This window comes from Streptomyces sp. NPDC020884, from assembly GCF_044333935.1.
In the GTDB taxonomy this organism is placed as follows: domain Bacteria; phylum Actinomycetota; class Actinomycetes; order Streptomycetales; family Streptomycetaceae; genus Streptomyces.
Map to the genome: position 1 here is coordinate 451,194 of NZ_JBIRRY010000001.1, position 223,948 is coordinate 675,141.

Below are 223,948 nucleotides of genomic sequence, written 5' to 3' on the forward strand. Positions count from 1 at the left end.
AGTGAGGAACGTAACGCAAAGGGTCCGTATCGACGGGTGAGAGGAGTCTGATGCACCGCCGCAATGTCTGCTTCAATGGGCGCATGGCCAGCTTCCAGTACATCGCGTCGGGTCGCAGCGACCTCGAGCCGTTCTGGCCTTCCCGTCAGCACCATGATTTCGACCGGGTGTGTTGCCGCGCGTGGAACGCGCAGGCCCACTAAAGCCGCTCACCCCGGCCTTCGGTCCGCGCGCACGACGCAAGTCCGTCCCTGACGACTCCTCGCGCGAAAGAGCTGACCCCTCATGGCGAACACCCGTACTTTCTCCGCCGCGTCCGCCGCCACCGCGGCGTCCCCGGCGCCCGCTGCGGCCCACCCCACCGCCCGCTCCCTTCCCGCCCATCCGAACCGGCACCGGCTGCGCGCGGTCGACCGTGACGAGGTGGCCGGCCCGCCCGACGTGGCCGGCTTCCTCCCGCCCGGGGCCACCTGGCTGCCCGCCCCGCCGCACACCTTGCCCGCCCTGCCCGGCCAGCCGCCGATGATCGGTTACCTGGTGCTGGTCCCGGCCGACCAGCAGCCGGCGCTCGCGGGGGCCGTGGCCGCCTCCCAGCACCGGCCGGGCGGCGCGCTGTTCCCCCAGCAGCCGGCGGCCGAGGCTGCCGCCTCCGAGGGGGCGTCCGCCGGTCCGGTCCGGATCGACGCCACCCGGCGTACGGCGGCGGTCGACGGCGTGGCCCTCGACCTCACGTATCTGGAGTTCGAGCTGCTGGCCCATCTGGTGGCGCACCCGCACCGGGTGCACACCCGCGACCAGTTGGTGACGACGGTGTGGGGCTACGGGCACGTGGGCGACGGGCGCACCGTCGACGTCCATGTCGCCCGGCTGCGCCGCAAGCTCGGTGCGGAGTACCGCCGTTCGATCCAGACGGTCCGCCGCGTCGGGTACAAGTACACGCCCTGACGGGCCGGTTCCGCCACGGAACGGCGGGGGCCCCGGACCACGGTTCCTCCTCACCGTGGTCCGGGGCCGTCCGGGTTTCTCAGACCTGCTGTGCCGCGGCGGCCGGGGCTGGCGTCCTCACCGGCCCGGCCGGCTCGCCGTACCCGTCGTGGCTCTCGTCCTCCAGGCTCGGCAGCCTCGAGAGTCCGCGCGGGGTACGCCAGTTGCGCTCGCCGAGCAGCAGCATCACCGAGGGCAGCAGCACCATCCGTACGACGGTGGCGTCCAGCAGCACCGCGACGGCGAGGCCGACGCCCATCTGCTGCATGTCCTGCATGGACAGCGTCCCGAACACGGCGAACACCGCGACCATGATGGCCGCCGCTCCGGTGACCGCTCCGGCCGTGCGGCGGATGCCGGTCTCGATCGCGGCCCGGTTGTCGAGTCCGCCGCCGCGGGCCTCGCGGATCCGGGAGACGACGAAGACGTGGTAGTCCATGGACAGGCCGAACAGGACGACGAGGACGAACAGCGGCATCCACGCCTCGATCGCGCCGACCCCCTCCGAGCCGATGAGCGAGGCGCCCCAGCCGTGCTGGAAGACGGCGGTCATCACGCCGTAGGCGGCGGCCACCGAGAACAGGTTGAGGACGATGGACGTCACGGCGATGACGTAGCTGCGGAAGCAGAAGAGCATCAGCAGGAAGGTGACCGCGGTGATGAAGGCGAAGACCGGGAGGATGCCGCGCCGGAGCTGATCGTTGAAGTCGACGGAGCCCGCGGTCTCGCCGGTGACGTGGGTGTCGGCCCCGGTGCCGTCGAACGCGGCGGGCAGCTTCTTCTCGCGCAGTTCGGTGAGGTCGGCGGTGCCCCCCGGGAGGGGGATCTCGATCTCGGCGACGTTCTCGGCCCGGTGGACGGTGACACCCTCGAAGCCGTCGAGGGCCTTGGCGACCTCCGGGGCGGTGATGTCCGGCGCGGTCACCACGACGAGAGCCGGGGCGGGGCCGCCGGGGAAGCGGTCGGTGATCCGGGTGTGGGCGATGGAGAGCTGCGAGTCGGAGCCGAACTGCTTCTCCAGGCCGAGGGATTCGGTCTTCATGCCGAGGGCGGGTGCGGCGAGGGCGAGCAGCAGGACGACGGCGGCGACGGCGAAGGTGCGGGGCCGGGCGAGGACGGGGCCCAGTACCCGGCCGACAATGCGGCCGCTGCCGGAGTGGCCGTGCTTGGCGCGGCGGTTCAGCAGCGGGATGCGGCCCGCGTCGATCCGGTCGCCCAGCCAGGAGAGCAGGGCGGGCAGGACGGTGACCGAGCCGAGCATGGCGATGAACACGACGATGATCGTGGCCAGGGCGAAGCCCTTGAACAGCAGGAGCCCGGAGAGGAACATGCCGCCCATCGCGACCATCACGGTGAGGCCGGAGACGAGGACGGCCCGGCCGCTGGTGGCCGCCGCGATGCGCAAAGCGGTCTCGGCGTCGCGTCCGGCAGCGCGTTCGTCGCGTTCGCGGCGCAGGTAGAAGAGGCAGTAGTCGACGCCGACGGCGAAGCCCATCAGGAACATCACCGAGTACGTGGTCTGGAACAGGTGCAGCTGGTGGCTGGCGATCGAGAGGAGACCGAAGGCGGCCATGCACGCGGTGAGGGCGAGCCCGACCGGGAGCAGGGCGGCGACCACCGCGCCGAAGGCGACGAGGAGGATGCCGAGGGCCAGCGGTACGGCGGTGAACTCGGCCTTCTTGAAGTCCTCGGCCAGCAGGTCGCCGAGCCACTTGCCCGCGCTGGCCTCGCCGAACTGGTGGATCTCGGTGTCCGGGTGGTCCGCTCCCACGGCGGCGACCGCGTCCAGGACGGGCTGGATCCGGTCGGAGGAGGTGGCGGCCTCGCCCTTCATGTCAAAGGTGATCAGGGCGTCCTTGCCGTCCTGGGAGGCGACGGGCGGGGCGATGTTCCGGGTCTCGCCGGTCTTCTCCACGGCGTCGGCGAGGGCGTCGGCGGCCGGCTTCCAGTCGCCCGCGGTGGGGGCGGAGACCATGACCAGTTCGCCGGCGGGCTTGTCGAGACCGGCGTCGAGGAGGATCTGCTCGGCGCGGGCGGACTCGCCGGCGCCGTTCTCCGCGTTGGTCATCTCCACCATGCCGGTGGCCCCGCCGATGCCCGCGGCGAGCACGACGAAGAGCAGCCAGCCGAATACGGCTGTCTTGCGGTGGTGTGTGCTCCACACGCCGATGCGTGCGGCGAGGTTGCGCCTCATACGGTTTCTCCCCCAGAGGTAAACGTCGGGTAAGTGCTTCGGGACGCTTCGAATCTAGGAACGGGACGTGTTGCGCCCCAGCCGTCGAAGCCCCCGGTCGCGGAGGGGTAGGGGGAGGGCGCGAGGGTGGTGCCAGGTACACCCCCTCCGGGTGGCGGACCGGCTGACCCGGCAGGGCCGTCCCGGGCGAGACTGGTCCCCGGACCGGGAACCAGCCCGGCTCCTGAGGGGAGAGGGACCACGATGAAGGTGTTCTCGGAACGGCTACGGCCATCGGCGCTGGCGGCTGGGCGCGGCCTGTTCCTGTCGGTGGCCGGCCTGGCGGGGTCCATCACCCTGTTCGTCCTCGCGGTGGTCTCGATCGCCTTCATCCTGCTGGGCATCGGCGTGTTCACCACCCCGGTGGTGCTGGAGGCGGTGCGCAAGCACGCCAACCAGCGCCGGCTGTGGGCGGTGACCTGGTCGGACGTGCGGATTCCGGTCCCGTACCGGCCGTTCCCCAAGGATCTGCGGCCGGGCGTCATCGGTCAGGTGGAGCGCACCACGCTGATGCTGAAGGACCCGGCGACCTGGCGGGATCTGCAGTGGCTGCTGGTCGACATGACGGCCGGCACGGTGGTGGCGTTCCTGGCGGCGGGGCTGATGATCTATCCGGTCGAGGGGCTCGTCCTGGCGGCGGGCCTGTGGCGCGTGTTCCGCGACGACGCGTACTGGTACGGGTTCGTGCCGGTGGACAGCCAGCTGACCGGGCTCGCCGCGCTGGCGCTGGGGATCACGCTCTTCCATGTCGGACTGTGGGCGAGCAGGCCGCTGCTGCGGCTGCACTTCGTGCTCGCCCGTACGCTGCTGGCTCCCACCCAGGACCAGGAGCTGGCGCGGCGCGTCGAGCGGCTGACCGAGACCCGGCACGAGGCGGTGGACACCGCCGCCTCCGAGCTGCGCCGCATCGAGCGGGACCTGCACGACGGGGCGCAGGCCCGGCTGGTCGCGATGGGGATGAACCTGGGCACGATCGAGGCGCTCATCGAGAAGGACCCGGCACAGGCGAGGAAGATGCTGGCGATGGCCCGGGAGTCCTCGGCGGAGGCCCTCACCGAACTGCGCGACCTGGTCCGGGGGATCCACCCGCCGGTCCTCGCGGAGCGGGGCCTGGGCGACGCGGTCAAGGCGCTGGTCCTGCGGCTGCCGGTCGCCTCCGAGGTGACGGTGGAGCTGCCGGGGCGGGCGGACGCGCCGGTGGAGTCGGCGGCGTACTTCGCGGTCAGCGAGGCCCTGACGAACGCGGTGAAGCACGCGCAGGCCGAGCGGATCTATGTGGACATGCACCATGCGGAGGGGATGCTCCGGGTCTCCGTGACGGACGACGGCAAGGGCGGTGCGGCGGTCGGTTCGGGCTCGGGGCTGAGCGGAATCGAACGGCGACTGGGTACATTCGACGGCGTACTGGCCGTCAGCAGTCCCGCAGGCGGTCCCACCATGGTGACCATGGAGATTCCTTGCGAGTTGTCCTAGCCGAAGATCTCTTTCTGTTGCGCGACGGCCTGGTGCGCATGCTGGAGGCGTACGACTTCGAGATCGCCGCGGCCGTGGAGACCGGGCCCGAGCTGACCCGGGCACTGGCCGAGCTGAAGCCGGACATCGCCGTCGTCGACGTCCGGCTCCCGCCGTCCCAGACGGACGAGGGCCTGCAGTGCGCCCTGGCCGCCCGGCGGGACCGGCCGGGGCTTCCGGTGCTGGTGCTCTCGCAGCACGTGGAGCAGCTGTACGCACGGGAGTTGCTGGCGGACGGCAACGGCGGCATCGGCTACCTGCTGAAGGACCGGGTCTTCGACGCGGACCAGTTCATCGACGCGGTACGGCGGGTGGCGGCGGGCGGCACGGCGATGGACCCGCAGGTCATCTCCCAGCTCCTGTCGCGCCGTTCGCAGGACAAGCCGATGGGCGGTCTCACCCCGCGCGAGCGGGAGGTGATGGAGCTGGTGGCCCAGGGCCGCTCGAACGCCGCCATCGCCTCGCAGATGGTGATCACGGAGCGGGCGGTGGCCAAGCACACGTCGAACATCTTCGGAAAGCTCGATCTGCCCCCGTCCGACGACGACAACCGCCGGGTGCTGGCGGTACTGGCATATCTGGACCACGGCTGATCCCGGCCGCCGCCGGCCGGCCCGCGCCGAGCGTGCGGGCCGGGGCTCCGCTCAGCCGGTGAACCAGCCCGCCGCGTCCAGCCGGAACGCGCCGTGGGGGGCCATCGTGCGCAGGTCCCTCTCCAGGGCGGCCAGCCGCTCCTCGCCGAGCGTCCGGGCCCATTCCGCCCGCAGCCGGTCGAAGCCCCCGGCGGACCGGGCCAGCAGGTCGACGCCGTGCGGGGCGAGGTGGATCAGGGTGCGCCGGCCGTCGGCGGGGTCCGGGGCGCGCTCCACGTAACCGAGCGCCTCCAGCTTCTCGACGGTCTTCCCCGCGGCCTGCTTGGAGACCCCGAGCCGCCGCCCGATCTCGCTGATGGCCGCGCCGTCGCGCCCCACCGCCTGGAGGGCGAAGCCGTACGCGGGCCGGGTCTCGGGGTGCCCGTGCTCGGCCAGGTCCCGGTGCAGGGCGTCGATGATCGAGCGGAAGCCCGCGAAGAGGAGCAGGGGCAGCTCGAAGCCCTTGCCAGAATCGACAACCTGATTTACCTTTTTTTCGTCAACCATGTTGTCGATCCTATCGGCTTCCTCCTCCTGCCAGCCCCTGCCCCTGTTCCTGCCCCTGTCACGAGAGGTCCGTCATGCCCTTCCCCGATCTCACCCCCGAGTCCGCCCCGCCCGGTTCACGGCGCGCCATGGAGGCGGTGACGGAGCGGCTGGGATACCGGCCGGTCGCCATCGCCCGACTGGCCGCCTCGCCGCACGCCCTGGACGGCTTCCTGAAGATCAGCGCGATCTTCGAGGCCTGCACCCTGGACCCGCTCTCCCGCGAGGTCCTGATCATGACGACGGCCACCCGCAACGAGTGTCACCTCTGCGTCGCGATGCACACCGCGAAGCTCACCGCCCTGGACGCCGACCCGGCGCTCATCGCGGCCCTGCGCGACCGCACAGGGCCCCCGCTGCCGGACGAACGCCTGGAAGCCGTAAGGCGGTTCACACTGGCGGTGCTCGCCTCGGCGGGCGCGGTGGACGATGCGGTCCTGGCGGACTTCCTGGCGTACGGCTACACCGAACAGAACGCCCTCGAAGTGGTCCTGGGCATCGGCGCGTACACCCTGTCGACCCTGGCCAACCGGCTCACCGGAGCGCCGGTGGACGCCCCATTGGCCGCCTTCGCCTGAGAGTTGGGGGTTCGGGCCGCTTTCCGGCTGGAGCTTCCCACGAATCGGCCGGAGGGCTGAACGGGTCGCCGGGCCCGCGCGTATGGGACGTCACGCTTCTCCCTCGAAGCAGAGGAGTCCCATGCGACGCACATCGCGCAAGAAACGTTCCACCCTGGCGAACCGGGCCATCGCCGCCTCCGCGGCCCTCATCCTGGGGGGAGGTGGGCTGGTCGCGGTCAATGTCTACGCCTCCGCGGGAGAAGGACCGTCCGGTTCTCCGCCCACCCGGACGCAGAACGCCGGCCGTCAGATGTCCACCATCGACTGTCCCGAAGCCGTGAACGGGCTGCCCGAGGTGCCGGACGAGGCACGCGGGGAGGTCGACCGCGAACTCGCGGCGATGGATACCCAGATCACCGACGCCTACCGGCAGTTCGCGGACCGGAAGGAAGAGATCGCCCAGGATCCGGGGCTGGCGGAGAACGCCGTCCTCGGCCCGTTGCGCAGCAGGCGGACGGCGAGCCTCGACCGGATCGGCATCGCGATCGGACGCGTGGGTGAGCGGCCGACGGGGCTGGAGAGCCTCGCCGGGTGCAGCCTGCGCGCCGACGGCAACCGCCCCGGAAACGGTGACGGCAATGACGGTGACGGCGGCAGCGGCGACGGCGGTCAGGACGACGGCCAAGGCCAGGACCAGGGCCGGAACCAGGGCCAGAACGAAGGCCAGGGCGAGGGTCCCGGGCAGGACCCGGGGCAGGGCGAGGATCCCGGGCAGGGCCAGGGCGGCAACGGGCCCGAGGCCGCCGACTTCGTCGATATCCAGTCCGTCCAGCCCAACGCCGACCGCCCCCGTCAGCGCCGCGGCGCGTCCCGGGGCACCTTCACCACCGACTGCGGCCGTAATGAGAACGGGAAGTTCAACCCGGACAACGTCATCGCCGCACCCGGCGTGAGCAACGGCGCGCACCATATGCACGATTACATCGGCAATCAGGCCAACGACGCCTTCGCGAGCGACGACGATCTGGCGGACGGCGCGACCACCTGCCGCAACCAGGGCGACCGGTCGACCTACTACTGGCCCGTCCTGCGCCTGCAGAACGGGCAGGACGAGAACGACGTGGACGCCGACGGCGGCGGCCGGGACCAGAACATCGGGGAGATCCAGACCCCGTCCCAGGTGACGCTGAAGTTCGTCGGCTCGCCCGTCGGCCGGGTCACCGCGATGCCGCGCTTCCTGCGGATCATCACCGGGGACGCGAAGGCGTTCACCAACGGCGACGCCAACGCCAACGCCTCGTGGAGCTGCACCGGATTCGAGGACCGCCAGTTGGCGGACAAGTACCCGATCTGCCCCGAGGGCAGCCAGGTGGTGCGTACGTTCGCCTTCCAGAACTGCTGGGACGGGCAGAACACCGACAGCGCCAACCACCGCACCCATGTGGCCTTCGCCCAGGACGACGGGCGGTGCCCGAACGGGTTCCGGGCGGTGCCGCAGCTGGTGCAGCGCATCGTCTACGACGTACCGCCGGGGCCCGGCTTCGCCGTCGACTCCTTCCCCGAGCAGCTGCACAAGCCGATCACCGATCACGGGGACTTCATCAACGTCTTCGACGACCGGCTGATGAACAAGCTGGTGCGGTGCATCAACGACGGCCGCCGCTGCCGCTGACGCGGCGCGCGCGGCCCCCGTGTACCTGCGCGGTCAGCTCCCGTGGTGACCGGAGTGCCCGTCCTCGCTCCCCCCTCCGCCACTTTCCCCCGAGTGGTGAGGCGAGGCGGTCTCCACCGTCCCCCCGAGCCGGCCGCGCAGCGCCGCGACCACGTCCGGATCGCCGGAGGCCACCCACTGCCGTCCGACGAGGTACGAGCCGCCGTAGTCCTTGGCCTCGTTGATCCACTCCCGCTGCCCGCGGTCGGTGGCGAAGGTGGTCAGCACGTAACGGCCCTCGTCCGTCTTGCAGTTGGCCTGTCGGAGCTCGGCCGCCTCGGTCCCCACGTTCGGGTCGCAGCCGGCCTTCTTCGCCAGCTGTTCCAGCGTGCCCGTCGCGGCCGGCGGCGGTGTGGGCCGCTTCCGGCCGCCGTCGGCGGTCGGTTCCGTGCTGCACCCGGCCAGGAGCAGAAGCCCCGCCAGGACGACCGCGACGGCCCCGCCGCGGGGTGCGCCTCGCCATTCCGGTTGTGTCGCCATCGGCCCATCCTGCACCCGGATCCGGGCTCAGGGGTGGGCTACGGCAAGACTCACGAGATAGGCCTCCTCGACCTCGCCGTCCGGGAACAGGGCGGTCAGCAGGGCCCGTTCGCGGTCGAAGTAGTCGCGCACCTCCGCCGGATCGCCGATCAGGAAGTCGGAGTGGGTGGCCATGTTGGCGAGATGGACGTCCAGGGGCACACGGCGGCTCCACGCCACCTGCCGGGTGCGGAAGTCGAGCCCGTCGGGCAGCTCGGCCCGGAAGCGGGCCCGGTGGGACGGGACGGCGGGGATCTCCGCCCCGAAGAAGGCCCGCAGCCGCCGCTCCTGGTCCAGGAGCCACTCCACGGACGGATCGCCGTCGTTCCACCACAGGGCGAGCGCCCCGCCCGGCCGCAGCACCCGGCGGGCCTCGGGGATCGAGCGGGCGGGGTCGGTCCAGTGCCAGGCCTGGGCGTAGGTGATCAGGTCCATGGAGCCGGTCCGCAGCGGCAGGGCGTTCCCGTCGCCCCGGACCAGGGGGACGTCCGGCAGGCTCCGGCGGAACTGCTCGGCCATCCCGTCGCCCGGCTCCACCGCGATGATCCGGGCCCCGCGTTCGTACAGCCGTGCCGTACCGAGGCCGGTGCCCGCCCCGACGTCCGCGACCCGGGCTCCGGCGAGCGGCAGTCCGGCCAGGTCCTCGACGGCGTCGAACAGGGCGGGCGGGTAGCTGGGGCGGTGCGCGTCGTACGCGGCGGCGATCGCGTCGAAGGACCGGCCCTGCACAGGTTTCGTCATACCGGCCATCATCGCGCGGGCCTCACGGAACGGCGCGGAAATCTCTGCACGCCTCTGGTCCCCCCGCATACCCGTCAGTACATTGACACCATGTCTAACACGCAGCCAGCGGCGGTCGCGTCGGAGCGGACGCCCCTCAAGGCCCGCAAGGTGTCCTTCGCCTGGGAGAAGACCCCTCTGCACTGGGTGCCGGGCGACCCGTTCACCACCCACACGATCAATGTGCTCCACCTGCTGCTCCCGGCCGGGGAACGCTGGTTCATCCATGTGTACCGGCAGATCCTCCCGTACATCCACGACGACCGGCTCCGCGAGGACGTGATCGGGTTCATCGGGCAGGAGGCCGTGCACTCGCAGGCCCATGACGATGTGCTGCCGCATCTGCGGGAGTTGGGCCTCGACCCGACCCCGTACACCGCGCAGGTCGACTGGCTCTTCGAGAAGCTGCTCGGGGACCGGACCCTGCCGCCGGGGCGGGCGTCGAAGTGGTGGCTGATGGAGCGCGTGGCGACGATCGCGGCGATCGAGCACTACACCGCGTTCCTCGGCGACTGGATCCTCAACGCCGAGGCGCTGGACCGGCGGGGCGCGGACCCCACCATGCTCGACCTGCTGCGCTGGCACGGGGCGGAGGAGGTGGAGCACCGGTCGGTGGCCTTCGACGTCTTCCTGCACGTGGACGGCGGCTACCGGCGGCGGGTGCGCACCTGGGCGGTGGCGTTCTCCGCGCTGGTGTTCCTGTGGCAGCGCGGCACCCGCTTCTTCATGGAGAACGACCCCACGCTGCTGGACGGCAAGGCGTCGTTCAAGGCGTTCCACACGAGCGGCAGGCAGGGCACGCTGCCCAGCACGGGCGCGATCCTGCGGTCCGTCCCCAGCTATCTCAGCCGGTCGTACCACCCCTCGCAGGAGGGCAGTACGGCCCAGGCCGTCGACTACCTCACCCGCTCCCCCGCCGCGCTCGCCGCCGAGACCGCCACGACCGCCACGACCGCCACGACCGCCACGACCGCCACGACGGGAGGGTCCTGACCCATGGCCCTGCCCCGTCTGCGTACCGTCGTGCTCGTCTCCGGCGCCGCCCTGCTCACCCGGCGGGCCCTGAAACGCCGGATCGCCCGGTCACCGCTGTGGCCGCTGCCCGCCCTTCCCGAGCCGATATCGGGCCACTCCCGGCGACGGGCGACGGCGGTCCGCCGGCTGCTGATCACCGGGCGGACCGTGGTCGCCGACGGCGTCGTGCAGCTCCGGCTGGAGGGCGCCGGGCTGCCGCGCTGGACACCGGGCGCCCATCTGGATCTGGTGCTGCCGTCCGGTCTGGTGCGGCAGTACTCGCTGTGCGGCGACCCGCAGGACACCGGTGCGTACACGGTGGCGACCCGGCTGGTGGAGGACGGCCGGGGCGGTTCGCGCGAGGTGCACGAACAGCTCCGGGAGGGGCTGGAGATCGAGGTGCGCGGGCCGCGCAACCGGTTCCCGCTGGCCGACGCCCCGGCCTATGTCTTCGTCGTCGGCGGCATCGGGATCACCCCAGTCCTGCCGATGCTGCGGTCGCTGGCCGCGTCGGGGGCCGAGTGGCGCCTGCTGTACGGGGGCCGGTCGCGGGCCTCCATGCCGTTCCTGGAGGAGATCGAACAGCTCGGCGCGGACGGGGACCGGGTCACGGTCGTCGCCCAGGACGAGGCGGGGCACCCGGACGTCGCGGCGGCGCTGGCCGGCCTCGCCCCCGGAACCGCGGTCCTGTGCTGCGGCCCCGAGCCGCTGATGGACGCCGTCGGGGCCGCGCTCCCCGAGGGATGCACCCTGCACCTGGAGCGGTTCTCGGCCGCGACGGGGGACGCGGCGGGCCCCGGCGCCGGGGCGTTCGAGGTGGAACTGCGGCGCAGCGGGCGCACGGTGCCGGTCGCCGCCGGGCAGTCGGTGCTCGCCGCCGTCCGCGCGGAGCTGCCCCATATCGCGTACTCCTGCGAGCAGGGCTTCTGCGGGACCTGCCAACAGCGGGTCCTGGAGGGCGAGATCGACCACCGGGACGAGCTGCTGACCGACGACGAGCGGGGCGACTCGATGCTGATCTGCGTCTCGCGGTGCCGGGGCGGGCGTCTCGTCCTGGATCTGTAGACCGCCATGGTGCGCGCCCCGGATAGGCTGTTCGCATGACAACCGGGGTGCGGCGCAGGATGGGCGTCGACGAGCGCAGGCAGCAACTGATCGGCGTCGCGCTGGACTTGTTCAGCCGCCGCTCGCCCGAGGATGTGTCGATCGACGAGATCGCCGCGGCCGCGGGGATCTCCCGTCCGCTGGTCTACCACTACTTCCCCGGAAAGCAGAGCCTGTACGAGGCGGCGCTGCGGCGGGCCGCGGACGAGCTGGCGGCCCGCTTCCTGGAGCCGCTGGAAGGGCCTCTGGGGACGCGGCTGCTGCGGGTGATGGGGCGGTTCTTCGACTTCGTCGACGAGCACGGCCCCGGCTTCTCGGCGCTGATGCGCGGCGGGCCGGCGGTCGGCTCGTCGAAGGCGAACGCCATGATCGACGGGGTCCGGCAGGCCGCGTACGAGCAGATCATCACGCACCTGGGGGTGAGTGAACCGCCCGCCCGGCTGGAGCTGGTGGTCCGCTCCTGGGTCTCGCTCGCCGAGTCGACGGCGCTGATCTGGCTGGACGGGCGGCGCATCCCGCGCGCCGAGCTGGAGATGCAGCTGGTGCACGACTTCGCGGCGCTCGCCGCGGTCAGCGCCGCCTACGACCAGGAGATGGCGGGCATCGTGCTGCGGGTGCTGTCCCAGGAACCGGCGGACGGCCCGTTCGGGGAGCTGCTGGCGCGGCTCGCCGCGTTCGCCCCGGACGTGCCCGCCGTGCCCGCGCAGCGCCGGCCGCTCTGAGGGCGGCCGGGCGCCGGGCCGGGTCAGGCCGGCAGGCCGTTGCGGTGGGAGACCCGGCGGGCTGCGGCCAGCAGGGCGTGGATCTGCGGGCCCGCCTGGTCGATCTCGGTGACCGGGCGGGGGAACGGCAGCCGGACGTCCTCGTGGCTGCTGGGGTACTCGAGCCGCAGGGTCACACCGAAGCGGTCCAGGGCCAGCGGCACGGCCCGGGTCATGCCGCGCTCCGGGCGGGGGTGGACGAGGCGCAGGAGCAGCGGGACGAGCTCGGCGTGGTCGTCCACGAGGTGGGTGAGCATGCCCGCCTCGCACGCGGCGATCGGGTCGATCTCCGCCTCCTCCAGCTCCTCCAGGGTGACGAACGTGCGCCCCTCGGCGTCCTCCAGGACGGCCTGCCCGAACTCCATGCAGGTGCTCTGCCCGGTGTCGGTGCTGTACGGGGCGGCCAGCAGCCCGGTGACCGTGACGCGGGCGCGCAGCCGGTCGCGTACGGGGGTGGGAGCGACGTCCGTGAACTCGAGCCGGGCCGGAACGCGTTCGGCGCTCGGGGCGTGGCTGCCGTTGTCGGGGGCGTGCAGGTGGATGTGGCCCATCGCGCCCGTGCCGTCGAGGCGGCGGACTTCGGTGTGCAGTCCGTCGCTGACCACGGTCATGGAGTGGGCGACGGTCAGGATCGACCGGACGCGCTCGGCGCGGGTCGGCTGCGTGGCGCGGGGGCGGGAGAGACGCATCCGAGTTCTCCAGGAGGGGTCGACGGAACCCAAGCAGCTACTTAGGTATGCCTAACCTTACCCACATGACCCGTGCGCGGATAGTGCGGGGCTGGAGGGCGGTGATCTGACGGGCCCCGGCCGGCCCTCCGGGGCGTGCACCGGGGCCGTGGGTCCGGGGACGGGACGGACGGCTCAGAGCTGGAGTTCGGTGCGCAGCGCGGCGGCGAGGCCGACCTCCGCGTTGTCCGACTGGCCGCGCTCGAAGGCGCGCTGGTACGCCTCGTCGCCGACGGCCGCCCGCGCCTGGAGCTCGCAGGTCTCGCGGACCGGACCCAGCTCGGGCGTGCCGCGCTGGGGGTGGCCGACCATGCGCCAGTACGCGTGTCCGGTGCCGTAGACCCGGGCGGCCTGCGCGCCCGCGCCCTGGGCGGCGATGGCGGCGGCCAGGATGTCCAGGCCCAGCGCGATGCCGAAGCTGTCGCGCAGCCGGTGCTTGCCCGCGAGCATGGAGCGGGCGTGCGCGGCGGAGGCCGCCGGGCGGCCCTGGAACAGGGCGATCAGGGCGAGTTGGTAGTCCGCGTAGGAGCGGGTCCAGAATTCGCCGCCGCGCTCGCAGGCCCGGCGCAGCGCGGTGGCCGCCGCCTCGGACTCGGTGAGCCGGCCGAGCGCGGTGAGCGCGAAGACGGTGATGAGGTGGCAGCGCAGCCGGTGGGCCGAGCCCGCCGGGACGCTCTCGGTCATCCGCAGGACCCGGTCGGCCGCCTCCAGGGCCGCCGCCGGCTCCCCGGTCATCAGCTGGGTGAGGCCCGAGAGGTAGGCCGCGCCGAGCATGCCCTCGTCGTCCCGCTCGTACAGGGCGGTGGCCGTACAGAGCGCACCGTACTTCTCGGCGGTCGCGAAGTCGCCCTGGAGCAGCGCCGCGACGCCGAAGACCCAGTGCAGCCCGGTCCGGTGGGGGCCGTCGACCGGGCCCGCGTCCAGGGCGCGCTGCGCGTAGCTCCGGGCCTCGGAGAGGTGGCCGCAGCAGGCCCAGAAGAAGCCGACGCGGCCCGCCATCTCCTGTGCCCCGACGACGTCGTGGACGAGCAGGTGCTCCAGTGCGGCGCACAGGTCCAGATGGGTGTCGGACACCTTGTGGTACCAGGACACCTGGTCGGGTCCCGTCCAGCCGTCGTGGGCGCGGCGGGCGAGGCCGAGGAAGCTTCTCGCGTGCCGGTCGGCGGCGGCGCGGGTCTCGCCCAGCTCGGTGAGCCACATCCGGCCGTACTCCCGCAGGGTGTCGAGCATGCGGTAGCGGTCGCCGTCGCGCTGGACGACGGACTGGGCGACGAGGCCCTGGAGCGCCCGGTCCACCTCGTCCGCGGTGAGCGGGCCGCCGGCGCAGACCTCGCGGGCGACCTCCTCGTCGAAGTCGGCCCGCAGCGGGGTGAGGCGGGCCCACAGGAGGCGCTCCAGCGGGGTGCACAGCTCGTGGGACCAGCCGATGGCGGTGCGCAGGGTGCGGTGGCGGCGGGGCCACACCCTCTCGTCGGCGAGGAGGTCGAGGCGGGCCGTGTCCGACGCCCGGAAGCCCACGCCCGGACCGCCCGCGCCGATGCCGCCCACGCCGAGGCCGGCGCCCTGCGCGTCGAAGCGGGTGCCGATCCGGGTGGCGAGCTGGGCCACGCTGTGCCGGCCGATGCCCGCGGCGGCCAGTTCGATGGCGAGCGGGATGCCTTCGAGGCGGCGGCAGATCTCGGTGGCGGCGGCCTCGTCCCCGGGCGCGTCGAGGCCGGCCCGCGGGTCGGCCGCGCGCAGCCGGTCGGCGAAGAGCTGGAGGGCGTCGGGCGCGCCGTCGACCGGGAGCGGCGGCACCTCGACGACGTACTCGCCGCGGGTGCCGAGCGGCTGCCTGCTGGTGACCAGGACGGTCAGGCCGCTCGAGGTGGTGAGGATCTCGGCCAGCAGGTGGGAGCAGGGGCCCCGGAGGTGTTCGGCCGAGTCGAGGACCAGCAGGAGGTGTTTGTCGCCGAGCCATTCGCAGAGCGCCTCGACGGGCATCCGCAGGGTGTGGTCGGCGAGTCCGACCGCGTCGGAGACCGTGGGGAGCAGCAGCCCGTCGTCGTAGAGCGGGGAGAGGTCGGCCCACCAGGCGCCGTCCGGGTAGCGGTCGGCGGCGGCGCGGGCGGCCCGGACGGCCAGCCGGGTCTTGCCGACGCCGCCGGGGCCGATCAGGGTGGTCATCCGCCGGGTGGCCAACGCGGTGTGCAGCCGGGCCAGTTCGGCCCGCCTCCCGACGAAGCTGCTCGTCTCGTCGGGAAGGTATCCCACCTTGGTCATCATCACCGTCCGCACGCTGGGGCAGGGGGCGCCGGCGAGCCGACCGCCCCGGGTGGGGCTCCTGCCGCGCGCACCGGGCCGGCCGGGCCTCCCCCGACGGGGAGAACGCGGCCGGCCCGGTGGACCAGGACGGCTGTCGCGGCTTCGTCGCCGACGTCTGCCGTCACCGTAGTGCCGTGGGAGGTCAGCGCAGAGTGAAGACGGCCACCGTGCGTCCCGGGACGGTGAAAGTGGCCGATTTCCCGTCGTACCTGGCTCGTTTGACCGTAGAGTCCGCCCCCTTGGTCTGGATCGGGTGCAGGGCGTACGTCCTCCCGGCCGGTGCGGCGAGCCGCTGGGTCGCGGTCTGCGGCGCGGCGTTGAGGACGACGACGAGCTTGCCCAGGCGCATGGTGATCACGCCGGGGGTCTCGTCCGTTCCCGAGAGCGGGAAGGACAGGGCGGACTGCACCTGACCGGCGGTGCGCAGGGAGAACTCCTTCTCGGTGGTCCGGATGGTGAGCAGGTCGCGGTAGGCGGCCGACGCCCCCTCGATCCGGGCGCAGCCGGGCGCGATCGTCCCGGCGGCGGCCAGGAGCGGTTTCGCGTACGGCCACTTGTCCTGGTTGTCGGCTGCGGGCGGCAGGCCCCGGCCGAAGCCGTTGCCGTCGCGGCAGTCCCAGTGCAGGGCGTTGAACCAGTCGCCGCTGTCGTAGGAGTTGCGGTCCAGGGACTTGGAGCGCAGCAGGTCGGTGCCCGCCTGGGAGAGCGAGGGCCCCTGGGAGAGGACGGCGGCGGCCATGGCCACCACCTGGGCCCTGGCCCGTTCGGCGGCCGTGGTGGAGGCCGGGAGCTTGAAGGCGAGGGCGTCGAAGAGCGTCTCGTTGTCGTGGGCGTCGGAGTAGGCCAGCGCGTCGCCGGGTGCGGCCGCGTATCCGGCGGGCGCCCCGTTGTAGTCGACGTCGGAGCCCTTGACGCTGCGGCCGGAGGTGTCGGTGAAGGTGTAGTCGGCGAGGTTGCCGGTGAGGCCGACCTTGATCAGGTCCTGGTAGTGCAGCAGCCGGGCCTTCTGTTCGGCGCGGGTGCCGTTGGCCGGGGAGGCGTTGGGGTCGGTGTAGAGGCCGGTGGCGAAGCCCTGGACGCCGGGGTCCTCGTCGAAGGGGCCGCCGCCGCGCACGGCGTCGCGGGCCCGGTCGGAGAAGGTGGCGATGCCGGTGCCGGCCATGTTCTTCTGGGTGGCCTGGACGAAGCGGGCGTCGTCCGCGATCTCGCCGAAGTTCCAGCCCTCCCCGTACAGGACGATCTTCTTCCCGTCGACGCCGTCCTCGGCGAGCGTGAGAGCGTCGAGCGCGGTGCGGACCGCGAGGATGTTGTCCTTGGGGTGGTGGCCCATCAGGTCGAAGCGGAAGCCGTCGACCTTGTACTCCTTCGCCCAGGTGACGATCGAGTCGACGACGAGCTTGCCCATCATGGTGTTCTCGGGCGCGGTGTTGGCGCAGCAGGTGGAGGTGGCGACGGTGCCGTCCTCCAGGAGCCGCTGGTAGTAGCCAGGCACGATCCTGTCGAGGACCGACTTGTCGTCCTGCCCGGAGGCGACGGTGTGGTTGTAGACGACGTCCATGACGGTCCGCAGACCGGCCCGGTTGAGGCCCTGGACCATCTGCCGGAACTCGACCGTGCGCCGCGTGCCGTCCGGGTCGGAGGCGTAGGAGCCCTCGGGGACGGTGTAGTGGAGGGGGTCGTACCCCCAGTTGAAGGCGTCCTTCGCGGCGGCCTTGCTCACACAGGCCTGCTGCTCCGGGGAGTCGGGGGCGTGGACGGAGAGGTCGCAGGCGGGCTTCGCCTGGTCCTTCTTCTTCTCCGGGACGGTCCCGATGTCGAAGACGGGCAGCAGGTGGACGTAGCTCGTGCCGGAGTCGGCGAGTTTCTCGAGGTGCTTCATGCCCCTGGAGCGGGTGTCGGTGAAGGCGAGGTATTCCCCCGGGTGCTTCGCCGTGCGGTCCGTGACGGAGAAGTCGCGGACGTGCAGCTCCTGGATCTGGGCGTCCCGCAGCGGGGTGGCGGCGGGCTTCTTCAGGCCGGACCAGCCGCGCGGCGCGAGCTTCGGGTCGGCGAGGTCGACGACGAGGCTGCGGGCGGAGTCGGCGGTCAGAGCGGTGGAGTAGGGGTCGGTGACCTTGTTGGTGACCAGCTTCTGGACGGTGGGCGCCCAGACGGTGACGGCGTACCGGTAGGGCTTGCCCTGCCAGCTCTTCCTGCCGGTGACCGACCAGACGCCGGTGCGGTCGTCGCGCTTCATCGGGTGGGTGCGGCCGTCGAGTTCGAGGGCGACGGTCGCGGCGGTGGGGGCCCACACGGAGAGCGTGGGCGTACCGCCACGGAACACCGGACCGAGCGACGCGGAGGCCGCCTTCTTCCCGTACAGGTCGTCCAGGATGCCCGCCGTCTGTACGCCGGTGGCGGCGAGCAGGGCCCCGTTCGCGGCGCGCTGGGTGGCGACGAGCTGGCCGCGCAGGGACTCACGGACGCGGTCGCGGTCGCGGGCGTCGACGGTGAAGGCCGGATAGTCCTTGAGGTGCGGGTACTTCGCCTTCTGCGCGTCGCTGAGCGCAGCCGAGGTGAGCCGCAGCCACCGGCCCTCGTCGGAGAGCGCCCCGTCGACGACGGAGATGCCGCCCTTCTTGGCGTACACGAGCTGCTGGCTGGTGGCGTCGGTGGTCTTCACCTTCCAGACGACGGTGTTCGCGTCGATCCACTGCGCCTCGGCCTTGGTGAGGTCGGGGGCAGCCCCGCCGCCGGTCTGCGGGAGCAGATAGCCGGGCTTGCCGCCGAGCATCCAGACCTCGTGGCCGTACGTGGCGATGTCGAGGGACTGGTCGCTGGGGAGGTCCTTCTCGTCGCCCTTGTGCAGGATGTAGCCGAGCGAGGTGGCCCCGTCGACGAGCGGGACCTCGAAGGTGACCCCGTAGGCGTCCTCCTTCACGGGCATCAGCGGCTTCGACCAGTCGGTGGGGTCCTTGGCCCCGCCCCAGGTGTGCAGGCCCCAGCCCTCGTAGTCGCCGTCCGCGCGGTGGTAGTTGAGGACGGCCTTCGTGGTGTCCTGCGGCGGGGCCTCGGGGGCTTCGGCCGTCTGCTCGTCCTTGCCCTGCTCGATCCAGACCTGACCGGTCGCGCCGAGGTCGATGGTCCGCTCCGGTCCGTCGGCCGTGCCGTTCTTCTCGACGGTGTACGGGACCGAGGTCGCGCCCTTCTCCAGGTCGATCCAGGCGAACGCGCCGTAGGCGTCCCGGCCGATGAACTCGGCGGTCTTCTCACCGGACTTCAGCTGCCAGCCGGCGTAGTCGCCGTCGGCTCGCCGGTAGTGGACGACGGCCCGGTCGCGCTCGACGGCGACGGGCTTGCCGGGCGGCGGGGCCTGACCTGCGGTGGTCGAGGCGAGCGCGCTGGAGGTGCGGCCGGTGCGGTCGACGACGACGGCCTTGTAGCGCAGCGGGGTGCCCGCCGGCACCGTCGCGTCGAGGTACTGGGTGACCTTGTACGGGGCGCGGTCGGCCGAACCGAGCGTCTGCCACTTCCCGTTGCCCACCTGGGCGGCGATGACGACCCGGTTGAGCTGACCGCCGTCCACGTCGGCGGCGATCTCGACGGTGCCGGTCGCGCCGGCGGCCGGGGCCTCGAGCGCGATCGTGGGCCTGGCGGCGGGAGCGCCGACGGTCCGGTCCGCCTTCAGCACGATGCTGGAGAGGGCGGGCACGGTGACGGTGACCCGCCGGTCCTCGCCGCTGCGGACCTGGGCGGAACCGCCGTACAGCGTACGGAAGTTCATTCCGGCCGACTCGGTGGTCAGCTGGACCTTCCGCGGGCTCGTGCCGTTGTTGGAGGCGACGAGGTATTCGTACGGCCGCCGGGTGTCGATGCGGGAGGTGGCGTAGACGGAGCCCTGCGCGGCCCGCTCGATCTGGGTGCCGTCCCGCAGCGCCGGATGGCTCTTGGTGAGCTTCGAGAGCGCGGCGATGGAGCGGTAGACCGGGTGCCGCGTGTCGTACGCGTCCGAGGCGTGGGTCCGGTCGGTGCCGAGCTGGTCGTCGTCGAGGTAGTCGGCGGTCTTCGAGGCGAAGAGGGTCTGGCGGGAGTCCTTGTCGCCGCCCGCGCCGGTGAAGCCCTGTTCGTCGCCGTAGTAGATCACCGGGTTGCCCCGGCCGAGGAACATCAGCTCGTTGGCGAGCCGGGCCCGCTTCAGCAGCTCCGCGTCATCGGCCTTGGGGTTGTCCTGCCGGAGGAAGGTCCCGATGCGGCCCATGTCGTGGTTGCCGAGGAAGGTGACCTGTTCATAGGCGTTGGCCTTGTCGGTGGTGTAGCGGTAGTCGTTCGCGTACACCGAGGAGAGCCGGTCGGCGGGCGCGCCCTGGGAGGCGAACTGCCGGGCGGCGTCCTGGAACGGGAAGTCCAGCGTGGAGTCCAGGCGGCCCCGGGTCACGTACGGCGAGGTGATCTCGGTGTCGGCGGAGTAGACCTCGCCGAACATGAAGAAGTCGTCCCGGCCGCGCTTCGCCGCGTAGGCGTCGAGCGCGGTGGCCCACTGGGTCCAGAAGTCCAGGTCGACGTGTTTGACCGTGTCGATCCGGAAGCCGTCGATGTCGAAGTCGCGGACCCACTTCTGGTAGATCTTCTCCATGCCCTTCACGACCTCGGGACGCTCGGTCCACAGGTCGTCGAGCCCGGAGAAGTCGCCGTACTCGTTGGACTCGCCCGCCCAGGTCGAATCGCCCCGGTTGTGGTACATGGTGGGGTCGTTGAGCCAGGACGGGACCTTCTTCCCGGCGTCCGGGGCCGTCACCGGGGTGTACGGGAAGGAGTCCTCGTCGACCTTCTCGACGCCTTCGCGGTCGTCGAAGGGGCGGCCGTTCACGTCGAGGTAGGGGAAGGCGCCCTTGGGCTTGTAGCCGTAGGCCTTCTCCGCGTGGTCGACGGTGTCGGCGGTGTGGTTGGTGATGACGTCGAAGAAGACCTTCATGCCCTTGGCATGGGCCTTGTCGATCAGCCGCTCGAGGTCGGCGTTGGTGCCGAAGTGCGGGTCGACCTGGGTGAAGTCGGTGATCCAGTAGCCGTGGTAGCCCGCCGAGGCGTCCTTGCCGGTGCCCTGGACGGGCCGGTTCTTGAAGATCGGCGCCAGCCAGATGGCGGTGGTGCCGAGGTCCTTGATGTAGTCGAGCCTGCCGGTCAGGCCCTTGAGGTCGCCGCCCTGGTAGAACCCCTTGTCGGTGGGGTCGTAGCCGGTCTCCAGCCGTGAACCGGTCAGCCCGCCCCGGTCGTTGGAGCGGTCGCCGTTGGCGAACCGGTCGGGCAGCACGAAGTAGAACTGCTCCCGTGTGAGGTCGTGCCGGGCCGCCTCGCGGGCGAGCCCGGCGTCCGAGGGCGGGGCGGGCGGCCGGGGCGAGGCGGCGGCGGTGGTGGCCGCCGGGACGACGGGCAGCAGCGCCACGCACAGGGCGGCCACCGCCCCTCGTCTCAGGGTGGTTCGGGACACGGAGGGTGCTCCTCGGCTTGATCGGTCGGGGTCGATCGGTGGGGAAGCGGGCCGGTGACGCACGCCACCGGCCCGCCGAGGGAGGTACGGGGAGGGTCAGCCGCGCCAGACGTCGGCGGTCAGGGTGACCTTCCCGGAGGACGGGACGGTGGCGGTGCGGTTGGCGCCGCTCTCCCAGGTGACGTTGCCGCTGCCGTCCCTGCGGACGTACTTGTACGCGAACGTGGTCCCGGCGGGCAGGTTCACGTCCAGCTTCCAGAGGGGGTACGCGGCCGGGTCGAGCTTCGGCGCGCTCGCCGGGTTCCAGTTGCCGAGGGCAGCCTGGTCGCCGGTGACGTGGATGTTCTGGCCGGGCTGGGTGGTGGCGCTGACGCCGAAGGAGGCGCCGGAGGGGCCGTCACCGGGTCCCGGGTCGGGGTTCGTGCCGCCGGAGCAGGTGCGGGCGCCCGCGTGCAGGGCGACGGCGGTGCCCGCGCCGAGGGTGGCGGTGAACTGACCGGACCCGTTGACGCTCACGCCGTTGCCCGACTGCACGTCGCAGTAGTCGCCGGCGGGCAGCGAGGTCTGGAAGGTCCGGGTGAGCGGGGAGCCCTCGTGGTTGATGGCCACATAGGCCTTGTCGCCCCGGCCGAAGGCGATCTGGTCGCCGCCGTTGTCCCACCAGTTCGTGACGGCCTGACCGCGTGCGGTGTTGCGCAGGCCCACCATGGAGGAGATCTCGCGCCAGGCGTGCTGGCACTTCCAGCCGTCGCTGTAGCAGGCGTTCACCTGGCCGCCGTTGGGCGGTCCGGCGTCGTGGTCGCTGAACTCGTAGCCGGAGTGGACGTCCGGGGAGCCGTAGGGCCAGGCCAGCATGAAGACGCCGGCCAGGGTGTAGGCGGAGCCGTTCTTGTAGCTGAGGGTGTCGCCGCCGCGCTCGGTGTCGTGGTTGTCGACGAAGACGGCCGATTTGCCGGACTCCATGAAGCCCCAGCCCTCGCCGAAGTTCTTCAGGTTGGCGAGGTTCTCGTTGAGGAAGACCTGCTTGAGGCTCCGCCCGTACCGGAACTCCTGGACGTCTCCTGAGCCGAGGTACTCCGAGGGCGAGACGGCCTCGCCCGCCCCGTGGATCGCCTCGTGCTTCCAGTAGACGTTCGGTTTGCTCAGCCGGGACTTGATGTCGGCGAGGTCGCCGGCCGGCATGTGCTTGGCGGCGTCGATCCGGAAGCCGTCGACGCCGAGCGAGAGCAGGTCGTCCAGATAGCCGGCGATCCTGCCGCGTACGTAGTCCTCGCCGGTGTCCAGGTCGGCGAGGCCGACCAGTTCGCAGTTCTGGACGTTGGCCCGGTCCTGGTAGTTGTTGATCTGCGAGGTGCAGTCGTCGAGGTCCGGCGCCGAGTAGACGCCCGGATAGTTGTACTTGGTGTACGAGGAGCCGCCGGTGCCGGTGCCGTTGCCCGCCGCCATGTGGTTGATGACGGCGTCGGCGATGACCTTCACCCCGGCCGAGTGACACGTGTTCACCATGGCGCCGAAGGCGGCGCGGTCGCCGAGGCGGCCGGCGATCCGGTAGCTGACGGGCTGGTAGGACGTCCACCACTGGCCGCCCTGGATGTGCTCCTGGGGCGGCGAGACCTGGACGTGGCCGTAGCCCGCCGGACCGAGCGTGTCCGTGCAGGCCTTGGCTACGGAGTCGAACTTCCACTCGAACATCACGGCGGTGACGTCCTTGTCGCCCGGAGCGGCGGCCTGTGCGGTGCCTGCGGCGCCGAATCCGGTGGGGATGACGAGGGCGGCGGCGCCGGCCACCAGGGCGAGCGCGGCAGACAGGGGTCTGCGTGCCATGTCTTTCCTCCTGCGGGTGGGGGAAACGCGGGTGACGGTGCAGCCTCAGCCGGCAACGCGCCATGCCCTCAAGGCTCCTGAAGGTTCTTGCTGCAAGAATGCAAACCTTGCCGCGGAGCAGACCGTACGAGCCCGCCCATCGCCGGTCAACCCTTTGGACACACACCGCTCATATCCGCGAAACGAAGCAGATTTCTTGCTGCAAGACCTTCCGCAAGATATTGCGGGCCTGTTACGTTTCATCCCGACTCCGGTCCGGTCGGCCGAGGGTTCCGGTGCCGGTTCACGTCATCGGACCCCACGCGCCCGGCCGGCCGGGCCGGTCACGACAAGAGAGGCGCCCGGAGTCGCTACAACTCCCCGCCGGCCCTTCCTGGGCCGACTCCTGGCGCCTCTCCTGTACGTGCCCCCGAACCTGCCTCAGTCCCCCGCGCGCACCGCCGCCGTCGAGCCCCGGACCACCAGCTCCGGCTGGAAGACGTACTCGGTGCGCTGCACCGGGCTGCCGCCGATCTCCTCCAGCAGCGCGCCCACCGCGGCCGCCGCCATCGCCTGCACGGGCTGGCGCACGGTCGTCAGCGGCGGGTCGGTGAAGGCGATGAGCTGCGAGTCGTCGAAGCCGACGACCGAGACGTCACGGGGCACATGAAGGCCTCTCCCCCGGGCGGCGCGGACCACGCCGAGGGCCATCAGGTCGCTGCCGCAGACGATGCCGGTGCAGCCCGCGTCCAGCAGGGCGCCCGCCGCCACCTGGCCGCCCTCCACGCTGAACAGGGTCGAGCAGACCAGCAGTTCGGCCTCCGCGCGGTCCAAGCCGAGCATCGAGACGGCCGCCTCCACGAATCCGTCGCGCTTGCGGCGGGAGGGGACGTAGCGCTGCGGGCCGATGGCCAGGCCGATCCGGCGGTGGCCGAGTTCGGCGAGGTGCCCCAGTGCCATCCGTACGGCAGCGTTGTCATCGGGCGAGACGAACGGGGCGCTGATGCGCTCGTTGTAGCCGTTGATGAGGACGAACGGCACGCCGCGCTCGGTGAGCGCGGCGTAGCGCCCCGGGTCGGCGGAGGTGTCCGCGTGCAGCCCGGACAGGAAGACGATGCCGCCGACGCCCCGCTCCACGAGCTGCTCGACGAGCTCGTCCTCGGTGGCCCCGCCCGGCAGCTGGGTGCAGAGCACGGGGGTGTAGCCGTGCCCGGCCAGCACCTGTTCGACGGACTGCGCGAACGCCGGGAAGATCGGGTTGGTGAGTTCGGGCGTCACCAGGCCGATCAGTCCGGCGCTGCGCTGCCGCAGCCGTACGGGCCGCTCGTAGCCCAGGATGTCGAGCGCCGCGAGCACCCGCTGACGGGTGGAGTCCGCGACGCCCTGCTTCCCGTTCAGGACCCGGCTGACCGTCGCCTCGCTGACCGCCGCCTGTCCGGCGATGTCGGAGAGCCGGGGCGCCGCCGTGGTCCTGGGCGCGGGCAGGGTCACACCGTCCACCAGACCGTGGTGTCGGCGGGCAGCTCGGCCTCGGCGCCGTCCACGGCGACCGGGGAGCTGGCGAGCAGGACCCGGCCGCGGGCGGCGATCCGGACCGGGGCGCCGGTGGTGTTGACGGTGCAGACGAAGCCGGGGCGGGAGAAGACGAGGACGCCCTCGGGGCCGTCCAGCCACTCGACGCCGGAGCCCGCGCCGAGGCCCGGGTGGTCCCGGCGGGCGGCGATGGCGGCCCGGTAGAGCTCCAGGGTGGAGCCCTCCACGCCGGTCTGCGCCTCGACGGACAGCTCGCCCCAGCCGGCGGGCTGCGGGAGCCAGCTGCCGCCGTCGCCGAAGCCGTACGAACTGCCCTCGCGGGTCCACGGGATCGGGACGCGGCAGCCGTCGCGGAAGCCGTCCTGGCCCTCGGCGCGGAAGAACGAGGGGTCCTGGCGGGCCTCGTCGGGCAGGTCGGTGACGTCGGGCAGGCCGAGCTCCTCGCCCTGGTAGACGTAGGCGGAGCCGGGCAGCGCGAGCATGAGCAGGGAGGCCGCGCGGGCCCGGCGCAGGCCCAGCTCGCGGTCGCCGGGGGTACGGATCTGGGTGCCCAGGCCCGCCGGGTTGGCGAACCGGGTGGCGTGCCGGGTGACGTCGTGGTTGGAGAGCACCCAGGTGGCGGGCGCGCCGACCGGGCGCATGGCGTCGAGCGAGGTGTCGATGACCTCACGGAGCTCGGCGGCGTCCCAGGCGGTGGCCAGGTACTGGAAGTTGAACGCCTGGTGCATCTCGTCGGGGCGCACATAGTTGGCGGTGCGCTCGACGGTGGGGGTCCAGGCCTCGGCGACGGCGATCCTCTCGCCCGGGTACTCGTCGAGGATGGTGCGCCAGCTGCGGTAGATCGCGTGCACGCCGTCCTGGTCGAAGAAGGGCATGACGTCGTTGCCGAGCAGCTTGAGCTGGTCGTGGGCGCCGAGGTCGGGCAGGCCCTCGGCCTTGACGAGGCCGTGGGCGACGTCGACCCGGAAGCCGTCGACGCCCATGTCGAGCCAGAAGCGCAGGATCGAGCGGAACTCGTCGGCGACGGCCGGGTGCTCCCAGTTGAAGTCGGGCTGCTCGGGGGCGAAGAGGTGGAGGTACCAGTCGCCGGGGGTGCCGTCCGGGTTCGCCGTACGGGTCCAGGCGGGGCCGCCGAAGATGGACTCCCAGTCGTTGGGCGGGAGTTCGCCGTCGGCGCCCTTTCCGGGGCGGAAGTGGTAGCGCTCGCGCAGGGCGGAGCCGGGGCCCTCGGCCAAGGCGCGCTTGAACCACTCGTGCTGGTCGGAGGAGTGGTTGGGGACCAGGTCGACGATGATGCGCAGCCCCAGTCCGTGGGCCTCACGGATCAGCGCGTCGGCGTCCAGCAGATTGCCGAACATCGGGTCGATGGCCCGGTAGTCGGAGACGTCGTAGCCCGCGTCCGCCTGCGGGGAGGCGTAGAAGGGGCTGAGCCAGACCGCGTCGACGCCCAGGTCCTTCAGGTGGGGCAGGCGGGCGGTGACGCCGGCGAGGTCGCCCATGCCGTCGCCGTTGCCGTCGGCGAAGCTCCGCGGATAGACCTGGTAGATCACCGCGTCCTGCCACCAGCCGGTGCGGTGGCCCGGGGCGTCGTCGGACGTGCCGGTGGAGGGGGCAGCGAGATGCTGGGTCATGTCGTCCCTGGGGTGTCTGGGTGGGGAGCGGCGCCGGGACCGGGTCGGGGTTTCCGGCGCCGCCGTGACGGGTGCGGTGGTGCGTGCGGGTGCCGGGGGCTCAGCCCTTGACGGCTCCGGCGGACATGCCGGTGACGAGGTGCTTCTGCGCGAAGAGGAACACCAGGGCGGCCGGGATGGCGATGAGGACGGAGGCGGCGGTCATCGGGCCCCACTGGGCTCCGTACTGGTTGACGAACTTCTGGAGTCCGCCGGCCAGCGTGAGGTTCTCGTCGCCGACCAGGAAGGCGGAGGCGTACGCCACTTCGCCCCAGGCGGTGATGAAGGAGTAGAACGCGGTCACCGCGAGGCCCGGCTTGGCCAGCGGCAGGATGAGCCGCCAGAAGGTGCCGAACGGGGTGAGGCCGTCGACCTCGCCGGACTCGTCGATCTCGCGCGGGATGGTGTCGAAGAAGCCCTTCATCATCCAGGCGCAGAACGGCACCGAGATGGTGAGGTAGGTGATGACGAGCCCGGCGGGCTGATTGAGCAGCCCGAGGTTCGACATGATGTTGTAGATCGGCACGATGAGGACGGCGACCGGGAACATCTGGGTGATCAGCAGCGTCCACATCAGCCCGCGCTTGCCGGGGAAGCGGAAGCGGCTGACGGCGTAGCCGGTGGTGGCGGCGACGAAGACGCCGACCACGGTGGAGAGTCCGGCGATGATCGCGGAGTTGGCGAACCAGTTGAGGAACTCGGTGTCGCGGATCAGGTTCGTGTAGTTGACGAACGTGGTCTCGCGGAAGAAGTCCGTGGTGGTCGCGAACTTGGCGGGCTTGAGCGAGGTCAGCAGGACCCACAGCACCGGGAAGACCGCGATCACCGAGGCGATGATCAGGGTGAGGTGCAGGCCGACGGAGGCGAGCGGGGAGCGCTCGCCGCGCGGCCGGACCCGGGGCACGGCGTGCCGGGCGGAGGTGTCGGTCGCGGTGGTCACCAGTTGTCTCCCTGGGAGCGCAGGACTCGCCGGTAGACCACGGCGAAGAGCATCAGGAGTACGAGGATCAGCACGCCCCAGGTGGAGGACTGCGCGTAGTCGCGCGGGCTGATCTCGAAGGAGAACTTGTACGCCTGGGTCACCAGGATCTGGGTCGCCTCGCCGGGTCCGCCGCGGGTCAGCAGGAAGATCACCGGGAACATGTTGAAGGTCCAGATGGTGGAGAGCAGGATCACCGTGGTGGAGACCGGGCGCAGTCCGGGCAGCGTGATGTGGCGGAAGCGCTGCCAGGGGGTCGCGCCGTCCATCTCGGCCGCCTCGTACTGCTCGGAGGGGATGGACTGGAGTCCGCCGAGGAGGGCGACCATCATGAACGGGATGCCGAGCCAGACGTTGACGGCGATCACGGAGAACTTCGCCCAGGTGGGGTCGTTCAGCCACGGGATGCCGTCGATGCCCGACCCGGTCAGCACCTTGTTGAGCAGCCCGCGGTCCTCGTTGTAGAGGAACCGCCAGGCGAAGACGGAGACGAAGCCGGGGATGGCCCAGGGCAGGATGAGGGCCATGCGGTAGGCGGAGCGCCCGGCGATGCGGCGGTTGAGGATGTTCGCCAGGCTCATGCCGAGGACGAACGTGACGCTCACACAGGAGACGGTCCACACCAGCGTCCAGCCGAGCGTGCCGAGGAACTGCGAGCCGGTCAGTGCGTCGATGTAGTTGTCCGCGCCGACGAACTCGTAGGTCGCGGGGATCTCGTTGACGCCGATGGAGCGGGCGACGTTGCGCTCGTCGGCGTCGGTCATCGACAGGTAGACGCCGCGGACCAGCGGGTAGCCGATGATCACGCCGATCACGAGCACGACCGGGGCGACCATGGCCCAGGCGTACCAGTGGACCGACAGGGCCCGCCGCAGACGGCCGGGGGGCGGTGGTGGGGTACCAGTACCGCGGCTCCGGCCGCGGGCGACGTTTCCGCCCGCGGCCTTCACCACCGACTGGCTGGTGTGGACAGCCATCAGTCGGCCAACCTTCCTGTTACTTCCAGTCCTTCAGGAGCTTGCGGTACTCGTCGCCGGTGGCCTTGGCGGCCTTCTCCGGCGTGGTCTGGCCGGTGAGGACCTTGGTGTACTCGATGCCGAGCGGGGCGAAGAGGCTGCCGCCCTCGGGGATCCAGGGGCGCTCGACGGCGGTCTCGACGACCGGCTTGAAGAAGCCGACGATCTCGCTGTTCACGGCCTCCTTCTTGGCGTACGCGGAGGTGCGGGTCGGCAGCAGGTTCAGCTCGCCGGCGGCGGTGGCCTGGGACTCCACGGAGGTCATGTACTCGACGAAGGCGTAGGAGGCGTCGAGGTTCTTCGAGCCCGCGTACACGGCGAGGTTGTGGCCGCCCTGCGGGGCGCCCTGGGCGGCGGAGCCGGCCGGGACCGGGGCGATGCCCAGGTTGTCCTTGTCCGTGAACTCCTTGCCGGTCAGGGTGTCGGAGACGGCCCAGGGGCCGTTGATCATCATGGCGACGTCGCCGTTCTTGAACGACTGCATCATGTTCTCCCAGCCGTCCGAGGCATCCGTCTTCGCGGTGCCGTCGTCGACCAGGGCCTTGACCGCCTTGAACGCCTTGACGCCCTCGGGCTTGTCGACGGTGACGGTCTTGGAGCCGGCGTCGACCAGGTCGCCGCCCTCGCCGTACAGGAAGGAGAGGAAGTAGTACGGGTCGTCGCCGCGCAGGTAGAGGCCGGTCTTGCCGGTCTTGTCCTTGATCTTCGCAGCGGCGGTCTTGAGGTCGCCGAGGTCGGCGGGGGCCTCGACGCCGGCTTCCTTGAGCAGCTTCTTGTTGTAGAAGATGCCCATGGAGTCGATGACCTGCGGGACGGCGTAGGTCTTTCCGTCGTACTTCGTGGACGCGACGGCCTGCTTGAGGAAGTCGTCCTGGTCCTTGAGGGCGGCGGTGCCGTCCAGGGGGGCCAGGTAGCCGAGGTTGGCGAAGTCCGGCGTCCAGGCGACCTCGGAGCGGATGACGTCGGGCGCGCCGTCGCCGGCCTGGGCGGCGTTCTTGAACTTGTTCTGCGCGTCGCCGAAGGGCACGTTGACGTACTTGACGTCGACCTTCGGGTGCTTCTTCTCGAAGCCTTCGGCCAGCTTCTTGAAGACCTTGTCCTCGCTGCCGACGCTGGAGGTGTCCCACCAGGTCACCGTGCCGGAGAGCTCGCCCGAGCTCTTGCCGCCGCCGGACTCGTCGTCGCTGCCGCAGGCGGTCGCCGCGAGCGCCAGGGCCGCGACCAGGGCGGTGGCCGTTATGCCACGTCGCATCTGAACTCCTTCAACTGCCGTACCGCTCCGTCGCGGCGCCGGGTCGACGTGAACGTAACAAGGATGAAAGACGACCGAAAGACCTTGCGGAAGATTTCTGCAAGCCCTGGTGATCGTTACATTCGCGTGTCCTCAAGGTTGCCGTCAAGCCCCTTGACGGCGGTCGTCCATCCCTGGCAGGGGCAGGCGGGGCACGGCATATCCGCAGTGCGACGATCCGACCGCAGCCCGCAGTCCGGGGCCGCAAGCCTTTGCAAGATGTTGCCGGAAAGCCCGCCGACGATCTCCCCCACGCCACCCCACGCACGGTGGGCAATCCGACACGGGCCCGGTACAGTCCCATCCCATGACCGCACGGCTTGCCGATATCGCAACTCAGGCGGGGGTCAGCGAAGCGACGGTCAGCCGAGTCCTGAACGGCAAGCCCGGTGTTGCGGCGACCACCCGCGAATCCGTCCTCGCGGCGCTCGACGTCCTCGGCTACGAACGCCCCGTACGACTGCGCAGGCGCAGCGCGGGACTGGTCGGCCTGATCACCCCGGAGCTGGAGAACCCGATCTTCCCGGCGCTGGCGCAGGTCATCGGCCAGGCGCTGACCCGGCAGGGATACACCCCGGTGCTGGCGACCCAGACCCCCGGCGGTTCCACCGAGGACGAACTCACCGAAATGCTGGTGGACCGGGGTGTCTCCGGCATCATCTTCGTGTCCGGGCTGCACGCCGACACCTCGGCCGACATGCAGCGCTACGAGCAACTGCGCGGCCAGGGCGTGCCCTTCGTCCTGGTGAACGGCTTCTCCGCCAAGGTGCAGGCGCCGTTCATCTCGCCGGACGACCGGGCGGCGATGCGGCTCGCGGTGACGCACCTGGTGGCGCTCGGCCACACGCGCATCGGCCTCGCGGTCGGTCCGAAGCGCTTCGTGCCGGTGCTCCGCAAGATCGAGGGCTTCCACGCGACGATGCGGGAGCAGCTGGGCCTCACCCCGGACGAGGTGGAGGAGTTGATCCAGCACTCTCTGTACACCTTGGAGGGCGGCCAGGCCGCCACCTCCGCCCTGATGGAGCGCGGCTGCACGGCGGTCGTGTGCGCGAGCGACATGATGGCGCTCGGCGCGATCCGGGCGGCCCGCCGGCTCTCCAGGGAGGTGCCGCGCGATCTGTCGGTCGTGGGCTACGACGACTCTCCCCTCATAGCGTTCACGGATCCGCCGCTGACCACGATCCGGCAGCCGGTGACGGCGATGGGCCAGGCCGCCGTCCGCACCCTGCTGGAGGAGATCGGCGGGACCCCGGCCCCGCACAGCGAGTTCGTCTTCATGCCTGAGCTGGTGGTTCGCGGCTCGACGGCCGCCGGCCCCGTAGGCGGCTCAGGGTCGCTCCCTCGTCCTTGAGATGCAGGACGTGCGACCAGGACCCGACCGGAGGATGATCGGGGGCAGGGGAATCTCTATGGAAGACTCTCTGCCTATGGGTGAAACGCATGTGACAGCACAGGAAGGCCGGTCCCCGGCCGGTCCTTCACCCATCGCGGCCGAGGCGGCCCCCGAGGCCGCCACCGCGTCCACCACGACCACCGCTCCCCCGGCTTCCGGGAGGACCGGAAGGACCGGCTGGCCGGCCCGGTTCCGCTCGCTGCGGACGCCGCGCCGCCCCCGGCTCTGGTTCGAGATCCTGCTCATCGCGGTCAGTTACTGGCTGTACTCGCTCGTGCGCAATGCCGTCCCGGAGCAGAAGGCGGCGGCCCTGCGCAACGCGGACTGGATCTGGTCGGCGGAGAGGTCCGTGGGCCTCGCCTTCGAGGAAACGGTCAATCACGCGGTCAATTCCGTGACCTGGCTGATCGTGTCGATGAACTACTACTACGCGACGCTGCACTTCGTCGTGACCATCGGCGTCCTCGTCTGGCTGTTCCGCCGCCACCCTGGCCGTTACGCGGCGACCCGGCTGGTCCTGTTCGCGACGACGGCCGTGGCCCTGCTCGGCTACTACCTCTACCCACTGGCGCCACCCCGTCTGATGAACGGCGCGAACTTCATCGACACCGTGCTCCTGCACGAGACGTGGGGCTCGATGGCCTCGGGCAACTTCAAGAACATGTCGAACCAGTACGCGGCGATGCCGTCGATGCACATCGGCTGGTCGCTCTGGTGCGGCCTGACGATCTTCGCCCTGGCCTCGGCGCCCTGGGCCCGCATCCTGGGCCTGCTCTATCCGACGCTCACCCTGGTCGTCATCGTGGCCACCGCCAACCACTTCTGGCTGGACGCGGTGGGCGGCATGGTCTGCCTGGCGTTCGGCTACACGGTCTCGCGCCTCTGGTACGGCTCGCTGCCGCACCGGCTGCCGAAGCGGGTGCCCGCCGGGTCCGGACGGGCGCGGCTGACCGGGCTGCGCGCCGCCCGGCTGCCCCGCCCGGCTTCGGAACGGGAGCCGGAGCCGGAGACGGCCGGGGCGCGCAGGCCGTAGGGCTCGACGACGACACGGGTGCGGGGCGGACAGGGTGTCCGCCCCGCACCCGTTTCCGCGGCGGGAAGCCCTCAGCCGGTCTCCCGCGGCAGCGCACGGGCCACCTGCGGGGCGGCGAGGTAGTTCCGGACGGTGTGGAAGTCGAAGGCGTCGATCACCGTGTGCCCGTCCACGTCGACCCGGTCGAAGCAGCGGCCCACCCCGCGCGGCGGAATGGCCACGATGTCCCCGGGGTCGGCGAGGTTGGTCCAGTGCCGCACTCCGGGCGGGCGGGCGCCGGAAGGCGCGGGAGCCGGGTCAAGCCGGGGGAAGATCGCGTGCGGGAGGGCCAGCGGCGATCCCAGGGTGATCAGCGAGGGGACCGTGAGGTGCGGGTGCTTCCAGAGCGCCTCGTAGGCGACGACCGAGCCCAGCGAGTGTGCGATGACCACCTCCGCCCGGTGTTCCTCGATGACCCGGGCCACCCGCTCGCGCACCGCGTCGCGTACGCCGGTGTCGGCCCGCAGGTACGTGGCGACCTCGCGCACGAAGGTGGCCACGAACCACTCGGTGACCGTTCTGCCGGGGAAGCGGGTGCGGGCCAGCCAGGAGACGGCCTGCCGGGGAGCCCAGGTGGCCCGCCCGGCAGCGGCGTTGTCGGGCAGCGGGAGCTCCGACAGCCAGGCGTCCAGGATCTCCCGCTCGAACCCGTCCAGGCTCTCCAGGTCCGCCGGGCCGCTCTGCCGCCCGGAGGCGTGCAGCAGGTCCGCGTAGTACGCCACCCGCACGTCACGGGCCGGGCCGGGACCGGGACCGGCGCGGCCCGCGGCCGTCCGTCCCCGGTCGAGCGCCGTGTCCCAGATCTCGGCCAGGTGCGCGGCCGCCTCCGGAGCGGACTCGCCCGGCCGGTAGTTCCCGATCCCGTGTACGCCGACGACACGCATCACAGCTTCTCCCAGGCGGGTTCCATGACGATCAGGTCTCCGGAGCGGACCACCACGGCCAGTGCGCCGGACTCGGCCACCGCGACGCGCGACACCGGCGCGGGCATCTCCAGCGTGGCGAGACAGGTGCCGTCGACGTCCCACAGCTTCACCCGTGCGTCCTGGCCGCCCGTCACGGCCACCGGACGCCCGCCGCGCACCGTGAACGCCGTGGCCGTCACCCATCCGGTGTGCCCGAGGAGCGGCACCGGTTCCGGGCGCCGCCGGGTCAGGTCCCAGACCCGCGGCACGGGCTCGACCCGCTCGCGCCCGCTGACGGCCCCGCCGAAGTAGCCGGTGACCGCGAACGACCGGCCGCCGGCCGTGGCGCACGCGATCGCGTTCAACTCCCCTTTGTGCGCCTGGATCTGGTCGGTGACCGGCTTCCCGGACTCCAGGTCCCAGACGCGCAGGACCCCGTTTCCGGCGCCGGTGAGCGCGACGGGCCGGCCGTGCACCGTGGTGCAGGCAAGGGTGTACAGACCGGCCGGGTCGGGGCCCGACGCCAGGGTGTGCGTCTCCCCGGTGAGCACGTCCCGCAGTTCGAACCGCTTCCGCTCCCCCACCCGGACCGCCACCGGACGCCCCCGCACCGTGGTGCACGCCAGCGGCGAGTACCGGCCGGCCCACGGGTCCAGGATCTCCTTCCGCGCCGCCAGGTCCCAGACCCGTACGGCGGGGTCCGCGAAACCGCCCGTCGTGACGGCCAGCGCACGGCCGCGCACGGTCGTCGTCAGCAGCGTCCCGGTCCCCTCGCCCATCGGGTCGCCCACCTCGCCGCCCGTGCCGAGGTCCCACATCCGCATCCCCGACTCGCCGAGGGCGACGGCGACTTCACGCCCGTCGACCGTCGTGCAGGCCACCTGGTGCAGCGAGTCGGACGCGGCGTTCCCGGAGCGGCCGGACTTCTGTGATCTGCGCGAGGGGATGCCCGTGGGCAGGTCCCAGACCCGTGCCGTGCCGTCGCGGCTCCCGGTGACCGCCTTCACCTCTCCGTCGACGACCGTCGAGGCGATCAGGTGAGGGCTGTCGCTGTGCCCGGTCAGCGGCGGATGGGCCCGCCGGGGCAGGACGTTCCACACCCGGACCAGAGCCGGGTACTCGCTCGCCAGGATTGTGGGCAGCCCGTCGAGCAGGACGCACGCGAGGCCGCCGTCGTTGCGGACGCTGCCCTGGCGCAGCGGTGTGAAGGACTTCCGGCGGCGGGCCAGGTCCCACATGTCGATCTTCCCGCCCTCGTGGCCGGTGAAGGCGAGGGACCGTCTGCCCAGGGTCACGCAGGCCAGTCCCCGCACGGCGGCTCCGGTGGACCACCCCTGCACGAAGGCGCCGGTCCCGATGTCCCACAGCCGCAGGTTCGTGTCCGAGCCGCCGGTGACGACGACGGACCGGCCCCGCACGACCGCGGTCGCGGAGACGGACAGCCCCCAGCCGACCCCGGTCTCGGTCTCGTACAGCACCTCCCGGCTCTCGAGGTCCACAGCGGTGAGCAGGGGGCCGACGACCACGAACGCGGGGCGACCGCGGACCGTGGCCGCGTAGACCTCGGTGTGGTAACCGCTGATGGGCGCCTCGTGATAGAGGGCTCCGGTGTCCAGGAAGCTGATCCGCAGCGTCCCGTCCTGGCTGGTGCTCGCGACGACCGGCCGGCCCGCCACGACGGAGCAGGCGAGACCGTGGACGGCCCCGGTGTGTCCGGTGAGCGGCTCACGGTGGAGCCGGCCGGTCCGGAGGTTCCAGACCCGCACCACGCCCTCGTAACCACCGGTGATCGCGACCGGGATCCCGTCCAGCTCGGTGCAGGTCAGGCCCTCCACACCCTGCGGGTGCAGCAGCGTCCGGCGCAGCGCCCCGGTGGTCCCGAACCCGGTGGCCCAGCGGGGCAGCCAGCCGCCCGCAGGGGCCCCGCCGCGCAGCGCGTCCAGCAGCGGCTCGTCCCGGTAGCGCGCCGCGTCGATCGCGAGGAGTCCGCGGCGCGACTCCGGCGGCAGCGGACCGTGCAGGTCGATGGAGCTCCGGTAGACGCCGGCCGCCGAACGGGCCGCCTCCTCGCGCGCTCGGTCCAGGACGGGAACGAGCGTGTCCGGGTCGGCGTGCACCAGGAATTCGGCGTCCGTGATCAGTTCCTCCTCGCGCCCCGCCTCGACCGCGTGGTCGATGGTGTGCCGCAGCAGGTACCGGGGCGCGGTCCCCCAGCCGGATCCGGTGGCATCCGGCTGGGCGCCGATGCCGAGGAGCAGCCGGTCCAGGACCTCGCCGGGCTCGTGGAAGGAGCCCGGGTTCTCGCCCGCCGACGGCCTGCGCAGATGGTCGGTGAGCCCCTGGTGGAAAAGGCGGTAGAGCGTGGTGCCGTCGCGTTCCAGTCCCGTACGCAGATAGAAGCGCGCCTCGTCGAGCAGCCGTTGCACGGCGGCGGGGTCCGGATCGCCGTCCGTCCGGGGGTCGGTGACGATCCGGGCGACGACCTCGGCGGGCATCCCGTCCCCCTTGGCCAGGGCGACCGCGCCGAGCACCCTGCGCAGCGCCGCCGGATCGGTGCGCAGCGCCAGGTCCAGGTCGAGCACCCCGGGGAGGGTGGCCGGGACGGTGGCCGCGATGTCGTCCGCCTCCGCGAGCGTCCGGGCGGGCGCACGGTTGTGCAGATACCCGGTGAGGAGGCTGCCGACGAGGAACGCGCCCCACTCGTCGGTCCCGCCGCGGGACGGGACCAGGGCGTCGGCCGTCGCTGCCGCGAGCCGCTCGCGGACCGGGCGCTGCTCCCGCGAGGCGTACGCGGGAGCATCGCCCAGGGCGCCGGCCAGATACGCGGCGAGGTCCGCCCGGAGCTCCGGGCGTTCCACGGTGTCCAGATCGACCAGGCCGTCCTGCACCCGCGCGGCGTCCCGGAGCCGGGCGAACTGCTCCCACGGCCGCATCCCCACCAGGAGCCGGCAGACGGGCTTCCCGTCGGGCCGGGCGGCCCGAGCGAGGGGCAGCAGGAGTTCGGCGCACAGGGTGTCGGGCTCGACGGCCTCGTCGAGCGCGTCGATCACGACGGGCGGCGGTTCCTCCAGCCCGCCCAGGGCCTGGATCAGCGTCGTGGCCTGCCACCCGTCCGCCGGCTCGGGCAGCCCCAACTGACCGACCACGGAGGCGATGACGTCGTCCACGGTGCGCTGCCTGGCGTGTACGGCGGCGAGGCGGGTGTGCTGGGAGGGGCATCCGAGGGGGTCCTGGGCCTGGAGCCGGGCCCGGATGTGCGGGACGACGGCGGCCAGTTCGGTGTGCGCCGCGCAGACCAGCGCCCCCAGCAGCGCGGATTTCCCCGAGCCCGGGGCCCCCGTGACGACGCGCAGCCCGCCGACCGCGTCGTCGTCCAGCCACGGTGCGAGCAGGCGCAGTTGGGCCCGCCGTCCCGCGAAGTGCGCCCCGGCGCGATCGGTGAAGTGCCCGGCGTCCCGGCTGTCGATATCGGTCAGGTCGTCCAGGAAGGCGCGGAGGGGGGCCGGGACCCGGAGCGCGTTGCGGCGGGCCGGGTCCTCCCGGAAGCGAGGGTTGGGGAAGAAGGGGAGGTCGGGTTCGTCCATCCCCAGGTCGACCGCCGTGGCCAGCACGGTCTGCGGCACCCCCGCCGCGGCCTCGACCCGCCGCCGCACGTGCCGGGCCACCGTCGAGAAGGCCACATGCTCCCGCGTCGGGTCGGTGCCGAGACCGGTGCGCGAGAGCTCCCGCAGCACGTCCGCGACGGCCCGGCTGAAGCGCCCGTCGTAGGCGTCCTCGTCCGTACCCGACGCGGCGAGCACCCACGCGTGGGTGTTGCGCCCCGCGTGCCGCAGCAGGAACGGGAGCCTGGCCGCCCGCCCCGAACGGCACAGGTCCAGCAGGAAGAGGGTGGGGCGGCGCAGGGTCTGGGCCGAGGAGATCCACTCGCTGACGTTCGTCCCGACGCCGACCCGCCCGGACGCCGGGACGACGTCGATTCGCGTGGGATCGCCGTACGGATCGGTCGCGCCGTGCGAGAGGAGGTGCAGGACCCGGCAGTGCGGGCCGTCGGAGTCCACGGCCTGCTCGATGGCCCTGCGTAACCCGCTCTCGTCCGGATCGACGACCTGGACGGTGCGGTAGCCGAGTTCCTCCAGGGAGCCGGCGAGCTCCGGCAGCAGCCCGTAGACGAATGGCAGCGGCGGCCAGGCCGTCGCCCCGGCGGGGGGCTCCTCACCGGCGCCGACCGCCCCGCCGAAGCGCCCCACTCCGAGGACCAGTGCCGTGTTCCCCATCCGCCGCCCCCGTCGTCCGAGCCCACGGCCCACGGGCAGGACGCCTCGCCGACCGGCTTCCGATGATGTCAGCCGGGCCGGGGGCGGGTCAGCGGGATCACCGGATCGGCAGCGGGGCACCCCGGTTCCCTCACCGGGCGGCGGCCTCGCCGTCGTGCTCCCGCAAAGGGTCGGAGGGGCCCTAGGACGCCGCCCCGTAGAACCGCTCCTCCACCACCGCCCGAGCCCGCCGGGTGATCCGCCGGTAGTCGTCCAACATGTCCCCGACATGCCCCGGCTCGTACCCCAGGTACCGCCCCACCGCCGTCATCTCCCGCGGGTCGGACGGGAACGTGTCGCCCGGCCGCCCCCGCACCAGCATCACCGCGTTGCGCACCCGCGTCGCCAGCACCCACGCCTCGTCCAGCGTCTGCGCGTCCTCCGCCGGAATCAGCCCCGCCGCACACGCGGCGGCCAGCGCCTCGCGCGTCCGCGTCGTGCGCAGTCCGGGCTCCGCCCACCCGTGCTGCATCTGCATCAGCTGCACGGTCCACTCGACGTCGCTCAACCCGCCCCGCCCCAGCTTCGCGTGGAGCGTGGGGTCCGCGCCGCGCGGCATCCGCTCGGACTCCATCCGCGCCTTGAGCCGGCGGATCTCCCGTACGGCGTCCTCGCCGAGCCCTTCCGCCGGATACCGCAGCGGATCGATGAGCTCGATGAAATCGCGCCCCAACTCCTCGTCGCCCGCCACCGGTTCGGCCCGCAACAGCGCCTGGCTCTCCCACACCAGCGACCAGCGCCGGTAGTAGGCCTCGTACGACTTCAGCGTGCGCACCAGCGGTCCGGTCTTGCCCTCCGGGCGCAGGTCCGCGTCGATCAGCAGCGGCGGGTCGGCCGTCGGCAGCTGGAGGAGCCTTCGCACCTCGGAGACGACGGCGTTGGCGGCCCGCGCCGCCTCCTCGTCGCTCACGCCCTCGCGCGGCCGGTGGGCGAAGAGGACGTCGGCGTCGGAGCCGTAACTCAGCTCGTGCCCGCCGAAGCGGCCCATGCCGATGACGGCGAACCGGGTCGGCAGGGTGTCGCCCCACTGCTCGCGGACGGCGGCCCGCAGCGCGCCCGCGATGGTGGCGGCGTTGAGGTCGGTGACGGCCGCGCCGACGCGGTCGACGAGCGTCCCGTGATCCTGCTCGGCGGGGTTGTCCTCGGTGCCGTACGAGCCGATGAGGTCGGCGGCCGTCGTACGGAACAGCTCGCGGCGGCGGACCCCGCGCACCACCGCGACGGCCGACTCCGCGTCCCCGGCACGCCCCACCGCGGCCAGCACCTCCTGCTCCAGGTGCGCCCGGGTGCGCGGCACGAGCCCCTCCGGATCGCCGAGGATCGCCACCGCCTCCGGGGCCCGCATAAGCAGGTCCGGGGCGAGGCGGCCCGCGGAGAGGACCCGGGCGAGGTTCTCCGCGGCCGCGCCCTCGTCGCGCAGGAGCCGCAGGTACCACGGGGTCTTGCCGAGCGCGTCGGACACCTTGCGGAAGCCGAGGAGCCCGGCGTCCGGGTCGGCGGAGTCCGCGAACCAGCCGAGCAGCACCGGCAGCAGGGTGCGCTGGATGGCGGCCTTGCGGGAGACCCCGGAGGAGAGGGCCTCCAGGTGCCGTAGGGCGGCCGTCGGGTCGGCGTACCCGAGGGCCTCCAGTCGGTGGGCGGCGGCCTTCGCGCTGAGCCGGGACTCGGCGGGGGCCAGCTGGGCGACGGCGTCCAGCAGCGGCCGGTAGAAGATCTTCTCGTGCAGCCGCCGTACGACGGAGGCGTGCCGCTTCCAGGCCTTGTTGAGCTCGGCGACCGGGTCGGTGCGCATCCCGAGCGACCGGCCGAGCCGCCGCAGGTCGGCCTCGTCGTCGGGGACCAGATGGGTGCGGCGCAGCCGGTAGAGCTGGATGCGGTGCTCCATGGAGCGCAGAAAGCGGTACGCCTCGTCGAGTTGGGCGGCGTCCGCGCGCCCCACGTACCCGCCTTCGGCGAGCGCCCGCAGGGCCTCCAGGGTGGAACCGCTGTGCAGGGAGGCGTCGCTGCGTCCGTGCACCAACTGGAGGAGCTGGACGGCGAATTCGACGTCCCGCAGTCCGCCGGGGCCGAGCTTCAGCTCCCGCTCGATCCGGTCGGCGGGGATGTTGTCGACGACACGGCGGCGCATCTTCTGCACGTCCGGGACGAAGTTCTCCCGGTCGGCGGCCTGCCAGACCAGCGGTGACACCGCCTGGACGTACTCCGCGCCCAACTCGGGGTCGCCGGCCACCGCACGGGCCTTCAACAGGGCCTGGAACTCCCAGGTCTTGGCCCAGCGCTGGTAGTAGGCGAGGTGCGAGGTGAGCGTCCGCACCAGCGGCCCGTTGCGGCCCTCGGGGCGGAGGTTGGCGTCGACCTCCCAGATGGCGCCCTCGACGGTGGTCTCGGAGCAGAGCCTCATCATGTGGGCGGCCAGCCGGGTGGCGGCCTGCATGGCCTTGGTCTCGTCGACCCCCTCGCGCGCCTCCCCGACGAAGATCACGTCGACGTCGGAGACGTAGTTCAGCTCCCGCCCGCCGCACTTGCCCATCGCGATGACCGCGAGCCGGCACTGAGCCGCGTCCTCGGGCGCGGCCGTCCGGGCGATGGCGAGCGCGGCGCGCAGGGTGGCGGTGGCGAGGTCGGCCAGTTCGGCGGCGGCCTGGGCGAGGTCGGTCGTGCCGCACACGTCCCGGGCCGCGAGGGTGAGCAGACACCGGCGGTAGGCGACCCGCAGCGAGTCCGGGTCGACGGCGTCGGCGAGCCCCTGCTCGAACTCGGCGACGCCGGGGTGCAGGTCGACCGCCTCGTAGGTGACGAGCGCCTGCCAGTCGCGCGGGCGCCGGGCCAGGTGGTCGCCGAGCGCCTCGGACGCCCCGAGGACCCCGAGGAGCCGGTCGCGCAGGGGCTTGGCGGTGACGAGCGTGTCGAGCAGCACCTGCCGCTCCTCCGGCGCCTCGGCCTCCACGACCCGGACCAGACCGCGCAGGGCCAGATCCGGATCGGCGGTGGCCCCGAGGGCCTCCAGGAGCACCGGATCCGCCCGTACGGAGGCGAGCTCGTCCAGGTCCAGGAGTCGCTGGGCGGCGGACGGGTCGGTGAATCCGTGCCGCAGCAGCCTGGTGAACGTACTGCTTCTGCGCCCCGGCGCCGTCGTCATCCCGTGCTCTCCTGCCAGCCGAACCGAACTGCGTAGCCGTACGTCGCCGCGTCACGGCCACGTCGCCGCGCCACAGCTCTTCGAGCCTAGTCCTGTGCCGGTGGATTCGGGACGGGAGCGGAGTCCGCCGAGGGAGTCTCCCGGCAGTCCCCGGGGAGTCCGCCGAGGGAAGAGGCCTCGACAGCGCCCGGAGGAACAAGGGCCCGCGGCCCGCACCCGTACGACGTACGACGCGTACGGGGGCGGGCTCCCGGCCGCGCCGGGGGTGACCCGTTCAGCCGGACGCGGTACCGGTTCGCACGGCCTGTTCCGCGCGGTCGGCGAGGACGGTCTCGGCCGCCCCGACGGCGGCGGCCTCCCCGGTCCCGACGACGACGGTGGCGTACAGCTCCTCGGAGACCAGGACCCGGGGAATCAGCCCGGCGGCGCGCAGCACCTCGACCGCCGTGTCCCGCTGCCGCTCGCTCGCCTCCACGAGCAGGCTGCCGCCGGGGGCGAGCCACCCGGGTGCTTCGGCGGCGACCCGGCGCATGACGTCGAGCCCGTCGCCGCCCCCGTCCAGGGCGACGCGGGGTTCATGGATGCGGGCCTCGGCGGGCAGCAGCTCGACGTCGTCGGTGGGGACGTAGGGGACGTTGGCCAGCAGCACGTCGACCCGGCCGCGCAGGGCGGCGGGGAGCGGGGCGAACAGATCGCCCTCGTGGACCTGCCCCAGGTCGCCGATATTGCGCCGGGCGCAGCGCACGGCGGCGGGTTCGACGTCGCAGGCGTGCAGTTCGGCCGCGTCCGACGCGGTGGCGAGGGCGACGCCGAGCGCACCGGAACCGCAGCAGAGGTCGACGACGACGGCCCGGTGGGGCGCGAGGGCGGCGGCCTGCGCCACCAGGAACTCCGTACGGCGGCGGGGCACGAAGACACCGGTGTCCACGGCGAACCGGCGACCGCAGAACTCCGCCCAGCCCAGGACGTGTTCGAGCGGCAGCCCGGCGGCGCGGCGCTCGACGAGGGAGGACAGCTCGTCCGGGGAAGCGGCGGCCTCGTGGAGGAGGCGGGCCTCGTCCTCGGCGAAGACGCAGCCGGCGCGGCGGAGCGCGCCGACGGTGGAGGAGAAGGAAGAGAAGAGGGGAACCGGCATACGAGAAGAGCCTTTCGGGAAAACCGATGGGCGCTCCGCGATCGGCCTATGCCGTCCGGTCGGCTGCTGCCGGTCGTACGACGCGATCGTGTGGGGTGAGCACCCAGCCTGATCCAGCGGTAATGGGTCTCACCTCCTCGGTCGATCCGGTCGATCCCCGTGGCGTACGGGGTTGTCACCCTACAACAGCCCGCTTCCGCGCCCGGGAGAAGCGCGGAAGCGGGCCGGTTCGCCCTCGGGTCCGCTCGCCCTACAGGTCGACGCTGTCCCGCAGCTTGGTGGGCGTCAGGAACAGGGAGGCGATCACACCGATCACGGCGATCCCGGCCGAGATGAGGAAGATGTGACCGGTGGCGTCCCCGTACGCGGCCCGGACGACGTCCTGGACCTGGGGCGGCATGGCGGCGACGTTGAGGGTGGAGCCGCCGGAGCCGGACGCGGCCGGGTCGATGCCGAGCTTCGTCAGCCCGTCGGTGATCCTGGTGGCGACCTGGTGGGCGAGGACCGCGCCGAGCACCGAGACGCCCATGGTGCCGCCGAGCGAGCGGAAGAAGGTGATGGCGCCGCTGGCCGCGCCGATCTCGCTGAGCGGGACGGTGTTCTGGAGCACCAGAACGAGGTTCTGCATCGACATGCCGACACCGGCTCCCACGCCGAGCATCCCCAACGACACCAGGACGAGCGAGGTCCGGTGGTCGATGAAGGACAACCCGAGGAAGCCGAGGGCGAGAACGACCACGCCGGCGACGATGAACGGCTTGACCTTGCCGGTCCTGGACACGAGGCGTCCGGCGACGGTGGAGGAGACGAGCACCCCCGCCATCAGCGGGATGGTGAGGAGCCCGGCCTCGGTCGGCGAGTAGCCGCGTCCGATCTGGAAGTACTGCCCGAGGAAGACCGCGCCGCCGAACATGGCCATGCCGACCGCGAGGCTGGCGACGATGGCGAGGGCGGGGTCCCGGCGGCGGACGACGTGCAGGGGGACGACGGGCTCCTTGACCCGGGCCTCGACGAGAACGGCCGCCCCCAGGATGAGCACACTCCCGCCGACCATCAGGGCGGACTGCCAGGAGACCCAGTCGAAGTCGTCGCCGACGAAGGTGACCCAGAGAAGCAGGAGGCTGACGCCGGCCGCGATGAGCGAGGCCCCGAGGTAGTCGACCTTGGTCTCGGGCCGGCGGACCTCGACGAGGTGCAGGGTGCGGGCGAGCATCACGGAGGCGAGGAGCGTGAAGGGCACGGCGATGAAGAAGCACCAGCGCCAGCCGAGCCAGGAGGCGTCGGTGATGAACCCGCCGAGCAGCGGCCCGCCGACGGTGGCGACGGCCATGACCCCGCCGAGGTAGCCGTTGTAGCGACCGCGCTCCTTGGGGCTGATCATCGCGGCGATGATCACCTGGACGAGCACCTGGAGCGCCCCCATGCCGAGCCCCTGGAAGGCGCGGAAGGCGATCAACTGCTCGGTGGACTGGGCGAATCCGCAGGCGACCGACGAGACGACGAAGATCCCGATGGCTATCTGGAGCAGCAGCTTCTTGCTGAACAGGTCGGCGAGCTTGCCCCAGATCGGGGTGGACGCCGTGGAGGCGAGCAGGGTCGCGGTGACGACCCAGGTGTACTGCGACTGCGTGCCGTCGAGGGACCCGATGATCTGCGGGAGGGCGACCGAGACCACGGTGCTGCTGATCATCGCCACGAACAGCACGATGAGCAGCCCGCTGAGGGCCCGCAGAACGTGCCGGTGGTCCATGGGTGCGGCGGCGGGTGCCCCGGCCGGCGCGGCGGTGGTGTCTGCTGCGCTCACGCGCAACCTCCGGAAGGTTCGTACGGGAGGGAGAAGACTTCACCATACATGCACACTGGGCAATTTTGCTCACTGCGCAATAATTTTGGGACCGGGGGATAATGCCCCCATGGACAGCAGCACCACGGGACCGGGACTCCGGGAACGCAAGAAGGAAGCCACCCGGCAGGCCGTGCACGAGGCGACCCTGCGCCTGACGGTGGAGCACGGCTTCGACCAGGTGACGGTCGAGGCGGTGGCGGACGCGGCCGGGATCTCCCGCAGGACGTTCTCCAACTACTTCACCAACAAGGAGGACGCCCTCCTCTACGGCGAGGAGCAGCTGATCCGGGCCCTGGTCCGCACGGTGAGAGACCGCCCCGCCGACGAACCCGCCTGGCCGGCCCTGCGCTCGGCGGTGGCCCAGTTCGCGGACCGGGTGTCGCCCCCGGAGCGCGAGTGGGCGGTCCGCACCCGCCTGGCGATGCGTCACCCTTCCTTGCTGGCCCGCCAGTTGGCCAACCACGCAGCCCTGGAACGGGACCTGGCCGAAGCGGTCGCCGCCCGCCCCGGCCCGGCCTCGTCCCCGGTCCGCCCGATCGTCCTGGCGGCGGGCTTCCTCTCCTCGCTCCGGATCGCGATGCGCATGTGGATCGAGGAGGACCTGGCCCGCGAGCCGGCGGCGGTGATCGACGAGATTCTGGACGAGATGGGGCGGGGGTTCGCGTGAGGGGCGCGACCCTCGTCGCCGCCGGCGGATCCCGGCGTTCCCGCCGCCGGAATCAGCGGGAGCGCACTCAGGAATCCGGCTGGTCGACGCGGATCTCGTAGGCGATCTCCCAGCGGATGTCCGGCACGACGATGTTGGCCGTCTCCACGGGCCGCCCCTCGCGGTCGAAGTAGGTGCGTTCCACCTCGATGACCAGGTCACCGATGGAGATCCCGAGCAGATTCGCCTGCTCCCGCGTCGCACGGGCCGGGCGCGGCAGCTCGAGGCCGGTGGTGATGTTCACGCCGATGGAGCGCATGCGCTCCACGACGCCGATCCTGCCGTGCGGGCCCATCTCCGGAAGGAGGACGGGCGTCCCGTCCGTGATGGCCATCGGCTCCCAGCTCCTGGCGAGTTGTACGGGCAGGCCGTCGGCGAGGAACTCGTAGTCGGTGACGACACAGAGGTCGCCGGGCTCGATCGCCAGCCGTTCGGCGATGCCCTGCGGCGCGGGGACCCGTGCCGTACTGGTGCACTCCCAGTCGGCCTCGTGGTCGAGCTCGCCCATGTCCGAGGCGAAGGGACTGCCGTCGCGCTGCTCGCGGTGGCGCGAGCGGACCATGCGCCGGCGCTCGCGGGCCCGGCGGACGTATGTGCCGGAGCCGGCGCGGCCTTCGAGGATGCCCTCGATGATCAGGCGCTCCATGGCCCGCTGCGCCACGGACTGACCGACGCCGTACTCCTCGGCGAACCGGGCCCGGGACGGCAGCTTGTCCCCCACGGCCCATTCCCCGGCCCGCACGCGAGCCCGCAGAGCGTCCGCCACCTGCAAGTACGGCGTATCACGTGGCATTTGAGCAGCTCCGTGGGTCGGGCGTCGACGTAGGCGTCGCTGTTGACAAAGCTAACCCATCAGGTTGAAGCTGAATACTCAGCATTACATGGAGTGACATTCGGTTCACCAGGGGAGAAGTGTGCGCTCTGCACAAGCGCGGGTCGCGGCGCTGACCGGCATGCTCGCCGCCGCCACCGGCACCGAACCGCGCACCACCGCAGCCCCGGACACCTTCCGCGTCGAGGCCGATCTCCCCTCCGGGTTGAGCACGACCGCGCACTCGGCCGTCCTGGCCGCCCTGGCCACGGCGGACCGCTACGGCCACACGCTCACCCGCACCGCCGAATACGTGTGGGCCGAGATCAGCAGAGAGGCGAACGTGACCACGACCGACTCCCCGGACACGGCGTACCGCGCCCTGCTCGGCCACACGATGACCTGCACCGCCTGCCGGACCGGCACGATCTGCCCCGCCGCGACGAAGCTCGTCCGCGTCTGGCGGGAGACCCGCCGATGAGACGCGGCACGCCGTCGGACCCGGCCCCGGAGGCCCGCAGTACGCGCCCCGAGCCGGGCCCGGCGATCGAGGGCGGGCCGGACGCGCACGGCCCCGCGTTCCGAGGGGCCGGGGCGGCGGCGTACGGCGGGGCCGAGGCGGCGGCGTATGGCGGGGCTGGGGCGGCGACGTATGGCGGGGCCGAGGCGGTGAGGTATCGCGGGCCCGAGACGGCGAGGTACGGCGGGGCCGAGGCCGTTGCGTACGGGCCCGCAGAGGGCCCGGTCCTCCTCTGGCACGGCCCGCCGATCACCTGGGCCGACCGCGCCCACGGCTTCTTGCTTCCGCTCCCCCAGCCCCGCCAGCGAGGAGGCACCTGATGCGCAGCACCTACCGAGCCTTACCCGCACCCCCCGGCAGGAGGCCCGGATGATCACCCTCTCCGCGACGGACGTCCGCGTCTGCGAGGCATGCTGGAACGCCCCGGTCACCGCCGCCCGGCACACCCCCGCCGGCCGCGACCTGCTCTGCGAGGAGTGCACGGAGGGCGACTACCCGCGCCGCGTCGACCTCTTCCCGCCGTTCGGCGTCTACGGCCTGACGACCCGCAAGGTCCTGAACGACGGCAGACACGGCAGCGGCCCCCCGAAGACCCCGCCCAACCCGGGCCCTCCCCTGCCCAACCCGCCCCCCGCGCCGTCACCGCGGGGGACACCGCCGGTGTAGCGCCCCGGTCGCTCGTTGGCCCGGAAAGTCGAGAGCCGGCGGGGCCGCTACGCGTTGAGCGGCCCGGAGGGGCTCATGACTGCGGGCGGGTCGCTTCGGTCGAACCGGGCGACCCGCCCGCAGTGCGTTTCCTGAACCGCTGGCCTGCGGCTACAGCACCGGCAGCAGGTTCTTCAGCTCGAAGGCCGTGACCTCGCTGCGGTACTCCTCCCATTCCTGCTTCTTGTTGCGCAGGAAGAAGTCGAAGACGTGCTCGCCCAGCGTCTCGGCGACCAACTCGCTCTTCTCCATCAGCGAGATGGCCTCGCCCAGGTTCTGCGGGAGCGGCTCGATGCCCATCGCGCGGCGTTCGGCGTCCGAGAGGGCCCAGACGTCGTCATCGGCGCCGGCCGGGAGTTCGTAGCCCTCCTCGATGCCCTTGAGGCCCGCGGCGAGCAGGACCGCGTAGGTGAGGTACGGGTTGGCGCCGGAGTCGATGGAGCGGACCTCGACGCGGGCCGAGCCGGTCTTGCCGGGCTTGTACATCGGGACGCGGATGAGGGCGGAGCGGTTGTTGTGGCCCCAGCAGATGTACGAGGGGGCCTCGCCGCCCGCGCCGGCCGCTCGGGACGAGCCGCCCCAGATGCGCTTGTAGGAGTTGACCCACTGGTTGGTGACGGCCGAGATCTCGGCGGCGTGCTTCAGCAGGCCCGCGATGAAGGAGCGGCCGACCTTGGACAGTTGGTACTCCGCGCCCGACTCGTAGAACGCGTTGCGGTCGCCCTCGAAGAGGGAGAGGTGGGTGTGCATGCCCGAACCCGGGTACTCCGAGAAGGGCTTCGGCATGAACGTGGCCTGCACGCCCTGCTCCAGCGCCACCTGCTTCATCACCAGACGGAACGTCATGATGTTGTCCGCCGTGGAGAGCGCGTCCGCGTACCGCAGGTCGATCTCCTGCTGGCCGGGGGCGCCCTCGTGGTGGCTGAACTCGACCGAGATGCCCATCGATTCGAGCATCGTGATCGCCTGGCGGCGGAAGTCCATGCCGACGTTCTGCGGTGTGTGGTCGAAGTAGCCGGAGCTGTCCGCCGGGGTCGGGCGGGTGCCGTCGACCGGCTTGTTCTTCAGCAGGAAGAACTCGATCTCCGGGTGCGTGTAGAACGTGAAGCCGAGGTCGGACGTCTTCGCCAGGATCCGCTTCAGCACGTAGCGCGGGTCGGCGAAGGAGGGTGAGCCGTCCGGCATCAGGATGTCGCAGAACATACGCGCGGTGCCCGGGGCCTCCGCGCGCCAGGGCAGGATCTGGAAGGTGCCCGGGTCAGGCTTGGCGATCATGTCCGACTCGTAGACCCGCGCGAAGCCCTCGATCGCCGAGCCGTCGAACCCGATGCCTTCGTCGAAGGCCTGCTCCAGTTCGGCCGGAGCGACGGCGACGGACTTGAGGAACCCGAGGACGTCGGTGAACCACAGCCGCACGAAGCGGATGTCGCGCTCCTCAAGGGTCCTGAGGACGAATTCCTGCTGCTTGTCCATTGCCACATCCTTGCAGTTCAGACGGTCCGTGCACCACCGCCCGGGGTAGGGGAGACACTGCCAGTATCACGACCCGGGATTTCACCCACATTACGCACTCGGTGTGAGAGGGAGCACTCGGCCACCCACTACGATCGGCGACCGTGGCGCACCGGGGCGGCGGCCGACTTCCCGCCCGTCCGCGCGCAGCGGTCCACGCACCGTTGTCCCACCCTCCCGGCCCCTTCGCAGAAGGACTCGACGACATGAGTTTCGACCCCCGGCACCCCCAGCACCAGGCCCCCGACGCCCGCGCTCGCGGCACCCGCAACCGGGCCATCGCCATAGGGCTGAGCGCCGCTGTCGTGGCCGGTCTCGTCACCTTCGGCTCGTACCTGCTGCTGGAGAACTCCGAGGCGAACGAGAAGCCCGAGGACACCTCGGCGGCCCAGGACGGCAAGCATCCGGACGGACACGGCGGCGACCACGGAGACGCCCACGGCGACGCCAAGGGCGGAGCCATCGACGGGTTGAAGTCCTGGGACGCCGCGAAGCTCGGTCGCCAGCACGTGGCGGGCTCGGTGGACTACCCGATGAAGCCGCCGGTCGGCGGCGACCACAACCAGTCCTGGATGAACTGCGACGGCGACGTATACGAAAAGCCGCTCCCGGACGTCAACGCCGTCCACTCCCTGGAGCACGGCGCGGTCTGGATCACGTACAACGGCTCGGCCGCCGACGCGGATGTCGCCAAGCTCGCCGAGCGGGTCAAGGCCACTCCGTTCACGCTGATGAGCCCGTACGCCGATCAGGAAGGCGCGATCATGCTCAGCGCCTGGGGCAAGCAGGTCGCCGTGGACTCCGCCGGCGACAAGCGGGTCGACCAGTTCCTCGCCCAGTACGTCCAGGGCAAGCAGACCCCCGAGCCCGGCGCGCCCTGCACCGGCGGGTTGGCGACGGTGCCGCAGTGACGCCGGAACAGCGGACGTCGGAGCAGCGAACGGCGGAGCCGCGTACGGCGCAGGACGAGGACGCTCAGGTGCTCGTGGAGCGGCGGAAGACCCGGCGCATCCGGTGGGCGGCCGGTTCCGCCGTGGCCCTCGCCCTGCTCTTCGCGGGGGTGGCCACCGTGGCCTCCGCGCGCGGCGACGGGGGCGAGCGGGGTGCCTCCGGGGCCCTTCCACCGGCGGCCGATTCCGCCGACGCCGGGTTCGCCCGGGACATGGCCGTCCACCATCAGCAGGCCGTCGAGATGTCCTTCATCGTCCGCGACCGTACGGACGACGAGGACGTACGGCGTCTCGCCTACGACATCGCCAACACCCAGGCCAACCAGCGCGGCATGCTGCTCGGCTGGCTCGACCTGTGGGAGCTGCCCAAGGTCGCCCCGGGCGGGGAGCCGCCCATGGCGTGGATGGCCGACGAGGACGGGCAGGGACAGGGGCACGGCCACGGGCACGGGCACGGGCACGGTGGGCATGATGCGCGGGGCGCCGAGGCGGGTTCCGGTGCGGATGGGGTGCTCATGGCGGGCATGGCGAGCCGTTCCGAGCTGGAGCGGCTCGGGCGGCTCGACGGCCGGCCGGCCGAGGTGTTCTTCCTCCAGTTGATGACGGACCACCACAAGGGCGGCGTCGCCATGGCCGACGCCTGCGCCTCCCTGTGCGCGGTACCGGCCGAGCAGCGGCTCGCCCGGGGCATGGTCGAGGGGCAGCGGTCCGAGCTGGGGCTGATGCGGGACATGCTGGCCGAGCGGGGAGCCAAGCCCCGGTCCTGAGCCGGCCCCGGGACTGAGTCACGTCCGGTCCTGGGCCAAGCCCCGGTCCTGACCAAAGCCCCGGTCCTGTGCCTATGTCGCTGCTCCCGCGTCGCTTCCTGAGCCGGGGGCCACGGCGGCCCGGACCACCGGGTGCGTCAGCTTTCGTCCTCCCGTCGGCGCACCCGAACGGGTGATTGCGGTCGCGCCGCCCCGGCGGGCCGATGACGATGGGTTGCGCTCGGGGCCGTACGGCAGTGCCATCGGCACGCAGGAGGAAATCCCCCATGACGACCGCCAAAGACATCATGCACAGCGGGGCCCGCTGGATCCCGGCCCACGAGACGCTCGACCGCGCCGCGCAGGTGATGCGCGAGCACAACGTGGGCGCGCTGCCCGTCTCCGCCGACGGTGACTCGGACCGGATGGTCGGCATCATCACCGACCGCGACATCGTCGTCGGCTGTGTGGCCAAGGGACACGACCCGTCGAAGATCACCGCGGGCGATCTCGCGCAGGGCACGCCCCGCTGGATCGAGGCGGGGGCCGATGTGAACGCGGTCCTGGAGGAGATGCAGACCCACCGCATCCGCCGGCTGCCCGTCGTCGAGAACAAGAAGCTGGTCGGCATGATCAGCGAGGCCGACCTCGCGCAGCACCTGACCGAGGAGCAGATCGCGGGCTGGGCGGAGAAGGTCTACTCCCGCAGCTGAGGCCGATGGCACGTGCGACGGCGACCCGGCGCCCCCGGTCCGCTCCGGCGAAGGGGTGCCGGGCCGCCATCCGCCCCTCCGGCATCGTCACCCCGCACACGGCCGGGCCTCCGGCGGAGCGCTTCGGTGCGTCGTCCTCGGGGTACCGGCCCCGGATTCCCACCTCGGACACCGGCCCCGGACACCCGCCTCCGATATCGGCCTCGGACACCGGAGCCGGCCCGCGCTCCGTCCTCGGCAGGTCGGGCCGATAGCTGCTCCGAGCTGCGGTTTCGGTGGGGTCGCGCAGATTTTGCCCGGCCCGCCGGGACATCGCGTCAGAAAGACGATTACACTGGGCCTCGTGCCTCAACTACGCCTCGCACTGAATCAGATCGACTCGACCGTCGGCGACCTCGCCGGCAACTCCGAGGCGATCGTCCACTGGACCCGGCACGCCGCCGAGCAGGGCGCCCACCTCGTGGCGTTCCCCGAGATGGTGTTGACCGGATACCCCGTCGAGGACCTGGCCCTGCGGTCGTCCTTCGTCGAGGCCTCGCGGCAGGCGCTGCGCGCGCTGGCCGTCCGGCTCGACGCGGAGGGCTTCGGCGAACTGCCGGTCGTCGTCGGCTACCTGGACCGCTCCGAGCACGCCGCGGCGCGCTACGGACAGCCGGCCGGTTCCCCGCGCAACGCCGCCGCCGTGCTGCACCGCGGCGGGATCGCGCTCAACTTCGCCAAGCACCACCTGCCGAACTACGGGGTGTTCGACGAGTTCCGGTACTTCGTACCGGGCGACTCGATGCCCGTCGTCCGGGTCCACGGCATCGACGTGGCCCTCGCGATCTGCGAGGACCTGTGGCAGGACGGCGGGCGCGTCCCGGCCGCCCGGTCCGCCGGGGCCGGGCTGCTGCTGTCGATCAACGCCTCGCCGTACGAGCGGGACAAGGACGACACCCGGCTCGACCTGGTCCGCAAGCGGGCCCAGGAGGCCGGCTGCACCACGGCGTACCTGGCGATGATCGGCGGACAGGACGAGCTGGTCTTCGACGGCGACTCGATCGTCGTCGACAAGGAGGGCGAGGTCATCGCCCGCGCCCCGCAGTTCTCCGAGGGCAGCGTGATCCTGGATCTGGAGCTGCCCGCCGCCGAAGCCGTGGCGCCCTCGGGTGTGGTGGACGACGGGCTGCGCATCGACCATGTCGTGCTCTCCGACCGGCCCGTGGCCGCGTACGAACCCGAACTCGCCGGCGGGTACGCGGAGCGGCTGGAGGACGACGAGGAGATCTACTCGGCGCTGGTCGTCGGGCTCCGCGCGTACGCCGCGAAGAACGGTTTCAGCAGTGTGCTGATCGGGCTCTCCGGCGGGATCGACTCGGCGATCTGCGCGGCCATCGCCTGCGACGCGCTCGGCGCGGAGAACGTGTACGGCGTCTCGATGCCGTCGAAGTACTCCTCGGACCACTCCAAGGGCGACGCGGCCGACCTGGCGCAGCGCACCGGGCTGAACTTCCGCACCGTACCGATCGAGCCGATGTTCGACGCGTACATGGGGTCGCTCCAGCTCACCGGTCTCGCCGAGGAGAACCTCCAGGCGCGGCTGCGCGGCACGACGCTGATGGCCATCTCCAACCAGGAGGGGCAGATCGTGCTGGCCCCGGGCAACAAGTCCGAGCTGGCGGTCGGCTACTCCACGCTGTACGGGGACGCGGTCGGCGCGTACGGGCCGATCAAGGACGTCTACAAGTCGTCGGTCTTCCGGCTGGCGAAGTGGCGCAACCGGGCCGCCGAGGAGCGGGGGCAGACCCCGCCGATCCCGGAGGCCTCGATCACCAAGCCGCCGAGCGCGGAGCTGCGGCCGGGGCAGGTCGACACGGATTCGCTGCCGGACTACGAGGTCCTGGACGCGATCCTGGAGATGTACGTGGACCGGGACCAGGGGCTGGATGCCATTGTGGCGGCCGGGTTCGACGCGGAGCTGGTGGCGAAGACGCTGCGGATGGTGGATACGGCCGAGTACAAGCGGCGGCAGTATCCGCCGGGGACGAAGATCTCGCCGAAGGGGTTCGGGAAGGACCGGCGGTTGCCGATCACGAATCGCTGGCGCGAGTCGTTCTAGCGGGCGGGGGTACCGGGGGCGTCCGGTGGCCGCCTTTGTCCTTCGCCGGACGGGCGGTTGGGGCGGCGGGCCGTGGCCCATTGTGGCTGCGGGCCCGCCCGGCTGAGCGGTTCCGTCCTCAAACGCCGGACGGGCTGGAGTGGGTGCGGCCCACCGTGGCTGCCGGCCCGCCCCGCTCAGCGGTTCCGTCCTCAAACGCCGGACGGGCTGGTGGGGGTGCCGGACGGGCTGGAGTGGGTGCGGCCCACCGTGGCTGCCGGCCCGCCCGGCTGAGCGGTTCCGTCCTCAAACGCCGGACGGGCTGGAATGGGTGCCGGACGGGCTGGAGTGAGGGCCGGACCGGGCCGGGAGGTCTGCGGGGGCTGGTTCTCGGGGGGTGGGGTGGGGGCCTTCTGCCACTACGCGGGATTTCGGGGACGGGTCCCGGTCCAGGTAGCCCGCCGTCGCCGCCACCGCCAGGCCGATCACCGCGAGGACCGCGCCGACCAGCGCCGGGGAGGTCCAGCCCCAGCCCGCCGAGATGGCCACGCCGCCCACCCATGCGCCGCCCGCGTTGGCCAGGTTGAAGGCGGAGTGGTTGGAGGCCGAGGCCAGGGTCGGGGCGTCCTTCGCCTTGTTCATGACCAGCATCTGGAGCGGGGTCGTCGTCATGAACCCGACGCCGCCCAGCAGGACCACCATCACCAGCGCCGCCCACTGGACGTGCACGGTGAACGGGAAGGCCACCAGGACCACCGCGAGCGCGCCGAGCGACCCGTACAGCGTCGGGCGCAGTGCCCGGTCCGTGAGGGGGCCCGCGGCGAGGGCGCCCAGGGTCATCCCGATGCCGAAGAGGGCCAGGACCAGGGTGACCGACGATTCGCCGAAGCCCATCGCCTTCGTCGTCATGGCCGAGAGGTACGAGTACACCGCGAAGACCCCGGCGAAGCCGAAGACGGCGGTGAGCAGGCCGAGGAGCACCTGGCGGTTGCCGAGCGCGCGGAGTTCCCGGCGTACGTCCTGGTGGGCCTCGACCGGGATGCGGGGAACCAGGCGGGCCAGGGCGGCCATCGCGGCGAGGCCGATCGCCGCGACGACCAGGAAGGTCGCCCGCCAGCCGAGGTGCTGGCCGAGCAGGGTCGCCGCGGGGACGCCGACGATGTTGGCGACGGTCAGGCCGAGGAACATCGTCGCGACGGCCCGCGCCTGGCGGCCCTCGGAGACCAGCCGGGCGGCGACGACCGCTCCGACGCCGAAGAACGCGCCGTGCGGGAGGCCCGCGAGGAAGCGGCCCGCGATCAGCCAGCCGAAGTCCGGGGCGAGCGCGGAGGCCAGGTTGCCGACGGTGAACAGCGCCATCAGGAGCAGGAGCATCCGCTTGCGCGGGATCCGCGAGCCGAGACCGGTGAGCAGGGGGGCGCCCAGGACGACGCCGATCGCGTACGCCGAGACGAGGTATCCGGCGGTGGGCACGGACGTACCGAGGTCGTCCGCCACGTTGGGCAGCAGCCCCATCATGACGAACTCCGTCGTGCCTATGCCGAAGGCGCTCACGGCCAGGGCGAGGAGGGCCAGGGGCATGGGGAGGGGACCTTTCACAACGCGGGGACGGCGGGGGCGCACAGCCGGGAGCCGTCACCCGGCACGCGAGGGTGCTGGGCGACGGCTCACGCCACCTATATGTAAGTTACCGGAACAAATTCTCGCAGATGTTTGTGCCGGGATGTCTACCGGCAGGTGAACGGCCCGTTGCGGCCGTCCCGCCAGGCGCCCTCACAGCTCGACGCGGGCCGCGATCGGGAGGTGGTCGCTGTCGGTCGCCGCGAGGGTCCAGGAGGCCAACGGCTCGACGCCCTTGACCATGATCTGGTCGATCCGGGCCATCGGGAACGAGGCGGGCCAGCTGAATCCGAAGCCGTCGCCCGCCGCGCCCTGGGTGGAGCGCATCTGCGCGGTGACCGCGTTCAGCGAGCGGTCGTTCATCGTGCCGTTCAGGTCGCCGAGCAGGACGACGCGCTTCACCGGTTCGTCGGCGATGGCCTCGCCGAGCGCGTCGGCGCTGTTGTCGCGCTGGTTGGCGGTGAATCCGGCGTGCAGCTTCACCCGGACGGACGGCAGGTGGGCCACGTACACCGCGACCTCGCCCTGCGGGGTCCTGACCGTGGAGCGCATCGCCCGGGTCCAGCCCATCTTGATGTCGACGGGCTCGGTGTCGGCCAGCGGGTACTTGCTCCACAGGCCCACCGTGCCCTGGACCGAGTGGTACGGGTAGCGGTCGGCCAGCGACTTCTCGTACGTGGAGACCTGCCGGCCCGGGAGTTCCTGAAGGGCCACGATGTCCGCCCCGGAACCGGCGACCTGCTGGGCGGTGCCGTCGGGGTCGGGGTTGCCGGCGTTGACGTTGTGGGTGGCCACGGTGAGGTCGCCGCCGGCGCCGGACTTGTCGGTGAGCAGGCCGCCGAACACGTTGAGCCAGACCACGGCGGGCAGCAGCAGGGCGATCAGCGCGGTCGCGGAGCGCCGCAGCAGGGCCAGGACCAGCAGCACCGGGATGAAGAGCGCGACCCACGGCAGAAACGTCTCGATGAGGCTGCCGAGGTTGCCGAGCCGGTTCGGGATCTGCGCGTGGACGACCATCAGCAGGGTCAGCAGCACCGAGCAGAGGGCCAGTACGGCCCCGCGCCGCCAGATGCCCCGGTCGGACTTCAGCCGGTCCCACAGACCCCGGAAGCGGGATCCGCCGGCCCCCGGCTGCTCGGCGCTGCCGTTGTCCGTGTCCGCTCCGTACGCCTGCACCATCGCGCTGTCCTCACTGCCTTGCCCTGCACATCGCCGCGCCCTCGACCCTAGGCGATGAGCGGCGTCTTTCCCGCCGTCGGCCGCCGTGACGCCGACGACCGTACGGAGAGCCCGTACGGAATGCAGGACGACGGAGTCGGGACGTCGGGTTCCGGGGCGGGGCCGCCCCGAAGGCCTTGTGACAGAACGATCACACACGTGCCGCGGGGGCGAGGCCCTGCAGCAGAGCGGTGATGATGCGGTCCGTGAGGTCGTCGGGCAGCGGCGCGTCCGGCCGGTGCACCGTGCGGATGAGCATGGGGCCGACGAAGAGGTCGTCGATCAGCTCCACGTCGAGGTCCTCGCGCAATTCCCCCGCGGCCACGGCGCGCCGCACCGCCTCCAGCATCGCGAGGCGGCGGGGGGCGATCACCGTGCCGAAGTACTCGTTCCACAGCTTCGGATGGCTCTTCATCTGCGCGAAGATGTTGATCAGGAGCACCGAGGAGCGCTGCGCGAGACCCCGGGTGCGCATCGATTCCAGCATCAGGCGCAGATCGGCGAGGCCCGCGGTGCCGGAGACCGGCGGGTCGGTGGGCTCCATGTCGCGCACGACGTCGACGAAGAGCTCCTCCTTCCCGCTCCAGCGCCGGTAGATGGTGGCCTTGCCGACGCCCGCCGTGCGCGCGATCCGCTCGATGGAGAGGGCTGCCAGCGGCTCGCCCGCTTCCAGGAGGGCGATGACGGCGTCCAGGATGGCCCGTTCCGCCGCGGCGGAACGGGGCCGGCCGCGGCGGGGCTCCGGATCCGCCGCCCCGGTCGGCGGCTCGCCCCCGTCCCGTGCCCCGCACCGGTCCCGCTCGCCGTCCTGGTCCTGCACCTGGAGCCACCTCTCGCCGCGCCGTCGCCTCGTCCGTCCGTCGCACGTCTTCTGTCGCACGTCGTCGGTCCGGGACACGTCGTACGTCCGTCGCGCGTCGTTCGTCCGTCCGTCGCACGTCGTTCCTCGTACGTCCGTCGTCCGATTCTCGCCGACCCGGGACGCCCGGGGCGACGGGCTCACCGGGTCGGCGGCGGCGCAGTGGCTGATCCGTCCGTCAGCGGCTCAGCTGTTCCGCCGCGGGCCGGGCGTCCGCGGGGGGCTCGGTCGTCGGGCGGGTCCGGCCCGGCAGGAACAGGCCGACGACGACGGCGCCGATCAGGGCGACGGCCGCCGAGCCGAGCGCGGTCACGTGCATGGCGCTGATGAACGCGTCGTTGGCGGCTGCCGCCAGTGGCTTTCCGGCCACCGGGCCGAGCTTCTCGGCGACGCCGAGCGTGGCCTCGATGGACTCGCCCGCCACCTCCCTGACCCCGGCGGGGACGGCACCGAGGTGACCCTCGATCTCACCCCGGTAGGCGGTGGAGAGCACCGAGCCGAGGACCGCGATCCCGAGGGCTCCGCCGACCTGGCGGAAGGTGTTGTTGACGGCGGATCCGGAACCGGCCTTCTCGCGGGGCAGCGCCTGCATCACGGCGACGGTGACGGGCGTCATCACATGCGCCATACCCGTGCCCTGGACGAAGAAGACGACACACATCACCCACACCGGCGTACCGGCGTCGAACAGGGCGAACCACGCGAGCCCGGCGGCGACGAGCAGCATGCCCACCGTGCAGACCGCGCGGGCCCCGAAGCGGTCGACGACCAGCCGGGCCCGGGGCGCGAAGATCATCTGGGCGGCGGCGAGCGGAACGATCAGCAGGCCCGACTCCAGGGCGGTGTAGCCGCGCACGCTCTGGAGGTAGAAGGCGGAGAAGAAGGTCACGCCCATGAGCGCGAAGAAGACCAGCGCGATGGCGGCGACGGCGGCGGAGAACGCGGGCTCGCGGAAGTACGTGATGTCGACGGCCGGGTGGCTGCTGCGCTTCTCGTGCCAGACGAATCCGGCCAGCACCAGCAGCCCGCCGGCGATGGCGAGGAGGACGGTGGTGTCGGTGAAGTCGGCCAGCTCGCCGCCCCGGATGATCCCGTACACCAGCAGGACCAGGCCCACGATGGACAGGGCGACGCCCAGCGGGTCGACCTTGCCGGGCTTCGGGTCGCGGGAGTCGGGGATCAGGAGCGCCATGGCTATGACGGCGATCACGACCACGGGGACGTTCACCAGGAAGATCGAGCCCCACCAGAAGTGCTCCAGGAGCAAGCCGCCGGTGATCGGGCCGATGGCGATGCCGAGGCCGACGCTGCCCGCCCAGATGCCGATGGCCTTGGGCTGCTCGTCGCGCTCGAAGACGTTCATCAGGACGGCGAGGGTGGCGGGCATCACGAAGGCCGCACCGAAGCCCATCAGCGCCCGCCAGGTGATGAGCTCGCCGGGCGTGGCGGAGAAGGCGGCCAGCGCGGAGCCGGCGCCGAAGACCAGGATGCCGGCCAGCAGGACCTTCTTGCGGCCGATGCGGTCGCCCAGCAGGCCCGCGGTGAACAGGAGCCCGGCGAAGACGAGCGTGTAGGAGTTGATCGCCCACTCCAGCTCGCTCTGGGTGGCGCCGATGCCCGTGGGGGCGGGGTCGGCGATCGTCTTGACCGCGACGTTCAGGATCGAGTTGTCCAGCACCACGATGAGCAGGCTGAACATGAGGACGGCGAGGATCCACCAGCGGCGGCGGTGGATCGCCTCGGGAACACGGGGCACGGCGGCGGGAGCGCCGGACGGTAGGGACATGCGGACGACCCTAGTCCCATTTCGATACGAGACCGTCTCGTATTGTTAAAGCTTTCCCCAACGGCCTCCCAGGGGCCGGGGCGCAGGCCCACTTCCCCCGTGGCGGGGCGGGATGCCACCATGGAAGGGATCCGGGGACGCCGTCAGGGCGCCTCGAGATGACGAAGGAGCCGTTCGCCATGTCGCTTCAGGCTGCGCAGAATCAGTCCTCCCCCGCAGGTGGCACCGCTTCCCCCGCCGACAGCAGCAAAGCGCTGTACGGGGGGAAGTCCACCCGCCGCATCACCGTCCACGACATCGCCGCCGCCACGGAGCGCGGCGAGAAGTGGCCGATGCTCACCGCCTACGACGCGATGACCGCGTCGGTCTTCGACGAGGCCGGGATCCCGGTCATGCTCGTCGGGGACTCGATGGGCAATGTCCACCTCGGCTACGAGACCACCGTGCCCGTCACGATGGACGAGATCGCCATGCTGTCCGCCGCCGTCGTACGGGGCACCAAGCGCGCCCTCGTCGTCGCCGACCTGCCCTTCGGCTCGTACCAGGAAGGTCCCGTCCAGGCGCTGCGCAACGCCACCGGGCTGGTCAAGGAGTCGGGCGTCGGCGCGGTCAAGCTGGAGGGCGGCGAGCGGTCCCACGAGCAGATCCGGCTGCTGGTCGAGGCCGGCATCCCGGTCATGGGCCACATCGGCCTGACCCCCCAGTCCGTCAACGCGATGGGCTACCGGGTCCAGGGGCGCGGCGAGGAGGCCGCCCAGCAGATGCTGCGCGACGCCAAGGCCGTCCAGGACGCGGGCGCGTTCGCCGTCGTGCTGGAGCTGGTGCCCGCCGAGCTGGCCGCCGAGGTCACCCGTACGCTGCACATCCCGACCGTCGGCATCGGCGCCGGTCCCGCGACCGACGCACAGGTGCTGGTCTACACGGACATGGTCGGGCTGACCGGCGGCAAGGTGCCGCGCTTCACCAAGCAGTACGCGAATCTCCGCCAGGTCCTCGGCGACGCGGCGAAGGAGTTCGCGGACGAGGTCGTCGGCGGCACGTTCCCGGCGCCGGAGCACACCTTCCACTGATCCGCCGGGTCCCGGCCCCGGCAGGGCGCCCACCAGCCATTTCCCGCACCACCGACAGCCCGCCGACATCCCCCATCGGCGGGCTGTCGCCCGTCTGCCGCGCTGCGCCGGTCCGTGTCGGCGGGCTGTCGGTGAGCTGTCGGTGGGCCTTGGTCCCATGGTGGACATGGAACGAATCGACAAGAACCCCAGCAACGGCCGCAACGCCGTCGAGGTGCGGGGGCTGGTCAAGCACTACGGCGAGACCAAGGCACTGGACGGCGTGGACCTCGATGTCCGCCAGGGCACCGTCCTCGGTGTGCTCGGACCCAACGGCGCGGGCAAGACCACGCTCGTACGCTGCCTGTCCACCCTGATCACCCCCGACGCCGGGCACGCCGTGGTCGCGGGCTACGACGTGGTGAAGCAGCCCCGGCAGCTCCGCCGCACCATCGGCCTGACCGGCCAGTACGCCTCGGTCGACGAGAAGCTGTCCGGCTGGGAGAACCTCTACATGATCGGGCGGCTGCTCGATCTGCCCCGCAAGCGGGCGCGGGCCCGCGCCGACGAGCTGCTGGAGCGGTTCTCGCTCACCGAGGCCGGCAAGCGGGCCTGCATGGAGTACTCCGGCGGAATGCGCCGCCGGCTCGACCTGGCCGCCTCGATGATCGGCAGCCCCTCCGTGCTCTACCTGGACGAGCCGACGACCGGGCTCGACCCCCGGACCCGTAACGAGGTCTGGGACGAGGTCCAGCGGATGGTCGCCGAGGGCGCGACCGTACTGCTGACCACCCAGTACATGGAGGAGGCCGAGCAGCTCGCCAAGGAGCTGACGGTGATCGACCGGGGGAAGATCATCGCCCGGGGCGGGGTCGACGAGCTGAAGGCGAAGGTCGGCGGCCGCACGCTGCAGATCCGGCCCTCCGATCCGGCGGAGCTGGCCGCGATGGCGCAGGCGATCCGGGAGGCCGGACTCGACGGTGTCGCCGGCGCGCAGGCCGTGCCGGACGAGGGACTGCTCTCCGTGCCGATCCTCAGCGACGAGCAGCTGACCGCCGTGATCGGGCTGCTGGGCGTCCGGGGATTCTCCCTCGCCCATGTCTCCACCGCTCTGCCCAGCCTCGACGAGGTGTTCCTCGCGATCACCGGCGACAAGGCCGCTCCCCTCTCCGACCAGGCTCCCCAGGAGGTCGCCGCATGAGCACCACGACACTGACCCCGGCCCCCGCCGGATCCGCAGGGACCGCGCCCGTCAAGGCGCGGGACGAGGAAGGGCGGATCGGGCTGCGGGCCAATCTGCGGCACATCGGGGCCCTGGCGCGGCGCAATCTGCTCCAGATCAAGAAGGACCCGGAGTCGATGTTCGACGTCCTTCTGATGCCGATCATCTTCACGCTGCTGTTCGTGTACGTCTTCGGCGGCTCGGTCGGCGGCAGCCTCGGCGGGGACCGGCAGGACTATCTGAACTACCTGATACCCGGGCTGATGGCGATGATGGGCATGAACATCGCCATGGCCGTCGGCACCGGGGTCAACGACGACTTCCGCAAGGGCGTCATGGACCGGTTCCGGACCATGCCGATCGCCCGCTCCTCGGTGCTCATCGCCAAGATCGTGGTCGAGCTGGGCCGGATGATGGTCGCCATCACCATCCTGCTCGCGATGGGCTTCGCCCTCGGCATGTCCCTGGGCACGTCCGTGTTCGGACTCCTGGCGGCCGTCGCGCTGTCGGCGGTCTTCGGCGCCGCCATCATGTGGATCTTCATCGTGCTCGGGCTGAGCATGAAGACGGCCCAGTCGGTCCAGGGGATGGGCATGCTCGTGCTGATGCCGCTGCAGTTCGGATCCTCCATCTTCGCCCCGCCCACGACCATGCCGGGCTGGCTCCAGGCCTTCACCGACTACAACCCGCTGTCCAATCTGGCGGACTCGGCGCGCGGCCTGATGATGGGCGGCCCGGTCGCCGACTCGGTCTGGGTGACGCTCGCCTGGGCCACCGGCATCACGCTGGTGATGGCGCCGCTCGCGGTGTCCAAGTTCCGCAAGAAGGCCTGAGCCGTCGGGGCCCGAGCAGGGAGGACCGGCGGAGAAGGACCGGGCGCAGGACCGTCAGGCCGGCGGTCGCGGCCGGTACGTCTCCGCCAGGGCGGTGGCCTCGTCGAGCGTGAGGCCACCGCCCTCCTCGTACGCCGCCGTGTACGCCGCGTCGTCGAGCCGGGCGCGGACGGCCTTCTCGGCGAGCGCCAGATTGCGGGCCTCCATCACGCTCGGCACATGCCCCTTCGGCAGGAGAGCCGCCTGGAGCGCCAGCAGCCGGGCGGCGTCCCTCGCCGCCCCTGCGCCACCGCGTCCGGCGAGCGCGTGGGCGATGGCCGTCAGATGGGCCGCGGGCATCTGCGGGGCCACCATCATCGACAGCTTCTCCCGCGAACTGGCCAGCGCGGTCAGCCCGTTGTCCAGGGCGGAGGCGTGCGCGCCGTCGAGGTTGTCCAGCCAGGCCAGCACGCCGTAGACGAAGCCGCCGAAGATGGCGACATCCCGCGACCGGAAATCCTCCCGGACCAGCTCCGCCTGCCGGCGGGCCTCGTCCACCCGTCCCTCGAGCCCGAGGACGAAGACCAGGTGCAGTCGGGCCATCGGCGTCGCGTCATGGCCCGACTGCCGGCTGTTCTCGGTGACGTCGCACAGTATGGCCTCGGCCTCCGGGAGGCGGTCGAGTTCGATGAGGACCCCGGCGTACCGGGCGCGCAGCAGCCCCACCTGGCTCTGGGCGCCGATCTTCTGCGCGTACTCCACGGCGGACCCGTAGTCCCTGAGGGCCGCGGTGAACTCGCCGGCCCGCTCGTTGGCCTCGCCCCGGGAGGAGAGCGCTTCGGCCGCGCCCCAGTCGTCGCCCAGCCGGGTGTAGATCTCCAGGCTCTCGTCGGCGTCGGCGCGCGCCGCGGCCACCCGCTCGGGGTCGTTGGCCAGGAAGTTGGCACGGGTGTGGAGCGCCGAGCCGAGCTCCCACTCGTACCCGAACGTCCGGGAGGCCCGGACCGTCTCGTCCAGCAGCCCGTACACGCGGTCCATGTCACCGCTGAGCAGGATCCCGAACATCCACAGCGTTCCGGGCATGCGGCAGGTCTGCGGCTGCCCGGGAAGGTAGGTGTCGGCGATGATCCTCAGCCGCTCCTTGCCCTCCGGCGTCGACCATGCGCTGATCGCGTGGTCCACGCCGGACAACTGCATCAGCGCCACTCCGCGCCGCGCCTCCGCGAGCTGTTCGTCGTCCATCGGCGGCGGCCGGTCGGTGGCCCGCTCCAGGAGCGAGGGGGCCCGGACGCCGGGCGGGGCGAAGGGGTCGGGGCCGAGCGAGGAGGCGGCCTCGCCCCACTGGCGGGCGTCCGAGCGCAGGTCGCGCAGCATCCAGTACCAGGACATCGACAGCACCATGCACAGCGCCTCGTGCTCGTCCCGGACGGCGACGGCATGGCGGAGCGCGGTGCGCAGGTTCTCGTACTCGCGCTGGAAGACCGCGATGGCCTCCCGCTGGCCGGCGCCGCGCACCTTCGGTCCGGTGATCCGGGCCAGCTCCCGGTAGTGGGTCAGATGGCGGCGCTCGACCGCGTCCCGTTCGGCGGCCTCGCCGAGGCGCTCGGCGGCGTATTCGCCGACCGTCTCCAGCAGCCGGTAGCGCATCTCCCCGTCGTCGCCGGGCGCGGCGACCACGAGGGACTTGTCGACGAGGGAGCCGAGCAGCGCGGCGACGTCGAGGGAGTCGACGGCGACGCCGTCGGCCGGGGCGGGCAGGGCGCAGACCTCCTCGGCGGCGGCGAGCGAGCAGCCTCCGGCGAAGACGGAGAGGCGGCGCAGTACGGCGCGTTCGGCGGCGTCGAGCAGGTCCCAGGACCAGTCGACGACGGCGCGCAGGGTCTGCTGGCGGGGCAGCACGGTGCGGCTGCCGTTGGTGAGGAGACGGAAGCGGTCGTCGAGCCGGTCGGCGATCTGGCGCGGGGTGAGCATCCGGAGCCGGGCGGCGGCCAGTTCGATGGCGAGCGGCAGCCCGTCCAGGCGGCGGCAGATCTCGGCGCAGGCGGCCGCGGTCGCCTCGTCCGCGTCGGTGCGGAAACCGGACCGGGCCGCCGCCCCGCGCTCGGCGAGCAGGCGCAGCGCCATCGGATCGGGCAGCGGGTCGACGGGACGGACGAACTCGCCCGGGACGCCGAGGGGTTCGCGGCTGGTCGCGAGGATCGTGAGCTGCGGGCAGTGGGTCAGCAGATGGTCGGCGAGAGCGGCAGCCGCTCCGACGACGTGCTCGCAGTTGTCCAGGAGGAGCAGCATCCGGCGCGGGGCGCAGTAGTCGGTGAGGCGTACGAGAGGGTCGGCGCCGGTGCGGTCGGTGGCGCGCAGCTCCTCGGCCCCGGCCCCGCGCAGCACGGTCTCGCGGGCGCCGAGCGCGGTCAGGACGGCTTCGGGCACGGTGCCGGGGTCGTCGACGGGGGCCAGTTCGGCCAGCCAGACGCCGTCGGGCCAGGCCTCGGGGGCGGCCTCCGCGGTCTCCTGGGACAGCCGGGTCTTGCCCGCGCCGCCGGGGCCTAGCAGGGTGACGAGCCGGGCGCGGCCGAGGTCCTCGCGCAGGGCGGCGATATCGGTGTCGCGGCCGACGAAGCTGGTGAGCCGGGCCCGGAGGTTCCCCTGGGCGGGCGGGGCCGGAGCCGGGGTCGCCGGGGCGGGATCCGCGCCGGTGGCGGACGGCTGCCCGGTGGCGGACGGCTGCCCGGCGGTGGTCCGGGGCGCGGGCTCCGGGGCGGGCGGGGCCACGGGCTTCGGTCCGGCCGGTTCCTGGTGGAGCAGGTCGGTGTGCAGGGCGCGCAGAGCCGGGCCGGGGGCGGTGCCGAGGCGGTCGTCGAGGAGGGTGCGGACCTCCTCGTAGGCGGCCAGCGCCTCGGCGGGGCGTCCGGCGTCCCGCAGGGCCCTGATGCGCAGGGCCTGGAGCGGTTCGTCGAGCGGGTGGGCGTCGCAGAGCACGGCCAGTTCGGGCAGCGCGGCCCCGGCCCTGCCGAGGGCGAGGAGGGCCCCGAGCGCGGCGCGGCGCGCGTCGAGTCTGCGGGCCTCCCAGCGGGACGCGGTCGCCGTACGGTCGGGCAGATCGGCGAGGGCGGGCCCGTTCCACAGGGCGAGGGCCTCCCCCAGGACGGCGAGGGCGCCCGAGGCGTCGCCGTCCTCCAGGGCGCGGCTCCCCTCCCCCGCCAGGCGCTCGAAACGGTGCAGGTCCACGGCGTCCGGCGGGGCGGCGAGCCGGTAGCCGCCCTCCACGGACTCGACGGCGCTGCGGCCCAGGGCCCGCCGCAACCGGCCGACGAGGGCCTGGAGGGCGCCGACCGCGTCGGCGGGCGGGTCGCCGTCCCACACCTCGTCGACGAGGACCCCGGCCGGAACGGTCCGTCCGGGGCGCAGCGCGAGAACGGTGAGCAGGGCGCGCAGCCGCGCCCCGCCGAGGGCGACGGCCGTACCGTCGTCGCGGAGTGCCCGGGTGGTGCCGAGGATGCAGTAGTGCACGGGCCCATTGTCCGTGACGGAGCGGGGCGCGGCGTTGACAGGGTGGAACTCCGTCGCCGGTCCCCGACGTTCCCGTCCTGTCGGAACCGCCGGAACCGGTGGAACCGGTGGAACCGCCGGAACCGGTGGAACCGCCGGAACCGGTGGAACCGCCGGAACCGGTGGAACCGCCGGAACCGGTGGAACCGCCCGAACCCGCGCACCGCCGGAACCCGTGCACCGCCGGAACCGGTGGCCGCCGGACCGCCGGAACCGGCGTGACCGTACGATCGCCCTTTCCGGCCCCGTGCCTTCGTGTCACCCACCCCAGGAGTCGAGTGCCGATGACCACCGCAGCCAAACGCGGCGACCGGAGGATCAGCCCGGTCTTCCTCGGCATCGCCGCCGTCACCGCGGTCGCGGGCTGGGCGGTGTGGACGGGTTTCGCGGACGCCACCGGCTTCGCGGTCTTCCTGTTCGTCACCGGGGCCTGGATCGTCTCTCTCTGTCTGCACGAGTACGCACACGCCCGCACCGCGCTGCACAGCGGGGACCTCTCGGTCGGGTCGAAGGGCTATCTGACGCTCAACCCGCTGAAGTACACGCACGCGCTGCTCAGCATCGTGCTGCCGGTGCTCTTCGTGATCATGGGCGGGATCGGGCTGCCCGGTGGCGCGGTCTACATCGAGCGCGGCCGGATCCACGGCCGGTGGAAGCACAGCCTGATCTCGGCGGCGGGCCCGCTGACGAACGTGGCGTTCGCGATCGTGTGCACGGCCCCGTTCTGGCTGGACGCGCTCGACGGGGTGCCGCGCGCCTTCCAGTACGCGCTGGCGTTCCTGGCGATGCTCCAGGTGACGGCGGCGATCCTGAACTCCCTGCCGATCCCGGGGCTGGACGGCTACGGGGTGATCGAGCCCTGGCTCTCGTACCGGATCAGGCGTCAGGTGGAGCCGATCGCGCCGTTCGGGCTGATCGCGGTGTTCGCGATCCTGTGGATCCCCGAGGTCAACATCGTGTTCTTCGACGCGATCCACGCCCTGCTGCGCGGGCTCGGCGTCGAGGAGTACCAGCGGTACTGCGGCTATGACCTCTACCGCTTCTGGCAGGGCCTCTTCGACGAGCAGGACCCCGGCTGCGCGGTCACGTGACGGAGCGGCGGGCCGGGTCAGCCCGCTTCGGCGGCGACGGCCAGCCGGTGCCTGCGCACGTAGAACCAGGTCATGTTCGACGAGAGCCCCGCGACGGCCACCCAGACGATCCCGAGCAGGCTGCCCTGGGCGAAGGAGACCACGGCCGCCACGACGGCGAGGACGCAGACGACGAGGGCGTAGAGAGCGATGCGGGGCATGGGGTCGACTCCTGTCGGGAACGGGTCGCGGTCCCGTCCAGTGTCCCCCATGCCCCGATGTGGTCCGGTCAGACGTCGGTGGCGCGCAGTCCGGCGTGGGCCTTGTAGCGGCGGTTGACCGAGATCAGGTTGGCGACCAGCGACTCGACCTGGTGGGCGTTGCGCAGCCGGCCCGCGAAGATGCCCCGCATCCCGGGAATCCGGCCGGCCAGCGCCTGCACGAGATCCGTGTCGGCCCGCGACTCGCCCAGGACCAGCACGTCGGTGTCGATCTCCTCGATCGACTCGTCCTGGAGCAGCACGGCCGAGAGGTGGTGGAAGGCGGCGGTGACGCGGGAGTCCGGCAGCAGGGCGGCGGCCTGTTCGGCGGCGCTGCCCTCCTCCGGCTTGAGGGCGTAGGCGCCCTTCTTGTCGAAGCCGAGCGGATTGACGCAGTCGATCACGAGCTTGCCCGCGAGCTCCTCGCGCAGGGACTGGAGCGTCTTGGCGTGGCCGTCCCACGGCACGGCGACGATCACGATGTCGCTGCGCCGGGCGCACTCCGCGTTGTCCGCGCCCTCGACGCCGAAGCCCAGCTCGGCCGCCGCCTGCTCGGCACGGGCCGCGTCCCGGGAGCCGAGGGTGACCCGCTGTCCGGCGCGGGCGAGCCGGTAGGCGAGGCCGCGCCCCTGCGGGCCGGTCCCGCCGAGCACGCCGACGCTCAGGGCGGAGACGTCGGGGAGGTCCCAGGGGTCCTTGGCGGGGGGCTTGGGCGCGCTGCCGCTGTCCTGTGTAGTCATGGGCCGACCCTACTGCCAGGTAGCCCCCGGGAAGCCGCCCCGTGGGCCCTCGGTCCCGCTCACCGCCCGGTCCTCCGTTCGGGTGAGGAAGCGGCCGACGGGCCCGGCCGGGGCGGGGCCCGGGGCAGGATGCCGGGCCATGGATGCCGTACGTGTCGCCCTCCTCCGCGATGTGCTCGCCGGGACCCGGTGGCCGGAGAACGCCCGCCGGTTCGCGCTGGTCCTGCGCGGCTCCGTCGTCCCTCGGGGCGGCGGCCTGCTGCTGGCGGGGACCGAGGCGTACGAGCCGTGGCATCTGGCGGCCCATCTGTCCGACGAGTCCGCCTGGTCGGGGCTGCCGGAGCTGGCACCCACCCTCGTACGGCACCGGGTGGCGGCGGGCGATCCGGCGCACCTGGCCGTCGGGCTCGGCCGGATCGCGGCGGCCGGGCGGGGCGAGACGCTGCTGCTGGTCGCGCCGGAGCGGCCGGGCGAGGACCTGCTGGAGCGGGTGCAGGACGCGCGGCGGGCCGGGGCGCGGGTGCTCACCCTGGACGGCGGAGACCCGGAGGTCGGCGGCCTGGCGCACGAGTCGCTCGTGGTCGACGGGGACGACGAGGTGGACCTGGACATCGTGCAGCACCTGGTGAGCGCGGCCGCCGGGGAGAACGGGAGGCCGCCGGCGCGCGGCCGGCGGACCTTCCGGGACCGGCTGGCCCGGCTCGCCGACCAGCTGACCCAGCCGCCCCCGGCCCGCTGGTAGCGCGGCCGGAGCGGGCGTATCCGAATATCGGCTTGCCCGGAACGCCCGGTGGTCCGGATCATGGCCCCTCGTGACCTCAGCACCTCCCTCGACGCCCTCCTCGCCGCTGCCCGCCCGGCTCCGCGCCCTGCTGCCGGACCTCTCGCCGTGGCGTTCCTCGGCGGACTTCCGGCTGCTGTGGGTCCAGGGCCTGATCACGTACTTCGGCAGCTTCATGGCGCTCATCGCGCTGCCGCTCCAGATCAAGGACCTCACGGGCTCCCCGCTCGCGGTCGGGGCGATGGGCGCGGTCGAGCTGGTGCCGCTGGTGGTCTTCGGGCTGTACGGCGGGGCGCTCGCGGACTCCGTGGACCGCCGCCGGGTCATCCTGCTGACCGAGGCGGGGCTCGGTGTGCTCGCCGCGGTCCTGCTGGTGAACGCGCTGCTTCCGGAGCCGCTGCTGTGGCCGCTGTACGTGGTGGCGGGCGGGGTGTCCGCGCTAGCCGGGCTCCAACGGCCCGCGCTGGACTCCCTGATGGCCCGGATCGTGCCGCACGCCCAGCAGACGGCGGCGGCGGCGCTGAACTCGCTGCGCTGGCAGATCGGGGCCATCGCGGGCCCGGCGCTGGCCGGTCTGGTGGTGGCGTACGCCGGTCACGGCACGGCGTACGGGGTGACGGTGTGCACGTTCGCCGTCTCGGTCGTGCTCTGTCTGCGCCTCTCCCCCGCCCCGCCGGCCCGTGACGCGCAGAAGCCGTCGCTGCGCGGGATCGTCGAGGGGGCGCGGTACGCCTGGAGCCGGCCGGTGCTGCTGGGGACGTACGCGATCGACCTGGCGGCGATGTTCTTCGCCTTCCCGAACACGATCTTCCCGTTCCTGGCGGACGAGCTGGACGCGGAGTGGTCGCTGGGCCTGATGTACGCGGCGGGCTCGGTCGGCTCGCTGGCGCTGGGGCTGACCAGCGGCTGGACGAGCCGGGTGCGCAGGCACGGGCTGTTCGTGGTGTTCGGCGCGACGGCCTGGGGGCTGGCCATCGCCGCGGCGGGCTGGTTCTCCAGCGTGTGGGTGGTGCTGGTCTGCCTGGCCGTGGCGGGGGCGGGCGACATGCTGAGCGGGCTGGGGCGCGCGACGATCTGGAACCAGACCATCCCGGAGGAGCTGCGGGGCCGGCTCGCGGGCATCGAGGTGCTCTCGTACAGCGTCGGCCCGCAGCTGGGCCAGGTGCGGGCCGGGGCGATGGCCGGCTGGACGGGGACCCGGTCGGCGATCTGGACGGGCGGGGTGGCGTGCGTGGCGTCGGTGGCGCTGCTGACGGCGGCGTTGCCGAAGCTGGTGCGGTACGACTCGGAGACGGATGAGGATGCGGTGCGGAGGCGGGGGGCGCGGGGGGAGGGGGCGTGAGCGGTCCCGCTGCTCACCGGGCTCCGCCCCGCCCCGCTCCTCAAGCGCCGGAGGGCTGAAAAGATGTCCTCAATCGCCGGACGGGCTTGAAAGTCCCCCGGGGCGGGCTTAGGACTCGTCGGGTGGGCCGGGGGTGTTCTTGGTTTCGTCGTGCCACTTGGGGTCGGTGTCCCACTCCAGGTTGCGGTCGCGCGCCGTGTCCAGCGCGTGCTGCGCCGCCTCACGGGAGGTGTAGGGGCCGAATCGGTTCTGTGCCGGGCATTCCGGGCCTTCCTCGACCTTCTTGTGCTCCAGGCAGTAGTACCATTCGCCCGGTTTGCCGACCGTGCGCTTCTTGAACAGGGCCATCGACGGCTCCTTTCCTCCCTGCCATGGTGCCCCGGGGCCGCTGGTTAGACTCGCTGGCATGTCTGGCCAGTCGCTTCTCGTACCAGGGGAGATCACTCCCGTCCGTTCCGTACCCGGAAACATCCGGCGTCCCGAGTACGTGGGGAAGCCGGCTCCGACGCCGTACACCGGCCCGGAGATCCAGGACGCCGATACCGTGGAGCGGATGCGCATCGCGGGCCGCATCGCCGCGCAGGCGATGGAGGAGGCCGCCAAGCACATCGCCCCGGGGGTCACCACGGACGAGCTCGACCGGGTCGCGCACGACTTCATGGTCGACCACGGCGCGTACCCCTCGACGCTCGGCTACCGGGGCTTCCCGAAGTCGCTGTGCACCTCGCTCAACGAGGTCATCTGCCACGGCATCCCCGACTCCACCGTGCTGCGCGACGGCGACATCGTGAACCTGGACGTCACCGCGTACATCAACGGGGTGCACGGCGACAACAACGCCACCTACCTCTGCGGAGACGTGGACGAGGAGTCCCGGCTGCTGGTCGAGCGCACCCGCGAGTCGCTGAACCGCGCCATCAAGGCGGTCAGGCCCGGACGCCAGATCAATGTGATCGGCCGGGTCATCGAGTCGTACGCGAAGCGGTTCGGCTACGGGGTCGTCCGCGACTTCACCGGGCACGGGATCAACTCCTCGTTCCACTCCGGCCTGATCATTCCGCACTACGACAGTCCGCACGCCACCACGGTGATGCAGCCGGGCATGACGTTCACCATCGAGCCGATGCTGACGCTGGGCACCCATGAGTACGACCTGTGGGAGGACAACTGGACCGTGGTGACGAAGGACCGGAAGCGGACGGCCCAGTTCGAGGAGACGCTGGTGGTCACGGAGACCGGGGCGGAGATCCTCACCCTCCCGTGATCGCCCACCCGTCACCCGTAAACGGCCATAACCACCCCCTCCGGTCGCCCGGGGCGTAGTTTTTTACCGACAGGCAGTCGGGAACCAGTTGACTTAGGTAAGCCTAAGTAGGAGGATCGGGCGTACCGGCACGCGCCGACGCGTCACCGCGGCGGTCGCCTGCCGATATTTCCGTCTCTTTCTGGACTTCCCGTCCCCCTCGGTCCCCGGAGGCCCGCCTTGGACGCAACCGCCACCGTCACTCCCTTCTCGACGCTCATCCGCACCGCGTCGCACGAGCAGCACACCGAGGCCGAGACCTCGACCTTCATGAGTGACCTGCTCGGCGGGCGACTGGGCGTGGACGCGTACACGCGCTACACCGAGCAGCTGTGGTTCGTGTACCGGGCGCTGGAGGAAGGTGCGGAGGCCCTGCGCGAGAACCCGGTCGCGGGCCCGTTCATACAGGCCGAGCTGATGCGCTCCACCGAGCTGGAGCGCGATCTGGCGCACCTGCGCGGGGCCGGCTGGCGCGAGGGACTGGAGCCGCTGCCGGCCACCGCCGCCTATGCGGACCGGGTCGCCGAGTGCGCCCGCACCTGGCCCGCCGGCTACATCGCCCACCACTACACGCGCTACCTCGGCGACCTCTCGGGCGGCCAGATCATCCGCGACAAGGCGGAGAAGACCTGGGGCTTCGAGCGCAAGGGCGACGGCGTGCGGTTCTACGTCTTCGAGGAGATCACCAACCCGGCCGCCTTCAAGCGGGGTTACCGCGAGCTGCTGGACGCGGTGAACGCGGACGACCTGGAGAAGCAGCGCATCATCGAGGAGTGCAAGCGCGCCTTCGCGCTGAACACCGCCGTCTTCCGCGAGCTGGGCGAGGTCTTCCCGCTCAGCGCCTGAGCGAGCGTGTCACAGCGAGCGGCGCGGCCGTCCGGGGTTCAGCCCCGGACGGCCATCAGGACGCGGCCCCCGACCTCCACCGTGCCGTCCGGCGCGGGTGCGGTGAGGATCTGGGAGCCGCGTCCTTGTCTGATGTTCAGGGCCCTGCCGAGCCGTGCGCTGAGCAGCAGGGCCGCCGCGCCCGTCGCCTCGTCCTCGACGATCGCGTCCCCGCGCCGCGGGAAGGCCCGCGCGCGCACCCGCCCGGCCGCCTCGTCCTCCCAGGCCCAGGCGTAGAGCCACCCCTCGCCGGGCGGCGGTCCCGGCAGCGCCTCGACCTCGGCGGCGCTCGCGTACTGCTGGAGCGTGCGCGGCGGGACCCACTCGGGGCGGGCGCTGATCCAGGTGAACTCCCCGTCCTGGCGCGCGAACACCTCCCCGACGGCCAGTTCCAGGACCTCCAGGTCCAGCAGCCAGGCGGTGCCCACCAGCGGGTGCCCGGCGAACGGCAGCCGCAGCCCCGGGGTGTGGATGTCCACCCGCCCGCGCTCCGGGTCGTCGACGAACACGGTCTCGCTGAAGCCGAGTTGCCGGGCGAGCCGCTGCCGGGACGCCTCGTCGGGGTGATCGCTCCCGTCGCGTACGACGCCGAGGGCGTTGCCGTGCCGGCCGTCGGGTCCGCAGAACACCCGCAGGACGTCGATGCCTCGGGGTACGTCGTAGTCGCTCACGGGGGCATTCAAGCACTGCCCTGCGCCGGGGCGGGAAACCGGGCGGACGGCGGCGGGGCCGTACCGGCGGGCGACTGCCGTCGCCGGTACGGCCCCGAGGGACCTGCGGGTGGTGCGGGCGGGTCAGGCGGTGACGTTACGGCGACGGCGCGCCGCGATCACGACACCGGCACCGGCCGCCACGACGACGCCGGAGGCGGCGATCAGGGCGCCGGTCGGGACGTCGGAGCCGGTCGAGGCCAGGGCGCCGGAGCCGCCGACCGAACCGCCGGTCGAGCCGCCGACGGTGCCGCCGCCGGTGGTCGAACCGCCGGACGTGGAGCCGCCGGTGGAGCCGCCGGTCGAGCCGGAGCCGCCGGTCGAGCCGCCCGGAAGCTGGGCGTCCTTGTCGAGGGAGACCGCGACGTTCAGGGCGTCGAGCTGCTCGCCCTTCGGGTACATGCCGCTGAACGCCTTGGAGCCGCCCTCGGTGAGGGTCGCCGGGACGCCCTTGAGGTTCACGATGCCGCCCTTGGCGGCGAGCGCGCCCGCGGGCACCTTCAGGTCGGCGAAGGCCACCCCGGTCAGCTCCTGGGCCTGGGGGTGCGGGTTCTCCTTGGTCGCGCGCTCCTTGGTGGAGACGTCGGCGACGAGCGTGCCGGAGGCGCCCTTGATGTCGACCTTCAGGTTGCTGAGCGCCAGGTCGAGCTCGTACGCGCCGTTCGTCTCGTGACCGAGGAAGCGCACCTTGCCCTGGAACGCGGCGTTGAGGGTGTTCTTGTCGGCGTCGAGCCGGCCGGTGGCCTTCGTGAAGCGGTAGCCGTCGGCGTCGGCGGAGGCGCCGCCGCTCGTCTCGACCTTGCCGCGCGCGATCGGGCCGACGACGTAGGAGCGGAACTTCTCCTTGACGCCCCAGTTCAGGGTGCCGTCGACGACCGGGCCGCTGACCGGCGCGGCGGTCTCGGAGGCGGTCGGGGTCGGGTCGGCCGACGGGTCCTTCGTGGGATCGGTCGTCGGGTCGGTCGACGGGTCCTTCGTCGGGTCCTCGGTCGGGTCGGTCGACGGGTCCTTCGTCGGGTCCTTGGTCGGGTCCGTCGTCGGGTCCGGGCTCGGCGCCGCGGTCTTGACGGACAGCGTCGCCGGGTCGAGCTCGGCGCCCTCCTCGTAGAAGCCGGCGAAGGCTTCCGAGCCGTCGGCGGTCAGCGTGGCCGGAATGTCGGCGAAGACCATCGCGCCGCCCGCGCCGCCGCCCGGCCTGACGCCGGTCATGTCGAGCTCGGCGATCGGCGCGTCGTCCTTGGAGACGACGGTGCCGTCCATCTTCTTGCTGGTGAAGTCGGCGGTGATGGTGCCGCTCTCGCGGCCCGTGCCGATCTTGACGTCGCTCAGCCGGACGTCGAGGACACCGTGGTGGCCCTGGAACCGGACGCTGCCCCGGAACGCGGTGTCGGAGGCGTGCGTCGCGGTGTCGTACGTGCCCTTGCCGTCGGTGAAGGTGAACACCCCGTTGCCGTCGGCCTGCTGCGCGCCGTCCGCGAGGGTGATCTCGCCCTGGGCGATGGGACCGGCGATGTACTTGCGGAAGGACTCCTTGATGCCCCACTCCAGCTTGCCGTCCACGAGCTCCAGCTTCGGAGCGGCGGTGGGCGCCGCCGCCGGGGAGCCGGCGGCGATCGCCGGGAGGGCGAAGGCGGTGGCGCCGAGGGCGGCCGCGGTCGCGACGGCTGCGGCGAGGGCTATGGGGCGGCGGGTTGCTGCCATGTCGGTGGGTCTCCTTGGAGGACAGGTGGTGGAAGCGAGGCGTGGGGGGAGGGGGTGACGATCCATAAGGCGCGCATGGGGGAGGTCAGGAAGTCGAGGGGGTGTCGGAGGCTTCGGCGGCCGGCCGCGCGCCACGGCGGCGCAGGGCGAAGAACGCCGCTCCGGCCGCGGCGAGCAGCAGTACGCCGCCGCCGACGGCGAGGTAGACGCCGGTGCCAGGACCGGAGTCGGACGAGGCGGCCGCCGGTGCGGCGGAGGGCTCGTCGGCGGCCTTCTTCGTGGGCTCGGCGGCCGCCGTCGGCTCGCTGCCGAGGTCCGGCAGCGCGGGCAGCTGCGCCTTCTCGTCGACGGCCACGGCGAGCGAGACCGGGTCCATCGCGGTGCCCGCCTTGTACATCGAGCCGAACGCCTTGGCGCCGTCGGCGGTGAGGGTGGCGGGCACCTCGGTGAGGACGGCGAGCCCCTCCTTCGGCGCGAGGTCCTTCGCGGGGAAGGTGATGACGGGCACGCCCTCGCGGGTGGCGCCCTCGCTGGTGACGTCCGCCGACAGGGTGCCCTCGCCCTGGGCGACGGCGACGGTGACGCCGGCGAACTTCAGGTCGAGGCCGTGGGCGCCGGTGAAGCGGATGCTGCCGCCGAAGTCGGCGTCCAGGGTCTGCTTCTTCGCGTCGTACGTCCCCTTGCCCTGGGGGAAGCGGAACAGGGCCCCGCCGTCCTGGGCGCCGTCGGCGAGCGTCCACTTGCCCTGGCCGATGGAGCCGGTGACGTACTCGCGGAAGGTGCGGCGCACGCCCCAGTCGACGGCGGCGTCCTCGAAGCGTCCTGCCGTTTCCTTCTTCTTCGCCTTGTCCTTGTCGTCGCCCTCGTCCTTCTTCTCGTCCGGGGCGGACGGCTTCGGCTCGGCGGCGGCGCCCTTGGTGTCGACGGAGAGGCTGATCGGGTCGAGGGGGGTGCCCGCCGTGTAGTAGCCGGCGAAGGCGGAGGCGCCCTGGGAGGTCAGCGTCGCGGGGACGTTGGTGAGGGCGATGGGGGTGGAACCGCCCTTCATGTCGATCCCGCCGAGACCGAGCGAGGCCAGCGGCACCTGGGAGCGGTTGGAGACCTTGCCGGTCCCCCGCTCCTTGCTGACCATGTCCGCGTAGAGCGTGCCGCTGCCGCCGCTGATCCGGACGGTGGGACGGCTGATCGTGAGGTCCAGCTCGTTGCTGCCGTCGGCCTTCTGGTGGCCGGTGAAGTGCACGCCGCCGGAGAAGCCGGAGTTGAACGCGCCGGAGTCCGGGTTGTAGGAGCCGGTCGCCGAGTGGAAGCGGAACTGGCTGCCGCCGACCGTGGCCGCGCCTCCGGTCAGGCTCCAACTGCCGTTCGCGATGGGCCCGGTGACGTAGCTCTGGAAGGAGGATTTGATGCCCCAGTCCAGTCGTCCGCCCTGCACCGTGCGGTCTGCCGCTTGCGCGGTGGCGGCGGGGAGCAGGGCTCCCAGCAGTACCGCGAGAAGCGCGACGGCGAGCGCGCGGGCCGATCTGGACGACAGCATGAGAGACCCCTCCGAGGGCTGGATACACAGGTAAGGCTAACCTAAGGTATTCCCAGCCTGTGCCGGAACCCCTCCGGCACCTCCACCATCCCGACACATCCGAACCACCCCCCGAACGCCCCAGATCGACAGGACGGTGCCCAGTGCGCATCTCGCAGGACTTCGCCCCCGGGGCTCTCGAGGGCGTGGACGCCGGACGGCCGGCCCGCCGTCGCCGGGCCCGCAGCAGGACGGCCGCCGCCCTCACCGCCGCCGTGGCCTTCGCCCTGGTCCTGACCGGCTGCGGCGCGGGCGACGACGCCGCGCCGAAGTCCGCCGAGAGCGCCGCCGAGGCCGACCGCGTCGAGCCGCTGGCCGACCCGCCCGCACCGGAGTTGCCGGTGACGGTGGACTCGGCGGACGGTACGGAGGTCACGATCGGCTCCACCGACCGGATCGTGCCGCTGACCGGATCCCTCAGCGAGATCGTCTTCACGCTCGGCTTCGGCAAGCAGGTCGTCGCCCGCGACATCACCGCCACCTTCGAACAGGCGGAGAAGCTCCCGGTGGTGACCCGAGCCCACGACGTCTCGGCGGAGAGCGTGCTCTCGCTGAAGCCGACGATCGTCCTCGCCGACACCACCACCGGACCGAGCGAGGCGATCGACCAGATCCGCGACGCGGGCATCCCGCTGCTCGTCGTCGAACCCGCCAAGGGACTCGACGATGTCGGCCGCCGTATCGACACCGTCGCCGAGGCCCTCGGCGTACCGTCCGCCGGCACGGAGCTCAAGGAGCGCACCGAGACCCGGATCGCCGCCGTCCAGAAGTCCATCCCGGGCCACGCGGACGGCGGGAAGCCCCGGGTCGCCTTCCTCTACCTGCGCGGTTCGGCCTCGGTCTATCTGCTGGGCGGCGCGGATTCCGGGGCCAGTTCGCTGCTGGAGGCGGCGGGCGCGGTCGACGCCGGAAAGGAGTCGGGCCTGGACAAGGACTTCACCGCCATCACCAGTGAGGCGCTCGCCAAGGCCGCGCCGGACGCGATCCTCCTGATGACCAAGGGGTTCGAGTCGGTCGGCGGCATGGACGGCCTGGTGAAGATCCCCGGCATCGCGGAGACCCCGGCCGGGATGGACCGCCGGATCGTCACGGTCGACGACGGGGTGCTGCTCAACTACGGGCCGCGCACCGACCGGGTGCTCGCCGAGATCGTCGAGCAGCTGTACGCGAAGGGCGGCACGGGCCAGTGACCACCTCCTACGAGGAACGCACCGAGCCCGTCGACGCGTCCACGGGCAAGGAAGCGGAGGCGGCGCCCACCTCCCCCCGGAGCAGGGCGTTCGTGCTCACCGTCGTGCTCTCCCTCGCCCTGCTCGCCGGCTGTCTGCTGTCCGCCGCGATCGGCGCGTATGCCATCCCGCTCGGCGACGTCCTGTCCTCCGTGCAGCACCGGATCGGGCTCGGCGGCCAGGAGCTGGACCGGGTCGGCGAGAGCGTCCTGTGGAACGTGCGGTTCCCCCGGGTCGTCCTCGCGCTGCTCGTCGGCGCGTCGCTGGGCTGTGCGGGCGCCCTGATGCAGGGCGTGTTCGGCAATCCGCTCGCCGAGCCCGGCGTGATCGGCATCTCGGCGGGCGCGGCGGTGGGAGCGGTCGCCTCGATCGCGCTCGGCCTGACCTTCCTCGGCAACTGGACCATCACCGTCTTCGCGTTCATCGCGGGTCTCATCACCGTGCTGCTCGTCTATACGCTCTCGCGGTCCGGCGGCCGGACCGAAGTGGTGACGCTGATCCTCACCGGTATCGCCGTCAACGCGTTCGCGGGTGCGCTGATCGGCCTGTTCATCTTCTTCGCGGACAACGCGCAGATCACCCAGATCACCTTCTGGCAGCTCGGTTCGCTCTCCCAGGCCACCTGGCCCAAGGTGCTCGCGGTGCTGCCGTGCGCGCTGGCCGGGCTCCTCATCGCCCCGTTCTACGCCCGCAAGCTGGACCTGCTGGCCCTCGGCGAACGGCCCGCCCGGCACCTGGGCGTGGACGTGGAGCGGCTGCGGATCATCCTGGTCCTGGTGGTCGCGCTGCTGACGGCCGCCGCGGTCGCCGTCGCCGGGATCATCTCCTTCGTCGGGCTGCTCGTCCCCCATCTGCTGCGGATGGCGAACGGCCCCGGCCACCGCTTCCTGGTCCCGGGCAGCGCCCTCGGCGGCGCCCTGGTCCTGGTAGCGGGCGATCTCGCGGCCCGGACCGTGGCGGCCCCCGCCGAACTGCCGCTGGGGGTGCTGACCGCGCTCTTCGGCAGCCCGTTCTTCTTCTGGCTGCTGCGCAGGACCCGTCGTAAGCAAGGTGGTTGGGCATGAGGACGCTGAGAGATCTGTTCGCGGTACGCACCCGGGAGCTGCCCTCGCCCCCGCCGCCCGGCTCCCCCGCCGTCGAGGCCCGCGCGCTGTCGGTCCGGCTGGGGCAGCGGCAGGTGCTGGACTCCGTCGACCTGACCGCGCACGCGGGTGAGGTGGTCGCCCTGGTCGGGCCGAACGGCGCGGGCAAGTCGACCCTGCTGGCGGCGCTGGCCGCCGATCTGCCCGCCGGGAGCGGCGAGGTGCGGATCGACGGCCGCCCGGCCCCCGCGTGGTCCGCGCCCGATCTGGCGCTGCGCCGCTCGGTGCTGCCGCAGTCCGCCGCGCTGTCCTTCCCGTTCCCGGTGGAGGACGTCGTCCGGATGGGGCGGGCGCCCTGGGCCGGTACGGAGCGGGAGGACGAGGACGACGCGGCGGTGGCGGCGGCGATGGCGGCCACCGAGGTGACGCGGTTCGCGGGCCGGCCGTTCTCCGCGCTGTCGGGCGGCGAGAAGGCCCGGGTGGCGCTGGCCCGGGTGCTGGCGCAGCGGGCCTCGCTGATGCTGCTCGACGAGCCGACCGCCGCCCTGGACCTGCGCCACCAGGAACTGGTGCTGCGGATCTGCCGGGAGCGGGCCGCCGCCGGGGACGCGGTGGTGGTCGTGCTGCACGACCTCGGCCTCGCCGCGGCGTACGCGGACCGGGCCGCCGTCCTGCACGAGGGGCGGATCGCCGAACTGGGCCCGCCGGACGAGGTGTTCAGCGGTGAGCTGCTCGGCGAGGTCTACCGGCAGCCGGTGGAGGTCTTCCCCCATCCGCGGACGGGCAGGCCGCTGATCGTGCCGGTGCGCCGGAGCTGAGGCGGACCGGCCGCCAGGTCACGGTGTGGATGCTCTATCCGGTCCCCGCCCGCACGCCGTTCGCCGCCCCGGTAGGGTTTCGACGGTCAGTGCGGGCGACGGATCAGAAGGCGCAGAAGCAACGGATGACGAGACACCCTGGGCTGGGCCGGCTGACGGCGGGGCTCGCGACGGCGACCGTGCTGTGCGTGACGGCGAGCGGCTGTGTGACGGTGCACGGGGAGCTGGAAGTGCTGCCCGGGGCGAAGAAGGCCGAGGCCGCCCAGGCGCTCAAGGACTTCACCGACGCCTACAACGCGGCGGACAAGGCGTTCGATCCGGCGCTGGACGCGGACCGGGTGACGGGTTCGCTCGGTGCGATCAACCAGGCCGGGCTGAAGGCGCGGCGGACGTACAGTCCCGACGGCAACAAGGCGCACAAGCCGCTGGTGCTGGACGACGCGACGTACGTCGTTCCCAAGAAGGCGGGCTGGCCGCGGTGGTTCCTCGCGAACACCGACTCCAACCGGGACCAGGACGGCGGGCGGCTGGACACCCGCTGGCTGGTGGTGTTCGTACGGTCGGGGCCCGACGCGCTGTGGAAGGCGTCCTATCTCGCGGTCGTCCCGCCGTCCCAGGTACCGGAGTTCGACCTGGACGAGGACGGGCTCGCCACACCGGTCGAGCCGCAGGACAAGGGGCTGGCCCTGCCGCCCGCGGATCTGAGCGCCTCGTACACCGGCTATCTGCAGAGCGGCACACCGGATGTGTTCACGCCCTCGACGGCGACCTCGGGGTGGCGCGAGACGCGCCGCACCACGCGGCGAGCGGGGTTCTCCTACCAGTACGCCGACCAGCCGCTGACGGGCACGACGTTCGCACCGCTCGGGCTGCGCACCGAGGACGGCGGGGCGCTGGTCTTCTTCAGCAGCAAGCACTTCGAGCGGCAGACCGCGGCGAAGGGGCTCAAGCCGGAGGTCAACGCGGATGTGAAGGCGCTGCTCACCGGCGAGGTGAACAGCAGTCTCACCAAGGAGCGGATCTCCAGCCAGCTGGTGCACGTTCCGCCGCGCGACGCGGCGGCCGGCTCCGAGTCCGGCTCCGGCGGCAGGGTGCGGATGCTGAACCGGCTGCCGGGCCTGGTCGCGGCGAAGGGCGAGTAGCGGCACGGGCCGCCGAACCGTCGGCGGCCCGGCGACGAGGTCGCCGGGCGCGGCGGCTCAGCGGCTCAGCGGCCAGGCGATCGAGTCGTGGTCCAGCTCGCTCTGCTCGGCACTGCCCGCGTACCGCGCACAGGCGTCGGTGAGCGTCTCCAGCAGGGTCAGCGGGTCGGGCAGCTCGTGCTCGGGACCGCGCACCCAGTGGATGTCGAGCTCACCGGGGAGCCGGGCGGGCGGCAGGAGCACATAGCTGCCCCGGCAGTGCCAGCGCAGGCCCGGGTGGGCGTCCATGGTCTCGGGGTGGCAGTCCAGCTCGCAGGGCCACCACTCGTCCTCGTCCTCCGGGGTGCCGCGGGTGGCGGTGAAGAAGAGCATCCGGTCCTCGCCGGACTGGGCGACCGGACCGACGTCGATGCCCGCGTCGAGAAGGCGCTCCAAGGCCTGGCGGCCGGCGGTGAGCGGGACGTCCAGCACATCGTGGATCATGCCGGTCGCGGTGATGAAGTTGGCCAGCGGCTGGCTGTCGGCCCAGCGCTCGATCTGGGCGCGGTCGGTGGTCGACTGCGTCTGCCAGGCGAAGGAGATGGGGTGCCGGGCGGGGGTGGGACAGCCGATGCGTTCGCACGAACATCGGTATCCCAGGGGGTGGGCGGCGGGGGCGATGGGCATGCCCGCGTCGGCGACCGCCAGGAGCAGCGCGACTCTGGCCGTCTCCTCCGCCTCGGCCCCCGGAGATTTGGGACGTCGCCGCAGCCACTGGGAGATCCTGCTCTCTGTGCCGCGGAAACGGCCGGACTCGGCGCCCATCTATCCCCTCACCTCAGCAGTTCACCTCAGTGTTGCCTGTCCATCGTCGCACCATCCTGCGGTTCGGGTGGCCAGAGTTCGCCGGCGGGGCCGTGTACCACCGCACCGAGTGAGCACCATCACGCCCGATGTCACCACATACCGGATAGACCGCACGCCGCTGAGCCCTTGAGGATCAAGGCCGGGGGGCGAGCCCGCCGACGGTGTAGTCGACGATCGCGTCGGCGTACGCGTGGGTCAGCGGCAGGGTCCGGAGCAGCCAGCGGTGGGCCAGCGGGCCGATGAGCAGTTCCAGGGCGATCCGGGGATCGGCGTCGGCGCGCATGTGCCCGGCCTCCTGGGCGGACCGCAGGCGCTCGACGTACAGCGCGAGCTGCGGAACGAGCAGCTTTTCGACGAACTCGGCGCCGAGCTTCGCGTCGACGATGCCCTCGGCGGTCAGGGCCCGGGTGGGGACCTCCAGCGCCGGGTCGTTCAGTTCGTCGACGGTGGCCCGCAGGACCTGCTTGAGGTCGGCGACCAGGTCACCGGTGTCGGGGATGCCCTGTGCGGCGTCGCCGGACTGCGGACCGGCCTCCTCGGCGGCCCGGCCCGCCAGGTCCAGGAAGGCCTCCATCAGCACGGCGGCCTTGGAGGGCCACCAGCGGTAGATGGTCTGCTTGCCGACCCCGGCGCGGGCGGCGATACCCTCGATCGTCGTGCGCCGGTAGCCCACCTCTCCGACGAGGGCGAGGGCGGCATCGTGGATCGCGCGGCGGGAGCGGTCGCTGCGGCGGCTGGAGTCGGGTGCCTTGGTGGGTGCCATACGGCCAATGTAGCGCCGGACGAGCCGATACGTTTCGTCTTGCAGTGGCGGTCCCGGTCGACGGGGTGTCCGGGCCGTGGCCGTGATCGGGCGGTCCGGTGAACCACCCGATCGGATCACTGCGGATCCGGCGCGCACAGCGCACCATGGGCTCACGCACAGACCGTGCGCATCCCACCGTTCCGCGGCCACCGCCGCCGTTCGCGAGGAGCCAGATGTGAACCGTGACGCCACCCCTCGTCGCTACCTGATGTGCGCCCCGGCGCACTTCCGGGTCACCTATTCCATCAACCCGTGGATGGACCCGTCCAAACCCGTCGACCTGCCACTGGCCCAGACCCAGTGGGAGGACCTGCGCGACCGCTATCTCGGCCTCGGCCACACCGTCGAGCTGCTCACCCCCCGTCCGGACCTGCCGGACATGGTCTTCGCCGCCAACGGCGCCACGGTGATCGGCGGCCGGGTACTCGGCGCGCTGTTCGCCTACCGGGAGCGGTTCGAGGAGGCGCGCGCCCACCGGGACTGGTTCCGGGAGAACGGGTTCACCGACGTCCACGAGCCGGAGCACGTCAACGAGGGCGAGGGGGACTTCGCCGTCACCGCCTCGTACCTGCTGGCCGGGCGCGGCTTCCGCTCCAGCCCGCTCTCGCACGCGGAGGCCCAGGAGTTCTTCGGGCTGCCGGTCATCGGGCTCGATCTGGTGGATCCGCGCTACTACCACCTGGACACCGCGCTGTGCGTGCTGGACGCGGCGGCCGACGAGATCATGTACTACCCGGACGCCTTCTCCCCCGGCAGCCGGGCCGTGCTGCGCCGGCTGTTCCCGGACGCGTTGCTCGCCCGGGAGGCGGACGCGGCGGCCTTCGGGCTGAACGCGGTCGGCGACGGGCGCCATGTGCTGCTGCCGCAGGGGGCGACGGGGCTCCTGGACCCGCTGCGGGACCGGGGCTTCGAGCCGATCCCGATGGACGTGGGCGAGCTGCTCAAGGGCGGCGGCAGCGTGAAGTGCTGCACCCAGGAGCTGCGGGCCTAGGGCCCGCTCTCCGGCGGCCAGGGATCGCCCCAGGCGACATCCCTGGCCGCCCGGTACAGATCGCCGTGGCGCTTGGTCACCGTGGAGCGGGCCAGGCCCTCGTCGCGGGTGCAGAGCTCCAGCAGCACCTGGCCCTTCCTGATCTGCGGCCTGCGGGTGACCCGGGCGGGCGCCGGGGCGGCAGGGAAGCGGGTGGCGACGACGTAACTGAACTTCTCGTCCTCGTGGCTGAGCGTGCCGCCCTTGACCTGCCGGTGCAGCGAGGAGCGGCTGACCCGGGCCGAGAAGTGGCACCAGTCGGTCCCGGGGGCGATCGGGCAGGCGTCGCTGTGCGGGCAGGGGGCCGCGATGCTCAGTCCGGCGGCGATGAGCCGGTCGCGGGCCTCGATGATCCGGGCGTATCCGTCCGGGGTGCCGGGCTCCACGATCACCACGGCCTGCCCGGCCGCCGCGGCGGCGTCGACCAGCTCGGTCCTGGCCCCGGCGGTCAGCTCCTTGAGCACATAGCTGACCGTGACCAGGTCCACCGGGGCCAGCTCCAGCGCCGCACCGATCCGGGCCCGCTCCCAGCGGGCGCCGCGCAGGGACGGCACCCCGGACGCCTCGGCCAGTTCACGGCCGAGCGCGAGGGCCGGCTCGGCCCAGTCCAGGACGGTCGTCTCGGGGCCCTCCCAGGCCCCGGCCACCGCCCAGCTCGCCGCTCCCGTGCCGCCGCCGACGTCGGTGTGGGTGGCCGGCGCCCAGTCGGGCGCGGCCTCGGCCAGGGCGTCGAGGGCGGACCGTACGGCTTCGAAGGTGGCGGGCATCCGGTAGGCGGCGTACGCGACGACGTCGGAGCGGTCCCGCAGGATCGGGGCGTTCGTCGGGGTCTCCCCCCGGTAGCTGGCGATCAGCCGGTCGACGGCCTGCGTGGCCTGTCGGGGCGGCAGTCCGTCGAGGAGTCCGGCCAGCGCAGCGCGCAGGGACTGTGCGGTGGGGAGGGTGACGTTCACCGCCGAATTGTAGGCGGAGGCGGCCCGGGGCCCGGCGTCCTCCCCGGCCCCAGGTCACGGTAGGCAACAGGAATCCCGCGAACTCCACGCCGCCGGAGCCCTGTTGCTACGCTGACCCGCGCGTGGACGGCACGAGATCACGAGGGGTCCGGCGAGGGAGCCATGAGGCAGAAGATCGTGCGGCTGACTCTGGTCGGCGGGGTGGTTTTTCTCGCCCTGCTCCTGCTGCTGGCCACCTGCGGCGGCAGTCCCGGCGAGGACGGCGCGAAGGACGGCGCCGACACCGGCCGGACGGCGAAACCGGTGCTGCCGAGCGCCGGGCCGGTGACCCGGCTGACCGTGCCCTCGCAGTACACGACGGACCGGGGCTGGGAGATCATCGGCTCCTCCCCCGACGTCGCCGTCTCCCACGCCACCGGGCTGCTGGCCTATCTGGAGCGGTCCGACGGAAACCGCTACCGGCTGCGCACCGTCGACACCGCGACCGGCAGGCTGGGCTGGCGGGGTCCGGCCTGGCGGCCGCCGGACCCGCTGCACTACCCCAAGCTGGCCACGCTGGCCAAGGGCGACCGGCAGTTCTTCGTGACCTGGTCCTACGGGAAGGTCGGCGACGGGCTGTCGCCGTCGAGCACCTTCCTCGCGCTCGATCTGTACGACGTGACCAACGGGAAGCGGCAGCGCGTCGAGGTGCCGTGGTCCGGGGCCCCGGACGTCCATACGACCGGGCCGGACATCGTGATCAGCGACGGGAAGGCGAACAGCACCCTGGTCGACCCGTTGACCGGTGAGGTCTCCGAGCTGAGCGTGGACGAGCTGAAGCACCCCAAGGGCTGCACGTCCTGCAAGCAGCTCACCGAGGTGCACGGTCAGACCGCCAAGGGCCTGCTGCTGGGCGGGGCACGGGAGTTCTGGGTGCGCGGCGGCTGGTTCAGCCGGAACGTCGCGCCCAAGGGCACCGACCGGACCAGCGGTGTGGTGACCTCGACGACCCCGGACCAGGTGCTGGCGAAGTGGGCGCCCGCGAAGAAGACCAAGCGGGCGGCGACCCACGAGCTGTGGGCGGTGCACGACGCGGCGACCGGCGAGGTGCTCGCCTCGGTGGAGTGCCACCGGCCCGCCATAAAGCCGGGGCGCTATCCGCAGGCGGTCCTCTCCCCCTCGGGCGACTACCTGATCGCCGGGAACCTGGCCTTCGACCTGGAGGCGAAGCAGGGCCGCTGCTTCGAGGACGAGGGCGGCGCCGCTCATCTGACGCTGGCCACGGTGACGGACGACGGCATCGCGTACGGGGCCGAGAACGCGCGCGACGCCTCGGAGGCGCTGTCCGGCGGCGGACTCCCGGTCTCGATGGACTTCGCCACCTGGAGCACGGAGCGGCTGTCGCGGAACGCCCGGCTGCCGGGGACGGAGACGACCGGGGTCGGGGTGTTCCAGTGGACCGACCGGAAGGACCGCACGCATCTGATCGGCTACCCGCGCACGGGCTGAATCCCCGGCGGGACGCGGGGCCGGCTCAGAGGCCGCCGGACTCGCGTCCCGCGCGCTGCCAGGGGCGGCACAGGAGCAGGAAGCAGACCATCGCCGCCACCGCGCAGACCACCTGCACGAGGGCCATCGGGACGGCCGTGTTCTCCCCCGCGATGCCGACCAGCGGCGAGGCGACGGCCCCGATGAGGAACGAGGACGTGCCGAGCAGCGCGGAAGCGGAGCCGGCCGCGTGCTTGGTCCGCATCAGGGCCTGGGCGTTGGTGTTCGGCATCGCGAGCCCCATCGCCGACATCAGCACGAACAGCCCGGCCGCGACCGGTACGAGCCCGACCTCGCCGAAGACGCCGGTCGTCATGAGCAGCAGCGCGACGGCGGCCAGCACGATCACCGCGAGGCCGAAGGCGAGCACCTTGTCGAGGCTGATCCGGCCCACGAGGAGTCGGCCGTTGATCTGCCCGACGGTGATCAGGCCGATCGAGTTGAGGCCGAAGAGCAGGCTGAAGGTCTGCGGCGAGGCCCCGTAGATCTCCTGCACGACGAACGGGGATGCGGCGATGTACGCGAACAGCACGGCGAAGGCGAGTCCGCCCGCGACCATGTAGCCGCTGAAGACCCGGTCGGCGAGCAGCCCGCGCATGGTGCGCAGGGCGTCGGTGACCCCGCCGGTGTGGCGGTCGGCGGGCGGCAGCGTCTCGTGCAGCCACTTGGCCACGACGAGGGTGAGCGCGATGCCGACGGCGGTCAGCACGACGAAGATGCCGCGCCAGTCGGTGATCCGCAGGACCTGGCCGCCGATCAGCGGCGCGATGATCGGGGCGACGCCGGAGATCAGCATCAGGGTGGAGAAGAACCGGGCCATCTCCACGCCGTCGTAGAGGTCGCGCACCACGGCCCGCGCGATGACGATGCCGGCCGCGCCGGCGAGCCCCTGGAGGAGGCGGAAGCCGATGAGGAACTCGGCGGTGGGGGCCAGAGCGCAGATCGCGGTGGCGAGGACGTAGACGATCATGCCGAGGAGCAGCGGCCTGCGGCGGCCCCAGCGGTCGCTCATGGGTCCGACGACGAGCTGGCCGAGCGCCATTCCGGCCAGGCACGCGGTCAGGGTGAGCTGGACGGTGGCGGCGGGCGCGCTCAGGGAGTCGGTGACCGCGGGGAGCGCCGGGAGGTACATGTCCATGGACAGCGGCGGCAGTGCGGTGAGTCCGCCGAGGACCATGGTGGCCAGCAGTCCGGTGCGCCGGGTCGCCTTCGCCGCCCGGCCGGGGAGCCCGGCGGGGGCGGTGACCTGCGGAGCGGCCGGGTCGACGGAGAGGGCGCCCGCGTCCCCGTGCGGGACGGTCGGGTCGGCATCGGCTCCGGGACCGGTCCCGGAGGTGGGTATGTGTGCTCGCTGGGCCCGGCTGCCGCCGCTGTCCGGCATTCTCGTCTCCACATCGTTGAATCCGCATCTATGCTCTCAGCTCGGCCGGAGTGGTCGATACCTTTTTCGGGCGGACTGGGGTGGCGGGCATGGGCGGGACGGTGCGCTGGGGTGTGCTGGCGACGGGCGGCATAGCCGCGACCTTCACGGCGGACGTGCAGCGGCTCCCCGACGCCGAGGTGGTGGCGGTCGCCTCGCGCACGAAGGCCTCGGCGCAGGACTTCGCCGAGCGGCACGGGATCGGGCGGGCCTACGGCAGCTGGGCGGAGCTGGTCGCCGACGACGAGGTGGACGTGGTGTACGTGGCCACGCCGCACTCGGCGCACCGGGCGGCGGCCGGGCTCGCGCTGGAGGCCGGAAAGCACGTGCTGTGCGAGAAGGCGTTCACGCTCAACAGCCGGGAGGCGCAGGAGCTGGTGGCGCTGGCCCGGGAGCGCGGTCTCTTCCTGATGGAGGCGATGTGGACCTACCTCAACCCGGTGGTCCGGCGGCTGATCGAGCTGGTCCGGGACGGGGCGATCGGCGAGATCCGCACCGTACAGGCGGACTTCGGCTTCGCGGGCGACTTCGCTCCCGGGCACCGGCTGCGCGATCCGGAGCTGGGCGGCGGGGCGCTGCTGGACCTCGGGGTCTACCCGGTGTCGTTCGCGCACCTGCTGCTGGGCGAGCCGGACCGGGTGCGGGCCGACGCGCTGCTGTCGCCCGAGGGGGTCGACCTGAACACCGGGATGCTGCTCGGCTGGGACTCCGGCGCGAACGCGCTGCTCTCCTGCTCGATCGTCGGCCACCACCCGACGGCGGCCACCGTGATCGGCACGGCCGGGCGGATCGACATCCCGCGCGACTTCTTCCACCCCTCCGGCTTCGTCCTGCGGCGGGCGGGCGAGGAGCCGGAGACGATCACCGAGGGACCGGGACCGCGAGGGCTCTCGGGCATGCAGTACGAGGCTGCCGAGGTGATGCGCGCGGTGCGGGCGGGCGAGACCGAGTCCCCGCTCGTACCGCTGGAGGGTTCGCTCGCGGTGATGCGGACGCTCGACGCGGTGCGGGACCGCGTCGGCGTCCGCTACCCGGCGGACCGCTGAACCGGGGTCATGCCGGCGTGAGCCCCGGGTTCCCCGCCTCGGTGACGAAGGAGGCGGCCGTGGTGAGCGCCGCGCCGGGGGTCGTGACGGCCGCCACCGTACGGAAGTCGGCGCGGGCCTCCCCCGTGCCGAGGGTGACGAGCGTGTAGCCGCGCCGCCCGTTGTAGTGCTTCAGGTGCGGGTTGGCGCGGGTCTGGTTGTCCCAGTTGGCGGGGCGGTCCGCGCCGTTCTTGCCGCTGGAGACGGAGGTGGTGACGATCTCCGTGCCGACGGTGCGCGAGGCGGGGTCGTCGAAGTCCTGCTTGAGGTCGAAGGCGTAGGAGACGTGGACGTCGCCGGTGAGGACCATCAGGTTGTCCACCCCGGCGGCCTCCGCTCCGGCCAGGACCCGCTGTCGGGAGGCCGGGTAGCCGTCCCAGGAGTCCATCGACAGCTTGTAGGCGTCGGTGGGCACATCGCGCCGCCGGGCGAAGGTCACCTGCTGCGGGACGACGTTCCAGGTGGCGTCCGACGCGCGCCAGCCGTCGATCAGCCAGCGTTCCTGGGCGGCCCCGGTCATGGTGCGCGCCGGGTCCTGCGACGCGGGTCCCGGGGTGCGCCAGCCGTCGCCGTACGCCTGGTCGCTGCGGTACTGGCGGGTGTCGAGGATGTCGAACTGGGCGAGCCGTCCGAAGCGGAGGCGGCGGTAGAGCGTCATGTCGGGGCCGGTGGGGCGCTGCGGGGTGCGCAGCGGCTGGTTCTCCCAGTACGCGCGGTACGCGGCGGCCCGGCGCAGCAGGAACTCCTCGGGCGGCAGGTCGTTCTCCGGGGTCCCGCCGGCGTAGTTGTTCTCGGTCTCGTGGTCGTCCCAGGTGACGACGAAGGGGTGGGCGGCATGGGCGGCGCGCAGGTCCGGGTCGGACTTGTAGAGGGCGTAGCGCAGCCGGTAGTCCTCCAGGTTCGCCGTCTCGCGGTTGTAGTGCGCCGGGAGCGTCCGGTCGGTGTAGCCGCGCGCGCCGCCGGTGGCGGTGACGGCGTACTCGTAGAGGTAGTCGCCGAGGTGGAAGACCACGTCGACGTCCTCGGCTGCGAGGTGGCGGAGGGCGGTGAAGTACCCGTCGTGGTACGCCTGGCAGGAGACGGCGGCCAGGGTGAGGGAGCTGTTGCGGGCTCCGGGGGCGGGGGCGGTGCGGGTACGGCCGACCGGGCTGGTCCAGTTGCCGGTGCGGAAGCGGTAGTAGTAGAGGCGGCCGGAGCCGAGGCCCTGGACCTCGGCGCGGACGCTGTGGGCGAACTCGGGGTGGGCGGTGACCGATCCGCGCCGCTCGACGCGCCGGAAGCGCTCGTCGCGGGCCACCTCCCAGCGCACCTCGACCCGGCCGCGCGGCAGGCCGCCGCCCGGCTCGTAGGGGCGGGGGGCCAGCCGGGTCCAGATCAGGACGGACGTGGGGTGCGGGTCTCCGGAGGCGACGCCGAGGGTGAAGGGGTCCTCGGCGATCCGGCGGGCGTCGAGTTCGGCGGCGCTCGCCGTGCCGGCGGCGGGCAGGTTCACCGCGAAGGCGAGCGCGGCGGCGGCTCCGGTGACGGTGAGGAAGCGGCGGCGGCCCACACCGCGCTCCAGTAGCCGGGCCGCGGTGCGGAGTTCGGTTGCTCGGGTGCCCTGATCGGGCGTCATGATGGTCTGTGCGGCTGTCATATGCCCCTCCTCTGCCCGGATGCTTTCGGCCTCATGGCAGCCGCCCGCGACGACGCACCGTTGTCGCGTGCACAACATCCGCATGGCGGGTCGATGAGCACCGCGTGCCCGGTGCACCGACCTCTCCCGTACGCTGCCGGGCCATGAACACAGAGCAGACCGGTCAGAAAATCGCCGTCGTCACCGGTGCGGGATCAGGAATCGGGCGGGCCGTCGCACTCGCCCTGGCGCATGCGGGGTGGTCGCTCGCGCTGGCGGGCCGGCGGGCCGAGCCGCTGGCGGAGACGGCCGCCGCCGCCGGGGACACCGAGGCACTCTGCGTCACCACGGACGTCACCGACGCCGACGAGGTCGGCGCGCTGTTCTCGGCGGTACGGGAGCGGTTCGGGCGGCTGGACCTGCTGTTCAACAACGCGGGCACCTTCGGTCCCGGCGGGGTGCCGGTCGAGGACCTCGCCGCCGAGGACTGGCGGGCGGTGGTGGACGTGAACCTGACGGGCGCGTTCCTGTGCGCGCAGGCGGCGTACCGGCTGATGAAGGAGCAGGACCCGCAGGGCGGCCGGATCATCAACAACGGCTCGATCTCCGCCCACGCGCCGCGCCCGCACTCGATCGCGTACACCGCGACGAAGCACGCCATCACCGGGCTGACGAAGTCGCTGTCGCTGGACGGGCGGCCGTACCGGATCGCCTGCGGTCAGATCGACATCGGCAACGCGGCGACCGAGATGACCGAGCGGATGCAGACCGGGATCCTCCAGGCCAACGGCGAACTGGCGGTGGAGCCGGTGATGGCGGCGGCCGACGTGGCACGGACGGTGCTGCACATGGCGGAACTGCCGCTGGAGGCGAACATCCAGTTCGCGACGGTCATGGCGACGAACATGCCGTACGTGGGGCGAGGCTGAGCCCGCATGTGATCACATTCGCTCGAACTAGTCGCTGAATGACCGAGTTTGCTGGATTTCCCCACCGGCGGTCGGGCAAGCGCGTGCTGTCCGTATGATCACATCTCGTTACGCCTTCACCAGAACGACACAGAAGGAACACCGCATGCGCATACGCACCGCTGCGCCGGTCGCCCTGGCCGCCGCCACCGCACTGGCCGCCTCGCTCCTCGCCACGGCGGCACCGGCCTCGGCGGCCGCCCACCAGGGCGGGCTGCACTTCGGGACCGTCCAGTACGACGGACCCGGCAAGGACGACCGGTCGAAGAAGTCGCTGAACGCCGAGTGGGTGAACATCCACAACAACGGCAAGAAGAAGGTCCAGCTCAAGGGCTTCAAGGTGAAGGACAACACCGGCTACACCTACACCTTCGGCAGCTACACCATCGGCGCGGGCAAGACGGTCAAGCTCCGGACCGGCAAGGGCAAGAACGTCTCGGGCACCGTGCACTGGAACCGGGGCTCGTACGTCTGGAACAACACCGGCGACAAGGCCCGGCTGATCAAGCCGAACGGGAAGCTCCAGGACTCCTGCTCCTGGAAGAAGTCGACCAAGGCGAACAAGGGCGTCAAGAACTGCCACTGACCGGTCGCGCGTGAGGGGCCGGTCGCGGTACGGGGGGCCGCGACCGGCCCGCTCGCGCGTCGCACGTGCGGGTGCCGGGTGCTGCGTGCCGCGTGCCGCGTGCCGCGTGCCGCGTGCCGCGTGCCGCGTGCCGCGTGCTGGGAATGGTGCGGGCGGCGGCACGGTTGGACTGCTGCATGACACCTGATCACCGGCCCGAGGTCCTGCGCTACACCGCCTTCTCCGCCGACCCCGCGGGAGGGAACCTCGCGGGCGTCGTCCTGGACGCCGCCGGGCTGGACGCGCAGGAGATGCTCGCCGTCGCCGCGGAGCTGGGCTACAGCGAGTCGGCGTTCCTGACGGAGCGGACCGGCGAAGGCGCGTACACGATCCGCTACTTCAGCCCGAAGGCCGAGGTGCCCTTCTGCGGCCACGCCACGGTCGCCACCGCGCTCGCCCTGGCCGAACGGGACGGACCGGGCGAGCTGGAGTTCGCCACGGCCGCGGGGCAGGTGCCGGTCACCGTCGTCCGGGAGGACGGCGAGCTCCGCGCCACCCTGACCAGTGTGGCCCCGCACATCGAGGAGATCGGCGCGGCGGACCTGACGGAGGCGCTGGCGGCACTGGACTGGGCGGCGGCCGATCTCGACCCCGCCCTGCCGCCCCGGATCGCCTACGCGGGGGCCCGGCACCTGGTGCTGGCCGCCGGAACACGTGAGCGGCTCGCGGACCTCGCCTACGACTTCGCGCGCCTCGAAGTGCTGATGCACCGGCTCGACCTCACCACCCTGCAACTGGTGTGGCGCGAGGGGCCGGAGCTCTTCCACGTCCGCGACCCGTTCCCGGTGGGCGGGGTCGTCGAGGACCCGGCGACGGGCGCGGCCGCAGCGGCCTTCGGCGCGTACGCACGGGAGCTGGGGCTCGTACCGGAGGCTGCCGTGCTGACGCTGCACCAGGGGGCGGACATGGGCCGCCCCGGCACACTCACCGTCGAACTGCGCGCGGGCGACGCCCGGATCCGGGTCAGCGGAACGGGCGCCCGGATCCGCTGAGCATCGCCGGGGGGGCGCCGGGGATCGCCCGGATCCGCTGAGCAGCGCCCGGTTCAGCCGGTGGCGTCCTTGGCCGGGGAGATGTGGGCGTACCAGCGCTCCGTCTCCTCCGGGTCGAGGGTGCGCTCCAGCAGGACGTCACCGCGCATACCGGGGAGGAAACGGCCCGCGGGCCAGGACCGCCGGTAGGACGGCTCGTCCAGGACCAGCAGCCGGACGCCGTCGACGACGGGGATGTCGGCGGGGGATCCCTCGTTCCAGATCGGTCCGCCGTCCGGGGCCACCAGGTCGAAGGAGCCCACGGTGTCCACCTGCCCGGGGGTCTCGCGGCAGACGGCCGCCTCCTGCGACGACGGCGCACGGCCCGCCACATGACCGCCGCCTATGAGCGCGTCGGCGAGCAGGGTGTGCAGCTGGAAGTTGTCCCCGATGCCGAAGAGCCGCAGGAAGTAGCCGGTCCCGCTCGTCCGGTGGAGGGCGACGAGCGGTTCGTCGTCCAGCACGAGAAGGGCGTGGGCGAGGGACTTCAGCTCCAGGCCGGAGGCCCGTTCCACCGCGCCGAGCAGGCGCAGCGCGTCGCCCCGGGAGCCGGCCGCCCGCCGTACCCCGGGGTGGTTCAGCATCGCCACGGCGGCCATCTCCCACTGGGGCAGCGTCCACCAGCCGACCGCCGCGTCGAAGCCGGCCCGCTCCACGAGCTCCGGGCCCGGCTCGCCGCCGTCCGGGACGGGATACGCCCCACCGCCGGTCGCGGCCCACGCGTCGCAGAACACCACGGCCTGCTCCAGGGCCCGGCGCAGCCCGGCCAGCACGCCCGGTGCGCAGCGCTCGGCGTCCGCGCCGCGCTCGACACAGGCCCCGACGAGGACGGCGACGACGGCGCGGGGACCGGGCGGAACCTGCTCCAGCACGGCGGCGAGCCGCGGCCCGCCGTCCAGCAGGTCCGGCTCCCCGGCCTGCCCGAAGGCCTCCTGCAACCGGACGAACGCCTTGCCGGACCGCTTGGCGTCCTGTGCCACCACCGCGGTCTCGAAGTCGGCGACGGCCCCCCCGAACCCGGATTTACCGAATATCATTCCGACATTTTATCGACGCGCGTTCGAGGGCCGTGAAGCCGGTCCGCCTCTCCGGATTCCGACGCCCTCACCGGACGAACACACCCGCCCGCGCGGCGGCGACCGCCGCGGCGGCGGCCCGGTCGGCCGCCTCCTCGTCGAGCGGGGCGCCGCTGGCCAGCAGCCGGTAGTACAGGGGCGCCGACACCGCCGCGATCACCTCGGCCGGGTCCGTGCCTTCGGGCAGTTCGCCGCGGCCGACCGCCTCTTCGACGCAGCCGGACCACTCCCCGATCCGCACCGCGTAGAAGCGGTGCAGGGCCTCGGCGGTCCGCGGGTCGCAGGTGGCGGCGGCGATGACGGCCGCGAAGAGCGCGCCCTGCCGGGGATCGGTCAGCGTACGGACCACGAGGCGGGCGTTGGCTTCGAGGTCCCCGGCCAGCGATCCGGTGTCCGCGCGCGGGAGCGACTGCTCCGCCATGTCCGCGAGCAGGTCGGCCACCAGGCCGGCGGGGGCGGACCAGCGCCGGTAGACGGTCGTCTTGCCGACCTCGGCCCGCCGGGCGACGTCGGCCAGGTCGAGGCCGTCGAAGCCGTGCTCGGCCAGCGCGTCGCCGGCCGCGCGCAGCACGGCCTCCCGCACCCGGGCGGTGCGGCCACCGGGACGCACGGTGCCCGGCTCCACTCCCTCGGCGTCGGCGATGGCGTCGCCGTGGATGTCGCCGTCGATGTCGGCACCCTCAGACGTCATAACGGGTCTCCAGTTCCATTAACAACCTCTCCCCTGCTACGGTGACGCTCACCTTAACGGAACCACGGACCCATTAACGTATCCGTGCTCAGAAAGGCGTCCCTGCCATGCCCACACCCCGCACCGCGGCCGCCCCCGCCCCTTCCGGCCCGCCGGCCGCCGGGCCTCGTATGACGAGCCGCCAGAAGCTCGTGCTGGCCCTGCTGCTCGGCTCCCAGTTCATGATCGCGGTGGACTTCTCGATCCTGAACGTGGCCCTCCCCGTCGTCGGACAGGGGCTCGGCTTCTCGCTCTCCCACCTCCAGTGGATCGCCACCTCCTTCGCACTCGCCGCCGCCGGATTCACGCTGCTCTTCGGACGCGTCGCCGACCTCCTCGGCCGCAAGAACCTGTTCATCGGCGGCATGGTCGCCCTCGGCCTCTCCTCCGCGCTCGGCGGCCTCGCCACCTCGCCCGAGGTCCTCCTCACCGCGAGGGTGCTCCAGGGCCTGGCCACCGCGGCCGTGACCCCCGCCGGACTCGCTCTGCTGACCACCGCGTTCAAGGAAGGGCCGTTGCGCGATCGGGCGCTGGGCCTCAACGGGGCCCTGATGTCGGCCGGCTTCACCGCCGGAGCGATCCTCGGGGGCCTTCTGACGGACCTGCTCTCCTGGCGCTGGGCGTTCTTCGTCAACGTACCGGTGGCGGCCCTGGTCGTGGCCCTGGCCCCGTCCGTGATCACCGACTCCCGGCCGGAGCGGCGCCCCGCGCTGGACGTGCCCGGCGCGGTCACCGTCACCGGCGGGCTGCTTCTGCTCGTCCTGGGGCTCACCCGGGCCGGCGAGACCGGCTGGACCGAGCCCACCACGCTGGCCGTCCTGTTCGCCGGGGCCGTACTCCTCGCCGCCTTCGTCCGCGTCGAGCAGCGGGCCGCCGCACCGCTCGTCCCGATACACATCCTGAAGCGGCGCAGCGTCGTCTGGGGCAATGCCGCGGGGCTGATCGCCTTCGTCACCGAGACCTCGCTGGTCTTCCTGCTCACCCTGTACCTCCAGGAGGTCCTCGGCCACTCCGCGCTGGCCACCGGCCTCGCGTTCGGTGTGCTGGGCATCGGCACGGTCGTCGGCGGTGTGCTCGGCGGACGGGCGGTGAGCCGGTTCGGCAGCCGGCGCGCCATCGTGCTGGGCGGGACCGTCCAGGCCGCCGCCACCCTCTCCCTCGTGGCGCTGGGCACGTCCGGGGACTGGATCTGGCTGCTGCTGGCGGCCACCTTCGTCGGCGGCGTGGGCAACATGCTGATGATCGTCGGCTTCATGGTCACGGCCACCTCGGGGCTGCCGGACGAGGAGCAGGGGCGGGCCACCGGCCTGGCGACGATGACCCAGCAGGTCGGCATCGCCCTCGGCATCCCGGTGATGAGCGCGGTCGTCACCGCCCGGACGGGAGCCGCGACGGGGCCGGAAGCGGTCCTGTCCGGCGTCTCCACCGCCATCCTCGTCAACTCCGCCCTGGTCCTGGCCGGGGCCCTGCTCGCCGGGTACTTCCTGGCAGGGCGGGAGGGGCCGGCAGCGGAGGAGTGAGCCGGGCGGGACCGTCCCGGGGGGCGGAAGAGGATCGACGGCGGGAGGATTACGGACATGGCTGCCCCCCAGCCCGAGTCCGGGCCCGGCCCTGAACCGCTGACCGTTCCGAGCATGACCGCGGGACCCGACTTCGTGCTGCGCCCCTGGGAGATGAGCGACCTCTCGCTGGTCCGCGAGGCCTCGCTCGACCCGTACATCCCGCTCATCACCACGATCCCGTCCCGCTACTCGGACACGGCGGCCGAGGCGTTCGTCCGCAGGCAGTGGGAGCGTGCGGCCTCCGGCGCGGGCTACCCGTTCGCCATCGTCCGCTCCCGGGACCGGCGGCCGGTCGGCGCGATCGGGCTCTGGCTGCGCGACCTGCCCGAGGGCCGCGCCTCGCTCGGCTACTGGCTGACCGCCTCCGCCCGGGGCCAGGGCGTCGCCCGCGCCGCGCTGCGCACGGTGACGGGCTGGGCCCTGCGGGACCTCGGCGTCCACCGCCTCCAGCTCTTCGTCGAGCCGTGGAACACCGCGTCGGCCCGGATCGCGGAGGATGTCGGCTTCCGGCGGGAGGGGCTGCTGCGCGGCTGGCAGCTGGTGGGCGACCGGCGGCGGGACATGGCCGTGTACGCGCTGCTGAACACCGACGGGCCCGCAGATGACCGGGCGGCGACCGCGACCTGAACAGCGAGGCGTTACGATCGCGGGCACCGCGGCCGACCGGCGGCCGTCCGGCAGCCGAGCCCCAGGAGTACCGATCTTGTCCGCACCACGCATCGGCGTATCCATCGTGACCATGGGGGACCGCCCGCAGGCGGTCGAGGCGCTGCTGGCGTCGGTCGCCATGCAGGACGTCCGGCCCACCCGGCTCGTGATCATCGGCAACGGCACCGAGCTCCCGGACTTCACCGCGTTCCCCGGCCTGGCGGACCTCGACGGCGGGGTCACCGCCATCGAGCTGCCGGAGAACCTCGGCTGCCCGGGTGGCCGGAACGCCGGCCTGCGCAGGCTCGCCGAGATCGGCGACGTGGACGTGGTCATCGAGCTGGACGACGACGGACTGCTGGTCGACAAGGACGTCTTCCGCCGGGTGAGGGACCACTTCGCGGCCGACGACCGGCTCGGCATCGTCGGCTTCCGGATCGCCGACGAGCACGGCGAGACGCAGCGGCGGCACGTGCCCCGGCTGCGGGCGGGTGACCCGATGCGCGGCGGCGAGGTCACCGCCTTCCTCGGCGGCGGCCACGCGTTCTCCATGAAGATGCTGGAGCAGACCGGTCTGTGGCCCGCGGAGTTCTTCTTCACCCACGAGGAGACCGACCTCGCCTGGCGGGCGCTCGACGCGGGCTGGAAGGTGCTGTACGAGCCCGAGCTGCTGCTCCAGCACCCGAAGACGTCGCCGGCCCGGCACGCGGTCTACTACCGGATGACGGCCCGCAACCGCGTCTGGCTGGCCCGCCGCAATCTGCCCCTCCCGCTGGTCCCGGCCTACCTCGGCACCTGGACCCTGCTGACCCTGGCCCGCACGCGCGACGCGAAGGGCCTGCGCGCCTGGGCGGGCGGCTTCGCGGAGGGCGTCCGCACCCCGTGCGGTGAGCGGCGCCCGATGCGCTGGTCCACGGTGTGGCAGATGACGCGGCTGGGCCGGCCGCCGGTCATCTGACCTGCCGCTCGACCCTGCCGCTCGGCGGGCTCACGGCTTCCAGCGGTAGCGGACGTCCGGCTCATTCTCCTCGTTGCGGGTGCCGTCGTCGAACGCGACGGCCGTGAACCCGTGCCGCTCGTAGAAGGCGCGGGCGGCGGCGTTGCGCTGGAACACGTACAGGTCCAGGCCCTCCTCCGCCGCGCCGCGCACCTCCGCCAGCAGCCGGCTCCCGATCCCGCGCCGCAGCGCGTCGGGCCGCAGATAGAGGTGATCGAGCTCGTCGCCCCCGGCGAGCGCGGCGAACCCGAGCAGTCCCCCGCCCTCCTCCGTCTCCTCGGCCACCCACACCGCGGTGCTGGTGGGCAGCACGACATGGGTGATCCACGCGAGGGTGTCCTCGTCGCTGTGGACCCGGGGCAGATACGGCATGGCGGCGGCGCGGGAGTCCAGGAACACCCGCGTCACGGCTGCCGCGTCCCCGGCCGTGGCCGGGCGTATCCGTACCGCGTCCGGCGCTCCACGTCCGCCGGCGCCCACGTTCTCCACCACGCGCATCACTCCCCGTCTCAGGGCCGGTACGTCCCCGCCCGTGCCGGGCGGGGAACCAGGGCCGCGGGCAGCAGACCACGCGAAGGGCTCGGCGCGCAGGTGGAATACCGGTGGGAGGGCCGCGAACAGGCCGCCGGAGCCGGGGTGCGGCCGCACCCACCAACGGGCAAGGGCCTCCGGCCAGGTGAGACACCTGGCCGAAGGCCCTGACGGCGCACCGGCAGACGAGTCGTGCTGTACGCCGGGTTCTGTCTCCCGGTCGCCTCGCGGCGGCCGGGGAGACGGCCATCCATCTAGGGCCGGCATTGCTGCCGGCCTCGTGCGGTCTACCCGTGAACTCGGGCGAGCAGCCCTCGGACGTTCACGCAGGGCCGTCCCGTTTCCGGGACGCCCCCTCTTGACCTTGCTCCGGGTGGGGTTTACCTAGCCGCCTGAGTCACCTCAGGCGCTGGTGGTCTCTTACACCACCGTTTCACCCTTACCCGCGACCGAAGTCCCGGGCGGTCTGTTTTCTGTGGCACTGTCCCGCGGGTCACCCCGGGTGGCCGTTAGCCACCACCCTGCCCTGTGGAGCCCGGACGTTCCTCGGGAGGATCCGAGGATCCTCACGCGGCCGTCCGCACGGCTCGTCTGCCGTGATCGTCATCCTACCGGGCCGCACGGGCTGCCCCGCCGGCGTCCCTCAGCCGAAGTCCGACGTCTCCAGGTCGAAGGCGAAGGGCTCGGGGAGCGGGAGCGGTTTCCCGTACGGGATCGTGAGGAGCTGACGGTAGTCGTCGTTCTCCGGGTCGCTGAACAGCGTCACCGAGCTCTCGTCCCGGTCGATGAGCAGGTAGAGCGGGATGCCGCCACGGGCATAGCAGCGGCGCTTGGCCTCCCGGTCGGCCTGCGGCTTGGAGGAGGTCACCTCCACCACCAGGGCGACGCCTTCGGGGGCCATCCAGGAGTCGGCGCCGCGGAAGAGGCGGAGTCCCGCCGGGGCGAACGTGCCGTCGGGAACAGCGTGGTTCTTCGGGCAGGCACCCCCGCTTCTCAGCTTCAGGCCCTTGTTCCCGGAGTAGTCCATATCGGTGCGGGACTTCCTCAGCACCTGCTTCAGAACCACGTTGATGTAGTCCTCGTGGTCCCCGTCCGGCGGCGGCGTCACGACGATCTCCCCCTCGATCAGTTCCGCCCGGAAGCCTTCCGGCGTGTCCAGAGCCAGGAAGCCCTCCAGAAGGACTTCTGCCTGCGTGAGCGGCTCGTGCGCCATGGCAGTCATGTCACGCTCCTTCCTCGGTCGCTCGCCAGACTCGGGCATCGGGGGGACCAGCCGTCCATGAGATCGGAGTTCTTCCCCCGATCGTGGCACAGGCCCGCCCGGCGTGGACGGAAGCGGGAGAAGGAATACGGTGCTTGACCTTGCCGCAGCGTCAGGGTTTCTACTGGCCGCATGCGTATCGGAGAGATCGCCGCGCTCGTGGGAGTCACCTCCCGGGCCGTCCGGCACTACCACCACATCGGCCTCCTGCCCGAGCCCGCCCGGCAGGCCAACGGCTACCGGGCCTACACCGTCCGCGACGCCGTGCTGCTGGCCCGCATCCGGCGGCTGACGGAGCTCGGGCTCTCCCTGGACGAGGTGCGGGACGTGCTCGCCGACGACGCGGGGCGGGAGCTGGCCGAGGTGCTCGGCGAGCTGGACGCCGACCTGGCGCGGCAGGAGCGGGAGATCCACGAGCGGCGGCAGGTCCTGGCCGCGCTCCTGGAAGCGCCGCTCACCCCGGACGGGCCGCTCTCGCCCGCCCTCGCCGCGCTCCTGGAGCAGGCGCCCGCCACCACCTCCCCGGCCGCGGCGAAGGACCGCGAGCATCTGGCGTTGCTGGACGCGGCGGGCGACGGGGTCGGGGCCGAGATGTTCGCGGCACTGCGGCCGCTGGCCGAGGACCCGGGCGTAGTCGCCCTGTACGAGCGGCTCGACGAGCTGGCCGGGGCGGGGGTGGACGACCCGCGCATCGCGCCGCTGGCGGCCGAGTTGGCCGCCGCCGTACCGGACGAGGTCCTTGAGGTGATCCCCGAGGGAGAGCCGTCGGCGACGGGGTTCGGGCGGGTGCTGCTCGACGACTACCCGCCCGCGCAGCGCGAGGTGGTGCGCCGGCTGATGGCGGCGCTGGCCGCACGGGTACGGAGGAGGAACGCGTGAGTGGCGGAAGGGCGGTGGGCCTGCGGGTGGCGCGGGTCGCGGTGTGGGCGGTACTGGCCGCGGAGGTCGCGCTGGCGGTCTGTCTGGTGGCCGGGGTCCGGATGTCCGGTGCCGTACTGCTGGTGGCCGAGGCGCTGGTCGTGGGGGTGCTCGCGCTGGAGGCGTATGTGATGTGGCCGCGGTACGCGGCCCGGCGGCGGGCCGGCGACGGACGGCGGCAGGCCGCGCTGTCCGCGGTGCGTGCCGTGGTGCCGGTGGCCGTGCGGCGGCTGGTGGTGCACGAGTTCCGGGCGCTGCACAGCCTCGGGCTGTGGGTCGTCCGTCGCCGCCACCGGCTTCCCGAGGGGGCGCTGCCCGTGCGGTACACCGGGCCGCAGACCGGGATGATGTACGCGTTCCTCTTCGTCTCCGTCGTCGAGACCGTGGTGCTGGCGCTGGTGATCCCCTGGCCGCTGGTCCACGCGATCCTGCTCGTGGTGGACGTGTACGGCGTGGTGCTGGTCCTCGCGATCCACGCGGCCTGCGTGACCCGGCCCCATGTGGTGGAGGCGGACGGTTCGCTGCGGCTGCGCTACGGCGCCCTGTTCGACCTCCGGGTGCCCGCCGCCGTCATCGCCGCCGCCCGGGTCGAGCGGCGCTTCCCGGACGGGGGGCTGGTCCGGGTGGACGGGGACGGGACGCTCGATCTGGCGGTGGGGAGCCAGACGACCGTGACCGTGGAACTGACGGAGCCGGTGGTGTTCGTGCGGCCGCTCGGCCGACGCGGGAGCGCCCGGACGCTCCGCTTCCATGCGGACGACCCGCGGGCGGCGGTCGCGGCGCTGGCGAAGGCGGGGACACCGTCCGTCCCTCTCACACCGGAGCGCATCACGACGAGGCCCGCCACGCCGGATCGCGTCACGACGGATCCCGCCACGACGGAGCGCACCATGCCGGAGCCCGTCACGCCGGAGCGCATCACGCCGGAGCGAACAGCACCGTCTTCGCTGCCGGACCTGCCCGGGTGAGCCGGACCCGCAGCCGCTCCCCCAGCGGCAGCGGGGCCGTGCCGCCCTCGACCCGTCCGACGACCGCCGGGTCCCGGAGGTGAACCGTGCCGACGGCCGGGTCGCGGTCCCCGACGTCGACGACGTACGCGTCGAAGAGCTCGCCCACCCGTCCCTCCAGCAGCGCCGCCTCGACCAGGTCGACGCAGGCCCGCTCCACGGTGTTGGCGCGGCGCGTCCCCTCGGCCATCTCCTTCGGCAGGGCGGGGAGTGCCTCCCGTACCCACGCAGGGGGTTCCTGCCCGGCGGCCGCGGCGAGGCAGAGCTCGGACGCGTACCGGTCGACGAGGCGGCGCAGCGGCGCGGTGCAGTGCGTGTAGAGGTCGGCGACCGCGGCGTGCACGGCGGGGTCGGGGAGTTCGCCGTCGTCGAAGGCGGTGTAGCCCGCGCCGCGCAGGAGGGTGGTGCACTCCTGGAGGAACGCCGCGTGGTTGCCCTTCTCCGGGTCGAGGGAGCGGACGACCTCCGCGTACGGGACGTGGTGCGGCCAGTCGACGCGCAGGGCGCGGGCGGAGCGCCGCAGCCGGGCGACGGCCCCGTCCGGGGCGACCGGCAGGGTGCGCAGGATGCCGGTGCCCGCTTCGGCCATCAGGCGGGCCGCGGCCATGCCGGTGAGCAGCGAGATCTGGGCGTTCCAGCTCTCGGCGGGCAGCGGGGCGCGGTAGGCGAGGCCGTAGGAGCCGTCCCGTTGGACGATCTCCTGCTCGGGGACGTCGAGCGAGATGCCGCCCCGGGCCCGTTCCTGTTCCTCGCGCAGCCGGCCGATGTCCCGGAGCAGGGCGAGCGGCTCCTCGGCGGTGCCCGCGTCGATCTGCCGCTGGACGCCCGCGTAGTCGAGCTTCGCCCGGCTGCGGACCAGGGCCCGGCGTACGTCGGTGGCGACAGCCCGCCCGTCGCCGTCCAGGTCGATCCGCCACAGCGCGGCCGGGCGGGTCTCGCCGGGCAGGAGGCTGGCGGCGCCCTCGGAGAGGACCGGTGGGTGCAGGGGGATCCGGTCGTCGGGGAAGTAGAGGGTGGTGACCCGGCGGTGGGCCTCGGCGTCGAGTGCGCCGCCCGGCCGGAGATACGCGGCGACGTCGGCGATGGCGTAGTGCACCCGGTAGCCGTGCGGGCGGCGTTCCAGGTGCATCGCCTGGTCGAGGTCCGTGGAGGCGGGCGGGTCGATGGTGAGGAACGGCAGGTCCGTGGCGTCCTCGTGGGCCGTCAGATCCGGGGCGCGGGCGGCCTCCTCCGCCTCCGCGAGCACCTCGGGCGGGAAGGCGCCGGGCAGGTCGAGTTCGGTGCGCAGCGCCCGCAGGGCGGCCCCGAGCGAGCAGTCGGCTGCACCGGTCATACGCAGATGGCGGCGGGGCATGGACCGAGCGTAGGCCGGGCGGCGGCGGGCGGCATCCGGGCCGTCGCCGCCCGCGTGGACCGGGCCGTCCGGTGGCGCGGGGCGTTCACCGTACGAAGTGCGCCGGTCCGCCCCCGTACCCTTGCCGGGGACCCGGAAGGCCCGCACGCCGACCGGGTCCGCGCTTGCGCCGTACGTACGAAGGAGAACCGCCGTGCTCGTGCTGTTGCCGCCCTCCGAAGGAAAGGCCGCCTCGGGGCGCGGGGCGTCCCTGAAGCCCGAGTCGCTGTCGCTGCCGGGGCTCGCCCCGGCCCGTGCGGCCGTGCTGGACGAGCTGGTCGAGCTGTGCCAGGCGGACGAGGAGAAGGCCCGTGAGGTGCTGGGCCTGAGCGTGGGGCTGCGGGGCGAGGTCGGCAAGAACACCGAGCTGCGCACCGCCGGGACCCGTCCGGCCGGGGAGCTGTACACCGGTGTGCTGTACGACGCCCTCGACCTGGCCTCGCTGGAGGCGGACGCGCGGCGCCGGGCGACGGCCTCGCTGCTGGTCTTCTCCGGGCTGTGGGGCGCGGTCCGGATCGGCGACCGGATTCCGCCGTACCGCTGTTCGATGGGCGTGAAGCTGCCCGGTCTCGGCGCGCTCGGCGGGTACTGGCGCGCCCCGATGGAGGCGGTGATGCCCGAGGCCGCGGGGGGCGGGCTCGTCCTGGATCTGCGGTCCTCCGCGTACACGGCGGCGTGGAAGCCGAAGGGCGAAGTGGCCGCGCGCACGGCGAGCGTGCGGGTGCTGCACTCCCAGCTGGTCGGCGGCGTGGAGAAGCGGTCCGTGGTGAGCCACTTCAACAAGGCGACCAAGGGGCGGATGGTGCGCGACCTGCTGCTGGCCGGGGCCCGGCCGAAGGGCCCCGCGCAGTTGGTGGAGGCGCTGCGGGATCTCGGTTACGTGGTGGAGGCCGAGGCCCCCGCGCGGGCCGGGCGGCCGTGGTCGCTGGACGTGGTGGTGACGGAGATCCACTGAGGGAGACCGCAGCCCGTTGCGCAGGCTGCAACGGTCGTTGCACATAACGCCATGCGCGCGGCAGGATGGCCCCATGACCTCCTCCCCGTCGCCCTCGGCCGCCCCCGACGCCTCCGTCCTGGATCTCGCCCCCGTCGTCCCCGTCGTCGTCCTGCACGACACGGCCGACGCGGTGCCGCTGGCGCGGGCGCTGGTGGCGGGCGGGCTCCCGGCGATCGAGGTGACGCTGCGGACCCCTGCCGCGCTGGAGTCGATCCGGGCCATGGCCGCCGAGGTCCCGGGCGCGGTGGTCGGCGCGGGCACGGTGCTCTCGCCCGAGCACGTCCGGGACACGGTCGCCGCCGGGGCCCGTTTCCTGGTCAGTCCGGGGTGGACGGACGCGCTGCTGGAGGCGATGAAGGCGTCCGGGGTGCCGTTCCTGCCCGGTGTCTCGACGACCTCCGAGGTGGTGGCCCTGCTGGAGCGCGGGGTGAGCGAGATGAAGTTCTTCCCGGCCGAGGCGGCGGGCGGCACGGCCTATCTGAAGGCCCTGTCCGCGCCGCTTCCCCAGGCCAGGTTCTGCCCGACCGGCGGCATCTCGCTCGCCTCCGCGCCGTCGTACCTCGCCCTGCCCAACGTCGGCTGCGTGGGCGGCAGCTGGATGGTCCCGGGGGACGCGGTGGCGGCGAAGGACTGGGACCGGGTGGCCCGCCTGGCGGCCGAGGCGGCGGCGCTCGCCGCGTAGTCGCCAGGAGGCCCCGCCCTCAGCGCAGGATCTGCACGGCGTAGAGCCCTCCGACGCCCAGCGCCAGCACCCCCAGCAGCAGCCGCAGGGCCGTCTCCGGCAGGCGGGGCTGGAGGCGGGCGCCGAGGTAGCCCCCGCACAGCCCGCCGAGTCCGCAGGCCAGGCCGAGCGACCAGTCGGGCGCGATGTCGCCGGTGGTGGTCAGGGACAGCAGGGCGTACGTCCCCGCGCCCACGACCGAGGTCACGAACGTGGCGGCCAGGGCGGCCGGGGCCACCTTCGCGACCGGCATGCCGCGCCCGACGAGGACCGGGCCGAGCAGTGAGCCGCCGCCGATGCCGTAGATCCCGCCGGCGACGCCGACCGCCAGGGCCAGCCGGGTGACGGCCCGGGGCGAGGGCTCCCGGGCGGGGGCCCCGCGGGAGGCGCGGCGCAGGGTCCGCAGACAGAGCCAGCTGCCCAGCGGCAGCAGCAGGACGGCGATGAGCAGCCGGAAGACCGAGGGGCCCGGCACCGCGAACACCCGGATCACCGCGCCGACGACGACACCGGGCACGGTGCCGAGGACGAGCAGCCGGGTCAGCGGTCCGCGCAGGGCGCCGCCGCGGTGATGCCGCAGCAGGGCCCCGGGGCCCGCCACCACGTTGTAGAGCAGGTTGGTGGGGGTGACGGCCGGGCTGGGCACCCCGAGCACGCTCACCTGGACCGGCAGCAGGAACACCGCGCCCGAGACCCCCACCGGCGCGGTCGCCACCGAGATCAGCAGCCCGGCGGCGAACCCGAGCAGCCCCGTCGACCAGGTCATGGGGCTCGCGTTCCCGCTAGCGGAGGTGGGAGGTGTCGTTGAGCAGGCGTACGGAGGCGTTGCCGTCGCCGTAATAGGCGACCGTGGAGATCGAGGCCGCCGACAGCTCCATCCTGAACAGCGCCTCGGGCGGGGCCCCCAGAGCGAGCCGGACCAGCGTCTTGATCGGGGTCACATGGGTGACGAGCAGGACCGTGCGGCCCGCGTACCGGGCGACGATCCGGTCCCGGGCGGCGGCGACCCGCTCGGCGACCTCCGCGAAGCTCTCGCCGCCGCCGGTCGGCTCGGTGTCCGGCGAGGCCAGCCAGGCGGTGAGGTCGTCGCCGTACCGCTCCCGTACCTCCCCGAAGGTCAGGCCCTCCCACCCGCCGAAGTCCGTCTCGCGCAGACCCTCGTCGATCCGGACCTCCAGGCCGAGGCGGTCGGCGACGGCGGCGGCCGTCTGGCGACAGCGGCGCAGCGGGGAGCTGACGATCTCCTGGACGGCGCCCAGGGCGGCGAAGTGCTCGGCGGCCCGTTCGGCCTGGCCCCGGCCGGTGGCGGAGAGCTCGGGGTCGGTGCCGCCGCTGCCGGAGAAGCGCTTCTCGGGCGTGAGGGCGGTCTCGCCGTGCCGGAGCAGGACGAGGGTGGTGGGAGCGCCCAGGTCGGGGGCCGAACCCCAGCCGGTCTGCGGGGTTCCGGCGGTCTCCGGCACGGGAAAGAGCGTGTCGGCCGCCGGGGTGGCCGCGCCGCGTGCGGCCGCCAGGGCCGCACGGGCCTTCGCGGCACCCGCGACCTGGTCGCCGGGCGGGCCCTGGGCGGGCGGCGGCGTGCTCGCGGCGCGGGCCGGGGCGTCCAGGGCGGCCGTCGAGGCGGACGCCTCCCACTGCCTGCCGTCGCGGCCCGCGTCCATCGCCTCGTTGGCGAGCCGGTCCGCGTGCTTGTTCTGTGCGCGCGGGATCCACTCGTACGTCACGGAGGACGGCGGCAGGATCGCGGCGGCGCGGGCCGCCAGCGGCTTCATGTCGGGGTGCTTGATCTTCCAGCGCCCCGACATCTGCTCGACGACCAGCTTGGAGTCCATCCGGACGTGGACCCGCAGCGCCTCCCCCGCGTCCGGGAACAGCGCCTTGGCGGCCGTCAGACCGGCGATCAGGCCCCGGTACTCGGCGACGTTGTTCGTGGCGACGCCGATGTACTCGGCGGCCTCGGCGAGGGGCTCGCCGGTGGCCGGGTCGATGACGACCGCGCCGTAACCGGCGGGCCCCGGGTTGCCCCGGGAGCCGCCGTCGGCCTCGACCAGGACCTGGCGCGCGGCGCTCATTACAGGCCCGACTCCGAGGTACGGATCAGGATCCGGTGGCAGTTCTCGCAGCGCAGGACGGTGTCGGGGGCCGCGGCCCGCACGTCGCCGACCTCGGCCATGTTCAGCTCGAGCCGGCAGCCCTCGCAGCGGCGCTGGTAGAGCCGGGCGGCGCCGACCCCGCCCTGCTGGGCGCGGAGCTTGTCGTAGAGCTTGATCAGGTCGGCGGGGATGACCTCGGCGACGACCTGGCGGTCCTTGGTCACCGTGGCGGCCTCGGCGTCCAGCCCGGCGGTCGCGGCGTCGCGGCGGGCGGTGGCGTCGTCGACCTTGGCCTGGACGGCGGAGACCCGCTCGGTCAGCTCGGCGACCCGCTCCTGGGCGCCCTCGCGGCGCTCCATGATCTCCAGGACGACGTCCTCCAGGTCGGCCTGCCGCTTGGCGAGCGAGACGATCTCGCGCTGGAGGCTCTCCAGGTCCTTGGGTGAGGAGACCGCGCCGGAGTCCAGGCGCTGCTGGTCGCGGACGGCGCGCTGGCGCACCTGGTCGACGTCCTGCTCGGCCTTGGTCTGCTCGCGGGTGGTGTCGCTCTCCTCGGTGGTGGAGGCGACCAGCAGGTCACGCAGCTGGGCGAGGTCGCTGCTGAGCTGCTCGATCTCGGCGTGCTCCGGCAGCGAGGTGCGCTTGTGGGAGAGCTGGGCGAGACGGAGGTCGAGGGCCTGGACGTCGAGAAGTCGGATCTGGTCGGCGGGCGCGGCGTTCAGTTGGGGGCTCCAGAGGAATGGTGGGTGGTCCAGGGGTCGGTGACCTGCTTCGAGACATGGACCCGCAGGCCCCATCCGTGGCGGTCGGAAAGCGCGTCGAGCTGGGCGGCCGCCTGCTCGCACCAGGGCCATTCGGTGGCCCAGTGCGCGGCGTCGACGAGGCCGAGCGGCGAGTGCTGCACGGCCTCGGACGCCGGGTGGTGGCGCAGGTCGGCGGTGAGGAAGGCGTCGACGCCCGCGGCGCGCACGGCGTCGAAGAGGCTGTCGCCGGAGCCTCCGCTGACGGCGACGGTGCGCACGAGCGCCTCCGGGTCGCCGGCGAGACGGATGCCCTGCGCGGTGGCGGGGAGCCGGGCGGCGGCCCGTGCGGCGAAGTCGGCCAGCGTCTCGGGGTGGTCCAGCTCGCAGATCCGGCCGAGGCCGCGGCGGCCCTCGGGGTCGGTGGGGTCCGGCACGAGAGGACCGGTGATCCGCAGGTCGAGGGCGCCGGCCAGGGCGTCGGAGACGCCGGGGTCCGCGGTGTCGGCGTTGGTGTGCGCGACATGGAGCGCGATGTCGTGCTTGATGAGGGTGTGGACGACCCGGCCCTTGAAGGTGTCGGCGGCGACCGTCGTCGTCCCGCGCAGATAGAGCGGGTGGTGGGTGACGATCAGCCGGGCGCCGAGCTCCAGGGCCTCGTCGGCGATCTCGCGGACCGGGTCGACGGCGAAGAGCACCCGGTCGATCTCCGCGTCCGGGTCGCCGCAGACCGTCCCGACCGCGTCCCATCCCTCGGCCCGCTCGGGGGGCCAGAGGGCGTCGAGGGCGGCGGTGACTTCAGACAGACGGGGCACGGGGGAAAGGCTACCTGTCCGGCGTGGCCCACCGCCCCTGACCGCCGGACCGGAGGGCCCGGACCGGCGGCCCGGCACGAATCGTTACTTCTGACTACTTCACCAGGTCCGCGCGGAGGTCGTCCTACTTCACCAGGTCCGCGCGGAGGTCGTCGAGGACCAGTCCGGCCGAGGTCACGCCGAGGCCCAGGTACCAGGTCTCGTCGGAGACGTCCTTGGCCCGGCCCTCCTTGACGGCCTTCAGGTTCTTCCACAGCGGGTTGGCGCGGGCGGTGTCGCGCTGGGTGGCCTTCGCGTCGCCGTAGACGCCGGTGAAGATCCAGTCGGCGTCCGCCTCGTCGATCTTCTCCGGGCTGATCTCGGCGGCCAGGTCGTCGATCTGCTGGTTCTTCGGACGCGGCAGGCCGACGTCCTGAAGGATCGTGCCGATGAACGAGGCCTTGGCGTAGAGCCGGAGGCGGTCGGGCATGTAGCGGACCATCGAGACGGTCGGCTTGTCGGGGCCGATGTCCTCGCCGAGCTTCCCGGCCTTCTCCTTGTACGCCGCGAGTGCGGTCTCGGCCTGCTCGGTGCGGTCCAGCGCCTGGGCGTTGAGGAGGTAGTTCTCCTTCCAGGTGAAGCCCGGCCGGATGGAGAACACGGTGGGGGCGATCTTGGACAGCTCGTCGTACTTGTCCGCGGCGCGGAGCTGGCTGCCGAGGATCAGGTCGGGCTGGAGGCCCGCGATGGCCTCGAGGTTGAGGCTGTTGATCGTGCCGACGCTCTTGGGCTCGCCCGCGTCCTTCTTCAGGTACGAGGGGATGGCCGCGTCGCCCTCGCTGGGGGCGTAGCCGACCGGCTTCAGGCCCAGCGAGACGACGTTGTCGAACTCGCCGACGTCCAGCACCACCACGCGCTTGGGAGCGGCCTCGATCACGGTCTTCCCCATCGCGTGGGTGACCGTGCGGGGGAACGCGCCGGCCTCGGCGTCCGTGCCGTACGCCGCCGTCTTCTTCGCCGCGTCCGCGAAGTCCTTGCCGCCCGTGGCGACGGCGGCCTTCCGGTCGCCGCCCGCGTCGGACTTCGCCGCGTCGGCGTCCCCGCCCCCGCAGGCCGAGAGGGAGAGGGCGGCCGCCACGGCCAGGGCGACTGCGGCGGTACCGCGGGGTCGAAGGGACATCACGTGCTCCAGTTGTCCGCGTACGTGCAGGGGAGCACGCGTTCGTGGTTAGGGTCGCCTAACCATAGACACGGTCACCTTCGACAGCACACCCACCCCCTCCACCTCAGGAGAATCCGGGCATCGCCACCCTTATGTGTGAAGTGAGGTGGCTCGTGTTGTTCGGCTGGAAGTGCGAAAACTAGCTTTCGTAGCCGGAGGTGACGAGTCCATGACTGCCTGTGCCATCGAGGGCGGATCCGCCGGGGCCGCCACGACGGCGGAACCCGAAGTGGAACCCGAAACGGAACCCGACCCGGAAGCGTTCGGCGAACCCGGTGAACCCGGTGAACTCACCGAGGCTGATGCCTCCGGCCTGCCCGGAACCGAACCGGACGAGAAAGCGGAGGCGTCGCCCACCGCGAGCGGACCGGAGACGTCCGCCGCCGGGGCGACCGCTCCCGGCCGCTTCACACTGACCGCGGACGGGGCCTATGCCGCCCGGCTCACGGTGGCTCCCGGGCCGCCGGGGGAACGCGCCTGGTATCCGGAGCGGTGGACGCTGGACGGGCCCGAGCCGTACGCGGTGCCCCTCCCTCTCGACCAGCCCGAGGAGCCGGACGCCGAGGTGGCGCCGCTCTCGGACGGACGGGTGCTGATCCGGCGGCAGGTGGCGGACCGGCAGATGTTCTCGCTGCTCTACCCGACCGGCCCCGGCACCGGTGAACTCCTGCTGGGCGCGGTCGAGTGCGCGACGATGACGCTGCTGCCGCCCTCGCCGGACGGCCGCAGCGTGTACGCCCTGTCGGCCGGGGAGCACGCGTCGTCGCTCTGGCTGGTGGCGGGCGGAGCGTTCGGGCCCGAGGAGGTCGCGCGGATCTCCGGGCGCTGTTCGGGCGGGGTGTGGCTGGACCGGGCGGGCCGGATGCTGGCGCTGGACCGGCAGGAGCCGGGCGGCGGACCGGTGAAGGCGGTCGCCGTCGACCTGGGGCGGGGGGCCGAGGTGACGGCGCTGCTCCAGATCGCGCCGGAGAGCGACGACCGGCTGCTGCTGGCGGACGCCGACAGCGGGCTGCTGCTGCTCCGCTCCGACGCCCCGGGCCACGACCGGCTCGGCTGGGGGGTGCTGGGGAGCTGTCTGCCCGTCAGGTTCCCGGAGTGCCTGCGCCTGACGGACGCGGCGGTCACGCCGTTCGCGGTGCAGCCGGGCCAGGTGCTGATGCCGGAGAGCTGTGCGGTGGCGCTGCGGATCGACGGGGCGGCGGGCAGCTGGGTGGGGGTCTGGCGGCCGGCGGGCCGGCGGCTGCACCAGTTCGCGGCCCCGCTGGGCTGGGCGCCGGGGGCCGGCTACTGGAGCCGGGACGGGGTGCTGCGCCTTCCGTACGCGAACGGGGCGACAGCCTGCGGTGTGGCGCTGCTGGAAGCCCCGGGGGACGGGGAACCTTCCTCGGCGAGCGGCCCGGCGAGCGGCGGGGAGGGCGGAACGGAACCGTCCGCCGCCGTCACCGCTCCTGTTGTGTGTAAGCCCGTTCCGTTGGGGCAGGCGCCACTGCACCGAGCAGCTCGATCCGGCTGAGCCCGACCGATCTGAACCCGGCGCCCGGGGCTACGTGGCCGTACCGGGCGGTTACCGACGGTGACCGCGCCGGACGGCGGTGGCTAGGCTTGCGACACGTAGGTGCGACACAAGTAAGCGAACACAACGGGGTGACTTCCCACATGTCCGAAGCCCGAACCGACACGACCCAGCAGCGCCCGACGGGGGCGGACGAGGGAGCCGGTACCGGCGGTTCCGGAAAGCACCGAGGGGGTGCCTCGGCGGAGAACACGTCGGTGCAGCCGCACGGTCGCCACCGCCGGCCCGCCGAGGCGGAATCCAGGGCGGCCTGAGCCGCGCAGCAGGTGCACGACAGCACGACGGAGGGCCCGGACCGGCGGACAGCCGGTCCGGGCCCTCCCCCGCTACCGGCGCTTCAGCCCGAGGACCTCGGCGGCAGCGAAGGTCTCGTTCGGGGGCCGGTCCGCGTAGTACGGGCTCAGCAGCTCGTCCAGTTCGGCGAAGGTGAACGTCTCCTTCGTCGCGTCGAACCGGGCTGCCACCCGGGGCCGTTCGACGACGGCGACCATCCCTCCGTGGACGACGAGCAGCTGCCCGTTGACCCCGGCCGCCGCCGGTGAGGCGAGGTAGCCGACGAGCGGGGAGACATGCTCGGGGGCCAGCGGGTCCAGCGTCCCGTCCGCCGGCTCCTGGAAGCCGGCGAAGACGTCCTCGGTCATCCGGGTCCGGGCGCGCGGGCAGATGGCGTTGACGGTGACGCCGTACCTGGCGAGGGCGAGCGCGGTGGAGGTGGTGAGACCGACGATGCCGCCCTTGGCCGCCGCGTAGTTGGGCTGCCCCGCCGAGCCCGCGAGGAACGCCTCCGATGAGGTGTTGACGATCCGCCCGTAGACCGGACCGCCGGTCTCCTTGGAGCGGGCGCGCCAGTGGGCGGCGGCGAAGTGCGTGGTGTTGAAGTGGCCCTTGAGGTGGACGCGGATGACCGAGTCCCATTCCTCCTCGGTCATCGAGAAGACCATCCGGTCGCGGAGGATGCCCGCGTTGTTGACCAGGATGTCGAGCCGGCCATAGGTGCTGACGGCCAACTCCACCAGGGCACGGGCCTGTTCGTGGTCGGAGACGTCGCCGAGGTGGGCGACGGCCCGGCCGCCGGCCGCCCGGATCTCGGCGGCGACCTCCTCGGCGGGGGCGGCGGACGCCTCGCCGGAGCCGTCGCGGCCCGGCTGCCCGTAGTCGTTGACGACGACGGCCGCGCCGAGACGGGCCAGTTCGAGGGCCTCGGCCCGGCCGAGGCCGCGGCCCGCGCCGGTGACGATCGCGGACAGTCCGTCCAGCGGGAGGGGAAGTGACATCGGATTCCTCAGCGTCGGTGGTCGGGTGCCGGGGTTCAGAGCTCGATGCAGGTCCGCAGCGACTCACCCGTGCGCATCTGGTCCAGGGCGTCGTTGACCCCGTCCAGCCGGACCCGGTGGGTGATCATCGACTCCAGGTCGATGCGGCCGGCCCGCCAGAGCGCGATGGCCCGTTCGTAGGAGCGCAGGACGTCCCCGCCGCCGTACATGGAGGGCAGGATGCGCTTCTCGTCGAAGAACAGCTCGAACATGTTGACCTGGAAGTTGTCGTCCATCGCCCCGGCGCCGACGACGCACAGGGTGCCGCCGCGGCGGGTGTTCTCGTAGGCGGTGCGGGCGGTGGCGGACTTGCCGACGACCTCGAAGACGTAGTCGAAGCCCTCGCCGCCGGTGATCCGCTGCTTGGCGTCGGCCAGCCCGTCGGGGGCGACGGCCTCGGTGGCGCCGAAGCGCAGGGCGGCCTCGCGGCGGGAGGCGACCGGGTCGACGGCGACGATCTGGGCAGCGCCCTGGACCCGGGCGCCCTGGATCGTGGAGATGCCGACGCCGCCGCAGCCGATCACCGCGACCGACGAACCCGCCTCCACCTTCGCCGTGTTGATGGCCGCGCCGAGGCCGGTGGTGACCCCGCAGCCGATCAGGGCGGCGATCTCGAACGGCACGTCGTCGGGGATCGGCACCGCGCAGCCCGCGCCGACGACGACCTCCTCGGTGAAGGTGCCGGTGCCGGCGAAGCCGAAGACGTCGCCGCCGGGGCGCTTGAAGTTGGGGGTGCCCGCGTTCATGAAGCCCGCAAGGCACAGCTGGGTCTGGCCGCGCTTGCAGGACGGACAGGCCCCGCAGGCGGGCAGCCAGCAGACCAGGACCCGGTCTCCGGCGCTCAGTCCGGTCACCCCGTCACCGATGTCGACGACCTCGCCCGCGCCTTCGTGGCCGGGGATGAAGGGGGCGGGCTGCGGCAGGACGCCGCTCATCGCGGAGACGTCGGAGTGGCAGAGTCCGGTGGCCCGGATGCGGAGCTTGACCTTTCCGGGGCCGAAGCCCACCGCCTCGACGTCGTCGAGGACTTCGAGCTTCTCCTGGCCTATCTCGTGCAGTACGGCTGCGCGCATGGTGCGGCTCCCCTCGGATTCGCGGCGGATTCGCCCTCTTCGATCGGTTCGTGGTGCGTTCAGGAGTGTTCGACGAGCGTGTCGGCGAGCACCGGCGCGTCGTCCCGCTCGGCGGCGGTGACCGTCACCTGGACGCGGCCGTCCCCGGCCCACATCCGGATGCGGAGGGTCTCGCCGGGGAAGACCACTCCGGCGAAGCGGGTGCGGTAGGCGGTGATGCGGGAGACGTCGCCGTCCAGCAGGGTGTCGGCGACGGCCTTCAGCGTCATGCCGTACGTGCACAGCCCGTGCAGGATCGGCCGGTCGAAGCCGGCCAGCTCGGCGAAGGCGGGGTCGGCGTGGAGCGGGTTCCAGTCCCCCGAGAGGCGGTAGAGCAGCGCCTGGTCCGCACGGATGGGCCGCTCGACGGTCCGGTCGGGGGCCCGCTCCGGCGGGGCGAGCCGGTCGGAGGGGCCGCGCTCGCCGCCGAAGCCGCCCTCCCCGCGTACGAAGATCTGGGCGTCGTTGGTCCACAGCGGCCCGTCGTCGTCGCCCGCCTCGGTACGCAGCACGATGACGGCCGCCTTGCCCTTGTCGTACACCGCCGCGACCTTCGAGGTCTGCACGGCCCGGCCGGCCACCGGGATCGGTCGGTGGACGCGCACGGTCTGCCCGCCGTGCAGGACCGCGGCGAGGTCCACGTCGATGCCCTGCGCCCCCATGCCGCCGAAGGCCGCCGTTCCCGCGCCCGCGACGGTGGCGAAGCTCGGGAGCACCTGGAGCCGGGACTCCAGGGTGTAGCGCAGTTCGTCGGGGTCGGTGGCGGGCGTGCCCGCGCCGAGGCCGAGGTGGTAGAGCTGGACGTCCTTGTGGTCCCAGCCGATCTCGGCTCGGCGGGGTTCGGCGGCGAGGGCTGCTGGGGCGTCAATGGGCATGACGGAGCTGCTCCTTGATGGTGGGAAGACCTCGGCGCGGCCGTCCGCACCGTCGGCCGCACCGAGGTCGTGCGGTGACCGGCAGGGCACGCCCCTTCTAGAACGCGTTCTAGCCGATGGCCCATGTATAACGCAGCCCCCGGAAGTTGGGAAGAGTGCTGACGCCGTGTCAGATCCAGGGGATCGGGCGGCGGCCGCATAGCCTGGGCCGGTGAACGAGATGCCCCGGGAGCACCGGCCCACGAGGTCCGTCCGTGTCCTGCTGGCCGAGAACGGGGAGGCGGCGCGCGGCGCGCTGGCGATACGGCTCGGGATGGAACCGGACTTCGCGGTGGTCGCTCAGGTGGGGACCGGGGACGGGGTGCTGGCGGCGGCTCTGACGTCCCGCCCGGACGTGGCGCTGCTCGACATCGAACTGCCCGGACGCGGCGGGCTGGAGGCCGCCGCCGAGCTGTGCGCGGAGGCGCCGGACTGCCGGGTGCTGATCCTGGCGACGTTCGGCGGGCCGGACCGGCTACGCCGGGTGCTGGCGACGGGCGCCGCGGGGTTCCTGGTCAAGGACGGCCCGGTGGAGGACCTGGCACGGGCCGTGCGCGCGGTCCTGACCGGGGAGACGGTGATCGACCCGGCGTTCGCCGGGGCGGCCCCCGACGCGCCGGCGGCTTCCTGACCGCTCCCCCGCTCCCCGTCGGCCGGCCGGCCGAGGTCACCGCTCGACCGGGACCTCGGCCGGGAGGTCCGCCGGAGGGCGGGGCGTGCGGTGGTTCGGCAGCCAGAGCAGCATCACGATCACCCCGGCCAGCAGCACCCCGCTCGCCGTGCGGAAGGCCAGCGCGTATCCGGCGGTGATCTCGGCCGCGTCGCCGGAGCCCCCCGTGCGCGCGGCGGCGACGGTGGAGAGCACCGCGAGGCCCAGCGCACCGCCCATCGTGCGGGAGGTGTTGACCAGACCCGATACGAGTCCGGCGTCGCCCGGGTCCGCGCCGGAGGTGGCGAGGGTGGCGAGCGGGGTGGAGGCGAGTCCGGCCCCGGCCATCATCAGGACGCCGGGCAGACAGATCGCGGTGAGGTAGGAGCCCTCCACGCCCATGGTGGACTGCCAGCCGAAGCCCGAGGCGGTGATCAGGACACCGGCGACGGCGAGGCTCTTCGCCCCCGTGCGCACCATGAGGCGGGGGGCCAGCTTGGAGCCGATGATGACGGCGGCCGAGGTCGGCATCAGCGCGAGACCGGCCCGCAACGGGCTGTAGCCCAGGACGTTCTGGGCGTACACGGTCATGAAGTACCACATGGAGAAGGTCGCCGACCCCATCAGCAGCATCGACACATTGGCCGAGGACACCGCCCGTACGGAGAACACCCGCAGCGGGATCAGCGGGACGGCGGTCCGCGCCTCGACCAGCACGAAGGCGGCCAGCACCGCGACTCCGGAGAGCAGCGGCACGAGGGTCTCGGCGGCCGTCCAGCCCTCGGCCTCGGTCTGGACGACGCCGTACGCGACGGCGGCGAGGCCCGCGGTGACGAGAACCGCGCCCAGCAGGTCGATGCGGCGGCGGTCGCCCGCACGGCCCTCGGTGATCCGCAGGGCGGCGGCGACCAGGACCAGGGCCCCGATGGGCACGTTGATCAGGAGGACCCAGCGCCAGGAGAGGGCGTCGGTGAGGACCCCGCCGATGAGCCCGCCGGCCGCGCCGCCGCCCGCCCCGACCGCCATCCAGGTGCCTATCGCCTTCGTTCTGGCCGGGCCCTCGGGCACGGCCGCGGTGAGGATGGTGAGGGTGGCGGGGGCGAGGACGGCGGCCCCGAGGCCCTGTGCGGCGCGGGCCGCGAGGAGCTGCCAGCCCTCCTGGGCGAGGCCGCCCGCGAGGGAGGCGGCGGTGAAGACGCCGAGCCCGACGAGGAACATCAGCTTGCGCCCGTAGATGTCGGCGGCCCGCCCGCCCAGCAGCATGAACCCGGCGAACGCGATCGAGTAGGCGTTGACGACCCACTGGAGGCCCCCGGCGCTCAGCCCCAGATCGGCCCGCATCGAGGGCAGCGCCACGTTGACGACGGAGACGTCGAGGACGACGAGGAACTGGCCGGTGCAGGCGGCGAGCACGACGGCCCAGGTGCTGGGCCGTATTCGGGAGGAGGCGGGCGGGGCGGAGACGGGCGCGGAGACGTCAGGCATGCTGGTCATGGTCGCAGGCGGCGAGCGGACCGTACATCGGGTATCGGAACCAGGTCCCGGGCCCCGGTGACCGGGACGGAGGTCCTACGCACCCGCGCCGCTGCCGGACCGCTCAGCCGCGCCGCAGCAGGGTGACCACCGCCGCTCCGCCGAGGCCGATGTTGTGGGCGAGGGCGGTCCGTGCGCCGGGCACCTGACGGGCTCCGGCCTCGCCGCGCAGTTGCCAGGTCAGCTCGGCGGCCTGGGCGATGCCGGTGGCGCCCAGCGGATGGCCCTTGGAGATCAGCCCGCCGGACGGGTTCACGACCCACCGCCCGCCGTAGGTGGTCGCCCCGGACTCGACGAGCTTGCCGGACTCCCCCTCGCCGCACAGGCCCAACGCCTCGTAGGTGAGGAGTTCGTTGACGGAGAAGCAGTCGTGCAGCTCGATCACGTCGAGATCGTCCGGGCCGAGGCCGGAGGCCGCGTAGACCTGCTGGGCGGCGGCCCGGGACATCGGGGCGCCGACCGCGTCGATGCAGCTGCCGGAGGCGAAGGAGGCGTCGGTGTCGGTGGTCATGGCCTGGGCGGCGATCTCCACGGCCCGCTCCCCCAGGTCGTGCCGCTCGACGAACCGTTCGGAGACGACGACGGCCGCCGCCGCCCCGTCGGAGGTCGGGGAGCACTGGAGCTTGGTGAGGGGGCGGTGGACGGTGCGGGCGGCGAGGATCTCCTCGACCGTGTACGGGTCCTGGAACTGGGCGTACGGGTTGTTCACCGAGTGCCGGTGGTTCTTGGCCCCGACCGCCGCGAGCTGCGCGGCGGTGGTCCCGTACCGCTCCATGTGCTCGCGGGCCGCGTTGCCGAAGATCTGGGCGGTGGGCGGGGACATCTCGAAGCCGTGACCGGCGGCCATGATCCCGTAGTGCCGGGCGACCGGCGAGGTCGCGAAGTCGCCGGCGCCGTCCGCGCCGCTGCCCAGCGAGCCGCGGGCCATCTTCTCGAAGCCGACGGCCAGGACGCAGTCGCTGCCGCCGCCCTCGACGAACTGCCGGGCGAGCATGAGGGCGGTGGAGCCGGTGGCGCAGTTGTTGTTGACGTTGTAGACGGGGACGCCGGTCAGGCCCAGCTCGTAGACGGCCCGTTGTCCGGCGGTGGAGGCCTGGAAGCAGTAGCCGACGGGGACCTGCTCGACCTGGTCGTAGCGGACCTCCGCGTCCTCCAGGGCGGCGGCGCCCGCCTCGCGGACCATGTCCCAGTACTGCCAGTCGCGGGTCTCGGGCTTCTCGAACCTCGTCATGCCGACGCCGACGATGTAGGCCTTCATCTTCCGACTCCTCTCTTCACTGTCTTCCGCGGTCAGTCCCGGGGGAGGCCGAGGATCCGCTCGGCGACGACGTTGAGCTGGATCTGGGTGGTGCCGCCCGCGATGGTCAGGCAGCGGGACATCAGGAAGCCGTGGAGGGCCCGCTCCCCCGCCGCCGGTTCGTCCACCGCGCCGTCCGGGCCGAGGAGTTCGAGGGTGAGTTCGGCGACCTTCTGCTGGTGGACGGTCTGGACGAGCTTGCGCACGGAGGCCCCGGCGCCGGGTTCGAGGCCGGAGACCTGCTGGAGGGTGGTGCGCAGCCCGATGCAGGCGAGCGCGTGGGCCTCGGCGGCGAGCGCGCCGATCCGGGCCCTGGTCGGCTCGTCCAGCCCCGCCGAGCGCGCGATCAGGGCTTCGAGACCGCTGTCGAAGGTCATCTGGTCGGCCATGTGGACGCGTTCGTTGCCGAGGGTGTTGCGGGCGACCCGCCAGCCGCCGCCGACCTCGCCGACGACGGCGTCGGCGGGCAGCAGGACGTCGTCGAAGTACACCTCGTTGAAGAGGGCCTCGCCGGTGATCTCCTTCAGCGGGCGGATGTCGATGCCCCGGGCCCTCTTCATGTCGACCAGGAAGTAGGTGAGCCCGCGGTGCTTGGGGGCGTCCGGGTCGGTGCGGGCCAGCAGGATGCCGTGGTCGGCGGTGCGGGCGGCGCTCGTCCACACCTTCTGCCCGGTGATCCGCCACCCCTCGTCGGTGCGTACGGCGCGGGTGCGCAGCGCGGCGAGGTCGGATCCGGCGTCGGGTTCGGAGAAGAGCTGGCACCACTGGAGGTCGCCGCGCAGGGTGGCCGGCAGATAGCGCTCGCGCTGCTCCTGGGTGCCGTACGCGATCAGTGACGGCACCACCCAGGTGGCGATGGACAGATCGCTCAGGCGGATGCCCTGTTCCCGCAACTCCTGTTGGATCGCCAGCTGTTGCACGGGGCCCGCGCCCAGTCCGTACGGGGCGGGGAGGTGCGGGGCGGCGTGGCCGGTCGCGGCGAGGGCGCGGCGGGCCCCGCCCGGCGCGAGGCCCCGGGCGGCGGCGAGGTGGGGGCGGGCCTCGGCCCGGTGGCGGGCGGCCTCGGCGGGCAGTTCGAGGGCGAGTTCGCGGCGGGCCCCGCCCTCGGCCAGGCGGGCGGCGCGCAGCCGGTGGGCGTCGGCGGCGCCGAGGAGCTGACGGGCCAGGACGGCCCGGCGCAACCGGAGGTGGGCGTCGTGCTCCCAGGTGAAGCCGATGCCGCCGAGGATCTGGAGGGCGTCCTTGGCGCAGCTGTACGCGGCCTCCGGCGCGGTGGCGGCGGCGAGCGCGGCGGTGAGGCCGCGCCCGGCGGCCCCCTCGTCGGCGGCGCGGGCGGCGTCCCAGGTGAGGGAGCGGGCCTGTTCGAGGCGGACGAGCATGTCGGCGCAGAGGTGCTTGACCGCCTGGAACGCCCCGATGGGCCGCCCGAACTGCTCGCGTACGGCGGCGTGCGCGACGGCGGTGTCCAGGCTCCGGGCGGCGGTGCCGCAGGCGTCGGCGGCGAAGAGGACGGCGGCCAAGTCGCCGACGAGCGCCGGGTCGGCGTCCAGGACCGCGTGCGCGGGGACGTGGACGGCTTCGGCGCGCACCTCGGCGGTGGGGCGGGTCGGGTCGACGCTGCCGTGCGGGCGCACGGTCAGCCCCTGGGCCCCGGCGTCCACGAGGAACCAGCGCTCGCCGTCGGGGGTGGCGGCGGGCAGCAGGAGCAGGTCGGCCGCCTCGGCGGAGAGGACCGGCGGGGCGGTGCCGTCGAGCCGGTGGCCGCCCGGGGCGGCGGTGGCGGTGAGGGTGCCGGGGGTGAGCGCGAGGGCGGCGGTGCGGTCCCCCGCGGCGAGCTCCCGGAGCGGGCCGCCCGCCGTCCCGGCCCCGGCGGCCGCCGCGTGGTGGAGCACGGCGGAGGTGAGCGTGGTGGCGAGGTAGGGGCCGGGCAGCGAGGCGTACGCGGCCTCCTCCAGGACGACGGCGAGGTCGAGGAGGTCCCCGCCGCCACCGCCGTATGCCTCGGGCAGATGGACGCCGGTCAGCCCCTGCCCGGCGAGCGCCTTCCAGTGGGCGGGGCGCACGCCGGGGCCGGCGGGGCCCTCGGCGTCGAGGAGTGCGCGCGCCTCGGCGGGCGGGACGGCGCGGGCCAGCCAGCCGCGGACGGACCGCGCCAGGTCCCGGTGCTCCTCGGTGATGCCGATGCCGGTGCCCACCCTGCCGGTGGCGCCGTACCTGCCCGTGCCCCTGCCGATGCCCATGCGGATCCTCGCCGGTCGCAGCCACTGGAACGGCGGCAAGAGTAGAACACGTTCCATTCCGATGGAAGGTCAGGAAGGCCGCGGATCCCGGGCGGGTGCGCCGCTCCCGACGCGCCGCCTCGGCCCCGGAACCGGAGCGCCCCGAACGGAATACCGCAGCCCGGGAAAGCGTTCAGCATGCACACACTTGGGGGGAGCCCGGGTGATCGACGCTGCCCGGAGGCCGCACGCATGCGACGGACGAAAGACGACCGGCACACCGGGGGCATCCCCCGGCCGCGCAAGGAACGCCCCACCGCCCTCGTGCCCGTCCTCGCCTTCGCGGGCATCACCGTCGCGGTGATGCAGACGCTGCTCGTCCCCGTCATCAAGGACCTGCCGGTCCTGCTGGACACGACCCCGTCCGACGCGACCTGGGTGATGACCGCCACCCTGCTCGCGGGCGCCGTCTCGACCCCGATCATGGGACGGCTCGGCGACCTGTACGGCAAGCGGCGGATGCTGCTCGTCTCCCTCGCCGTCATGGTGATCGGCTCGCTGGTCTGCGCGTCCACCGACGACCTCGTGGTGATGATCGCCGGCCGCGCCCTCCAGGGCTTCGCCATGGGCGCGATACCGCTCGGCATCGGCATCATGCGCGACGAGCTGCCGCGCGAGAAGCTCGGCTCCGCGATGGCGCTGATGAGCTCCTCCATCGGGGTGGGCGGCGGCCTCGCCCTGCCCGCCGCCGCGCTCGTCGCCCAACACGCCGACTGGCACGCGCTGTTCCTCGGGTCGGCGGGGCTCGGCCTGCTCGCCATGGGGCTCGCCTTCGCGCTCGTCCCCGAGCCCCCGCTGCGCGCCCCCGGCACCTTCGACCACCTCGGCGCCTTCGGCCTCTCCCTCGGACTCGTCTGCTTCCTCCTGCCGATCACCAAGGGCAGCGACTGGGGCTGGACCTCGGTCCCCACTCTCGGCCTGCTGGCCGCCGCCGTGGTCGTCCTGGTCCTGTGGGGCCTGTTCGAGCTGCGCACCCCGGCCCCGCTGGTCGATCTGCGGACCACCGCCCGCCGCGAGGTGCTGCTGACCAACCTCGCCTCGATCATGATCGGTGTCGCCTTCTACGCCGTCTCCCTCGTCCTGCCCCAGCTCCTCCAGCTGCCCGCCGCCACCGGCTACGGGCTCGGGCAGTCCATGGTCGTCGCCGGTCTGTGCGTGGCCCCGCTCGGCCTGACGATGATGCTCGTGTCCCCGCTCTACGCCCGGATCTCCGCCCGCCGGGGCCCCAAGGCCACGCTGATGCTCGGTCTGCTGATCATCGCCGTCGGTTACGGGGCCGGGCTCGGGCTAATGAGCGCCGCCTGGCAGACCGTGCTGATCGCGGTGGTGCTCGGGGCCGGTATCGGCCTCGCGTACTCCTCGCTCCCCGCCCTGATCATCGGGGCCGTCGACCCGTCGGAGACCGGCGCGGCCAACGGCCTCAACACCCTGATGCGGTCGATCGGGACGTCGGTGTCGAGCGCGGTGATCGGCATGGTGCTGGCCAACACCTCGGTGCGGATGGGGGCGGTGGAGGTGCCGTCCATGGCGGGCTTCCGGATCTCGTTCCTGATCGCGACGGGCGCGGTCCTCGCCGGGCTGGCGCTGGCGGCGTTCATCCCCTCCCAGCGGCCCTCCGGGCATCCGGTGCTGCTGGCGAGCAGCGCGGACGACGCGCTCGCGGCGGCCGGGACCGTCGCCGTCGCCCCGGCGGGGGCCGCCCCCGCCGAGGGCGTCGCCCGGACCGTGCGGCACGATGGGTCGCCGTCGTAGGCGCCCCGCCCCACCTGGAGGAACCCCCGTGACCGCCGAGTCCGCCGAGTCCGCCGAGTCCGCCGAGTCCGCCGCAGCATCCGCCTCCGAGGCCGTCGCCGGGCCCCTCGCCGGACCCGCGCCGGAGGTTCTCGCCGCGTTCGAGGCCGCCAAGGGGTTCATGCCGGTCCACGAGGGCCTCGCCCTGTACGCCGCCGCCACCGAGGCCGGCGCGCTCGGGCTGCCGCTGCTGGAGGTGGGCACGTACTGCGGGCGCTCCGCCATCCTGCTCGCGGACGTGGCGCGGGCCGCCGGGGTGGGCGCGCTCACCGTCGACCACCACCGGGGCAGCGAGGAGCAGCAGCCGGGCTGGGAGTACCACGACCCGAGCGTGGTGGACCCGGAGGTCGGGCTGATGGACACCCTGCCGACGTTCCGCCGCACCCTGCGCCGGGCCGGCCTGGAGGACCACGTGGTGGCGCTCGTCGGGCGCTCCCCGCAGGTGGCCGCCGTGTGGGGCGGGCCGCTGGGGCTCGTCTTCATCGACGGCGGGCACACCGACGAGCACGCGAACGCCGACTACGAGGGCTGGGCCCCGCATGTCGCCGAGGGCGGGCTGCTGGTGATCCACGACGTGTTCCCGGACCCGGCCGACGGCGGGCAGGCCCCGTACCGGATCTATCTGCGGGCGCTGGCCTCCGGGGCGTTCGCCAAGGTGTCGGTGACGGACTCGCTGCGCGTGCTGCGCCGCACGGGGGCCGGGATCTGAGCCGTCCCGGCGGCCGCCCCGGCAGCCGGGTGAGCAGCCGTCCGGGCAGCCGGGTGGGTAGCATCGCCGCGTGCCGTACGACGACAGCCCTCCCTCAGCCCGCCGCGCCCGGCCTCTGTCCGTGGCCGCCGCGCTGGCCGCCGTATGCCTGACCGCCGCCGGATGCGGCGGCGGCCCGGAAGCCGACGAGGCCGGTGCGGCCTCGCCCCGGCCGGGCGCGGACGCCGCTTCCCCGACGGCCCCGGCGCCGACCGGGAAACAGCCGGAGCCGTCCGGATCCGCCTCCCCGCCCGTCTCCCCCTCCGCTTCCGCCGAGCCGCTGCCGAAGGGCCCGCTGACCGGCCGGACCGTGGTGATCGACCCGGGGCACAATCCGGGTAACCGCGATCACACCCGGGAGATCAACGAGCAGGTCGACATCGGCACCGGCCGCAAGGAGTGCGATACGACCGGTACGTCCACCAATGACGGTTATGCGGAGGCCCGGTTCACCCTCGATGTGTCCCACCGGCTGCGCGCGCTGCTGGAGGCGGAGGGAGCCCGGGTCCGGCTGACGCACGACGCGGACCGGCCGTTCGGGCCGTGCGTCGACGAGCGGGCCCGGATCGGGAACGAGGCCGAGGCCGACGCGGTGGTCTCGGTGCACGCCGACGGATCGGCCGTGGGCAACCGGGGCTTCCATGTGATCCTGCCCGCCGCGGTGAAGGGCGGCGGGGCCGACACCTCGAAGATCGTGAAGAGTTCGGCCGACCTGGGCGCGAGGATCGCGGGACACTTCGTCCGCACGACCGGAAGCGCGCCTTCCAATTACGTCGGCGGGAATACCGGTCTGGACACCCGTAATGATCTCGGCGGACTGAATCTGTCGACCGTGCCCAAGGCCTTCGTCGAATGCGGCAATATGCGTGATCCGAAGGATGCCGCCCTGCTCACCAGCGCGAGTTGGCGGCAGAAGGCCGCCCAGGGCCTGGCCGGCGGCATTACCAGCTACCTGAAGGGGTAGTTCTGCGGTGATATTGGGGGGATAACCGTTCACGATCCGGGCGGAGGCGCAACCCGCCCGGCCAGACGATAGATTCATCCGTACGATGGGGAGCCGCTCCCGAGCTTCGAGCCGCACCGGCGGCAGCGACGACCGCCCCGACGAGACGACCGACTAAGGACCTTCACGTGAATATCCGATCCCTCACACGAGGCGACGGCGTGGTGATCGGAGCAGCGGTCGTGCTGTTCATCGCCTCTTTCCTCGACTTCTCCAGCTACGACTGCCCGCAGGGCGTCGACTGCTCCCGGTTCGACAGCCCCAACGCCTGGGACTCGCTCGGACTCCTGATGAGCGTCTTCCTCGCCGGTGTCATCGGCGCGGCGCTGCTGGTCGTCAGCCGGACGATGCCGGGCCGCAAGGTCGTCGGGCTCGACCTCGGCCAGTTCGGCACGGCGCTCACCGTGTTCGCGCTGTGGACCGCTTTCTGGACCATCCTCGACGTCAGCAACGCGGGCGCCGGTCTGATCCTCGGCCTGCTGGCCACGATCGTGCTCGCCGCGGGCGCCGTCGCCGGCCCGCTGGTCCCCGCGCTCAAGGCCCCGCTCCTCAGCGCCCCCAACCCGGCGCAGGGCGTGCAGGGCGGGCAGCCCCCGTACGGCGCGCAGCCCGGTCAGGGCTACGGCTTCCCGGGCGGCCAGCAGCAGCCCTACGGTGCGCAGCCGAGTCAGGGGTACGGCTACCCCGGCGCTCCCCAGCAGGGCCAGCCCGCCCAGGCCGACCCGGCGCAGGCGCAGCAGGCCCAGGCCCCGCAGCCTTCGCAGGGCGGCGCGGCCCCGGCGGGCGAGTTCACCCCGTTCTGGTTCGCCGTTCCGGTGGCGCGCCCGCTGTACGGCGAGGACGGTTCGCCGAACCCGATCGCCGAGCTGGCGCCGGGCACCTGGTACCTCGCGGTGGAGCAGCGCGGCCAGAGCCTCATCGCCCAGACGCAGGACGGCCGTCGTGGCGTCCTGCAGGACACCACGGGCATCCAGCGCGGCTGATCCCGTACGCAGCACGCGCCGCGGCCCCTCGCCCTTCCGGGCGGGGGGCCGTTGTCGTACAGTCCACCCCGCACACCTTTGCCTGACATCCCGTCAGTTACGGCCGGAGGGAACGGAATGCGGCTCGGACTCGCTCTCGGATACTGGGGCCGCGGCCCGGACCCCGGCCAGCTCGCCCTGGTCCAGGAGGCCGAGCGGCTCGGCTACGACTCGGTGTGGACGGCGGAGGCCTGGGGCTCGGACGCCTTCACCCCGCTGACCTGGATCGCCGCCCACACCTCGCGGATCCGGCTGGGCACCGGCATCGTCCAGATGGCGGCCCGCACGCCCACCGCGACGGCCATGCACGCGCTGACCCTGGACCATCTCTCCGGCGGCCGGCTGCTGCTGGGCCTCGGCCTGTCCGGGCCGCAGGTGGTGGAGGGGTGGTACGGACGGCCGTTCCCGAAGAGCCCGCTGACGGCGACCCGCGAGTACGTCGAGGTGATCCGGCAGGTGCTGGCACGGCAGGCCCCGGTCGAGCTGGCGGGCCGCTTCCACTCCCACCCGTACGACGGCCCGGACGCCACCGGGCTCGGCAGACCGCTGAAGCCGATCACGCATCCGCTGCGGGCCTCGCTCCCCGTCCTGCTGGGCGCGGAGGGCCCGAAGAACATCGCGCAGACGGTGGCGATCGCGGACGGCTGGCTGCCGCTGTACTGGTCGCCGCTGCGCACGGACGTCTACAAGGCCTCGCTGGCCGGACTCCGGGACGGCTTCATGATCGCGCCGATGGCCCGCGCGCACGTCTGCGACGACGTGGCCGAGGGGCTGCTGCCGGTGAAGGCGATGCTCGGCTTCTACATCGGCGGGATGGGGCACGCGGCCCGTAACTTCCACGCCGACCTGATGGCCCGGATGGGGTTCGAGGAGGAGGCCCGGCGCATCCAGGAGCTGTTCCTCCAGGGCCGCAAGGAGGAGGCGGTGCGGGCGGTGCCCGACGCGTTCGCCGACGAGATCTCACTGATCGGGCCGCGCGCCCGGATCGCGGAGCGGCTGGGGCTGTGGCGCACCGGCCCGGTGACGGATCTGCTGGTCACCGCCCCGGACCCGCACACGCTGCGGGTCCTGGCGGAGCTGAACTCCTAGGCCGAGTAAGGGCTTCGACCGCTCAGCCGAACGAGGACCGGTCCAGCCAGAAGTCCAGCAGCGCCGCGTCGCCGAGCACCTCCACCCGCTGACTCGTGGGCTCCAGACGGCGGTTGAAGACGAGCATCAGGTCGGTGAGCGAGCCGCGCAGCGCGACCGTGGCCTTCTCGTGGTCGTGCCGCCAGGTGAAGCGGTCCTCGCCGAACTCGATCAGCCACTCCGCGCCGGGCACGTCGGTGGCGTGCAGATGCAACGAGCGCCCGCCGCCCCGCAGTTCGTCCGCCTCCGGGTCGCCCTCCTCCTGGGCGAAGGAGACGATGCGCAGCCACTCCTCGATGGTGTCGGCGGCCACGTCGGCGTCGACCGTGTACGGAACACCGGCGGCGAGCGCCGCGTCCGCCCGGTGCACCGCCGTCTCGTGCGTCATCCGCCGCGCCCAGAAGGCCGTACGCCGCTCCCACGCCCAGGTCCACACCTCGGCGTCCGGCCCGGCCTCCCGCAGCGCCTCCACGGTGGCGGCGGTCCCTTCGGCGAGCCAGGCGTCGAGCGCGGCCGGGTCGTCCCCGTCCGGCCCCGCGAAGCCGGGCACCTTGTCCTCGGGGACCTCCTCGGCGGCGCGGTTCCGGACGATCTCCCCGACCCAGCGGTGCGCACCACCGATATGCACGGCGAGCTCCCGTAGGGTCCAGTCGGGGCAGGTGGGAACGGTCGCGGAGAGGTCGGCGCCGGTCAGCGTCGCGCGCAGGGCGTCGGTCTGGGCGAGGATCTCGTCGCAGCAACGGCCGAAGGAGAGAGAGGTCATGCGGCGCACCCTAACCGGCTGACCCCGGATTGATCACCGGGATATCCGCCGGTCGCTGCCCGCGGAACACCGGCATCTCGAAGAAGAACTCGAAGAAGAAGAAGAAGGGGTGGGTGACCCACCGATGCGATTCTCTTCCGGCGACGTGGTGTGCCGCGTCGCGGGCAACCTGGACCGGGTGCACACCGCCGAGGAGGCGCTCCGGGCCTGGCTGCCGCTGGTCGCCGCGCTCCAGCCGGTCTCGGCGACGTTCGAGGCGGCCGATCCGGACGGACTGCGCCGGGGCTTCCTGGCCGATCTCCTCGTCGTCGCCCCCCTCCCGCAGGACGGCACCACCGGTGGCGGGACCTCACGGGAGCGGCTGCTCGCCTCGGTGAGCGCGCTCGCGCGGCGGCTCGGCCTGGACCCGGCGTCGTTCGAGACCGATGAGGACGGCGCCGGCGGGGTGCTGAACGTGAAGGACGGGGCCGACGGCTCGCCCTACGGGGTCTACCTGGTCCTCGCCCTGACCGGTGCGGACCCCGGGAACCCCGAGGGCGACGAGACGGACGGCGAAGACACCGGTGAGGACCTGCTCTGACCCCGGCACGGCACGCGAAAGGCCGCCGCCCACCGAAGGGGCGGCGGCCTTTCGCTGCCGCTAGCCGCTCAGTTGGGAGGTGGAGGGAACCTTGTCCTTCACCTCGGCGCCCGCGTCCTTGCCCGCGTTCTTGATGCTGTCGATGACGCTCTCGAACGCGCCCACGTCGCCCTCCCCGGCCTCGCCCTTGCGGAGCTTCGTCCCCAGCCCCTTGAGCGATTCGATCCCGGCGGTGAGCGGGGCGACGGCCTTCGACAGCAGCGGGTCGCCCTTGGCGTTCTCCGCGGCGGCCTTGAGCCGGTTGTAGGCGAACCCGCCCGCAAGCCCCGCCTTGACGAGGGCGAAGGTCCGCCCGTCCGCCCCCTTCTTGAACGTCCCGGCGCGGTACGGCTTCACGATCCACTGGTACGTCGCCCCCGCCGCGAGCCCCGCGTTGGCGACGAACCGGGTCTTGGCGAGCCGCTGCTTCTCGACGGACGCCGAAGGGCTGGCCCCCGAGGGGTCGGCCGCCGCCGACGCGTTCGCCGCGTTGCCGCCGGCGGAGTCGCCGGAGTCGCCGCACGCGGTGGCGCCCGCCAGCAGGGAGCAGGACAGCAGCAGCGCTGCCAGGGTTCGGCGGAGCGGTACGGAACGGGGCACAGCGGGGCCTCCTGACCGGACTGACCGGGCATATCACCATGAGTGACGGGGCTCGGCACTCCCGCTCAGCCTCGCCCGTTCCCGCACCGGTCGCCACCCGGTGCGGGCCGTCCGGGTTTCACCCTGCGTAAAGCGGCAACCAGAGTTCCATGTCTCCTAGAACAGGCTCAGGAAGCAGTTCAGCGGCTCGGGTCATCGCCGTCGTGGCCGACATCATGGCCTTCATCATCATTCTCTGGATTCTGATGTACCTGCTCGACGCCAACCGGGGCAACGACCTGGTCCAGTGGGTCCAGGACGCCGCCCACTGGCTGGCGGGCTGGTCGTACGACCTGTTCACGTTCGACGAGGCGTGGGCGCGGGTCGTCGCCGGCTACGGTCTGGCGGCCGTGGTGTACCTCTTCATCGGGCACGCAGTGGCGGGCCGGCTCCGCCGCCACTGAACGCTCCGTGCGTCAGGGCGTGTTCAGCGACAGCAGTCCGGCTCCAGGCCGACCGGCAGCCGCTCGCCCCCGAAGACGGCGGTGGTCGCCTCGTCCCCCCCGAGCGCGGCCACCGCGAGCAGCAGGGAGCCCGCCGTCCAGGTGGTGAGCTCCTCGGGCCAGAACGCCCGGTTGCCCTCGAAGACGTACCCCGTCCAGTACAGCCCGCCCTCGGCGCGCAGGTGCTGGACGGACTGGAGGATCTCCAGCGCCCGGTCCGACTCCCCCGTCATCCACAGGGCCAGGGCGAGTTCACAGCTCTCGCCGCCGGTCACCCAGGGGTTGGGCAGTACACAGCGCACCCCCAGGCCGGGGACGACGAAGCGGTCCCAGCGCTCCTGGATGCGGGCGGTGGCCTCGGCCCCGGTGACCGCGCCGCCGAGGACCGGGTAGTACCAGTCCATCGAGTAGTGGTTCTTGTCGAGGAAGCGCTCCGGGTGGCTGCGGATCGCGTGGGCCAGCGCCCCGGTCGCCAACTCCCAGTCGGGCTGCGGCTCCTCACGGCGCTCCGCGATGGCCAGCGCGCAGCGCAGCGCCTGGTGGATCGAGGAGGAGCCGGTCAGCAGCGCGTCGTTCACCGGCGTGCCGTCGGGCTCCCGCTTCCAGCCGATCTGCCCGCCGGGCTGCTGGAGCCTCAGGACGAACTCGACCGCCGCGAAGACCGTGGGCCACATCCGGTCGACGAACGCGTCGTCGCCGGTGGCCAGGTAGTGGTGCCAGACGCCGACGGCCACATACGCGCAGAAGTTGCTCTCCAGGCCCCGGTCGGTCGGCTGCCGCGGGTCGCCGTCGTGGTAGGCGGCGTACCAGGATCCGTCGGCGTTCTGATTGCGGGCGAGCCAGTCGTAGGCGCGCGCGGCGGGCCCGTGCTCGCCGGCCGCGTCCAGCGCCATCGCGGCCTCGGTGTGGTCCCACGGGTCGAGGTGGTGGCCCCGGAACCAGGGCAGCGCCCCGTCCTCCCGCTGGACGGCGACGAGCGCGGCGACCGTCTCGGCGGCCTGATCGGCCGTCAGGACGCCGGGGAGAACAAGGTGTTCGGTCTGTTCGGGAGTGCTCACGCCTCGGCCTTCGGAAGGTGCGGCTTGGTGGCGTAGGCGACGAAGCTCTTGCCGACGACGGGGTTGAGGAGCTGCTCGGCGACCCGGGTCGCGAGCGGCTTCTTCATGATGTCCCAGACCAGCAGCTTGTGGTACGCCCGCACCGGCAGCGCACGGTCGTTGTCGACGCCGAAGGCGCACTTGAGCCACCAGTACGGCGAGTGCAGGGCGTGGGCGTGGTGGGTGCCGTACGGCTTGAGTCCGGCCTCGCGGATCCGGGCGAGGAGCTGGTCGGCCTTGTAGATGCGGATGTGGCCGCCCTCGACCTCGTGGTACGCGTCGGAGAGGGTCCAGCAGACCTTCTCGGGGCCGTAGCGCGGGACGGTGACGGCGATCCGGCCGCCCGGCTTGAGGACCCGGACCATCTCGGCGAGGACGCCCTTGTCGTCCGGGATGTGCTCCATGACCTCGGAGATGATCACGACGTCGAAGGAGTCGTCGGGGAAGGGCAGGTTGAGGGCGTCGCCCTCCATCGCGGTGGCGGTGGCGCCCTCGGGGGCCTCCCCGGCCTCCTTCATCGCGGCGAACCACTTGGCGACCTCGCGGATCTCCTCGCCGTTCTGGTCGAGGGCGACGACCTGCGCACCGCGCCGGTAACACTCGAAGGCGTGCCGGCCGGCTCCGCAGCCCAGGTCGAGCACTCGGTCGCCTGCGGCGAGCGGGAAGCGGGTGAAGTCGACGGTCAGCACGAGGGCCTGCCTTCGAGGTCGGAGGTACGGGTTGCGATGAGCGGGTCCGCAGTCACCTGCGGACACCGCGGGCGGTGATCGCCTGACGGTACAGCTCGGCCGTTCCGGCGGCCGCCCTGGCCCAGGTGAAGTTCGCCAGCACCCGCGCCCGGCCCGCCGCACCGAGCCGGGCGCGCAGCTCCGGGTCGGCCAGCAGCCGGGCCAGGGCTCCGGCCAGCGCGTCCGCGTCACCGGGCGGGACGGCGAGGCAGGTCTCGCCGTCGCGGCCGGAGACCTCGGGGATCGCGCCGCCGGTGGTGGCGACCAGGGGGGTGCCGGTGGCCATGGCCTCGGCGGCGGGCAGCGAGAACCCCTCGTACAGCGAGGGCACGCAGGAGACCTGGGCGCTGCGGACGAGGTCGACCAGCTCGGCGTCGCTGATGCCCTTGACGAACTCGACGGCGTCGGAGAGCCCGTGCCGCTCGATCGCGCGGGCGACCGGCCCGTTCTCGGCGCGCTTGCCGACGACGACGAGGTGGGCGGCGGGGTTCTCGGTACGGAGCTTGGCGAGCGCGTCGACGAGATGGACGAGGCCCTTGAGCGGGACGTCGGCGCTGGAGGTGGTGACGATGCGGCCCGGCACCTCGGCGACGGAGGGGTCGGGCGACCACAGATCGGTGTCGGCGCCGATGTGGACGACGCTGATCCGGTCGGCGCGGACGCCGAGGTCCTCGACGATCTCGTCGCGGGAGGAGCCGGAGACGGTGAGGACGGTGTCCAGCTTGCGGGCCACCCGCTTCTGCATCCGGGTGAAGGCGTACCAGCGGCGTACGGAGGCGCGTCGGCGGCGGCTGGTGGCGGCCTTCAGATCGAGCCTGCGGTCCACGGTGATGGGGTGGTGGATCGTCGTCACGAGCGGGACCCCGAGGTCGCCGAGGAGCCCGTACCCGAGGGTCTGGTTGTCGTGGACGACGTCGAACTCGCCGCGCCGGGCCAGGAGATGGCGGCGGGCGCGGAGGCTGAAGGTGAGCGGCTCGGGGAAGCCGCCGGTCCACATGGTCGCGACCTCGGCCAGGTCGATCCAGTCGCGGTACTCGCCGCGCTTCGGGGTCCGGAAGGGATCGGGCTGGCGGTAGAGGTCGAGGCTGGGCAGCTCGGTGAGCGCGACGCCCTCGTCGAGCACCGGGTAGGGCTGGGCGCCGATCACCTCGACGCTGTGGCCGAGGCGGGCGAGCTCCCGTCCGAGGTGGCGGACGTACACGCCCTGGCCGCCGCAGAACGGGTTGCCCTTGTAGGTGAGGAGTGCGATGCGCAACGGCCGGTCGCCGGCCCCGGCGGAGCTGTCGTCGCCCGTGCGGGGGCCTGTCTCTATGGCCTCAGCGGTCACACTCGGCCCCCTTCTGGCTGCGTGTTCGCCGGAGCGTAACCGGTCGCGCTAATCTAGAACAAGTTTCAGACTTGAGGGAACCAGCTGCCGACCTGATCGTTCGATGTGCCTCGAATCTACCGGCAGGTAGCGTCGGCGTGACGGCCGGATCAGGTGATTCGCGCCACGACCGACGCCCTGGCATGCTGTGCGCCCCCGGGCGGCTCGCTTCGCCCGTTCGGGTACGGGATCAATGCCATGGATCATGGATCGTGGATCGGGGACAGCATGACCGCGGACGCCAGACCGGCAGCGCCTGCGCTGACCGAACGCCAGGAGGCCCGTCGCCGCCGCATCCTGCACGCCAGCGCCCAGCTGGCCAGCCGGGGCGGGTTCGAGGCGGTGCAGATGCGGGAGGTGGCCGAGGCCGCCGGGGTCGCGCTGGGCACGCTCTACCGCTACTTCCCTTCCAAGATCCATCTGCTGGTCGCGACCATGCAGGACCAGCTCCAGCACATGCACACGACGCTGCGCAAACGCCCGCCGGCCGGTGACGACGCGGCCCAGCGGGTGGCCGAGACGCTGATGCGCGCCTTCCGCGCCCTGCAGCGCGAACCGCACCTGGCGGACGCCATGGTCCGCGCCCTCACCTTCGCGGACCGCAGCGTGAGCCCCGAGGTGGACACCGTCTCCCGGCTGACCACGGCGATCATCCTGGACGCGATGGGCCTGGAGCACCCCACCCCGGAGCAGCTCTCGGCGGTCCGGGTCATCGAGCACACCTGGCACTCGGCGCTGATCACCTGGCTGTCGGGCCGGGCCTCGATCGCCCAGGTGAAGATCGACATCGAGACGGTCTGCCGCCTCATCGACCTGACGGCGGAGCCGGGCCGGGACTGAGGAGCGGCGCGTCGGCGGGACGGGGCGCCGAAGGGCCCGCGAGTGCCACCACGGCCGCGCGGCTCCGGTCCGTCCACTCGGTCAGCCGGACATCGTCCCGCCCGGCCTTGAACAGGGCCTCCCGGCGGACCCACAACCGCAGCAGCGCCGGGCCGGGGTCCGGCTCGGCGCAGGCGGAGTCCACCTCCGCCCCGGGCAGCAGCCGCCGCAGTACGGGCAGCGGGCCCGGCCGACGGGTCAGGGGCTCCACGTCGATGCCGACCGGGCCGGGTCCGACCGCCGCCGCCGCCAGTCCGTCGGCGTGACTGAGGCTGGCGCCCAGGCCGGGGTGGTCCGGGAGATACGGCCGGCCGTGACCGTCCCGCCCGCACCCGGGGCAGCGCTGGGCCGGCTCCACCTCCCGGGGGGCCAGCCCGGTGACACGGGAGGCGCACAGCCGCAGCAGGAGCCGGGCCGCCACCACGTCGTCGCGCCGGCCGGGCACCCGGATGCCCGCGAGCCGGCGCCGCTCCCAGGGGGCGAGCATGTCCTCGTCCAGCTCCGGGCACGCCAGCACCTCGGCCGTGGTGGCCACCAGCGCCACGGCGGCCGCGCCCTTCTCGTACGGCGACGGGAGGCGGGTCACCGGTGCGCGCTCACCCGGCCGGCACCTCTGCGGGGCCGGTGACGCCGAGGAAGCGCTCCTCGACGCGGGCGAGGGTGCGGAAGTCGTCGATGGTGACTTCCTGCAGGTCGATGCCGCTGCCCGAGATCTCCTCCAGGAGATCGATGAACTCCAGGAAGTCCATCGAGTCGATGAGGCGGGCCTCGATGAGGTCCTCGTCGACGCCGATCGGGGCGTCGAGGCCGGGATTCTTCTCGTTGAGCCACGCGACGACACGTTCCATGGCGGAGATCGCTCCTCTTAGCTGTTCTGGTGACTGCCGGGGTGAGGGTCAGGAACCGGCGGCGCGGAGCCGCTCGAGGGCCTGCTCGGCGGTGCCGTGGGCGAGGATCATCGCGTGCACCCAGCGCTCGACGCCGAAGGCGACGCAGGAGCTGTGGGCGGGCCCGTGGGAGCCGGCGCGGATGTCGAGCCGCTGGCCGAAGAAGTTGCGGTGCCGGTTGACGGAGGCGATGGCCGTGCCGTCGGGCGCGCTGTACTCGTACTTCACCGGGTCCAGTGCCATCAGGCGGGCCCGGGATCCCCCGTTGTCGTAGAACGGGTCGTCGGCCGCCGCCCGGGTCAGGGTCAGGCCGAGCCGCCCGGCCACCTCCTGGACGAACTCGCCGCCGAGGTCCTGGTGTTCGGTGGCGCCGGTCTTGGTGCCGAGGTAGATCACCTCACGCATGTGGAACCCCCACAGCCGGCGCAGGCCGTCGTAGTGGGTCTCGTTGCGGAAGCAGCGGCCGACCGCCGAGAGCCGCAGCCCGTCCTCGCCGACGTCCTCGCCCTGGAGGGAGAGCAGCAGGCCGTAGCAGGTCGCGGACGGCAGCACATGGCCGGTCGGCTGGAGCGGAAGGTCCTGGGGCGAGCCGCCGGAGGCCAGCCCGTCGAGCACATCGGGGCCGAACCGACCGGCGGATACGCCGAGATGGGGAAAGTTGCGGAAGAAGTCGAGCCGGGCCAGTCCTTCGACGGACAGCAGGGGCGGCCCCACGACCTCGGGCGCGGCGAGCCGCGCGGCCAGGCCGGTCAGCAGCTCGTCCAGGCCCCGCAGCAGGGCGGTGCGGACCGGGTCCAGCGTGATCAGCCCGGCACCGGGACTCTTCAGCTCGATACCCGGCAGGGCCGTGATGCTGGATGTGTTCATGAAACCGCGTCTTTCTCGGTGTGGGCCGGCCGTCGGGACACCCACCGGAGGTACGGACCGCATCGCCGTGGCGCCGGCGGTCCCGAGCAGGGCCGTCACCGGCCGGAGCGCAGCCGGGACAACGGGTTGACAGCCCGTCACGAACCCGACCGCGTCCTTGGACATTAGGCCTGTCGCCCGCTTGTTGTCTAGACCAAAGATACCGAACGGCAGGTATCGGTTCTCCGGCCGCCGGGTGCACGACCGTATCCCATATCCCCATATGTGCCGGGCACTTGACAGTCCGGGCGGTCTGGACCAATCCTGCTGATCGACGTGGTCACGGCTCCTCCCACCACGGCACTGCCAACCGTCCTGCCGTCCGCGGCCGACCCCTTCTCCGGGGCCGCCGCACGGGCCGGCCGAGGAGAAGAACCTGCCATGAACCTCATGACGACCCCCACCCCTCGCCGCCGGCCCCGCCTGCACCGCGCGGCCTCGGACATCCCGTACTTCAGCGCGGACGGCGAGGCCTACCTCGCCCAGACGGCGCTGCGGGAGCTCGACAAGTCGCGTCCGCTGCGGGTGCTGTCCGAGGAGGACTTCGCCCACTGGCAGACCTACGGCTACGTCATCGTCCGGGAAGCGGTCCCGGCCCCGGTGGCCCGACAACTGCTGGACTTCACCTGGGAGTTCCAGGGCCTGGACCCCGAACGGCCGGAGAGCTGGTACGAGGACCGGCCGCTGCGCTCCGAGCTGGACCAGCAGCTGCTCATCTACGGCTTCGTGGAGGCCTACCACCACCAGCTCCTCTGGAACAACCGGCAGGCGCAGCGGGTGTACGACGCCTTCGTCGACGTATGGGACTGCGAGGAGCTGTGGGTCACGCTGGACCGGCTCAACCTCAACCCGCCCAACCGGGGCAACCGTGACCGCGCCCTGATCGAGCCGACGGACCGGGGCTTCGACATCGAGCTGCACTGGGACATCGACACGACGCTCGCCGTGCCGCCGCAGCGGGTGCAGGGCATCATCGCGCTCAACGACACCCGGCCGGAGACGGGCGGCTTCCAGTGCTGCCCGGAGCTGTTCCGGCGGTTCGACTCCTGGAAGACCGGTCAGCCCGGGGACCGGGACCCCCTGCGCCCGGACATCGACCGGGACGAACTCCCCGTCGTACGACCGGATCTGCGCCCCGGCGACCTGCTCATCTGGAACGGTCTGCTGGCGCACGGGGTGGCGCGCAACCTCTCCGAGAGCGGGGTGCGGGCCGTGCAGTACCTGTCGATGATGCCCGCGCTGGAGGAGCACGAGCGGCTGCGCACATCCCGGGTGGAGTCCTGGCGCCACCTGCGCACCCCGCGCTGGAACCGCACCCTGGTCGGCGACCCGGTGCTGCACGAGTCCAAGCGCTATCCCACGGCCGAGCTGAACCCCCTGGGCGACCGGCTGCTGGGGCTCGCCTCCTGGCAGGACCCGGTCGAGGAGACGCCGCCCGCCACGCAGAGCGGGGAGACCTCGTGCGCCGTGTCTGTCTGACCCTGCCCACGCACCGTGCGTGCGCCGCGACCATCGCCGCGGTCGGCGAGGAAGCGGCTTACGGGGCACGGGAGTTCGGCGTCGAGGTGCAGCTGCTCGTCCTGGACTCCTCCCCCGCGCCGGTGCTCGCCGGGCATCGGGAGGCGGTGGCCGCGCTGCCGCCGTCCGCCGGTGTGACCGTCCACCACCTCGACGAGGACCAGCAGCGCGCCTTCCTGCGCGAGGTGACCGTCCGCTCCGGCGGAGCCCGGCCGGACCGGCTGCTGGAGCTGATGCTGCCGGCCCGCGTCTCCTACGGCGCCTGCACCAACCGGGCGTTCCTCATCGCGCAGGCCCTCGGCTGCACCTCCGTCCACCGCCGGGACTCCGACAGCCGATATCAGCACGTCGACGGCGAACCGGTCTTCCCCCTCCACCAGGAACTCGCCCACCTGGGCCGACGGGCGGCCGATGTACGGGAGTCGACGACCCGGAGCAAGCTGGCTCCGGGCTCCGAGGACCGGCGGGTGGCGATGACCGGCGGCTCCTTCGTCGGAGAGATGTCGGTGGACGTCGCGGAGATCCGCGAACGGGACCCGGACACGTACCGCGAGCTGGTCGGCCTGTCGATACCCGAGGGCTACCCGGCGATCTGGCGCGACCATCTGATCGACGCGTCCTTCCGGGGAGCCGGGAACACCGCGTTCGACGGCGACCGCACCACCCTCGCGCCCATCGGTCCGATGCAGGTGGACATGTGCAACATCGGGCTCGACCACGAGGTCTACAGCCGGGTACCGCTGCCGCCCGCCACCGACACCATCGGCAGCGACTACTTCCTGCTCCACCTCGTCCACGACGCCCGGCTGCCCGGCGTCCAGCACAACCGGCACATCGTCAACTTCCATACGGAGGAACGGCGCACGGACGCCGGGTTCCTCGCCTACCAGCTGCGGTTCGCGAAGTTCCTGCTGTCGAAGACCTACCTCGACGCCGTGTACGCGAGGACGGCGGCGGCCGGCGACGCGCTGCTCGACGCCGAGGGACACCTCCGGGCCGCCGCGGTCGCCGGGTTCGTCCGGGACAGCGTGGGGCTCGACCGCGCCGAGAACACCCGCCGCCTGGACGTCCTCGACCGCGCCCACCGGCGGCTGGGCGGCCGCTACACGACGGTCGCGGACGCGCTCGCCGACCGCCGAGCCCGGCTCCTGGACGAGGCCCGCGACGACATGGCCGACTTCGCGCACCTGATGGACCACTGGGAGGCGCTGACCCGTGCGAGCGCCGACGCGGGCCTGACCGCGACCCGATGAACTCCGCCGCAGGCAAGGACACCATGCCCCCGAACCCCCCGTGCACCCCGCACGCCCCGCGTACCGTCACCGTCGCCTACGCGGGCGGTGACGAGCGCCGCGGCCCCCTCACCATGGGCCAGGCCAACATGATCCGCTGCATCCTGCGGGACGACCCCGAGCACATCAACAACCACGATGTGTGGCCGATCCCCCCGGGCGCCGGCCTGGACGCCGTCGTCGACGCCCTGCGCACCCTGGCCCTGCGCCACGAAGGACTGCGCACCACGTTCCCGCACGCCCCGGGGACCGCGCCCGTGGAGCAGGTGGTGGCGGCCGAGGGCACGTTCACGGTGACCGTCGTCGACCACCCGGAGGCCCCCGAGGAGCCCGCGCGGTACGCCGAGTCGGTGGCCAGGTCCGCCCGCGCCGGCCGCTTCGCGCTGGACCGGGAGTTCCCCCTGCGGATCTCGCTGCTCACCCTGAACGGCGTACCCGTCCACGCCGCCCTGGCCTCCAGCCACGCGGTGACGGACGGCAGTGCGCTGGCCGTCCTGCGGGAGGAGTTCCTCGCCCTGCTGGCAGGACAGCGGCTCCCGGCCCCGGCCGCCTTCTCCCCTCTCGACCTGGCCGCCGATGAGGCCTCCCCCGCCGGGAAGCGGAAGTCGGAGGCGTCCCTGCGGTACTGGGAGCGCATCATCCGCACCGAGCCGCAGGAGATGTTCGCCGAGCCGCGCGCGGCGGGCGCGGACGGCCGGGCCCGGCAGCTGACGCTCCGGTCCCGGCGGGGCGCACGGGCGCTCGCCGGGGCCGCCGGGCGCACCGGGAACCCGGAGGCCACCGTGCTGCTGGCGGCCTGGTGCGCGCTGGTGGCCCACCGGGCCGGCCAGGACTCCTGCGTCACCGCCGTCCCGACCTCCAACCGGTTCCACCCCAGGATCGCCCGGTCGGTGAACACCCTGTCCCAGGACGCGCTGCTCTGCCTGGACGTCCGGGTCCCGTCCTTCGACACGCTGGTCCGCAAGACCTGGGGCGCGGCGCTCAACGCCTACCGGCACAGCCAGTTCGACTCCGTACGCCTGTGGGAGATGATCGAGCGGGTCACCGGGGAGCGGGGCAGCCACTTCGCGCGGGACGTGGTCTTCAACGACGTCAGCGTGCTTCCGGCCACGCTCCTCTCGGCCGCGCCGCCGGACCGCGGCGGAGCCGAACTGGATCTGGCCTGGGGCCCGTTCCAGGCGCTGCCGACACGCCTGCTGGCGTTCACGTACGAGACGACGCCCCAGCTCCACATCTCCCTGTGGGCCGACCCCGCGCTGTTCACCCCGGAGGAGGCGGAGGGCTTCCTGACGGGCTTGGTGCGACTGCTGGAGGCGGCCGCCGAGGGTGACGTGCCGTTGGACGAGCTCACCGGGGTGACGGGTGTCGGGCGGGCCGAGCGCGACGCCGACTGGTTGCGGGTGGACGGCTGTTGGGTGTCCCCGGAGGCCGTCCGGGACGCCCTGGGCAAGGCGGTGGGCGGTCGGCCGGCGCACATCGCGACGGACCACGACGACGCGGGGTCGCCGCCGGCCCTCACGGCGTACCTGGCGCGCGGCGACGACACGGCCCTGACCCCGGCCGGCGCCCACGAGGCGCTGATGAGGGCGGTCCCCGCCCACGGCGGTACGGGCGTACTCGCGCCGAGCCGCTACGTACTGGTCGACCACCCGCCGGCCGAAGCGGACCGGAGCGACGCATGGCGTCGGCTGCAGATCATCGAGGAAGGGACCGGCAGGAGCCGGCAGGTGTGACATGAGCGTTGACGACACGACCCTCCAGAAGCCCGAGCCGCTGCCCAGTCCCTGGCGGTCGCACCGCTTCCGGCTGTTCTTCACGGCCCGCAGCGCCTCGCTGCTGGCCGACGGCATGCTGATGGTGTCCCTCACCACGGCCGTCCTGGGAGCGGGCCACGGAGCGAGCGGGGTCGGGTACGCGCTGGCCGCGTGGATGACCCCGATCGTCCTGCTGGTGCTGTTCGGCGGGGTGCTGGCCGACCGGTTCACTCCCCAGTTGATGATGATCTGCGCGGACCTGGTGCGCATGCTGGCCATGCTCACGCTGGGAGCGCTGCTCTTCCGGTCCGACAGCGTTCCGCTGTGGCAGATCATGGGGCTGATGGCGCTCAGCGGGGCCGCGACGGCGATGTTCCAGCCCGGCATGGCGAGCATGGTCCCCCGGGTGGCCGAGGACATCCAGAAGGCCAACGCGCTGCTGCGGATCTCCGAGGCCCTGAGCACCCTGCTCGGCCCCGGCCTGGCGGGCATCCTGGTCGCGTACTGGCAGGTCTCGGGCTCGTACGTGGTCATCGCGGCGGCGTACGCGCTCAGCGCGCTGGTCCTGCTCCCCCTGCGGAAGCTGCACACGGTCCGCGACGAGGGCGACGCCCCGATGTGGCGCAGGCTGGCGACGGGCTGGCAGGAGTTCCGGTCCCGCCAGTGGCTGTGGGGCGTCATCGCGGTCTGGTCCGTCTACGGCCTGTTCGTGTTCGGCCCCGCGCTGCCGCTGGGCGCGGCGCTGATGATCGAGCAGCACGGGGCGAGCGGCTACGGCTGGATCGCCTCGGCGGACGGCGCGGGCACGATCATCGGTGGCCTGATCGGCATGCGGGTCCGCCCTCGCCGCCCTCTGGTGGCGGGCGCCCTGGCCATGCTCTGCTTCGCGCTCAACCCCCTGGCCCCGGCGCTGGAATGGTCCTTCGCGGCCACGGCCGTGGCCCACGTCATCGCCGGCTACGGCTTCGCGTTCTGGGGCGTGATGTGGGCGACCAGCGTCCAGTCGCACATCCCGCTGACGGTCCTGAGCCGCGTCTCCGCGTACGACGTCGCGGGCTCCATCATGGTCATCCCGCTCGGCCGCGCCCTGGCGGGTCCGGCGGCGGACGCGTTCGGCGCGAACGAGGTGCTGATCTTCTCGTCGGTCATGTCGTGCGTCCTGCTGGCCGTCATGCTCGGCGTCCCGGCGATCCGCGCACTGCGGCGGGCCCCGGAGGGCGCACTGCGGACGAACCCGGCCGCCGAACCGGCGCTCTGACCCCTCTCCCCCCGGTACGTCGTACACGGGGGAACGGGTCAGACCCGCATGACCGGTACGTCGTACCGCGGGATCCAGGCGTTCCGGGTGACGAGGACCAGCCGATGGGCCTGCGCCTGAGCGACGAGCAGCCGGTCGAAGGGGTCCTCGTGGACCATCGGCAGCCGCCCGGCCCGCACCCCGTGCGCGGCGGTGACGGGCAGGCTCGGGAACGCGAGGTCGCGCACGCGCTCGGCAAGGTCGCCCGGCCCCTCCAGCAGGCCGAAGTGCTGGGTGAAGGTGATCTCCCAGGGGCTCACGGCACTGATGTGCACGGCGTCCGTCGTGTCGAGCAGGCGCTTGTCCGCCGCCGTGAGTTCCGGGGAGTCGTCGAGCCACCACAGGACCACCGGGGTGTCGAGGAGAAGGCGCATCACACCATCCCGAAGGCGGAGGCGATACCGGGGTGCGGCTCGTCGTAGTGGCGAGCCATCCGAATCTGCCCGCGCAACGAGCCACGCCCGGAGCGCCGGACGGTCGCCCGGATCAGCACCGGGGCCACCGGCTCGCCCGCCCGGCTGATCACGATCACACCGCCTCCGGCGAGCCGCATGAGGGTCCCCCGGAAGCGCGGCCCGGCGTGACCCGCGGAACGCCGACGAAGCCTGCGCCAGAGCCTCCTCACGACGTCACCGCCGGATCGGCCGCCACCGGCGAGGCAAGGGCGGCGGGGGTCACGGCCTCCGCCCGGAGCGGGGCACGTGCCCGGGGAACGCTGCCGCGGCAGCGAACGATCCGAAGGCCGACTCGACACACTTCACCCATCACAGTCCCCACATGCTCGCAGTTCGGCTCAAGTCCGATGCGGGAGCGGTCGGTTCGCCCGATCGCCCCGCGCGTTCACCAGCAGAATGGAGGCCCAACATCCCTAAATGCAACGTTGCCGATAGCCTCGGCATCATTTTTCCCTCTTTCGGGTAACCGCACCCCCAACAGAGCCTCCGCTTTGCTAAAGGTGGTCCCATGCACGCGAAGAGCACCGCCGCCAACACCTCGACCGTCCTCGGCCGCCAACTGGGCGACAAGCTGCGGCGGTTGCGCGAGAAGGCCGGACTGACCACCAGCCAGGCGGCAGAGGCCCTCGACTGCACCAAGGGCAAGATCAGCCGGATCGAGAACGGCCGCGTGGCGGTACGCCTCCCCGACCTGACAGCGATGCTGCACGCGTACCAGCTCTCCGACCAGGAGATCCGCGACCGTCTCGCCGCCCTCGCCCGCAAGGCCCATCGCAGGCGCAGGGAGGGCTGGTGGAACGAGTACGGCGATGTGCTGGCCGACACCTACCGCGACTACATCGCGCTGGAAGCCATGGCGGGCTCCGTCCGGACCTTCCAGCCTCAGCTGATTCCCGGCCTGCTCCAGACCCCGGACTACATCCGCGCGGTCACCGTGGCCTCAAGCCAGTGGCAGACGGCGGACGAGATCGAACAGTTCGTCCACGTCCGCCTGGCGCGACAGGAACGGCTCGTGGACGACACCCCGCTTCACCTGTGGGCCGTGCTGTCGGAAGCCGCGCTTCTCCAGCAGGTCGGCGGTGCGCGGGTGATGAACGCGCAGCTGGAGCGCCTCCTGGCCAGTTGCGAGCACCCGAACGTGACGGTGCAGGTGCTGCCGTTCTCGCGCGGAGCTCATACGAGTATGTTCGGCCCGTACGTAGTCCTGGGATTTCCCGAGGAGGGAGCGCTAGACGTGGTCCTGGCGGACAACCCGTCCGGCTCCGTGTGGCTGGAACGGGAGGCGGACGTCTCGCGCTACCAGGACCTCTTCGCCGCCGCGCGCACCTCTGCGCTCTCCCCGGCCGAGTCCCGCGCTGTCATCCACCGCAGGGCCAAGGAGCATCAAGCATGAACAGCTCACACCACGCCACGCCGGACCTGTCGGACGCACGGTGGCACACCAGCTCGTACAGCGGCGGCAACAACGAGTGCGTGGAGGTCGCCCACCACCTCCCCCACCTGATCCCGGTCCGCGACAGCACCCGCCCCGCCGGCCCCGTCATCACCTTCGGCCGCGACGCCTGGCGGGCCTTCGTCGGCGACCTGGCGTAAGCCCGGCCGAGGGCGGAGGGCACGGCGGCCGGCCCCCATCTCCGAAGTGCGCCTGGCCGCTTTTCGGCGTTGCTGCGGGCGACGGCGAGCGGGAGTGGGCGTACCGCAGGATTCTCGGCGCGCGTCTGCTGGATGTGATGGTGCCGATGCTGCCGGGCCCGGCGGGAGTCGCGCTGGATGCGGGAAGCACGGACGGCGTGCTGTTTCCGCCGGTCGCGGGCATCGTGCCCGACCATGTGGCGGTCGATCTGGGGGAGACGGGATGAACGGGGAGAACGCGGATCTGGTGCCGCCGGCGACGTCGGCGCAGATCGCGAAGGGCGTCGACCTGGCGCACACCGAGTTGAAGGAACTCGGCATGACCGGGCAGGCGACGGCGGGCCGGGGCTTCTCGGACCTCGCCCTCTCCGGACTGGAGTTGGGGCACGGCGGGCTGACCTCGAGGTTCGAGACGTTCTGCAACCGCTGGGAGTGGGGAGTGCGGGCCCTGTCGCAGCGGGGCTGCGATCTCGCTGCCGGCCTGGGCCTGTCGGTGGGCTCGTTCGCCGAGCAGGAGCAGTACGTCAAGGACTCGCTCAAGATCGTGGTGAACTCCACCAACGGGAACCCCTACCTGTCCGAGGACGAGGTCAAGGGCAAGAGCTGGGACTCGATCAGCAAGCAGCATGCCTGGGACGACCCGGACTGGAGCGTGGACTCGTTCACCGAGGCCCATGGTGAGGTGAAGCAGCAGTGGAAGGACACCGGGTTCCACTTCGAAGGACAGCCCGCCCCGGAGGCCCTGAGAAAGATCAATGAATACACTCGCCGTTGCGGGATTGCCTCTGTAATCGACTTCAATCCACCAGAATGAGCGCCATGTATGAATTTCACGGCTGGTTCGGAATTTCAGAATCAACGGAAGAATCAGACACGGGAACACTCAGCTCGGGCATCACCGAACTTCAGGGTCGAATTGCAGAGATCGACTGGTCGACCGGTGCGCTCACAATGAACGTCCACAATGGCCAGTTCTTCGTGACGGCCAATGGGCTCATGAATCGCCGCCGAGACGAAGCCAGAGAGCTGGATGAACTCATGCATTACATCGCCATTCGCTTCCCCGGCTCGTGGGGGCTTCTCTATGAGAGGTCTGAGGATATGGAGACTCCCCCGGGGCAGGGGGGATTTCGTGTTCGCGTTATGGCCAGGGGAGGAATTCAGACTCGCCTGGACCCATTCCTCTCACCGGTCCAGCCTGTCATCGAGGACTGATCTTCTCTTGCTTTCATAGATAGTAAATCAAGGTTTCGATAACCGAGGCACCATTGACCCGAGGAGTATCCGATCCCCATGTCTTTGCTGGCTTCTTCGCCGTCGATCGCATGACTCCTCATTGGGCCGATCTGGCGGTCAACTCACATACTCTCCATTCCCTGTACTCCGCCATCCCATCACTGGATTCGGTACGCCTGAGGTCCTTCTATCTCGACTGGCGCGGACCTACACTGACGATTCGGATCGACCTTCCTAGATATCCAGAACACGCCCCACCCGAATGGTCCGCGCTGGGACACAACACGATGCAGGTCCATGTCCAGTTTGCAGCTGTCGACGACCTTACCGTGCGCGGTTGGATTCCCCCGAATTCCGTCGACATCGACATTTCTCGTCTGAACGACTGGACAATTCAAACGAACATCAGTGGCGCGGGTCTAGAATTCCACTTCAGCTGCAGCGATTCCCTCACTATCGGCCACATCAGCTCCTTCCGGGCTGCTGAATCCGGATCGGACGAGGTTCCTCACAGCTTCCTGCGCCCCATCGATGCGCGCAGATTTTCCTCCATCCCCGACACGCATGTGAGCAATTTCTATGACCGCTGATTGGCCTAGCGTCCTCGATGACCCACAATCCATCTACAGCTTGTACGACGAGGGGCCGGATCTCAGTCGCTGCGACCTGTTCCACATGCTTGCAGATGAGCGGAAAGACAGCATCACACTAGGATTCCAAACCGCTCAGACCCCGGCGCGCATCAGGCCCGAGTGGCAGGGAAAGGAATACAATTCCTTCACCTTCTACCTCTTCTTCTCCGGAGTACATGAACTAGACATCCAGGGGTGGGCAGATCCTGGGTGCAAGGAAGTTTCCATCCGGCGCAAAACGGATGAAACTCTGATGGTTACCGTCACGTCGGAGGGCAGCTCAGCCGCTTTTCGGGCGCGCACGGTAAGTCTCGCCGCTGCGCGCGTTGGGCTAGTTTCCCAAGCCGAGTAGCCACGCGGGAAAGGACTAGGACCGGAAACGTCTCACTCCTCCGGCGGGAACACCACCTCCCCCGACCCCGCCAGCGTCAGCATGATCGCCTCCACCGGGCAGCCCTCCGCCGCCGCGAGGATCTGTTCGCCCGCGTCCCGGTCCTCCTCCGTCGGGTGGGACTGGCGAGCCGAGTCCAGGTGGAAGCCGTCCGGGGCGTGGTTGACGCACATGCCGGAGCCGATGCAGACCGAGCGGTCGACCTCCACGTGCCAGCGGTCGCCCATCACGCCTCCCGGTAGCCGGCGGGCAGGTGGATCATCTTGTGCTCGAAGAACTCGCCGTAGCCCTCGGGGCCGAACTCGCGGCCCAGGCCGGAGTTCTTGTAGCCGCCGAACGGGCCGAGCATGTCGAGGCTGAAGGTGTTCACGCTGTACGTGCCCGTGCGGACGCGGCGGGCCACGTCGATGCCGTGTTCCGTGTCCGCCGTCCAGACGCTGCCGCTGAGGCCGTACGGGGAGTCGTCGGCGATGCGGACCGCCTCGTCCTCGTCGCCGTACGGGATCAGGCAGATCACCGGGCCGAAGATCTCCTCGCGGGCGATGCGCATGGAGTTGTCGACCGAGCCGAAGAGGGTGGGTTCGACGTACCAGCCTCGCTCCTGGGCGGGCGGGCGGTTGCCGCCGGTCAGGATCTTGGCGCCTTCCTCCTGGCCCAACCGGATGTAGTCCAGGGAGCGTTGCTGCTGGCGGCGGGCCACCAAGGGGCCGAGTTCGGTGGTCGGGTCCAGGGGGTCGCCCACCCGCAGCGCGCCCGCCGCTGCCGCGAACGCCTCGGCCATCTCGTCGTAGCGGGAGCGTGGGGCCAGGATGCGGGTCTGGGCCACGCACGCCTGGCCGTTGATCATCCAGGCGAACGGGACGATGCCCGCGACCGCCGCCTCCAGGTCCGCGTCCGGCAGGATCACCGCCGCCGACTTGCCGCCCAACTCCAGCGTGACCCGGGTGAGGTTGCGGGAGGCCACCTCCATCACGCGGCGGCCGGCGGCCACCGAGCCGGTGAAGGAGACCTTGTCGACGTCCCTGTGGCCCACCAGGTACTCGCTGACCTCCCGGTCGGCCGGGAGGATGGAGAGGACCCCGGGCGGCAGGCCCGCCTCGGCCGCGATCTCCGCCAGTACATAGGCGTCCAGGGGGGTTTCCGGGGAGACCTTCAGGACCGCCGTGCAGCCCGCCAGCAGCGCCGGGGCCAGCTTCGCGGCCGCCGTGAACTGGGGGACGTTCCACGGGACGACCGCCGCCACCACGCCGACCGGTTCGCGGCGGACCAGCAGGGGGCCGAGGACGCCGTCGCGCCGCTCCTCGTACGGGAACGTGCGCGCCACCGTGATCGCGGAGTCCCAGACCATCATCGCGGCCAGCGCCTGCACCATGACGCTCGCGCTGTACGGGGTGCCGTTCTGGGCGCTGATGAGGCGGGCGAACTCCTCGTGGCGTACGGCGAACGCGTCCTTGATCCGGGTGATCACCGCGATCCGCTCGTCCAGGCTCATCCTCGGCCACGGGCCCTCGTCGAAGGCGCGGCGGGCGGCGGCGACCGCCCGGTCCACGTCGGCCTCGGAGGCGTGCGGCACACGGCCGATGACCTGTTCGGTGTGCGGGGAGATCACCTCGATGACCTCGGTGCCGAGCGGATCGGTGAACTCCCCGCCGATGAACAGTTGTCCGTGTTCCACAAGCTCCGTAAGTTCCGTCATGGCCGTTGCCTCCCGCGAACCCGTGCACCCGTAACTGACTGTTCGTCAGAACTGATACCAGTTCCTGTTCCAGGAGTCCACGGCGCGGACCGCCCCGCACACCAAGGATTTGGTAGACCTGGGCTACCACTGGAACAAGTTCTCGTTACAGTGGGCACAGTGCACGCCGAGCCCAGGCAGAGATGGGGAGCCCATGACGCAGGTGACCGACCACGGCGGAGGCGTCCACAGCATCAAGGTCCCCATCCCGGACAACCCCCTGGGCCACACCCTGGTCCACCTCGTCGACACCGACCGGGGGCCGGTCCTCATCGACACCGGCTGGGACGACCCGGCCTCCTGGGACACCCTGGTCGCCGGGCTCACCGCCCTCGGCTCCGCCGTCACGGACATCCACGGCGTCGTCATCACCCACCACCACCCCGACCACCACGGGCTCTCCGGCCAGGTCCGCGAGGCCTCCGGGGCCTGGATCGCGATGCACGAGGCCGACACCGCGATCGTCCGGCGCACCCGCGAATCCGAGCCCGGCACCTGGCTCGACTACCTCAGCCGCAAGCTCGCCGCCGTCGGCGCTCCGGACGACCACCTCGCCCCGCTGCGCGCCGCCCGCAACGGCGGCCGCCTCCGGACCCTGCCCGGCCTGCGCCCCGCCCTGCCCGACCGGGAGATCGTGCCCGGCGAGCTGCTCGACCTCGCCGGGCGGCGGCTGCGCGCCGTCTGGACTCCCGGACACACCCCTGGCCACGTCTGCCTCCACCTGGAGGAGCGGCATCCCGCCGGGCTGCCGGGGCACGGGCGGCTGTTCTCCGGCGACCATCTGCTGCCCGGGATCAGTCCGCACATCGGGCTGTACGAGGACCCCGACGACGACGCCGTCACCGACCCCCTCGGCGACTACCTCGCCTCGCTGGAGCGGATCGGGGGGCTCGGGGTGGCCGAGGTGCTGCCCGCGCATCAGCACGCGTTCACCGATGCGGGCGGGCGGGTGCGGGAGCTGCTGGACCATCACGAGGAGCGGCTGACCGGGCTCCGCACGCTGCTCGCCACGCCGCTCACCCCGTGGCAGGTGGCCGAGAGGATGGAGTGGAACCGGCCCTGGGAGCAGATCCCGCACGGTTCGCGGTCGATCGCCGTGTCGGAGGCCGAGTCCCATCTGCGGCGGCTCGTGAAGCTCGGCCGCGCGGAGGCCGTACCGGGCGGGCCCCCGGTGACGTACATCGCGGTCTGAGCCCGGAGGCACGGCCTTAGTCCTGGAGGCGCGGTCTGAGCCGCGGAGGCACGGCCTTAGCCCCGGAGGCGCGGTCTGAGCCCCGGAGGCCCTCGATGCCCAGACGCCCCGACGCCCCGATGCCCGAGCCCCCCAGCCCCCGGTGACGTACATCGCGACGCGAGCTCCCGGCCCCTCCCCTACGGACCGGTAGAGTGAGCAGGTCGTCATCATGCCCGTACAGGGGGAAGCCGGTGCGAATCCGGCGCAGTGCCCCACCCGTGAGCCGTCCCCGACGGCAGCCGGACCGCCCTCCGCGGAGCGTGACCGGCTCGGGCCACCGGAACCCCGGTGGCCGGCACCGTCGAGGCATACGGGGCCGGAGCCCGGTGCCCTCGTGCGCCCGGGGAGTCCGGCCCTCGCAGGAGAGGCCCAGCCAGCCATGACCGTACGCCGCAGCGCAGCCGCGCTCGCGACCACCGCCGTGCTCCTGGGCGCGGCCGCACCCGTAGCGGTCGCCGCGCCGAGTCCTTCCCCGTCGGCCGATCTGCCGGCCGGGCTCTACGGCACCACGGACCCCACGTACGACGGGGTGTGGCGGCAGTCGCTGGCCTTCCTCGCGCAGAAAATCGAGTACGTCACTCCGGCCACCGCCGCCGTCGACTGGCTGGTGGGCCAGCAGTGCGACAGCGGTGCGTTCACCTCGTACCGGGACGCCTCCAAGCCCTGTGACGCGTCGACGGTGATGGACACCAACGCCACCGCCATCGCCGTGCAGGCCCTCGTCGAGGTGAACCAGCACCGGGACGCCGCTAACAACGGCGCCGACTGGCTGAAGTCCGTGCAGAACGAGGACGGCGGCTGGGGCTACAACCCCGGCAGCCCCAGCGACGCGAACTCCACGTCCATCGTGATCGGCGCGCTCGCCCGGACCGGCATCCCGGTCAACGAGATCACCACCGCCGACGGCAGCACCCCGTACACCGCGCTCCAGGCGCTGGCCATCCCCTGCGGGGACGAGGACGGCGGCGCGTTCGCCTACCAGCCGGGCAAGAAGGGCGAGCTGACCGCCAACTCGGACGCCACCGCGGCCTCGGTGCTCGGTCTGATGGGCAAGGGCATCGCGTCCGGCACGTCCAACGCGGTCAAGGCCCCCACCTGCACGAAGGGCGACGACCTCAGCCCGGAGCAGAGCGCCCAGAACGGCTCCTCCTTCCTCGCGGACACGCTGAAGAAGTCGCCGTATCTGGAGCAGGCCCCGATGCCGGGCGCCGAGGACTCCGCGCCGCAGCCCGACTACGGCAACACCGCGGACGCGGTCGTCGCGCTGGCCGCCTCCGGGCACAAGGACAAGGCCGAGGCCTCGGTCGCCTGGCTGCAGAAGAACGCCACCGGCTGGGCGAAGCAGGGCGGCCCGGCCGCCACCGCTCAGCTGATCCTCGCGGCGCACGCCACCGGTGCGGACGCCCGCACCTTCGGCGGCGTCGACCTCGTCAAGCAGCTGAACGCGACCGGCCCCTCCCCGGCCGCCACCGCCCTCCCCTCGCCCACCCCGACCGGCCCGCAGCCCTCCAGCGGCACCGACAGCGACGACAGCGGGCTGAGCCTGGGGTGGCTGATCGGCATCGGCCTCGTCTTCGGCGCGGGCATCGGCTTCCTGCTCAGCATGCGCCGGAAGAAGCAGCAGCCGTGAGGCGTGCACCGGTCCCGGCGCGCCTGCGGAATCCCGTCGTCGCGCTGCTGGCCGCCCTGGTCGCCGCCTCGGCCGTCCTGCTGGGCGCGGGGAGCGCGGAGGCCGCCGGCTACCGCTACTGGTCCTTCTGGGAGGGCAACGGCAAGAACTGGGAGTACGCCACCCAGGGGCCGTCCCTCCTGCGCCCGGACGACGGTACGGTCCAGGGCTTCCGGTTCGCCGTGAGCAAGGACTCCGGCGATGCCGCCCAGCCGCGCCGCGCCCCCGACTTCGGGGCGATCTGCGCGGGCACCCCGGCGAAGGACGGCTCCAAGCGGGTGGCGCTGGTGATCGACCCGGGCACGGCGGCGGACGCCCCGGACGGGGAGAAGCCGCCCGCCCCGCGCACCGCGTGCGCGCAGGTCGCGCCGGACGCCAGCAGTGCGGAGGCGCTCGCCGCGGTGGCGAAGCCGCTGCGGTACGACAGCAGCGCCATGCTCTGCGCGATCTCCGGTTATCCGCGGTCCGGCTGCGGCGAGCAGGTGTCCGGCGACGCCGGCAGCGCGAAGCCGTCCGCCCCTGCGAAGACGGCCGATGACCAGCGGGGGGACGAGGGAGACGACGGCGGCGGTCCGTCCGTCGGGCTTCTCGTCGGCGTCGGCGCCGTCCTGCTGCTGGGCATCGCCGCCGTGGTCCAGGCCCGCCGCCGCCGGTGACCGCCTCCCCGGCCCCGCCCCGGGCCCGGCTGCCGCGCCGCGCCCTGCACGCCCCCGAGGCGGACCGCGGCAACGCGCTGCCCGCCGGGGCGTGGTGGCTGTGGGCGCTGGGGCTGGCCACCGCCGCGTCCCGGACGACGAACCCGCTGCTGCTCGGGCTGCTGGTGGGCGTCGCGGGCTATGTGGTGGCGGCGCGGCGCACGGACGCGCCGTGGGCCCGCTCCTACGGAGCGTTCGTCAAGCTCGGGCTGTTCGTCGTGGGGCTGCGCCTGGTGTTCTCCGTCTTCCTCGGGTCGCCGATCCCCGGTTCGCACACCGTGTTCGTCCTCCCCGAACTTCCCTTGCCCGACTGGGCGCAGGGGGTGCGGATCGGCGGCCGGGTCACCGCCGAACAGCTGGTCTTCTCCCTCTACGACGGGATGAAGCTGGCCGCCCTGCTGATCTGCGTCGGCGCGGCGAACTCGCTGGCCAACCCGGCGCGGCTGCTGAAGTCGCTGCCCGGTGCGCTGTACGAGGCGGGGGTCGCCGTCGTGGTCGCGATGACCTTCGCGCCGAACATGGTGGCCGATGTGGTCCGGCTGCGCACCGCGCGCCGGCTGCGGGGCCGGCCGACCGGTGGGGTGCGGGCCGTGGCGCAGATCGGGCTGCCCGTGCTGGAGGGCGCGTTGGAGCGGTCAGTGGCGGTGGCCGCGTCGATGGACGCGCGCGGGTACGGGCGTACCGCCCAGGTCCCGGCCGCCGTCCGGCACACCACGAACGTCCTCACCCTGGGCGGGCTGCTCGGGGTGTGCGCCGGCACCTACGGGCTGCTGGCCGCCCAGGGCGCGGTGTACGGGCTGCCGCTGCTGCTGGCCGGGCTGGTCACGGCGATGGCCGGGCTGCGGCTCGGCGGCCGCCGCTCGGTGCGCACCCGCTATCGCCCGGACCGGTGGGGGGTGCGGGCCTGGCTGGTGGCGTGCTCGGGTGCGGCGGTCGCGGCGGCGATGATCTGGGCGGGCGCCGCGGATCCGGACGCGCTGCGCCCCGGTGTCGTACCGCTGACCGCGCCGGTGCTGCCGCTGTGGCCCGCCGCCGCGGTGCTGATCGGGCTGCTGCCCGCGCTGGTCGCCCCCGTACCGCCGTCGGCCCGGGGAACCGGGAAACCGGCGCATCGCAGCAAGGAGCAGGCGTGATCAGGTTCGAGCGGGTGGCCGTGCGGTACGAGGGCACGGAGCGTCCCACGCTGTCCGGCGTCGACCTCACGGTGCCCGAGGGCGAACTGGTGCTGCTCGTCGGCCCGTCCGGGGTCGGCAAGTCGACTCTGCTGGGTACGGTCTCCGGGCTCGTCCCGCACTTCACGGGCGGGCTGCTGTCCGGCCGGGTCACGGTGGGCGGCCGCGACACCCGGACGCACAAGCCCCGCGAACTGGCCGATCTGGTCGGCACGGTGGGCCAGGATCCGCTCGCGCACTTCGTCACGGACACCGTCGAGGACGAGCTCGCGTACGGCATGGAGTCGCTGGGGCTCGCCCCCGACGTGATGCGCCGCCGGGTCGAGGAGACGCTCGATCTGCTGGGCCTGGCCGAGTTGCGCGACCGGCCGATCGCGACCCTGTCGGGCGGCCAGCAGCAGCGTGTGGCGATCGGTTCGGTGCTCACCCCGCATCCGAAGGTGCTGGTGCTGGACGAGCCGACCTCCGCACTGGACCCGGCGGCGGCCGAGGAGGTCCTCGCGGTGCTCCAGCGGCTGGTCCACGACCTCGGCACGACCGTGCTGATGGCCGAGCACCGGCTGGAGCGGGTCGTGCAGTACGCGGACCAGGTCGTCCTGCTGCCCGCCCCCGGCGCCGCCCCCGTGATGGGGCCGCCCGCCGGGATCATGAAGGTGTCGCCGGTGCGCCCGCCGGTGGCCGAGCTGGGACTGCTGGCGGGCTGGGACCCGCTGCCCCTGTCGGTACGGGACGCCCGGCGCGGGGCGGGCGCGCTGCGGGACCGGCTGGCGGACGCGTCACCGCCGGCGGCCGCGTCGGCCCCGGAGCCGCCCGTGGCCCCGGGGGCGTCGTCCGATCCGTCCGTCGCGCCCCCGCCCGTGCCGCACGCCCCCCGGCCCGGACGGTTCGCCCGGCTCCTGGGGCGAGGGGCCGGGACGCCCGTCGCGCCGGTCGCCGATCCGGTCACCCGGGTCGAGGGGCTCGGGGTGCGGCGCGGCCGGGTCGAGGCGCTGCGGCGGGTGACGCTCACCGTGTCCCCGGGCGAGACGGTGGCCCTGATGGGCCGCAACGGGGCCGGCAAGTCCACGCTGCTCGGGGCCCTCGTGGGCATGATCGAGCCCACCGCGGGCACCGTGCGCGTCGGCGGCCTGGCCCCGGCCAGGACCGACCCGAGGGCGATGGTGCGCCGGGTCGGCCTCGTACCGCAGGAGCCCCGCGATCTGCTGTACGCGGACACGGTGGCCGCCGAGTGCGCGGCCGCCGACCGGGACGCGGGGGCGGCGGAGGGCACCTGCCGGGCGCTGGTGTCGGAGCTGCTGCCGGGGGTCGGGGACGACACCCATCCCCGGGATCTCTCCGAGGGCCAGCGCCTCGCCCTGGCCCTGGCGCTCGTGCTGACGGGCCGCCCGCCGCTGTTGCTGCTGGACGAGCCGACGCGGGGCCTGGACTACGCGGCGAAGGCCCGCCTCGTCGGCGTACTGCGCGGGCTGGCGGCGAAGGGGCATGCGATCGTCCTGGCGACCCACGATGTGGAGCTGGCGGCGGAGTTGGCGCACCGGGTGGTGATCCTCGCCGACGGGGAGGTCGTCGCGGACGGCCCGACCGGGCGGGTGGTGGTCTCCTCCCCCGCGTTCGCCCCGCAGACGGCGAAGATCCTGGCCCCGCAGGAGTGGCTGACCGTGTCCCAGGTGCGCGGCGCGCTGGAGGCGGGAGCGTGAGCGGGACCACGGAGGTACGGGAACGAGGAGCCCGGCCCGTGCGGCTCGGGCCGAAGTCGGTCGCCGTCCTGCTGCTGACCGGGGCCGTCGGTGTGGTCGCCTTCGGGTGGCCGCTGCTGGCGGACGCCGGGTCCGGGCTCGCGCACGCGAAGGACGCGCCCTGGCTGTTCGCGGCGCTGCTGCCACTGCTCGTCGCGGTGGTCGTGGCGACGATCTCCGAGTCCGGGATGGACGCGAAGGCCGTCGCGATGCTCGGTGTGCTGGCGGCGGTCGGGGCGGCGCTGCGCCCGCTGGGGGCGGGGACGGCGGGCCTGGAGCCGATGTTCTTCCTGATGGTGCTGAGCGGCCGGGTGCTGGGTCCCGGTTTCGGTTTCGTGCTCGGCTCGGTGACCATGTTCGCCTCGGCGCTGCTGACCGGCGGGGTCGGGCCGTGGATGCCGTTCCAGATGCTGTCGATGGGCTGGTTCACCATGGGCGCGGGCCTGCTGCCGGGAGCGGACCGGCTGCGCGGGCGGGCGGAGCTGGCGATGCTGACGGCGTACGGCTGCGTGGCGGCGTTCGCGTACGGCACGGTGATGAATCTGCAGGGCTGGACGCTCATCGGCGGTCTTGGATCGGGGATCTCGTTCGTCGGGGGCGACCCGCTGCACGAGAACCTGGTGCGCTTCCTCGCCTACTGCGCGGCGACCTCGCTGGGCTGGGACCTGGGGCGGGCGGTGCTGACGGTGGTTCTGACGGTCACGCTCGGCCCGACGCTGCTGAAGGCGCTGCGCCGGGCCACCCGCCGCGCCGCCTTCGACGCGCGCGTCGCGTTCGGGGAGCCCGAGGGGAAGTCGGAGGCGCAGTCGGAGGCGCAGTCCGAGGTGTAGTCCGAGGGGGACGGCCCCGGGCTCACCTGGATCCGGCCGTTACGGTCGCTCAGGGCCGTGGCGGTCTTCGGAGGGTCACAGTCGCTGGATGATCGTGCCCGTCGCCAGGGCCCCTCCCGCGCACATCGTGATGAGCGCGAACTCCTTGTCGCGGCGTTCCAGTTCGTGCAGGGCCGTGGTGATCAGCCGGGCGCCCGTCGCGCCGACCGGGTGGCCCAGCGCGATCGCGCCGCCGTTGACGTTGACCTTCTCCAGGCCGTCGAGATCCGCCTCGAACTCCTGCGCCCAGCTCAGCACCACCGAGGCGAACGCCTCGTTGATCTCGACGAGGTCGATGTCCCGCAGGGACATGCCGGCCTTGCCGAGCACCGCCCGGGTCGCGTCGATCGGACCGTCGAGGTGGTAGTGCGGGTCGGAGCCGACCAGCGCCTGGGCCACGATCCGCGCCCGGGGCTTGAGCTTCAGGGCCCGCGCCATGCGCTTGGAGGACCACATGATCGCGCAGGCCCCGTCCGATATCTGCGAGGAGTTGCCCGCGGTGTGGATCGCGCTCGGCATGACGGCCTTCAGCCCGGCGAGCGCCTCCATCGAGGTGTCCCGCAGCCCCTCGTCCCGGTCGACGAGCCGCCACATGCCCTGGCCCGCCGCCTGCTCCTCCTCGGTGGTCGGGACCTGGACGGCGTACGTCTCGCGCTTGAAGCGCTCCTCCGCCCAGGCGGCGGCGGCCCGCTGCTGGGAGAGCAGGCCGAGGGCGTCGACCCGTTCCCGGGTCAGGCCGCGTTTGCGGGCGATGCGCTCGGCGGCCTCGAACTGGTTGGGCAGGTCGACGTTCCACTCGTCGGGCCAGGGCTTTCCCGGGCCGTGCTTGGAGCCGCTGCCCAGCGGCACCCGGGACATCGCCTCGACGCCGCAGCTGATGCCCACGTCGATGACCCCGGCGGCGACCATGTTGGCGACCATGTGGGAGGCCTGCTGCGAGGAGCCGCACTGGCAGTCCACGGTGGTGGCGGCGGTCTCGTACGGCAGGCCCACGGTCAGCCAGGCGTTGCGGGCCGGGTTCATGGACTGCTCGCCGGCGTGGGTGACGGTGCCGCCGACGATCTGTTCGACGCAGTCGGCCTGGATGCCGGTGCGGCCGAGAAGTTCACGGTAGGTCTCACCCAGCAGATAGGCGGGGTGCAGATTGGCGAGTGCGCCTCCGCGCCTGCCGATGGGGGTGCGTACGGCTTCGACGATGACGGGTTCCGCGGCCATGAGCTCGTCCTCTCCTCGCGCTTCCGCTGGGGGCGTCCCGGCGCCCGCGGAAGGAACTAGTACGCGTTCTAGTTCTGCTAGCAGTCTCGTGACGGCGGCCCGGCTGCGCAAGGGGCGTGCACGCACCGCACGCGCGCCGCCCGGCGAGGCGGCGGACCCGCGCCGACGCCGGAGGCAACAGATCAGGCCACGGCTCTTGCCACTTGTAGAACTCGTTACTACCTTGCGGGCACCTTCTGATGGTCCGTCAGGACGCCAGGGAGCCGGGGGCCGGTGAGCCGGTGAGCCGGCCGGCGGCCCGTCGGACGGTTCGCGATCAGATCCGGAGTGGAGAGGTGCCCATGCGCTGCCCCCATCTGCCCGACGGGTTCGACTTCACCGACCCCGATCTCCTCCAAGACCGTGTGCCGCACGCGGAGTTCGCCCTGATGCGGGAGACCGCGCCGGTCTGGTGGTGCACCCAGCCGCCGAACATCTCCGGGTTCGGCGACGAGGGCTACTGGGTCGTCACCCGCCACACGGACGTCAAGTACGTCTCCACGCACCCGGAGTTGTTCTCCTCGAACACCAACACCGCCGTCATCCGCTTCAACGAGACGATCAGCCGCGACCAGATCGACGTCCAGAAGCTGATCATGCTGAACATGGACCCGCCGGAACACACCCGGGTCCGCCAGATCGTCCAGCGCGGCTTCACCCCCCGCGCGGTGCGCTCCCTGGAGACGGCCCTGCGCAGCAGGGCCCGCTCCATCGTCGAGACGGCCCTCGCGTCGGCGGACGGCGACGGCTCCTTCGACTTCGTGACCAACATCGCGGTGGAGCTCCCGCTCCAGGCCATCGCCGAGCTCATCGGCGTACCGCAGGAGGACCGTTCCAAGATCTTCGACTGGTCCAACAAGATGGCCGCGTACGACGATCCGGAGTACGCGATCACCGAGGAGGTCGGCGCCGAGGCGGCGATGGAGATCGTGGCGTACTCGATGAACCTGGCGGCGGCGCGCAAGGAGTGCCCGGCCGAGGACATCGTGAGCCGGCTCGTCGCGGCGGAGGGCGAAGGGAACCTGTCCTCCGACGAGTTCGGGTTCTTCGTGATCCTGCTCGCGGTGGCGGGGAACGAGACGACGCGCAACGCGATCAGCCACGGCATGCACGCCTTCCTGACCCACCCCGAGCAGTGGGAGCTCTACAAGCGGGAGCGCCCGAAGACGACGGCGGAGGAGATCGTGCGCTGGGCGACGCCGGTGGTCTCCTTCCAGCGGACCGCCACCCAGGATGTGGAGCTGGGCGGTCAGCGGATCAGGAAGGGCGAGCGGGTGGGGCTGTTCTACTCCTCGGCCAACAACGACCCGGAGGTGTTCGACGCTCCGGAGGCCTTCGACATCACCCGCGACCCCAACCCGCACCTCGGTTTCGGCGGCGGAGGTCCGCACTTCTGCCTCGGCAAGTCGCTGGCCGTGATGGAGATCGACCTGATCTTCAACGCCATCGCCGACGTGCTGCCCGATCTGCGGCTCCTGGAGGATCCGCGACGGCTGCGTTCGGCCTGGCTCAACGGGATCAAGCAGCTCCAGGTGACCACGGCGGCGGCCACGACGACGGCCTCCTGACACCGCCCGTCCGAGTGGCGGTCGAGGCCGGGCGGGCGGACCATGGAGGACGCGGCGATCCACGCCGAAGGGGTGCCGGGACGGTTTTCAACCGTGCCCGCACCCCTTCGGCCTGCTCTGCCCGGTGCGCTCTGCCGGTGGCCCCCGCTACTTGCCGCCGACCTTTTCGGCGGGTTCGCGCTCCGGTACGAGGGTGGAGTCGGCGGATCCGGTGGGGGCGGGGGCGGTGGATTCGGCGGGGGCGGTGGACTCGGGGAGGGCGGCAGGGTCGGCGGATTCGGCGGATTGCGGATTCGCCGACCTCGCCGACTTCGCCGGTTGCGCCGCCGTCCCGGCCGCCTGTTCCTGCCCGGTGAGCAGCCTCCGCGGTCCCGACAGCAGATACGTCAGCCCGAAGCCCAGCGAGACGACCAGGGCCCCGCCGGCCGCGTCGAGCACCCAGTGGTTGGCGGTCGCCACGATCGCGGCGATCGTGAAGAGCGGGTGCAGCAGGCCGAGCGCCTTCATCCACAGCTTCGGGGCCAGCATCACGATCACCACACCGCACCACAGCGACCAGCCGAAGTGCAGCGACGGCATCGCCGCGTACTGGTTGGTGACGGTGGTCAGCGTTCCGTAGTCGGGCTTCGCGAAGTCCTGCACCCCGTGGACGGTGTCGATGAAACCGAGGCCGGGCATGAGCCGGGGCGGGGCCAGCGGGTAGAGCCAGAAGCCGACGAGCGCCAGCAGGGTGGCGAAGCCGATGGACGAGCGGACCCAGCGGTAGTCGGCGGGGCGGCGCACGTACAGCACGCCGAGGATCGTCAGCGGGACGATGAAGTGGAACGTGGAGTAGTAGTAGTCGAAGAACTCGCGCAGCCAGGTGATCTGGACGACCGCGTGGTTGACCCAGTGCTCGATGTCGATGTGCAGCCACTGCTCGATGGCGTGGATCTGCCGGCCGTGCTCCTCGGCGAGCGGGCGGCCCGCGCGGGCGGCGAGACGGACCTGGGCGTAGGCGTCGTAGACGACCCGGGTGAGCAGGAGTTCCAGCAGCAGGTTGGGGCGGGTGAGGACCCGGCGCCAGAACGGCAGGAGCGGCACGCGTCTCCAGCGCGCCGCGACCGGTTTCGCGTAGTCGGTGGGGACCGGGTGCTGCCAGTACGGCGAGGTGCGGGGCACGAACGGGACGAGGCAGGCCGCGCCGAGCGCCGCGAGGAGCAGCAGGTTGTCGCGTACGGGGAAGAGCGTCTCGATGTTCGGCAGCAGCATCGTTCCCGGCAGGGTGACGACCAGCAGCACCACGGACGGCCAGACCAGCCGGTCGGAGGCCCGCTTGCCGACCTTGCCGACGACCGCGAGGAGCACCCAGAGCAGCTGGTGCTGCCAGGCGGTCGGCGTGACGGCGATCGCGGCGCAGCCGGTCACGGCCACCGCGAGGAGCAGCTGGCCGTCCTGCGCGTACCGCACGGCGCGCCGCAGGCCGAGGACCACGACGGCGGCGGCGAGCACCAGGAACAGGGCGATCTCCACGGGGCCCTCGAGGCCGAGCCGGAGCAGCGCCGCGTGCAGGGACTGGTTGGCCAGGCTGTCCGGCCGCTCCCCCAGCCCGACACCCGCGAGATGGTGCACCCAGTACGTCCATGAGTCCTGCGGGCCCGCGGCCCAGGCCGCGGCCGTGGCGAGGGCGAAGGTCGCACCCGCGCTCACCGCGGCCGGTCGCCTGCCGGTCAGCCAGAGCAGGGCGGCGAAGAGCAGCAGCACCGGCTGGAAGGCGGCGGCGAGGCCGACGAGGACACCCGCCGCACGGTGCTCCCGGACGACGAGGCAGGCCAGGAGCACCAGCAGGACGGGCAGGATGCTGGTCTGGCCCAGGTGCAGGGTGTTGCGGACCGGCAGCGACAGCAGCAACAGGCTGATCGCGACGGGGGCCGCGAGCAGGGCCGTCCGACGGCCCACCGGTGCGGGCAGGGCGCGGGCCGCGACGATGCCGAGGGCGACGACGAGCAGCAGGGACCCGAACGTCCACGCGACGCCCAGGGTCTGCTGGGCCGAGGCGGTGAGCGGTTTCAGGACCAGCCCGGCGAAGGGCGTCCCGGTGAACCGGCCGCTGTCGTACAGCGAGCCGGTCAGGTGCAGGACGCCGTTCTCCCCGGTCCAGGTCTCCAGATCAAGGAGCCGGTCCCCCGGTGGCTGCCGGAGCACCACCGCCACCTGCCGTACCGCCAGCACGGCCACGACCAGCCAGAGGAGGGCCCGGGTCAGCCAGGCCCCCGCTCCCGCGTCCGCCGCCGCGTCACCGCGCACACTGTGATCCGCATTCACCACGCTGCGCCGACCCTCCCACCGTTCCATGCACTGCCCCTTCGAGTCGGGGCCATGCCGGATGAAGCCTCGCATTGCCCTACGGGGTAGACACAATCAACCCCCTCTTTGCCTGGCTGTCATCCTGCTTGGGTCCGGAAGAACTCGTCCGTGGGGATGACGGGGCTGCGACGCCCCCGACCGCGGAGCCCGCGGGACCGGGCCCCGGCCCTCAGGCGTCCGGTTCGGTGGGGGCGTCCGCCTGCCAGGCGGTGAACAGCGGGGTGTCCTCGGACGCGTCCAGCACGACGACGCCGAAGGGCCGGTCGAACGCGATGTGCCGCACCCGCTGCGGCCGGGGGGCGGCGCTCCCCGCCCGCATCGCGACCACCGTCACGGCCGCGGCCTCCACCCCCTCCTCGGCGATCTTCAGCACGGTCTCCTGGACCACGTCGGAGATGGCGAGGGGTTCGGGCGAGAGGCCGGAGAAGTCCGCGCGGTCGGAGGTGGCCAGGCGTACGCCCAGGGCGGGCAGCTGCCCGGTGACGGGCACCCGCGTCCGCAGGGCGAGCCGGGGCAGCCCGATGGTCACCCGGTCGGTGTCCAGCGGGGCGCCCGTGTCCCGGGCCGCCCAGCCCAGGGGCAGCGTCCGGCCGGCTCCGGCCCCCGGCTCCCCCAGGACGAGGCGGACCCGGGCCCCGGGCCCGCCGTCCGGTTCCCTCGCGCAGCGCAGCTCGACGACGTACGCCCCGCCGACCGTCCAGGCATCGGCCAACGGCACCTCCTTGGTCATGGTCGGCACCGGGCCGACCGCCCCGGCCGCGTCGGTGAACGGCAGGTTCTGCGTCCACCGGGCCTCGAACGGCTTCTCCCAGCGGGCCTTCAGCGCCAGGACGTTGACCAGGGCGAGCAGTGTCGCGTCGGTGAGCTCCAGCGGCAGCCGCTCGATCAGCCCTCCGGTGGCCTCGCGCACCCAGGCGTCGACGGCCGCCGGGTCCATCGGGTCGAAGCGGACGTCCGGCAGGGACTCCCGGTACGCGCGCAGGACGGGCGTCCGGCTCCAGACCCGGGTCGCCACGCCCAGCGCCCCGGTCGCCGCCAGCTCGCGGGCCACCGCCGTGACAGCCGGGGCGGCCTCCCGGTCCGCGGTGCCGAGGAGCGCCCGCAGCTCGGCCGCGGTCTCACCGCGGGCCCCTGCGGCGACGGCGGCCAGGGCGAGCCACAGCCCGGCGGGCGAGCACACGAAGCCGGTGCCCGCCTCCGTGTTGCCGCGGCCCTCCGCTGCGGCCATGCCGTCCCGTATCCAGCGTTCGGCGAGGCGCTGGACGGCTCCGGTCGCGGTCGCGGCATCGGTCGCGGTCGCTGCGTCGGTCACGGTCACGGTCTCGGAATCGGTCACGGTCTCGGCGTCGGTCGCGTTCGCGGACACATCAGTCACTACTGCCCCCTACACATAAATTGCTTCGTCTCACGTCCGTGCGGCAGCAAGAATGCCCCACATGACCTGGACCGTGACCGCCGAACGATTCGACTCCCCCGACGCGAGCGCCCTGCGCCGGGACTACTACGACGAGGTCGCGAGCCGCTACTGGCAGCGGCCCGCGACCGCCGAGGAGATCGAAGGCGGGCTCGACGGCGACGGCGCGGACCTGCTCGTACCGCCGACCGGGCAGTTCGTCGTCGGCCGGTACGGGGACAAGGCGGCGAGCTGCGCCGGGCTGGTGCTGACGGAGGCCGCCGGGCCGGGGACGGCGGAGCTGACGCGTGTCTACGTGCGCCCGGCGTTCCGGGGCACGGGCGGCGGCGGGCTGCTGCTGGCCGCGGTGGAGGAGGCGGCGAGGGCGTACGGCGTACGGCTGCTGCGGCTGGACACCCGCGACGACCTGGTCGAGGCGCGCGGGCTGTATACGAAGCACGGGTACCGGGAGGTGCCGGCGTTCCACCGCCGCAACCCGTACGCGGAGCACTGGTTCGCCAAGGAGCTGTGAGGAGCTGTGACGCGGCGCCCCCGCCGGATGCCGGGGCGGGCGCTCGGGCGGGTGAGTGGCGGCGGTCGCGGTCGGGCGCTCAGGCGGGTGGGTGGCGGCGGTCGCGCTCCTCGCGCTCGTCGTGGCGCAGGTGGGCCTCGTGGTCGCGGGGAGTCGTCGGGGCGTGCGGGCGCTCCCTGGTCGAGCCGCTGACCTCGGCGGTCAGTTCGCTGACGAGTTTGACCAGGTCGGTGGGGCGCTCGGGGCCCCACCAGTCGCCGAGGAGCTCGGCGAGGGAGTCCTCGCGGGCCTGGGAGAGCCGGACGACGGCCTCGGCCCCCGTGTCGGTGAGGATCATCTGCAGGCCCTCCCGGCGGGCCAGTCCGCGTTCCTCGACCTGCCGGGCCGCATCGGTGATCACGTGCAGCGGTACGGGGGCGGTCTCGGCGAGCCGGGCGGGTTCGACGGTGCCGTGCCGCTTGATCCGCAGGAGCAGCCAGCTGGCCGCGGGCAGCAGGTCGTACCCGGCCCGCGCGGTGATCTTCTCGTAGATCTCACGGCGTCCCTCCCGGGTGGCGAGCACCGACAGGGCGCGGGCGCACTCGTCGTAGGAGGAGCGCTCGACGGGGTTGGAGGCGAGGGTCTGGCTGGTGTCGGGGGCGGTCACCGAGCCCCGGAGCTTGTCCTCCCGGAGGAACCAGGCGAGGACGAAGGCCAGGAGGACGACCGGGGCGGCGTACAGGAAGACGTCCGTGATGGAGGTGGAGTACGCGCTGAGGACGGAGGGCCGCAGGTCGGCCGGGAGCTGCCCGATGGCCCGGGGGTCGGCCGCCAGCCGGTTGGCGTCGACGCCCGGCGGCAGCGACTGCCCGCTGAGCGCGTCCGACAGCTGGCCCCGCAGCCGGTTGGCGAAGATGGTCCCGAAGATGGCCACGCCGAACGCCGCGCCGATGGACCGGAAGAACGTCGCGCCGGATGTGGCGACACCGAGGTCCTGGTAGGAGACGGAGTTCTGGGCGACCAGGACGAGGACCTGCATCACCAGGCCGAGACCGGCCCCGAAGACGAAGAAGCAGGCGCTCATCTGCCAGGTGGAGCTGGTCTCGTCGAGGCGGTGGAGCAGCAGGAGCCCGGCGGCGGTGAGCGCCGTGCCCACGACGGGGAAGACCTTCCAGCGGCCGGTCCGGCTGACGATCTGGCCGGAGCCGGTCGAGGTGATCAGCAGACCGAACACCATCGGCAGCATGTGCACGCCGGACATCGTCGGGGTGATGTCGTGGACCACCTGGAGGAACGTCGGCAGGTAGGTCATCGCGCCGAACATGGCGAAGCCGATGACGAAGCTGATCACGGCGACGAGGCTGAAGGTGCGGATCCGGAACAGCTTCAGCGGCAGAACGGGCTCGACCGCACGCCGTTCGACGGCGATGAAGGCCACCAGCAGGACGACGGCGAGCACGGCGAGCGCGATGATCTGCGGGGAGCCCCAGGCCCAGGTCGTACCGCCGAGGGAGGCGACGAGCACCAGACTGGTCGCGACGGACGCGATGAGGAAGGTGCCGAGATAGTCGATGGTGTGCTTCTCGCGGCGGACCGGGATGTGCAGGACGGCCGCGATGACGATCAGGGCGACGACGCCGATCGGCAGGTTGATGTAGAAGACCCAGCGCCAGCTGAGGTGTTGGGTGAAGAGGCCGCCGAGGAGCGGCCCGAGGACGCTCGTCACGCCGAAGACCGCGCCGAACAGCCCCTGGTACTTGCCGCGTTCGCGCGGCGTGACGATGTCGCCGACGATCGCCATCGACAGGACCATGAGCCCGCCGCCGCCGAGCCCCTGGAGGGCCCGGAATCCGATCAGCTGCGGCATGTTCTGGGCGATTCCGCAGAGCGCCGAACCGATCAGGAAGATCACGATCGCGGCCTGGAAGAGCTTCTTGCGGCCGTACTGGTCGCCGAGCTTGCCCCACAGCGGGGTCGCCGCGGTGGCCGCCAGCAGATAGGCGGTCACCACCCAGGACAGATGGTCGAGTCCGCCGAGCTCGCTGACGATCGTCGGAAGCGCCGTGGAGACGATGGTCTGATCGAGTGCCGCGAGCAGCATGCCGAGGAGCAGGGCTCCGATCGCCACCAGGACGCTTCGGTGGGACTGCCCCTCACCGGGAGCCTGGGGTGGCGGGCTCAGCTGCTGGGCCATGGGCGTCTCCTCGATCCGCTGATCCGCTACACCCCCATCCTGGACGTTTCGTGCCGTTATGGCCTGCCGGGGACGGGCCGAGCCCCGGCGGCCCGTTGGGCTTCCCCGGAGCGGGCTGCATAATCGCAGGCAGTTCAAGGGGAGGGGACCCACGATGACCGGACGCGCATGCCCGGAGTGCGGTAGACGGACGGCCGGGGAGCCCGGCATGGAGCACCGGGTGCCGTGCCGGTGCGGCGCGGGCACGCGCTCGACGCCGCTCACGGAGGACGAGCAGCGGGCCGCCCGTACGGCGGAGATCGCCGCGGCCGAGGACTTCGACCCGCTGCGCATCCGGCCGTACGTGACGCTGACGGACCTCTCCGGAGCGCCGGGGGGCGAGGGCCCGGAGCCCGGCGGGCGGAGGGGCGGGGCTTCCGGGACGGGCACGCCGGGGCCCGACGGTCCGGGGGCGGCGGCCACGACGATGCCGCTGTTCCCGGGGGGCGGGGGCGAGGGCGTGAGCTCGGGTGCGGGTGATCCTTTCGGCACCGCCGGGGCGGGTACTTCGGGCGCTTCGGGCACCGCGGGCGCTCCGGGTGCTCCGGGTGCTCCGGGCGCTCCGGGCTGTGCAGCGGGGGCGGGCATTGCGGGCGCTTCAGGCAGTGCGGCCGGCGCGGCGTACCCCGCAGGTGCGGGCGGCCCCCTCGGCGCGTCCCGCGACGCCTACCCCGCCCCGGACGGGAGCCGCACGCACCCCGCGGGCCCGGATCCCGCCTTCGCCTCCGACCCCGACCCCGTGCAGCCACGCCGCAGACGCCCCTTCGGGGCCCTCGCCGCAGGGGCGGCCGTGGCCGCGGTGGTCGGCACGGCCGCCTTCGCCGGTGGGCTGTTCGGCGGCGGCGACAGCCAGGACGAGGCGCTGCCCGAGGCCACCACCAGCGTTCCGGACACCGAGGGCGAACCGGCCGCGTCGGTGGCCCCGTCCCCCTCCGCGTCGGCCGCTCCTTCCCGTACGCCGCCCTCCTCGGCATCACCGTCCGCCTCGCCGTCCGCGTCCGCCTCGCCGACGAAGAGCCAGGCCCCCACCCCGACCAGCACCGCGTCCGCGTCCGCGTCGCCGTCGGCCGGCGCGTCGTCCGCCCCGGCGGACGGCGGCGCACCCCCGGCCCCGCCGTCCGCCGCCCCGCCGGCGGAACTGGCCGGCCCTTCGCTGCGACCCGGCGACCGCGGCCCGGAGGTCGCCGAGCTGCAGAACCGGCTCTCGGAGGTGTGGCTCTACTCGGGGCCGCCCGACGCGAACTACAACGACCGGGTGGAGAACGCCGTGGCGGTCTACCAGTCGTACAAGGCGATCCAGGGCGACCCGGCGGGCGTGTACGGGCCGAACACCCGGCGCGCCCTGGAGGCGGAGACGAGCGGGCGCGGACGCCACTGAGCCCGGCCGCCGGGGAAGGGGGATTGGCGTTCCGGTCCGGGTTTTTGTATCGTGATGGAACAAAGTAGCTCCCGCCCGCACTCCCTGACCGGCGGGCGGGGGTTGCTCTGGTTACCGCACCTAACACCGCACCCCCCTTCACGGCCCGTGTACGTCATGCCCCGCGGCACGCGCACCCGGGCTGTTCGCACACCTCCCCGCGTTCTGGAGAAGCCGATGCCGGCCACCGTCCTCACCGCTCAAGCCCTCCTGCTCGACATGGACGGCACCCTCGTGAACTCCGACGCGGTGGTGGAGCGCTGCTGGCGGCGCTGGGCGATCGAGCACGGGCTGGACCCCGAGGCCGCGCTCAAGGTGGTGCACGGCCGTCAGGGGTACGCCACGATGGCCGTCCTGCTCCCGGACCGCCCGGTGGAGGAGAACTACGCGGACAACCGGGTGCTGCTCGCCGAGGAGACCGCCGACGTCGAGGGCGTCGTGCCGATCGGCGGGGCCGCCGCGTTCATGGCCGCGATCGCCGAGCTGCCGCACGCGCTGGTGACCTCCGCCGACACCGCGCTGGCGACGGCCCGGATGGGCGCGGCCGCACTGCCGATGCCCGCCGTCCGCGTCACCGCCGAGCAGGTCGGCGCCAGCAAGCCGGACCCCGAGGGCTTCCTCAAGGGCGCGGCGGAGCTGGGCTTCGACGCGGCGGACTGCATCGTGTTCGAGGACTCCGAGGCGGGCATCGCGGCGGGCCGGGCGGCGGGCATGCGCGTCGTGGGCGTCGGCCCGCGCGCCGCGGCGCTCGCACCGGACGCGCACGTCGAGGACCTGACGCGGGTACGGGTGGAGGCGGCCGGGGACGGCTCGATCCGCCTGCACATCAACGAGGCCTGAGGGTCGACGGAGCCCGAGGGTCGACGAGACCCGAGACTCCCGGTGGCACCGGAGGCCCGAGGCCCTAACGAGGCCTGAGGCTCCCGCCCGCCCCGGGCGGCCCCGGCTCACTCCCGGTGCAGCAGCCCGCGCGCGACCAGTTCCAGGACCGCCGCGACGGCCACCACCTGCACCGCCATCAGCGCCACCAGGACGAACAGCTGCACGGCGCCCGCCTCCACGGGTGAGGCGCCGCCCAGCAGCATGCCGACGAACGCCCCCGGCAACGTGACGAGCCCGACCGTCCGGGTCTGGTCGAGGCCGGGCAGCAACGCGTCCGACGCCGCGGGCCGCACGATCTCCAGCCGGGCGTCCCGGTCGAGCAGCCCGAGGGCCATCCCCGCCTCCACCTCCCCGCGCCGGCCGGTGAGTTCGTCCAGGGCCCGCCGCCCGCCCAGCACGGTCGCGGTGAGCGCCCCGCCGATGAGGATGCCCGCCACCGGGATGAGCGCCAGGCCCCGGACCGGCACGAGCCCCGTGAGCAGCAGCGTCCCGACCACGGGCAGCACCCCCGCACCGATCGGCACGGCCGCCCAGCGCCAGGTGCGGTTGCCGGTGATCCGCCGCCCGGCGGTCCACACCGCCACGGCGAACATCAGCGCCACGAATCCGAGGAGCGGCGCCAGGGACCGCACGACCCAGCCGATGAGCAGGGAGACGGCGGCGAGTTGGGCCGCCGCCCGCACCCCGGCGACGAGGATCTCGCGGGAACGGCCCAGCGAGGCCCACGAGGCGACGGCGGCGGCGAAGGCCAGCAGGACGGCGAGGACGACGCCGAGGGTGACGGAGACCGGAAGAAGCACGCGGCCACGATAGAGCCGCGACCACACCGCCCCGCACCGCCTCGCACCGGCACGCCCGGGGGGCGCGACCAGCGACGCCGAGCGCCCGACGGACGCTCAACAGGGCCCGGACGGACCCTCAGTGAGGGGCCCGCGCGCCGACGCGATCCATGACACCCCTCGCACACCCCTTGATGTGACGTGCACATGTCGCCACTCTGTTACCTGACGCCCACCCCACAGAAACCTGGCGTCGCCACGATGGCCGGGATCCACTCACCGCCCGCCCAAGCACCCCCCACATCAAGGGAGTTCGCATGTCCGGTGTCTACGCGCGTCGCCTCTCCGTCGTCGCCGCAACCGCAGCACTCGCCGCCTCGTCCGCCCTGTTCACCGCCCCGACCGCACAGGCCGCCATGCCCACCCCGGTCAGCGCGGCGACCGCACGCACCTACCTCGGCCAGCTCACCGTCGGCGCGGAGGGCTCGTCCAGCGGTTACAGCCGCGACAAGTTCCCGCACTGGATCACCCAGTCGGGGGCCTGCAACACCCGCGAGGTCGTCCTCAAGCGCGACGGCACGAACGTCCAGCAGGACGCCTCCTGCGCCGCGGTCAGCGGCAGTTGGCACTCGACCTACGACGGCGCCACCTGGACCGCCGCGTCCGACGTGGACATCGACCACATGGTCCCGCTCGCCGAGGCCTGGCGCTCCGGCGCGAGCAGCTGGACGACCGCCGAACGCCAGTCGTTCGCCAACGACCTGACCCGCCCCCAGCTCATCGCGGTCACCGACAACGTGAACCAGTCCAAGGGCGACAAGGACCCGGCCGAGTGGATGCCGCCGAGCTCCTCGTACACGTGCACCTACGTCCGCGCCTGGGTCCACGTCAAGAAGCACTACAACCTGAGCGTGGACTCGGCCGAGAAGAGCGCCCTGCAGTCGGCCCTGAACGGCTGCTGACCGCCGTCCACGACTGCCGGACCACCGCCCCCGGCTGCCGCTGACCGGCCCCGGACCGCTGCCCACCCGCAGGAACCCGTGCACCCTCCTCCGTCGTTCTGTACGTTACGGAGCCCATCCGTGACGTACAGAACGACGGAGGCATCACATGGCCGGGCTGCGCCTGGGACCGCTGCTGCGGTACGTCGACTGGGAGTCCGGGGCCACCGCGACCGTCTGGGTCGAGACGAGCCGGCCGTGCACCGTGACGGTCCGGTGCGCGGACGGCGCCTCGGGTGCCTCGCCCACCTTCGCGGTGGCCGGGCACCACTACGCCCTGGTGGTGGTGACGGGTCTGACACCCGGCTCCACCACGGCGTACGAGGTGCTGATCGGCTCCCGGCGGGTCTGGCCGCCGCAGGACGCCCGGCTCCCGCCGAGCACGATCACCACGCCATCGGTGACGCAGCCGGGCGAGGACGCCGGAGCCGAGCCGGACGGCGTGCGGATCTCGTTCGGATCGTGCCGCTGGGCGGCCGCCCCCGGCGGCGGACACGACCCCGTGGGCCCTGACGCCCTGGTCACCCTGGCCGCGCGCCTCGCCGCGGATCCGGCGGCCGAGCGGCCCGACGTCCTGCTGCTCCTCGGCGACCAGGTGTACGCGGACGAGACCTCCGGGGCGACCCGGCGCAGGCTCGCCGCCCGCCGGGACCTCGACGAGCCGCCGGGCACGGAGATCGCGGACTACGAGGAGTACACCTACCTCTACGACGAATCGTGGCGCGACCCGGAGGTGCGCTGGCTGCTCTCCACGGTTCCCAGCTGCATGATCTTCGACGATCACGACGTCATCGACGACTGGAACACCAGCGCCGCCTGGCAGCGGGAGATGCGCGCCACCCCCTGGTGGCACGAACGGATCGTCAGCGGGCTGATGTCGTACTGGGTCCACCAGCACCTGGGCAACCTCTCCCCCGCCGAGCTGGCCGCCGACCCCGTGTACGCGGCGGTCAGGGCCTCGCCCGACGGCACCGAGGCGCTGCGCCGCTTCGCCGCCGAGACCGACGCGGATCCCGCCCGTACCCGGTGGAGCTACCGGCGTGTTTTCGGCCGAGTACGACTGGTGATGGTGGACACCCGCGCGGCCCGCGTCCTGGCCGAGGAGCAGCGGGCGATGCTCGACGCCGAGGAGGCCGGCTGGCTGCGGGAAGCGGTTCTGGGCGACCCGGCTTCATACGATCACCTCCTCATCGGCAGCTCCCTGCCGTGGCTGCTGCCCCCGCTCGTCCACGACGCGGAGCGCTGGAACGCCGCGCTGTGCGCGGGCGTACGCGGGCGTCGCTGGGCACGCTTCGGCGAGAAGCTGCGCCGCGCGTCCGACCTGGAGCATTGGGCCGCCTTCCCGGAATCCTTCGACCGGTTCACGGAGCTTCTGCGGGAGGCCGGGAGCGGTCCGAACGCCCCGGCGACGGTATGCGTCCTCTCGGGCGATGTGCACCACGCCTACATCGCCGAGCCCCGGTGGCCGGACCCCTCCCCCGGGGACGCCCCGGTGTCCCGCGTCCTTCAGCTGACCTGCTCTCCCGTGCACAACTCGATCCCCCGGTCGATCAGGGCGGGTTTCCGTTTCGGCTGGAGCCGGGCGGGCCGGCGGATCGGCCGGATGCTGACGCGCCACGGCCGTTCGGGAGCGTCGCCGGTGGACTGGAGCAAGGCGGGCGGACCCTGGTTCGGTAACCAGCTCATGACGCTGGTATTGCGTGGCCGGAAGTCTGCGCTGACATTGGTGCAGGCCAAGGCGAGCAGCCAAGGGGCCCAGTTGGAGACGGTTCTTGAGCGTTCACTCACCCCTAAGAGTGAGGCGATTTTCGGCCACTCGACAGAATGTTGAACTTGCAAGCACTGGTGAGGTTTCCCTAACCTGTGGCGCCCAGTCGGTTCCCGTCCCCACCACGACCGAAGGAGCGCCCCCCATGCTCATCCGCCTGAACCAAGCCCAGCCCTACGTGCTCAGCCTCTTCCGCTTCGTCGTCGGGCTGCTCTTCGCCTTCCACGGGGCTGCCACGCTCTTCGGAGTCCTCGGCAGCGACCAGGCGGAGACCGGCGCCTGGCCCGGCTGGTACGCCGCGCTCATCCAGCTGGTCTGCGGCGGTCTGGTCGTCCTCGGCCTCGGCACCCGCGCCGCGGCCTTCCTGGCCTCCGGGTCGATGGCCTACGCGTACTTCAAGGTCCACCAGCCCGAAGCCCTCGTGCCGATCCAGAACGGCGGCGAGGCGTCGGCGATGTTCTGCTGGGCGTTCCTGCTGCTGGTCTTCACCGGCCCCGGCGCCATAGCCCTGGACCGCTTCTTCGGTTCGCGGAACACGGCGGCCACCGCCGAGGGCGCGACCCCGCGCGAACAGGCCCCGACCGTCTCGGTCTGACCGGCGGCCGCACGACCCGGCCTTCTCCCAGGCCTCCGGGCCCTCCCGGCCCCCCGCGTTCCGGCGCCGACCCGGCGCGCGGCGAGGACCGGCGGAGACCCGTCGGCGACAGGCCCGGAACCGTACGGCGGTGTCCCGCTCCCCACCCGGAGGAGCGGGACACCGCCGTACGCCGTGAGCCGCCCGGGGGCCCGAACCCCCGTCACTCCCACCCGGGGGCCCTGAACCCCCCGTCGCTCCCGCCGGGGCCCGCCCCCTCACTCCCGCCCGAGGGGCCCAACCCCCCGTCACCCCCGCCCGAGCGGTCCCGAACCCCCCGTCACTCCCGCCCGTGGGGCCCGAACGGCACCGTGAAGCAGGCCGCCCGCTCCCCCGCACCGCCCTGCCGGTCGTGAATGATCACCGACCGCGCTCCGTCCTTCCGGAAGCCCCAGTCGTGCAGCGCCTCCGCGCGCCCGTCGCCGTCCTCGTCCGTCCGGAAGTCCAGCCACACCTCGTTGACCGGATCCGCGGTCGCCGCCGGGCGGTGCTGGTAATGCGGCCCGGCCGCGGCGGGATCGGCCCCGCACGGCGAGGTGTGCACATGCATCCCGTACGCCCGGTCGGGCACGAGCCCCCGCAACCGGGCCTCGACACGGGTACCGGACGGGTCCGCGAACTGCGTGACCTCGATCCGCGCGCCCGCCGGCACCAGCCCGGTGTCGTACGTCAGCGCGTCGGACGGGACGAAGGAGCCGGGCGGGGAGAACACTCCCGCGGCCCGCATCCAGGAGCTGCCGCCGGCGGCGGCCTCATCGGAGCGGCCCGGATCCCCGCCACCGCCCGGTCCCGGCACCGGGGAGCCCGCCGCGGGAGCGCCGTGCGCACCATGACCACCGGGTGCGTCGGACGCCCCGTCGTCCGTTCCGTGGGCGCCGGCGACGCCGCACGCCAGCGTCAGCAGGGCTGCCGTGCCCGCCAGCACGCCCCGGACCCGCGGGACCCGCCATACCCCTCGGACCTGCGGCATCGGGTCGCCCTCCGGACCCGCCGTCCCCCGTCGCCCCGAATTCGGGTGCGCCGCCCCGTGTTCCGTCCGTACCATCCATGCCGTCATGCGCTGCTCCTCGCTCGTGCCGGTCGTTCCCCCCGCCTAACGGGCACAAGGCCGCCAGGTGTACGTGAGCTGCACAACATCACCCGCCCTGGGCGATCTCCGGAAGACCCTCACGCGTACGCTGTACAGCTGAACCTGCCGCCCCTGCCGCTCCCCTGCGACGTCGCGGCGTTGACACGATCGGGGAGTAATAGACGGTGCTAGAGAGTGTGGGCGCGCTGACCAGCAGCCCATGGATCTACGCGGTGGTCGCACTCTCCGTGCTCCTGGACGTCTTCCTGCCCCTGCTGCCCAGTGGTGTTCTCGTGATCACGGCGGCCACGGCGGCGGCAGCGGGCTCCACCACCGTCAGCGGCGCCGGTGAGGGCACCGGCGGGCAGGTCCCCTCGCTCGTCGTGCTGATCCTGTGCGCGGCCAGCGCCTCGGTCCTCGGCGACCTCGTCGCGTACCGGCTCGCCTGGCGCGGCGGCGACCGGCTGGACCGGGCCATCGCCCGCTCCCGGCGCCTCACCACCGCGCAGGAACGTCTCGGCGCGGCCCTGAGCCGGGGCGGCGGCGCGCTGGTGATCATCGCCCGGTTCGCTCCGGCGGGCCGCTCCGTGGTCTCCCTCGGCGCAGGCGCCGCCCACCGCAGGAAGCGGGACTTCCTGCCCTGGTCCGCGCTGGCGGGCCTGGTCTGGGCGTGTTACAGCGTGGGGCTCGGCTACTTCGGCGGCCGGTGGCTGGGCTCGACGTGGTTCGGCACGGCTGTCTCGGTGCTGGCCCTGTTCGTGGCGGGCGCGCTGGCCGCGTTCGTGGTGAAGCGCCCGGCGAAGGCGACGACGAAGCCGGCGACGGAGGCAACGGAGGCAACGGGGGCGAAGACCATGGCGGAAGCGCAGACTCCGGGAGCTGCGCCCGCGGTGCCGACGGCACTGCCGGCCGCCTCCGTCCCGGCGCCGACGTCCGCTCCCGGAACCGCTGCTCCGGCCGGACCGGCCGCCCATGCCGACAACACCCCGGGACCGGTGGCGGCGCCCGCACCGGTCGCCCCCTGAGCAGGGCCCGACCGGCCACCCCGGGACCTGCTCCGGGTGGCGGGGCTCAGCCCCGGGGCGCGCCCCGTATCTCCAGGCCGTCGAGCAGCTTCATCGTGGCTGCGGTGATCTCGTCGACGGCACGGTCGAAGACCTCCCGGTTGTGCGCGGCGGGCGCGCGGAACCCGGAGACCTTGCGTACGTACTGAAGGGCGGCGGCCCGCATGTCCTCCTCGGTGGCCTCTTCGGGGAGGGCGGGCGGGCGGAGCGTCTTGATGCTGCGGCACATGACTCCAGTGTGGACCGCCCCACTGACAACGGACACCCGTCGCCGCCCGCCCGACCGCCGTCCCGGCCGGTTCAGCTGCTCCGCACCGCGTCGCGCGGGTTCGAACGGTCGGTGCACAGGGCCCAGATGATGAAGACGTCGATCGCGATGGTGACGATGGCCCAGACCGGGGTGTACGGGAGCCACATGAAGTTGGCGATGAGGTTCAGGGCGGCGAGGGCGACGCCCGCGCCACGGGCCCAGGTCGCGCCCTTGAGGATGCCCAGGCCCACGAGGACGAGGACCACGCCCAGGATGAGGTGGATCCAGCCCCACGAGGTCACGCTGAACTTGAAGACGTAGTCGTTGATCCGTGTGTAGACGTCGTTCGAAGCGATCCCCGCGATGCCCTTCAGCACTCCGAGGATGCCGTCCACGAAGAGCAGGACACCGGCGAACACCGTTCCCCCGGCTGCCCACCCGCTGCCGGAGTATCCGCCCGGACGCGGGTCGGCGGGGCGCGAGGTGCCGGATGCGGGTGTGCTGGACTGCGACATGAGGACTCCCTTAGCCGGAACAGGCGCAGGGCGCCTGCTGTCCTGACCTGCCCTGATCCGAACTGCCCTGATGGCACGTGCAGATCAGGTCCGACGTTCCTCGCGACCGGCGGGCACAGCCACCTGGATGCACCCGTTCGGGTGAAGCGTCACGGCGCGCTGACCGTGACGACACGCCCTTGGGCGTCGATGGTGAGGGCCACCCGCTCGACACGGTTGACCAGGGCGACGCCGGCCCAGACGACCCCCCACACCAGACACGAGAAGACGGTGAGAAGGGCGTGCAGCACGTGGTTCACCGGCTGCCCGCGCACCAGCACCGCCTGACTCCCGGAGCGCGATTCGACGCGCCAGCCGCTCGCGATGCGCCGGCTCACGACCCAGTCCAGGATCAGGGCGCGCTGCGCCGCGTCGGGAGGCCCGCCCCCGGCGACGTAATAGCCGGGCGGCGGCTCGATCGAGGTGCTCTCGCGCACGGGACGGCGACGCTTCACGGGATCACTCCCAGGTGTCGAGGTCGCCGCCGCGCCATTCGATCAGACCGGGCCGGTCCAGCTCGAAGGCCGTGTCAGGCCCCGGGGCGAACCCCGCGGCCCGCAGCAGCGCGGCCACCTCGCCCCGCCCGTGCGCCAGGCCGACGATCTGGCCGTGCACGGTGACCCGCCGCCCTCCGGTCGCGGAAGGCGGGTAGACGATCACGGGCGGGTGCTCGGCCATGCCTCCACGGTGCCCCGGGCACTGCCCCCGCGCATCCCGGGAGGCGGTGCGCCGGGCCCGTCCCCGTGACCGGAACCGCCCGAGCGCCGGTCGGCGTCCCCGCAGACGTTCGTACGATCATGAACCGCGACGGAGGACCCCGCCCATGACGGCAACAGCTGACCGCTACCTGTACCTCACCCGGCACGGTCAGGCCTCCGCCGACGAGAGCACGTTGACGGACGGCGGCCGCCGTCAGGCCGCCCTGCTCGGGGAGCGGCTCCGCGGGGCTCCGATCACCGCGATCCACCACGGCCCGCTCCCGCGCGCCGAGCAGACGGCGCGGCTGGTCGGCGCGCAGCTCTCGGGGGTCCCCCTGCTGCGGTCCGAACCGGCCGGCGACTACCTTCCGTATCTACCCCTGCGGGAGGAGCTGCCGGCGGAGACGGCCGACGAGACGCTCGCCCGGCTGGCCGGGTTCCCGGCGGCGGAGCGCGAGCAGGGCCCCGGGCTGGCCCAGGAGGCCCTCGCCCGCTTCACCGGTCCGGTCGAGGGCGACGAGCCCCGCCATGAACTCCTCGTCACCCACAACTTCCTCGCCGCCTGGCTCGTCCGGGCCGCGCTGGACGCCCCGGAGCGGCGCTGGCTGGGCATCAACCATGCCAACGCCGCGCTGACCGTCATCCGCTACGCCCCCGGCCGTCCCCCGGCCCTTCTGCTGTTCAACGACACCGGCCACCTGCCCGCCGAGCTCCGCTGGACCAACTTCCCGCCTGAGCTGCACGTCTGAGAAGAGCCGCGAGGCGGCAGACACACCCACGGCAGAGCGGCAGCAGCGGCAGGGGCACCGGCGGAGGCATCGGCGGAGGGGCAGTGACCGTCGCGGAGGCAGAGGAGGCAGCGGCGGCGGCAGAGACCCTCGCGGAGGCAGAGCCAGCCGCGGCGGCAGAGACTCACCCACCCCGCCCGCGACTGCGGATCAGCGACAGCAGCCGGCCGTGCGTCCCGGCGTCCGCGGCCGCGACGAGGCCACGGCCACCCGGTCCGACCGGAGCACCGTCGACCCCGGTGACGACGCAGCCGGCGGCCCGGCACAGCGCGATGCCGGCGGCGAAGTGCACGCTCCCGCTCAGGTCGCCGCCGTCGGTGACGTAGGCGGCCCGTCTGCCCGCCGCGACCCAGGCCAACGCCAGGGTCGTGGAGACGACGCGCGGGCGGAAGTGTTCGACGAACCCGGGGTGGGCGAGCAGATCCACCGCCCGGAAGGCCGGTGCGCCGGGGAAGGGCGGGTCGAGGTTCACGTCCACCAGCCGGGTGTCCGAGGTCGGCGTCAGCCGCTCATCGCCGTCCGAGCCGCGCCGGACCCGGGCGGTCTCACCGTCGGTGCGGAAGACCTCACCGCTGAACGGATCGGCCACGGCGGCCGGGCCGTCGCGCAAAGCCACGTTGACGGCCACCAGTTGGGAGCCGGCGGCGTAGTTGAGCGTCCCGCACAACGGGTCCACCAACCACTGCCGCACCGCACCGGCCGCGCCCCGCCGGCCGCCCTCCTCACCGTGCACCGCGTCCCCGGGCCGGGCGGCACGGATGACGTCGAGGATCGCCTCCTCGGCCGCCACATCGGCGTCCGTGGCAAAGTCGCCGGCGCCTTTGTCGATACGGGAGTGCCGCCGCCCGTACCGGGCGCGCACCACCTCGGCGCCGGCCAGCGCGGCGGCTGCCGCCACTTCGGTGTCCGTCAGGCTCGCGAGTGGGCCGATCACGAGGAGCAGCCCGGCAGAGGCCACTGCCGCCGTACGGAGCCCGGGGCAGCCATCACGCTTCCCCCGCGTCAGCTGTACGAGAGCGGCGCAGCAGCAGCGCCTCGGAGCCGACCGACCGGAATCCGGCGGCCTGGAACGCCCGGATGCTGCGCGCGTTGCCCGCGGACTGCTGCGACCAGATCGGTTCGCCCGGGGGCACCAGGTGCCGTGCCGCGGTGGCGAGAGCCCGGCCGAGGCCCCGGTGCCGGGCGTCCTCGTCCAGCTCGACGGCCACCTCCCACCGGCCCGCCACCCCGCGCCCGAGCACCAGCACTCCCCCGTCGACCTCCCACATCCGCACCCCGTCCCGACGCCTGCGGGCACTGACCACGCGCGGGTGGACGGGATCGGTGACCTCCCGCAGCTCCAGTTCGGGCGCACCGGGCAGCGAGGACGCCACGGTCAGCAGGTCGATCGTGTCGGTGACCCGCCCGGTGCGTTCCAGGAAGGCCGTCAGGAAGTGGGGGTGCATCGTGGCGGCCAGCGCATCGCATTCCAGGGTGGCCAGCGTCGCGTGGACCCACTCGGGGTCCTCATCGGTGAACACGACCGAGTGCGCGGTGAAGGCGATCACGCCCGTGTCGCGGCCACCCGGCGCGGCGACCACGGTCGTCCTCCCATCGGTCTCCGGAAACCGCCCGAACGCCGCCCCGTCCAGGATCTCCGCCAGCGTCTGTCCCATGAAGTGCCCTCGTGTTCCTCGTCGTTCGGTCCAGCCCTCGTATCGCCGCGCCGCCGCAGCACCGCAGGACGGGAGGGACGCCGAAGTGTTCATCCGCCTGTGCGCAGTCGGCGCGCGGCCGAAGCCTCAATGATCCCCGGCCACACCCCGGAGAGCCATGTCCGCGCCGACGGGGAAGCGGGCAGTCCGGGAGGCAACCCGTCGTGCAGGCGAGTCGTCTCCGGCTCCAGCAGCCGGTTGCGCGACACCGTGGCCGACTCCTCCCCCGCTTCCCCGGCCTCCGAGACGCTCTTCAGGAACATCACGTTGGCCGCGACCAGCCACGGGCCCCCGGTCATGCGCGCCCCCGGGGAGGAGCCCTCGTTCCCGGTGGCCAGGGCCCAGGGATCGGGCGCCAGAAAGCGCACCGCACCGACCCCGGTGAACGCAGCGGCGGCCGCACACATCGAGCAGGGCTCCTGGGTGCTCCAGAGCGTCACGGTGCCCAGATCCCATTCCGTACGGGCCGAGCCGAGCGCGTTCAACTCGGCGTGGGCCAACGGGGTACCGCGCAGCGGACCATGGCCCGGCCCGGTGTCGTAGGCGTGGTTCCGCCCCTCCGCGAGGATCACCCCGGCCGGGTCGACCAGCACGGAGCCCACCGCGAGCCCCCCGGCCCTCAGCGCCTCGTAGGCGAGCTCCAGACTGCGCCTCACGGCTTCGGGGGCCGCGGCCCAGGCTGCGTCGAAGCCGTCGAAGTGTTCGTCGTCTCTCTCGCTGCGCATCGGCTCAGGGTAGGCCTCGGGCGACGGGAAGGGACGCGGAAGGCCCCCGACCATGATCGGTCGGGGGCCTTCGTCTGCGCCGTCGCACCGAAGGCTGCGAAGACAACAAACCGTTCTTCTCTATAGTCGCGGGAACTCAGATGACGATAAACATGGAAACCATGACGACCAGGAAGGTGCACCAGAAAACTGCGTTCTGTCGGCCCGTCAGTGGTTGCATCTGCTGTCCAGACTGCACCAAGGAGAACTGACGGCGGAGATGCGAAGCGAAAATTATCCTCATCGCCGCAAAGGTGAGCATGATGACCGTGAACCAGATCACTGGGTAAGCACCTCCGTCTCCCTTCGTATCAAGGTAGATGAAGGCAGCACCAGCAAGGGGCACCAAGGGCAGGAGCAGCTTTTTCTTCGCGGTGGTCGCTATGGGGTGTATGGCTATCACTAAGACAACGCCTGAGATGATGGCGCCTATCCACCACTGCTCAGGGGGAAGCGTCCTTGTCAGCATGACTCTCACCCTTACCTGTTCTCTGCCAAGGCATTCGCCCGAACGGTGCTTTTGTATCTCTGCCTAATATTGCGCTAGAGCGTAGCGTACTGGTCGAATCCCACCTCACCCCTCCCCTGCGATGCTCGGCGCAGAGGGCCGGGCCCATGGGGCCAGCCCGCGCCCTGCGCGGGCACTTGATGAGGTGGAGAAACCTGTAACAGCTCTCGGTGCCGGTCAGGTAGAGGGTGAATCCGTCGCGAGGAGTCGACTGGTGAAACCGGATTGGCGGAGTCGCTGATATCCCTCGGATACGTCGACGGGTACGGGCTGGCGGATCATGAATCCCTGATCCGGGTAGATCGCCAATCGTTGCAGTGCGCCGACGAGCATGTCGATCACCAGACGTGCGTCACCGATGGAGTTCACGTACGGGTTCAGAGTGCGCGCCCGGGACTCCACAAGGACAGCCGAACTGGGCACCCCCAATTCGATTGCCCGCTCCCGGTAGTGGACAGCTTCACCCCGGGGTATCCGCTCCCTGGTCGTGGGTCTCGTGGCCCCCGATGCGGGTTCCCCCGACATGCTCGGGCCAGTAGCAGCTCGTCAAGCGGCGGGTGGGCTGATGGCCTTCCTTCACAAGCCGCGCGTCGTGATGGGGATCCTCGGGCGCAGTCAGATCGCGGTCACGATGAACATCTACGCCCACGTCGTCCAGGACACGCGGCGCATGGCCGTGAGTCACCTCGACCGGATGTTGAAGCGGCAGCGTCCCGGCCGTGGGTGACCGCGCCCGTTGATGTCGGAAGTGGATGTCGAAGGCCCCCAGCCATGATCGGCTGGGGGCCTTCGTACTGGTGGGCGCGGGCAGTTTCGAACTGCCGACATCTGCTTTGTAAGAGCAGCGCTCTACCCCTGAGCTACGCACCCGTGGATGAGGCAACAGCGTACATGGACCGGGGCCCCTGCCCATAAACCGTTTCGGAGCGGGGGCGAGCTGCCCTCCCCGGGCCTTCCCCCGCCCCCGCCCGACCCCCGCCCGGCCCCCGCCCGGCCCGTGCCCGAGACGATCCACGGTCGATCAAGGAGCGATCCGGGAGCGACCCGGGGGATAACCCCACCTCGAGACGGTAGCCGTCCGGATCCCGCCGGGGGCTGGCGGTGCATACGGTTTGACTGCACCGGCAGCGACGTCCGGTGGCACTGTCCGGCGGCACACACTGGGGGACCGATCACCGTGGACATCTTTACGAGCGCACCGACCCGCACGCACCGTGGGGCACCCGGGCGGGCCCTTGCCCTGGGGGGCGGGATCGCGTTGCTGGCTCTGGCTCTCACCGGGTGCGGGGGCACGGATGTCGATGACGCCCCCGTCGAGCGCAAGTCGTTCGCGCTGGAGGGTAGGACGCTGACCATCGACTCCGAGAACGCCACCGTGGAGCTCGTGCCGGCGGACGTGAAGCAGGTCGAGGTGGAACGGCAGGTCGACGGGTGGGTGGTGCTCGGCAGCGGGCCCGATCCCGTCTGGAACATGGAGGGCGACACTCTTACGCTCCGGGTGAAATGCGACGCGCTGATCAACAACTGTGAGTCCCGGCACCGGGTGAAGGTGCCGCGCGGGGTCGACGTGACGGCCTCGTCGGACAACGGCAGGATCACCGCCACCGGCTTCGACCGCGCGCTGGACCTCTCGTCCGACAACGGCGAGATCAACGTCCGGGACGCGAGCGGCGCGCTGAAGCTGAAGAGCGACAACGGGGCGGTGCGGGCCGACCGGATCTCCGCCTCCTCCGTGATCGCCCGCGCCGACAACGGAGAGATCCGGCTGGACTTCAGTTCGGTGCCCGACCTCGTGGACACCGTGAGCGACAACGGGGGCATCACCATCGATCTGCCGCCGGGCGGGCAGAAGTACGCGGTGAACGCCTCCGCCGACAACGGGGACGTCTCGATCGGGGTGCCGCGCGGCGACGACAGCGCCCATGTGGTGAAGGCGCGCAGCGACAACGGGCAAGTCACCGTGCGAAGCGCGAACTAACCGACCCGTGTGTTCGTCCTTACCTGGTGGGAGAATGTACCGGGCAGGGCGAATCGGCACGGGAGAGGGATGTGACGGCGACACACACGCGGCCGGAGACAGGAGCGGGTGGAAGTTCCGCCGTCCAGAGCGGTCAGGGTCTGCCGGGGCAGCACGTCCCCGGTGGGCCTCGGATGCCGCACGGCGGGGCCGGGGCCGGTGGTCGGGACGTCTTGGCGCTGATGCTGCTGCCTGTGCCGCTCCTGCTCGCCGCGCTGCCCGCCGCTTTCGCCGGGGGCGGTACGCGCCGGTGGTTCGGCGGGCGCGGGGAGAACGAGCGGGCCGAGGCGCAGGCCGCGAAGGACGCCGCCGCCGAGGCCTTCTACGACCTGGACACGGCCCAGCGTGATCTCAGGATCTCCATCGAGACGATCAACGCCGTGGACAGTTCCTCGCGCGGCCGCAAGGCCTCCGAGGACTTCGCCGCGCTCGGCCGGCGCATCGACGAGGTCAGCCACACCTACATCACGGCCGTCGACAGCCACGACCTGGACCGGGACGATCTGGAGCCCGCCGTCGCCTCCCGGGCCCGCACCGAGCTGACCCGGGCCAAGGACGACCTCGTACGGGTCAAGGGCGAGCTGGACCGCTTCGCCCAGGGGCTCGGGCCCCTGCTGGGCAGCGCGGAGACGCAGCTCGCCCGGCTCGCCCCCGCCGTGGAGCGGGCCCGGCAGGCGCTGCTGGGAGCAAGCAACGCCCTCGACGGCGCCCGTGCCGCGGGGCTCCGGGCCGATGAGCTCGCCGCCCGGCTCGCCGCGCTCGCCCCGGAGCTGACCAAGCTGAACCAGGGCGCGGGAAAGCACGGCGTCGCGGAGACCCTTCAGCGGGCCGATGTGGTCCTGCGCGATGCGGAGGCCCTGCGCACCGAGGCGGAGCGGCTGCCGGAGCGGGCCGCCGAGATCGACCGGCGTCTGGTGTCGCTGCGGACCCGTGCGCAGGCGCTCACGACGCGGGCCGGTTCGGTGGAGCCGGTCCTCAGCGAGCTGCGGCGGCGCTTCTCGGCCGCCTGCTGGCAGGACCTCCAGCCCGTCCCGGAGCAGGCCGCCGTCAATGTGACGCAGGCCGAGAAGAAGCTCGCGGAGGCTGCGAAGGCCCGGGACGAGCAGCGCTGGGCGGACGCCACGTCCCGGCTGAGCACGGTCCGCGCCCTGCTCAACGCGACGGACGAGGCGGTCTCCGCCGCCGGGGACCGGTTGCAGCGGCTGGACGCCGTGGCGAAGGACCCGCAGCAGGAGATCGAGCGGACCCGGTTCGCCGTGCGGGACGCCCAGCGCCTCGCCATGGCCGGCCGGCACACGCCGGAGCCCCGGCACGCCCGGCCCCTGGACGACTCCGTGGCCCGGCTGGAACGCGCCATCGCCGGTCTGGAGGGGCGCCACCCCGACTACTGGCACTTCCTGACCGAGACCGAGGCCGTGCGGCAGACCGCCGCCCGGGTCGTCTCCGACATCCGTGAGGAGCGCGGCGCCGGCGCCTGAGCCCGAGACCGGGTGACGAACCTTGCGCGCGGTAGACGGTGCGCGAGGGGTGGTGTCAGGTGATTTCTGCGGGCTCGTGGCATGCCGATGCGCCCGCGTTCGCGCGACATCGGGCATGTGGTGGAAACCGTGCGGTCGAAGGAGGCGTAGCCCCCGGCCCGCCATGGCTCTAGCCTGAGCCCATGCCTCGTTATGAATTCCGCTGCCGCACCTGCGGAGACACGTTCGAACTCAGCCGTCCCATGGCCCAGTCGTCGGACCCCGCCTCCTGCCCCTCCGGCCACGACGACACCGTCAAACTGCTGTCCGCCGTGGCCGTGGGCGGTGCCGCCGGGTCCGCTCCCGCGCCGTCCGGCGGCGGTGGCGGCGGCGGGGGCTGCTGCGGAGGCGGGTGCTGCGGCTGAGCCCGGCGGCACTGCCCCCGCGCGAGCGGGCCCGCTCCTACTTCTTGCGGGACAGCGTCAGGCCGTCCGAGACGGTCAGCAGGACGCTGTCCATCCGGGCGTCGGCGCTCACGTGGTCGTTGAACTCCTTGATCGCCGCCGTCGGACCGGTCGCCTCCGGGTCCGTGACCCCGCCGTGGAAGAGCACGTTGTCCGTGGCGATGACTCCGCCCGGCCGCATCCGGGGCACCAGCTCCTCCCAGTACGCGATATAGCCGCCCTTGTCCGCGTCCAGGTAGGCGAAGTCGATGTGCGGCTCGGCGGGCATCGCGCGCAGGGTGTCCAGGGCCGGGGCGATGCGCAGGTCGATCCGGTCCTCGACGCCCGCCTTGGCCCAGGCCTCCCGGCCGTACGCCGTCCACTCCTCCGAGATGTCGCAGGCGATCAGCGTGCCGTCGGCGGGCAGCGCCTGGGCCATCGCCAGTGCGCTGAACCCGGTGAACGTGCCGACCTCCACCACGTGCCGGGCGCCGACCAGCCGGACGAGGAAGGCGAGCAGCGGGGCCTGCTCCTCGGCCGACTGCATGCCCGCGTGGTCGGGGAACCGGGCGTACGTGGTGTGCACCAGCTCCCGCTGGACCGGGTCCAGCGGCGGGTTGTGGGCCAGCATGTACGCGTACAGCTCGTCCGTGATCGTGGTGTCGTTGCCCTTGGTCATCCGGCTGCGCTTCCCTCGGTGTCGTGGAGTGAGTGCGGTGGAGTGGAGCGGCGTGGCGTGGCGTAAGTATCCGTGGCGCGCGTATCACTGTGCGCGATAACCGGCATGCAGGGTAGCGGGGTGCGCAGGGGTAGGGGTGGGTTCCTGGTTACGGCGCCCGGGAGCGGTAGCGGCAGCCGGAGCGGGCGGGGCGTCGGTGGTCACGGCGTGACGATGGGGAAGTCGGGGTCGGGGGTGTCCAGCAGGCCGGCGAGGGTCGCGAAGACCTGCGGGTCGCCCTGGACGCCCACGCCGTCGAGTCCCTTCCCGGCGAGGACCCCGAGCAGTTGCGGCTTGGTGAGGGTCAGGGTCAGGTCGGCGGCCTGGCCCGGCCCGTTCGCCCCGGTGGCGGCATCGGTGCTGCGGTAGGTGAGGGCTCCGTTGGACAGCAGCAGGTGCCAGGTGCGGCCCTCGTCGGTGACGTTCCACGTCATGGTGAGCTTCTCGTCCCACGCACGCGGGCCGTCGACGCGGATGGCGAGCGAGTCGATGAGCATGTCGACGGTCAGCGCCATCGCCATCTCCGGGTTGGTCGTCACCAGCGAGGTGTGCGCGACGGCGCCGCGCAGTTCCTGGGCGCCCATCAGGTAGAAGTTCCGCCACGTGGCGTTCTCCGCGCCGAAGCCGAGCTTCTCGTACACCGATGCCAGCGCCTGCTTGGCGATCGAGTCGTCGGGGGCCGCGAAGACCGCGTGCCCCAGCAGCGTCGCGGCGAAGCGCAGATCCCCCGAGGCCGCGTACTCCTCGCCCTTGGCGATCAGCGCCGGCACGCCGCCGTAGTCGGCGGCGAACCGCTGGGCCTGCTCGACGGGCGGGTGCTCCCACAGATGGGCCGGATTGCCGTCGAACCAGCCCATGTAGCGCTGGTAGATGGCCTTGGCGTTGTGGCTGACGGAGCCGTAGTAGCCGCGGTTCGCCCACCGGTTCGCGATCGTCGGCGGCAGCTCGATCCGCTCCGCGATCTCCGCTCCCGTCAGCCCCTGGTTGGTCAGGCGCAGGGTCTGGTCATGGAGGTACGCCCACATGTCGCGCTGGCCCGTCAGGTGTTCGACGATGCGGTCGCGGCCCCAGGTCGGCCAGTGGTGGGAGGCGAACGCGACCTCGGCCCGTTCCCCGAACAGCGTGATCGCCTCGCCCAGGTAGTGCGCCCAGATGCGGGTGTCGCGGACCACCGCACCGCGCAGGGTCAGGATGTTGTGCATGTTGTGCGTCGCGTTCTCCGCCATGCACAGGGCGCGCCGGTCGGGGAAGTAGAAGTTCATCTCCGAGGGCGCCTCGGTGTCCGGCGTCATCTGGAACACGATCCGCACGCCGTCGACGGTCTCCTCCTGACCGGTGCGGGTGATGTCCAGCGTCGGCGGCACCAGGGTGATCGTGCCCGTGGAGGTCGTGATGCCCAGTCCGGCGCTGATCTGCCCGGCGGCGCCCTTGGCGAGCTCGGCGCCGTACATGTAGACCGCGCGCCGGGTCATCGCGCCGCCCGCGTAGACGTTCTCCGCGACCGCGTGCTCCAGGAACCCGGCCGGGGCGATCACCGGCACCGGGGCGTGGCCGTGCGGCAGGACTCCGCGCGAGCCGCCGAAATGATCGCCGTGCGAGTGGGTGTAGATCAGTCCGGTCACCGGGCGGTCTCCGCGGTGTTCGCGGTACAGCGCCAGCGCGGCGGCCGCGGTCTCCGCCGAGATCAGCGGGTCGATCACGATGACGCCGGTGTCGCCCTCGACCAGCGTCATGTTCGACAGGTCGAGGTTGCGGACCTGGTAGATCCCCGGCGTCACCTCGAACAGGCCCTGCTTGCCGCACAGTTGACTCTGCCGCCACAGGCTCGGGTGCACGGTGCTGGGACAGTCCCCGTCCAGGAACGCGTACGCCTCCCCGTCCCAGATCACCCGGCCGTCCGCCGCCCGGATCACCGCGGGTGAGAGCGCGGCGACGAAGCCCCGTTCGGCGTCCTCGAAGTCGGACCGGTCGGCATAGTCGAGATCACTCATGGAGAACATGTAGCTCAAAAGCGCTCATATACCTCGGACCCGCCCCGCGCGCGTCACACCCTCCCGTGCCCCGTGCCCCGCGCCCGCGGGCTCGGGCGCGGCGCGGGGCGGACCCCGCCGACGTCATCACGCAGCGGAAGCCGCCAGGAAACGCCGCAGGATCTCCTCCCCCGCCGCCCAGCCCCGCTCCTCCAGGGCCACCACGTGCGGGGCCCGCCAGCCCTCGTCGGCCAGTTCGCCGTGGCCGGGGCGCCAGCCGAGGTCGGCGGCCAGCAGCAGGTCGGCGTCGAGGAGGGAGTCCCCGGCGGCGAGCGTGTGCGTGGCGCCGGAGCGGCGGGCGACCTCGTGCATCGCGGCGCTCTTGGTGAGCGGCGCGGGGACGACGTAGATCTTGCGGCCCTGGAGGGAGACCGTCCAGCCGCGCGGCCGGGCCCAGGCGGCCAGCTCCTTCACCCACTCCTCGGGCAGCAGGGAGCGTTCGACGACGAGGTAGGCGAAGAGGTCCTCGGCCACGCGTTCCTTGAGGAGCCAGGCCGGGTCGGCGGTGGTGGCGAGGTGGGCGCGGATCTCGGTGAGGGGTGCGCACTCGTCCGCGATCCGGGCCTCCACACGGGCCTGCCAGTCCCGGTCGGAGACGCCGTCGACCAGGATGTGGCCGCCGTTGGCGCAGATCGCGTACCGGGGGGCGGGGCCGGGGAGGTGGATGCGGTGGTACTGCTCGCGGGTCCGGGTGGTGGTGGGGACGAAGACGGTGGAGGTCGCCAGCTCGGTGAGGAGTGCGGCGGCCATCTCCGTCAGGTACGAGAGGGGCCGGTGGCCGTAGACCTCCACGCAGAGGAGCCGAGGGGCCTCCGCGTCCGGCATCGACAGGTCGAGCGAGGCCGCCGAGTAGATCAGCGTACGGTCGAGGTCGCTCGCCACCAGGGTGGTGGCCGGGGAAGTCGTGCTCATGCTCCCTGCACCGCCTTGCCGTCCGCGCCCGTCGCGCCGCGGGTGAACCGGGGGTGGATCAGACCGACACAGCTGTACGGGAGGTCGTCGACCTCCTCGACCGGGACGCCGCGCTGTTCCGCCAGCAGCCGGATGTGCTCCAGGTCAGCGCCCGCGCCGCGCTGCGCGAGGATCTTCCAGGGGACCCGGCGGAGCAGCACCCGGGTGGTCTCGCCGACGCCCGGCTTGACCAGGTTGACGTCGTGGATGCCGTACTCCTCGCTGATCCGCTCGACGGCCGCCCAGCCCTCCCAGGTCGGGGCGCGGTCGGCGGCCAGCAGTTCCTTGGCCTCGGTCTCGACGTGTCCCGCCACCTCGTCGAAGCGGGCGGCGATCGTGTCGAGGAAGTGGCCCGAGACGTCGGAGCCGGCCAGTTCCCGGTAGAACTTCCCGCCGTGGAAGTCGTCGGGACCGACCAGGTCGGCGCGGAGCACCGTACGGGAGATGAGGCCGGAGACCGTGGAGTTGAGGCAGGCCGAGGGGATGAGGAAGTCCTCGCGGGTGCCGTACGTCCGCACGCAGCCGCCCGGGTCGGCGAGCACCGCGATCTCCGGGTCGAAGCCGACGGGTCCGCCGGAGGCCTCGAACTCGCCGATGGCCGCCGCCAGTTCGCGGGTGATCGCGCCCTTGCCGGTCCAGCCGTCGACGAACACCACGTCGGCCGGGTCGTGGTGGGCGGCCAGCCAGCGCAGGGCGGTGGCGTCGATGCCCCGGCCCCGGACGATGGAGATGGCGTAGTGCGGCAGGTCCAGGCCGTGCCGGTGCTGGGCCCAGCGGCGCATCAGCACCCCGACCGGGGTTCCGGCGCGGGCGAGCGAGACGAGCACCGGGCGGGGGCCGCGTTCGGCGAGGACGGTCTCGGTGACCGTGCCGACGGCGCGGGCGATGCGCGCGGCGGACGTCTCCAGGGCGGCGGTGAACAGGGCCTGGTAGGCGGCGCTCGGCTGGTACTCGACGGGCAGCGACTCCGCGTAGTGCGCGCCGCCGCCCTGGATCGCCTCCTCGCGCTCCTCGGTGGGCGCTTCCAGCTCGGTGTCCGAGAGGTCCTGGAGCAGCCAGCCGACGTCCTCCGGCGCGTAACTGGAGAAGTCGGGGCCTCGGAGGGGCTCGGGCAGCACGGCGGACTCCTGCCGTTCGGGGGCGGGTGTGGGGGTGCCGGGTACGCCGGTGGGAGCGGCCGGGGCCGGGGCCGGGACGTACGAGGGAAGGACCGCGAGGAGGACTTGGCCGGTGTGCTCGGCGAGCCGGGCCAGCAGTCCGTCGGGGGCGTGCAGTTCGGGGGTGTCGGCGGTGGAGTCGACGACGGCGACCACCGCGTCGAAGCCGGCGCCCGCCACGTTGTACGCGTACCGGTCGCCGGGGCCGTCCGCCGGGTCGTCGTGGGCCGGGAAGACGAGGCGGGTGCGTATCGCGTAGCCGGGGTCGTCGACGGCCAGGACGGGCGAGCGGGTGGTGGTGGAGTAGCGGACCTCGGCGTCGGCTCCCAGCACGGTCTCGAGGGCGGTTCCCAGGCGCAGCGGGGCGTACATCAGCTCCTCGAAGCCGAGCACGAGGATGCGGCGCGGGCGGCCGGGCGATCGGTCCGGGGCTTGGCCCGGAGCGGGTTCCCGGGGTCGGTCCGCCGCTGGGCCCACCGCCCGGTCCGGAGCAGGCTCCCCGGCTCGATCCGCCGCTCGGCCCGGGGCCCGCTCAAGCTCAGGGCCCGCCGCCCGCCCCGGCCGGTCCGCCGCTCGGACCCGCCCCGGGCCGGTCGTCGCGCCCGTTCCGTCGCCTCGACCCGTCGCGTCGTCAGCCAGTGCCGCCGCGATCCGGTCCGCCATGCCGGGGAGCGCCGCTTCGAGCGCCGCCCGGTGCGCCGGGGTGAAGCCGTGTCGGCCGCCGTCGGGGACGCCCGCGGGCCAGCCGAGGTCGACCCGGGTGACGGGGGCTCGGTCAGCGTCCTCGGCGGGGTGCCCGGCCCGGCCCGCGCTCTTCGCCTGTTCGGCCTGCTCCGCCTCCTGGGCCGCGACCAGGACCTGGCCGCGTTCCAGCACGCCGTCCGGCAGGGCGACCGTGCCGGCGCTGCGGGTCACCAGGTCGACGCGGGCGCCGATCTCGGCGGCGAAGGCGGTCAGCCGGTCGCGGTCGCCGGGCGAGCGCATGTCGACCAGGGCGACGACGACGTACCGCTCGCGCGGGTGCAGGGCGTGCAGCGCGCGGATGGTGTTGAGCACGGTGTTGCCGGTGGAGAACTCGTCGTCGACCAGCACCAGCACCGAGGCCCGGTCCCCGGTGCCGCCGCCGGCCAGGAGGTCGCCGTCCTCGGGCAGCAGCAGGTGCGAGGTGGCGTGCGAGTGGGACTCCTCGAAGCCGCCCGCCTGCTCGACGCCTGCCACCGGGCGGCGGGTGGAGTGCAGGTACGGGGCGTCCCGCAGGCCGTCCGCGACGGCGTGGCCTAGGCCGGTGGCCGTCTCCGCGTACCCGAGGACCACCGCGCGGCGGGCCTCCTGCGCGCCGAGCAGCGCTCGTACCCGCTCACCCAGCTCGAACCCGGCCCCGTGCACGACGGAGGGCCGCTGGGGCACATGCTTGCCCAGCACGTTGGACACCAGCAGGTGCGCCCGCTTGGGGTTGCGGCGCAGGGCGAGGCCCAGCAGCTCCTGGAGCTCTCCGTCGCCTTCGAGGGCGACTCCCAGCCGCTCGGCCACCCAGTTGCCCGACCACTCCACGTCCACGGTCTCTTCTCTCGTCGCGCGCTCGCTCATCGACGCGCGCTCAGTTCGTCAGGCCGGCGGCCAGCAGGTCCACGAAGCCGACGTCTTCCCTCGCCACCCCGAAGACCTCGGCCCGCTGGAGCGTGCGCTCGGCCCAGGCCCGGTGGGGCTTCACTTCATTCATCTTGTTCGTGTACGCCGAGCGCAACACCCCGCCGCCCCCGCGCTCCGGGCTCAGGATGTCCTGGGCGTCGGTGAACTCCTCGTGGCTGACCACGGACAGTGCGTGGACGGGGGCCACGTGCGACGGGTGGATGCAGGTCTTGCCGAGCAGCCCGTTGGCGCGGTCGAGCTCGATCTCCCGCAGCAGTCCGTCGAGGTCGTGCTCGATGAGGGCCGTACGCAGTTCCTCGGCCCGGCCCTCCAGGAAGGGGCTGCGGCGCAGCTGGGGCTTGAACATGCGCTCCTGGCGGCGGAAGTACTCCCAGACCGGGCCGGTGATCGTGAAGCCGGTGCCGTCGGCCCGGCCCAGCACGTTGACCACGTCGGCGATCACGGAGCCGACGATCTGGACGTCGTACGCCGTCATGTCGGGCGCGCGGCGCAGCCCGTAGGCCGAGCAGAAGTCGGTGACGCCGAGCCGCAGGGCGAGCACCCGGTCCCGGTATTTGTCGACGCTGCGGGCGATGCCCTGGAGAATTTCGCCGCGGGTCTCCAGGTGGAGCAGCTCGGGGGATTCGAGGACCGGCATGGCGAAAAGCCGTCGGCCGCACGCCGCCTCGGCCTCCGCGAGCGCCTCCAGGAACCGCCGACCACGCTCTTCGGTGAATTTGGGAAGTACGAAACCGGACAACATCCGGACCGAGTCGCCGAGGCGCCGCACCAGGTCGGTGATCTGGGCCGGTTCCCGTACCCGGATGAAGAGCAGCGGGCCACCGGCTCCGCCGACGCCCGTCGCGCTCCCGGCGTCGTCCCCGTCCCGGGGAGCGGTCTCCGGGTCCGCGTCCCGGGCGGCCAGCAGGGCGAACTGCCTGATCAGATTGGCTTCGGCGTCGGTCACCTCGGCGTCGTCGATCGAGTCCTCCAGGCACAGCACCATGGAGACGACGCCGCGCCCGGCCTGCTTCAGCACGTCATCGGCGAGCGTCGGGCGGGTGGCCGGGGAGTAGAGCGTGGCTCCCAGGGCGACGGAGAGCATCCGTGCCGGGGAGTCCGCGCTGAAGGCGCAGGGTTCCCGGAAGAACAGGCCCTCCCGGACAGTGGGCGATATATGCCCGAAGTGACGCATGTTTTTCCCCCGAACTGCCTGACCGGCCGAACAACGTGTGGCCGGTAATAGTACGTACGGACGGGTGTCAACAGTTCCCCATGTACATGAATTTCCGGTTACCCGCCTCTTGTGCGACCCCCTCTCGCGGTATCGTCGCGCCCTGCCCGCGCCGCCGCCGGGCACGGTCGTGCCGCCCCCCGCGTTGTCCGCACGGGCCCCCAGCAGGCAGGATGACCGTCATGACGCACACGATGCTGAAGGGCTCGAACGTCCCCGTCGATGCCGCGGCCGTCCGGGCCGTGCTGCGCTGGACCCCGGGCGCCGGGATTCCCGACGTGGACGCCTCCGCCCTGCTCCTCGGTGCGTCCGGGCGGGTGCGGTCCGACGAGGACTTCGTCTTCTACAACCAGCCCCGGCACCCCTCCGGCCTGGTCCGGCGGCTGCCGAAGCGCAGCGTCCCGGAAGGGCTGACCGACACGGTCGAGGCGGACCTCGGGGCGCTCGACGCCTCGGTGGACCAGGTGGTCATCGCGGCCTCCTCCGACGGGGCCGCCTTCGAACAGGTCACGGACCTGCGGATACTTCTGTTCGACGCGGCGTTCGCCGAGGGCGAGCCGCTGGCGGTGTTCGATGTCCGGCCGGAAACCGGCGAAGAGACGGCGATCATCTGCGGCGAGCTCTACCGCCGCGGCGAGGGATGGAAGTTCCGCGCGGTCGGCCAGGGCTATCCCACCGGCCTGATCGGCCTGGCCACCGCCTTCGGTATCTCGGTGGACGAGTCGGAGGCGGTGAACGGGGCGCAGGACCCGGGTGTTCCGGCAGCGGCGGGGCCCCTCCCGGCCGCCGTGCCGCCGCCTCCGGCCGTGCCGCCGGGACCCGTCCCGGTCCCCGCAGCGGCGGCCGCCGGGGCCGGGCCCGACTCCCAGGCCACGGTCCAGCACCAGCAGCCCTCCTACGGCTATCCGCCTCCGGTCGCGCACCCCGCCGCCGCCGCGCCCCACCAGCCGGCGTACGGCTATCCGCAGCCGGCCGCCGAGCCTCCCGCGTACGGCTATCCCCAGCCCGCGGCAGCCGCCGCGCACGCGCCCGACCCCCATTTCGTGCTGCCTCCACAGGGTCCGCAGTTCGTCCGGACCTGAGTTCGTCCGGAACTCGGAGCAGCCCCGGCTCAGGTCCGGGACTTGTAGCCGCGCCCCCACTGCATGCCGTAGCCGTACAGCCGGTCCAGCTCCGACTGGAAGCCGTACACGAACTTCACCTCGCGGCGCACGATCAGCTCGTCCTTGATGTTCTCCACGGTGAACACCGCGCAGGAGCGGGCCTGCGGTGCGCGTTCGTCCAGCTCGATCTCGATGCGCGGGCCGTTGCCCGGGTAGAGCGTGATCTTGGCGTGCGTACGGTCGAACGCGGGCGTCCGGTCGTAGATGTAGACGAAGAACAGCATCCGCTTGATCTTGTCGCGCTGGTCGAGGTTGACGTAGACCGTCTCCCCCGAGGGCGCGCCGAACCGGTCGTCGCCGCTGAGCCGGACGTAGGGCGGGCCGTTGAGGTCGCCGATCAGGCTGCCCAGCGGCTGTACGACCCCCTTGGTGCCGTCCATCAGCTCGTACATGCAGCCGAGGTCCAGGTCGACGTTGACGACGCCCTGGGTGTGCGCCTGGACCACCTCGGGCTGGAAGAGCTTGAGGGGGCGCCGCAGCCGGCCGCTCTGGCGCGAGCGGCCCTCGATGTCCGAGGTCCGCATCCGCCAGGACAGATTGACCCGGAGGTTGCCCGAGAGGGCGCCCTGTTTGTTGAGCGAGATCGTGGCGTTCCGTTTGGACAGCACGATGGCGCTCGACGTCGAGTTGCCCGAGTCGAACTGCGCCGCGCGCCCCGGCCACAGGCCGTCGAAGAATCCCATACCAACCCCCACCTGTTCCGCGCGCCCCGGACATCACTGCGGGACGGCCACCGGGCCGGGTCCGGGAGATCCCGGAGAGCCGTCGCCGTGTGGGCCGCCCCGCAGAGAGCGTTCCTCAATCCTTACCGGGTCACACCCCGGAGGACACTTCGGCCTTGCTGTCCGAGCCGCCGCTCTCGCCCGACTGCGCGGCGAGCGCACGGTTGCGCCTGACCGAGGACCAGAAGGAGAGGGCGATCAGGATCACGCCGACCGAGCCGGTGATGAACTCGTTGATCTCGTACTGGATGGTGATCAGCAGGATGATCGAGAGCGCGCCGATCGCGTAGTGCGCGCCGTGCTCCAGGTAGACGTAGTCGTCGAGCGTGCCCTCGCGCACCAGGTAGACGGTGAGCGAACGGACGTACATGGCGCCGATGCCGAGGCCGAGGGCCATCAGCACGATCTCGTTGGTGATCGCGAAGGCGCCGATGACGCCGTCGAAGGAGAACGAGGCGTCCAGGACTTCCAGGTAGAGGAAGAGGAAGAACGCGGCCTTACCCGCGAGGGCGATCCCGGTGACGGGCTTGCCCTTCTCCTTGGCCTCTTCCTCGGCCTCGTGCTCGCGCTCCTCCTCTTCCTCCAGCTTGCCCTCGAAGAATCCGGAGAGCCCGCCGACGACGAGGTAGGTGATCAGACCGGCGATGCCGGAGAGCATGACCGTCGCCGCCTTGTCCACGTCCCCGCCACCGTGCTGGTGGGCCTGGGTCGCGAAGGTCATGGCGGTGATGAGCAGGATGATCAGCGCGACGCAGACCGACAGCATGTCGACCTTGCCGAGCTTGGCGAGCGGACGCTCGATCCAGCGCAGCCAGTGGATGTCACGGTCCTCGTCGAAAATGAAGTCGAGGAAGATCATCAACAGGAACATGCCACCGAAGGCGGCGATCGACGGATGGGCGTCCGTGACCAGTTCCTTGTAGCGGTCGGGGTCATTGAAGGACAGGTCGATGGCCTCGATCGGTCCGAGCTGGGCGCTCACGGCCACGATCACGACGGGGAACACCAGTCGCATACCGAAGACGGCGATGAGGATGCCGATTGTGAGGAAGATCTTCTGCCAGAAGGCATTCATCTTCTTCAGGATTCCGGCGTTGATCACCGCGTTGTCGAAGGACAGCGAGATCTCCAGGACGGACAGGATCGCGACGATGCCGAATGCCTGCCACCCCCCGTAGAAAATCGCTGCGACCAGGCCGAGCGCGGTGACCGCGAACGACCAGCCGAAGGTTTTCAGAACCACTGGCTCCCCATCGTGTTATGTAAAGGGTCTCCCCCGGTGTGTCGGGGCTCCCCCGCGCTGGTGCGCGGCGTTATGAAACGTTGACGCCGAAGTCTAGAGCGATGCCTCGCAGGCCTGACGCATACCCCTGGCCGACTGCACGGAACTTCCACTCGCCGTTGTACCGGTAGAGCTCGCCGAAGATCATCGCGGTCTCCGTCGAGGCGTCCTCGCTCAGGTCGTAGCGGGCCAGTTCCTGGCCGTCGGCCTGGTTGACGACCCGGATGAAAGCGTTGCTGACCTGGCCGAACGCCTGGCCCCGGTTGTCCGCGTCGTGGATCGAGACCGGGAAGACGATCTTGTCGCAGTGGGCCGGGACCTGGTCGAGACGGACGATGACGGACTCGTCGTCGCCGTCGCCCTCCCCGGTGAGGTTGTCGCCGGTGTGCTCGACGGAGCCGTCCGGGCTCGTGAGGTTGTTGTAGAAGACGAACCACTCGTCACCGAGCACCCGGCCCGACTGGCACAGCAGTGCGCTGGCGTCGAGGTCGAAGGCGGCTCCCGTGGTGGAGCGTGCGTCCCAGCCGAGCCCGACCAGCACCTGTGTGAGGTTGGGTGCGACCTTGGAGAGGGAGACATTGCCTCCCTTGGCGAGCGTGACGCCCATGTGTGTCCTCCCCGAGTCGTGTAAAACGCTGCCGGGCGCTTTCGACGCCCGAGGCCGGGCGTCGAAAGCGCCCGGTCAGGGGGGTGTCCGGCCCGGTGCTGATCCGGACCGGACACCCTCCGGGGCCCGAACGTCAGACGTTGACGCCGAAGTCCTGGGCGATGCCGCGCAGACCGGAGGCGTACCCCTGGCCGATGGCACGGAACTTCCACTCGGCGCCGTTGCGGTAGAGCTCGCCGAAGACCATGGCGGTCTCCGTCGAGGCGTCCTCGCTCAGGTCGTAGCGGGCGAGCTCGGTGTTGTCGGCCTGGTTGACCACGCGGATGTACGCGTTGCGAACCTGGCCGAAGCTCTGCTGACGGCTCTCGGCCTCGTAGATCGAGACCGGGAAGACGATCTTGTCGACATCGGCCGGCACACCGGCGAGGTTCACCTTGATGACCTCGTCGTCGCCCTCGCCCTCACCGGTGGTGTTGTCACCGGTGTGCTCGACGGATCCGTCGGGGCTCTTCAGGTTGTTGAAGAAGACGAAATTGCCGTCCGCCGCGACCTTGCCCTCGGCGTTCGCCAGCAGCGCGCTGGCGTCGAGGTCGAAGTCGCCGCCGGTGGTGGTGCGGGCGTCCCAGCCCAGACCGACGATGACCGCGGTCAGGTTGGGCGCGGCCTTGGTCAGCGAGACGTTGCCGCCCTTGCTGAGGCTGACTCCCACGAGTCCTCCAGTAGTTTTCTCAGGGGCCGGCAGAAACCAGTGTCCCCGTCGTTCATTGGCATCGGATCAACGATTGGATCCTAGTGACCGGTTCCCGGCCAAAACAGGCTTTGGACCGGGCGTCGCCAGGAGATCACGTCAGAGCGCTTCGAGCGCCTTGACGTAGTCGTTCAGGTCACGGGCGTCGGGGAGGCCGTTGACGACGCTCCAGCGGACGACGCCCGCCTTGTCGATGACGAAGGTGCCGCGCACCGCGCAGCCCTTGTCCTCGTCGAAGACGCCGTACGCCCGCGAGGCCTCCCCGTGCGGCCAGAAGTCGGACAGCAGCGGGTACTCCAGGCCCTCCTGCTCGGCGAAGACGCGCAGGGTGTGGATGGAGTCGTTGGAGACGGCGAGCAGCTGGGTGCCCTCGTCCTCGAAGCGGGGCAGCTCGTCGCGGAGCGCGCACAGCTCACCGGTGCAGACACCGGTGAAGGCGAACGGGTAGAAGACCAGCACCACGTTCTTCTCGCCGCGGAACTCCGACAGCCGCACGGTCCGGCCGTGCTGGTCCTTGAGCTGGAAGTCCGGAGCCTCGCTGCCGACCTCGATCGTCATGGAACACGCATCCCTTCGCCGCTTCTCCGCATCCCGGGCCGAGTCCGTCCGGGTGACACCCACCCTACGCAGGGGCCTCGGGCGGCTCCCGGAGGGGCCGTGGACGCGCGAGGACGTACGAAGGCCCCCACGGGTGCGGTGTGCGCCTGTGGGGGCCCCGGGATGGTGCAGAGAGTGGTTCAGCGCTTGGCCTTGGCCCCCTTGGGGGTGACCAGACGGCTGCCCGTCCAGTCCTTGCCCGCGCTGATGCTCTTGGTCTGGGCGAGACCGGCTGTCTGGGCAGCCTCATTGATGTCGCTCGGTTCGACGTATCCGTCACGGCCGGTCTTCGGCGTCATCAGCCAGACCGTACCGCCGTCCTCGATCAGACCAATGGCATCCACCAGCGCGTCCGTAAGGTCGCCGTCCTCGTCGCGGAACCAGAGCAGGACGACGTCCGCGACGTCGTCGTACTCCTCATCGACGAGTTCCTGGCCGGTAGTGGCCTCAATGCCCTCACGGAGCTCCAGCTCGACGTCTTCGTCGTAGCCGATCTCCTGGACCACTTGTCCGGGCTCGAACCCCAGGCGTGCTGCCGGGTTGGTCCGCTCCTCCGCGTGGTCCGCGGTCGCGCTCACGGGTTGCCTCCTGATCATGTCTTCGGAAAATGCTGCAGCCACGCGCGTGCGCGGGGCGTTGGCCGTAGTCCACACGGGCTCGGCGAATCGCGCAAGTACCCAGCGTGCGAGACCGCCTATACGGTGACGTTCCCTGCCACGTCGCCGCAACTCTCGGCATGTCTCCGGGCGGCTTCCCCGGGTGGCCCCGGGTCACTCCATCCGTTTACGTCCTTCCTCAGCTTATGCCGTTTCGATCCGCCAATCGGAGTCGAACAGCCTTTGGGAACGCTTGAGCGCCTTGGGCGTAAGGTTGCGGTTTGCCCGTACCCAGCCGCGTACTGCCCATACTCGTGCCCCGCGGACGAGTTTTCGGAACCTCGGGGTTACCCCACGGTAGAGATGACGTTCGGGCCCTCGCGGTAGCACGATGGAGGCGGCGAACACAGACTTGACCGTGTTGTCCGTGTCATCCGGGGGTCACATTCCCCGTAACCAGGCCCCGCAGAGCACCACCGAACAGCGAAGGAACAGTGTGGCTTCCGGATCCGATCGCAACCCGATCATCATTGGCGGCCTTCCGAGCCAGGTCCCGGACTTTGATCCCGAGGAGACCCGGGAATGGCTCGACTCCCTCGACGCCGCCGTCGACGAGCGCGGCCGTGAGCGGGCCCGCTATCTGATGCTCCGGCTCATCGAGCGCGCGCGGGAGAAGCGCGTCGCCGTGCCGGAGATGCGCAGCACGGACTACGTGAACACGATCGCCACGAAGGACGAGCCGTTCTTCCCCGGCGACGAGGAGATCGAGCGCAAGGTCCTCAACGCGACCCGCTGGAACGCCGCCGTGATGGTCTCGCGGGCCCAGCGTCCCGGGATCGGCGTCGGCGGCCACATCGCCACCTTCGCGTCCTCCGCATCGCTGTACGACGTGGGCTTCAACCACTTCTTCCGCGGCAAGGACCAGGGCGACGGCGGCGACCAGATCTTCTTCCAGGGGCACGCGTCCCCGGGGATCTACGCCCGCGCGTTCCTCCTCGACCGGCTCAGCGAGGCGCAGCTCGACGCGTTCCGCCAGGAGAAGTCGAAGGCCCCGAACGGTCTGTCCAGCTACCCGCACCCGCGGCTGATGCCGGACTTCTGGGAGTTCCCCACCGTCTCGATGGGCCTCGGCCCGCTCGGCGCGATCTACCAGGCGCGGATGAACCGCTACATGGAGGCGCGCGGCATCGCCGACACCTCCGCGTCGCACGTCTGGGCCTACCTCGGCGACGGCGAGATGGACGAGCCGGAGTCGCTGGGCCAGCTGTCCATCGCGGCCCGCGAGGGCCTGGACAACCTGACCTTCGTGGTCAACTGCAACCTCCAGCGCCTCGACGGCCCGGTACGCGGCAACGGCAAGATCATCCAGGAACTGGAGTCGCAGTTCCGGGGCGCCGGCTGGAACGTCATCAAGCTGGTCTGGGACCGCTCCTGGGACCCGCTGCTGGCGCAGGACCGCACGGGCATCCTGGTCAACCGGCTGAACACCACGCCGGACGGGCAGTTCCAGACGTACGCCACCGAGACCGGCAAGTACATCCGCGAGCACTTCTTCGGCGACGACCCGCGGCTGCGGGACATGGTCAAGGACATGACCGACCAGCAGATCCTGCACCTGGGCCGCGGCGGTCACGACCACCGCAAGGTCTACGCGGCCTACGCGGCGGCCAAGGCGCACAAGGGCCAGCCGACGGTCATCCTGGCGCAGACGGTCAAGGGCTGGACGCTGGGGCCGAACTTCGAGGGCCGCAACGCGACCCACCAGATGAAGAAGCTCACGGTCGAGGACCTCAAGCGCTTCCGGGACCGGCTGCACATCCCGATCACGGACCAGCAGCTGGACGAGGGCTACCCGCCCTACTACCACCCGGGCCGCGACTCGGAGGAGATCCAGTACATGCACGACCGCCGCCAGGGTCTGGGCGGTTATGTCCCGACCCGTGTGGTGCGTGCGAAGCCGCTGGCCCTGCCCGAGGACAAGACGTACGCGGCTGCGAAGAAGGGTTCGGGAACGCAGTCGATCGCCACGACCATGGCGTTCGTCCGCGTTCTGAAGGACCTCATGCGGGACAAGGAGATCGGCAAGCGTTTCGTGCTGATCGCCCCCGATGAGTACCGCACCTTCGGCATGGACGCGTTCTTCCCGAGTGCGAAGATCTACAACCCGCTCGGCCAGCAGTACGAGGCGGTCGACCGGGATCTGCTGCTCGCGTACAAGGAGTCCCCGACCGGGCAGATGCTGCACGACGGCATCTCCGAGGCGGGCTGTACGGCCTCGCTGATCGCGGCCGGTTCGGCGTACGCCACGCACGGCGAGCCGCTGATCCCGGTGTACGTCTTCTACTCGATGTTCGGCTTCCAGCGCACCGGCGACCAGTTCTGGCAGATGGCCGACCAGCTCGCGCGCGGCTTCGTGCTGGGCGCGACCGCCGGCCGGACGACGCTGACCGGTGAGGGCCTCCAGCACGCGGACGGCCACTCGCAGCTGCTGGCCTCGACGAACCCGGGCTGTGTCGCGTACGACCCGGCCTACGGTTTCGAGATCGCGCACATCATGAAGGACGGGCTGCGCCGGATGTACGGCGAGGCGAACGAGGACGTCTTCTACTACCTCACCGTCTACAACGAGCCGATCCAGCACCCGGCCGAGCCGGAGGACGTGGACGTCGAGGGCATCCTCAAGGGCATCCACCGCTTCAGCACCGGCGAGAAGGGCGAGATCCCGGCCCAGATCATGGCGTCCGGTGTGGCGGTCCCCTGGGCCCTGGAGGCGCAGAAGATCCTCGCGGACGAGTGGAACGTCAAGGCGGACGTCTGGTCGGCGACCTCCTGGAACGAGCTGCGCCGCGAGGCGGTGGACGTGGAGCGCTACAACCTCCTGCACCCGGAGGAGGAGCAGCGCGTCCCGTACGTGACGAAGAAGCTCGAAGCGGCCCAGGGCCCCTTCGTGGCGGTCTCGGACTGGATGCGTTCGGTGCCGGACCAGATCGCGCGCTGGGTGCCGGGCGCCTACCAGTCGCTGGGCGCGGACGGCTTCGGCTTCGCCGACACCCGGGGTGCGGCCCGCCGGTTCTTCCACATCGACGCGCAGTCGATCGTGCTGGCGGTCCTCACCGAGCTGGCCAAGGAGGGCAGGATCGACCGGTCGGCCCTGAAGACGGCGGTGGACCGCTACGAGCTCCTGGACGTGGCCGCGGCCGATCCGGGCGCGGCGGGCGGCGACGCGTAGGCACAGTCTGATCCGAGGGGCGGTGGCGCGGGAGCGTCGCCGCCCCTCGGCGTTCCCGGGCCGGCGCGCCGGCGGACGGTTTACGGCGGGCGGCGGGCGGCTTGCGGCGGACGGCTTGCGGCGGGCGGCGGGTTCAGTTCTCCCAGATCTTGAAGGCCCGCACCTGGTACGGGGACCGGGGCGTCCAGGTGCCGCCGCCGGGGTACGTCTCGAACTCCCCCGTCTCCGCGCACTCGGCGGACTGGTAGGTCGTGACGGGCCGCCCGGTGCGGTTGGCGAGCGACTGGGCGTCGCCGCCCTTCGGCAGCGGGGTGCAGCTCTCGATGTCCACGTCGGAGAGCTCGAAGGTGTGCCGGGCCCCGGTGAAGTCGGGCTTCTTCCAGAGGCAGAGCCTGCCCGCCTCGCAGGTCCCGAGGCCGACGCCCGGGGAGCGCTCCGGAGCGGCTGCCGCCCGGTCGTGGGCCAGGGCCTGGGGAACGAGTGCGGTGACGGCCAGGGCGGCCGCGGCGAGAACGGTCGTACGCATGGTGGATCAACCCCCGTGGTTGGTCGGTGCTGTTCTTCCGCCGCTCACTCTGAGTCACCGGACCGGCGGGGCGAAAGAGGTGCCCGGGGGTCTCCACCCTGATAGGCGAGAGCCCCGCCGAAAGGATTCGGCGGGGCTCCGACCTGCGCTGTGTTGACGGCCTGCGCCGCTTCGGGCGTCAGATGTGGCCGACTCCGGCGCCGGCCTCGGCGTTCGCGCCGCGCTTGGTGAGCGTGGCGACGAAGGCGGCGATCACGGCGACGACGCCGGCGACCGTGAAGGCCAGGCCCATCCCCGACATGAAGGTGTCGTGGATGACCCCGCCGATGCGGTCGATGACGTCCGGCGTCATGCCGGGCGCCTTGGCGAGCTCCTCGGCCGGGACCATGCCGAACTCGGCGGCCTCCTCCAGCTTCGGGTCGGGGACGCCGGGCAGGCCCGCGCCCGCCCAGTTGTCCGCGAACTCGGCGCTGACCTTGGAGGACATGACCGCGCCGAGGACAGCGGTGCCGAGCGCGCCGCCGACCTGCATGGCGGCCTGCTGGAGGCCGCCGGCCACGCCGGAGAGCTCCATGGGGGCGTTGCCCACGATGACCTCGGTGGCGCCGACCATGACCGGGGCGAGCCCGCAGCCGAGCAGGGCGAACCAGAGGGACATCGCGAAGGTGCCGGTGGACTCGCTGAGCGTGGTCATGCCGAACATCGCGGTGGCCGTGCAGACCATGCCGCCGACCAGCGGGACGCGGGGGCCGTACTTGGTGATCAGCAGGCCGGCGACCGGCGAGGAGACGATCATCATGGCGGTCAGCGGCAGCAGATGCAGACCGCTGTCGACCGGGCTGAGGCCGTGGACGCCCTGGAGGAAGAACGTCACGAAGAAGAGGCCGCCCATGAAGGCGAAGGCCATCAGCATCATGAGGACGACACCGGCCGTCAACGGGATGGAACGGAACATCCCCAGCGGGACGAGCGGTTCCTTGACCTTGGTCTCCCAGAGGCCGAAGGCGAAGAAGAGCAGGATCGCCAGGCCCAGCCACGCCCAGGTCCGGCCGTCGCCCCAGCCCCAGGACTCACCGGCCTTGATGATGCCCCAGATCAGGGAGAACATCGCGCCCGAGAGCAGCGCGATGCCGAGGACGTCGAAGGAGCGCGGTGCGTTGGCGGCGCGGTGGTCCTTGAGGATCACCAGGCCGAAGACGAGCGCGACGACGCCGACCGGCACGTTGATGAAGAAGACCGACTGCCAGCTGACGTGCTCGACGAGCAGACCGCCGACGATCGGACCGCCCGCGGTGGACGCTCCGATGACCATGCCCCAGATGCCGATCGCCATGTTCAGCTTCTCGGCCGGGAAGGTGGCGCGCAGCAGGCCGAGTGCGGCCGGCATCAGCAGGGCGCCGAAGAGGCCCTGGAGCACGCGGAAGAGGATGACCAGCGAGATCTCGCTGGAGAGACCGATCGCACCGGAGGCGAGGGCGAAGCCCGCGATGCCGATGAGGAAGGTCTGGCGGTGGCCGAAGCGGTCGCCCAGCTTGCCCGCGGTGATCAGGGCGACGGCGAGGGCGAGCAGATAACCGTTGGTGATCCACTGGACGTCGGCGAGCGAGGCTCCGAGATCCCGCTGGATCGCGGGGTTCGCGATGGCGACGATGGTGCCGTCGAGGGCGACCATCATCACGCCGATGGCGACGGCGAAGAGGGTCAGCCAGGGGTGGCCGCGAAGCCCCTTGACCGGGGCGGATACTGCGTTGTCTTCAGGCTCCCGCGGCGCCTTCTCGACGGTGGTCTGACTAGTCATACGGGGAGACTAGTGACAGCCGCTGACAGTTGACAAACCAATTCACAAGACAGTAACTGTCACGTAGCTCACACGTCGCGCACAGGTATGCTGAGCTGGACAAACACGGGAAAAGAGGGACCGGTACGTGACCGACGGGCAGACAGTCGAGCCCCGAGTCGGACTGCGTGAACGTAAGAAGCAGCGCACCCGTGACGCCTTGTTGCGGGCCGCCCTCGAACTGTTCACCACCCAGGGGTACGAGCGCACCACCGTCGACGAGATCGTCGACGCGGTGGAGGTCTCCCAGCGCACCTTCTTCCGCTACTTCGCGAGCAAGGAGGACACGGCCTTCGCGGTGCAGGAGATGGTCGAGTCCCGCTTCATCGAGGAGCTGCGCCGGCGCCCCGCGGGCGAGGCGCCCTTCGAGGCCATGCGCCGGGCGGTGCTGTGCGCGTGGAACAGCATCGGCGAGGCGATCGAGGAGGTCGTCACCGTCGACCTCCATATGCGGACCTATCAGATGATCGAGTCGACCCCCTCCCTGCTCGCCACCCATATGCGGCGCGGGGTCGCCGTGGAGAACCAGATCGCCCGGCTGATCGCGGAGCGCGAGGGGCTCGACGTGGAGCGGGACCCCCGGCCGCGGGTGGCCGTCGCCGCGTTCTCCGGGGTGATGCGGGTGACCGGCCAGCTGTGGGGCCAGGGGTCCGATCCGAGCGTGGAGGCGCTGCGCGACCTGACCGAGGAGTACCTCGACCAGCTCGCCCCGGCCCTCGCCCGGGACTGGCGCCGGGAGTGGCCCCCGGAGTAGCACAGCTTCGGGGCGCCGGTGACCCTGCGTGAAGAATCCGGGGTGAATCCTTCGCGGACGGGTGATGTACGTCACCCGAATCACGGTGGTCGGCGCGCGTCTCCTAGGGTGTTGCGCAGTGACTTCTTTCGACACCTCCCCCACGTTGACCGCATGGCGCGCGCTGCTCGCCGTAGCGGTCGTGTTCGTGATGCTGGCGACGACGGGCTGGAGCGCCGTCAGCCATCAGCACTCCGACGGGCCACGCGAGCTCGCACTCGCGGCCTGGGCCCGGGACCGGATAGCGGGCCGCTCACTGCCGGAGGCCGATGCTCCCGCCTATCGGCTGGCCCACTTCTTCGCCACCCTGACCTCGGGGCAGCAGGTCGAGCTCGCGGGCAGGTATCCATCGGTGGTGGGGAATCTGAACGGCGCGCCGGTCACCCTGCGCTACCACGCCAACCGGGTGGCCCTCCGGCAGGCGGTGGCCGTGGAGAAGGCGCGGGCGCACGACGAGAAGCTCTCGCCGGACGGCCGCGACGAGGCGGGGAAACGTCTCGACCGGTTCCGGTCGATGCTCGCGGGCCGGCGCCAGATCTTGGCCTTCGATCCATCCGGGAAGGGCCGTGCGGCCGAGGTGTTCGGGAGTCTCGACCGGGCCGCCCGGGTCTCCGTCGTCGTCCCGGGCGTCGACACCCATCTGCTGACCCTGGAGCGCAGCGAGCGCGTGCACACGGCCCCCGTCGGCATGGCCAAGTCCCTGTACGGGGCTGAGCGCACGGCCTCCCCGGGCACCCGTACGGCCGTCATCGCCTGGGCCGACTACACCGCCCCGGCCGGTCTCGGCATGGACGCGGCGCTGGGCGGGCTCGCGGCGGACGGCGCGGTCCGGCTGAACGCGATGGTCCGCGCACTGCCCGGCGCCTCGAAGGTCTCGCTGTTCTGCCACAGCTACGGCTCCGTGGTGTGCGGGGTCGCGGCGCACCGGGCCCCCGACCGGGTGGCCGACATCGCGGTCGCGGGCAGCCCCGGCATGCGGGCCGCCAACGCCGGGCAGTTGGAGACCGACGCCCGGATCTGGGCGACGCGGGACGGGGACGACTGGATCGGGGAAGTACCGCATCTGGAGTTCGGCGGGATCGGTCACGGGGCCGACCCGGTCGACCCGGCCTTCGGCTCGCGGATCGTCTCGGCGGCCGGGGCGGCCGGGCACAGCGGCTACTTCGAACCGGGCACCGAGAGCCTGGACAACTTCGCCGCGATCGGCGTCGGGGCGTACGGATCGGTGAGCTGCGCGAGTGCCGACAGCGCATGTCACAGCGGTATTTCCGGCGAGCGGGGCGGCTGACGCGCGTAGAGGGGCGTGTCGCACGGATTGACTGGGAGACCCTCCGACTGACGGTGGGTCTTACTCCGAGGGGGGACGTGCGGGACTGTGCCGCATACGATGAGGCACATGGGTGATGTGCTGGCCGGAATTCATGCCACCTGGGAGTTCGACACCGACTCCGTGCTCATCCGTTTCGAACGGGGCATCCGCACACCGAAGCTCTTCCAGAGCCTGCGGGAACGCCGCATCCCGTATGCGGCGCTGTCGTCGGTGACGCTGACCCCGGGCAAGCGGAGCACGGTGGTCCTGCGTGCCGTGCCGAGACCGGGTGCCGACCCCCTGGTGGAGGCTGCCTCCGGGCAGCTCAAGGAGGGGTGCGACCCCTATCGCCTGGTGCTTCCGGCGGAGCGCGAGGTGCTCGCCGAGTACTACGCGGACGAGCTGCGGGCCCTGCTGGACCCGGCCTCCGACGAGCCCGCCGACCGCTTCCTGGTGGCCGCTCCCGAGGCCCCGATGAACTTCAAGGCGTACGACGGCCGGGCCAGCTTCGACGGTGAACGGATCTCCTTCCGGTGGTCCTGGACCGGGGCCTCCAGCGCCAAGTGGAAAGCCGGCGACCAGACCTTCCGGGTCGGTGAACTGGCCGGAATCGTGTGGCGCTCGCCCGAGGCCCTGGACGGCTATCTGCGTCTGGTGCCCCGCGCGGCGGCCCCGGTCGACCACCGCACCGGCGGCAGCCTGGGCGATCTGCACGGTCCCGGCGGCTCCGGGGGCGCGGACGGCGGGGCGGGGGCCGTGGCGCCCGTCGAGCCCGCGGTCACCCGTGCCGCGGACCAGGATCCGGCGGCCGTGCTGTTCGGCCTGGGCTACGGGCCGGTGCACGAGTCGCTGCCCTTCGCCGCCGCCGTGCTGGAATCCGTACGCCGGATCCAGCCCGCGCCCACCGCCTCCGCGCCGGTCCTGGTGAACGCAGGGCGGCGCGATCCGGCGGACATCGCCGAGCGGATACATCACCTCGGCGAGCTGCACCAGGCCGGCCTGGTGACGGACGCCGAGTACAGCGCGAAGAAGGCCCAGCTGCTCGCGGAGCTGTGACCCCCCTGCCCCGGCCATGACCCCGTACCGGGGTATGAGGCGATCCGCCCGAGGGTCGCGACCCCGGTATGACGCCCCCGGCACCCCGGTCTGCCTAGGCTGACCGGGCCATGTCCACTTCCCCCGCCGGGCCCCCGCCGCCCGCCGACGGCCTGCTGAGCGCCGCCCGCCGCAATCTGCGCGAGCTCGCCCACGGGCTGTCCCACGCGTCCCATCCGCCCACCCCGCTGCTGGCGCAAGCCCCGAAGCTGTGGCAGCGGATGCTGCCGTACGTCGTGGTGCTCGCCCTGACCGCGACCTTCCTCCCGGTCACCATCAACGTCCTGACCTCGCAGTACGCCGTGCCGGGCGCGCTGGCCGGGGCGCTCGGGGTGGCCCAGGCTGCTCCCCTGCTGATGCTGGCCCACCGGCCGCTCCAGGCGTGGTGGATCATCTTCCCGGCCGACGTCGTGGGCGCTTTCGTGCTGCTGGCGCACCCCTCCGAGCAGCACGACACCTGGCCCTGGCCGCCCCCGGTGCTGATCGCCTACCTCTTCCTGCTGCTGGCCCTAGGCCTGCGCGAGACCCGGCGGACCGTCGTCGCCGTGTGGGCGGTGACGGCCGCGACCGGGGCGGTGCTGCATCTGATCGCACCGGCGGACCGCAGCACCGGCAGCGCCCTGCTGCTGCCGATCCTCGGCGCGGTGGTGCTGGTGATCGGCGGCGCGGTACGGGAGCGGGGCGAGGCGACCCGGCGGCTGGCCGAGCAGGAGACGATCAGCGAGGCGGAGCGGGCGCAGCGCACGCTGCTGGAGGAACGGGCGCGCATCGCCCGTGAGCTGCACGACGTGGTCGCGCACCATATGTCGGTGATCACCGTGCAGGCCGACTCCGCGCCGTACCGCATCCCCGGTCTTCCGGAGCCCGCGCAGGAGGAGTTCGCCGCCATCGCGTCGGCCGCGCGGGAGTCGCTCGGTGAGATGCGGCGGCTGCTGTCGGTGCTGCGCAGCGACGGCACCGAGGGCGACCGGGCGCCGCAGCCGGGCCTGGACCGGCTCCAGCAGTTGGTGGAGGCGACGGTACGGGCCGGGCTTCCGGCGGAGCTGTCGCTCGCCGCGGATCTGGGCGAGGTGCCGTCGGCGGTGGATCTGTCGGCGTACCGGATCGTGCAGGAGGCGCTGGCCAATGTGGTGCGGCACGCACCCGGGGCCCGCACCCAGGTCTCGGTCCGGGCCTCCTCGGGCCATCTGAACGTGCTGGTGGTCAACGGGCCCGCGCCGAAGCCCGCTTCGCCGCTGGAGAGCGCCGGGACCGGGCACGGGCTGGTGGGCATGCGGGAGCGCGTACGGTTGACCGGCGGCACGCTGGACACCGGGCCGCTGCCCGACGGCGGGTTCCGGGTGGCCGCCCGGATGCCCCTGCCTCCGGCCAAGTCGCCGTCCGCCCCACCCCCTTCGGAGGACCTGTGACCATCCGCGTGATCATCGTCGACGACCAGGCCATGGTGCGGGCCGGGTTCGCGGCGCTGCTGGCGGCACAGAGCGACATCGACGTGGTGGGCGAGGCGGCGGACGGCCGCCAGGGCGTCGACGTCAGCCGCAACCAGCATCCCGACGTCGTCCTGATGGACGTCCGGATGCCGGAGATGGACGGACTGGCCGCCGCCCGCGAGCTGTTGAACCCGCCGGTGGGGGTGGTGCACCGGCCGAAGGTCCTGATGCTCACCACGTTCGACGTCGACGACTACGTGTACGAGGCGCTGCGCGCCGGGGCGTCCGGCTTCCTGCTCAAGGACGCCCCGCCCGCCGATCTGATCGCCGCGGTACGGGTGGTGGCGGCCGGGGACGCGCTGCTCGCGCCCTCGGTGACCCGGCGGCTGATCGCGGACTTCGCGGCGCAACGGCCGTCGGGCGCGACGCGCGGCGGCCAGGCGCTCCGCCTGAACGGGCTCACCCCGCGCGAGAGCGAGGTGCTGGAGCTGATCGCCCGGGGGCTGTCGAACCAGGAGATCGCGGGGCGGCTGGTGCTGGCGGAGCAGACCGTGAAGACGCACATCGGGCGGGTACTGGCCAAGCTGGACCTGCGGGACCGGGCGCAGGCGGTGATCTTCGCGTACGAGTCGGGGCTGGTGACGCCGGGAGACGCGGGGGCGTGAGCCAGGCGCTCGCCGTGTGGGACTTGGGCGCGTGAGCGGCCGTCGCCGTGCGGCCCGGGGGCGCGGGGGCGTGAGCCAGGCGCTCGCCGTGTGGGACATGGGCTCGTGAGCGGCCGCCGCCGTGCGGCCCGGGGGCGCGCCAGCTACCGCCGCCGTGCGGCATCGGACGCGTGAGCCACCGCCGTACGGCACGCGGGCGCGCCAGCTACCGCCCCACGGCACGGGGCGCGCGAGTCGCCGCCGTACGGCACCGGGTGCATGAGCCACTGTCGTACGGCACGGGGCGCATGAGCCACTGCCCCACGCGGCACGAGGCACGCGAGCCACCGCCGTACGACACCGGGCGCATAGCCACCGCCCCACGGCACGAGGCGCGCAAGTCACCGCCGTACGACACCGGGCGCACGAGCCACCGCCCCACGGCACGGGGCGCGCGAGCCACCGCCCCACGGCACCGGCCGCCGGAACCCACCCCCGCCCCACAGACTGCTCGCCCAAGTAGCGCCCGCTGCACGGCACTTCGCCGTCCTGGCGGCCGGCGTTCGCGGGCTCCTCGTCCACCCCCTACCCCAGTAGCATCCCGCGGTTGGCTCCCCGGTGTGACGCCCCCTCACCCGTCCTCTTCCTACCTTCCTCCCGGTCGCACCGGTCGGTGCGGTTCCGGAGAGGGAGGGCACGATGCGCCGATACGCGAGGACCCTGGTCGCGGTGGCACTGGCCACGACCGTGGTGACGGGCACCGCGGGCTGGGTTTCGACGGATGCGCAGCAGGCGCTGACCGGGCCGCCCCCGGGCAGCGCCTCGTGGCGGGCGGACCGGGCGCTGGGGACGGAGCTGCCCGACCCGGAGCGGGCCGCGCCCACCGACGTCGCGGCGTTCTTCGCGGGGTTGGCGGCCGACGAGCGGAACCTCCTGCTCCTGCGCCATCCGTCCGTCGTCGGCAATCTCGACGGAGCCCCCCTCGAGCTGCGCTACCGGGCCAACGCCCTGGCGCTGGCCGCCGAGGACGACCCCCGCTACCGCTCGCTCGCCGCCCCGGGCCGGCAGATCCTCGCGTTCGACCCGCGCGGCCGCGGCCAGGTCGCCGAGGTCTTCGGCGACCTGCGCACGGCGCACCGGGTCTCGGTGGTGGTGCCCGGGTCCGACAACGACGCCGGGAACTTCGACCGGAAGGTCGCCGCGCACGGGGCCCCGGCCGGCATGGCCAGGACCCTGCGCACGGAGGCCGGTCCGGGGACCGCCGTCATCGCCTGGGCCGGATACACCACGCCGGTGGGCGTCGGCATCGACGCGGCCACCGGCACGCTCGCGGAGGCGGGAGCCGGGCGGCTGACCCGGTTCGCGGAGGGCCTGACGGCGGACGGGCTGCCCCGGCCCGCCGTGTTCTGCCACAGCTACGGCTCGGTGGTCTGCGGTCTTGCCGCCCCCCGGCTGTCCGCCACCGACCTGGTGGTCCTCGGCTCCCCCGGGATGCGGGCGGACGATGTCGCGGGGCTGCGGACAAAGGCCCGGGTGTGGGCGGCGAAGGACCCCACGGACTGGATCGACGACGTGCCGAACGTGCGTTTCGCGGGCCTCGGCCACGGGGCGGACCCGGCCGACCCGGCGTTCGGCGCCCGCCGCGTGCCGGCGGACGAGGCCCGGGGCCACGCCGGCTACTTCGCCCCCGGGACGGATTCGCTCAGGGCCTTCGCCGCCATCGCGCGCGGCGACGCGGAAGCGGCCGGGGAAGCGTCGGAAGCCGGGCAAGCGGTGGCAGGCGCGGAAGCCCTGGCCGCCGCGTCGGGCCCGCAAGCCCCGGCCGCCGCGTCGGGCCCCCAAGCCCCGCACGCCCCGGCCGGCTCCCACGCCCCGGAAGGTGCGGCCCGATGAACGCCCTGCGCAAGAACACGCGACAGCTCGCGGCCCGGATCGACGCGTCCACCCCCGCCCACCGCGACCGCGCGATCGACGGTCTGCGGGCCCTGGCGCTGCTCGCCGTGCCGCTCGGCCACTGGATGCTCGGCGGGTTCCGGCTGGACGCAGACGGCCTGCACAACGCGAGCCCGCTCTCGACGTTCGGGGGGCTCGCGCCGTTCAGCTGGGTGCTCCAGATGCTGGGCATCTTCTTCCTGGTCGGCGGGTACGCCTCGGTGCTCTCCTACCGCCGCCGGACCTCGACGACGGCCGCCTGGCTGGGCGGCCGGCTGACCCGTCTCGGCCGGCCGGTGCTCGGGGTGAGCGCCGTGTGGGCGGTGCTGCTCGCGGCGCTGTCCGCGCTGGGCGTGCCCGGCGACACCCTGCGTACGGGGTCGACGCTGGTGATCCAGCCGCTCTGGTTCGTCGGGGTGTACACCGTGGTCACGGCCCTCACCCCGGTCTGTGTGACGCTGGCGCGAAGGTTCGGCGGCTGGGCGGCGCTGCCGCTGCTCGCGTCGGTCGCGGTGGTGGACTTCCTGCGCTACGGGCCCTTCGCGGAGGCCATGCCGTCCTGGCTGAGCGCGCTCAACATCCTGCCCGGTTGGCTCTTCGCGTATCAGCTCGGCGTGTCGTGGGGTGAGGGGCGGATCGGGAAGCGCGGGGCCCGGCTGCTGCTGATCGGCGGCGGGGTGCTGTTCGCCGCGCTGCTGCTGGCCTTCCACTACCCGGCGTCGATGGTCGGGGTGCCGGGCGAGGCCCGGACGAACTCGCATCCGCCGTCGCTGCTGGTGGTGGCGCTGGCGGCGGCGCAGAGCGGGGCGGCGATCCTGCTGCGCGACCGGCTGGGGCGGCTGCTGCGCAAGCCGTTGCTGTGGGCGCCGGTCGTGGTGATCAACCTGTCCGCGATGACGATCCTGTGCTGGCACCAGACCGCGATGCTGGCCGCCGCCGTACCGGCCTCGCTCGCCGGGGCGACGGGGGCGGCGGTGGCGGGGCTGACGACCGCGCCGGACACGGTGGGCTGGATCCTCGCCCGGATCGCCTGGCTGCCGGTGTTCGCCGGACTGCTGGTGCTGATCGCCCGGTACGCGCGCCGCTTCGAGGCCCCGTGGCAGGCGGGCACCCGCGCCGCGAACGCCCGCCGGGCTCTGGCGGGGCTGCTCGCGGCGGGGTTCGCGGTGTTCGCGCTGGGGCTGGCGTGAGGCCGCTTCCGGGGCGCCGCCCGATCGTGACGAACGTCAGGACCGGGCGATGACCTCGTACCCCTTCCGGCTACTCCCGCGCCGCCGACGTCATGCTCATGTCCGGGTAGCGGTCCCCCGCCACCCGGCCCGCGATCGGCTCCAGCGCGGCCAGCTCGTCCGCCGTCAGGGTCAGCCGGGTCGCCGCCGCGTTCTCCAGGAGACGGCCGCGCTTGCGGGTGCCGGGGATCGGGATCACGGTGAGCCCGTGCACCTGGGCGCGCTGCTGGACCCAGGCGAGGGCGACCTGCGCGGCGCTCGCCCCGTGCGCCGCGGCGATTTCGTGGACGGGCTCCAGGAGGGCCGCGTTCGTCCGGGCGTTGTCGCCGTTGAACCGGGGCTGGTGGGCGCGGAAGTCGTTCGCCGCGAGGTCCTTGCCCGCGTCGGTGAAGGCCCCGGTGAGGAAGCCCCGGCCGAGCGGCGAGTACGGCACGAGGGTGACGCCCAGCTCGGCCGCCGCGCCGACGGCGCTCTTCTCGACGTCCCGGCTGAAGAGGGACCACTCCGACTGGAGGGCGGCGATCGGGTGCACGGCGTGCGCCTCGCGCAGTTCGGGGCCGGTCACCTCGCTCAGCCCGAGCTGCTTGACCTTGCCCTGCTGGACCAGCTCCGCCATCGCACCGACCGATTCGGCGAACGGGACGGCCGGGTCGCGGCGGTGCATGTAGTAGAGGTCGATGACGTCGGTGTTCAGCCGGCGCAGGCTCGCTTCGACGGAGGTACGGATGTACGCGGGGTCGTTGCTCACGCCGCGGTACCCGGGGCTCTCGGTGCGCACCAGCGCGAACTTGGTGGCGAGCGTGATCTCGTCCCGGTGGGCCCCGACGAACGGGGCGAGGAACTCCTCGTTGGCGCCGCGCCCGTAGGCGTCGGCGGTGTCGAAGAGCGTGACACCCGCCTCCAGGGCGGCGTCCAGGGTGTCGCGGGCCGCGGCCTCATCGGTGTCGCCGTAGAACTCGCTCATGCCCATGCAGCCGAGGCCCTGGACGCCGGTCCGCGGTCCGCCGGCGCCGAGCTCCGTGGTGGGAATCCTGTCGATGGTCATCAGGCGCTGTGCCTCTCCGGCGCCCTGCGGGCGCCCGCGTAGAACTCGATCTTGTGGTCGAGGACGGCGAGGGTGTCATGGAGCTCCGCGATCCGCGTGATCACATCGCGGCGGGTCGCCTCCAGCAGTTCCTGCCGGTCCTCGAAGGTGGACTCGCCCGCGCGGAGCAGCTCCGCGTACCGCACCATGTCGGCGACCGGCATCCCGGTCAGCCGCAGCTTGCCGACGAAGGCCAGCCAGTCGAGGTCGCGGTTGCTGAAGCGGCGCTGGCCGGTGTGCGAGCGGTCGACGTGGGGCATCAGCCCGATGCGCTCGTACCAGCGCAGGGTGTGCGCGGTGAGTCCGGTGACGGCGACGACCTCGCTGATGGTGTAGCTGTCCTGGCCCGCGGGGCGGGGGTGCTGCTTCGGTGGGGCGGCACAGGCGTCCACCGCCGTGGCGGGCCGTGGCTGTGTGGTCGCTGCGGGAGTGCTCCGGGAGGTTCCGTCGATCACCGTCATGCCCTCCACGCTAAATCCTTGGAGTGCACTCCAAGCAAGCGGTAACGGCCGTTGCTTCTTCCCGACTCCTTCCGGACCCCCTCCGGCCCCCTTCCGGCCCCCGCGCGAACGGACCCCGCGCGAACGGACCCCGCACGAAGCGCCCGGGGCGGCGCGTACCAAGATGAAGGAATGCTCATCTGCGCTTCATGTCTTCACCGGCCGTGACGGCCAGGGTGGACCCATGGCCTTCTCACCTCGTCTGGCAGCTCTGGCCGCCGTCGTCGCCGTGCCCCTCGGCATAGCGGCCACCAGCTACGCCATGACCGACACCTCGGAAGCACCGAAGGTGCCCCCCGTCGTCCACCTGGACGAGAGCCCGCGCGGCACACCGCCGCCGAGCGGTGCTCCCACGCCGAGCGGCACCGCCACTCCACCCCGTACCCCGGACAGCTCTGTCGTGCCGGGCCCCTCGGCGGCCGACGACGACGATGACGACGACTTCGGTGATGACGGTTAGCCTTCCGAGGATTTCCGCCCGGGTCCGGATCCTGCTGTGGTTGCTCGTCGTGATGGCGGTCGCGCTGGGCGCGATCGCCATCACCGTGCGTTCGATTCTCCAGCGGGACGTGGACCACCGCGTCAGCCAGCTGCTCACCCAGGAGACCGGCGAGTTCGCGAACTTCGTGCCGCAGGGAGTGGATCCGGACACCGGCGGCCGGTTCGGCACCTCGGACCGGCTGCTCCGCGTCTATCTGCAACGCCAGTACGCGGACCCCGACGAGGAGTTGCTGGGCCTGACCGGCCGGCCCGGCGACCGGCCCGACGTCATCCGGCAGCGCCGCGACCTGCCCCCGGACGTCGCCCTGTGGCGGGACAGCGCCGCGCTCACCCGGATCCACGCCTCCGACGACTCCTTCGGGACCCTCCAGCGCCCGCAGGGCGAACTGCGCTGGGCCAAGGTCGGGATCGGACCGTCCGCGGGCGGGCGGCCCGCGGCGTTCGTCGTCGCCTTCCACCCGGAGCGGGAGCGGGCCGTCGCCGACAAGACGTTCTGGACGCTGCTCGCGCTGTCCGGCGTGGCGCTGCTGATGACGACCGGGATCGGCTGGGCCGTCGCCGGACGCATCCTCGCGCCCGTGCGGATCGTCCGCGCGACGGCGGCGGAGCTGACCGAGCAGGACCTCACCCGGCGTATCCCCGTGGAGGGCCGGGACGACATCGCGGCCCTCGCCGAGACGTTCAACGGGATGCTCGACCGGCTGGAGCGGGCGTTCGCCGCGCAGCGGGTCTTCGTCGACGACGCCGGGCACGAGCTGCGCACCCCGATCACCATCGTCCGGGGCCACCTGGAGCTGATGGGCGACGACCCGGCGGACCGGGAGGAGACGGTACGGCTGGTCACGGACGAGCTGGACCGGATGAGCCGCATCGTGGAGGACCTGCTGCTGCTCGCCGGGGCGGAGCGCCCCGACTTCGTGCGCCCCGAACCGGTCCAGCTCGCCGAGCTCACCGCCGACGTCTTCGTGAAGGTGCGGACCCTCGGCGAGCGGGAGTGGCGGCTCGACGGCGTCGCGGACCTCGAAGTGCGGCTGGACCCGCAGCGGATGACGCAGGCGATGGTCCAGCTCGCCCAGAACGCCGTCCAGCACACCGTGCCCGGTCAGTGCATCCGGATCGGCTCCCGGGCCGAGGGGGACCGCGTCGAGCTGTACGTCGCCGACCACGGGCCCGGGATTCCGCCGGAGGACGCCGAGGTGATCTTCGAACGGTTCCGCCGGGGCACGTCCCGGCGCGGGACCCGCACCAGCGGTGCGGGGCTCGGTCTCGCCATCGTCAGGGCCATCGCGGAGGGCCACCACGGCCGCGTCGAACTACGCCGGACCGAAGGCGGCGGAGCCACCTTCGTACTCACGCTGGAGACGGACTCATGAACCGCATTCTGATCGCCGAGGACGAGGAGCGCATCGCCTCGTTCGTCCAGAAGGGGCTGCGCGCCAACGGCTTCACCACGGTCGTCGCCGAGGACGGGGACCTGGCGCTGGGCCACGCGCTGACCGGCGGGTTCGACCTGATGCTGCTCGACATCGGGCTGCCGGGCCGGGACGGCTTCACCGTCCTGCGGGAGCTGCGCGAGGCCCGTGTGACCCTGCCGGTCATCGTGCTCACCGCACGCGACTCCGTCCGGGACACCGTGGCCGGGCTCGAAGGCGGGGCCGACGACTGGATGACGAAGCCCTTCCGCTTCGAGGAGCTGCTCGCCCGGGTACGGCTGCGCCGGCGCACCGCCGCCCGCGCGCCCGAGGTCACCATGTTGCGCAGCGGCAGCCTGACCCTGGACCTGCGGACGCGCCGGGCCCGCGCGGTGGACCGGACGGTGGATCTGACGGCACGGGAGTTCGTGCTCCTGGAGATGTTCCTGCGCCACCCCGGCCAGGTGCTGTCGCGCGAGCAGATCCTGTCCCATGTGTGGGGGTACGACTTCGACCCCGGGTCCAACATCGTGGACGTGTACGTCCGTGCGCTGCGCCGGAAGCTGGGTGCGGAGCGGCTGGAGACGGTACGGGGCATGGGGTACCGGCTGCCGTAGGGCGACGGGGCGGCCTCGATGACCGTGGTCGGCGTCGGGTCCGCCCCGCTCGCGGCGGACCCGACGCCTCGACCTTCGCAGCCGTTACCGCCGGCTCGGGCCCGACCGGCCCACCGGCGGCGCGGGCATCACTTCACCACGACGTTGTCCCCGGACGACGTCGACGCCCCGGTGGTGGTGTTGCCGTAGTACACCCAGCGCCACGTGCCCGTCCTGGATGCCTTCACGGTCGTCTTGAGGGCCCCCGAGCCGTTCGCCAGCACCTTCTTCACCGTGGTGTAGGAGGCGGCGCCGGAAGGCTTGAACTGCAGGCTCACCGTGCGGCCCCCGTAGGAGCCGTACTTCCTGGTCTCCCAGTTGGCCCGCGTGACCTTCCCGGTCACGGTGATGGTCCTGCCCTTGGACACCGGTTCGGGCGAGGCGTTGACGGTCAGCCGGGAGTTGCGCTGGACGTACACCGTCATGCCCTTGTCGTCGATGTCACCGCCGCCGCCCTTGAATTGCACCTCGGCCGCGACCTTCCAGGCCCCGGCCTCGCTGTTGAGCATGTCGTACACGCTCGGCTGGAAGTACATCCTCTCGCCGATGTCGCAGACGCCCGAGCTCACCTTGACGCATTCGCCCGTCTCGATGGCGTGCCACAGCCGGTCATCGCCACCACTGCGGTACAGGAACACCGCCGGCCACCTCCACTGGTGCGTGGTCGCCATCCGGAAGGAGGCGGGCGCCATGACCTCCTTCGACGTACCGATCACGATCGGCTTGCCGCCGTTCACCTGGACACGGGAGAACGAGACCCCGCCCTCGGCCGCCCCGGCCGGCACCGCGGCCACGGCCGTGAACACCGCCGCCGCACCTCCGGCCACGACAGCTCTCCAGACCTGCTTCCCCACCTGATCCCCGATTCTCCGTACGGCAATGCGCCGAAGGCCCATCGCTCCGGCGCCTTACAGACATCCGGCGTCCACCCGGGGTTGTGCACCCGCCCATCACGATGGGACATCGGACGATCCCCGGCTCCGCCGCCGTATGAAAAGTCCTTCACGGGCCGCTCATCAGGGGCTCACCCCGGCTTCAGAGGCTGTACAGCGTGCCTCTCCCCCTCCGGCAGACCGTCGGCCTCTGCGCCGTCCTCGGACTCTGCGCTCTCCTCGCCGTCCCCGGTGCCGCCCCCGGCCTCAGCGCCGACGGGCGGCTCTCCCTCGCCGTCTTCGCCCTGGCAACCGCCGCCTGGATCGCCACTCCGGTGGACGACGCCTACATAGCGCTCGGCGCGGGCCTGGCGCTGACGGTGACGGGGGTGATCAGCAGCGAGGTCCTGTTCGCCACCCTGGGCGACGAAACGGTGTGGCTGCTGATCTGCGCCTTCGTCCTGGCGGCCGCCGTGACCCGGACCGGCCTGGCCGGCCGGGCCGCCGTCTTCCTGGTCGGCGGGGCCAGGACCGTACGCCAGTTGGTGCACCTGACCACGGCCGGACTGGTCGTCACGGCGTTCGCCGTCCCGGCCACGTCGGGGCGTGCCGCCCTCGCCCTCCCGGTGTTCCTGGCGCTGGCCGCCGCCCTGCGCGAACGCGGCCGCCTGGTGGTGATGCTGGCTCTCCTCTTCCCCACGGTCATTCTGCTGTCGGCCGTCGCGACCCTGATCGGGGCGGGCGCGCATCTGATCACCGTCGGGGTGCTGTGGGAGCAGACCGGGGAGCAGTTGAGCTTCGTGCAATGGCTGGTGCTCGGGCTGCCGTTGGCGGTCGTCTCCTCCCATCTCGCCGCCGAGCTGGTGCTGTTGACGACGACCCGGCGGGCGGACCGCAAGGGTCCGGTCACCATCACGGCGGCGCAGATCCAGGAACACTCCGAGACGGCCGTCGAGGGGCCGTTCACCCCGGCGGAGTCCCGCTGCCTGCTCCTGCTGGCAACGGTCGTCCTGCTGTGGTGCAGCGAACCCCTGCACGGGGTGTCACCGGCGGTGGTCGCGCTGATCGGCGCACTCGTGGCGACCTCGCCCGCCCTCGGGACGGTCCGCTTCAAGGACGGTCTGCGGACGGTTCCCTGGCCGCTGCTGCTGTTCATGGCCGCCACCATGGCGATGGGCGTCGCCCTGGCCGATTCGGGGGCGGCCGAGTGGCTGGTGGGCTGGATACCGCTCGGGGCGTCCACGCCTCCCTGGATGTTCCTGACCGGAGTGGTCGTCGTCAGCACGGCCGCCCATCTGGCGCTCCAGTCACGCTCCGCCCGGTCCTCCGTGCTGGTCCCGCTGGTGGTCGCGGCGGCGGTCGGGGCGGGGATCAACCCGGTCGCGGCGGCGCTGGCGTCCACGGCCGCCGCCGGTTTCTGCCACACGCTGCCGTCCTCGGCCAAGCCGGTCGCCCTCTTCGCAGACGTGCCGGGCATCGCGACCTACATCCCGCGCGACCTGCTGCGGCTGTCCGCGTTCCTCGCCCCGCTCACTGCGGCCCTCGTCCTCGCCTTCGCCCTCGCCGTCTGGCCGCTGCTCGGCGTGCCCGTTCTTCTGGAGTCCCAGCCATGACCCTCCGTACTCTGCGCACCCACCGCATCGCCATCGCCCCCAGCGGGTTCAAGGAGTCCCTCTCGGCCGCCCGGGTGGCCGAGGCCATCGCCGTCGGCGTACGCCGGGTGATCCCCGACGCCGATCTCGACCTCATCCCGCTGGTCGACGGCGGCGAGGGCACGGCGGAGGCGCTGGCCCTGGCGAGCGGCGGCCGGCTGGTCCCGTGCACCGCGACGGGCCCGGTGGGCGAGCCGGTCGCCTCGCACTTCGCGCTCCTGGGCGGGCCCGGACCGCTCACCGCCGTGGTCGAGATGGCGGCCGTCGCCGGCCTCGCCCTGGTGCCGCCCGCCCTGCGTCACCCGGGCGCGACCACCACGTACGGCGTCGGCGAGCTGATCCGGGCGGCCCTGGACGCGGGCGCGCGGCGCGTCCTCATCGGCTGCGGCGACTCCGGTACGTCGGACGGGGGCGCGGGCGCCCTCCAGGCGCTCGGGGCCCGGCTGACCGACCGGCACGGCCGTGAACTCCGGCGGGGCGGCGGGGCGTTGCACGAGCTGGAGCGCATCGACCCGTCCGGCCTCGACCCGAGGCTGGCCGGCGCCGACCTGCTCGTGGCCTGCAACCCGTACAACGTGCTGTGCGGGAAGCGCGGGGTGGCCCGGGTGTTCGGGCCGCAGAAGGGGGCGACCCCGGCGGAGGTGGAGCTGCTCTCCGCCGGTCTGGAGCGGCTGGCCGCCGTCCTCACCCGGGACCTCGCCCCGGCCTTCGCCCCGCCGTCCGGTGCCCCGATCGACCTGCGCACGGCCCCCGGCACGGGTGCGTCCGGCGGCCTCGGGGCCGGGCTGGCGGCCGTGGGGGCCCGCCTCCTGCCCCGTTACGACGTCCTGCTCGACGGCCTCGACCTCGACGCGCGCCTGGCCCGCGCCGACTTCGTGATCACGGCGGAGGGGGCGCTCGACCACCAGACCGTACGCGGGAAGATCCCGGCGGAGGTCGCCCGGCGGGCCCACGCCTCCGGGGTGCCGGTCCTGGTGCTGGCCGGGACGATCGGGCCGGGCGCGCAGGACGTACGGGCGGTGGGCGTGGACGCGTACAGCGCGATCCTGCCCGCGCCGATGACGCTGGTGGAGGCGATCGGCCGGAGCGGGGAGTTCCTGGCCGACGCCACGGAGCGGGCGATGCGGATCATGGCCCTGGGCACCCGCCTGGCACCGCTGGCCGCCTGACTCCCGGGACCCGCCCCGGGCCCTGCCCCGGCCTCCGCCCCGGGCCGCCGGGGCCCGGGGCGGGCTCCCGGCGGCGGCCGTTAGGCTCGGACGCATGGAGAGCCTGCGCATCATCGACACCTGGCCGGTCACGACGGCGGCCGCTGCCGTCGTCCGGGCGGACGGCACGGTCCTCGGCACGCACGGTCCTGCCGACCACCGCTTCCCGCTCGCCTCGGTCACCAAGCCGCTCGCGGCCTACGCGGCGCTGGTGGCGTACGAGGAAGGGGCCGTCGAGCTGGACGAGCCGGCCGGGCCCGAGGGCTCCACGGTGCGCCACCTCCTCGCCCACACCAGCGGCCTCGCCTTCGACGAGCACCGGGTGACCGCTCCTCCCGGCAACCGCCGCCTGTATTCCAACGCGGGCTTCGAGGTGCTCGGCGACCACATCGCCAAGGCGTCCGGCATCCCGTTCTCGGAGTACCTGCGCCAGGCGGTGCTGGAACCCCTGGAGATGACCTCGACCACGCTGGACGGCTCCCCCGCCCGCGACGGCGTCTCCACGGTGGCCGACCTGGTCCGCTTCGCCGCCGAGGTGCAGGCCCCTCGCCTCCTCGACCCGCGTACGGTCCTGGAGGCCCAGAGCGTGGTCCACCCGGGCCTCAAGGGCGTCCTGCCGGGCTACGGCCACCAGAGCCCGAACGACTGGGGCCTCGGCTTCGAGATCCGCGACGCCAAGTCCCCGCACTGGACGGGGAACACGTCCTCCCCGGCGACCTTCGGGCACTTCGGCCAGTCGGGCACGTTCCTGTGGATCGACCCGGCGGCGGGCGTGGCCTGCGTCGCGCTGACCGACCGGGCCTTCGGCCCGTGGGCGGCGGAGGCGTGGACGCCGTTCACGGACGCGGTGCTGGCCGAGCTGGCCTGAACCGGCTGCCGCCCTTCTCCGGCGGCGTCAGGCACTCGAACCAGACGGTCTTCCCGCTGCCGTCCCACTGTTTGACGATGCCCCAGTCGTCGGTGACGGCATCGACCAGGATCAGCCCCCGGCCCCCCTCGTCCAGCGGGTCACCCGCGATGGCGAGGGGCACGGCGGGACTGCTGTCCGCGACTTCGACGCGGACGCCCTCGCCGCGCGGCAGCCGGAAGATGAGGGTCTGGCCGCGCCGGTCGGGCACATGCCGTACGACGTTGGCGATCAGCTCGGTGAGCGCCAGCTCCGCCGCGTCGGCGAGGAAGAGCAGCTCCCAGGCCTTGAGGTAGAGCCGCAGGACGCGGCGCAGATGCCGGGCGGAGTGCTCGCCCAGGGCGAAGTCGGCGCGGTAGACGGGCTCCCCGGGATTCCTCCGGGGGATAACTACGTGATTCATGTCACCAGGCTGCAATGTGCTGGCTACGCTCGGCTACGTACCGAAACGAACGCCGCGAGGCGTTGCACCCGGAGGTCCGCGCCGTGGCCAACATCCAAACGCTCGATCCCGATGCTTCCCCGCTCGCCTACTACGGCGGGGAGTTGCGCCGCCGGCGCGAGGCCCACAGCCTGACGCAGCCGCAGTTGGGCGACATCATCTTCTGCACGGGCTCGCTGATCGGCCAGATCGAGACGACGAGAAAGATTCCGACCCGCGACTTCTCGGAGCGGGTGGACGCGGCGCTGGGGACGGACGGGACGTTCTCACGACTGGTGGGGCTGGTTCTGCGGAGCCAGTTGCCGACGTGGTTCCAGCCGTACGCGGACATGGAGGCGAAGGCCGCGTACATCTCCACGTACCAGGCGCAGGTGGTGTACGGGCTGTTGCAGACGGAGGAGTACGCGCGGGCGGTCCTGGCCACCGGTATGCCGGACGACCTGGAGGGCCTGCTCGCCGCCCGGATGGAGCGCCAGCGGATCCTGGAGCGGGAGAAGCCGCCGCTGGCCTGGGCGATCCTGGACGAGGCCGTGCTGTACCGGCCGATCGGCGGCCACGAGGTGATGCGGGCCCAACTCCAGAAGCTGTTGGACCACTCGGCGCACCGTTGGATGCGGATCCAGGTGCTGCCTTTCGAGGCCGGTGAACACGCGAGCCTGGATGGCTCGTTCACCGGCATGCGCTTCGACGACGACCCGGACATCATCTACACCGAGGACCTCATCTCCGGCCATATGACGGCCAACCCCGAAACGGTCCGGGAGGCCTCGCTCCGATACGCTCACCTCCAGGCCACCGCACTCTCCGTCGAGGAATCGGTGGCGCGGATCCGCCGCGTGATGGAGGAGCGTTATGGAGCACGGCCCTGACCTGACGAGCGCGGAATGGCGTAAGTCCAGCTACAGCGGCAGCACCGGCGGCGACTGCGTCGAGTGCACCGTGACCGGCGGCGCGGCCTGGCGGACCTCCTCGTACAGCGGCAGCACCGGCGGCGAGTGCGTCGAGGTAGCCGACGGCTCCGCCTGCGGGTCCGTCCCCGTCCGCGACAGCAAGAACCCGACCGGTCCCGCCATCGTCCTCGGGGCCCCTGCCTGGCAGGCGTTCGTGGACGGGCTGCGCTGACGCGCCGTATGCGGTGAGGCGGGGCTAGCAAGGACGCCTCCGACGCCGTGATCATCCCAGGCCGGTCAGGGTTCTTTCTTCTCGTGCCTGTTCTCGATTCCCGGTGCCGGCGTGCCTGCGGGCGTGAGGGCACAGAGAGGAACCGGCGAACGAACGCAGCTAGAGTTTCCCTCCTGAGAGAAAGGCATAGATATGGCGAATATCCCTGATCACGACTCCTATATCGCTGCTGCGCCGGAGGCGTTCCGCCCGGTTCTCAACCACCTCCGGGACCTCCTGCGCGGGGCCCTCCCGGATGCGGAGGAGATGGTGGCGTACAACATGCCGGGGTTCAGGATTCGCGGCAAGGTCGTCGCGAGCTACGCAGCGTTCAGCAAGCAGATCGGGCTATATTTTCTCGCCCCTGCGATCTCAGGTCATGCCGAAGAAATCGCAGAAGCGGGCCTCACAGCGAGCAAGACCGGCGTCACCTTCCCGCCGCACAAGCCGGTCCCGGATCATCTCGTGACACGGCTCGCGAACACATCGAGCAAGCACATTGACGACTGAGGCCCGGGTTCCCGGGAGGGCGTGAGAATGGGCCAGGAGACGGCCCTCGGTGAGTGATGGTGGCGACGCCGACCCGTGCGGCAGAGTAGGGCGCATGTCGACGTACGAGACCATGCCCTTCCACCTGGAGACCGAGCGGCTGACCCTGCGGCCGTGGGCCGCGTCGGACGCCGCCCGGTTCCGCGATCTGCTCGCCGAGCGCGGCAAGCCGACGTCCAGCGTCGAGCACCTCCGGTCGTCCATCGGGGAGCTGCTCGCCGCGACGGAGACCACGGGCATCGCGCTGCTGCCCATCCAGCGCCGCGAGGAAGGCGACTTCATCGGCTACTGCGGGCTGATCATCGGCCGCTCCACGCTGGAAGAGCCCGAGATCGCGTACGAGTTGTTCCGGCACGCGCATGGGCGCGGTTACGCCACCGAGGCGGCCGGTGCGGTGCTGGAAGCCGCTGCCGCGACCGGCAGGAAGCGGCTCTGGTCGACCGTCGCCACGTGGAACACACCGTCCTTCCGGGTCCTGGAGAAGCTCGGGTTCGAGCGGGACCGTGTCTCCATGGAGGAGAACGGTGAAGTGGTGTGGCTCACCCGCTCGTTGCCCTGAGCCGGAGCTGCACCCTGGGCGCTGCTAGATTCGTGCGCCATGCGATCACGCGAATACGACATCGAATTCCGAGGCCAGTCCACCCGGATACGTCGCTGGGGAGCCGGTCTGCTGCTCCTGGCGGGCCTGCTGTGGGGCTGGTGCGGGATTCTGCTGCTGACGGACTACACGGTGGAGACGAGGAGCGGCCACACCGGTGAGTGCGCGGCGCGTCTGTTCACGGACCGCGGCACGGCCAACGGGGGCGTGTGGAAGGGCGATTACTGCGCGGACGAACGCGACTGGCCCGAGGCGCTGGCCGTTCTGGGGGTCTCGCTCCCCGTGTCGCTGGTGGGGTCGGCGCTGTTCACGGCCGGCACGGTGAGCCTGCGGCTGAGTGGACACTCCCACGCGATGCGCGAGCTGGACAGGCTGGCGGACGAGCGCGAGAAGCGCTCCAAGGCCTGACCGGCGCCCCGAAAGCCCGGCCCGCCCCGGAATTCGGTCGCACCCCGCTAGGCGAGCCGCTACCTTCCCTCCCAGCGCCGTGGATCGCGTGGCGCCACGACGAGGGAGCCACGTATGAGCGGCCAGGATCCGCGGACCGACCGACTGAGCCTTCTGATCGACCAGTTCGATCAGGCGAGGGAGATGGCCCAGGTCCGGCTGAAGGGCCTCGGGGACGAGGAGTACCTGTGGGAGCCCGCGCCCGGCAGTTGGTCGATCCGGCGCCGGGAGGAGGCGGTGACGCCCCGGGCGTACGGGCCGGGCGCGTGGGTGATCGACAAGGGGGCGCCGAAGATTCCGGCGAGCGAGTACGCGGAGATCGCGCGGCAGCAGGCGAGCGGTATGTCCGTCGCGAAGATCGCCAAGGACTGGAGCGTGAGCGTCGAACGGGTCGAGGAGGTCCTCGCCCACACCGGTGAGCCGGAGCCCGACGTCGTGCCGATCACCACCATCGCGTGGCGGCTGGGGCATCTGCACTCCTGCTACGCGGGGCAGTGGGAGTGGTCCTTCGGCGAGCGGCGGCGGGAGCCGAACCTGCTGGTCGACTTCACACCCTCCGCCGCGCTCGCGCTCGAGCGGTTCTGGGAGACGATCGACCGCTACCGTGCGAGCCTCGACACCGTCACCGAGGAGCAGCTCGACACGGTCGGCTTCTCGCAGTATCCGTACGGCTCCGACCCCGACGACGCGTACATCGGCGTGGTGGCCGGGGGCAATCTGGAGTTCATCCACCACATGGCCGAGATCGCCCTGCTCCGCGACCTGTGGCGGGCCCGCCGCGCCGGGTAGGACCTCAGCCCGCCAGCTCCCACACCAGCAGCTCCGCAGGCCCGCTCACCGCGACCGCCTCCAGGTCCGCCGCGTCGGTGATCCGGGCGGCGTCGCCCGGTCCCAGCTCCTCGCCGTCCAGGGCGACCCGCCCCCGCACCACGTGGACGTAGGCGCGCACCGCGTCCGGGACCGCCGTGCGCTCGCCCCCGGTCAGGCGGCGGACATGGAGCATCGCGCCCGCGCCGGGCAGGGCGTACGGGGTGGAGTCGGCGATGCCGGGCACGACCGTGTACGAGGGTTCGCCGCCGGGCTCGACGGGGGCCAGCCACATCTGGAGGAAGGTCAGCGGGGCGGTGCCGTCGTTGCGTTCGACGTGGCGGACGCCGGAGGCGGCGCTCAGGTGGGCCACGTCCCCGGCGCGGACGACGGTGGAGTGGCCGGCCGAGTCGCGGTGGGTCAGCTCGCCCGCGACGACCCAGGTGACGATCTCCGTATGACTGTGGGGGTGTTCCGCGAAGCCCGAGCCCGGCTCGAGGCGCTCCTCGTTGCAGGCCAGGATCGGGCCGAAGCGGAGGTTGTCCGGGTCGTAGAAGGGGCCGAAGGACAGGGCGTGCCGGGTGACGATCCCGGCGGCCTCGTCCCCGCCCCGGTAGCGGTCATCGGACCGGTGCACGGATATCACCCGGCCAACGGTAGCCCGGCGACGGGCGTACGGCTCCGGCGGTGGGAGCGCGGGTTGCGCGGGGTGTTCGCCTACCCGCCGGTAGGGGACGCGGTCGCCCCGGCCCACCGATCCTCCGGCCCGATAAGGCAGTCTTGACCTCGTGCCCCGACCCGATCCTGAGCAGCCCCCCGCCCACGACGCCCACCTGCACGCCGCGACCCTGAAACGGCTGGAGCAGTCCTCCGGCCGGCTGGCCGCGAACGCGATTGCCCGCATGGACGAATCGCTGCCGTGGTACCGGGCGATGCCCCCGGAGAACCGGTCGTGGATCGGCCTGGTCGCCCAGGCCGGCATCGCCGCGTTCACCGAGTGGTTCCGGCATCCCGAGACCCCGCAGGCCATCTCGACCGATGTGTTCGGCACCGCCCCGCGCGAACTGACCCGGGCCATCACCCTGCGGCAGACCGTGGAGATGGTGCGCACCACGATCGAGGTCATGGAGGCCGCGATCGAGGAGGTGGCGGCCCCCGGCGACGAGTCGCTGCTGCGCGAGGCGCTGCTCGTCTACGCGCGCGAGATCGCCTTCGCCACCGCTCAGGTCTACGCCCAGGCCGCCGAGGCCCGGGGCGCCTGGGACGCCCGGCTGGAGTCCCTCGTGGTGAACGCGGTGCTCTCCGGCGAGGCCGACGAGGGGGCCGTGTCCCGGGCCGCCGCGCTCGGCTGGAATTCGCCCGAGCACGTCTGCGTCATCCTCGGCACCGCGCCCGACGGGGACAGCGAGCTGACCGTGGAAGCGATCCGGCGCGCCGCCCGGCACGCCAAGCTCCAGGTCCTCACCGGTGTCCTGGGCAACCGCCTCGTCGTCATCGCGGGCGGCAGCGACAACCCGCTCCAGGTCGCCAAGGGGCTGATCGGGCCCTACGCCGCCGGGCCGGTCGTCGCGGGGCCCGTGGTGCCGGACCTGCTCGCCGCGACCCGCTCCGCGCAGGCGGCGGCCGCCGGACTGAAGGCGTGCCTGGCGTGGCAGGACGCGCCGCGGCCGGTGCTGGCGGACGATCTCCTCCCGGAACGCGCGATGGCCGGAGACCCCGCCGCGCGGGACCAGTTGGTGGAGGAGATCTACAGACCGCTGGAAGAGGCCGGTTCTGCTCTGTTGGAAACGCTGAGTGTCTATCTGGAGCAGGCGAGCAGTCTGGAAGGCGCCGCCCGGATGCTCTTCGTGCACCCCAACACCGTCCGCTACCGGCTACGACGTGTGACCGACGTCACCGGGTGGTCACCCTCCGATGTGCGCTCCGCGTTCACGCTCCGGATCGCTCTGATCCTGGGGCGCTTGGCGGCTGCGGATCCTCAGTCCTAGACTTTTGTCGGACTTCAACAATTCCCCCGACGGTTCTTCGTCCCTGTCCCCACGGGCGTCCGGAGCCGTCCACAAGAGAGAGTGTGAGGGTGCTCGTACTCGTCGCTCCCGGCCAAGGCGCTCAGACGCCCGGCTTCCTGACTCCCTGGCTCGACCTTCCCGGTGCCGCCGACCGCATCGCGGCCTGGTCCGACGCCATCGGGCTCGACCTTGCCCACTACGGCACGCAGGCCGACGCGGACGAGATCCGCGACACGGCCGTGGCGCAGCCGCTCCTCGTCGCCGCCGGACTGCTCTCGGCGGCCGCGCTGGACGCCTCGCCGTCCATCGTCGCGGGCCACAGCGTCGGTGAGATCACCGCCGCCACGCTCGCCGGCGTCATCGACGACGAGGCCGCGATGCGCTTCGTCCGCACCCGGGGGCTCGGCATGGCCGAGGCCGCCGCGGTCACCGAGACCGGCATGGCGGCCCTCCTCGGCGGGGACCCCGACGTGACGGTCCCGCACCTGGAGAAGCTCGGGCTGACCCCGGCGAACATCAACGGCAGCGGTCAGGTCGTCGCCGCGGGCACCGCCGCCCAGATCGCCGCCCTGGAGGCCGACATGCCCGAGGGCGTGCGCCGGGTCGTGGTGCTGAAGGTGGCCGGCGCGTTCCACACGCACCACATGGCCCCGGCCGTGGAGAAGCTGCGCGCGGCGGTCGGCGACCTCACGATCTCCGACCCGACCGTGCGTTACGTTTCCAACGCCGACGGTCACACCGTGGCCACCGGCACCGAGGTCATCGCCCGGCTGGTCGGGCAGGTCGCCAACCCGGTCCGCTGGGACCTGTGCATGGAGACCTTCCAGGCCCTGGGCGTCACCGCGCTGGTCGAGCTGAGCCCCGGCGGCACGCTGACCGGTCTCGCCAAGCGCGCGCTGCCCGGTGTGAAGACGCTCGCGCTGAAAACCCCCGACAACCTCGACGCGGCCCGCGCGCTCATCTCCGAGCACGCAGGCGCCTAAGGAGCGAGCATGTCGAAGATCAAGCCCAGCAAGGGCGCCCCGTACGCACGGATCCTCGGGGTCGGCGGCTACCGCCCGACCCGGGTCGTGCCGAACGCGGTGATCCTCGAGACGATCGACTCGTCCGACGAGTGGATCCGCTCCCGCTCCGGCATCGTCACCCGCCACTGGGCCTCCGAGGAGGAGACCGTGGCCGCGATGTCGATCGAGGCGTCCGGCAAGGCCATCGCCGACGCGGGCATCGACCCCGAGCAGATCGGCGCGGTCGTCGTCTCGACCGTCTCGCACTTCAAGCAGACCCCGGCCGTCGCCACCGAGATCGCGCACAAGATCGGCGCGGGCAAGCCCGCCGCGTTCGACATCTCGGCCGGCTGCGCGGGCTTCGGTTACGGCCTCACCCTCGCCAAGGGCATGGTCGTCGAGGGCTCCGCGGAGTACGTCCTCGTGATCGGCGTGGAGCGGCTCAGCGATCTGACCGACCTGGAGGACCGCGCGACGGCCTTCCTGTTCGGCGACGGCGCGGGCGCGGTCGTCGTCGGCCCCTCCCAGGAGCCGGCCATCGGCCCGACCGTGTGGGGCTCCGAGGGCGACAAGTCCGAGACCATCAAGCAGACGGTGGCCTGGAACGACCTGCACGTCGGCGACGTCTCCAAGCTGCCGCTCGACTCGAAGGGCGAGATCAAGTTCCCGGCCATCACGCAGGAGGGCCAGGCGGTCTTCCGCTGGGCCGTCTTCGAGATGGCGAAGGTCGCCCAGCAGGCGCTGGACGCGGCCGGGATCGCCCCGGAGGACCTGGACGTCTTCATTCCGCACCAGGCCAACATGCGGATCATCGACTCGATGGTGAAGACCCTGAAGCTGCCGGAGCATGTCACGGTCGCCCGTGACATCGAGTCCACCGGCAATACGTCCGCCGCCTCGATTCCGCTCGCTATGGAGCGGCTCCTGGCGACCGGTCAGGCGAAGAGCGGCGACACCGCGCTCGTCATCGGCTTCGGGGCGGGTCTCGTCTACGCCGCGACGGTCGTTACTCTCCCCTAGGCACACCGGACCTTTCGGTCCGTACGCACGAACCCCGAAGAAACCCACCCGAAGGAGCGCCAAGATGGCCGCCACGCAGGAAGAGATCGTCACCGGTCTCGCCGAGATCGTCAACGAGATCGCCGGTATCCCGGTCGAGGACGTCCAGCTGGACAAGTCCTTCACCGACGACCTGGACGTCGACTCGCTGTCCATGGTCGAGGTCGTCGTCGCCGCCGAGGAGCGCTTCGACGTCAAGATCCCCGACGAGGACGTCAAGAACCTCAAGACGGTCGGCGACGCCGCCGACTACATCCTGAAGCACCAGGGCTGATCCCAGCCCGGCTGTGTCGCCACCCGGCGGTGGCGCCGCTGATTCACGACCCTCTACACGTGGAGAAGATTTTCCAGTGAACTCGACCAATCGCACCGTGGTCGTCACCGGTATCGGCGCAACCACTCCGCTGGGTGGCGACTCCGCATCGACCTGGGAAGGTCTGATGGCCGGCCGGTCCGGCGTCAAGCCTCTCGAAGGCGAGCGGTTCGCCGAACTGCCCGTCCGGATCGCCGCCCTCGCGGCCGTCGATCCGGGCGACGTTCTTCCCCGCCCGCTGGCCCGCAAGCTGGACCGCTCGGCGCAGTTCGCACTGATCGCGGCCCGCGAGGCCTGGGCGGACGCGGGCTTCACCGCCAAGGCCGGCGAGGATGAGAGCATCGCCCCCGAGCGCCTCGGCTCGGTCATCGCCTCCGGCATCGGCGGCGTGACCACCCTGCTCGACCAGTACGACGTGCTGAAGGAGAAGGGCGTACGCCGCGTCTCCCCGCACACCGTTCCCATGCTCATGCCCAACGGCCCGGCGGCCAACGTCGGCCTGGAGGTCAACGCCCAGGCCGGTGTCCACACGCCCGTCTCCGCCTGCGCCTCGGGCGCCGAGGCGATCGGGTACGCCGTCGAGATGATCCGTACCGGCCGCGCCGACGTGGTCGTCGCCGGTGGTACCGAGGCGGCGATCCACCCGCTGCCGATCGCCGCGTTCGCCAACATGATGGCGATGTCCAAGAGCAACGACGAGCCCGAGAAGGCCTCGCGCCCGTACGACACCGGCCGGGACGGCTTCGTCCTCGGCGAGGGTGCGGGCGTCGTCGTCCTGGAGTCCGCCGAGCACGCCGCCGCGCGGGGCGCGCGGGTCTACTGCGAGGTGCTGGGCCAGGGTCTGTCGGCCGACGCCCACCACATCGCGCAGCCCGAGCCCACCGGGCGGGGCATCGCCGCCGCGATGCAGAACCTGCTCGACTCCAGCGACCTCAAGCCGTCCGAGGTGGTCCACCTCAACGCGCACGCCACGTCGACGCCGCAGGGCGACCTCGCCGAGATCAAGGCGCTGCGCAAGGTGCTGGGCGACGACCTCGACCATGTCGCGATCTCCGCGACGAAGTCGATGACGGGTCACCTGCTGGGTGGCGCGGGCGGCATCGAGACGGTGGCGACGGTCCTGGCGCTGCACCACCGCATCGCTCCGCCGACCATCAACCTCGACGACCTCGACGAGGCGGTCG

The 223,948-nt window shown here is 72.4% G+C and carries 205 protein-coding genes, 1 tRNA gene, 1 other RNA gene and 1 pseudogene (1 of these 208 running past the window's edge); 109 read left to right on the top strand and 99 right to left on the bottom strand.

The window, feature by feature from the left end; translation table 11 throughout:
- Window positions 1–285 precede the first annotated feature (285 nt).
- A complete protein-coding gene (locus tag ACH4UK_RS02065) occupies window positions 286–945 on the top strand; it encodes a winged helix-turn-helix domain-containing protein (RefSeq protein ID WP_398354154.1) in 660 nt (219 codons plus the stop codon).
- Between the two features lie 79 nt (window positions 946–1,024).
- On the opposite strand, the gene ACH4UK_RS02070 is transcribed toward ACH4UK_RS02065, so the two are convergent.
- The gene (locus ACH4UK_RS02070) at window positions 1,025–3,178 is read right to left on the bottom strand and encodes an MMPL family transporter (RefSeq protein ID WP_398354155.1); all 2,154 of its coding nucleotides are present in this window, start codon (window positions 3,176–3,178) and stop codon (window positions 1,025–1,027) included.
- A 243-nt stretch (window positions 3,179–3,421) separates the two neighbouring features.
- On the opposite strand from ACH4UK_RS02070, the gene ACH4UK_RS02075 reads away from it, so the two are divergent.
- Both ACH4UK_RS02075 and ACH4UK_RS02080 read left to right on the top strand, forming a co-directional pair.
- Window positions 3,422–4,690, top strand: coding sequence for a sensor histidine kinase (locus tag ACH4UK_RS02075; protein ID WP_398354156.1), 1,269 nt, complete (start codon window positions 3,422–3,424; stop codon window positions 4,688–4,690).
- Window positions 4,675–5,322, top strand: coding sequence for a LuxR C-terminal-related transcriptional regulator (locus ACH4UK_RS02080; protein ID WP_398354157.1), 648 nt, complete (start codon window positions 4,675–4,677; stop codon window positions 5,320–5,322). Before ACH4UK_RS02075 ends, ACH4UK_RS02080 begins: the two co-directional genes overlap by 16 nt.
- A gap of 51 nt (window positions 5,323–5,373) precedes the next feature.
- Here ACH4UK_RS02080 and ACH4UK_RS02085 read toward each other — a convergent pair whose 3' ends face one another.
- Window positions 5,374–5,868: a MarR family winged helix-turn-helix transcriptional regulator gene (locus tag ACH4UK_RS02085; RefSeq protein WP_398354158.1), complete on the bottom strand. Its 495-nt coding sequence runs from the start codon at window positions 5,866–5,868 to the stop codon at window positions 5,374–5,376.
- A gap of 74 nt (window positions 5,869–5,942) precedes the next feature.
- Between ACH4UK_RS02085 and ACH4UK_RS02090 the strand changes: the two genes are divergently transcribed.
- Both ACH4UK_RS02090 and ACH4UK_RS02095 read left to right on the top strand, forming a co-directional pair.
- Entirely contained in the window at window positions 5,943–6,485 is a 543-nt protein-coding gene (locus ACH4UK_RS02090; protein WP_398354159.1) for a carboxymuconolactone decarboxylase family protein, read from the top strand.
- Window positions 6,486–6,606: 121 nt separating this feature from the next.
- Window positions 6,607–8,139: a DUF1996 domain-containing protein gene (locus tag ACH4UK_RS02095; RefSeq protein ID WP_398354160.1), complete on the top strand. Its 1,533-nt coding sequence runs from the start codon at window positions 6,607–6,609 to the stop codon at window positions 8,137–8,139.
- A 33-nt stretch (window positions 8,140–8,172) separates the two neighbouring features.
- Here the strand turns inward: ACH4UK_RS02095 and ACH4UK_RS02100 are convergent, their stop codons facing one another.
- Together ACH4UK_RS02100 and ACH4UK_RS02105 are read right to left on the bottom strand one after the other, a co-directional pair.
- Window positions 8,173–8,658 (bottom strand): hypothetical protein, encoded by a 486-nt coding sequence (locus ACH4UK_RS02100; RefSeq protein WP_398354161.1) that lies wholly within the window; start codon window positions 8,656–8,658, stop codon window positions 8,173–8,175.
- A 27-nt stretch (window positions 8,659–8,685) separates the two neighbouring features.
- Entirely contained in the window at window positions 8,686–9,438 is a 753-nt protein-coding gene (locus ACH4UK_RS02105) for a class I SAM-dependent methyltransferase (RefSeq protein ID WP_398354162.1), read from the bottom strand.
- A gap of 90 nt (window positions 9,439–9,528) precedes the next feature.
- On the opposite strand from ACH4UK_RS02105, the gene ACH4UK_RS02110 reads away from it, so the two are divergent.
- Genes ACH4UK_RS02110 through ACH4UK_RS02120 form a run of 3 tightly spaced genes read left to right on the top strand, consistent with a single transcriptional unit; the run spans window position 9,529 to window position 12,317 of the window.
- Window positions 9,529–10,470, top strand: coding sequence for a metal-dependent hydrolase (locus ACH4UK_RS02110; RefSeq protein WP_398354163.1), 942 nt, complete (start codon window positions 9,529–9,531; stop codon window positions 10,468–10,470).
- 3 nt (window positions 10,471–10,473) lie between these two features.
- Window positions 10,474–11,556 (top strand): PDR/VanB family oxidoreductase, encoded by a 1,083-nt coding sequence (locus tag ACH4UK_RS02115; RefSeq protein WP_398354164.1) that lies wholly within the window; start codon window positions 10,474–10,476, stop codon window positions 11,554–11,556.
- Between the two features lie 35 nt (window positions 11,557–11,591).
- The gene (locus tag ACH4UK_RS02120) at window positions 11,592–12,317 is read left to right on the top strand and encodes a TetR/AcrR family transcriptional regulator (RefSeq protein WP_398354165.1); all 726 of its coding nucleotides are present in this window, start codon (window positions 11,592–11,594) and stop codon (window positions 12,315–12,317) included.
- Between the two features lie 23 nt (window positions 12,318–12,340).
- Here ACH4UK_RS02120 and ACH4UK_RS02125 read toward each other — a convergent pair whose 3' ends face one another.
- From ACH4UK_RS02125 to ACH4UK_RS02165, 9 genes are all read right to left on the bottom strand, one after another.
- A complete protein-coding gene (locus ACH4UK_RS02125) occupies window positions 12,341–13,045 on the bottom strand; it encodes a DUF2470 domain-containing protein (protein ID WP_398354166.1) in 705 nt (234 codons plus the stop codon).
- Window positions 13,046–13,219: 174 nt separating this feature from the next.
- Entirely contained in the window at window positions 13,220–15,349 is a 2,130-nt protein-coding gene (locus tag ACH4UK_RS02130) for an ATP-binding protein (protein ID WP_398354914.1), read from the bottom strand.
- Window positions 15,350–15,530: 181 nt separating this feature from the next.
- Window positions 15,531–20,852, bottom strand: coding sequence for a pullulanase-type alpha-1,6-glucosidase (pulA, locus tag ACH4UK_RS02135; RefSeq protein ID WP_398354167.1), 5,322 nt, complete (start codon window positions 20,850–20,852; stop codon window positions 15,531–15,533).
- Window positions 20,853–20,948: 96 nt separating this feature from the next.
- On the bottom strand, window positions 20,949–22,676 hold the full coding sequence (locus tag ACH4UK_RS02140; RefSeq protein WP_398354168.1) for a carbohydrate-binding module family 20 domain-containing protein: 1,728 nt from the start codon (window positions 22,674–22,676) through the stop codon (window positions 20,949–20,951).
- A 420-nt stretch (window positions 22,677–23,096) separates the two neighbouring features.
- Complete coding sequence (locus tag ACH4UK_RS02145; protein WP_398354915.1) at window positions 23,097–24,158, bottom strand: LacI family DNA-binding transcriptional regulator; 1,062 nt, start codon at window positions 24,156–24,158, stop codon at window positions 23,097–23,099.
- Window positions 24,143–25,819, bottom strand: a complete 1,677-nt coding sequence (locus ACH4UK_RS02150; RefSeq protein WP_398354169.1) for a glycoside hydrolase family 13 protein — start codon at window positions 25,817–25,819, stop codon at window positions 24,143–24,145. Before ACH4UK_RS02150 ends, ACH4UK_RS02145 begins: the two co-directional genes overlap by 16 nt.
- Before the next feature lie 100 nt (window positions 25,820–25,919).
- Window positions 25,920–26,798: a sugar ABC transporter permease gene (locus tag ACH4UK_RS02155; RefSeq protein WP_398354170.1), complete on the bottom strand. Its 879-nt coding sequence runs from the start codon at window positions 26,796–26,798 to the stop codon at window positions 25,920–25,922.
- Window positions 26,795–27,814, bottom strand: coding sequence for a carbohydrate ABC transporter permease (locus ACH4UK_RS02160; protein WP_398354171.1), 1,020 nt, complete (start codon window positions 27,812–27,814; stop codon window positions 26,795–26,797). Before ACH4UK_RS02160 ends, ACH4UK_RS02155 begins: the two co-directional genes overlap by 4 nt.
- 19 nt (window positions 27,815–27,833) lie before the next feature.
- Window positions 27,834–29,105, bottom strand: a complete 1,272-nt coding sequence (locus ACH4UK_RS02165; RefSeq protein WP_398354172.1) for an extracellular solute-binding protein — start codon at window positions 29,103–29,105, stop codon at window positions 27,834–27,836.
- Between the two features lie 346 nt (window positions 29,106–29,451).
- On the opposite strand from ACH4UK_RS02165, the gene ACH4UK_RS02170 reads away from it, so the two are divergent.
- Window positions 29,452–30,495 carry a LacI family DNA-binding transcriptional regulator gene (locus tag ACH4UK_RS02170; RefSeq protein ID WP_398354173.1) on the top strand — a complete coding sequence of 348 codons (1,044 nt, stop codon included), beginning with the start codon at window positions 29,452–29,454 and terminating at the stop codon, window positions 30,493–30,495.
- A gap of 76 nt (window positions 30,496–30,571) precedes the next feature.
- Window positions 30,572–31,570, top strand: a complete 999-nt coding sequence (locus tag ACH4UK_RS02175) for a phosphatase PAP2 family protein (RefSeq protein ID WP_398354174.1) — start codon at window positions 30,572–30,574, stop codon at window positions 31,568–31,570.
- 71 nt (window positions 31,571–31,641) lie between these two features.
- On the opposite strand, the gene ACH4UK_RS02180 is transcribed toward ACH4UK_RS02175, so the two are convergent.
- From ACH4UK_RS02180 to ACH4UK_RS02200, 5 genes are all read right to left on the bottom strand, one after another.
- Entirely contained in the window at window positions 31,642–32,493 is an 852-nt protein-coding gene (locus tag ACH4UK_RS02180) for a serine peptidase (RefSeq protein ID WP_398354175.1), read from the bottom strand.
- Window positions 32,493–36,788: a caspase family protein gene (locus ACH4UK_RS02185; protein WP_398354176.1), complete on the bottom strand. Its 4,296-nt coding sequence runs from the start codon at window positions 36,786–36,788 to the stop codon at window positions 32,493–32,495. The genes ACH4UK_RS02180 and ACH4UK_RS02185 overlap by 1 nt, the downstream gene beginning before the upstream one ends.
- Before the next feature lie 181 nt (window positions 36,789–36,969).
- A complete protein-coding gene (locus tag ACH4UK_RS02190) occupies window positions 36,970–39,966 on the bottom strand; it encodes a bifunctional [glutamine synthetase] adenylyltransferase/[glutamine synthetase]-adenylyl-L-tyrosine phosphorylase (protein ID WP_398354177.1) in 2,997 nt (998 codons plus the stop codon).
- 274 nt (window positions 39,967–40,240) lie between these two features.
- On the bottom strand, window positions 40,241–41,101 hold the full coding sequence (locus ACH4UK_RS02195) for a putative protein N(5)-glutamine methyltransferase (RefSeq protein ID WP_398354178.1): 861 nt from the start codon (window positions 41,099–41,101) through the stop codon (window positions 40,241–40,243).
- Between the two features lie 250 nt (window positions 41,102–41,351).
- Window positions 41,352–42,851: an MDR family MFS transporter gene (locus tag ACH4UK_RS02200; RefSeq protein WP_398354916.1), complete on the bottom strand. Its 1,500-nt coding sequence runs from the start codon at window positions 42,849–42,851 to the stop codon at window positions 41,352–41,354.
- A 163-nt stretch (window positions 42,852–43,014) separates the two neighbouring features.
- Between ACH4UK_RS02200 and ACH4UK_RS02205 the strand changes: the two genes are divergently transcribed.
- The gene (locus tag ACH4UK_RS02205) at window positions 43,015–43,614 is read left to right on the top strand and encodes a TetR family transcriptional regulator (protein WP_398354179.1); all 600 of its coding nucleotides are present in this window, start codon (window positions 43,015–43,017) and stop codon (window positions 43,612–43,614) included.
- A gap of 67 nt (window positions 43,615–43,681) precedes the next feature.
- Here ACH4UK_RS02205 and ACH4UK_RS02210 read toward each other — a convergent pair whose 3' ends face one another.
- On the bottom strand, window positions 43,682–44,446 hold the full coding sequence (locus ACH4UK_RS02210; protein ID WP_398354180.1) for a GntR family transcriptional regulator: 765 nt from the start codon (window positions 44,444–44,446) through the stop codon (window positions 43,682–43,684).
- 160 nt (window positions 44,447–44,606) lie between these two features.
- Between ACH4UK_RS02210 and ACH4UK_RS02215 the strand changes: the two genes are divergently transcribed.
- The 3 genes from ACH4UK_RS02215 to ACH4UK_RS02225 are packed head-to-tail and all read left to right on the top strand — an operon-like array spanning window position 44,607 to window position 45,650.
- On the top strand, window positions 44,607–44,945 hold the full coding sequence (locus ACH4UK_RS02215; RefSeq protein ID WP_398354917.1) for a hypothetical protein: 339 nt from the start codon (window positions 44,607–44,609) through the stop codon (window positions 44,943–44,945).
- Entirely contained in the window at window positions 44,942–45,304 is a 363-nt protein-coding gene (locus tag ACH4UK_RS02220) for a hypothetical protein (RefSeq protein ID WP_398354181.1), read from the top strand. Before ACH4UK_RS02215 ends, ACH4UK_RS02220 begins: the two co-directional genes overlap by 4 nt.
- A gap of 49 nt (window positions 45,305–45,353) precedes the next feature.
- The gene (locus tag ACH4UK_RS02225) at window positions 45,354–45,650 is read left to right on the top strand and encodes a hypothetical protein (RefSeq protein WP_398354182.1); all 297 of its coding nucleotides are present in this window, start codon (window positions 45,354–45,356) and stop codon (window positions 45,648–45,650) included.
- A gap of 150 nt (window positions 45,651–45,800) precedes the next feature.
- On the opposite strand, the gene glnA is transcribed toward ACH4UK_RS02225, so the two are convergent.
- On the bottom strand, window positions 45,801–47,162 hold the full coding sequence (gene glnA / locus ACH4UK_RS02230) for a type I glutamate--ammonia ligase (RefSeq protein ID WP_030080862.1): 1,362 nt from the start codon (window positions 47,160–47,162) through the stop codon (window positions 45,801–45,803).
- Between the two features lie 245 nt (window positions 47,163–47,407).
- Between glnA and ACH4UK_RS02235 the strand changes: the two genes are divergently transcribed.
- The 4 genes from ACH4UK_RS02235 (at window position 47,408) to ACH4UK_RS02250 (ending at window position 51,708) form a co-directional block, all read left to right on the top strand.
- Window positions 47,408–48,112 carry a DUF3105 domain-containing protein gene (locus ACH4UK_RS02235; protein ID WP_398354183.1) on the top strand — a complete coding sequence of 235 codons (705 nt, stop codon included), beginning with the start codon at window positions 47,408–47,410 and terminating at the stop codon, window positions 48,110–48,112.
- A gap of 74 nt (window positions 48,113–48,186) precedes the next feature.
- Window positions 48,187–48,918, top strand: coding sequence for a DUF305 domain-containing protein (locus ACH4UK_RS02240; RefSeq protein WP_398354918.1), 732 nt, complete (start codon window positions 48,187–48,189; stop codon window positions 48,916–48,918).
- 266 nt (window positions 48,919–49,184) lie between these two features.
- Window positions 49,185–49,610 (top strand): CBS domain-containing protein, encoded by a 426-nt coding sequence (locus ACH4UK_RS02245; protein WP_398354184.1) that lies wholly within the window; start codon window positions 49,185–49,187, stop codon window positions 49,608–49,610.
- A gap of 343 nt (window positions 49,611–49,953) precedes the next feature.
- Window positions 49,954–51,708 (top strand): NAD+ synthase, encoded by a 1,755-nt coding sequence (locus tag ACH4UK_RS02250; protein ID WP_398354185.1) that lies wholly within the window; start codon window positions 49,954–49,956, stop codon window positions 51,706–51,708.
- 285 nt (window positions 51,709–51,993) lie between these two features.
- Here the strand turns inward: ACH4UK_RS02250 and ACH4UK_RS02255 are convergent, their stop codons facing one another.
- From ACH4UK_RS02255 to ACH4UK_RS02270, 4 genes are all read right to left on the bottom strand, one after another.
- A complete protein-coding gene (locus ACH4UK_RS02255) occupies window positions 51,994–53,268 on the bottom strand; it encodes an MFS transporter (RefSeq protein WP_398354186.1) in 1,275 nt (424 codons plus the stop codon).
- 192 nt (window positions 53,269–53,460) lie between these two features.
- A complete protein-coding gene (locus ACH4UK_RS02260; RefSeq protein WP_398354187.1) occupies window positions 53,461–54,486 on the bottom strand; it encodes an endonuclease/exonuclease/phosphatase family protein in 1,026 nt (341 codons plus the stop codon).
- A 190-nt stretch (window positions 54,487–54,676) separates the two neighbouring features.
- A complete protein-coding gene (locus tag ACH4UK_RS02265; protein ID WP_398354188.1) occupies window positions 54,677–55,345 on the bottom strand; it encodes a TetR/AcrR family transcriptional regulator in 669 nt (222 codons plus the stop codon).
- Window positions 55,346–55,562: 217 nt separating this feature from the next.
- Window positions 55,563–57,170: an MFS transporter gene (locus ACH4UK_RS02270; RefSeq protein WP_398354189.1), complete on the bottom strand. Its 1,608-nt coding sequence runs from the start codon at window positions 57,168–57,170 to the stop codon at window positions 55,563–55,565.
- A 179-nt stretch (window positions 57,171–57,349) separates the two neighbouring features.
- Here ACH4UK_RS02270 and panB point away from each other — a divergent pair, with 179 nt between their 5' ends.
- The 3 genes from panB to ACH4UK_RS02285 all read left to right on the top strand — a co-directional run bounded on the left by panB (window position 57,350) and on the right by ACH4UK_RS02285 (window position 60,274).
- Window positions 57,350–58,240: a 3-methyl-2-oxobutanoate hydroxymethyltransferase gene (panB, locus tag ACH4UK_RS02275; protein ID WP_398354190.1), complete on the top strand. Its 891-nt coding sequence runs from the start codon at window positions 57,350–57,352 to the stop codon at window positions 58,238–58,240.
- A 157-nt stretch (window positions 58,241–58,397) separates the two neighbouring features.
- Window positions 58,398–59,420 (top strand): ATP-binding cassette domain-containing protein, encoded by a 1,023-nt coding sequence (locus ACH4UK_RS02280; protein WP_398354191.1) that lies wholly within the window; start codon window positions 58,398–58,400, stop codon window positions 59,418–59,420.
- Window positions 59,417–60,274, top strand: coding sequence for an ABC transporter permease (locus ACH4UK_RS02285; RefSeq protein WP_398354192.1), 858 nt, complete (start codon window positions 59,417–59,419; stop codon window positions 60,272–60,274). Before ACH4UK_RS02280 ends, ACH4UK_RS02285 begins: the two co-directional genes overlap by 4 nt.
- A gap of 54 nt (window positions 60,275–60,328) precedes the next feature.
- On the opposite strand, the gene ACH4UK_RS02290 is transcribed toward ACH4UK_RS02285, so the two are convergent.
- Window positions 60,329–63,760 (bottom strand): AfsR/SARP family transcriptional regulator, encoded by a 3,432-nt coding sequence (locus tag ACH4UK_RS02290; RefSeq protein ID WP_398354193.1) that lies wholly within the window; start codon window positions 63,758–63,760, stop codon window positions 60,329–60,331.
- A gap of 323 nt (window positions 63,761–64,083) precedes the next feature.
- Here ACH4UK_RS02290 and ACH4UK_RS02295 point away from each other — a divergent pair, with 323 nt between their 5' ends.
- Window positions 64,084–64,890, top strand: a complete 807-nt coding sequence (locus ACH4UK_RS02295; protein WP_398354194.1) for a site-2 protease family protein — start codon at window positions 64,084–64,086, stop codon at window positions 64,888–64,890.
- Between the two features lie 17 nt (window positions 64,891–64,907).
- Here the strand turns inward: ACH4UK_RS02295 and ACH4UK_RS02300 are convergent, their stop codons facing one another.
- Complete coding sequence (locus ACH4UK_RS02300) at window positions 64,908–65,090, bottom strand: hypothetical protein (protein ID WP_398354195.1); 183 nt, start codon at window positions 65,088–65,090, stop codon at window positions 64,908–64,910.
- A gap of 68 nt (window positions 65,091–65,158) precedes the next feature.
- Window positions 65,159–65,869, bottom strand: coding sequence for an NADPH-dependent F420 reductase (npdG, locus tag ACH4UK_RS02305; protein WP_398354196.1), 711 nt, complete (start codon window positions 65,867–65,869; stop codon window positions 65,159–65,161).
- A 139-nt stretch (window positions 65,870–66,008) separates the two neighbouring features.
- Between npdG and ACH4UK_RS02310 the strand changes: the two genes are divergently transcribed.
- Both ACH4UK_RS02310 and ACH4UK_RS02315 read left to right on the top strand, forming a co-directional pair.
- Complete coding sequence (locus ACH4UK_RS02310; protein ID WP_398354197.1) at window positions 66,009–66,611, top strand: hypothetical protein; 603 nt, start codon at window positions 66,009–66,011, stop codon at window positions 66,609–66,611.
- A gap of 70 nt (window positions 66,612–66,681) precedes the next feature.
- Entirely contained in the window at window positions 66,682–67,992 is a 1,311-nt protein-coding gene (locus ACH4UK_RS02315; RefSeq protein ID WP_398354198.1) for an MFS transporter, read from the top strand.
- Window positions 67,993–68,100: 108 nt separating this feature from the next.
- Here ACH4UK_RS02315 and ACH4UK_RS02320 read toward each other — a convergent pair whose 3' ends face one another.
- Complete coding sequence (locus ACH4UK_RS02320; protein WP_398354199.1) at window positions 68,101–68,340, bottom strand: hypothetical protein; 240 nt, start codon at window positions 68,338–68,340, stop codon at window positions 68,101–68,103.
- Between the two features lie 58 nt (window positions 68,341–68,398).
- Between ACH4UK_RS02320 and map the strand changes: the two genes are divergently transcribed.
- Window positions 68,399–69,256, top strand: coding sequence for a type I methionyl aminopeptidase (gene map, locus ACH4UK_RS02325; protein WP_398354200.1), 858 nt, complete (start codon window positions 68,399–68,401; stop codon window positions 69,254–69,256).
- Between the two features lie 219 nt (window positions 69,257–69,475).
- Complete coding sequence (locus ACH4UK_RS02330) at window positions 69,476–70,141, top strand: heme oxygenase (biliverdin-producing) (RefSeq protein ID WP_398354201.1); 666 nt, start codon at window positions 69,476–69,478, stop codon at window positions 70,139–70,141.
- Window positions 70,142–70,179: 38 nt separating this feature from the next.
- Here the strand turns inward: ACH4UK_RS02330 and ACH4UK_RS02335 are convergent, their stop codons facing one another.
- The 3 genes from ACH4UK_RS02335 to ACH4UK_RS02345 all read right to left on the bottom strand — a co-directional run bounded on the left by ACH4UK_RS02335 (window position 70,180) and on the right by ACH4UK_RS02345 (window position 74,125).
- Window positions 70,180–70,851, bottom strand: a complete 672-nt coding sequence (locus tag ACH4UK_RS02335; RefSeq protein WP_398354202.1) for a PhzF family phenazine biosynthesis protein — start codon at window positions 70,849–70,851, stop codon at window positions 70,180–70,182.
- A gap of 123 nt (window positions 70,852–70,974) precedes the next feature.
- On the bottom strand, window positions 70,975–72,591 hold the full coding sequence (locus ACH4UK_RS02340) for an HtaA domain-containing protein (protein WP_398354203.1): 1,617 nt from the start codon (window positions 72,589–72,591) through the stop codon (window positions 70,975–70,977).
- A gap of 85 nt (window positions 72,592–72,676) precedes the next feature.
- Window positions 72,677–74,125 (bottom strand): HtaA domain-containing protein, encoded by a 1,449-nt coding sequence (locus ACH4UK_RS02345; protein ID WP_398354204.1) that lies wholly within the window; start codon window positions 74,123–74,125, stop codon window positions 72,677–72,679.
- 143 nt (window positions 74,126–74,268) lie between these two features.
- Here ACH4UK_RS02345 and ACH4UK_RS02350 point away from each other — a divergent pair, with 143 nt between their 5' ends.
- The 4 genes from ACH4UK_RS02350 (at window position 74,269) to ACH4UK_RS02365 (ending at window position 78,435) form a co-directional block, all read left to right on the top strand.
- Window positions 74,269–75,354 carry a hemin ABC transporter substrate-binding protein gene (locus ACH4UK_RS02350; protein WP_398354205.1) on the top strand — a complete coding sequence of 362 codons (1,086 nt, stop codon included), beginning with the start codon at window positions 74,269–74,271 and terminating at the stop codon, window positions 75,352–75,354.
- Window positions 75,351–76,457, top strand: coding sequence for a FecCD family ABC transporter permease (locus ACH4UK_RS02355; RefSeq protein WP_398354206.1), 1,107 nt, complete (start codon window positions 75,351–75,353; stop codon window positions 76,455–76,457). The genes ACH4UK_RS02350 and ACH4UK_RS02355 overlap by 4 nt, the downstream gene beginning before the upstream one ends.
- Entirely contained in the window at window positions 76,454–77,293 is an 840-nt protein-coding gene (locus ACH4UK_RS02360) for a heme ABC transporter ATP-binding protein (protein WP_398354207.1), read from the top strand. The genes ACH4UK_RS02355 and ACH4UK_RS02360 overlap by 4 nt, the downstream gene beginning before the upstream one ends.
- A 125-nt stretch (window positions 77,294–77,418) precedes the next feature.
- Entirely contained in the window at window positions 77,419–78,435 is a 1,017-nt protein-coding gene (locus tag ACH4UK_RS02365) for a hypothetical protein (protein WP_398354208.1), read from the top strand.
- A gap of 57 nt (window positions 78,436–78,492) precedes the next feature.
- Here ACH4UK_RS02365 and ACH4UK_RS02370 read toward each other — a convergent pair whose 3' ends face one another.
- Together ACH4UK_RS02370 and ACH4UK_RS02375 are read right to left on the bottom strand one after the other, a co-directional pair.
- The gene (locus ACH4UK_RS02370; protein ID WP_398354209.1) at window positions 78,493–79,239 is read right to left on the bottom strand and encodes a bifunctional DNA primase/polymerase; all 747 of its coding nucleotides are present in this window, start codon (window positions 79,237–79,239) and stop codon (window positions 78,493–78,495) included.
- A 175-nt stretch (window positions 79,240–79,414) separates the two neighbouring features.
- The gene (locus tag ACH4UK_RS02375) at window positions 79,415–80,044 is read right to left on the bottom strand and encodes a TetR/AcrR family transcriptional regulator (RefSeq protein WP_398354210.1); all 630 of its coding nucleotides are present in this window, start codon (window positions 80,042–80,044) and stop codon (window positions 79,415–79,417) included.
- A gap of 115 nt (window positions 80,045–80,159) precedes the next feature.
- Here ACH4UK_RS02375 and ddaH point away from each other — a divergent pair, with 115 nt between their 5' ends.
- Window positions 80,160–81,077, top strand: a complete 918-nt coding sequence (gene ddaH / locus ACH4UK_RS02380) for a dimethylargininase (protein WP_398354919.1) — start codon at window positions 80,160–80,162, stop codon at window positions 81,075–81,077.
- Here the strand turns inward: ddaH and ACH4UK_RS02385 are convergent.
- On the bottom strand, window positions 81,074–82,069 hold the full coding sequence (locus ACH4UK_RS02385) for a small ribosomal subunit Rsm22 family protein (protein WP_398354211.1): 996 nt from the start codon (window positions 82,067–82,069) through the stop codon (window positions 81,074–81,076). The two genes, ddaH and ACH4UK_RS02385, sit on opposite strands and share 4 nt — an antisense overlap.
- Window positions 82,070–82,231: 162 nt before the next feature.
- Between ACH4UK_RS02385 and ACH4UK_RS02390 the strand changes: the two genes are divergently transcribed.
- Complete coding sequence (locus ACH4UK_RS02390; RefSeq protein WP_398354212.1) at window positions 82,232–83,557, top strand: hypothetical protein; 1,326 nt, start codon at window positions 82,232–82,234, stop codon at window positions 83,555–83,557.
- A gap of 25 nt (window positions 83,558–83,582) precedes the next feature.
- Here the strand turns inward: ACH4UK_RS02390 and ACH4UK_RS02395 are convergent, their stop codons facing one another.
- Complete coding sequence (locus ACH4UK_RS02395) at window positions 83,583–84,977, bottom strand: multidrug effflux MFS transporter (RefSeq protein WP_398354213.1); 1,395 nt, start codon at window positions 84,975–84,977, stop codon at window positions 83,583–83,585.
- Between the two features lie 89 nt (window positions 84,978–85,066).
- Between ACH4UK_RS02395 and ACH4UK_RS02400 the strand changes: the two genes are divergently transcribed.
- Window positions 85,067–86,062 (top strand): Gfo/Idh/MocA family protein, encoded by a 996-nt coding sequence (locus ACH4UK_RS02400; RefSeq protein WP_398354214.1) that lies wholly within the window; start codon window positions 85,067–85,069, stop codon window positions 86,060–86,062.
- Between the two features lie 7 nt (window positions 86,063–86,069).
- Here ACH4UK_RS02400 and ACH4UK_RS02405 read toward each other — a convergent pair whose 3' ends face one another.
- On the bottom strand, window positions 86,070–87,737 hold the full coding sequence (locus ACH4UK_RS02405) for an alkaline phosphatase D family protein (RefSeq protein WP_398354215.1): 1,668 nt from the start codon (window positions 87,735–87,737) through the stop codon (window positions 86,070–86,072).
- Window positions 87,738–87,880: 143 nt separating this feature from the next.
- On the opposite strand from ACH4UK_RS02405, the gene ACH4UK_RS02410 reads away from it, so the two are divergent.
- From ACH4UK_RS02410 to ACH4UK_RS02420, 3 genes are all read left to right on the top strand, one after another.
- Complete coding sequence (locus ACH4UK_RS02410) at window positions 87,881–88,645, top strand: SDR family oxidoreductase (RefSeq protein WP_398354216.1); 765 nt, start codon at window positions 87,881–87,883, stop codon at window positions 88,643–88,645.
- Window positions 88,646–88,790: 145 nt separating this feature from the next.
- Entirely contained in the window at window positions 88,791–89,270 is a 480-nt protein-coding gene (locus ACH4UK_RS02415; protein WP_398354217.1) for a lamin tail domain-containing protein, read from the top strand.
- Between the two features lie 176 nt (window positions 89,271–89,446).
- Window positions 89,447–90,301: a PhzF family phenazine biosynthesis protein gene (locus ACH4UK_RS02420; RefSeq protein ID WP_398354218.1), complete on the top strand. Its 855-nt coding sequence runs from the start codon at window positions 89,447–89,449 to the stop codon at window positions 90,299–90,301.
- A gap of 53 nt (window positions 90,302–90,354) precedes the next feature.
- Here the strand turns inward: ACH4UK_RS02420 and ACH4UK_RS02425 are convergent, their stop codons facing one another.
- Complete coding sequence (locus ACH4UK_RS02425; protein ID WP_398354219.1) at window positions 90,355–91,377, bottom strand: hypothetical protein; 1,023 nt, start codon at window positions 91,375–91,377, stop codon at window positions 90,355–90,357.
- 67 nt (window positions 91,378–91,444) lie between these two features.
- Window positions 91,445–92,107, bottom strand: a complete 663-nt coding sequence (locus ACH4UK_RS02430) for a TetR/AcrR family transcriptional regulator (protein WP_398354220.1) — start codon at window positions 92,105–92,107, stop codon at window positions 91,445–91,447.
- Window positions 92,108–92,214: 107 nt separating this feature from the next.
- Between ACH4UK_RS02430 and ACH4UK_RS02435 the strand changes: the two genes are divergently transcribed.
- From ACH4UK_RS02435 to ACH4UK_RS02445, 3 genes are all read left to right on the top strand, one after another.
- Window positions 92,215–93,666, top strand: coding sequence for an MFS transporter (locus tag ACH4UK_RS02435; RefSeq protein ID WP_398354221.1), 1,452 nt, complete (start codon window positions 92,215–92,217; stop codon window positions 93,664–93,666).
- A gap of 114 nt (window positions 93,667–93,780) precedes the next feature.
- Entirely contained in the window at window positions 93,781–94,335 is a 555-nt protein-coding gene (locus tag ACH4UK_RS02440) for a GNAT family N-acetyltransferase (protein ID WP_398354222.1), read from the top strand.
- Between the two features lie 76 nt (window positions 94,336–94,411).
- Window positions 94,412–95,314 carry a glycosyltransferase family 2 protein gene (locus ACH4UK_RS02445; RefSeq protein ID WP_398354223.1) on the top strand — a complete coding sequence of 301 codons (903 nt, stop codon included), beginning with the start codon at window positions 94,412–94,414 and terminating at the stop codon, window positions 95,312–95,314.
- Window positions 95,315–95,344: 30 nt separating this feature from the next.
- Here the strand turns inward: ACH4UK_RS02445 and ACH4UK_RS02450 are convergent, their stop codons facing one another.
- From ACH4UK_RS02450 to ACH4UK_RS02460, 3 genes are all read right to left on the bottom strand, one after another.
- Window positions 95,345–95,851 carry a GNAT family N-acetyltransferase gene (locus ACH4UK_RS02450; protein WP_398354224.1) on the bottom strand — a complete coding sequence of 169 codons (507 nt, stop codon included), beginning with the start codon at window positions 95,849–95,851 and terminating at the stop codon, window positions 95,345–95,347.
- A gap of 215 nt (window positions 95,852–96,066) precedes the next feature.
- Window positions 96,067–96,474, bottom strand: an RNA gene (rnpB, locus tag ACH4UK_RS02455) — RNase P RNA component class A.
- A gap of 53 nt (window positions 96,475–96,527) precedes the next feature.
- Window positions 96,528–97,097: a Uma2 family endonuclease gene (locus tag ACH4UK_RS02460; protein ID WP_398354920.1), complete on the bottom strand. Its 570-nt coding sequence runs from the start codon at window positions 97,095–97,097 to the stop codon at window positions 96,528–96,530.
- 180 nt (window positions 97,098–97,277) lie between these two features.
- On the opposite strand from ACH4UK_RS02460, the gene ACH4UK_RS02465 reads away from it, so the two are divergent.
- Both ACH4UK_RS02465 and ACH4UK_RS02470 read left to right on the top strand, forming a co-directional pair.
- Window positions 97,278–98,024, top strand: a complete 747-nt coding sequence (locus tag ACH4UK_RS02465) for a MerR family transcriptional regulator (RefSeq protein WP_398354225.1) — start codon at window positions 97,278–97,280, stop codon at window positions 98,022–98,024.
- Window positions 98,021–99,031 carry a hypothetical protein gene (locus tag ACH4UK_RS02470; protein ID WP_398354226.1) on the top strand — a complete coding sequence of 337 codons (1,011 nt, stop codon included), beginning with the start codon at window positions 98,021–98,023 and terminating at the stop codon, window positions 99,029–99,031. The genes ACH4UK_RS02465 and ACH4UK_RS02470 overlap by 4 nt, the downstream gene beginning before the upstream one ends.
- Here the strand turns inward: ACH4UK_RS02470 and ACH4UK_RS02475 are convergent.
- Window positions 98,982–100,424, bottom strand: coding sequence for an RNB domain-containing ribonuclease (locus tag ACH4UK_RS02475; protein ID WP_398354227.1), 1,443 nt, complete (start codon window positions 100,422–100,424; stop codon window positions 98,982–98,984). The two genes, ACH4UK_RS02470 and ACH4UK_RS02475, sit on opposite strands and share 50 nt — an antisense overlap.
- A 193-nt stretch (window positions 100,425–100,617) precedes the next feature.
- On the opposite strand from ACH4UK_RS02475, the gene yaaA reads away from it, so the two are divergent.
- Together yaaA and eda are read left to right on the top strand one after the other, a co-directional pair.
- Window positions 100,618–101,418 carry a peroxide stress protein YaaA gene (gene yaaA / locus ACH4UK_RS02480; protein WP_398354228.1) on the top strand — a complete coding sequence of 267 codons (801 nt, stop codon included), beginning with the start codon at window positions 100,618–100,620 and terminating at the stop codon, window positions 101,416–101,418.
- Between the two features lie 73 nt (window positions 101,419–101,491).
- Window positions 101,492–102,142: a bifunctional 4-hydroxy-2-oxoglutarate aldolase/2-dehydro-3-deoxy-phosphogluconate aldolase gene (gene eda / locus ACH4UK_RS02485; protein WP_398354229.1), complete on the top strand. Its 651-nt coding sequence runs from the start codon at window positions 101,492–101,494 to the stop codon at window positions 102,140–102,142.
- Between the two features lie 19 nt (window positions 102,143–102,161).
- Here the strand turns inward: eda and ACH4UK_RS02490 are convergent, their stop codons facing one another.
- From ACH4UK_RS02490 to ACH4UK_RS02510, 5 genes are all read right to left on the bottom strand, one after another.
- Window positions 102,162–102,947 (bottom strand): TSUP family transporter, encoded by a 786-nt coding sequence (locus tag ACH4UK_RS02490; protein ID WP_398354230.1) that lies wholly within the window; start codon window positions 102,945–102,947, stop codon window positions 102,162–102,164.
- A gap of 16 nt (window positions 102,948–102,963) precedes the next feature.
- Window positions 102,964–104,250, bottom strand: coding sequence for a bifunctional RNase H/acid phosphatase (locus ACH4UK_RS02495; RefSeq protein ID WP_398354231.1), 1,287 nt, complete (start codon window positions 104,248–104,250; stop codon window positions 102,964–102,966).
- On the bottom strand, window positions 104,250–104,993 hold the full coding sequence (locus ACH4UK_RS02500; protein ID WP_398354921.1) for a zinc ribbon domain-containing protein: 744 nt from the start codon (window positions 104,991–104,993) through the stop codon (window positions 104,250–104,252). Before ACH4UK_RS02500 ends, ACH4UK_RS02495 begins: the two co-directional genes overlap by 1 nt.
- On the bottom strand, window positions 104,990–105,826 hold the full coding sequence (locus tag ACH4UK_RS02505) for a Nif3-like dinuclear metal center hexameric protein (protein ID WP_398354232.1): 837 nt from the start codon (window positions 105,824–105,826) through the stop codon (window positions 104,990–104,992). Before ACH4UK_RS02505 ends, ACH4UK_RS02500 begins: the two co-directional genes overlap by 4 nt.
- Window positions 105,827–105,950: 124 nt before the next feature.
- Window positions 105,951–106,985 carry an ABC transporter substrate-binding protein gene (locus tag ACH4UK_RS02510; protein WP_398354233.1) on the bottom strand — a complete coding sequence of 345 codons (1,035 nt, stop codon included), beginning with the start codon at window positions 106,983–106,985 and terminating at the stop codon, window positions 105,951–105,953.
- A 211-nt stretch (window positions 106,986–107,196) separates the two neighbouring features.
- On the opposite strand from ACH4UK_RS02510, the gene ACH4UK_RS02515 reads away from it, so the two are divergent.
- Window positions 107,197–108,540, top strand: a complete 1,344-nt coding sequence (locus tag ACH4UK_RS02515) for a hypothetical protein (RefSeq protein ID WP_398354234.1) — start codon at window positions 107,197–107,199, stop codon at window positions 108,538–108,540.
- Between the two features lie 386 nt (window positions 108,541–108,926).
- Here the strand turns inward: ACH4UK_RS02515 and ACH4UK_RS02520 are convergent, their stop codons facing one another.
- From ACH4UK_RS02520 to ACH4UK_RS02530, 3 genes are read right to left on the bottom strand one after another with little or no spacing between them, the layout of a single operon-like run.
- Window positions 108,927–109,874, bottom strand: coding sequence for a 3-oxoacyl-ACP reductase (locus tag ACH4UK_RS02520; RefSeq protein ID WP_398354235.1), 948 nt, complete (start codon window positions 109,872–109,874; stop codon window positions 108,927–108,929).
- 35 nt (window positions 109,875–109,909) lie between these two features.
- The gene (locus ACH4UK_RS02525) at window positions 109,910–110,986 is read right to left on the bottom strand and encodes a Zn-dependent alcohol dehydrogenase (RefSeq protein WP_398354236.1); all 1,077 of its coding nucleotides are present in this window, start codon (window positions 110,984–110,986) and stop codon (window positions 109,910–109,912) included.
- 59 nt (window positions 110,987–111,045) lie between these two features.
- Window positions 111,046–111,900 carry a MaoC/PaaZ C-terminal domain-containing protein gene (locus ACH4UK_RS02530; RefSeq protein WP_398354237.1) on the bottom strand — a complete coding sequence of 285 codons (855 nt, stop codon included), beginning with the start codon at window positions 111,898–111,900 and terminating at the stop codon, window positions 111,046–111,048.
- A gap of 220 nt (window positions 111,901–112,120) precedes the next feature.
- Here ACH4UK_RS02530 and ACH4UK_RS02535 point away from each other — a divergent pair.
- Window positions 112,121–112,546, top strand: a pseudogene (locus ACH4UK_RS02535) (response regulator); the annotation flags it as partial.
- Between the two features lie 60 nt (window positions 112,547–112,606).
- On the opposite strand, the gene ACH4UK_RS02540 reads toward ACH4UK_RS02535, so the two are convergent.
- From ACH4UK_RS02540 to ACH4UK_RS02550, 3 genes are all read right to left on the bottom strand, one after another.
- Window positions 112,607–114,082 carry an MFS transporter gene (locus tag ACH4UK_RS02540; protein WP_398354238.1) on the bottom strand — a complete coding sequence of 492 codons (1,476 nt, stop codon included), beginning with the start codon at window positions 114,080–114,082 and terminating at the stop codon, window positions 112,607–112,609.
- Between the two features lie 103 nt (window positions 114,083–114,185).
- On the bottom strand, window positions 114,186–115,379 hold the full coding sequence (locus tag ACH4UK_RS02545; RefSeq protein ID WP_398354239.1) for a lipid-transfer protein: 1,194 nt from the start codon (window positions 115,377–115,379) through the stop codon (window positions 114,186–114,188).
- A gap of 32 nt (window positions 115,380–115,411) precedes the next feature.
- Window positions 115,412–117,658: an acyl-CoA dehydrogenase gene (locus ACH4UK_RS02550; protein WP_398354240.1), complete on the bottom strand. Its 2,247-nt coding sequence runs from the start codon at window positions 117,656–117,658 to the stop codon at window positions 115,412–115,414.
- Window positions 117,659–117,889: 231 nt separating this feature from the next.
- On the opposite strand from ACH4UK_RS02550, the gene ACH4UK_RS02555 reads away from it, so the two are divergent.
- The 5 genes from ACH4UK_RS02555 to ACH4UK_RS02575 all read left to right on the top strand — a co-directional run bounded on the left by ACH4UK_RS02555 (window position 117,890) and on the right by ACH4UK_RS02575 (window position 123,350).
- Window positions 117,890–119,449, top strand: a complete 1,560-nt coding sequence (locus ACH4UK_RS02555; protein WP_398354241.1) for an MFS transporter — start codon at window positions 117,890–117,892, stop codon at window positions 119,447–119,449.
- A gap of 160 nt (window positions 119,450–119,609) precedes the next feature.
- Window positions 119,610–120,197, top strand: a complete 588-nt coding sequence (locus tag ACH4UK_RS02560) for a class I SAM-dependent methyltransferase (RefSeq protein WP_398354922.1) — start codon at window positions 119,610–119,612, stop codon at window positions 120,195–120,197.
- Between the two features lie 70 nt (window positions 120,198–120,267).
- Window positions 120,268–121,200 carry an N-acetylmuramoyl-L-alanine amidase gene (locus ACH4UK_RS02565; RefSeq protein ID WP_398354242.1) on the top strand — a complete coding sequence of 311 codons (933 nt, stop codon included), beginning with the start codon at window positions 120,268–120,270 and terminating at the stop codon, window positions 121,198–121,200.
- A gap of 167 nt (window positions 121,201–121,367) precedes the next feature.
- Window positions 121,368–122,222: a hypothetical protein gene (locus ACH4UK_RS02570; protein WP_398354243.1), complete on the top strand. Its 855-nt coding sequence runs from the start codon at window positions 121,368–121,370 to the stop codon at window positions 122,220–122,222.
- 117 nt (window positions 122,223–122,339) lie between these two features.
- A complete protein-coding gene (locus ACH4UK_RS02575; protein ID WP_398354244.1) occupies window positions 122,340–123,350 on the top strand; it encodes an LLM class F420-dependent oxidoreductase in 1,011 nt (336 codons plus the stop codon).
- 22 nt (window positions 123,351–123,372) lie between these two features.
- Here ACH4UK_RS02575 and ACH4UK_RS02580 read toward each other — a convergent pair whose 3' ends face one another.
- Window positions 123,373–124,152, bottom strand: a complete 780-nt coding sequence (locus ACH4UK_RS02580) for a maleylpyruvate isomerase family mycothiol-dependent enzyme (protein WP_398354245.1) — start codon at window positions 124,150–124,152, stop codon at window positions 123,373–123,375.
- A 124-nt stretch (window positions 124,153–124,276) separates the two neighbouring features.
- On the opposite strand from ACH4UK_RS02580, the gene ACH4UK_RS02585 reads away from it, so the two are divergent.
- Window positions 124,277–124,732 carry a hypothetical protein gene (locus tag ACH4UK_RS02585; protein ID WP_398354246.1) on the top strand — a complete coding sequence of 152 codons (456 nt, stop codon included), beginning with the start codon at window positions 124,277–124,279 and terminating at the stop codon, window positions 124,730–124,732.
- A 60-nt stretch (window positions 124,733–124,792) separates the two neighbouring features.
- Here ACH4UK_RS02585 and ACH4UK_RS02590 read toward each other — a convergent pair whose 3' ends face one another.
- Entirely contained in the window at window positions 124,793–125,371 is a 579-nt protein-coding gene (locus tag ACH4UK_RS02590) for a hypothetical protein (RefSeq protein WP_398354247.1), read from the bottom strand.
- Between the two features lie 149 nt (window positions 125,372–125,520).
- Here ACH4UK_RS02590 and ACH4UK_RS02595 point away from each other — a divergent pair, with 149 nt between their 5' ends.
- The gene (locus ACH4UK_RS02595) at window positions 125,521–125,814 is read left to right on the top strand and encodes a hypothetical protein (protein ID WP_398354248.1); all 294 of its coding nucleotides are present in this window, start codon (window positions 125,521–125,523) and stop codon (window positions 125,812–125,814) included.
- Between the two features lie 23 nt (window positions 125,815–125,837).
- Here the strand turns inward: ACH4UK_RS02595 and ACH4UK_RS02600 are convergent, their stop codons facing one another.
- From ACH4UK_RS02600 to ACH4UK_RS02610, 3 genes are read right to left on the bottom strand one after another with little or no spacing between them, the layout of a single operon-like run.
- Window positions 125,838–126,911, bottom strand: a complete 1,074-nt coding sequence (locus ACH4UK_RS02600; RefSeq protein ID WP_398354249.1) for a prenyltransferase — start codon at window positions 126,909–126,911, stop codon at window positions 125,838–125,840.
- Window positions 126,908–127,639 (bottom strand): class I SAM-dependent methyltransferase, encoded by a 732-nt coding sequence (locus ACH4UK_RS02605; protein WP_398354250.1) that lies wholly within the window; start codon window positions 127,637–127,639, stop codon window positions 126,908–126,910. Before ACH4UK_RS02605 ends, ACH4UK_RS02600 begins: the two co-directional genes overlap by 4 nt.
- A gap of 52 nt (window positions 127,640–127,691) precedes the next feature.
- The gene (locus ACH4UK_RS02610; RefSeq protein ID WP_398354251.1) at window positions 127,692–129,005 is read right to left on the bottom strand and encodes a glycosyltransferase family 4 protein; all 1,314 of its coding nucleotides are present in this window, start codon (window positions 129,003–129,005) and stop codon (window positions 127,692–127,694) included.
- Between the two features lie 267 nt (window positions 129,006–129,272).
- Here ACH4UK_RS02610 and ACH4UK_RS02615 point away from each other — a divergent pair, with 267 nt between their 5' ends.
- Window positions 129,273–129,884, top strand: a complete 612-nt coding sequence (locus ACH4UK_RS02615; protein ID WP_398354923.1) for a TetR family transcriptional regulator — start codon at window positions 129,273–129,275, stop codon at window positions 129,882–129,884.
- Here the strand turns inward: ACH4UK_RS02615 and ACH4UK_RS02620 are convergent.
- From ACH4UK_RS02620 to ACH4UK_RS02630, 3 genes are read right to left on the bottom strand one after another with little or no spacing between them, the layout of a single operon-like run.
- Window positions 129,850–130,509 carry a 4'-phosphopantetheinyl transferase family protein gene (locus tag ACH4UK_RS02620; protein ID WP_398354252.1) on the bottom strand — a complete coding sequence of 220 codons (660 nt, stop codon included), beginning with the start codon at window positions 130,507–130,509 and terminating at the stop codon, window positions 129,850–129,852. The genes ACH4UK_RS02615 and ACH4UK_RS02620 overlap by 35 nt on opposite strands.
- Before the next feature lie 10 nt (window positions 130,510–130,519).
- The gene (locus ACH4UK_RS02625) at window positions 130,520–130,771 is read right to left on the bottom strand and encodes an acyl carrier protein (protein WP_398354253.1); all 252 of its coding nucleotides are present in this window, start codon (window positions 130,769–130,771) and stop codon (window positions 130,520–130,522) included.
- A gap of 48 nt (window positions 130,772–130,819) precedes the next feature.
- The gene (locus ACH4UK_RS02630; RefSeq protein ID WP_398354254.1) at window positions 130,820–131,677 is read right to left on the bottom strand and encodes a hypothetical protein; all 858 of its coding nucleotides are present in this window, start codon (window positions 131,675–131,677) and stop codon (window positions 130,820–130,822) included.
- 420 nt (window positions 131,678–132,097) lie between these two features.
- Here ACH4UK_RS02630 and ACH4UK_RS02635 point away from each other — a divergent pair, with 420 nt between their 5' ends.
- The 4 genes from ACH4UK_RS02635 to ACH4UK_RS02650 are packed head-to-tail and all read left to right on the top strand — an operon-like array spanning window position 132,098 to window position 137,538.
- Entirely contained in the window at window positions 132,098–133,195 is a 1,098-nt protein-coding gene (locus ACH4UK_RS02635; RefSeq protein ID WP_398354255.1) for a phytanoyl-CoA dioxygenase family protein, read from the top strand.
- The gene (locus ACH4UK_RS02640) at window positions 133,177–134,487 is read left to right on the top strand and encodes a DUF6271 family protein (protein WP_398354256.1); all 1,311 of its coding nucleotides are present in this window, start codon (window positions 133,177–133,179) and stop codon (window positions 134,485–134,487) included. The genes ACH4UK_RS02635 and ACH4UK_RS02640 overlap by 19 nt, the downstream gene beginning before the upstream one ends.
- A complete protein-coding gene (locus ACH4UK_RS02645; RefSeq protein WP_398354257.1) occupies window positions 134,484–136,259 on the top strand; it encodes a condensation domain-containing protein in 1,776 nt (591 codons plus the stop codon). Before ACH4UK_RS02640 ends, ACH4UK_RS02645 begins: the two co-directional genes overlap by 4 nt.
- 1 nt (window position 136,260) lies before the next feature.
- Entirely contained in the window at window positions 136,261–137,538 is a 1,278-nt protein-coding gene (locus ACH4UK_RS02650) for an MFS transporter (RefSeq protein WP_398354258.1), read from the top strand.
- A 38-nt stretch (window positions 137,539–137,576) separates the two neighbouring features.
- Here ACH4UK_RS02650 and ACH4UK_RS02655 read toward each other — a convergent pair whose 3' ends face one another.
- A complete protein-coding gene (locus ACH4UK_RS02655; RefSeq protein ID WP_398354259.1) occupies window positions 137,577–137,951 on the bottom strand; it encodes a type II toxin-antitoxin system VapC family toxin in 375 nt (124 codons plus the stop codon).
- Window positions 137,951–138,130, bottom strand: a complete 180-nt coding sequence (locus tag ACH4UK_RS02660; protein ID WP_398354260.1) for a prevent-host-death protein — start codon at window positions 138,128–138,130, stop codon at window positions 137,951–137,953. The genes ACH4UK_RS02655 and ACH4UK_RS02660 overlap by 1 nt, the downstream gene beginning before the upstream one ends.
- A gap of 410 nt (window positions 138,131–138,540) precedes the next feature.
- Here ACH4UK_RS02660 and ACH4UK_RS02665 point away from each other — a divergent pair, with 410 nt between their 5' ends.
- The 7 genes from ACH4UK_RS02665 (at window position 138,541) to ACH4UK_RS02695 (ending at window position 141,884) form a co-directional block, all read left to right on the top strand.
- The gene (locus tag ACH4UK_RS02665; protein ID WP_398354261.1) at window positions 138,541–139,425 is read left to right on the top strand and encodes a helix-turn-helix domain-containing protein; all 885 of its coding nucleotides are present in this window, start codon (window positions 138,541–138,543) and stop codon (window positions 139,423–139,425) included.
- Window positions 139,422–139,625, top strand: coding sequence for a DUF397 domain-containing protein (locus ACH4UK_RS02670; protein WP_398354262.1), 204 nt, complete (start codon window positions 139,422–139,424; stop codon window positions 139,623–139,625). Before ACH4UK_RS02665 ends, ACH4UK_RS02670 begins: the two co-directional genes overlap by 4 nt.
- 137 nt (window positions 139,626–139,762) lie before the next feature.
- Window positions 139,763–139,891 (top strand): hypothetical protein, encoded by a 129-nt coding sequence (locus ACH4UK_RS02675; protein WP_398354263.1) that lies wholly within the window; start codon window positions 139,763–139,765, stop codon window positions 139,889–139,891.
- Window positions 139,888–140,478, top strand: coding sequence for a hypothetical protein (locus ACH4UK_RS02680; RefSeq protein WP_398354264.1), 591 nt, complete (start codon window positions 139,888–139,890; stop codon window positions 140,476–140,478). Before ACH4UK_RS02675 ends, ACH4UK_RS02680 begins: the two co-directional genes overlap by 4 nt.
- Entirely contained in the window at window positions 140,475–140,879 is a 405-nt protein-coding gene (locus ACH4UK_RS02685; protein ID WP_398354265.1) for an Imm7 family immunity protein, read from the top strand. The genes ACH4UK_RS02680 and ACH4UK_RS02685 overlap by 4 nt, the downstream gene beginning before the upstream one ends.
- Window positions 140,880–140,932: 53 nt before the next feature.
- Complete coding sequence (locus tag ACH4UK_RS02690; protein ID WP_398354266.1) at window positions 140,933–141,490, top strand: Imm50 family immunity protein; 558 nt, start codon at window positions 140,933–140,935, stop codon at window positions 141,488–141,490.
- Window positions 141,480–141,884: an Imm50 family immunity protein gene (locus ACH4UK_RS02695; RefSeq protein WP_398354267.1), complete on the top strand. Its 405-nt coding sequence runs from the start codon at window positions 141,480–141,482 to the stop codon at window positions 141,882–141,884. The genes ACH4UK_RS02690 and ACH4UK_RS02695 overlap by 11 nt, the downstream gene beginning before the upstream one ends.
- A gap of 32 nt (window positions 141,885–141,916) precedes the next feature.
- Here the strand turns inward: ACH4UK_RS02695 and ACH4UK_RS02700 are convergent, their stop codons facing one another.
- Window positions 141,917–142,150, bottom strand: coding sequence for a ferredoxin (locus tag ACH4UK_RS02700; protein ID WP_398354268.1), 234 nt, complete (start codon window positions 142,148–142,150; stop codon window positions 141,917–141,919).
- Window positions 142,150–143,619 carry an aldehyde dehydrogenase gene (locus tag ACH4UK_RS02705; RefSeq protein ID WP_398354269.1) on the bottom strand — a complete coding sequence of 490 codons (1,470 nt, stop codon included), beginning with the start codon at window positions 143,617–143,619 and terminating at the stop codon, window positions 142,150–142,152. The genes ACH4UK_RS02700 and ACH4UK_RS02705 overlap by 1 nt, the downstream gene beginning before the upstream one ends.
- A gap of 193 nt (window positions 143,620–143,812) precedes the next feature.
- Here ACH4UK_RS02705 and ACH4UK_RS02710 point away from each other — a divergent pair, with 193 nt between their 5' ends.
- From ACH4UK_RS02710 to ACH4UK_RS02735, 6 genes are all read left to right on the top strand, one after another.
- Entirely contained in the window at window positions 143,813–144,850 is a 1,038-nt protein-coding gene (locus ACH4UK_RS02710; RefSeq protein ID WP_398354270.1) for an MBL fold metallo-hydrolase, read from the top strand.
- Window positions 144,851–145,271: 421 nt separating this feature from the next.
- Window positions 145,272–146,522 carry a prenyltransferase/squalene oxidase repeat-containing protein gene (locus ACH4UK_RS02715; RefSeq protein ID WP_398354271.1) on the top strand — a complete coding sequence of 417 codons (1,251 nt, stop codon included), beginning with the start codon at window positions 145,272–145,274 and terminating at the stop codon, window positions 146,520–146,522.
- Entirely contained in the window at window positions 146,519–147,217 is a 699-nt protein-coding gene (locus tag ACH4UK_RS02720; protein WP_398354272.1) for an SCO2322 family protein, read from the top strand. Before ACH4UK_RS02715 ends, ACH4UK_RS02720 begins: the two co-directional genes overlap by 4 nt.
- Window positions 147,214–148,389, top strand: a complete 1,176-nt coding sequence (locus ACH4UK_RS02725) for an energy-coupling factor transporter transmembrane component T (RefSeq protein WP_398354273.1) — start codon at window positions 147,214–147,216, stop codon at window positions 148,387–148,389. Before ACH4UK_RS02720 ends, ACH4UK_RS02725 begins: the two co-directional genes overlap by 4 nt.
- Window positions 148,386–150,125, top strand: a complete 1,740-nt coding sequence (locus tag ACH4UK_RS02730) for an ABC transporter ATP-binding protein (protein ID WP_398354274.1) — start codon at window positions 148,386–148,388, stop codon at window positions 150,123–150,125. Before ACH4UK_RS02725 ends, ACH4UK_RS02730 begins: the two co-directional genes overlap by 4 nt.
- A complete protein-coding gene (locus tag ACH4UK_RS02735; protein ID WP_398354275.1) occupies window positions 150,122–150,994 on the top strand; it encodes an ECF transporter S component in 873 nt (290 codons plus the stop codon). Before ACH4UK_RS02730 ends, ACH4UK_RS02735 begins: the two co-directional genes overlap by 4 nt.
- A 75-nt stretch (window positions 150,995–151,069) precedes the next feature.
- Here ACH4UK_RS02735 and ACH4UK_RS02740 read toward each other — a convergent pair whose 3' ends face one another.
- Entirely contained in the window at window positions 151,070–152,248 is a 1,179-nt protein-coding gene (locus ACH4UK_RS02740; protein WP_398354276.1) for a steroid 3-ketoacyl-CoA thiolase, read from the bottom strand.
- Between the two features lie 341 nt (window positions 152,249–152,589).
- On the opposite strand from ACH4UK_RS02740, the gene ACH4UK_RS02745 reads away from it, so the two are divergent.
- Window positions 152,590–153,855 (top strand): cytochrome P450, encoded by a 1,266-nt coding sequence (locus ACH4UK_RS02745; RefSeq protein ID WP_398354277.1) that lies wholly within the window; start codon window positions 152,590–152,592, stop codon window positions 153,853–153,855.
- Window positions 153,856–154,002: 147 nt separating this feature from the next.
- Here ACH4UK_RS02745 and ACH4UK_RS02750 read toward each other — a convergent pair whose 3' ends face one another.
- Complete coding sequence (locus tag ACH4UK_RS02750) at window positions 154,003–156,189, bottom strand: phosphatase PAP2 family protein (protein WP_398354278.1); 2,187 nt, start codon at window positions 156,187–156,189, stop codon at window positions 154,003–154,005.
- A gap of 181 nt (window positions 156,190–156,370) precedes the next feature.
- Window positions 156,371–157,429 (bottom strand): serpin family protein, encoded by a 1,059-nt coding sequence (locus ACH4UK_RS02755; protein WP_398354924.1) that lies wholly within the window; start codon window positions 157,427–157,429, stop codon window positions 156,371–156,373.
- A 208-nt stretch (window positions 157,430–157,637) separates the two neighbouring features.
- Here ACH4UK_RS02755 and ACH4UK_RS02760 point away from each other — a divergent pair, with 208 nt between their 5' ends.
- Window positions 157,638–158,126 carry a GNAT family N-acetyltransferase gene (locus tag ACH4UK_RS02760; RefSeq protein ID WP_398354279.1) on the top strand — a complete coding sequence of 163 codons (489 nt, stop codon included), beginning with the start codon at window positions 157,638–157,640 and terminating at the stop codon, window positions 158,124–158,126.
- Between the two features lie 79 nt (window positions 158,127–158,205).
- Here the strand turns inward: ACH4UK_RS02760 and ACH4UK_RS02765 are convergent, their stop codons facing one another.
- On the bottom strand, window positions 158,206–160,299 hold the full coding sequence (locus tag ACH4UK_RS02765) for a DHA2 family efflux MFS transporter permease subunit (protein ID WP_398354280.1): 2,094 nt from the start codon (window positions 160,297–160,299) through the stop codon (window positions 158,206–158,208).
- A 208-nt stretch (window positions 160,300–160,507) separates the two neighbouring features.
- Here ACH4UK_RS02765 and ACH4UK_RS02770 point away from each other — a divergent pair, with 208 nt between their 5' ends.
- A complete protein-coding gene (locus ACH4UK_RS02770) occupies window positions 160,508–161,716 on the top strand; it encodes a peptidoglycan-binding protein (RefSeq protein WP_398354281.1) in 1,209 nt (402 codons plus the stop codon).
- A 216-nt stretch (window positions 161,717–161,932) separates the two neighbouring features.
- Window positions 161,933–162,595, top strand: coding sequence for an HAD-IA family hydrolase (locus ACH4UK_RS02775; RefSeq protein ID WP_398354282.1), 663 nt, complete (start codon window positions 161,933–161,935; stop codon window positions 162,593–162,595).
- A gap of 107 nt (window positions 162,596–162,702) precedes the next feature.
- On the opposite strand, the gene ACH4UK_RS02780 is transcribed toward ACH4UK_RS02775, so the two are convergent.
- Window positions 162,703–163,437: an ABC transporter permease gene (locus ACH4UK_RS02780; RefSeq protein ID WP_398354283.1), complete on the bottom strand. Its 735-nt coding sequence runs from the start codon at window positions 163,435–163,437 to the stop codon at window positions 162,703–162,705.
- A 296-nt stretch (window positions 163,438–163,733) separates the two neighbouring features.
- Between ACH4UK_RS02780 and ACH4UK_RS02785 the strand changes: the two genes are divergently transcribed.
- The 3 genes from ACH4UK_RS02785 (at window position 163,734) to ACH4UK_RS02795 (ending at window position 166,780) form a co-directional block, all read left to right on the top strand.
- A complete protein-coding gene (locus ACH4UK_RS02785) occupies window positions 163,734–164,378 on the top strand; it encodes an HNH endonuclease family protein (RefSeq protein WP_398354284.1) in 645 nt (214 codons plus the stop codon).
- 148 nt (window positions 164,379–164,526) lie between these two features.
- Window positions 164,527–166,248, top strand: coding sequence for an alkaline phosphatase D family protein (locus tag ACH4UK_RS02790; protein WP_398354285.1), 1,722 nt, complete (start codon window positions 164,527–164,529; stop codon window positions 166,246–166,248).
- Between the two features lie 82 nt (window positions 166,249–166,330).
- Window positions 166,331–166,780 (top strand): DoxX family protein, encoded by a 450-nt coding sequence (locus ACH4UK_RS02795; protein WP_398354286.1) that lies wholly within the window; start codon window positions 166,331–166,333, stop codon window positions 166,778–166,780.
- 319 nt (window positions 166,781–167,099) lie between these two features.
- On the opposite strand, the gene ACH4UK_RS02800 is transcribed toward ACH4UK_RS02795, so the two are convergent.
- Window positions 167,100–167,876: a superoxide dismutase family protein gene (locus ACH4UK_RS02800; protein WP_398354287.1), complete on the bottom strand. Its 777-nt coding sequence runs from the start codon at window positions 167,874–167,876 to the stop codon at window positions 167,100–167,102.
- A 197-nt stretch (window positions 167,877–168,073) separates the two neighbouring features.
- Between ACH4UK_RS02800 and ACH4UK_RS02805 the strand changes: the two genes are divergently transcribed.
- Window positions 168,074–168,913, top strand: coding sequence for a DedA family protein (locus tag ACH4UK_RS02805; protein WP_398354288.1), 840 nt, complete (start codon window positions 168,074–168,076; stop codon window positions 168,911–168,913).
- Window positions 168,914–168,959: 46 nt separating this feature from the next.
- Here the strand turns inward: ACH4UK_RS02805 and ACH4UK_RS02810 are convergent, their stop codons facing one another.
- From ACH4UK_RS02810 to ACH4UK_RS02825, 4 genes are all read right to left on the bottom strand, one after another.
- Entirely contained in the window at window positions 168,960–169,181 is a 222-nt protein-coding gene (locus tag ACH4UK_RS02810) for a DUF2277 domain-containing protein (protein ID WP_398354289.1), read from the bottom strand.
- Between the two features lie 71 nt (window positions 169,182–169,252).
- Window positions 169,253–169,717 (bottom strand): hypothetical protein, encoded by a 465-nt coding sequence (locus tag ACH4UK_RS02815; RefSeq protein ID WP_398354290.1) that lies wholly within the window; start codon window positions 169,715–169,717, stop codon window positions 169,253–169,255.
- Between the two features lie 149 nt (window positions 169,718–169,866).
- Window positions 169,867–170,211 carry a hypothetical protein gene (locus ACH4UK_RS02820; RefSeq protein WP_398354291.1) on the bottom strand — a complete coding sequence of 115 codons (345 nt, stop codon included), beginning with the start codon at window positions 170,209–170,211 and terminating at the stop codon, window positions 169,867–169,869.
- Between the two features lie 4 nt (window positions 170,212–170,215).
- Entirely contained in the window at window positions 170,216–170,434 is a 219-nt protein-coding gene (locus tag ACH4UK_RS02825) for a hypothetical protein (protein WP_398354292.1), read from the bottom strand.
- A gap of 145 nt (window positions 170,435–170,579) precedes the next feature.
- Here ACH4UK_RS02825 and ACH4UK_RS02830 point away from each other — a divergent pair, with 145 nt between their 5' ends.
- The gene (locus ACH4UK_RS02830; RefSeq protein ID WP_398354293.1) at window positions 170,580–171,203 is read left to right on the top strand and encodes a histidine phosphatase family protein; all 624 of its coding nucleotides are present in this window, start codon (window positions 170,580–170,582) and stop codon (window positions 171,201–171,203) included.
- 163 nt (window positions 171,204–171,366) lie between these two features.
- On the opposite strand, the gene ACH4UK_RS02835 is transcribed toward ACH4UK_RS02830, so the two are convergent.
- The 5 genes from ACH4UK_RS02835 to ACH4UK_RS02855 all read right to left on the bottom strand — a co-directional run bounded on the left by ACH4UK_RS02835 (window position 171,367) and on the right by ACH4UK_RS02855 (window position 174,733).
- Window positions 171,367–172,176, bottom strand: coding sequence for an inositol monophosphatase family protein (locus ACH4UK_RS02835; protein ID WP_398354294.1), 810 nt, complete (start codon window positions 172,174–172,176; stop codon window positions 171,367–171,369).
- Between the two features lie 52 nt (window positions 172,177–172,228).
- Window positions 172,229–172,897, bottom strand: coding sequence for a GNAT family N-acetyltransferase (locus ACH4UK_RS02840; RefSeq protein WP_398354295.1), 669 nt, complete (start codon window positions 172,895–172,897; stop codon window positions 172,229–172,231).
- An 89-nt stretch (window positions 172,898–172,986) separates the two neighbouring features.
- Entirely contained in the window at window positions 172,987–173,661 is a 675-nt protein-coding gene (locus ACH4UK_RS02845) for a nucleoside deaminase (RefSeq protein ID WP_398354296.1), read from the bottom strand.
- A 136-nt stretch (window positions 173,662–173,797) separates the two neighbouring features.
- Window positions 173,798–174,169 (bottom strand): hypothetical protein, encoded by a 372-nt coding sequence (locus tag ACH4UK_RS02850; protein ID WP_398354297.1) that lies wholly within the window; start codon window positions 174,167–174,169, stop codon window positions 173,798–173,800.
- A 216-nt stretch (window positions 174,170–174,385) separates the two neighbouring features.
- On the bottom strand, window positions 174,386–174,733 hold the full coding sequence (locus tag ACH4UK_RS02855; protein WP_398354298.1) for a hypothetical protein: 348 nt from the start codon (window positions 174,731–174,733) through the stop codon (window positions 174,386–174,388).
- A 40-nt stretch (window positions 174,734–174,773) separates the two neighbouring features.
- On the opposite strand from ACH4UK_RS02855, the gene ACH4UK_RS02860 reads away from it, so the two are divergent.
- Window positions 174,774–174,935, top strand: coding sequence for a hypothetical protein (locus ACH4UK_RS02860; protein WP_398354299.1), 162 nt, complete (start codon window positions 174,774–174,776; stop codon window positions 174,933–174,935).
- 68 nt (window positions 174,936–175,003) lie between these two features.
- On the opposite strand, the gene ACH4UK_RS02865 is transcribed toward ACH4UK_RS02860, so the two are convergent.
- Window positions 175,004–175,078 (bottom strand) — tRNA-Val (locus ACH4UK_RS02865).
- A gap of 307 nt (window positions 175,079–175,385) precedes the next feature.
- Here ACH4UK_RS02865 and ACH4UK_RS02870 point away from each other — a divergent pair.
- From ACH4UK_RS02870 to ACH4UK_RS02880, 3 genes are all read left to right on the top strand, one after another.
- Window positions 175,386–176,186 carry a DUF4097 family beta strand repeat-containing protein gene (locus ACH4UK_RS02870; RefSeq protein WP_398354300.1) on the top strand — a complete coding sequence of 267 codons (801 nt, stop codon included), beginning with the start codon at window positions 175,386–175,388 and terminating at the stop codon, window positions 176,184–176,186.
- Between the two features lie 71 nt (window positions 176,187–176,257).
- Window positions 176,258–177,703: a hypothetical protein gene (locus tag ACH4UK_RS02875; protein WP_398354301.1), complete on the top strand. Its 1,446-nt coding sequence runs from the start codon at window positions 176,258–176,260 to the stop codon at window positions 177,701–177,703.
- Window positions 177,704–177,885: 182 nt separating this feature from the next.
- Window positions 177,886–178,107: a zinc ribbon domain-containing protein gene (locus ACH4UK_RS02880; RefSeq protein ID WP_398354302.1), complete on the top strand. Its 222-nt coding sequence runs from the start codon at window positions 177,886–177,888 to the stop codon at window positions 178,105–178,107.
- Window positions 178,108–178,144: 37 nt separating this feature from the next.
- Here ACH4UK_RS02880 and ACH4UK_RS02885 read toward each other — a convergent pair whose 3' ends face one another.
- The 5 genes from ACH4UK_RS02885 to ACH4UK_RS02905 form a co-directional block, all read right to left on the bottom strand.
- Complete coding sequence (locus ACH4UK_RS02885; protein WP_398354303.1) at window positions 178,145–178,804, bottom strand: O-methyltransferase; 660 nt, start codon at window positions 178,802–178,804, stop codon at window positions 178,145–178,147.
- 200 nt (window positions 178,805–179,004) lie between these two features.
- Window positions 179,005–180,834 carry an alkyl/aryl-sulfatase gene (locus ACH4UK_RS02890; RefSeq protein ID WP_398354304.1) on the bottom strand — a complete coding sequence of 610 codons (1,830 nt, stop codon included), beginning with the start codon at window positions 180,832–180,834 and terminating at the stop codon, window positions 179,005–179,007.
- A gap of 126 nt (window positions 180,835–180,960) precedes the next feature.
- Window positions 180,961–181,785: an HAD family hydrolase gene (locus tag ACH4UK_RS02895; protein WP_398354305.1), complete on the bottom strand. Its 825-nt coding sequence runs from the start codon at window positions 181,783–181,785 to the stop codon at window positions 180,961–180,963.
- Window positions 181,782–184,568, bottom strand: coding sequence for a phosphoribosyltransferase domain-containing protein (locus ACH4UK_RS02900; RefSeq protein ID WP_398354306.1), 2,787 nt, complete (start codon window positions 184,566–184,568; stop codon window positions 181,782–181,784). The genes ACH4UK_RS02895 and ACH4UK_RS02900 overlap by 4 nt, the downstream gene beginning before the upstream one ends.
- Before the next feature lie 10 nt (window positions 184,569–184,578).
- A complete protein-coding gene (locus tag ACH4UK_RS02905) occupies window positions 184,579–185,805 on the bottom strand; it encodes an HpcH/HpaI aldolase/citrate lyase family protein (RefSeq protein ID WP_398354307.1) in 1,227 nt (408 codons plus the stop codon).
- 221 nt (window positions 185,806–186,026) lie between these two features.
- Between ACH4UK_RS02905 and ACH4UK_RS02910 the strand changes: the two genes are divergently transcribed.
- Window positions 186,027–186,926, top strand: a complete 900-nt coding sequence (locus ACH4UK_RS02910) for a TerD family protein (RefSeq protein ID WP_398354308.1) — start codon at window positions 186,027–186,029, stop codon at window positions 186,924–186,926.
- A gap of 29 nt (window positions 186,927–186,955) precedes the next feature.
- On the opposite strand, the gene ACH4UK_RS02915 is transcribed toward ACH4UK_RS02910, so the two are convergent.
- From ACH4UK_RS02915 to ACH4UK_RS02940, 6 genes are all read right to left on the bottom strand, one after another.
- Window positions 186,956–187,690, bottom strand: a complete 735-nt coding sequence (locus ACH4UK_RS02915; protein ID WP_398354309.1) for a Tellurium resistance — start codon at window positions 187,688–187,690, stop codon at window positions 186,956–186,958.
- 130 nt (window positions 187,691–187,820) lie between these two features.
- Entirely contained in the window at window positions 187,821–188,972 is a 1,152-nt protein-coding gene (locus ACH4UK_RS02920; RefSeq protein ID WP_398354310.1) for a DUF475 domain-containing protein, read from the bottom strand.
- 70 nt (window positions 188,973–189,042) lie between these two features.
- Window positions 189,043–189,618 (bottom strand): TerD family protein, encoded by a 576-nt coding sequence (locus tag ACH4UK_RS02925; RefSeq protein WP_010057499.1) that lies wholly within the window; start codon window positions 189,616–189,618, stop codon window positions 189,043–189,045.
- A gap of 133 nt (window positions 189,619–189,751) precedes the next feature.
- The gene (locus tag ACH4UK_RS02930) at window positions 189,752–190,327 is read right to left on the bottom strand and encodes a TerD family protein (protein WP_097865933.1); all 576 of its coding nucleotides are present in this window, start codon (window positions 190,325–190,327) and stop codon (window positions 189,752–189,754) included.
- Between the two features lie 138 nt (window positions 190,328–190,465).
- The gene (locus tag ACH4UK_RS02935) at window positions 190,466–190,924 is read right to left on the bottom strand and encodes a peroxiredoxin (RefSeq protein ID WP_398354311.1); all 459 of its coding nucleotides are present in this window, start codon (window positions 190,922–190,924) and stop codon (window positions 190,466–190,468) included.
- Window positions 190,925–191,103: 179 nt separating this feature from the next.
- Window positions 191,104–191,541: a DUF3052 domain-containing protein gene (locus ACH4UK_RS02940; protein ID WP_030585952.1), complete on the bottom strand. Its 438-nt coding sequence runs from the start codon at window positions 191,539–191,541 to the stop codon at window positions 191,104–191,106.
- A 514-nt stretch (window positions 191,542–192,055) separates the two neighbouring features.
- On the opposite strand from ACH4UK_RS02940, the gene aceE reads away from it, so the two are divergent.
- Window positions 192,056–194,788 carry a pyruvate dehydrogenase (acetyl-transferring), homodimeric type gene (aceE, locus tag ACH4UK_RS02945; RefSeq protein ID WP_398354312.1) on the top strand — a complete coding sequence of 911 codons (2,733 nt, stop codon included), beginning with the start codon at window positions 192,056–192,058 and terminating at the stop codon, window positions 194,786–194,788.
- 133 nt (window positions 194,789–194,921) lie between these two features.
- Here the strand turns inward: aceE and ACH4UK_RS02950 are convergent, their stop codons facing one another.
- Both ACH4UK_RS02950 and ACH4UK_RS02955 read right to left on the bottom strand, forming a co-directional pair.
- A complete protein-coding gene (locus ACH4UK_RS02950; protein ID WP_398354313.1) occupies window positions 194,922–195,314 on the bottom strand; it encodes a peptidase inhibitor family I36 protein in 393 nt (130 codons plus the stop codon).
- Between the two features lie 178 nt (window positions 195,315–195,492).
- Window positions 195,493–196,989: an MFS transporter gene (locus ACH4UK_RS02955; protein ID WP_398354925.1), complete on the bottom strand. Its 1,497-nt coding sequence runs from the start codon at window positions 196,987–196,989 to the stop codon at window positions 195,493–195,495.
- Between the two features lie 250 nt (window positions 196,990–197,239).
- Here ACH4UK_RS02955 and ACH4UK_RS02960 point away from each other — a divergent pair, with 250 nt between their 5' ends.
- The 7 genes from ACH4UK_RS02960 (at window position 197,240) to ACH4UK_RS02990 (ending at window position 205,544) form a co-directional block, all read left to right on the top strand.
- On the top strand, window positions 197,240–197,905 hold the full coding sequence (locus tag ACH4UK_RS02960; protein ID WP_398354314.1) for a TetR family transcriptional regulator: 666 nt from the start codon (window positions 197,240–197,242) through the stop codon (window positions 197,903–197,905).
- 118 nt (window positions 197,906–198,023) lie between these two features.
- Window positions 198,024–199,232, top strand: a complete 1,209-nt coding sequence (locus ACH4UK_RS02965) for an alpha/beta hydrolase (protein WP_398354315.1) — start codon at window positions 198,024–198,026, stop codon at window positions 199,230–199,232.
- A gap of 108 nt (window positions 199,233–199,340) precedes the next feature.
- Window positions 199,341–200,309: a DUF4429 domain-containing protein gene (locus tag ACH4UK_RS02970; RefSeq protein WP_398354316.1), complete on the top strand. Its 969-nt coding sequence runs from the start codon at window positions 199,341–199,343 to the stop codon at window positions 200,307–200,309.
- A gap of 110 nt (window positions 200,310–200,419) precedes the next feature.
- Complete coding sequence (locus ACH4UK_RS02975; RefSeq protein WP_398354317.1) at window positions 200,420–201,757, top strand: sensor histidine kinase; 1,338 nt, start codon at window positions 200,420–200,422, stop codon at window positions 201,755–201,757.
- Entirely contained in the window at window positions 201,754–202,443 is a 690-nt protein-coding gene (locus tag ACH4UK_RS02980) for a response regulator transcription factor (RefSeq protein WP_050361318.1), read from the top strand. Before ACH4UK_RS02975 ends, ACH4UK_RS02980 begins: the two co-directional genes overlap by 4 nt.
- 678 nt (window positions 202,444–203,121) lie before the next feature.
- Window positions 203,122–204,315, top strand: coding sequence for an alpha/beta hydrolase (locus tag ACH4UK_RS02985; protein ID WP_398354318.1), 1,194 nt, complete (start codon window positions 203,122–203,124; stop codon window positions 204,313–204,315).
- Entirely contained in the window at window positions 204,312–205,544 is a 1,233-nt protein-coding gene (locus tag ACH4UK_RS02990; protein WP_398354319.1) for an acyltransferase, read from the top strand. The genes ACH4UK_RS02985 and ACH4UK_RS02990 overlap by 4 nt, the downstream gene beginning before the upstream one ends.
- A 70-nt stretch (window positions 205,545–205,614) precedes the next feature.
- Here the strand turns inward: ACH4UK_RS02990 and ACH4UK_RS02995 are convergent, their stop codons facing one another.
- Both ACH4UK_RS02995 and ACH4UK_RS03000 read right to left on the bottom strand, forming a co-directional pair.
- On the bottom strand, window positions 205,615–206,628 hold the full coding sequence (locus tag ACH4UK_RS02995; RefSeq protein WP_398354320.1) for an aldo/keto reductase: 1,014 nt from the start codon (window positions 206,626–206,628) through the stop codon (window positions 205,615–205,617).
- Complete coding sequence (locus tag ACH4UK_RS03000; RefSeq protein WP_398354321.1) at window positions 206,628–207,128, bottom strand: MerR family transcriptional regulator; 501 nt, start codon at window positions 207,126–207,128, stop codon at window positions 206,628–206,630. The genes ACH4UK_RS02995 and ACH4UK_RS03000 overlap by 1 nt, the downstream gene beginning before the upstream one ends.
- A 223-nt stretch (window positions 207,129–207,351) precedes the next feature.
- Here ACH4UK_RS03000 and ACH4UK_RS03005 point away from each other — a divergent pair, with 223 nt between their 5' ends.
- Genes ACH4UK_RS03005 through ACH4UK_RS03015 form a run of 3 tightly spaced genes read left to right on the top strand, consistent with a single transcriptional unit; the run spans window position 207,352 to window position 209,697 of the window.
- A complete protein-coding gene (locus tag ACH4UK_RS03005; protein ID WP_398354322.1) occupies window positions 207,352–207,627 on the top strand; it encodes a small hydrophilic protein in 276 nt (91 codons plus the stop codon).
- Window positions 207,617–209,041 carry an ATP-binding protein gene (locus ACH4UK_RS03010; RefSeq protein WP_398354323.1) on the top strand — a complete coding sequence of 475 codons (1,425 nt, stop codon included), beginning with the start codon at window positions 207,617–207,619 and terminating at the stop codon, window positions 209,039–209,041. The genes ACH4UK_RS03005 and ACH4UK_RS03010 overlap by 11 nt, the downstream gene beginning before the upstream one ends.
- Window positions 209,038–209,697, top strand: a complete 660-nt coding sequence (locus ACH4UK_RS03015) for a response regulator transcription factor (RefSeq protein ID WP_398354324.1) — start codon at window positions 209,038–209,040, stop codon at window positions 209,695–209,697. The genes ACH4UK_RS03010 and ACH4UK_RS03015 overlap by 4 nt, the downstream gene beginning before the upstream one ends.
- 128 nt (window positions 209,698–209,825) lie before the next feature.
- Here the strand turns inward: ACH4UK_RS03015 and ACH4UK_RS03020 are convergent, their stop codons facing one another.
- Window positions 209,826–210,590: a hypothetical protein gene (locus ACH4UK_RS03020; RefSeq protein ID WP_398354325.1), complete on the bottom strand. Its 765-nt coding sequence runs from the start codon at window positions 210,588–210,590 to the stop codon at window positions 209,826–209,828.
- 197 nt (window positions 210,591–210,787) lie between these two features.
- On the opposite strand from ACH4UK_RS03020, the gene ACH4UK_RS03025 reads away from it, so the two are divergent.
- The 3 genes from ACH4UK_RS03025 (at window position 210,788) to ACH4UK_RS03035 (ending at window position 214,336) form a co-directional block, all read left to right on the top strand.
- Complete coding sequence (locus tag ACH4UK_RS03025; RefSeq protein WP_398354326.1) at window positions 210,788–212,221, top strand: SLC13 family permease; 1,434 nt, start codon at window positions 210,788–210,790, stop codon at window positions 212,219–212,221.
- Entirely contained in the window at window positions 212,218–213,429 is a 1,212-nt protein-coding gene (locus ACH4UK_RS03030) for a glycerate kinase (RefSeq protein WP_398354327.1), read from the top strand. The genes ACH4UK_RS03025 and ACH4UK_RS03030 overlap by 4 nt, the downstream gene beginning before the upstream one ends.
- A gap of 94 nt (window positions 213,430–213,523) precedes the next feature.
- Window positions 213,524–214,336, top strand: coding sequence for a serine hydrolase domain-containing protein (locus ACH4UK_RS03035; RefSeq protein WP_398354328.1), 813 nt, complete (start codon window positions 213,524–213,526; stop codon window positions 214,334–214,336).
- Here the strand turns inward: ACH4UK_RS03035 and ACH4UK_RS03040 are convergent.
- Complete coding sequence (locus ACH4UK_RS03040) at window positions 214,305–214,778, bottom strand: ATP-binding protein (RefSeq protein ID WP_398354329.1); 474 nt, start codon at window positions 214,776–214,778, stop codon at window positions 214,305–214,307. The genes ACH4UK_RS03035 and ACH4UK_RS03040 overlap by 32 nt on opposite strands.
- A gap of 83 nt (window positions 214,779–214,861) precedes the next feature.
- On the opposite strand from ACH4UK_RS03040, the gene ACH4UK_RS03045 reads away from it, so the two are divergent.
- The 6 genes from ACH4UK_RS03045 to ACH4UK_RS03070 all read left to right on the top strand — a co-directional run bounded on the left by ACH4UK_RS03045 (window position 214,862) and on the right by ACH4UK_RS03070 (window position 218,361).
- The gene (locus ACH4UK_RS03045; protein ID WP_398354330.1) at window positions 214,862–215,686 is read left to right on the top strand and encodes a helix-turn-helix domain-containing protein; all 825 of its coding nucleotides are present in this window, start codon (window positions 214,862–214,864) and stop codon (window positions 215,684–215,686) included.
- Window positions 215,670–215,939 carry a DUF397 domain-containing protein gene (locus ACH4UK_RS03050; protein ID WP_398354331.1) on the top strand — a complete coding sequence of 90 codons (270 nt, stop codon included), beginning with the start codon at window positions 215,670–215,672 and terminating at the stop codon, window positions 215,937–215,939. The genes ACH4UK_RS03045 and ACH4UK_RS03050 overlap by 17 nt, the downstream gene beginning before the upstream one ends.
- A 192-nt stretch (window positions 215,940–216,131) precedes the next feature.
- The gene (locus ACH4UK_RS03055) at window positions 216,132–216,488 is read left to right on the top strand and encodes an iron chaperone (RefSeq protein WP_398354332.1); all 357 of its coding nucleotides are present in this window, start codon (window positions 216,132–216,134) and stop codon (window positions 216,486–216,488) included.
- A 94-nt stretch (window positions 216,489–216,582) separates the two neighbouring features.
- Window positions 216,583–217,086 (top strand): GNAT family N-acetyltransferase, encoded by a 504-nt coding sequence (locus ACH4UK_RS03060; protein WP_398354333.1) that lies wholly within the window; start codon window positions 216,583–216,585, stop codon window positions 217,084–217,086.
- A 39-nt stretch (window positions 217,087–217,125) separates the two neighbouring features.
- Complete coding sequence (locus ACH4UK_RS03065; protein WP_398354334.1) at window positions 217,126–217,533, top strand: hypothetical protein; 408 nt, start codon at window positions 217,126–217,128, stop codon at window positions 217,531–217,533.
- Between the two features lie 114 nt (window positions 217,534–217,647).
- Window positions 217,648–218,361: a DinB family protein gene (locus ACH4UK_RS03070; protein WP_398354335.1), complete on the top strand. Its 714-nt coding sequence runs from the start codon at window positions 217,648–217,650 to the stop codon at window positions 218,359–218,361.
- Between the two features lie 4 nt (window positions 218,362–218,365).
- On the opposite strand, the gene ACH4UK_RS03075 is transcribed toward ACH4UK_RS03070, so the two are convergent.
- On the bottom strand, window positions 218,366–219,025 hold the full coding sequence (locus ACH4UK_RS03075) for a pirin family protein (RefSeq protein WP_398354336.1): 660 nt from the start codon (window positions 219,023–219,025) through the stop codon (window positions 218,366–218,368).
- Window positions 219,026–219,167: 142 nt separating this feature from the next.
- Here ACH4UK_RS03075 and ACH4UK_RS03080 point away from each other — a divergent pair, with 142 nt between their 5' ends.
- The 5 genes from ACH4UK_RS03080 to fabF form a co-directional block, all read left to right on the top strand.
- On the top strand, window positions 219,168–220,367 hold the full coding sequence (locus ACH4UK_RS03080) for a CdaR family transcriptional regulator (RefSeq protein ID WP_007449388.1): 1,200 nt from the start codon (window positions 219,168–219,170) through the stop codon (window positions 220,365–220,367).
- An 89-nt stretch (window positions 220,368–220,456) separates the two neighbouring features.
- Window positions 220,457–221,371 (top strand): ACP S-malonyltransferase, encoded by a 915-nt coding sequence (locus ACH4UK_RS03085; protein ID WP_398354337.1) that lies wholly within the window; start codon window positions 220,457–220,459, stop codon window positions 221,369–221,371.
- A gap of 9 nt (window positions 221,372–221,380) precedes the next feature.
- Window positions 221,381–222,412 (top strand): ketoacyl-ACP synthase III, encoded by a 1,032-nt coding sequence (locus tag ACH4UK_RS03090; RefSeq protein WP_398354338.1) that lies wholly within the window; start codon window positions 221,381–221,383, stop codon window positions 222,410–222,412.
- 64 nt (window positions 222,413–222,476) lie between these two features.
- Complete coding sequence (locus tag ACH4UK_RS03095; RefSeq protein WP_014045780.1) at window positions 222,477–222,725, top strand: acyl carrier protein; 249 nt, start codon at window positions 222,477–222,479, stop codon at window positions 222,723–222,725.
- A gap of 76 nt (window positions 222,726–222,801) precedes the next feature.
- A protein-coding gene (gene fabF, locus ACH4UK_RS03100) for a beta-ketoacyl-ACP synthase II (RefSeq protein WP_398354339.1) crosses the window boundary here: on the top strand, window positions 222,802–223,948 show its 5' portion. 116 nt of this gene lie beyond the right edge of the window; only the first 1,147 of its 1,263 coding nucleotides appear in the window; it begins with the start codon at window positions 222,802–222,804; its stop codon lies beyond the right edge, outside the window.

Coding starts and splice junctions, on each gene's coding strand:
- ACH4UK_RS02065 (WP_398354154.1), top strand. CDS start 286: ATGGCGAACACCCGTACTTTCTCCGCCGCGTCCGCCGCCACCGCGGCG.
- ACH4UK_RS02070 (WP_398354155.1), bottom strand. CDS start 3,178: ATGAGGCGCAACCTCGCCGCACGCATCGGCGTGTGGAGCACACACCAC.
- ACH4UK_RS02075 (WP_398354156.1), top strand. CDS start 3,422: ATGAAGGTGTTCTCGGAACGGCTACGGCCATCGGCGCTGGCGGCTGGG.
- ACH4UK_RS02085 (WP_398354158.1), bottom strand. CDS start 5,868: ATGGTTGACGAAAAAAAGGTAAATCAGGTTGTCGATTCTGGCAAGGGC.
- ACH4UK_RS02090 (WP_398354159.1), top strand. CDS start 5,943: ATGCCCTTCCCCGATCTCACCCCCGAGTCCGCCCCGCCCGGTTCACGG.
- ACH4UK_RS02095 (WP_398354160.1), top strand. CDS start 6,607: ATGCGACGCACATCGCGCAAGAAACGTTCCACCCTGGCGAACCGGGCC.
- ACH4UK_RS02100 (WP_398354161.1), bottom strand. CDS start 8,658: ATGGCGACACAACCGGAATGGCGAGGCGCACCCCGCGGCGGGGCCGTC.
- ACH4UK_RS02105 (WP_398354162.1), bottom strand. CDS start 9,438: ATGACGAAACCTGTGCAGGGCCGGTCCTTCGACGCGATCGCCGCCGCG.
- ACH4UK_RS02110 (WP_398354163.1), top strand. CDS start 9,529: ATGTCTAACACGCAGCCAGCGGCGGTCGCGTCGGAGCGGACGCCCCTC.
- ACH4UK_RS02115 (WP_398354164.1), top strand. CDS start 10,474: ATGGCCCTGCCCCGTCTGCGTACCGTCGTGCTCGTCTCCGGCGCCGCC.
- ACH4UK_RS02120 (WP_398354165.1), top strand. CDS start 11,592: ATGACAACCGGGGTGCGGCGCAGGATGGGCGTCGACGAGCGCAGGCAG.
- ACH4UK_RS02125 (WP_398354166.1), bottom strand. CDS start 13,045: ATGCGTCTCTCCCGCCCCCGCGCCACGCAGCCGACCCGCGCCGAGCGC.
- ACH4UK_RS02130 (WP_398354914.1), bottom strand. CDS start 15,349: ATGATGACCAAGGTGGGATACCTTCCCGACGAGACGAGCAGCTTCGTC.
- ACH4UK_RS02140 (WP_398354168.1), bottom strand. CDS start 22,676: ATGGCACGCAGACCCCTGTCTGCCGCGCTCGCCCTGGTGGCCGGCGCC.
- ACH4UK_RS02150 (WP_398354169.1), bottom strand. CDS start 25,819: ATGACCCAGCATCTCGCTGCCCCCTCCACCGGCACGTCCGACGACGCC.
- ACH4UK_RS02160 (WP_398354171.1), bottom strand. CDS start 27,814: ATGGCTGTCCACACCAGCCAGTCGGTGGTGAAGGCCGCGGGCGGAAAC.
- ACH4UK_RS02165 (WP_398354172.1), bottom strand. CDS start 29,105: ATGCGACGTGGCATAACGGCCACCGCCCTGGTCGCGGCCCTGGCGCTC.
- ACH4UK_RS02170 (WP_398354173.1), top strand. CDS start 29,452: ATGACCGCACGGCTTGCCGATATCGCAACTCAGGCGGGGGTCAGCGAA.
- ACH4UK_RS02175 (WP_398354174.1), top strand. CDS start 30,572: ATGGGTGAAACGCATGTGACAGCACAGGAAGGCCGGTCCCCGGCCGGT.
- ACH4UK_RS02180 (WP_398354175.1), bottom strand. CDS start 32,493: ATGCGTGTCGTCGGCGTACACGGGATCGGGAACTACCGGCCGGGCGAG.
- ACH4UK_RS02185 (WP_398354176.1), bottom strand. CDS start 36,788: ATGGGGAACACGGCACTGGTCCTCGGAGTGGGGCGCTTCGGCGGGGCG.
- ACH4UK_RS02190 (WP_398354177.1), bottom strand. CDS start 39,966: ATGACGACGGCGCCGGGGCGCAGAAGCAGTACGTTCACCAGGCTGCTG.
- ACH4UK_RS02195 (WP_398354178.1), bottom strand. CDS start 41,101: ATGCCGGTTCCCCTCTTCTCTTCCTTCTCCTCCACCGTCGGCGCGCTC.
- ACH4UK_RS02200 (WP_398354916.1), bottom strand. CDS start 42,851: ATGGACCACCGGCACGTTCTGCGGGCCCTCAGCGGGCTGCTCATCGTG.
- ACH4UK_RS02205 (WP_398354179.1), top strand. CDS start 43,015: ATGGACAGCAGCACCACGGGACCGGGACTCCGGGAACGCAAGAAGGAA.
- ACH4UK_RS02210 (WP_398354180.1), bottom strand. CDS start 44,446: ATGCCACGTGATACGCCGTACTTGCAGGTGGCGGACGCTCTGCGGGCT.
- ACH4UK_RS02215 (WP_398354917.1), top strand. CDS start 44,607: ATGCTCGCCGCCGCCACCGGCACCGAACCGCGCACCACCGCAGCCCCG.
- ACH4UK_RS02220 (WP_398354181.1), top strand. CDS start 44,942: ATGAGACGCGGCACGCCGTCGGACCCGGCCCCGGAGGCCCGCAGTACG.
- ACH4UK_RS02225 (WP_398354182.1), top strand. CDS start 45,354: ATGATCACCCTCTCCGCGACGGACGTCCGCGTCTGCGAGGCATGCTGG.
- glnA (WP_030080862.1), bottom strand. CDS start 47,162: ATGGACAAGCAGCAGGAATTCGTCCTCAGGACCCTTGAGGAGCGCGAC.
- ACH4UK_RS02235 (WP_398354183.1), top strand. CDS start 47,408: ATGAGTTTCGACCCCCGGCACCCCCAGCACCAGGCCCCCGACGCCCGC.
- ACH4UK_RS02245 (WP_398354184.1), top strand. CDS start 49,185: ATGACGACCGCCAAAGACATCATGCACAGCGGGGCCCGCTGGATCCCG.
- ACH4UK_RS02255 (WP_398354186.1), bottom strand. CDS start 53,268: ATGCCCCTGGCCCTCCTCGCCCTGGCCGTGAGCGCCTTCGGCATAGGC.
- ACH4UK_RS02260 (WP_398354187.1), bottom strand. CDS start 54,486: ATGGTGCAGGCGTACGGAGCGGACACGGACAACGGCAGCGCCGAGCAG.
- ACH4UK_RS02270 (WP_398354189.1), bottom strand. CDS start 57,170: ATGTCCCTACCGTCCGGCGCTCCCGCCGCCGTGCCCCGTGTTCCCGAG.
- panB (WP_398354190.1), top strand. CDS start 57,350: ATGTCGCTTCAGGCTGCGCAGAATCAGTCCTCCCCCGCAGGTGGCACC.
- ACH4UK_RS02280 (WP_398354191.1), top strand. CDS start 58,398: ATGGTGGACATGGAACGAATCGACAAGAACCCCAGCAACGGCCGCAAC.
- ACH4UK_RS02285 (WP_398354192.1), top strand. CDS start 59,417: ATGAGCACCACGACACTGACCCCGGCCCCCGCCGGATCCGCAGGGACC.
- ACH4UK_RS02295 (WP_398354194.1), top strand. CDS start 64,084: ATGACCACCGCAGCCAAACGCGGCGACCGGAGGATCAGCCCGGTCTTC.
- ACH4UK_RS02300 (WP_398354195.1), bottom strand. CDS start 65,090: ATGCCCCGCATCGCTCTCTACGCCCTCGTCGTCTGCGTCCTCGCCGTC.
- npdG (WP_398354196.1), bottom strand. CDS start 65,869: ATGACTACACAGGACAGCGGCAGCGCGCCCAAGCCCCCCGCCAAGGAC.
- ACH4UK_RS02310 (WP_398354197.1), top strand. CDS start 66,009: ATGGATGCCGTACGTGTCGCCCTCCTCCGCGATGTGCTCGCCGGGACC.
- ACH4UK_RS02320 (WP_398354199.1), bottom strand. CDS start 68,340: ATGGCCCTGTTCAAGAAGCGCACGGTCGGCAAACCGGGCGAATGGTAC.
- map (WP_398354200.1), top strand. CDS start 68,399: ATGTCTGGCCAGTCGCTTCTCGTACCAGGGGAGATCACTCCCGTCCGT.
- ACH4UK_RS02340 (WP_398354203.1), bottom strand. CDS start 72,591: ATGGCAGCAACCCGCCGCCCCATAGCCCTCGCCGCAGCCGTCGCGACC.
- ACH4UK_RS02345 (WP_398354204.1), bottom strand. CDS start 74,125: ATGCTGTCGTCCAGATCGGCCCGCGCGCTCGCCGTCGCGCTTCTCGCG.
- ACH4UK_RS02360 (WP_398354207.1), top strand. CDS start 76,454: ATGAGGACGCTGAGAGATCTGTTCGCGGTACGCACCCGGGAGCTGCCC.
- ACH4UK_RS02365 (WP_398354208.1), top strand. CDS start 77,419: ATGACGAGACACCCTGGGCTGGGCCGGCTGACGGCGGGGCTCGCGACG.
- ACH4UK_RS02370 (WP_398354209.1), bottom strand. CDS start 79,239: ATGGGCGCCGAGTCCGGCCGTTTCCGCGGCACAGAGAGCAGGATCTCC.
- ACH4UK_RS02375 (WP_398354210.1), bottom strand. CDS start 80,044: ATGGCACCCACCAAGGCACCCGACTCCAGCCGCCGCAGCGACCGCTCC.
- ACH4UK_RS02390 (WP_398354212.1), top strand. CDS start 82,232: ATGAGGCAGAAGATCGTGCGGCTGACTCTGGTCGGCGGGGTGGTTTTT.
- ACH4UK_RS02395 (WP_398354213.1), bottom strand. CDS start 84,977: ATGCCGGACAGCGGCGGCAGCCGGGCCCAGCGAGCACACATACCCACC.
- ACH4UK_RS02400 (WP_398354214.1), top strand. CDS start 85,067: ATGGGCGGGACGGTGCGCTGGGGTGTGCTGGCGACGGGCGGCATAGCC.
- ACH4UK_RS02405 (WP_398354215.1), bottom strand. CDS start 87,737: ATGACAGCCGCACAGACCATCATGACGCCCGATCAGGGCACCCGAGCA.
- ACH4UK_RS02410 (WP_398354216.1), top strand. CDS start 87,881: ATGAACACAGAGCAGACCGGTCAGAAAATCGCCGTCGTCACCGGTGCG.
- ACH4UK_RS02415 (WP_398354217.1), top strand. CDS start 88,791: ATGCGCATACGCACCGCTGCGCCGGTCGCCCTGGCCGCCGCCACCGCA.
- ACH4UK_RS02420 (WP_398354218.1), top strand. CDS start 89,447: ATGACACCTGATCACCGGCCCGAGGTCCTGCGCTACACCGCCTTCTCC.
- ACH4UK_RS02425 (WP_398354219.1), bottom strand. CDS start 91,377: ATGATATTCGGTAAATCCGGGTTCGGGGGGGCCGTCGCCGACTTCGAG.
- ACH4UK_RS02430 (WP_398354220.1), bottom strand. CDS start 92,107: ATGACGTCTGAGGGTGCCGACATCGACGGCGACATCCACGGCGACGCC.
- ACH4UK_RS02435 (WP_398354221.1), top strand. CDS start 92,215: ATGCCCACACCCCGCACCGCGGCCGCCCCCGCCCCTTCCGGCCCGCCG.
- ACH4UK_RS02440 (WP_398354222.1), top strand. CDS start 93,781: ATGACCGCGGGACCCGACTTCGTGCTGCGCCCCTGGGAGATGAGCGAC.
- ACH4UK_RS02450 (WP_398354224.1), bottom strand. CDS start 95,851: ATGCGCGTGGTGGAGAACGTGGGCGCCGGCGGACGTGGAGCGCCGGAC.
- ACH4UK_RS02460 (WP_398354920.1), bottom strand. CDS start 97,097: ATGGCGCACGAGCCGCTCACGCAGGCAGAAGTCCTTCTGGAGGGCTTC.
- ACH4UK_RS02465 (WP_398354225.1), top strand. CDS start 97,278: ATGCGTATCGGAGAGATCGCCGCGCTCGTGGGAGTCACCTCCCGGGCC.
- ACH4UK_RS02475 (WP_398354227.1), bottom strand. CDS start 100,424: ATGCCCCGCCGCCATCTGCGTATGACCGGTGCAGCCGACTGCTCGCTC.
- eda (WP_398354229.1), top strand. CDS start 101,492: ATGACCTCCTCCCCGTCGCCCTCGGCCGCCCCCGACGCCTCCGTCCTG.
- ACH4UK_RS02490 (WP_398354230.1), bottom strand. CDS start 102,947: ATGACCTGGTCGACGGGGCTGCTCGGGTTCGCCGCCGGGCTGCTGATC.
- ACH4UK_RS02495 (WP_398354231.1), bottom strand. CDS start 104,250: ATGAGCGCCGCGCGCCAGGTCCTGGTCGAGGCCGACGGCGGCTCCCGG.
- ACH4UK_RS02510 (WP_398354233.1), bottom strand. CDS start 106,985: ATGTCCCTTCGACCCCGCGGTACCGCCGCAGTCGCCCTGGCCGTGGCG.
- ACH4UK_RS02515 (WP_398354234.1), top strand. CDS start 107,197: ATGACTGCCTGTGCCATCGAGGGCGGATCCGCCGGGGCCGCCACGACG.
- ACH4UK_RS02520 (WP_398354235.1), bottom strand. CDS start 109,874: ATGTCACTTCCCCTCCCGCTGGACGGACTGTCCGCGATCGTCACCGGC.
- ACH4UK_RS02525 (WP_398354236.1), bottom strand. CDS start 110,986: ATGCGCGCAGCCGTACTGCACGAGATAGGCCAGGAGAAGCTCGAAGTC.
- ACH4UK_RS02530 (WP_398354237.1), bottom strand. CDS start 111,900: ATGCCCATTGACGCCCCAGCAGCCCTCGCCGCCGAACCCCGCCGAGCC.
- ACH4UK_RS02540 (WP_398354238.1), bottom strand. CDS start 114,082: ATGACCAGCATGCCTGACGTCTCCGCGCCCGTCTCCGCCCCGCCCGCC.
- ACH4UK_RS02545 (WP_398354239.1), bottom strand. CDS start 115,379: ATGAAGGCCTACATCGTCGGCGTCGGCATGACGAGGTTCGAGAAGCCC.
- ACH4UK_RS02550 (WP_398354240.1), bottom strand. CDS start 117,658: ATGGGCATCGGCAGGGGCACGGGCAGGTACGGCGCCACCGGCAGGGTG.
- ACH4UK_RS02555 (WP_398354241.1), top strand. CDS start 117,890: ATGCGACGGACGAAAGACGACCGGCACACCGGGGGCATCCCCCGGCCG.
- ACH4UK_RS02560 (WP_398354922.1), top strand. CDS start 119,610: ATGCCGGTCCACGAGGGCCTCGCCCTGTACGCCGCCGCCACCGAGGCC.
- ACH4UK_RS02575 (WP_398354244.1), top strand. CDS start 122,340: ATGCGGCTCGGACTCGCTCTCGGATACTGGGGCCGCGGCCCGGACCCC.
- ACH4UK_RS02580 (WP_398354245.1), bottom strand. CDS start 124,152: ATGACCTCTCTCTCCTTCGGCCGTTGCTGCGACGAGATCCTCGCCCAG.
- ACH4UK_RS02585 (WP_398354246.1), top strand. CDS start 124,277: ATGCGATTCTCTTCCGGCGACGTGGTGTGCCGCGTCGCGGGCAACCTG.
- ACH4UK_RS02595 (WP_398354248.1), top strand. CDS start 125,521: ATGTCTCCTAGAACAGGCTCAGGAAGCAGTTCAGCGGCTCGGGTCATC.
- ACH4UK_RS02615 (WP_398354923.1), top strand. CDS start 129,273: ATGACCGCGGACGCCAGACCGGCAGCGCCTGCGCTGACCGAACGCCAG.
- ACH4UK_RS02625 (WP_398354253.1), bottom strand. CDS start 130,771: ATGGAACGTGTCGTCGCGTGGCTCAACGAGAAGAATCCCGGCCTCGAC.
- ACH4UK_RS02630 (WP_398354254.1), bottom strand. CDS start 131,677: ATGAACACATCCAGCATCACGGCCCTGCCGGGTATCGAGCTGAAGAGT.
- ACH4UK_RS02635 (WP_398354255.1), top strand. CDS start 132,098: ATGAACCTCATGACGACCCCCACCCCTCGCCGCCGGCCCCGCCTGCAC.
- ACH4UK_RS02645 (WP_398354257.1), top strand. CDS start 134,484: ATGAACTCCGCCGCAGGCAAGGACACCATGCCCCCGAACCCCCCGTGC.
- ACH4UK_RS02650 (WP_398354258.1), top strand. CDS start 136,261: ATGAGCGTTGACGACACGACCCTCCAGAAGCCCGAGCCGCTGCCCAGT.
- ACH4UK_RS02655 (WP_398354259.1), bottom strand. CDS start 137,951: ATGCGCCTTCTCCTCGACACCCCGGTGGTCCTGTGGTGGCTCGACGAC.
- ACH4UK_RS02660 (WP_398354260.1), bottom strand. CDS start 138,130: ATGCGGCTCGCCGGAGGCGGTGTGATCGTGATCAGCCGGGCGGGCGAG.
- ACH4UK_RS02665 (WP_398354261.1), top strand. CDS start 138,541: ATGCACGCGAAGAGCACCGCCGCCAACACCTCGACCGTCCTCGGCCGC.
- ACH4UK_RS02670 (WP_398354262.1), top strand. CDS start 139,422: ATGAACAGCTCACACCACGCCACGCCGGACCTGTCGGACGCACGGTGG.
- ACH4UK_RS02675 (WP_398354263.1), top strand. CDS start 139,763: ATGGTGCCGATGCTGCCGGGCCCGGCGGGAGTCGCGCTGGATGCGGGA.
- ACH4UK_RS02680 (WP_398354264.1), top strand. CDS start 139,888: ATGAACGGGGAGAACGCGGATCTGGTGCCGCCGGCGACGTCGGCGCAG.
- ACH4UK_RS02685 (WP_398354265.1), top strand. CDS start 140,475: ATGAGCGCCATGTATGAATTTCACGGCTGGTTCGGAATTTCAGAATCA.
- ACH4UK_RS02695 (WP_398354267.1), top strand. CDS start 141,480: ATGACCGCTGATTGGCCTAGCGTCCTCGATGACCCACAATCCATCTAC.
- ACH4UK_RS02700 (WP_398354268.1), bottom strand. CDS start 142,150: ATGGGCGACCGCTGGCACGTGGAGGTCGACCGCTCGGTCTGCATCGGC.
- ACH4UK_RS02705 (WP_398354269.1), bottom strand. CDS start 143,619: ATGACGGAACTTACGGAGCTTGTGGAACACGGACAACTGTTCATCGGC.
- ACH4UK_RS02710 (WP_398354270.1), top strand. CDS start 143,813: ATGACGCAGGTGACCGACCACGGCGGAGGCGTCCACAGCATCAAGGTC.
- ACH4UK_RS02715 (WP_398354271.1), top strand. CDS start 145,272: ATGACCGTACGCCGCAGCGCAGCCGCGCTCGCGACCACCGCCGTGCTC.
- ACH4UK_RS02740 (WP_398354276.1), bottom strand. CDS start 152,248: ATGGCCGCGGAACCCGTCATCGTCGAAGCCGTACGCACCCCCATCGGC.
- ACH4UK_RS02745 (WP_398354277.1), top strand. CDS start 152,590: ATGCGCTGCCCCCATCTGCCCGACGGGTTCGACTTCACCGACCCCGAT.
- ACH4UK_RS02750 (WP_398354278.1), bottom strand. CDS start 156,189: ATGGAACGGTGGGAGGGTCGGCGCAGCGTGGTGAATGCGGATCACAGT.
- ACH4UK_RS02755 (WP_398354924.1), bottom strand. CDS start 157,429: ATGGCCGCAGCGGAGGGCCGCGGCAACACGGAGGCGGGCACCGGCTTC.
- ACH4UK_RS02760 (WP_398354279.1), top strand. CDS start 157,638: ATGACCTGGACCGTGACCGCCGAACGATTCGACTCCCCCGACGCGAGC.
- ACH4UK_RS02765 (WP_398354280.1), bottom strand. CDS start 160,299: ATGGCCCAGCAGCTGAGCCCGCCACCCCAGGCTCCCGGTGAGGGGCAG.
- ACH4UK_RS02770 (WP_398354281.1), top strand. CDS start 160,508: ATGGAGCACCGGGTGCCGTGCCGGTGCGGCGCGGGCACGCGCTCGACG.
- ACH4UK_RS02775 (WP_398354282.1), top strand. CDS start 161,933: ATGCCGGCCACCGTCCTCACCGCTCAAGCCCTCCTGCTCGACATGGAC.
- ACH4UK_RS02785 (WP_398354284.1), top strand. CDS start 163,734: ATGTCCGGTGTCTACGCGCGTCGCCTCTCCGTCGTCGCCGCAACCGCA.
- ACH4UK_RS02790 (WP_398354285.1), top strand. CDS start 164,527: ATGGCCGGGCTGCGCCTGGGACCGCTGCTGCGGTACGTCGACTGGGAG.
- ACH4UK_RS02795 (WP_398354286.1), top strand. CDS start 166,331: ATGCTCATCCGCCTGAACCAAGCCCAGCCCTACGTGCTCAGCCTCTTC.
- ACH4UK_RS02800 (WP_398354287.1), bottom strand. CDS start 167,876: ATGACGGCATGGATGGTACGGACGGAACACGGGGCGGCGCACCCGAAT.
- ACH4UK_RS02810 (WP_398354289.1), bottom strand. CDS start 169,181: ATGTGCCGCAGCATCAAGACGCTCCGCCCGCCCGCCCTCCCCGAAGAG.
- ACH4UK_RS02815 (WP_398354290.1), bottom strand. CDS start 169,717: ATGTCGCAGTCCAGCACACCCGCATCCGGCACCTCGCGCCCCGCCGAC.
- ACH4UK_RS02825 (WP_398354292.1), bottom strand. CDS start 170,434: ATGGCCGAGCACCCGCCCGTGATCGTCTACCCGCCTTCCGCGACCGGA.
- ACH4UK_RS02830 (WP_398354293.1), top strand. CDS start 170,580: ATGACGGCAACAGCTGACCGCTACCTGTACCTCACCCGGCACGGTCAG.
- ACH4UK_RS02840 (WP_398354295.1), bottom strand. CDS start 172,897: ATGGGACAGACGCTGGCGGAGATCCTGGACGGGGCGGCGTTCGGGCGG.
- ACH4UK_RS02845 (WP_398354296.1), bottom strand. CDS start 173,661: ATGCGCAGCGAGAGAGACGACGAACACTTCGACGGCTTCGACGCAGCC.
- ACH4UK_RS02850 (WP_398354297.1), bottom strand. CDS start 174,169: ATGCTGACAAGGACGCTTCCCCCTGAGCAGTGGTGGATAGGCGCCATC.
- ACH4UK_RS02855 (WP_398354298.1), bottom strand. CDS start 174,733: ATGTCGGGGGAACCCGCATCGGGGGCCACGAGACCCACGACCAGGGAG.
- ACH4UK_RS02860 (WP_398354299.1), top strand. CDS start 174,774: ATGGCCTTCCTTCACAAGCCGCGCGTCGTGATGGGGATCCTCGGGCGC.
- ACH4UK_RS02880 (WP_398354302.1), top strand. CDS start 177,886: ATGCCTCGTTATGAATTCCGCTGCCGCACCTGCGGAGACACGTTCGAA.
- ACH4UK_RS02885 (WP_398354303.1), bottom strand. CDS start 178,804: ATGACCAAGGGCAACGACACCACGATCACGGACGAGCTGTACGCGTAC.
- ACH4UK_RS02890 (WP_398354304.1), bottom strand. CDS start 180,834: ATGAGTGATCTCGACTATGCCGACCGGTCCGACTTCGAGGACGCCGAA.
- ACH4UK_RS02895 (WP_398354305.1), bottom strand. CDS start 181,785: ATGAGCACGACTTCCCCGGCCACCACCCTGGTGGCGAGCGACCTCGAC.
- ACH4UK_RS02900 (WP_398354306.1), bottom strand. CDS start 184,568: ATGAGCGAGCGCGCGACGAGAGAAGAGACCGTGGACGTGGAGTGGTCG.
- ACH4UK_RS02905 (WP_398354307.1), bottom strand. CDS start 185,805: ATGCGTCACTTCGGGCATATATCGCCCACTGTCCGGGAGGGCCTGTTC.
- ACH4UK_RS02910 (WP_398354308.1), top strand. CDS start 186,027: ATGACGCACACGATGCTGAAGGGCTCGAACGTCCCCGTCGATGCCGCG.
- ACH4UK_RS02915 (WP_398354309.1), bottom strand. CDS start 187,690: ATGGGATTCTTCGACGGCCTGTGGCCGGGGCGCGCGGCGCAGTTCGAC.
- ACH4UK_RS02925 (WP_010057499.1), bottom strand. CDS start 189,618: ATGGGCGTCACGCTCGCCAAGGGAGGCAATGTCTCCCTCTCCAAGGTC.
- ACH4UK_RS02935 (WP_398354311.1), bottom strand. CDS start 190,924: ATGACGATCGAGGTCGGCAGCGAGGCTCCGGACTTCCAGCTCAAGGAC.
- ACH4UK_RS02950 (WP_398354313.1), bottom strand. CDS start 195,314: ATGCGTACGACCGTTCTCGCCGCGGCCGCCCTGGCCGTCACCGCACTC.
- ACH4UK_RS02955 (WP_398354925.1), bottom strand. CDS start 196,989: ATGATGGTCGCCCTCGACGGCACCATCGTCGCCATCGCGAACCCCGCG.
- ACH4UK_RS02970 (WP_398354316.1), top strand. CDS start 199,341: ATGGGTGATGTGCTGGCCGGAATTCATGCCACCTGGGAGTTCGACACC.
- ACH4UK_RS02975 (WP_398354317.1), top strand. CDS start 200,420: ATGTCCACTTCCCCCGCCGGGCCCCCGCCGCCCGCCGACGGCCTGCTG.
- ACH4UK_RS02985 (WP_398354318.1), top strand. CDS start 203,122: ATGCGCCGATACGCGAGGACCCTGGTCGCGGTGGCACTGGCCACGACC.
- ACH4UK_RS02990 (WP_398354319.1), top strand. CDS start 204,312: ATGAACGCCCTGCGCAAGAACACGCGACAGCTCGCGGCCCGGATCGAC.
- ACH4UK_RS02995 (WP_398354320.1), bottom strand. CDS start 206,628: ATGACCATCGACAGGATTCCCACCACGGAGCTCGGCGCCGGCGGACCG.
- ACH4UK_RS03000 (WP_398354321.1), bottom strand. CDS start 207,128: ATGACGGTGATCGACGGAACCTCCCGGAGCACTCCCGCAGCGACCACA.
- ACH4UK_RS03005 (WP_398354322.1), top strand. CDS start 207,352: ATGGCCTTCTCACCTCGTCTGGCAGCTCTGGCCGCCGTCGTCGCCGTG.
- ACH4UK_RS03010 (WP_398354323.1), top strand. CDS start 207,617: ATGACGGTTAGCCTTCCGAGGATTTCCGCCCGGGTCCGGATCCTGCTG.
- ACH4UK_RS03015 (WP_398354324.1), top strand. CDS start 209,038: ATGAACCGCATTCTGATCGCCGAGGACGAGGAGCGCATCGCCTCGTTC.
- ACH4UK_RS03030 (WP_398354327.1), top strand. CDS start 212,218: ATGACCCTCCGTACTCTGCGCACCCACCGCATCGCCATCGCCCCCAGC.
- ACH4UK_RS03035 (WP_398354328.1), top strand. CDS start 213,524: ATGGAGAGCCTGCGCATCATCGACACCTGGCCGGTCACGACGGCGGCC.
- ACH4UK_RS03040 (WP_398354329.1), bottom strand. CDS start 214,778: ATGAATCACGTAGTTATCCCCCGGAGGAATCCCGGGGAGCCCGTCTAC.
- ACH4UK_RS03050 (WP_398354331.1), top strand. CDS start 215,670: ATGGAGCACGGCCCTGACCTGACGAGCGCGGAATGGCGTAAGTCCAGC.
- ACH4UK_RS03055 (WP_398354332.1), top strand. CDS start 216,132: ATGGCGAATATCCCTGATCACGACTCCTATATCGCTGCTGCGCCGGAG.
- ACH4UK_RS03060 (WP_398354333.1), top strand. CDS start 216,583: ATGTCGACGTACGAGACCATGCCCTTCCACCTGGAGACCGAGCGGCTG.
- ACH4UK_RS03065 (WP_398354334.1), top strand. CDS start 217,126: ATGCGATCACGCGAATACGACATCGAATTCCGAGGCCAGTCCACCCGG.
- ACH4UK_RS03070 (WP_398354335.1), top strand. CDS start 217,648: ATGAGCGGCCAGGATCCGCGGACCGACCGACTGAGCCTTCTGATCGAC.
- ACH4UK_RS03090 (WP_398354338.1), top strand. CDS start 221,381: ATGTCGAAGATCAAGCCCAGCAAGGGCGCCCCGTACGCACGGATCCTC.
- ACH4UK_RS03095 (WP_014045780.1), top strand. CDS start 222,477: ATGGCCGCCACGCAGGAAGAGATCGTCACCGGTCTCGCCGAGATCGTC.